The organism is Belliella alkalica (assembly GCF_022549785.1).
GTDB lineage: Bacteria > Bacteroidota > Bacteroidia > Cytophagales > Cyclobacteriaceae > Belliella > Belliella alkalica.
On the sequence record NZ_JAKZGO010000009.1, the window covers coordinates 1 to 230,686 of the forward strand.

Below are 230,686 nucleotides of genomic sequence, written 5' to 3' on the forward strand. Positions count from 1 at the left end.
CGTATCCGTCCGAGGAACCCCATCTTGTATGGGATGATTTTATTTAGGTTGGTATTCTTCCCAGTTTGATGGGAGAAGTTGATAAAGGTCTTTTTGCTTGTGGGATTGGATTCTTTCGAACACGTCCTTGAGCCAATCGAACTCGTTGATTTTATTCTTTTTGCAACTTGCCATGAAGGAGTACATAGCCGCTGCCATTTCGGCTGCCTGATGGGATCCGGCAAAAAGATAAGCTTTTCTACCTACCGCCAACGGTCTTACTGCATTTTCAACTAAGTTGTTGTCGATTTCCATCTGCCCGTGCAAGGCGTATGCACTTAATCCAGCCCATCTTTTGTGGGCATAAGCTATAGCTTGTCCCATCGGACTTTTAGGTCTGTAGCTATACTGCTTTTCTTCCAGCCAGTTTCCGAGGTTTTCTAGAATGGGTTCCGCATGTTCCTTTCTCAATGCTGTCCGTTGTTGCCACCCCATTGAATCATCCCGCATCTTCGCTTCCAGAAGATAGAGTTTCTGGATTTCGTCGAGTATATAATTAGCCTGTTTTTCATCGTCCTTTACAGCATCCACAAACTTCCGTCTGGCATGCGCCATACAGAAAGTCAGATGGATATCCGGATGATCTCCAAAAAGTGAATCATAGACTGCAAAACCATCAGTTTGGATGATACCCCTAAAGTCCGCAAGCATTTTCTTGGGACCTGACTGATCCCTGCCTTTTTGGTAATCGAATAATACAAGCCTGTCCACAGGGGAATGATAAAGCCACATGTACCCCTGATGGATATTGTTTTTGTGGTCCCTGTCCTGGACTTTTATCGGTGTTTCATCTACCTGGAGATATTTTTGGTTGACCACAATCAGCCGAAGCAGTTCCCAAAGTGGTTTGAGATGATTCCAGCCTTTCATGATCCAATCCGATGCACTCGAAGCGGGGATGCGTACACCCATTTTGGAGTATTTATCTATCTGTCTGTGGAGTGGCATCCCATAGACGTATTTGTCAACAGTCATCTGGGCGATTACCGACTCGGATGGAATCCCTTTTTCTATCACCCTATCAGGAAGCACCCCGATAATGATGCCTTCACCGTTGGATCGGGCATACTTAGGGCGGATATAACGCTTTACATAGAATGATGCAGGGACTACCTCAAGCACTTCAGTCACTTCTTCCCCTATTCTCACGCAGTCTTCTGTAGATTCGGATGGCTCGATCACCACATCTTCTCTTCTAAGTTCTTCGGGAAGGGACATACGCCCTGAACCTTTCGACCTTTTCTTCGGAGTGGGCTTTTCGGTCACAGGTATAGATTCAGAAAGTTCTTCCTGTACTGATCTGGTGGTACCAAGTTCAAAAAGTCCCAACTGGTCATCTCCCACATTGTTTGTGCGTTTCTCACTCTTAAATCCAAAAAGATGTCTGCGGAGTTTGTCGAGTTCGAACTGCTGGTCTGAGATAATCTCTTCTTTTTTCAGCAGGTTTTCTTCTTTTTCAGATATAGTCAACAGGGCTTCTTCGTACAGCTTTTTGTAGTCTTTTTCCCCGTTTTCCATGAGATAAAGATACTGAAAAAAGTGGTTTTAGATACATTTTGAGGCTGTTTTTATACTCAAAAAAGAACTTTTTTTAAGTTCTTTTTAACGCATCATAGCGCTTTCTGTAGCTCACCGATTCAAGCCTTACCCCCTGTAAGAGGAGGCTCAATTGACTGCTCGTAATTGAGTTTTCAGAGAGTATTGGGCGCTCAAAAGTCCCTTTCTCGAGCTTTTTGATGTACATGGCAAAACCGTCCCTATCCCACTGAAGGATCCGGATCTGGTTTGATCGTTTGCCAATAAAAACAAAAACATCCCCATTCATCGGGTCAAAGCCAAGTTTGTTGCGGACCAACCCAGCAAGAGAGTTGATCCCGAAACGCATGTCGGTTGGTTCTTTGTACATAAAGTATCTTGTAGAACTCGATAGTGCAAGCATTAAACAAGCTTTTTGATCGATTCGACATCAACCTTTCCGAAGAACTCAATACTAACTCCCGAAGGATAATTGATTTTGAGAATAGGTTCTTTCTGAAAAACCATCTCAGGGTTGACCAAAGAAAAACCTGAATCAAAAGGAGAGTTATCCTGTTGCCCTTCAAACTTCCTGCACCAATAATAAAAAGATACTCTTGAAATACCTGCTTCTGATGCAAATGCAGCTTTGCTTAGTCCTGATCCCTGCCACTTGGTGAACAGCTTGTAATATTCGTCGTTGCTAATCTTTTTCATGACGCAAGATTACAACCCAAACAGTAATTAGAAAAGATGGGGTTTATCGGACGGATACTGCAAAGCCGAATCCTCCTGTGCCAAAGCATTAAACATAACTTTTCTTGTAGCATAAACATAGCTTAGAATTCTTTTTTGAAGACCCGTGTCTTTAATAGTTTTGGCATATGATATAGCCTCTTTATTTCGCTGAAGTGATAAATTGATAAATCCTAATTGATAATAATATTGAGAATATTCTTGGTGAAATAATGATTTCAAATAGTTGTTATCTATCAAATCTATAGATTTCTCAATCTTTTGGAGATAAGAATAACTCTCATCAAATCTCCCAGATGCCCATAAAACATTTGCTAAATGTATCTGAGACCAAATCCTTAATTCTAAATCTGATTGAGCTTCCTTACTACCTAAGACATCAAGTAAATAAACAGTTGCCTTTTCAAAATCAACAGAATTCCTTATTAATAAATACTCCTCTTGTATGCTTTCATAGCCAGTTGTTTTTGAAAAACACTCCACTGTGTGGATAAAAAACAATACTCCAATCAAAAAAAATAAAACAAAATAATACTTAATCATATAAACATTGGGTAAATTAGCAGGACTTAAAATAAGTAGAAAAAACTATTTTTCAAAACATTTGATTACATGTTACTCATTATAATGTACAAAGATTAAAATGAAGGGTAGATTATCTCATCATTCCCTCTTTATCTTTTTATAAAAAATAATTCAGCTAGCTTTTTTAATAACAAGACAATACATATGATTAATATTTAAAGTATAGAAAATCAACCTTTGTATCATATAACAATTAAAATAATCGAATTAGATCCTAATTTAATTTATAAAAGAGTTTTAACTTTTTCTTATTTGCAAAAATAAGAAAAATCATGAAATTCAGAAATCTGTATGCAAACGTGATACCGAAAAAAAAATAAAACACAATCTTAAGGTTTCTGATTAACAAAATGAATTGATGACAAGCCCCATATTTCTGCATGGTTAAATGAAATAAAGAATACCTGTAGTGACAAGATGAATAAAAAGTATAAAATCATACAAAAGTGACATAAAATTCGCTTGTACAAATTAATGGGGGCTTCTATATCTAAAAGGAAAAAGTATTCCATCACCCTTGGAATATGCCTAAAAAATGTCGAAGCCCCCAAAATCTTGATACATGTTAACTACACAAACTGTATTTCTATTTATGATTCAAAATATTTTTATAGTTTATTGGTATGATTCAGACAACATAAACTTTCCCACCTCACTATTACAAATATTTCAAGCATTTATATTTACAAACACCAATAATATTACCTAATTACTTAAACTATTACAAGCAACAAAAGTATTTTTTTTAGCCACAGAATACAATTTTAGAACTACTCAAAACTACTTAAAAGAAAAGATCTAAATAAAAAATGTTGATAGAAATTCATTAATTCACATACTCCTGAAATAATACTGAGCACTTTTAATTTAAAAATAGATTCATTTTTTGTTGTAAAAACTTATAAATGTTAAACTTTGATTGTTTATTTATCGAAAATTCATTTTATGTATATCCGCACTCTTACCTGTAGCCAAACAAATTGATATAGCTTAAGTCAATTGATGCACTAATAGCTATTCAACCAATAACCCTCTTACACTACACCTAAGTTCACAGGCATGGCGTAAATAACGATTAACCATATGTTTTATCTTATCCGAAAATTCATCTGCTTAAGTCATTGAGGATAATCACTCAAAAGCATAAAACCATTTTAAACATCAATATCGTTCGTTCAATTTTTAAACCTATTTGACTTAATACGCTAATCTTAAAAATGTTTCATCGTATCTTTTTACCTTTGAAAAATCAAATCATAAACAATAAAAATGAATAAGCTCTCAAAGTATTTTAAAAGAACTTTTGACGATTATAAAGTTCTTGTACAAGTTAATCCGCAGGATTGGACAGGCATAGAGCTGATTGTACATCCTGATGGTAAAATTGAAAAAACGGAAATGCAATTTGATGAAGAGGTATTCGAAGATTTGGCAGTAGATGAATTTGAGGAGAATGGTGCTTTGGAATTTAATTTGTATCTCAAAGGAGTAAATTAAAAAAACTTTAAAATTCAGTATTTCACAAAAAAGCCTGACAACATTCAGATTTATCAGGCTTTCTTGTGAAGGGTGACTTTAGATTTTATTATTCATTATTATTTTCATTTCTAGGCTGCTGTGGCATCCATGCTGGAACCATTTCTCTTTCTTCTAATTTGATTAATTTGCTATCCTCAAATGTAGCAAGAACATAGAAAGTTTCTCCTCTATTGACTCTGTATGTTGTAAATTCCCCATCTAAACTACTCAAAACAGCACTTTTGTTTTGTCTTAAGAATTGCCTTTCCGACATTCCTTTAGAAAACTCTGCCCTTGGACCAAAAACAGTACATGATCCTAATAATAAAGCTAACGCTAAAACAATTGTATACTTCATAATCTTAGTTTGTTTATTTACTGAAATGCACAAATATACTGCCACATTTTTTTAGACTGAAAATAAGCATATTAACAAACAGTTGTAACTAATTAGTCCCAACTTTCTTGGAATGGAGTAATTTTAAACTACCTTTGTATCGGCGGTACGACCAGCTCCTGCTGAATCCCCCAGGTCCGGAAGGAAGCAAGGGTAGGCGGTCGTAGCGGTGCGATACCGCCTCTTTTTTTATCCTTTCCTTAAAATTCCCCTCAAATTTATTTCAGTATTAAATCTCTTCCTTTCTCTGTGGGAGGAAAAGTCAAAATGACTTCTAAGTCACATCGATCCCGAAAGGATTCTTAAGGGAGTTCTTGTTGCATATTTGAAACAGGAATGTGTATATTAAAATTGGAGTATGAAATTCGGTACTAGATTTCTCCCTATTGTCGAAATGACTACTAAGTCAAGAAAGGTCTCACAAGAGCATTGCTTGTATCACCCTTTCTTATCTCTTACATAGATCAATTTAAATCTTCCTTTTTGATTTTCCCTTTGTTCAACTTCAAATCTATCAATGGAAGATATCAATGGTGTCAATTTCTGAAAACCGTAATTTCTAGAATCAAAATTTGGTTGCTTTTTCTGAAGTAGGTTACCGATATCACCCATAAATGCCCAACCTTCATCATCAGCCAAATCACCAATCGTAGAAGCAATCAACCTGATCAATTTAGGGTTTATCTTATCAACTTGAGGAGCTGGTGTTTTCTGGTCTTTCTGTTCCTCCTGATTATCTGATTGAGTTCGGAGGATTTCGAGATAAATAAATTTGTCGCAGGCTACTATAAATGGTTCTGGCGTTTTCTTTTCCCCAATTCCAATTACAGTCATTCCTGCCTCTCTAAGTCTAGTAGCAAGTTTGGTAAAATCACTGTCACTGGAAACAAGACAAAAACCATTTACTTTCTCCGAATAAAGAATATCCATGGCATCAATAATCATTGCTGAATCAGTAGCATTTTTCCCAGTTGTATAGCCATACTGTTGAATTGGATTGATCGCATTTTCGAGCAAAACATTTTTCCACTTACCAAGATGCGGTTTGGTCCAATCACCATATATTCTTTTGATTGTAGGATTTCCATATTTGGCAATCTCTTCCATCATTTCCTTGACTTGACCAGATGGGATATTGTCTGCATCAATTAATACCGCAATCTTTATATCAGTATTCATATTTGTTTTTTTGGCTTTGCTCTTTGATAAAAATCAAATATACACAAAGCATAGCTTTGGATACCCCATAAACTTGAAAACCTATGATGATTATCCGCTTCCTTGCAAAGAATGAAGGAAGCAAACCATCTTGTTAGAGATAATCTGAAACTCTTAATTGATGAGAATCGAAGAGAATGGAAAATCTATCGTTGGAAAAACTTTGATGGCTTATAGAAAAGAAGTAAATAGGAAAGAACCTTAAACCTAAATAAAGAACCTTAAACCTAAATTTTGGTTTTCCCACTTTTATATTTAGAAATAAAATTGACTGTAAACACATTTTCAATTTTACTAATTTGTATTTTAGTTGCTTTATTAATCTTTAACTACTAATAAAATGATCGTATCAACGACTCCTTCTTTGGAAGGATATGAAATTACAGAATACTTAGGTATCGTATCTGGAGAAACTATAATTGGAGCAAATCTTTTCAAGGATTTTTTTGCAAGCATCACAGACATCGTCGGTGGACGATCTTCATCTTACGAAAGGGTTCTTCGCGAGGCAAAATCTATCGCATTGTCAGAAATGGAAATGCAGGCAAGAGCCTTTGGCGGGAATGCTGTCATCGGGATCGATTTGGACTATGAAACAATCAGGGACGGAATGCTAATGGTAACTGCCAGTGGTACTGCTGTAAAAGTCAATAAGAAAGCTGTCTAAATGATTTAAAACAGGAAGCAATACAGCCTAAAGCCCACAGTCAATTTTTAATTACAAAATTTGGCTGTGGGTATTTTTTTTGATGGTTTATACATTATGAATCCACTGTAGCAGATAGCCACAAAGCAAAGCTCCATAAGTACCTACAGCATATCCCAATACTGCCATTAAAACCCCTACAGGAGCAAGAGAGGGATTGAAAGCTGATGCTACAATCGGTGCAGAAGCTGCGCCTCCAACATTTGCCTGTGAACCCACAGCCACAAAGAAGAACGGTGCTTTGATCAGGTAGGCTACCAGCAGCATGATGACCACATGGAAAAGCATCCATAATATCCCTATCAAGAAAAGGATGGGGTTATCAAAGATAGCCATCAAGTCCATTTGCATCCCAATGGTCGCTACCAAAACGTAAAGCATGACTGAACCCAATCGAGAAGCACCAGCGCCCTCCATCTCACGAGCTTTGGTAAATGAAAGAATCAGCCCCCCAGTGGTCGCAATAACCACAATCCAGAAGAAGGTAGAGTTCAAAGAATACTGATTCAGCTGGGGATAATTTTCTCCAATAAAAGGTGCCAGATTATCTGCTACCAAATGTGCCAATCCTGTAACTCCAAATCCAACTCCAAGAATCTTCATCGTATCTGCCATGGTTGGGATTTTCAAGATGCTATCACGGTACTTTTCAACTTTTTCCTGCAGCTCATGGATTGCAGAGCTGTCTGCTTTGAACAATTTATCTATTACTCCAGGTTTAGCTGCCCAGTAAAGCAAAACAGCCATCCAAACATTGGCTACTATCACATCCACAGCGATCATTTGGGAAAACAAACTTGGACTTGCACCAAATATCTCCAACATGGCTGTTTGGTTTGCTCCTCCACCTATCCAACTCCCAGCAATAGTAGATAATCCCCTCCATACTTCATCAGGCCCTACTCCACCCAAAATCTCCGGATAAACCAAAGAAATCACAAACAATGCCATGGGTCCTCCCAAAATGATCCCTAAAGAACCTGCCAAAAACATAATCAGCGCTTTTGGTCCAAGTTTGATAATACCTTTGAAATCTATACTGAGCGTGAGCAACACAAGTGAAGTTGGAAGCAAATATCTTGAAGCCATAAAATACAACCCTGAATATTCTCCAGATATCACTCCAAATGAATTTAACAAGGCTGGAATAAAATAACATAGTAAAATTGAAGGAACTACGCGATAAAACTTTTTGAAAAATGTATTTTCACTATTAGATGTTGAAAAAACCAATGCCAAAATAATCATCAGGATACCAAAAACTACAGCATCATTGGTCAACAAAGGGATATTTTCTTCCATTATATTTGGGGTTGATTGAATTACATAAATACACTAAATGCCCGAAAAGCCAAAAAAAACCAATCAGTAATTTTCCCAAAGGAACATAAATTCCCCAAGCATCATTGCTGTAGCTCCCCAAACCATTTCCTTTTCTATGTCAAAGTATGGAGCATTTAGCTTCATTTTGTCACGAACAATAATTTCTCCCTCTTTCCTGATATTCAGATCTGTCAACAAATCGACTGGGCAGGAAATAATCCGATCTACTTCAAATGGATCGGCTTCAAACATTGGCATTTCTTCTACAAACCCAATAAATGGAGAGACAAGGAAATTACTTGGTGGGATATATAGGTCTGATAATTTCCCTAATAAATTGACAGAACTTTGACTGACACCAATCTCCTCCTCAGTTTCCCGCAGAGCAGTTTGCGATAAACCTTGGTCTTGCTCCTCCCATTTACCACCAGGAAAAGAGACCTGCCCTCCATGAACACCATCATAACTTGGTCTTTTTATAAAAGGAACCAAAGTGTCATTTTCACCAGGATAAAACAACATTAAAACAGCTCCTCTTCTGGGATTAATTGGCTGATATTCGGAAAACCTCTTTTCATCCACTGGCTTAGGAGCCATACTTATCTGCCCTAACCTACCCGGGAGTGGTTGAGAAAGCATTTTATCCAACTTCTTTATAACGTCTTTAAAATCCATTTACCAAACTTACACCTGTAAACCTCTTTAGCAAAAAACTCTCTCTTTTATATTCCTTTGAACTTATTGGACTATCATATTGAGTGACTATTCCATCTTTGGGATAGATCAGCCAAGCTTTTGGCGAAACACCATTTTCATCTTCAAAATGACCTACTACTAGCAAAATATCAGAAGTCAACCAAACCATATCTTCAAATGCACCGGAAGGTCCCATAAAGAGCAAACGCTCACGCATGCCATCAGTCCTAAAATATGTCACTTCTGAGTCTGGATTGAAATATGGATTCCCTTCTTCTGGAAATACAATTTTATAACTGTAAATATCAACAACCCCTTGCCCATCAGGTTGTTTTTTGAGGTAAGGATAAAAAGGGCTTCCTTGTGTGATGTAAAGCTCTTCAGGTCGCTCTATACTTTCAATAGTATCTTTACGTGAAAATTTAAAAGTACCAAGTTCAAAATCTGAATCAACACTTTTCCAATGGCGTGACCATTCAGAAAGTTTTTGAAATCCCATTCCCAAAAGTTGGGTCTCTTCATCCAAACCACTATAAGGTTTTCCCTCTTTAGAAACTTCATTTTCGTCATTTTTAGATGAACAAGAGAAAATTGAAATTAGAGCAATCAGAATTAGGGAATTAATGATTTTATTTGGAGAATCCATATAGAATTTTGATATCAAAACGAATGGTAAAGAAACATAAAATCTTATAAAATCAAAAAAGGTTCGAACATTGCTCGAACCTTTTCTATCTCTCAAACCTATTAAACCTATTGTAGATATTCATTGAATGAATAACATGCAGGAAAGGTAGAAAATGTTTTTTTATTGTCCAAACAATCGATTGCGAAAATTTTATTTGGTGATTGAAAATATATTATAGCATTCCATTTACCCCCTAATTTTAACCTTTCAAAAATACTTTTTACCATAAAAATTCAGAAAATTTCATTCAAATTAATTATGGATGTTCTTTCTTTTGAATTTTACGTTGAATAAAAAAATCATTTAAACACCATCCTTATTTCAAGATTTATTAATTTCGATTTTTCAAAATTCGTAAAGCCATAAACTTTTATCAACATAAATCATTATGACAATTCCCAAAGCTATAGAATTTTCCATCAAGAGCATCACATTAAGTTTCGAGAACTATATCGATAAGTTCAACGAATTGACAAGATTGGCCCCGAATTTTTTTGCTGAAAGAAATTGGTCAGCTATGCATGAAAATCAGAGAAGGAGACTCCGTATTTATAAAGATTTTGTGAAGGTTTGTGTCTTATCATTACAGGAAAATTTAGGAAACCACCTTTCGAATGAAAACTTTTGGAAGGAAGCTAAAATCCAATATTCAGCCAACATTTCTGCTCGGAAAGATAAAGAGCTCGCGGAAACATTTTTTAATTCTGTCATACGGAAAGCATATCCCAATTTGGAAATCAATGAAAATGTAATGTTTGTTCATGAAGGCTATGACACTTGTGACCTTCATCCAGTTGAAAGCCTTTATCATAGCTATCCATCTTCTTGGGGACTTCAGAAAATCATTCGCAAAATCATTGCAGACTTTGATTTCGGCGTTACTTATTTAAATAAAGAAGAGGATATACAGTATCTAGTCAAAGCAGTTAGGGAAGTAATTCTGACAAGATATGAACCTACCAAAGATACAGTCACTCAGGTTCTAAAAAGCGTTTTTTATCGAAATAAAGCTGCATACCTTATCGGTAGAACAAGGGTTGGTGGAAAATGGATGCCTTTTATCATCCCATTTCTAAATGGTCCAAGCGGGGTTTATGTTGACACAATGATTTTTGATCCAAGAATCATGGCGCACATGTTCAGTTTTAGCAGGTCTTATTTTATGGTAGAAGCCGAGATCCCGTCTTTGATGGTCTCATTTCTAAATGCAGTTATAAGCCACAAACAAGTCCATGAACTTTATAATGCCATAGGTTTCAATAAACATGGGAAAACAGAATTCTATCGTGATTTATTAATTCATCTAAATGAAAGCGATGATAAATTTACCATAGCAGAAGGGATTTTGGGGATGGTAATGACAGTATTCACATTACCAAGTTACAACATTGTATTCAAACTTATAAAGGATCATTTTGAGCCTCCAAAAAACATGACAAGGCAGGAGGTTCGTGAGAAATACAAGCTCGTATCATTACATGATCGTGTAGGAAGAATGGCTGATACTCATGAATTTGAGAACTTCCATTTCCCGTTAGACAGAGTAGACCCTCGACTTGTAGAAGAAGTAAGAAACACCACAAATTCACTTTTGGTAATTAAGAATAATAAAATGATTATCAAACATCTATACACTGAGAGACGGATGATCCCTTTAAACATCTACTTGGAGCAATGTAGCCATGAAGATGCGAAGCAGGCGGTAGAAGAATACGGAAACAGTATTCTTCAACTTGCACAAGCGAACATTTTCCCTGGGGATATGATGACAAAAAACTTTGGTGTGACGCGACAAAAAAGAGTGATTTTTTATGATTATGATGAAATAGAATTTATGACAGATATGAATTTCAGATGGAAACCAAAAGCAGAAACTTACGAACAGATTTATGCTTCAAGCCCTTGGTATGACATTGCAAAAAATGATGTTTTCCCAGAGGATTTCAAGAGATTCATGATTGGCAGAGCAGATGTAAAAGAACACTTTTGGGAATTCCACAAAGACTTATTCAATCCCGATCATTGGATAGAAATGCAAAACAAAATCAGATCAGGTGAAATTCTCCATGCATTTCCTTACCCAATTGCAATAAGGTTCAGACCAAATGAAGAAATTTAAAAAGGATAGCCAATGGCGAAGTTGAAGATTAAATTCTCTCTCCGCCAAGTTTTACTTCCAAAGTCAAAAGAATTCCCCCAACGTTCATTTTCTGGCAAATATGGAACCCTAAGTGGAGTGGCAAGGTCAAACCTTATCACAAAAAACTCTATATCTATTCTTGCTCCGAAACCAGCTCCTACAGCCATTTCATTCCACCAATTGGATGTGAATTTCCCTCCTGGCAAAGCTTCATTTTCATTGATTAACCAAACATTCCCTGCATCCATAAACAAGGCCCCCTTCAAAACGGAAACCAGTGGAAACCTATACTCTATATTCCCTTCCAGCCTAACATCACCTGCTTGGTCAAAAAATGATCCCAAATCTATCTGTTCTGGTCTATATGTACCTGGTCCCAAGCCACGAATTCTAAAAGCCCTAACACTATTTGGCCCACCTGAGAAGAACTGCTTGACAAACGGTAACGATTCTGAATTACCATAAGGTAAACCAGCTCCACCAAAAAGCCTTGTCGCTATTGTATGCTTTTCATTCAATCTGAGATAATATCTAACATCTACATCAGCTCTGGAATATTGAGCAAAATTGAGCCCTAGGAAAGTCCCAGGTTCTCCTCCTGTAATGGATTTGGCTAGATTCAATCCATTTCCTGCTAGATCCAATGTCGTACCTATAAAAATACCATGGGTTCGAAATCTATCTGACAGCTTATTGTAATTGAAAGTATAATTGATACCTGCTATAAACTGCTGCTCAAAACTCCTTCTAAGGAAAGGGTTATTATCCAAAATCTCTTCAAACTCAGGTGATGTTCTTGAAAGGTTCACCAAATTTAAACTTATTGGATTGATCTCGTGATAGACAAATCTATTGGCATTCCAATAATACCCATAGTTTGCGGAGAATGTATTCAACCTATAGAGGCCTCCCCTATTTTGATATTCCGTACCCAAGCTCATTTTGGTTTTTGGCACAGAATAGCTGAATTTCTCTTTGATAGGAAGAAAGAATACTACCCTAGGAAAAATCAAATCTGCTTTCAAACCCAATTCTATAGAGTTCAATCCAGACAATTGACCTCCTGCAATTTGATTTTCGTATGCAAACTTGGCAGTCAAGTTCATCGTTTCCCCTCCTTTGAATAAATTTCTATTTCTATAAATCAAATTTAAGGCAGGTCCAGCAAAATTGTTTGACTTGGAAACTCCCTGAAGTTCAACTCTTACCGATCTTTTATTCATGGGTGACAAATAGATAACAGCGTCTAAATTACCCTTGGTAACGCTGTCTTCGAGCTCCTCATACCTCAGATTTACAAATCGATAATTACCGATTGAGCTCAGACGATTACTTGTCAATCTTGATTTTTCGGGTGAATACCTTGCCCCTTTTTCTAAAATAATATATTGCTCCAATAAATCAGGCTTGAAAACCTCAACTCCTTGGATAAAATCCTTGCCATCAACAGTGACTGTATCAATCTTATCCTCCTCTTCCATCACAGAATAATTTGGGAAAACTCTAATATTGTTCACTGTATATGGAATGATTCCATTACTGGGAGTATTTGATCTAAACCTTAAAAATAGATCAAATTCTCTCTGGTCATTTATATTTGTATCTGCTTCAAATATCAAATAGTTTGGGTTGAAATTGTAGTATCCCAACTTCTTCAATTCATCATCGATTCTTTGTCTTTCACTTGTCAAAACAGACAGATTAAACCGCTCTCCTTTTTTCAATTCCGATTCCTCCATCAACTTTATGATTTCCTTATCTACTTCCAAGGAATCCCTATCAACACTAACTTCTCGGAGCAAATATGGCTTTGAGACTTCTACTTGATAATCTACGGAGGCAAACTTATCACTTCGCTTCACTTCAGAGGTCGCAGTAGAATAGAAGAAGCCATTGTTTTCCAATCTGTTGAGCATCAATTCTTCAGTTACACTTGGGTTTACTTTACTGAAATAAACTGGTTCTTCTCCAAACCTTTTTTTCAAGAATCTATTGATAAAACCTGGCTTTTCCTTGCTTCCTTTGTAGTGTGTCCATAACCCAAAGTACATACCCAAAATTTTACTGTTTGGCTCTGGTCTGACCAAGCCTTCCAGCTCAGACTTCAATGATTTGAAATCCTTGATTGACTCCTCAGATTGTAAATCCAAGTCAGATCCAGTGTATAAATATTCATCTTCAGGTATGAATTTTTTCACACTACAAGCCTCTGAAAAAACAAGCAGCAAACAAAAAATAACTATTTCTTTGGACTTAATTTTCATCTTCCTCCTTCTTTATATTTTCGGAATTCTCCTCCTTAGTTTCGCCCTCCTCTTTTTTCTTCTCTTTTTGACCATTTTCCTCATTGAGTTTATCAATGGGGTTTGTCTTGCCTTTGTCTGCTTCTACTCCTCTCCAAAGTTCAAAAAACTGATTAAACTCCCTATTGAAAATAACTCCAATGCCAGTAATAATCAGTTGCCCGTCTATTATACTTTCAAATTGATTCTTCCTAAAAGCTCTCAGCCTATATCTTTCATTCTTGGTTAGAATATATTCCAGACTCACATTTCCAAGTACAGCATTGGCTTGTTCAGGATTTTGGGAGCTTCCTTCCACATCTACTTGGCTACCAACTTGGACAATCAATCTATCATCAAACAACCGTTTTCTGGCGCTTACATTGAGTTGCGTTCTATCTTGTGCGCTTCCTCCTTGATAGTCTGTAAAGCTATCCAAATCAAAATCCAACTCTAAACCTGAGTTGCCAAATACACTGCTCGACAAAGCATTCAGTTGCCCCGAAAGAACCTGGCTCACACTATTCCTTGCAATGGCAGATGTACCTCCTCCTGAACCATCGCTTCCTGTAGAAGGAAAAAACCTATTAAGAACCAATAAGGAAAACACTTGCTTATTGAGTTCATCTTCTTGTTCGTTTACTTGCAAAACCCTACTGTAAACATTTCCTCCAAGTGCACCTCTTTGCTCTTCTGGCATATCAAGTCTAAATGAAATCTCTGGCCTGAGCAACTCGCCATCGACATTCAAGTACACTGAAAAAGGCAACTCTTGCATAAATTGAGTTCTAGACTCTGTATTAGATCCGGAAAGCTGGGATGCCATCAACTCCGTAGCGGCTGTTCGCACAGTGTAAATAGCTGAAATATTTAAATTCGCATCCATTGGATCACCATTCCAAGTAATCCTACTGCCAGAAGCTATTTCAAATCTACGACTGACTAGATTGTACAATGACATTTCATAATGACCCTTTGTGATTTCATAATTTCCACTTAAGGTCATCCTTCCATTTGGGTTGATTTGCAGATTCAAATCAGCCCTTCCGGAAACTTCCAGATTATCACCAGATCGCTCATCCACAATGATCTTAAATACTGCATCAGGATCAATTTTCAAAACAGACCTAATATCATAACCAGCAAATGAACCAGTAACTTCATCTCCTTGACGTGTAAGGATATCAAAAGGATCTTGTCTGTTGACAAATTGTACTATCCCATCCCTTTCTACAATATCCAATTGAGTCTCAGGTATGATTACCGTAAAATTCGTTCCTTCTTTGATACTGATGTTAGCATTGACTCTTGGTAAGTTCAAATCACCTAAGACCGTCACATCTGCATCTAAAATTGCACTCCCAAAAAACAAATCATTATCTTCTCTACTTGAGCTAACTGCTTTGAAGCTGTTGGCTTTCAGCTTGAGATCAAAACTTGGATTGATATAGCTTTCTGTTTTCACAGATCCATCTATAACGAATTTTTGACCTTCTGAATCTTGTAAAGTGAAATTATCCAAATAAACTCCTTCGTTATCAATCCTTATCTTTTCATCAGGCAAGAGATATTTTGAATTCAATTGAGAGACCAAGAATGCCGCTTGATTAAAGGCAAATTCACCTTCATACTTTGGAGCAGTGGTAGTTCCTGATGCATTAATTTTACCGGAAAGGAATCCTGACGCATCCCTTAACTCTGAGCCTGCAAGATCTGCAATGACTTGCATCTCTATTTTATTCAAATCCAAATCAAGATCAAATTCCCCTCCAGCCTCATCTGCGATAAAACTTCCTCCCAAATCCAAATCAAACCCACCATCCTTCAAGGCCAATTCAAGTTTGTAGTCACCTAGTTTTTCAGATACAGCATCCAATGAAAGGTTACCCAAAGGAACATCCAAAGCCTTGAGTTCAGCAACTTTTAAGTTTGCCAAAAGACCAATTGCTCCAAATGGATTCTCGACAACCAGTCTACCATTGAGGGTACCTCCTGCAATAAGTTCATCTGGATTGAGCAAACTTGTAAAGGTTTCTAACCTAAAATCCTTAAATTCTATTGCAAGGTGCTCTTCTGATACATCGTCCAAATCATCCTTGATCCGTAGTTCTTGATTGTTTCTAAAGAACCTAAATTCTTCAAAATGAATAAAATTTTCCGCCAAAAGAATCTCATTGTTTTCTGGTATCTGCCACTCCCTTTTGTTCAGCAACAAATCTTCAGGTGAAATATGAACACTCAATGTATCGCCTTTCATCCCTATATCAGTAGCTACATGGACTAGCCTCTCATCACCATCAAATGAGTTGAAGTCAAAATACAATCTTGAATCTTGCAACTCACCCGTGAAATAAGTCCTATCCATAGATAATGGTCCAGTCACAAGTTTCATAAACCCAAAAGCCAAATCCAAATCTTCTTGATCTGATCGTACCCTGACTCCCAAACTATCCAACTCAATTCCTGAATATTTCAGATATGGGAAATCCACGTTTGCATCAAGTTTACTTTCTCTCTGATTGAAATCTACAGTGATTTTTGCTGTATCGAGTTTTTCCAACCCTTGTAAAAACACCTGATTTAGTATTGGAGCTTGATTTATCGTCAAGTTCAAATTCATCATTACATCTCCCTCTGCAAGCAGGCTGGAGTCTTGTTCATCAAGATACCTTTTCAAGTGCTCACCTATGGCATCACTTAACAATTGTGGTGAAGTATTTGACCTCAATTTACCATTGACCAACAGACTTTTAATATCCAGACTCGTGGAGTCTTCTCTTATCATTGCTTTGAGATCTAGGTTTCCAATTGGATAACTTCGTTGCTCATAGACCATGATTGCATCTTTCAAGTTAGTCTGCAAATCAAAACTGCTTGGATTTCCTTCAAACTGTGCTGTAAACAAAAACTTACCCCTTAGGCTTTGTGGGAAAAATCCAAGTTCATAAAAATCAGCTCCTTTTAGATCCAAATTGACATCTATCTTGGAGTTTATTGAATCTAGCTCAAGTTTTGTCAACAATTCAAAATTCAAATACTCATCTTCAAGGGCTAGCTTAACATCACCAATACCATTTTCCATCTGGCCCTCCAATACCATTCCTGAATAATCATTGCCATTGATTTTTAACCTTTCAAAATTGGATGTAAGCTCTGCATTCAGGTCATTTATGGAGGTTCCGCTTCCAGAGCTTTGGATCTCAAATGTCAAAGTATCCAAGCCAGGATTATCCAACAAATTCCCCAATTGCAATTGATCAACTTTGATATTTGCCAAAAAAACTATTTGCTCTTGATTCTTGAAAGCACCATCAAAATTGATTTTGCCCATTTCAGTTTCAAGAAATGCTTGTGCTTTCAGATCATCAACCTGACCTTTCACTTCTGCATCCAATGCAAGGCTCTCAGGTAAGTTAATCCCACCTAGACTTTGCTGATCCACGAACTTTAGAATTGTTTTCTTATCTGTCTTTATAGAAATTTCAGGAAAATCAAATGCCAACAAATCCATATCCAAAAGATTGGATACGTTCCCGGAACTTGAAAGTCTAGTTTCATCCCAACTCACTTCCAAATTTGGAATATCCAATGAAGCTATGTCTCCTCTAGCACGAACTTTCATTCTTACTGGATAAGAAGCTAAACTTTTTATCATTTCGTCATTCCTAAGACTTGGCTCAAAAAAGTAAGCATCTCTTATATCACCCAAAAACTGGCTTACCTCAATATCCAATGAACTACGGTCCGGTGATTCAATCAAGGCTTGGATGGAGTTGTATCCTAGAGCCAAATCTGCCCGAAGCTTACTTCTATTTGTCTCAATCCTGAAATCATCAATCTCTATTGATTTATTGTCGAGCTTGAGCCCTGTGGTAAAAGTCCTTAATTCAAATCCTCCAGATTCTTTAAAATTGAATTCACTTATATTTAATCCTGCCTTTTCATTTTTTAAATATACATTATCCAAAGTCAAAGTTAAGTCATCAAAAATCATTGCTTCAGGATTAAAGAATCCTGGTCTCGGCTCAACATCCTTTGTCTTGAATTCAATCCTGTTTTCCTCCAAATTGATTAAACCTACATCGACTATCCAATTTGGCCACTCGAAAGGTGTAGCTTCATTTTGTTCTGATGAATTTGAAGCAACTGATGGGGTGGAAAAATCATGAAACAATATCTTAGATTTCAATAAGGACAACTCCTTTACCATCACTTTTTGGCTTGCCAAATCGAACTCGGGCACTTCCAAATGCAAATCTCCTATAAACACATCTGCAAGTTGATTCAAGACTTCATCATTGTACACCAATGATACATTTTGTATCAAAAAATTATCTAGTGAAACCAAAGCCATTGCTTCCGATTCAGACTCTTCTACTTCTGAAGGTGAAAATGGCTTAGTTTGTTTGTAACTAATCTGACTATCTTTTATTTCAACATTTCTAATATCAAATTCCAATTTTTCCAAATCTAAAAATGGGATATCAACATCCAGACTCCCCAATAACAACTTCGCATCCATACCCATATTTTCATCTAGATATATCAAATCAAAATTTCTCAAAGAAATAGGGTCTATTGATATTTTCATTGGTTCCGATTCAGTCTCGGATTGACTTACTTCGGTATCTTGGACGTTTGTAGTATCAGAAACAAATGCGTCAATCAAAAAATCATAATTAAACTTCTCTGAGTTTTCTTTTCTGATGACGCGAGCTTTCAATCCGTCCCATTCAAGTTTGGATATATGAAGGTCCCCTGAACTAATAAAACTCCACAGACCAACCCCTACCTCAAGGTCTTTAGAGTACAACAATGTATCACTTTGCATATCCTCAACATAGAGCCCCTCTAGTGAAAAGTTTCCACCAAAAGTTAAGAAAAGTCTATCAATTTCTATTTTGGAGTTGGTCTTTTGCGAAAGATAGGATGTTGCTTTGTTCACGACTATCCCTTGCCCCCAAGGGCTTCTGATAAAAAATATCAGAGCTATCAGGATCACCATGATGCTCAGAATCAAAATACCTGAGATTTTTAAAAATTTGCGAAGAAGCTTTTTGATGATATTAGTTGGGTTAGAAATGAATTAAGATTCAAATATAATATTATCGTGAATAAATAGGGCAAAAATAAAGCCACAATCATTTTGGTTAGGAATAGAATTAAAGATAATTTAAGAACCCCAAGGCTCCCTAAATTGTAAGACAAAGTTTTGGTATGTATTGTTTTTTAGCTAACAAACTTTTGAAAGAGTCGTGTTAACCATATTTTAAATAAATACAACAAAAAACCTGTCATTTTGTCGGTATTTACTTAATTTTGCAGATTGAAATTGACTATTACATGGAAAACATCATCAAAGACATTGATATTATAACATCTGAAGAAGCTCAAGTTTGTGATTACAAGACTACTGAAGATGAAAACACAGGTAAATCCAAAAAAATTTATATAGAGTCATATGGGTGTCAGATGAATTTTTCTGACTCTGAAATCGTCGCTTCCATCATGAAAGACAATGGATTTGACACAACATCTGATTTCAATCAAGCTGATGTCATATTCTTGAATACATGCTCTATTAGAGAAAAGGCTGAGTTGACAGTAAGAAAACGACTTTCACAATTCAACAACATAAAGAAAAACAAACCTGAATTGACCATTGGGGTGCTCGGTTGCATGGCGGAAAGGTTGAAGGAGAAATTGTTGGAAGAAGAAAAATTGGTAGATGTGGTGGTAGGCCCAGACGCATATCGCGACCTTCCTAATTTGGTCTCTGAGGCGGAAGATGGAAACAAAGGCGTAAATACTTTTCTTTCAAGGGAAGAAACTTACGCAGATATTTCTCCTGTAAGGCTAAACTCAAACGGTGTAAGTGCATTCATTTCCATTATGCGTGGTTGCGACAATATGTGCTCTTTCTGCGTGGTTCCATTCACAAGAGGAAGAGAAAGAAGCAGAGATCCACATTCAATAGTGAAAGAAGCACAGGAATTGTTTGATAGAGGATTCAAAGAAGTGACTTTGCTTGGTCAAAATGTGGATAGCTACAAATGGTCACCTGAAGAAAATAACAAAGCCCGACTCAATAAAAAAGAAGATGCTGTAAGTGCAGTTATCAACTTTGCTAATTTATTGGAAATGGTAGCGAAAATTAGCCCGCAGTTAAGGGTAAGGTTTTCAACCTCCCACCCTAAAGACATTACAGATGAAGTGCTTTATACCATGAAAAAGTACGACAACATCTGTAAGTATATTCATTTGCCTGTTCAGAGTGGGAACTCTAGGGTTTTGGATATGATGAACAGAACTTATGATCGAGAATGGTACTTGGAAAGAGTCTCAAAAATAAGAGAGATTCTTGGTGAGGAATGTGGGATTTCTTCTGATATGATTACTGGATTCTGTACCGAAACAGAGGAAGAGCATCAAGATACACTGACACTGATGGACATTGTGAAATATGATTTTTCCTATATGTTCTATTATTCAGAAAGACCAGGCACTCTCGCTGCGAAAAAATATGAAGATGACATTCCTTTGGAAACCAAAAAGAGAAGGTTGAATGATATTATTCAAAAGCAGAGCCTACTATCTGAAGAAAGAAATAAATTAGACGTAGGGAAAATCCAAGAAATCCTCATTGAAGGGGAATCAAAAAGGTCTGCAGAGCAGCTGAAAGGAAGAAACTCTGCAAATAAAGTAGTTATTATAGAAAAAGGGAATTTGAAGAAAGGTGATTATGCTATGGTGAAAATCACTGATTGTACTCCCGCAACACTTTTTGGTGAAGTCATTTCCTAAGATAAAAAATACACAATGATCACAGCGTCAGAAATTCAAAGTGTAAAACAAAGATTTGGAATCATAGGGAATAGCCCTTTGCTCAATCATGCCATTCAGGTAGCGATGCAAGCGTCTCCAACTGAAATGACAGTATTGATCACTGGAGAAAGTGGAAGTGGAAAAGAATCATTTTCCAAAATCATTCATTCACTTAGTGTTCGAAAGCATGGAAAGTTCATCGCTATCAATTGTGGAGCAATTCCAGAAGGCACAATAGACTCAGAGTTATTTGGACATGAAAAGGGCTCCTTTACTGGTGCTCATGAAGCTCGAAAAGGATACTTTGAAGTGACGGACGGCGGTTCAATATTTTTGGATGAGATTGGTGAAATGCCACTTGGAACCCAAGCTAGACTGCTGAGGGTCTTGGAAAATGGCGAATTCATCAAAGTTGGGTCGTCCAAAGTCCAAAAGACAAATGTTCGTGTCATTGCAGCCACCAATGTTAATTTGATCAAAGCTGTAGAAAAGGGTAAATTCAGGGAAGATCTTTATTACAGGTTAAATACAGTGCCGATTTTTGTACCACCACTTAGGGAAAGAGGGGAAGATATCGTCCTATTGTTCAGGAAATTCACCACAGATTTTTCTGAAAAATACAAAGTAAAACCTGTTTCTTTGGACGAAGATGCAAAGACACTGTTGATGAAATTCCCTTTTCCTGGAAACATCCGACAGTTGAAAAACCTAGCAGAGCAGATTTCACTGTTGGAGCAGGAAAGGGAAATAGACGCCAATACTTTGGGCAGGTATCTACCGACAGGTCAGACAAGGTTGCCAGCTGCATACACAGGAGGTGGCTCTGGCAAAGATAGTAGCACTGATTTTTCGGAAAGGGACATACTTTATAAAGTCCTCTTTGATATGAAAAAAGACATGCACGAGTTGAAAAAGCTGGTTTTGGAAAGTTATCAATCAGGCGGACTGAACTCATCGATCATCAACAAGCATCAGAATCTTTTCGAGGATTTGGATTCACCTGTTTCCTTTGAAGAGACAAACTCTAATGTTCCTTCTGTCAACATGCCATTGGTGATAGATTCCCAAAAGAACGAAAACAATATGGATGATTATGAAGATGAATCCATAGAAGACATCATTCACGAAGAAGATGACAATTCACTTTCTTTGGAAAGAAAAGAAAAAGAAATGATCATACGTGCGCTTAAAAAACATAATAATAAAAGAAAATACGCTGCAAGTGACCTCGGAATCTCAGAAAGGACGTTATATAGAAAAATCAAACAATATGACATTGAATAAAAAGAAAGCTTGCTCCTTGGTTTTTGTTGTGGGTTTGGTGCTTATTTTCAATGCTTGCTCTGTTAAATACAGCTTTACAGGTACTAATATCAACTACGACATCACCAAGACCTTTTCTATAGAGAATTTCTTCAATGATTCTGGTGGTGGCCCAGCGAATATGGGACAGCAATTTACAGAATCACTTAAAGATTTCTATCAAAGAAATACACAATTGGAATTGGTAAGGTCTAATGGTGATCTACAGCTATCAGGTGCCATTTCTAGATATAATATCGCTCCTCAAGCCACAGTCACAAGCACAGACCCGAATGCACCCGATAGAGCGGGCCAAGAAAGGCTCACAATTGTGGTAGAAGTCGAATTTATAAATACCAAAAATGAAGAAGAAAATATCAAAAGAAGCTTTTCATTCTTCAGTGATTACAATCCTAGAACCACCTCTCTACTCCAAGTAGAAAGCGTGTTGATTGAGGAAATATTTGAAAACATTATTCAGGATATTTTCACAGCTACTGTAGCCAATTGGTAAAAATGCTTATATTCGAGATCAATTATCCTAAACACAAGTGAACGCCAAACAGTTTTTAGATATTGTCAGACAAGGAGATCAACTTAGTAAGGATCAAGTAAACAAGCTATTTAAGCTTCACCAAAACTTTCCTTATTTCCAGATCCCTAATGTTTTGTTAGCCAAATACGAGTTTCAAAAGTCAAATGGCAAACCATCTGATTTTTTGGCCTGGGCTGCAATCAACAGTCCCGATAGAGCTTTGTTGAGATCATTGATTGAAGACTCATCTTCGATTGGAAAAATGTCATTCCAAAATCAAAACAAAGAAATTAACGAAGTACCTTCTTTAGAAGGTTCCAATGTAGTAAATGATGATGCAATTAAAAAGGAGTTGATCCCAAAACCAACTCAAGAGCAAGATTCCTCCCAAATAGCTGGGGTTTTGAAAAAGCTAGATGAAGATCTTAAAACAAATCCTTCGGCAAGTGCCACTCCTGACAATTCAGAGAAAAAACAAAGAAAAAAACGATCAGGATCTGATGATTTGATAGAGACGATTCGAAAAAAAGAGAAAAAAGAAATATTAGATATAAAGAAAAAAGAACAAATTGACATTATTAAGTCATTTAGTAAGAAGGAGATTAAACTTGCTACTCTAAAGGAAATTGAAAATTTCCAAAAGCAAAGCGACCTTTCTGAAAACAGCACAAAACTAAACCCAAATCTAATATCCGAATCATATGCAAGGCTACTTGCAAAACAAGGAAAAAATAAAAAAGCTAAAGAAATTTATCAAAAGTTAATAGTGAAATTTCCAAATAAAAGCACTTACTTTGCGGACTTGATTAAAGAATTAGAGAATAAAAATTAAAAATATGTTTACTATCATTATCAGCATTATAATCGTATTAGCAGTACTATTGGTTTTGGTTATACTTTCTCAAAACTCAAAAGGTGGAGTTGGTTCTGCTTTTGGAGGTGGTGCTTCTCAAATCATGGGTGTGACAAAAACTGGTAATATCCTTGAAAAATCTACTTGGGTGTTGGCAATGGCAATCCTTGTGCTTTCTTTGGTATCTTCTGCATTCTATACTTCTTCTAGTTTAGATTCATTTACCTCACCAAATATCGAAAGTGCAAAAAAACAAATTGTAACACCTTCGTTTGATAATTCTGAAGATTTATTGCCAGCCACTCCTACCGAGGAAACAATCCCTTCGGAAGAAGATGGCGACTCAGAATAAGACATAGATATATTCAAAATCAAAGCTCTACCTAAAAAGTAGAGCTTTTTTTATTCTACATTTTTCAGAAGAAGGCGCTTGGTAATTGGTATCAAACTCTCTTGAAGTGGGATCTGATATCTTGAATGAATTCTAAAAGTTGCAGGGTTGGGAAGCTCTTGATAATCTTTTACAAGGCCTAATTTAATATCTTCAAAAGTATTTACTAATGACAGCCTTACATTCTTGATGAATTGAAGCATAATACCTTTGAATTTATCGATGCTATTTTGAAACAAGCTGACTTTGTATTTATAAATCAAAATTTCTTTAGAATCTTCTTGAGACAACATCACATAACCTTCATTCTGATACAAGGGAGAAATCCCAATTGGCTCTATCAACATCTCATTTTCCAGAAAATCATAAATACTTCTCCCCTCTTCAATATAAGATTTAAACTGCGGCAATGAATAATGTACTATTTCCTCCAGGTGCTTCATTGTATCATCATCAATAAAAATAGGCTTATAATTTAGCTTCATATTTTTGAAATCAGGTCCTTCAAGAAGCTTTGGAAAGGAGGCCTTCAATTGATTCTTATCTTCCTCAAAAGATTTTAATTTCCCATAATGATGAATTAGATCAGCCAATGGAGGATACAATTTAACTTGCTTAAAATTTGCCCCCACACCTTTTAGGTAAGCTAGCAAAAGATACTTTTTATATTCAAAATCTATCCATCCTTCAGTGATCCAATTTTCTGACAAGTTTTTCATAGCTTATAGATTTTATTTCACAAATCACATTGTAACCAACACAACAAGTTAAAACCATAAATAAATTTATTGATGAAATGAAATATAGCATTTCTTCAAACCAAAATATCTAAAAGCCTTCCTAATTGAATTGGCATAAAGTGAATTTATACAAAGAAAATTTACTAAATATCTGACATGAAAAAAAAGATTTTTCCGAAAATTTGACAGTTTAAATGTAGGAAACAATTCTTATGACATGAAAGGAATATTTAAAACCGACTTTATGTCAGGAATGGGCTGCATACATCAATTGGCACAAAAAGTGAAATAGGGTAAATCAGAAATATAGAATTAACTAAAATAAAAAATCATAATTATGTCAAACGTGAACATCAAACCTCTTGCAGATAGAGTTCTGGTAGAACCAGCTGCAGCTGAAGAGAAAACCGCTTCTGGACTTTATATCCCAGATACTGCTAAAGAAAAGCCTCAAAAAGGAACAGTTGTAGCCGTAGGTAGTGGCAAAAAAGATGAACCCTTGACTGTCAAAGTGGGTGATACTGTATTGTATGGCAAGTATGCTGGCACTGAAATCCCAGTGGATGGCAAAGATTTTCTTATCATGAGAGAAGCTGACATCTTTGCAATTTTATAATCATCTGTTTTAACACATTCAAAAAACTCAAAATTTAAAAAAAATGTCAAAAGAATTATTTTTCAATACCGACGCAAGAGACAAACTGAAAAAAGGCGTAGATGCTCTTGCAAACGCTGTAAAAGTGACACTTGGTCCTAAAGGTAGAAATGTAATCATCGACAAAAAATTCGGTGCTCCTACCATTACTAAAGATGGTGTATCAGTGGCCAAAGAAATCGAATTGGCTGAGCCAATTGAAAACATGGGTGCACAATTAGTAAAAGAAGTAGCTTCAAAAACTGCTGACAATGCTGGAGATGGAACTACTACTGCAACAGTCTTAACACAAGCAATTTTCAACGTTGGTATCAAAAACGTAGCTGCAGGTGCAAACCCAATGGACCTGAAAAGAGGTATCGACAAAGCCGTTTTGGCTGTTGTTGGTTCATTGAGAGATAGCTCTAAGGCAATCTCTACAGGAAAAGAAATTCAGCAAGTAGCAACAGTTTCTGCAAACAATGACGAAGAGATCGGTAAAATGATTGCTGATGCTATGGAAAAAGTTGGTAAAGATGGTGTAATAACCGTTGAAGAAGCAAAAGGAACTGAAACTGAAGTAAGGACTGTAGAAGGTATGCAGTTTGACAGAGGTTATCTTTCTCCATATTTCACTACCAACACTGAGAAGATGGAAGCAGAATTAGAGAGACCATATATCTTGATCTATGACAAGAAAATCTCTTCCATGAAAGAATTGCTTCCTGTATTGGAGCCAGTAGCACAGACAGGAAAGCCCCTGTTGATCATCGCTGAAGATGTAGATGGTGAAGCTTTAGCTACTTTGGTAGTAAACAAAATAAGAGGTGCACTGAAAGTAGCCGCTGTAAAAGCACCAGGTTTCGGTGACAGAAGAAAAGCTATGTTGGAAGACATCGCTATCCTTACAGGTGGTACAGTAATCTCTGAAGAAAGAGGATACAAACTAGAAAACGCTACAATCGATTACCTTGGAACTGCAGAAAAAATCAACATCGATAAAGATAACACCACTATCGTAAATGGTGCTGGTGATCCTGCCGCTATCCAAGCAAGAATCGCAGAGATTAAATCTCAAATAGAAAAAACAACTTCAGACTACGACAAAGAAAAACTACAAGAAAGATTGGCTAAACTTTCTGGTGGTGTTGCTATCCTATACATAGGAGCTGCTACAGAAGTAGAGATGAAAGAGAAAAAAGACAGAGTTGATGATGCACTTCACGCAACTAGAGCTGCAGTACAAGAAGGTATTGTAGTAGGTGGCGGTGTTGCGCTTGTAAGAGCTGCGGCTGCTTTGGATTCTTTGAAAGGTGAAAATGAAGATCAAGATACAGGTATCAATATCATCAGACAGGCTATAGAATCACCTTTGAGAACAATCGTTGAGAATGCTGGTGGTGAGGGTTCTGTAGTGATCAACAGGATCAAAGAAAACTCAGGAAACTACGGTTACAATGCAAGAACAGATGTTTATGAAGATCTATTTGAAGCGGGTGTAATCGATCCTACAAAAGTTACACGTTTGGCATTAGAAAATGCGGCTTCTATTGCTGCACTACTACTTACTACAGAATGTGTAATAGCAGATGTTAAAGAAGAAGGTTCTTCTATGCCTCCAATGGGTGGCGGAGGAATGGGAGGAATGATGTAATTCATTGCTCTATTAAAACAAAAAAGGGGAGTCTTATAGATTCCCTTTTTTGTTTTAAAATTACCAGAATTAAACCTAAAAAATAAAAGTAAGAGTGAAAAAATACAGAGATTCTATTTTTATCATAAAATTATAATTGTAATTTAGACCAAAGAATATTGTTACCTACCACTTTTCCCATAAGTATATTTAATGCACTCATTTTACTCAATCATTTTAATTGACGATGATCCGATCAACAATCTGATCAATAAGCGATTGATATCGAAAATGAATCTTGCTGATCAGGTAGAAGAGTTTCTTGAAGCTGAAAAGGCACTTGAAAGAATTCAGCGGCTACATATTGAAGAGAATACTTTAATCTTGTTAGACATCAATATGCCTGTAATGAATGGATGGGATTTTCTGAATGAATACCTGAAGGTCTTTCAAGACAGAAAAGATAGAATCGTAATGCTTTCTAGTTCTATCAACTTTCAAGACAGACAAAAAGCTAAACAATACTCCTGTGTCGAAGGCTTTATAGAAAAACCACTGACACCAGATAAATTCAAAATCATTCTTTAAAATGAACTCTTTTTTGGAAACTGAGGAAAATAGAAGTTTGGAATTATATGTTTTTGGTGAGAATCATTTTGAAAAACACCATCTCACTTCACTTGAACAATTGGATCAGAAAATCCAAACTGATAAAAAATGTTGGTTAAATGTGCACAAAGGTCAAGACAAAACCATTTTTAAAGATATTTGCCAGCATTTTGAAATACATCCGGTTGCATTCGATGATATTGACAATGTAGAACAAAGACCTAAACTTGAGGATTTTGACAATTTTATTCTAATTGTGAGTAAAATGCTTTACACAAAAAGTGACATTCATCATTTAGAAAAAGAACAGGTAAGTATTGCTTTCAACAAACATTTGATCATTACATTTCAAGAGAATGAATATGATATTTTTGATCCAATCCGAATTCGTCTTGAAAATCCTAACGGAAAAATGAGGAAATTGGCAACAGATTACTTTGCCTATACCCTACTCGACACCATCATTGATCAATACTATAGTATACTAGAGATGATCAGTAACCAAATAGAGATTCTTGAAGACGACATTGTAAGTCAAAATAAAAAAATAGAGTTAGCTGACATCTACAAACATCGGAAAACTTTACAGGAAATTAAGAGGATAATTTGGCCTACCCGTGAGTTAATTTCATCTTGGAAGAAATCAGATAGTCTTTTTGTAACAAAAAAAACTGGCCCATTTATAAATGATATCTATGAAAACACAGTAGAAATAATAGAAAATCTAGAAATGCAAAGGGAATCCATTACCACTTTGGTGGAAATTTTTATGACAAATATCAGTGTCAAACAAAATGAAGTAATGAAAACACTTACAATCATTGCAACCATATTTATCCCTCTTACTTTTATAGCTGGTGTATATGGGATGAATTTTGAGTACATGCCTGAGTTGGGTTGGAAATACGGCTACATCAGTAGTTGGGCGTTTTTCATTACAGTTTCTATCTTAATGGTGATTTATTTCAAAAGAAAAAACTGGTTTTGATCAAACCAACAAAACAGCTTCACTTTTCTTAGTAATTTTTCAACAATAAGCTTATCATTGCGTGAATTTCACAAATTTGCTATGAATTCAATCAATTTCTGTGTCATCAAAGTTGGCTCGAATGTCTTGACCAACAAAGAAGGAAAGCCTGATTTGGAAAGGATGCATCATCTAGTCTCCGAAATCGCAAGTTTTCACAATAAAGGAATCAAAGTAATCTTGGTCAGTTCAGGTGCGGTTGCCTTTGGAAGAAAAGAAATTCAATTACCTGAAAAACTCAATCCAGTTTTGAAAAAACAAATCTGGGCTTCAACAGGTCAAATTGAATTGATTAAAACATACAAAAAACTATTTGAAGAGCGTAATCTTCAAGTAGCTCAAATTTTGGTGACCAAAGAAGATTTCAGAGATCGAAAGCATTTTTTGAACATGAAAAATTGTGTCCTCGGTCTACTATCTCAGGGAATCATACCTATTATCAATGAAAATGATACCGTAGCCATCACCGAGTTGATGTTTACTGATAACGACGAGCTAGCAAGCTTGTCAGCAGCTATGGTAGATGCTGACACATTGATACTTTTGACCAATGTAAATGGCATCTTCACAGGCCCTCCAGACCATCCTGATTCCGAATTGATCCGTGTAGTGGCTCAACACTCTGAAAATCTCACTACATATATTTCTGCTACTAAATCATCTTTTGGAAGAGGTGGCATGCTCACTAAGCTAAATATGTCTAAAAAATCAGCAGATTTGGGAATTCAGGTTTGTATCGCAAATGGAAAGCAAGACAATATTTTGACTAATATTCTTTCTAAGAATACGAGCTATACTTATTTCGAACCAAAAAAAGCAAAGCAAAGCACAAAAAAATGGCTTGCACATGGAGATCAATACTTCAAAGGAGAAGTAATCATTAATAAAGGAGCTAAATCAGCACTTTTTGATCAGAAAATAAGCAGTCTTTTGCCTGTGGGTGTAATTAGTATTGAAGGAGAATTTAAGAAAGGTGATATTTTAAGGATTTCTGATGAAGAAGGAAATAAAATTGGCCTTGGTAGAGCTGAATACCCTTCAAAAACTGCTTTAGAAAAAATCGGACAAAAAAATCAAAAACCAATCATTCATTACGACTATCTTTATCTTTTTCACCATGAGTAATCCTAACATTATATTTTCACAACTACAAAAATCAGCAAAAAAACTTACTCAAATCAGTCCTGAGCAGATTTCTGAAGTTCTTGAAACACTTGCCAAATTAACTTTAGCAAACATCAACCCTATAATAGACGCCAATCTACTTGACTTACAAAAAATGGATCCAAAAGATCCAAAATACGATAGGTTAATGTTGACCGCAGAGAGGATTGAAAACATTGTCTCAGAAATAAGGCAGATAAAAGGACTAAAAAGTCCAATCGGCGAAGTATTGGAAAAGAAAACACTCGCGAATGGATTGCATTTAAAAAAAGTAAGTGTTCCAATTGGGGTGATTGGAGTCATCTATGAAGCTAGGCCTAATGTGACTTTTGATGTCTTCTGTATCGCATTGAAATCAGGGAATGGATTGGTTCTGAAAGGTAGTTCTGATGCGGAATTTTCCAATAAAGAAATCATGAAAATCATTCATGAAGCTCTTAAAACCCACTGTGTTCCATTGGAAGCATTTATTTTGCTCCCACCCGACCGAAGTGCTACTAGTGAATTATTGGAAGCTGTAGGCTATGTAGATATTATAATCCCAAGAGGAAGCCAACAACTCATAGATTTTGTTCGAAAAAATTCAAAAGTTCCGGTCATTGAGACAGGTGCTGGAATAGTCCATACCTATTTCGACGAATCTGCAGATTTAGACAATGGTAAATCTATAATCTTAAATGCCAAAACAAGGAGACCAAGTGTCTGCAATAGCCTAGATTGTTTGATTATCCATGAAAATAGACTTTCAGATTTGAATGAAATCGTAGAAGGTTTATTGGCGAAAAATGTTGAAATCTTTGCTGACAACAGATCCATTGAGGTGTTGAGGAAACACAGATTGATTAGTCCTGCTAATGAAAATCACTTTGGAACTGAATTTCTATCACTTAAAATGTCAATCAAAACTGTCTCAAATTTAAATGAAGCAATAGATCACATTGATAAATATAGTTCTAAGCATAGTGAAGCAATAATATCAGAATCAGAAGAAAATATTGCTCATTTTTTGAATGTCGTGGATGCTGCGGCTGTTTATGTCAATGCTTCTACAGCATTTACAGATGGAAACCAGTTTGGTATGGGTGCAGAAATTGGAATTAGCACCCAAAAGCTGCACGCCCGTGGCCCGATGGCTTTGAAGGAATTGACATCATACAAATGGATTATTAAAGGAAATGGTCAAATCAGATCTTAATTCTATCTAACCACATTTCTTTTAATTTCAGTCTTTTGCTACCAATTTTCCCTCGAAATCTTCTTTTTCGCAAAAGAAGATTAAATCTGAATTTCATGTAATCATAAAGTATAATAAATACAAGAAAAAGGGAAACCATAAAAAACACTTTGAAGCCCATAGCAAAGTAAATAAGACCTGCTATGATACCTCCCGAAATGTAAGAAACTGCTATCGTGGATAGTAATTTAGCTTTGTCCCTTAGCTGTCTATTCTCCCTGTATTTCTTCTTTGTAAACATTGAAACCAATATGGCCAAATCAGTAGTGAGTCCCGTCATGTGGGTAGTTTTGACAGCAGAATTTGAAATGCTTGCTGTGAGACCATTTTGTAGCCCCATTGCCAATAGCATGATTCCTATCAAAATTTCTGTTTCAAATAATGTCTCTTGATAATAATACAAACCATAAAACCCTACTGAAGACAAGCAAATAATCTCAAGTACCAAAGGCAAAGCATGTGCTATATAATTGGATTTACTACTATTGATTACTAGATAGTTTGCTATGAAACTACCATAAAAAAACAAAAACAACCAAAAGAAAACCATTAATACCTGGCTCCAATTCCCTTTGGCTATTTCCTCAGCTAAGATTGCATAATGACCGGTAACATTTGATGTAAATGCAAAAAAGATTATCAAGGAAGTAACATTTACCATCCCGGCAGAAAAAGCTGTCAAAGAACCTAATTGAAGATTGTCTCTCAATGTTCTTGAACCACTATAATTTCTTAACATAAATTATACTTTTTCAAATGTCAGTTTCACTATACCTCTAGCATTCAGATCAATATGAAAATGCAAAACCATCCTATCTTTATTCAACTCTTTAATGGTATAATATTCATAAACGTTGTTTTCGTGGGTTAGCTTTAAAATATCTCCCTTGCTTTTTAGTTTCCAATCAACGATTTCTTCATTACCGTCTTCAAAATCTACCTTCAGTGTACTATTATCGATAAATTCCCAAACTTCAGCTTTGTGAATAACAAAGCTTTCGCCTAGCTGAACTTTTGTTTGTTCCATCACTTCATCGATTGTCAAAGAATCGGATTGATTCAAAAAATCAACTTTTTCATAGTCCCAAGACACTTCTTTCCAAACTCCTATAATATCATCCGTTGGCTGATTCCCAAACTGAGTAACCATTATAAACAAGGCTATAGCTGATAATCCCAAAGTAATATTCATTAAAATCCCTCTCATACTTCTCTAAATTTATTACTCTTTCGAACTAAAAAACCTATTCCCTATCATTTTAATGTACTTGCATACAAATAAGAAACTCGCTCGTTACAGCTCTTAAGCAACCATCTGTTTTTTAAAAAGGTTCTTTTAGAAATCTCTCTTCAAAACTAAACCTCTTTTAACTAGTTGATTTCTCTCTCCATTGAGGATCGTAAGACAACTTCCCGACTCCATAGAGATAAAGTACTTTAGAGTACCTTAACATGATTGGTATCAACACAATATTAGCTATCATTACTGTAGACACATAGACCCACACCTCTGGGTCATTGAAGAAATAGTTGAGGATAATCAAAACATTCACTACCAATGCAACTGAAAATGCATAACTAATATACATTGCTCCATAAAAAAAGTCTGGTTCTGGAGTCAGAACAGCATTGCAAGTAGGACATTTTTGATGGACATCAGAAAGTTTTCTATAACTTACTATTGAAGTTGGAAAAATACTACCTTCTCTACATCTAGGACAGTTACCATTAATCATGGCTGTAATTAGACTTTTTCTTTTCATTAATTTCGAATATTGCTGATGTAAATATACGAAATCCTTATTTGGCAATCAGTTTATCATCGAATAAACCCAAATTAACTTACAAGACAGGGAAGTTCAAAAACGTGGAAAATCCAATCTTTCGTTTGAAAATGTGCAAGTGAGCTTAAACTGAGCTTAAAGTCACCTTTATTCTTCTAATTTCAAGTCTTTGAACTAGTAAAATCATTCTTTAGATTGACTAATTAAATTTTCTTTTGAATTATTCCTAACTTGTGGCTGTTACAAAAAAAGAAGAAATAACTGATAAACAATGATTTAATTTAAATCCAAACGATAATTAATATACTATAAAAGTACTATACTCGTTGTTGATTGAGTTTCATGGAAATTATATTCTATAAAAAATAGAAATATGATTATACGCTTCTTTGCCAGTAGCTTTAATTCCAAGGTTGATTGCTTGCTTATGTTCAATATCTATGAGTATCTAATATCAATTAATATCGGATCTAAGCTAAATCAAGCTTTTTTTTAGTTAGTGGCAAAGTTCCGTATATCCGTAAATCGAAATTAGGCAAATACCAAAATCAAAGAATTTTATCAAAAACAGGAAATTTTCTGCTTATGCTTATACAAACCATCACCATTACTTTCATTTTATTTATTGGGATTTTTCCAAATCCTAAATATAATGAATCCAATAAACCTACAAGTTCAAACTTATCCATCGAAAACCAGATTTCTGAAATTTACCAGCAACTATATAGCTTTAATGAAAATGTACCTTCAGAAGAAGTTTTTTCTTTGGCTTTAAATGGATGGCTAAAATTGAATGGTGATCTTAATTCAAAATTGTTGACAGTAATTGATTTTAGTCTTCCTTCTACTGAAAAGAGATTATGGATTATAGACCCTGAAAACAGGAAGGTACTCCTGAACTCCGTAGTATCCCATGGTAGAAATTCAGGAGGACTAATTGCCAATGAATTTTCCAATCAACCAGAATCCTTTAAAAGTAGTTTAGGTTTTTATAAAACAGCTGAGACCTATGCTGGCAAGCACGGGTATTCACTGAGATTAGATGGCTTGGAAATTGGGTTTAACGACCAAGCAAGAAACCGTGCAATTGTAATTCACGGAGCGGAATATGCAAGAGAAGAGTTTGCAGCTACTGTTGGTCGTTTGGGTAGAAGTTTGGGATGTCCAGCGTTACCTACTGAATTATCTACGCAAGCAATCAACCTAATCAAGGATGGGTCACTTTTGTTTATTTTCGCAAATGACCTTCAATACTTGAATAAATCTAGGTTAATCCAAGCTTGATCTAAGTTTTCCCGTGGTATTTCTGAGCGCACTTAAAAGTGCTGAATCTCGATCATAAACATCTGATCTGAAATTGGCTTTCCCATTTTCATCTGCCCAAAATGTCATATAGATCAGGACTACTGGTATCTTTCTGTCTAGATCCACTACCATTTCTTCTTTCAAATTCATAGCTTCTTTGATTTTTTCATCATCCCAAGATTTTTCCTTCAAGAGAATTTTTGCGAATTGTTCTGGGTTTTGAATTCTGATACACCCGTGACTCAAAGCCCTTGACTCAAGTGAGAATAGGTTTCTGGCAGGGGTATCATGAATGTAAATATTGTATTCGTTAGGAAACATAAATTTCACTAATCCCAAAGAGTTATCACCGCCAGGTTTTTGCCTAATTCGGTATGGAAATTCTTCAATTTCTGCATTCCAATTTATAGTATTCATCTTTACTACTTCCCCAGAGCCAGCGATTATTTCCATCTTTTTCTCAGTCAAATAGCTTTTATTCTTCTTGATAGATGGTATTATTTCTTCTTTCGTGATTGACTCTGGAATATTCCAATAGGGGCTAAAAACAATATAGGTCATTGGAGCTGTGAAAGTAGGTGATTCATTATATTCCTTACCTACAATTACTTTAGCCGTAAACACAGTATCTGATTTTTTTAGATAGTCCAATTGGTAATTTGCGATATTGACCAATACCATTTCTTGATCCCACTCTATTTTAGGCATCCATCTCAATCGCTCCATATTTATAGACGCTATATCTATCAAATTTTGTGGAGAATTGTTTAGAGATTCAGCTACCCTCGCACCTATTACGCCATCAGGATTCATACCGTTGGAATTCTGATATTCCTGAAGACCTCTAAACATTGTCGAATCGAAGAGCGTAGGGTCTTTCAAGTCATACGGAGAAATGAAACCCCAAAAAATCAATCGCTGCCTTAAAACTGGAATTGCTTTATTTTTTTCTCCTACCTTAATTGCTTCTGCTACATTTTCAAACTCCCAATTGAGTGTGTCATTCATTTGTATTTCATACAGGGATTTCAATGCTTCCCTTCCATTTTTGTAGAGCTCAAAATCTTTATACAAATTTGAAAAAACCTTATTGACAGAGCTTCCATCTGTCACTTCTTCTAAAAGGGATAAATAATTTACATTTGTTTTTTTCAAATCAAATTTCCAGTTCGGATCTAATGTCGAGGGGTCAACTTTACCATTGACCAAATCGTGGGAAAGTTTGAAAAAACTATCAGTCAGTAAAAGTTCTATTTTAACTTTTTGATCCTTAGTTAATTTATTGAACTTGACATCCTCTTCTCCAGGATTGGATGAAAGTTCAAGTATCTTAATTAGATTATAATCATTTGGTTGTAACCCATCATACTTGGAATCTGAAATTTGAGAGATCATCTCTTCACCCAAGCTGGACAGCTTTCCATTAAAAAACCACAGTTCGAGATAATCTCGATTAAAATAAAAATCATTGATATCATTTTTGAAATTGGAGTTTTCTAAAATCTCATTATCAACTTCTTCAAGACTTAAGCGAAGTTCTTCGGTAAAATCTATTCTACGCTGATTGAAAAACCAAAAAAGCCCAATTCCAATGATCAATACTAAAGAAATTGCAATTAATGTTTTCTTATTCATAAAAATAATTTTGTTTGATCTCATTAACATCAAATTTCGTACTTAGAAAACCACAAAATCGAAAAGAGAAATATCTTATTAGTAATCAAAACCTTACCTAAGTATATACATAAAATCAAAGTACCGTGAGAACTCTATCAGTATTTAAAATTTCCCAAATTGGGGAGAATACCATTTGCTAAAAGCTAAAAATCCAAAAGCAAAAAGAAATGCTTCATTGATAACATAACTTACTCATCTGGATCAATTGATTCAGATTTTATAACATTGATCTACATCTATACAAATCAATATGTTTAAATAACTTATATTTGCTGTATGTTTAGAAAGTTGAATAAAAATCTACTGATCAAGTGGGTAAATTACCTTTTGATTATAAATTTTATCAATTTAACCGCGAACTTTTATTGCGGGACCAACTCCTTTTCTTCAGATCTTTACTATTCGGATCCAATTGACACTTTGGCTGAAATCATAGTAGAATACATTTTTGAAATGGATGACGAGATTATTCCAGATACCGATGTTCCAAATGAAAAAAGAAAAATTCCAGATATTAAATTAGCTTTTACGCAGTTTCTCTTCATAACCAATATTCATTCAACTATTGTAACAAATGATTGGGTGAATAATCAAAACTTTAAGACATTGGGAATGACGTACGAGATCTGTTCGCCTCCTCCAGAGTTTAACCAATATTTTTTATAATATTTCAGGCGTTAGCCTGAGAGTAGAAAAGTGCTTTTGAACAAAAGCTACAAATCTTATTTACAATAAATAATAAATTTCAACTAATGGAGAATATTTTCAAAGGCATATTGCTATGTCTTTTGCTATGCAATGCCACAAAGAGCTACTCTCAAGTATCAGAACAAGATAGTACAAAACAAGAAAGGGTCCAATTAGACAGTATCTTTCTTGCAGAATTTGAAGAAACAAAACCAACTCAAAAACCTAAAGTGCTTCATGCGGAGCCATTGTACATTGATTTGATCCGTGACTTAGGAGCAAGAAAAGGTGAAAAGGAATGGAACGTCGGAGCAGGAATGACGGATAAGAGAGGGTTTGACGAGTATGAGCTTTTGGTGGAATATGAATGGGCTCCTATAGATCGATTGGGGTTTGAAATAGAGGTACCAGTCACTTTATTTTCTACTAGAGGAGATTTGTCACAAAACTTAGAAAGGCCATCCAATCGAGTAGAATCCCTCAAATTAGCTACTCAATGGTCATTCTTAGTTTCTGAAAAAGCAAAAACATCATTAGCAGTAGGATACATTCACGAATTTGAATTTGTAGATCTCAACAAAATGACACGAGGTGAAATATTCAACGGCAATGTTTTCAACCCTTTCTTTATCGCAGCAAAAAGATGGGGGAGCAATTACCATACTTTGGTCTATACAGGACCACGAATCCTCAAAGAATTCAATCACAAATCTGAGTTATCATATGAAATCCACTCAAATTTCCACTACATGATTCCCGGCACCAGAAACTTTATTGGCTTAGAATTCAACAAGGAGTTTCATCATAACGAGTTTATTGGCATATTACGCCCCCAAATGCGGGTTGGTTTGGCAGAGAATTTAATGGTTGGTATTGTCACAGGAATACCTGTAAGTGGAAATGACAGAAGTATGAGTTCTTTCGTACGGATTATATATGAGCCTGGTTTTAAGACTTTTCATTAAATGAAGTAATAAAAATTAATATTATGACTATCCGCTTTCTTGCACATAGCTAAACATAGATTGTCAGATGAACGATTTGTGGTTTTGTTGACTTTGACCTGTTGTCTGCTGACGAATATCCGGAACCTACAAAGGTACTTCTTACCCAATGTGCAACATTGCGGATACTCATGATTATTTTACTTATCTTTTCAATTCTCCTAACTTAAGTAATAGAATAATATCAGAAAACACTTTTGATTTTTAATTTTATTACTTAAGTTAGATTCCTTTAGTTGATTTTTTAATATATTTAGCCAGTCAATCTCAAGTTTATGAACCTAATCAATCCAAAAAAAACCCTAGAATCTAAAGAAGGTGTCGTTGAAGTAAAAAATTACATCAACAAAATCAAACTTATCAAAAACCTCTATACTAAAGGAAGTAACACTGCGGGAGAGATTTGTAGCGAAGTAGGCATTAGCTTACCAACTGTAAATTCACTCTTGACAGATTTGATCAAGTCCGGAGAGATTGTCAAAGACGGAAGAGCACAATCTCAGGGAGGGCGAAAACCAGATCTTTATAGATTATCTGATGATTCATTTTATATTGTTTCTATAGACATCAACAAATACAATATCACTGCTGCAATTTATGGCAGTGATAACAAAGCCGTGACTGAGGCTAAAACACTTAAAATCAAGCTTAATAATGAAGAAGAAACCTTTGATAAAATATGCGATTTTTTGGAAGAAATCATAAGAGAATCGGGCTATGAAAATGATAAAATAATAGCAATAGGTATCTCAATGCCAGGAATGATAGATTCGATAAATGGTATAAACCATACTTATCTAAATTTTGGAAAACTTAACCTAGTCGCAAATTTTGAACAAAGACTTAATAAAAAAGTGTTTCTTGAAAATGATGCACGAGCAATGACTCTCGCTGAATTCAAATTTGGACATAATGAAGGGTATAAAAATGTACTTGGGATATTTATAGGCTGGGGAATAGGTCTAGGAATAATGATAGATGGGAAAATTTATCAAGGTGCGTCTGGATTTGCGGGTGAATTTAGCCACTCTCCTATTTTTGAATCATCTGATATTACTTGCGCATGTGGAAAAAAAGGATGTCTTGATTCAATAGCATCTGGAACAGCTATTGTAAAGAAAGCGAAAGAAGCTGTCATTACCGATATGGAATCTATTCTCGCAAGAATGGCTAATGAAAATGAAATGACACCAGAATTGGTTGTCAATGCCGCTCTTGCAGGAGATCAAAGAGCTATCACGATTCTTAGTCAAGTAGGGCTTGATTTAGGCAGAGGTATATCAATATTGATCCAACTACTCAATCCAAAACTAATTATATTGGGAGGAATTGTTGCTGAAGCAAAACACTACCTTACTACCCCTATTCAACAAGCTCTAAACATTTATAGCATGGCAAAATCAAGGGAAAATACTGAAATCACCCTTTACAAATTAGGAAGAGAAGTTGGTCTTCTTGGCGGGGTAGCAATTGTCAACGATAAAATATTTGAAGACATTATACAGTCCTAAATGTTGAACCCCTTTTCACCAACTTATTTGACAATTCAATCTTCATAACTTCTGTTGATTCCACACCATTGAGTTGATGGAGGATACCATTCATCAGACTTTCTGCAATCTGCTCAATAGGCTGAGCAATAGCTGATATACTTGGCTGATGAAGTCCAAAGAAAAAATGATCATCAAAAGACAATACCTGCAAATCTTCAGGTATCAAAACCTCCATTTTTCTAAACGCATGCAAACCTTCAAATGCCAGATAATTTGTAGCAAAAAAAACAGCATCTACCTTTTCATGTGATTTTAGAAAGTCTATAATCTGATCTCCCATGAAATCCGGGGACGAAGTGTGAAATGGCTCTTCAAAAACCAATGATTCTAAACCATGCTTTTTCATAGCGCTTTTGTACCCACTAAGCCTATCCTGCATCTGTGTCTGCTCTGATTCTAGTGTCACAAATACAATTCTCTTACATCCGTTTTGAATTAAGTATTCTGTTCCTTCGTAGCAACTCTTTTCATTTTCTACTATCACATGACTACATTCTACTGATGGAATCCACCTGTCAAAAAGAATCACGGCAAAATTTTCTGATAGCAGAGTTTTAATTTCACCTTCTAAGCCGAGTGTTGGCGTAATGATAAAGCCATCAACATTCCTGTTTTTGAATGTCTGAATCAATTCTATTGCTTTATCAGCATCATTCTCTGTACTGCAATAGATGATCTTATAGCCGCTTTTATATGCTCTTTCCTCTATTAACCTTGCAATATTTGAAAAGAACGAGTTTGAAATGTCTTCTACCATAAACACAATGACTTTTGATTTTCCAGATCTCAAACTTTGCGCGAGGTAATTAGGGCGATAGCCAACTTTTGCCACATAATCCTCCACAGTTTTAATCATGGTCTCACTTATACGTTTTTCTTTGGCTTTGCCATTGATTATAAATGAAATCGTTGTGATAGAAATACCCAACTCTTTTGCAATATCCTTAATAGAGATCTTCTTCTTCGTCATTACAATTCTATTTTTCTTAGACTAAGCAAATCTATAGTCAAAAATCGAATTTTAGCTAAAATTTTTAGCTAAATATCCAGAAATAAATGTGAACATGGAAAAATGTAGCTAAATAAAAAATATTTGAATTTTGTTCTGTTGAATTGCTGCATGGCATTTGGTCATTACACAATAAGTATATTCACTTTCTTACCCGTAGCCAAATAAATTGATAAAAATTTAAGTCAATAAATGCACTATCAAATAATTAATAACAATTATCCGCATGATTTTATTGGGAAATTCGCTTACTGATGTTTTTGCGGATAATCATTAGAATTAAATAGTCTATAAATTACTAATACATTGAATGACTTAATCACCACCTACTTGGCTGACTACTGTTAAGAAAACCAATGTTCGCAATAAATAATCCAATCAGTAGACTAAACTAGTACAGTTATAATGGTACAATAATGTATTAGTATGAAGAGAAATAAAATAAAAAAAGAAAGACCATTTTCACGGTCTTTCTTTTTGATATAAACTTAGTAGTAGTATTACTTATTATTTGATAAATAGCATTTCTCTATATTTTACTAGAGGCCAAGATTCATCATCTACCAAGAGCTCTAATTTATCTACAGCATATCTGATTTTATCAAAGAAAGCTTCTTTGACATCTGTGCTATAACCTTTTGCTCTTTTGACAATATCATCCTCCTTATTGAGTTTCTTTCTAGCCTCAATCATTTGGTTAACATTAGATTTTAACGACTCCAAATGACGACTCACATCTTTGATTGTCTCAATTGCAGCTGTGTTGTCTAAGCCAAGACCTTGAAGTCCATTAGCATTCTCAATCAACTTATTTTGATATAGAATAGCTGTAGGAATGATATGATTCAAAGCAAGGTCGCCCATTACTCTAGACTCAATCTGAACCTTCTTGATATAATTTTCAAGCATGATTTCGTGTCTTGCATGCAATTCGACATGTGAAAGAACATTATGTTTCGAAAACACCTCAATAGATTTTTTATCTAAATATGTATCCAAAGCAAAAGGTGTACTTTTTAGGTTAGACAAACCTCTTTTTTCAGCTTCTTTCTCCCATTCCTCAGAATAGCCATCACCTTCAAATCTAACTTTCTTACTATCCTTGATGTATTTTCTTAATACATTTACAATAGCAATTTTCTTCTCCTTACCTGCAGACATTTCCTTATCAATATCTTTTGCAAGTTGTTTCAAAGTCTCTGCTACGATGACATTCAACACAGTCATAGGACCAGCAGAATTTGCTTGAGAACCAACTGCTCTGAACTCAAATTTGTTTCCAGTAAACGCAAACGGAGAAGTTCTATTTCTATCTGTGTTGTCCAATATGATTTCTGGGATTTTAGAAATACCCAACTTCATATACATATTGTCACCTTTCTCGATCTTTATGTTACCGTTTTTCTCAAGCTCATCTAGGACACCGCTAAGTGTTGAACCCAAGAATACAGAAATAATTGCAGGAGGTGCTTCATTTGCTCCCAATCTGTAATCATTACCTGCAGAAGCTATACTAGCTCTTAACAAGTCTGCATAATCATATACAGCTTTTACAGTAGCTACCAAGAAAGTTAAGAATTGAAGATTCTCTCTTGCCGAATTACTTGGCTGGAATAAGTTAACTCCAGTATCTGTGATCAAAGACCAGTTATTGTGCTTTCCTGATCCATTTACACCAGCAAATGGCTTCTCGTGGAACAATACTTTCAAATCGTGTCTTTCAGCTACTTTGTCCATCACATCCATCAAAAGTTGGTTGTGATCCACAGCTTTATTAATTTCTTCAAAAAGAGGTGCTACTTCAAATTGTCCTGGAGCTACTTCATTGTGACGTGTTGAAACTGGAATACCTAATTTTAAGGCTTCAATTTCAAAATCCATCATAAATTCCTTTACCCTAGTAGGGATAGTTCCAAAATAATGATCCTCCAATTGCTGACCTCTAGCGGGATTGTGACCAAATACTGATCTACCAGCCATTACCAAGTCAGGTCTTGTAGCAAACAATGCTTTATCTATTACAAAATACTCTTGCTCTACACCTAAAGATGGTGTGATTTTCCTTACATTTCTATCAAATAGTTGACATATTGCAACTGAAGCTTCATTAATAGCTTCGATTGATTTCAAAAGGGGGGTTTTGTAATCTAAGGCTTCACCTGTGTAAGCAACGAAAATAGTTGGAATACAAAGTGTATTGCCAAAAATGAATATAGGTGAAGAAGGATCCCATGCAGTATAACCTCGTGCTTCAAAAGTAGAGCGGATACCGCCATTTGGGAATGAAGATGCATCAGGCTCTTGCTGAACCAATGCTGATCCCTTAAATTTCTCGATACCAGCATGTGCATCAAAAAAAGCGTCGTGCTTCTCAGCGGTAGAACCTGTCAATGGCTGAAACCAGTGTGTATAGTGGGTCACACCTTTACTCAAAGCCCAAGTTTTTATGGCTGAAGAAACCTCTTCGGCTGTAATTGGATCAATTTTAGAACCTTTTTCGATTGCTTCAACGACCTTTTTGTAAACCGTAGGTGCCAAAGACTCTTTCATCTGCTTGGTACCGAATACACTTTCTCCATAATAATCAGAAATCTTAAGCGAAGGTGGAGTAGCCGTAACGCTTGGTCTGCTTTGCGCCAATAAAAGCGCTCTTTGTCTTAAAGTTGCCATTTCTACAATAAGTGGTTTGATTTTATACTTACAAAAATAGAAAATTATATCTACTTTAAAGCAAATAGCTGATTTTTAAACCAATTTTTCAAAAAAAATACAGTTTTTTCAAAAAAACAGGACGGAAATTAGGAAAGTAAAGCTATTCCATATGTTTTTGAGGGAAATAATTAGAAAATTGAAAACCTGAGTTAAATAATTAACTTTGCATTCTAAAATACTAGGATACATTGTGAAAAAAGTAGCATTTTATACATTAGGCTGTAAATTGAATTACTCTGAGACATCTACTATTAGCAGAATGTTTGAGAAAAAAGGCTATCAAAAGGTGGAGTTTGATGAAAATCCAGATATTTTCATCATCAACACCTGTTCTGTAACAGACAATGCAGATAAAAAATGTAAAAAAATCGTCAAAGAGGCAAAAAAAATATCCCCAAACTCTTATGTGACGATTATTGGATGCTACGCACAACTGAAACCAAAGGAAATCGCTGAAATCAAAGGTGTGGATGCTGTCTTGGGAGCAGCAGAAAAGTTTAGATTGATAGAATTATTGGATGGCTTTGCCAAAGAGCAAGAAACAAAAGTCCTAGCTTCTGAAATCCAAGACGCTACCGTATTCAACAATGCATTCTCCATACATGATAGAACTAGAACATTCTTGAAAGTTCAAGATGGTTGTAATTATGGCTGTGCTTTTTGCACAATCCCACTGGCGCGAGGAAAAAGTAGAAGTGATAGTACCAAAAATATCCTAAAGTCAGCAAGAGAAATTGCCGCAACAGACGTAAAAGAAGTAGTGCTTACCGGAGTGAATATTGGTGACTTTGGAATTCAGGAAGGAAAAAGAGAAGAAAGATTCATCGATTTGGTCAAAGCTATTGACGAGATTGAAGGAATAGACCGGATCAGAATTTCTTCTATAGAACCAAATCTACTGACAAATGAAACAATCGATTTTGTATCTACATCACAAAGATTTGTCCCACATTTCCATATCCCACTCCAATCAGGAAGTAACCAAATCCTGAGAAAAATGGGGAGAAGATATCTTCGTGAACTGTATGAGGATAGAGTAAGCAAAATAAAAAGCCTTATGCCTCACTGCTGCATAGGTGTGGATGTCATAGTTGGATTCCCGGGAGAGACAGACGAATTATTTTTGGAGACTTACAATTTCCTCAACAACCTTGATATTTCTTATTTACACGTTTTCACTTACTCTGAGCGTGCCAACACCCGAGCTACTGAAATGGAAGGTGTAGTTCCAATGAAAGTACGAAATGAAAGATCCAAAATGCTGAGGATTCTTTCTGAGAAAAAAAGAAGGAATTTCTACGAGGAAAATCTAGGAAAAACTTTTACCGTACTATTTGAAGATGATGTGGAAGATGGTAAAATGCATGGATTCACGGAAAACTATATTCGTGTTTCTGCCAAGTATGACCCTATCCTGATCAATGAACTCAAGACAGTAACCCTAAAAGAAATAAATGATAAAGGCAATGTAGAAGTTATGGAGCCAGAGTTGGTTTATGAAAAACACTAAATACCAACATACTTACAATTGAAATATAAGAAAATCAAAACTGGCATTTGGGTATACCCTGAATAAGCGTGATTTTAAATATTGTAGTTGTAATTTCAATTCCTATCAGTAAGCTCAAATACTTCTCCATCCTGAATTACAATTTCTTTGGTCACTATCTTAGGAATCTCATTTTCGTAATGACTTACAAATATCATTGATATCAAAGGATGCTTACCTATGTGGTTTAGTGCATCCAAAAACACCAAACTTTGGTCTTCATCCATTCCCTGGGTTGCTTCATCCAATACCAATAAAGCAGGTGATTTGATCAATGCTCTAGCCAAAAGACAAAATCTCTGGGTTTCTAGAGGCACTTCATTGAACAACAATCCAGCTACATTGGTCATTCGGAACAAAGCCAACCACTCCATAGCTTGGATTTCTTGTTCAGGAGTAACTTTTTTGAACAAACCCATGGTATCAAAAAGACCAGACAACACTACTTTGATGCATGTTTGGTTTCGAGGAAAAAATCTAGACAATTCTGCAGAAACAAAACCTATATGCTTCTTGATACCCCAAATAGTCTCACCTGTTCCTCTTTTTCGATCAAACAAAACAATATCGTTGGCATAAGCTTGGGGGTTTTCTCCGATAATCAGACTTATCAATGTGGATTTTCCTGCACCATTGTGTCCTTTCAATGACCAACATTCCCCTTGCTTGATTTCCCAATCCAAACCTTTTAAGATTTTCTTTTGGCCATATACCACCGTCACCTGATTCATACGAACTAAAGAGTCGAATTTCTGAATAGCCTTGATGTGGATTAATTTATCCAACTTGTCTAAATCAAAGTGAAAGAACTTTTTTTCCTTTTGAATATCATATGAATTAAGAAAATCTTCTCGAATCATAGTCACCAACTCACCGTCCTGCAAGACCCCTACATGGGTGACGACATCTGGAATTTGATCAGGCTTTGTGGCCACTATTATTTGAATGCCGGAATCAACTATTTTTCTCAGAATCCCATCAAACTGATTTCTTGTTTTTTTATCCAAACCTGTCATTGGTTCATCCATCAGAAACAACATGGGATTTTTTAGCAAGGCTGATGCTATTGCCAGTCGGCGTGTTTCACCATTTGACAATTTCAAGATTGATTCAGTCAGCAAATGTCTGATATTTAACAAATGAATTACCTTGTCAAGATTCCAATACCCTTCAATTTTAGAATCTACATTTTCTAAATATTCCTTTACGGTATGTGCAGAATCTGATTCGGAAGAATTGAAGCGCTGCTGATAGTAGAAATTCTGAAGATTATCCTTGTTTGTAAAAGTGTATTTTTGGCTTACGAAGGCAACCAAGTCCCTGTAACTATTGACTTGGCTTTTTTGCAGACTTTGTTGTCTATAATTGTCAGCGAAATCAAAGCTCAAACTCCCTGAGAAAACCACAGATTTCCCCATAATGGTGTCTAAGAAACTGTTCTTTTCTATACTTGAAGCGCTGACAATCGCCCAGTTTTCATCTTTTTTCATCAAAAAATCAAGATTTTGGAAAAGCACATTATTCATGCTCTTTACACAAACTTGATTCATTGACAGAAATGAATTTTTACTCATCAAACAAAACTTTCCTTTCCAATGCTTATTATTCTATTCGTAACGTAACGACTCAATAGGATCCAACTTACTTGCTTTAAAAGCGGGAATATAACCTGAGGAAAGTCCTACAAAAACACAAATAACAAATGATACGAAAATCCATAGCCAAGGAACCAAAAAGCCTCCAGGCCCAATCAAGTTAGCTACAACATTTCCAATCCCAATGCCCAAAATCACCCCAAAAACGCCTCCGATAAGACAAATTACAATTGCTTCTATTAAGAATTGCTGTCTAATCCTTAAGGGAGTCGCTCCCAAAGCTTTCCTGATTCCAATCTCTCTAGTTCTTTCAGTTACTGACACCATCATGATATTCATCAATCCAATAGATGCACCGACTAAAGTAATAAATCCGATAGTAAACCCTCCAATCCTCAAATATCCAGCGACCTCCTCTAAACTCTCTCCAACAGTTTGGCTTTTAGTGATTTCAAAAGAATCATCTTCACCTATTCCATCTTGCCTAATTTTTCTCATAATTCCGGTAGCTTGACCCATTTCATACTGAAGATTTGCAGGATTGGATCCACTCGCCGTAATGGTGTATCTAAATGTCCCTCTTCTATCCAATCTACTTCCATTTTGGATTGGGATAAATATTGCCCTGTCAGCACCAGAACCGCCACCAACACTTCCTTGCTTTTCTATGACTCCTATGATCGTGTATCTATTTCCAAAAAATGAAATCTGTTGATTCAGCGCCTCTTCTTCTTTTTCAAACAATAAATCCACTAATTCTTTACCTACTATGCAAACGTTAGTTCCGTAATCAATCTCAGTTGTACTAAAATTCCTTCCTTTTTCAACCTTAATTCCTTTGATCAATAAATAAAGATCATCCACACCTGTTATTCTAATATTTGGATTCGTTTTTTTGGATCCCCTTTTAACCTCCGCTGCACCAGATAAGGTTGAATAGACAGTAGATAAGCCAATACTTGAAAATTCCTTTTTGAAAGATTGTGCATCCTTGTAGTTCACTAGCGGATAGGATTTCTCTGTCTTTCCATCCTGAACAGCCCTACCTCCCGAAAAACCCCTCGACCTAATATCAAAATTACTAGCTCCCAACCCTGAAAAACTATCTTCTATTTGAGCTTTGATCGCATCAATTGCAGTCAACATACCCACAAGTGAGGTTATACCAATTGCAATGATAGTACCAGTAAGTACCGTACGAAGTAAATTGATCTTAACAGACCTTAACGCTTCTTTTATATTTTCGATCAAATTCATAAAACGTTCAAATTGGAACAGTATTAATTAAAACTTTACTTTTATTACGATTAATATGATGGATTTTATTCAATTACCACAGAAATACCTCTTTTTTTTTCGAAATTTTATATTTGAAGTCAATGCATTCTATCTGACCTTATCTCGAGATTTTCAATTACCTGAGCTTCGTATGCAAGCCATTCCTTCCATCGCGCATTGACACTTTCTTTACCATTGATTTTTCGGGCAAGTTCTATAAAGTTAACATAATGACCCGCTTCTGAAATCATCAGTTCATAGTAGAATTTCTGCAATTCATCATCATTGATTTGGCTTGAAAGTAATTTAAAGCGCTCACAACTTCTTGCTTCGATCAAAGCATTCATGAGAAGATGCTCTGACAGTTGATGCTCTCTACTTCCACCTTTTTTGATAAATTCATTGAGTTTGATAACGTATTCATCCTTTCTTGGCTTTGCCAATACGTAACCTCTCTTTTTCAAATGATACAAAACCCTTTCAAAATGACCCCATTCTTCTGCAACTATTGGCGTGAGTAGATCTTCGACTTCCTGAAAATCATAAAAGTTCACTATCAAAGAAATACATGAAGAAGCTGCTTTTTGTTCACAATAAGCGTGGTCAATCAGAATTTCCCCAATATTCATCTTTGCAATATCGACCCATCTTGGGTCCGTGGGCAACTGCAAATGAAGCATTTTTTGTTTTGTACTTTCTTCCCAATTCATTATCAATCAAATAAAGGCCATGAAATACCAATATCAAGTGTACCCTTCAACCCTGTAAAATCCGGTGTAACGAAATAACCCGGAACAGACAAAAGATTACTATTGACATGATTATATCTTACTAAGACTCTTGTCCTGTTAATTCTTGCATTCAAGAAAAAGTCTATCACAGGATATCCTTCAACATTGGAGAATCTATCTTGGAGATAAAACTGCTGCATGGCTGGATTGTAAGCTTCTGCAAAATGCTCGCTCCTATACCTTCCTTCAAGACCTATCTGGACAAACAAATTTTCATCAAAAAGTGGACTATCAAAGTAAATTCTACTATTCGCAAATATTTCAGGTATTCGAAAATTATCAGCTCCTCCTCCAGTGATCAACGTATAATAAGCTTCCGTTTCCCAGAATAACTTCCCTGCAACATTGAAACTAGTCTTGACACCTGGAATCAACATAAATGCATCTCCAGAAGACTGCGAGGCTTGTTGATCTTGATCAAAAAACACATAATTACTAACTCTGTTGATTGTCAAGTTTGGTCTGATACTCCACCTCTTAAAATCAGCTTTAATCACACCTTGAATTTGATCTATCCCAATATTTGAAAAACGATTGCTCCAGCGGTGATGATTGCCTCTGTATAATTCTTGCATTGATGTAGGCTTGTAAAGTGCCTTGGTATAGGACGCCTCCAAAAATGGAGAAACAAACAAACCATGAATCCTAAAAGCTCCTGGAATTAGGTATTCGCCTTCTGCTTCAAAACTCCATTTTTCGTTTAAATCACCTCGCAAAGCACCACCTATAGAAAGCTCATCAAAACCGTTAGGGCTTACCATGTAAGTGCTTTTCATCCTCCCAGTTCGGAATTTCACAAAGGCATTATAATAAAACAAACCTAAATCACCCTTAAAACCCGCTTCATTCCTCCATTCTGAAAAATGATTATAATTAATTGTGCTATCGACCCTATTGAATATATCAGGATTGTATTCGTCAAAAAAGGCTCCATCTGGCGAATTTAATGCAGATTTAAATGTCACATCCTGTTTTCTTTTATCAAAAACATGGTAAACCTGCCATCCCTTCAACAATTCATACTCGTGATACAAATGGTAATCTTGCCTCAAATCTACTGCACTTGAATTTCTCAGCCACACTTTGGCATCTTCATAAGTAAAATACAAAGAAGTACTATCCACTTCTGGAGGGATAATCCCACCTTGCTCTGCAACTTGATGTCTTCCCCTAGAGAAATTCCCTAAGAGAAAATATTTCTCATTGTCAGATTTATAACTGGTCTGAAATGAATATGAATTATTTACTGTTCCATGGTCATCTCTTCTGGCGGGGTTAAGGGTTTTTGTTGCTCTGATGGTATGGATAGTAAACCCTACATTCCAATTAGGAGTCACATTCCTTGCAAACTCAAGATCCATCATATTCCTATTACCTCCCCCAAAGAACAAGGCCATTTTAGTGTAGGGAGATTTGGTATCAAAATACTTAATACTATCAGGAGAGTGATGATATAAATCATAAGCAGAAAAACCTGACGTGGTACCTATCATTTTTGGAGCTTGGTAAAAGATTGGCTTAGAAGCTGTTCCTATATTTCCCAAGTCTTGATATTTCCAGCCCGATTTGGCTACTGGCTCATAATAATGAAAGCCATTTAACAAGGTATCAAGCTCTTGCTTTTTTATTCTGTTTCTTTTGACATCTTTTTCAAAAAAATACAAAGTTGTTTTTGGACCAAACACCATCTTAGTAGAATCATCTATCAGCTTTTTTCTTCCTGATGAATCATCTTGTTCCTCTTCATCTTCGCCATTTCCTGATTGCTGCCTATTTTGTTGTTGACTTCCTGGAGGGGGAATTCGAGTAGGAATCTGGGAATAGACCTCTTGTGCCAGCAGCATGCACACAAAAAAAATAAATATACTGTATAATTTAATTTTCACGGATATATCCTTTTTCCTTTACGACCTCTGAAATCTTGTCTTTTATCCATTGGGAATCACCTTTACTTAGGTTGATTTCTATTGGAAGGGCAAAAATCGCAATTTCCGCCAAATATTCCCGAAATATAGGGTCTTTAAGTTTGACTGCATCTTTTTCAGTAGTTAAAATTGCTGAATTTGAATTTTGAAGCACACTTTTCACTATATTCTTCACATCACTTATTTTGTAATGATGATGATCAGAAAATGTAAAAACTTCTTTGACCACATAGTGCTTACTTACTTCTTTTCTCAAAAGTTCATCATTCGCGATTCCTGATACCAAAATCACCTCCTTTAGTTTTTGATTTGGTTGATTAACGATTGAAACTGGTTCACCATATTTCAACCCAGCAAAAATAATTTTAGCATGACTATTATAAACCCTTATTTTTTCCTGATAGAAATTCTTGGTGTTTTCATCAAAGTCATCTGGACATTTGGTAACAACAATTATATCAGCACGGACTGCTCCTACCCTCGCCTCTCTCAAAGTCCCAACTGGCACAACTTTATCATCAAAAAATGGCTTTTGGTATGTAGTCAGTAAAATATTCAAATCACCTTTTACATATCGGTGCTGAAATGCATCGTCCAAAAGTATCAGATCAGTAATCGGCAAATTTCCAATAATCATAGGAATCGCCATCACCCTATCTTCACCAACTGCTACAGCTACATTAGCCTTGTATTTTGAATAAATCTGAAAAGGCTCATCGCCGATTTGCGATGCATTGGAATTCTCATTTGCTAGAAAAAAACCAGAGGTTTTTCTACCGTATCCTCTACTAAGGGTACAAATAGAAAGAGAATCTGACAGCATCCTGATCAAAAACTCAACGAAGGGCGTCTTCCCGGTACCTCCCATACTCAAATTCCCCACTACTATCGTTGGAATGGTGAAGGACACACTTTTCTTATAGCCAGTATCAAATAGCCTGTTTCGAACCTTTGTGACACCGTCATAGATAAAAGAAATTGGATAAAGGAGAGGTTCAAACCAAGGCATTTGCAATTTTTAGTTAATTTTGATTGACAAATTAAATTAAAATATATGGTTTATACGATCAAAGAAGTAGTTTCTTACCTCGAAAAGCTCGCACCGCCTGCATATCAAGAGTCTTATGACAATGCGCAATTGATCACTGGAAATTCTAATGACAACGTAAAAGGCATTCTTTGTACACTAGATGCCACAGAGGAGGTGATTGACGAGGCTATTAATCTTGGTTGCAATCTTATCGTAGCCCACCACCCTATTGTATTCAAAGGATTAAAAAGTTTGACTGGGAGAAATTATGTAGAAAGAACCATCATCAAAGCAATCAAAAATGATATCGCAATCTATGCCATCCACACCAATTTGGATCATGTAGCAATTGGAGTAAATAAGCGCATAAGTGACAAGATAGGTTTAGTCAATACTAGCATATTATCACCAAAAAAGAATTTATTGAGTAAACTGACGACATTTGCTCCACAAAAAGACGCAGAAGAAGTAAGCAACGCGTTGTTTGCGGCAGGCGCAGGGAACATTGGAGAATATAGTGATTGCAGCTTTATGGTTGAGGGAAAAGGAACATTCACCCCTTCACCGAAGGCAAACCCTAAAATTGGCCAAAAAGGCATTGCACATATTGAGCATGAAACTAGAATTGAAGTGATTGTGCCAAGTCATCTTGAAAGGAAAATCATTGCTGCATTAAAAGAAGCACATCCTTATGAAGAAGTCGCATATTACTTTCAGAAAATAGAAAATGAAAATCAAGATGTAGGTGCAGGTATGGTTGGAGAATTGCCCAGGAAAATGGATGAAAGGGATTTTTTGGAAATGCTCAAATCAAATATGAACCTTCAAGTAATCAAACATACAAAGTTAAACAGCAAACAAGTGAAAAAAGTAGCTGTATGTGGTGGAGCAGGCATTTTTCTTTTACCAGATGCAAAAAGGTCAGGAGCTGAAATCTTTATTACATCAGACATAAAATATCATGAATTCTTTGATGCTGAAAATCAAATAGTTATTTGTGATATTGGACATTATGAAAGTGAAATCTATACAAAAGAGTTATTATTAGAGTTATTGTCACAAAAATTCACTAATATTGCACTCTATTTGACAAAAGTAGTTACGAATCCCATAACTTACCTATAGTACATGGAAAGTACCGTTGCACAGAGACTTGAAGCATTACATAATCTTCAAAAGATAGATTCCCGCTTAGATTCCATCATTAAAGTTAGAGGAGCCCTCCCTGAGGAAGTCCAAGACCTTGAAGATGAAATCGCAGGCTATGAAACTAGAGTAGAAAAATTCAATACAGACATCCTTAGCCTCGAAGACGAGATCAAGAAGCATAAGGAAAACATCAAAGAGTCTGAAAAGCTGATCAAAAAATATCAAGAGCAGCAGATGAATGTCAGAAATAACAGAGAGTATGACGCCATCACCAAAGAACTTGAACTACAAGACCTAGAGATCCAAGTTTCCAAAAAGAAAATTGGAGAAGCACAAACCAGAATCGAAACAAAAAATCGAGATTTGGATGAGTTGAAAGAAGTTGTAAAAGACAGAAGAAAAGATCTTGACAATAAACAAGGTGAGTTGCAAAATATCGTCAATGAAAGCGAAACCGAAGAGGCAAAACTTAAAATTGATAGAGAAAAAGCACTGAAAAAAATCGAAGAAAGACTAGCTAAGTCTTATTCCAAAATCAGAGTAAATGCCAAAAATGGCTTAGCTGTCGTTTTGGTTAAAAGAGGCGCCTGTGGTGGATGTTTTAACGTAGTTCCCCCACAAAGACAAGCTGACATCCGTGAAAAGAAAAAGCTCATCGTATGTGAACATTGCGGTAGAATACTAGCTGGTGTTGAAGATGAAGTAGAGGAAGAAGTAGCACCAAAGAAAAAGAGAAGTACAAAAACTTCATAATTATAGAGACCTGAAGAAATTCAGGTCTTTTTTTTGCACTATATTTTTTTGTGTTTTCTTAAAAACAAACACTTGACAAATCAGTTAAATTTGTATACATTTCAATTATGAAAAATTTATTTTTAACATTACTCCTCTTTTCCTTCTTTAGTTCGGGATTTTGCAAAAACCCGAATGAAAAAACTTTTTTGATATTATTTGATAAGTCTGAGCTGAAACAAATGAAATCGAGTCCTGAATACATTGAACTTAGCTTAATGAATCTTTTTGACACGAAGTCATATTCAGGAAATTCTGATGCAGCAATAATAGTAAAAACTACAGGATCTATTGACAAATGTCTTTTGGGTGATTTTATCATTAGACTCAACCAAAACACAATTACCACACTTGAGGAAGTCGCTTTTCAAATAGTCGACTTAGATCAATCAAGGGGAGTTTATCAAATTATGCTCGCAGATTTTGAACAAAAAATAGAAAAAAACAATAAAAAATCAAATAAGTTTTTCAAACCACCTTCAGTCCTTTGAGGTGTTCTCCCGAATTGAATTTTATTATTTTGAAAATCCCTGAATCATCAAGATTCAATTCATACAAACCAAGATTTTGGTGATGGAATTCATCCATATATTTCAAATCATATTTCATCAAGACACTCAATAAGATCCGCATAGCCCTTCCGTGCATACAAATCAAAATCAACTTTTCTGGCTTGCCTAAAATATAGTCTATCCCTTTTTTGAGCCTTTGCGCCACAACATTTGGACTTTCACCTCCCGCTATTGCATAATCCAATTCTCCCGAACTCCATTTCTCAAGCATGTGCTGATAATATTTGTTCTCTTCAGGAGTCATAGGAACACCTTCGTATTTTCCCCAGCTAATTTCATTGAGTTCAACTACTCCTTCATGTGGAATACCAAGATCCAAAAAACCCTCTACAGATTGCTTGGTCCTCTGTAATCCTGTATAATAAACTTTCTCAAAAGGAATATCCTTATAAGTATCAAAAAATGCTTTAGCTTGCTTATATCCATTGGAATTCAAAGGAGCATCAATCCCACTTCCCTGTACCACTCCTTTCAAATTGTAATCAGTCTGCCCGTGTCTTACGAGGTAAATTTTTTTACTTAACAAGATTCTCTATTTTTGTTTCAAAGAACAAAGAAAAAACTTTTATTCCATTATCCATGATATTTCCTTCAAACCTTACTATAGATTCTCTCAATCAATGGGGAAAAAATACGATGACCGATTTTTTGGGAATCAAATTTACCCAAATTGGGGAAGATTTTCTAGAAGCAACAATGCCTGTTGACCACAGAACCAAACAGCCCCTTGGATTGTTACATGGTGGTGCGAACGTTGTTCTTGCCGAAACTATGGGAAGCGTAGCAGCTACCTTGACTGTCGATCAGCAAAAACAATATTGTGTTGGCTTGGAGATCAATGCAAATCATGTGAAGTCTGTTAAAGATGGCTTTGTGAAGGGTATAACCAAACCAATACACATTGGTAAAAAAACGCAAATATGGGAAATAAAAATCTATACAGAAAACGAAGAGCTTAGCTGCATCAGTCGAATTACAATGGCTGTGATTGACAAAAAATAATCTGATTACCCGCTATTAAAAAATGATATGCAGACTGCATTAGAGATAAAATTCGATAGTTTAGAACATTATTTAAGTAATTTGCTTGCCCTCCATCTTGAGAAGGGGCATCAAATAGCAGTATGGAGAAAACCAAAATCCCAGTTTCTACAGATACTCATAGATAAATCAGGAAAAGCAAAAAAAGTCTCTCCTTTTCTTGAAGAACTACCTGCGGGTTTTATTGTGCACCCTTTTGAAGACCAAGAGGATAAAAAAGCTTATTATTTGGAAGCAAGCTCTTACTTCAAAATTGATCTAAACATTCCTCTAGAGGATCAAAAAGAAAGTATAGACGCTATAAGTATCATCAAAACAAACACCGAAAGCAAAACACCGATCAACAAATCACTTTTTTCATCAGGAGAAAATGGCTTGAGAGAATCATATTTTGAATGCAGCAAACAAGATTTTGTTGAACTTGTAGAAAAAGGTATCCAAGCAATCGAAAATGGTGAACTCAACAAAATTGTACCCGCAAAACTGAAAAAGATTGAGTTAACAAAAGAATTTGACCTTGTAAATTCTATCAAAAGCCTGATTCATGCATATCCTAATGCATTTATTAATTTTTTCCATATCCCTGAAGTAGGTTCTTGGCTTGGTGCTTCGCCTGAAGTATTGATACAGACAAAGGGAGATCTTTTTTCCACAATGGCATTGGCTGGAACGCAAAAAGCAGTAGGTGACAATCCTTTGAAGAATACAGCTTGGACACAAAAAGAAATCGAGGAACAAGCACTAGTAAGTAGATACATTGTAGATTGCTTCAAAAAAATCCGATTGAGAGAATATGATGAAATCGGACCAAAAACTGTTTTAGCTGGTAATTTGCTTCATCTGCGATCTGATTTCAAAGTAAATATGAAGGGAACAAATTTCCCTCAGCTTGGATCAGTAATGCTGGAGCTACTCCATCCCACCTCAGCAGTCTGTGGAATGCCTAGAAAAGAAGCTTTTGATTTCTTACGTACACATGAAAAATTCGACAGATCGTTGTTTGCTGGATACATCGGCCCTGTAAATATTGAAGAAGAGACTTCCATATACGTTAATTTGAGGACAGCCCGGCTGATGGATGGTTTTGCGATTCTTTATGCAGGAGCTGGAGTCACCGAAGATTCAGATCCGGAAAAAGAATGGGAGGAAACAGAAATGAAATGTGACATAATTGGACAACACCTAAATCTTCAGAAAAAGCTTTGATCTTAGAACCAATTCTTAATCTTGTCTCCATTTGTAGCCAAAAAGGAGTTAACAATGCTATCCTCTCACCTGGATCAAGATGTGCACCCATCACTTTGGCTTTTGTGAGACATCCAAAAATTCATTCAAGAACAATTTCCGATGAAAGAGCTGCAGCATTTATCGCATTGGGAATGGCGCAACAATTGGAAAAACCAGTGGCTTTGGTTTGCACTTCAGGTTCAGCTGCATACAACTATGCTCCAGCAATTGCTGAAGCATTTTTCCAACAGATTCCTTTGATTGTAATCACTGCTGATAGACCGCCAGAATGGATCGATCAATGGGATGGTCAAACCATTAGACAAGAAGACATCTACGGAAAGCATGTAAAAGGGTCCTTCTCTTTCCCTGATGATTTCCAGCACAAAGACAAAGTATGGCATGCAAACAGAATAGCCAATGAGGCGATTAACTTGGCTCAACAGTTCCCTGCTGGGCCAGTACATATCAATATACCTTTACGAGAGCCATTCTATCCAAATGCTGACGAGCAATTCAGTTTTGATTCAAAAGTCAAACAGATAGAAGCTATCATTACTGAACCGGTGATTTCTAGCGAAACCAAAGAGAAACTAAAATCAAAACTTTCCAGGTTCAATAAAATCCTAATCGTACCCGGGCAGCAAAAGCCGAATGAAAAGCTCCAAAAAATACTAAATCAAATTGCTTCTTTGAACAAGGCTGTGGTCGTAACTGACACCATATCAAACCTTCAATCCGAAGAAACCGTCAACTTTCACGACCATTTCATCGGTAGCACAGTTTTTCAAAAAGACTTGAACCCAGACTTGATTATCTCTTTTGGCAAATCTATCATTTCCAAAAATCTCAAATTGTTCCTCAGAAATTCAGAAGCTGAGCATTGGCATGTTTCGAATGGTGGATACTCGCCCGACACTTATCAAAACTTGACTCACACGATACATTGTCAACCTATTTCTTTCCTTACATTTTTCGAGGAAAATATGGCTTCAAATGAATTCTATTCATCTTCTTGGAACTTGCTTGAAGAAAAAACCAAAAACAACGTGCCAAAAGTATTTTCCCAAACAGAATTTGGAGAATATAAAGCGATAGCATCCTGTCTGAAATTCATTCCCCAACACGCCAAACTTCATGTAGCAAACAGTATGGCCATAAGATATGTGAATCTTTTGGGAATAAGAAAACAAGAAGTGATCTGCAATAGAGGAACAAGCGGAATCGATGGAAGCAATAGCACAGCAGTAGGTTGCACTTTCACTACCAAAGACCCTGTGACATTGATCACGGGAGATTTAGCTTTCTTTTATGATAGAAATGCGTTTTGGCATAATTACACCATGCCGAATCTTAGAATAATTTTGCTCAACAATCATGCAGGTGGAATATTTAGGTTAATCGATGGTCCATCCAAACAACCTGAATTGGAGGAGTTTTTCGAAACCAAACAGACATTATCAGCCCGAAACCTTTGCAAAGACTTTGGTTTTGAATACCATCATATAGTTGATGAAAAGAGTTTGAACGACGTAATGGAGAATTTTTACCATAAATCCTTGAATCCCAAAATCATTGAAATCAAAACTGAGAGTCACAAAAATGCAGAGATATTGAAATGGGTGAAGACAAAGATCAATGAAGGATTGATATAACTAAGTTTAAAATGAATCTACACTTCCATATCTATGGAATTTGCAATTCTAATTGCAAATATTAAAACCCATGCAGTCCAAATATTTTGGGTGTAGTTGCAAACTACACCCAGACGGTTAGTGATTCATTTTTAAGGATGTCTCAAAAATTGGAGCGAACCCTAAGTGTAGATTGAATCTACACTTTCATATCTATGCAATTTGCAATTCTACTTTCAAATATTAAAACCCTCGAAGTCGAAATATTTTGGGTGTAGTTGCAAACTAGACCCAGGCGGTTTGTTGAAAACCTTATAGCATGTTTTAGGTAAAAATATGGATCCAATTTCCCATACTCAGACCTCTTTTAATTTCACAGCAAAGATCAAAGCCAAAACAAGCAGGCCTACAAAAACAAATAGCATTGTTGGAATCCCAAAAATTGAAGATAAAGTCCCCAAACCTGCTCCAACTAAAGTAAACACACCAATCATGGTGTTGGAGAGAGATACATAAAGTGGTCTTTCGTCACTTGGAGCAAAATCTACCAAATACGTTTTTCTGCTTAATCGAGCACCGCCATGAGCCATCACTTGAATCAAAAACAAACCTGCGAAAGTATATATGTTCTTCCATGCTTCAGGCCAAATTGGAAAAATAGCCATCAAAGAAATGTTTACAATACCCATTAGTGAAACCCACACCATCAACTTCTTGCTTGACTGATCTGCAAATCTTCCCCAAAATGGACTACTTATAATATTGGCGATACCAGCCGCGATGACCATTAACCCCAAATTAGTAGCTTCATTCCCTAACTCTTCTTTTCCTAAGATCACAAAAAATGGCTGTGCAAGTGGAATGGCCATCAAAAGCCCTCTGGTAAGGACAAATATTCTTAAGTTAGCGTCCTTCTTCCAAATTACCCAACCATTTTTTAATTCATTGATTGGAGATCTTCCGCCATCTGTGGCTCCAGCTTGTTCTGAAATAAGTGCAAAAAACAATGCCGAAAGGATCCACAAAAATGCTCCTGACAGTACTACCCAAAACAATAGATTATTATCCTGCTCCTTTTCTAAATCCTGAAGGATAAATACCCCTGCACCTAAAGTTAAAATACCACCAATCGTAGATCTCAAAGCCAATAACTGTCCTCTTTTCCCTTTGGGAATCGTTTTGGCAATGACATCCTTGAAACTGATACTTGCTACACCACTAGCCAAAGAGTAAACTAACAGAAGCAAAAGGATCAAGTAACCTGCGAAACTCCCTTCCAATCTCAAAACAACAAAAGCCATCAGCAACAAAGCCAAAGCTTGTAAAACCGCAGGTACTACCCAAAACCATTTTCTGACAGGATACTTTCTGATTTTTGCAGAAACAAATAGCTGGGGCAATAGCGAGCCTGCATCCTTGATGGGAACGAGTGCTCCAGAAAAAGCATTTGGGACTCCAAGAGATGACAATATCCAAGGGAGTGTGGTACCTGGACTTACAAGCTGTTCCGCAAGTTTGGATAAAGCTCCACTGAGTACATTTTTGAAATAATTACCGGGCGTTTCTTCGCAGGCAGAATCAGGAATGGCATCACAGGCCCTCTCCTCTCCATCATCCGTAATCAAATCATAAGCTTTATCGGCTAAACTTTTATCAGGCATAGCCAAAATTAAGAAACCTTTCTCTAAACCATTTAAGGGATTGAAGAAAGGTTTCTATTTTTTATACAAAAACTTCTAAATATTTGATAGTTGCATTTCTCCCAAAGACCCTTAGTGAATCTATCCGATTGAGAACATTTCCTTCAACCAACTTTCCTTTGGAATTGTCCGTATTATGAATCAATATTTTTTTCTCAAAACTTTTGATGTATTTGATCGGAATCTGACAGTATGTAAAAACCAGCTCGTTTTCGTTTACGACAATCGACTCATTTTTACCATCTACAGAGATATACTCAAAAACCTGAGATTGAGTCAACCATTCATATTCACTTAAAAAAGTTGGTAAGAAATGAATCATTCCATTAGAAACCTTAACCCCAAACTCGGCCCACCTATTGAGAATATCCTCTTTGACTTGACCAGTCATTCCGGGTTGTTGAGCACCTCGATGGGCAGGAGTATGGCTATACGGGTCTGTAGGAATAGCGCCATAAACCTCTGGGGATTTATTGATCCCTATACCAGCTCTGATTTCATAATAATGGTCTATCAAAGCGCCTCTGGTAAGTTGGGCAATTTCATCTGTTCCACTCAAAACTTCATTTACTGCCAACAATAATTTGGAGACCATATGCCAATAAATACTTCCCAAGCCTTCAAACGCAAAAAATGTCCCTGATCGGCCGGTAAAGGCTTTGTGGTTGAAAATGTTTTCATACAAATCCAAAACTTGCTGAAAACAAACTTTCTCAAATCCCTGATATTCGGACTTGATTAAATTTAATTTAGCTTTTAAAATTTTTCCATTATTCAAATCGCTGTTGAAATAGACATTGTTCTTTGCATCTATTTCAATCACTCGGAAATCGTTTCTTTTGATCATTTCAGCAATCAAAAGATTAGAAGATATATCTCTGGCCGCAATTTGATTTTTAGCTAGAAAACCTTTCAGTTCTCTATTTGGATACAATAAATAACTGTATTGATCAGACCTATACAATTGGCTATTTTTCATTGAATCAAGTAAATCCAATGACTCTCTTGGGTTTAACATCCCCGAAGTCAATACGGCAACTTGACCTTCTAACATTTCATACAACTGATCAATCCTTAATTCGTCGTCTTGAAAAGAAATCAAATTGTAAGAATGAAAAAGACCATCTTTCCTTTTATTATTATTAATCGATATTTCAAGATATGCTATCGTGTTTCTAAAAATTTCCTGAATCTCTTCAACTTTCCTTGTAACTGTTAATCCTTTAAAGCCATTGTAAGCACAACTTCTATACTTCTCTCCTTCCATTCCCATTTCCATCACAAACTCCCTTCTAGCTTGGTTATCAAAGCTGTTGACTAAGTTTTGGCGATATTTTTCTAGAATAGTTGCACATGCATACAAAAGTTCACTTACTTCCTGATGAAGAACCACCTCCTTGATTTGTTCTTCTTCGATCCATTCTTTCATAAAATTGGTGAACTTATACATGTAATTCAAAGTCACCATAGAAGTTCCATTTCCCACAAGTGCATTATTTGCATCATTCCATTCTGGTCTTTGGGTATTCATCCAAATCCCTGCATCCGGTACAAAATTATAAAGCTTCGTTAGCCACGAAATCATGATTTTCTCTAAAAACCCACTTTTTAGAATTTCATTATTCGAATTCCAAACCAATTTGCCATCAGCGCCAAATTCTGAAAACCTTTTGTTGGCTTGGGCATTTATCTTAGCATCAAAATCTATGGTGTCTTGAGGATTATCGACCATTCCTCCAAAAGACTTGATTCTATATGGAACATTAGCAAATACAAACCAAGGCTCATTTGCTACTTTAGCCATAGTTAGGCATTTATGATTTCTACCAACTTCCAATAGTCTCAATAAGTATATCAACTGATGATCACCCCAATAACCAATATATGACCATGGATCTTCTTCTTCAATTACTTCCCAATCTACTCCTGTTCTAGAAACTCTATATGGATTGTATCCATCAATTGAAGATGCATTGAGGAATTTGAAAATCATACCTTGGATGAAATTTGGAAAGGATACTGCCAAGGCTTCCCAGTTTTGAAAAATATCTCTCCAATTACCCGCATATGCTCTTCGAGGGGAGCCATCTATATTTTGTAATTCAATTGAAAATTTATTCCAAGGTCTACTTGGATCTCCATGCCTTCTACTAAAAGACAGTGGAAGATATTCCGCGCAAATCCTGATCAGATCTGTATCTCCATTAGCATAAGCTGCTTCCTGAAGTTTATCATAATCAATACTCTCTGCGAGATTTTCGAAAAAATTTTGGTTACTACTTACTAAACCAATATTCACCTCATGTACATAATTTATAAAATCTTGCTTTTCGACAGTATAGTTTTCCTCAAAAACACCACCCCTCATTACATTAAACAGGACATTGGAATAATGTCTATTGACTGAAAGCTTATCTCCAGTGAGTTGAAAACCATCAGCTTTTGCTACAATTTGTTTGAGAGCAGAAGTTCCAGAAGCCAAGTCTTCAACTAACTCTGTAAGCACAGCATTCTTATCTTTCTCTAACTTTTCGATTAAATTTCTAATATTCGCTTGAGATTGATTGATATCTAGGAAATTGTACCACGACTTATGCTTATTTGCTACCAATACACTTTGGAAGCCATTAAAATAAGATCCAGAAATTCCCTTTACATCTACCTCATTTTGAATTATTTCACTTTTACAAAAATTCTCAACTTGCCGAGATGATAACAACACAAAATCTGCATTTACTCCCAAACTCACGGCAATCGTAGCCTTCAAAGCCTCACTTGGCTCGGCTCTATCAACAATCAATGAACTTAAAGCAAAAATCCCTAGACCGGTTTCCTTATGCAATTCATTTCTTTTGTAAGCATTTACTAGATTACTTCTCTGTAATTGTAATTGGCTCGACACACCATAAGGAAGAATGTTTTGAATCCCATCCAACACCTCCAATCTGACATCTTTTGTTCCAATATTTACCAAATTGGACTCTTTTACAAAGCCAAACTTAGCAGAGAAACTCCACGAGTAAGAGAAGGATAGCTGCAAATCCTGATTAATTTCTTCAAAAATTACTTTGTTACCCCAACGACTCTTGTAAAGGCTTCTGTCAATCCCAAAAATCCCTTTATATCTATCAGAAAAAGGCATCCAAAGTTGAAAACCTGTTTCATTTTGTATTCTAAAAACAGTCTTGCTACCTGTCTCCTCTTGTGATGTCAAGATCTTATCATCAGTATAGTATGGAAAAAGCACATTTTCTTCATCCTTTCGACCTGCAGAAAGTGCCCCATTGCTACCTATAAACATCCAATGGTCTGAATGGCTAACAATAGACATAAAAAATGGTGGCATTTGATCCACATTTTGAACCTTATAATATTCTTCTCCATTCAATATTACAAATTCACCTTTTACTTCCTTTTTTGGGAATTCGATCTTACAGTTATTTACATTGATCTGTGTATATTGTTTCATTTATCCTTATCTACAATTTTCTATTTCTTCCCAAATACGCGCACGTAGTCAATCACAAACATCTGTGAGGTCATATTGGGATCAATTCCTTGGGATCCTCCCCATCCTCCACCGATTGCCAAGTTGAGGATTATGTTTTGTGGAATATGAAATGGCCATTCTTTATCATTTGCATTTTTATCATACAAATAATAGGTTTCATCATCTACCAACATCTTTATCTCAGTAGGTGACCATTCTACAGAGTAGGTATGCCATTCTCCGGCTATGTTTTCAACTTCCTTTTTATTTGATATTTGATTTCCAATTTTAAAATAATATGCAGGAGTATGTACTGTAGCATGTGCGATCCCATCACCTGTTTCATTGTCAACTTCATACCCCACACTTTCCAAAATATCTATTTCACCACTATAAGGCCAATCTTTTTCATCTACATAGGTATTACCAAGTGTCCAACCAGCAGCCCAATTCCCCTTTTCTTTAGGAACTTTTGCACGAAACTCAATCTTTCCATACAGAAATGCCACTTTTCCTCTTGTAGTCAGTCTTGCTGACGTCCATTGTTTACCAAAATCACCTTTTCTTGCTTCGATTATTAAATTGCCATCTTCAATTCGCGCATTCTCTTCCCTTGCTTCGGTATAATATTGAAGCTCATTATTACCCCAACCCCAATCTCCAAAATCATATGTCCATTTGGTAGAATCGATAACATCTCCATCAAATTCATCTGACCAAACCAAACTCCATTCCTCACCGGAAGTATTTTGTTCCAAAATCTCTTTTGATTCCGAATGATCTTTCATCAAAGTGAAAATAACTTTATCTATAGCAACAATCCCCTTAGATGCATGAAGCTTCATTTTATGCAACCCTTTTCTAAATGGACTCCCCTCCACTCCTACTCTAGCTTGACCTAAAGAGGAAATAAGATTGACTTTGCCAGAAACATCATAAGTCCTCTCATCTTTATTGTCATAATAATCTTCCAACCAAACTTGTGCTGAATCTTTAGAGGTACTCGCAAGAAACTCTACCTTGTATCTTCCTGAGTGAGCAAAATCGACATCCAAACAAACCCATTGGCCTTCATTCATTACCACTGTTGTATCTCCCTCAATCACTTGCTTGCTCAACCCTTCTGAAGATAGATGAAAACCTTCGACCCCAACTTCCAATTTATAATACTCTTGTTCTGCTGATTCTGAAAGAACCTCCTTTTCATTAGGACTAGAGCAGGACATGTAAACCAAACCAAACAAAGCCGTTGATAAATACTTGAAATTCATAATTTTGGACATTTTATACATCATGATTTATTTTATTTATGTTCAATCGCTTTCATACCAGTAGCCACTTATAATCTTGCATAAATCACATTACTATCTCCCGTGGTGAGTTGACTCTGAAATCGACCGATTTTATTTCTTTATAAGTATAGTTTCAAGCTCTTCTAAGGATTTGTTTTTTGTTTCTGGGACAACAAACCAAACAAACACAACCCCAATAGCAGCAAATACACCATAAATCAAAAAAGTCGTACTACTTCCCATTGTATCCAATTGCCAAGGGAAAAATTGCTGTACTAGGTAACTAATAAGTGAATTGATAAATCCTACAAAAGATATTGCAACTCCTTTGATATGAATAGGGAACAATTCTGAAAATAATACCCACATAACTGGCCCAATGGATATCGCAAAGGAAGCTACAAAACCCAAAATGCCGATTAGGATTAGTGTTGGATTCATATTTATAGCGGCGGTAATTGCTTCAGATTCAAATTTAAGAGCATCACTTTCACCCAACGATAATCTCAGGGCATTCTTGAAACTTACATCATCATCAAAAACGACCCCAATCAATTCGCTCAACTTTGATTTGTCCAAATTTTCATTCAGACTTGAAATAGATGTTTCTTTCAATTCATATGTAGCTTGTCCAAAGCCATAAGCCAATAAACTCATGCACAGAGTAATTCCAACCAACCCACCTACAAGCAATGGCTTTCTACCAAGTTTATCAATAAAAAGTATTGCAAAAACAGTAAATACCAAATTAGTCAAGCCTACCAATATCGCTTGGATAAAAGAAGCATCAGTACCTATTCCAGATTGTTCAAATATCATAGGAGCATAGAAAAAAACAGAATTGATTCCTGTGATTTGCTGCAAAATCGCTATCACTACTCCAATCACTAACACTAACCTGTATGCTGGTTTAAAAAACTCTGTGATTTTTATTTTCTCTTTCTCTTTTTCATTGTCAATCTTATGAATAGCATCTTTGATTTGCTTTTGAGCATCCTGTATATCTGTAAATTGCCTCATGATATACAATGCCTGATCTGTCTGTCCTTTCATTACCAACCACCTTGGGCTTTTTGGGACAAAAAACAACCCGATATAATATAATACTGCAGGAAAAAACTCTAGGCCAAGCATCCATCTCCAATTCCACTTTTCAAAACCTAAGGATATAGCCCAAGAAGCATCAGAGTCAGCTAACTTTAAAATCAGGAAATTAGTAAAAAATGCAACAGAAATACCAATTACTATATTGAGTTGATTGAAAGAAACGAGTCTTCCCCTCATCGATGGAGATGCTATTTCTGCTATATACATAGGCGCCAAAATCAATGAAGCACCTACCCCAAAACCTCCAAGCATTCTGGCAATTACAAGCAAAAGGAAATTTGGAGCTACAGCAGAACCCAATGCACTGACTGCAAAAAGTATGGCAGCCCATTGAAGCACTTTCCTTCTCCCAAACCGATCACTCAAAGGGCCTGAAATCATCATAGCCAAAGTCGCAGTGAGGGTAAGTGATGCTACTGACCATCCTAGTTGTAATTTGGTCAGATTAAATTCTGGTTCTATGAACTTGACCACTCCTGAGATAACAGAGGCATCAAATCCCATCAAAAAGCCTCCTAGAGCTACAATCAAGGCTATACGGACAGTATAAAATTGTGTTTTTGTCATTGCTTTTGGGTTTGGTTAATTAAAAAAAATCTAACTATAGATTTTGATACCAAGGAAGCAAAATATATCCTAAGTGACTAAAAAAGGGCTACATCAATAATACATCAATGATCAAAATAATACTATACAAAACTTTCACAATCGACCCTAAATGCTATTTACTTAGATAAATTGTAAAAATTACGTTTTCACAATTATGGAAATTCAATTTCACATTGTATTAACCAACAATTCTAAGTGCATGCATGCAATCAATGAAAGGAAAATAAAATGAGCTAAATAATCTATTCAGATAAAAAAATAATCCATAAGTGTATAATCATAAAATCAAAAAACCTTTCTTCAATCATTTACTATGCTTGAAGAAAGGTTAAGATTAATTAACTTAAATTTCATATCAAAACAGCTCTTCCACTCTCATCTTTTTTAGTAGAAGTAAATATTCCCCCGGCGTATATTGAGAGGAGTAGATAAATCAAAAGAATATCGAAAGCAGTCAGAAAAATCAAACCTATCATACTAAAAATTACTGTCATCAAGGATATCCCGGCCAATAACCCAATGATCCCCGCAACCATAAATATAGACCCCATCTTATTCTGAATTCTAACAAATCCAATAGAAAGCGGAATAATGCCAATTCCCAAACTTAACAACTTGATAAATCCAAACAATTTATAATCAGTTTGAAATTGGCTGGAATAAAAAATATCTGCCCCAATAATCAGGAAATTAATACTTATATAGAAAATTGAGCCAATAAGAATTAAATCTGACCCAAGTTCTTTGCCTAATCTCACAAAACCGAAACAGAAGAAGAATAGAAAGATAAATACAAAGATTTTGAGGGTTGCGTAGTATGAAGGCTGACTTAGACTTGATCCTAGCAAAAGTGCTCCATCCCAATAAAACTCCAAAATAGAAATCAAAAAATAGATAATACCCGAAATCCCTGCTAAAAGAAAAAACTTTTTGGATGAGGGAGAAAAGCTTATTTCTTCTTGTTTGGGTAAATACTCCAAAGCATCTTTATTCTGATTAACTTCCAAGACCTCCAAAATTGCCTTGATGGTAAATGGTCTTGGTGTCACCTCTCCTGCTTCTATCCTCTGTATAGTACGTACATTGATGTTACATTTTTCTACAAGTTCTTCTTGTGTCAATCCTTTGGCCTTCCTCCACTCTTGGATTTTCTGACCGAGTTCTGGTTGTTTCATTGTGATGATCGTTTGTTTAACCATTGCAATTTGGATTGATTTCTACAAATATAACCTGAAAGTAGGGAGGATTTTACCCGACATTTGGACGGCATTGGGTTCTGAGAGCCAAAATACGAAAACTGATCGATAAACTCGAGGTTTGAATTTATGATAAATACTAAAGTACTGAGTTAAGTAGGACATTTTAAAAGCAGCTTATATCCTTCTGAAAAAGAAAGTCAGCAAAATCAAAGTCCTGAAAATATGAACATTATTTTAGTACTAAGCGAGGAGCTAAAACAACCAATGATCGGAATCTAAATTATTTAAATCTATTTGAGTATTAAAATTTTCACAAAATTTTTGGATAATTACCATTTGTATATATTTTCAACCATCAATAAATTTTTAACTAACTTTTAATATCATGAAAAACTTTACAAAACTTTACAAAACTTTACAAATAAAGTTTTTATTAGCAATTTTAATGTTTTCATGTCAGGAAGTTTCTGAAAATCCTGATTTGATCAAAGACTCGGAAGATTTGAGTACGAAAATTCTTCCACCGGACCTAGACCCTACGGGTAGGATATCATTCGCAAACCTGAACAGTTTTTCTGATTTTGTAGAAAAGAACATCGAAAAACCTGTAGAAGAACTTAATTTGTTTAAAGGTAGATTTGTTTCCCTACGACAAAAAAATGAAGAGTTAGCAAGGACGAATCCCGAATTACTCAAAGTTTTGGATGAAGATATCGAGGAAGACCCCATTATTACTGACGAATTCACTGCTTCTATTGTAAACGAAAAAAGAGAGGTCATGATTGATGGCAAAGTCGTAAGATATACAGAATATGGCACTTTGGTTTATCATGATTACTTTACAGAAAGAGTCGAACAGATTCTAGAAATATTGACTCACGAGGAAATAGAAAGCATTTATTCAACACATGATTTTGAAGAAGATTCTTTTTATGAAATCGAGCCTGGTATCTTTCTTTTTGGCACAGTTGAAGAAGATGAAGTTGATATGGAAATGAAGTATGTTGATTATTCAAATGCAGCAATGATTCCTTGGGGGCCATAACCTTTTAATTTTCCATTTTGTAATTGAACAAACAATAAGAGAGTTGATAATTATAACTTACCACATTGGACTGGTGGAATAAGAGAAACTGGTTATAGGTATTTTGAAAGCAATAGAAGAATGAAAGCCAAAGCTTGGTCAACAAATTACGCTACTCATTCAACAAGCGGCTTTTTCACTAAAAACCAAAGAAGAAGATTGGGTGTATGGTGGGCGTCTGATGCCGATATTGTTTCAATATCTGTAAGAGGAAGCTTTTACTACCCGCAACCTATTAACATCAAAATATATATGCCTTTCAAACTCGACCCGGCTGATCCATTTCAACCAAATGGATATTGGAATAGATCATTTACAAATGAAGCTAAAATTGGATTTGGATTAATTACTGCACAAATTGGTATAACAAATAACCTTCAGTCACTAATTTCTTCAGCTGGTTTTTGCGACCCCTCAAAAGACTTCAATGCCAATGTAAATTATTATACTGGAGGCAAAGGTTTCTACTGTAAACCAAAATGGAAACCATCAAGTGCAGTCAAAATAAAAGAAAGCGAATCCTGTCATTATGTAAAAAGAGGGAATTACCAAGGTGAAATTCAAATAAAAATCAAAGTCAATGATTAAAAAAACAATCCTATTAGCTTTCACCTCAATTTTAAGTTTAAGCTGTTGTTTTGCCCAAGGGAGGTTGTCTGTGGGTTTTGATTTAGCTTCAAGAAAAGAAATAAGAAGTTATCATGACCCACAAGGCTACCTTCACAGGCAATACACGCCTTTGTTTGCTATTGGTGGAAGTCTCAGTTATATGATAAATGACAAGTGGGAAGTAGAATCAGGAATTTATGAAACTAGCTTTCACCAGACGGTAAGTGCTTACTATAAAGAACCGGGCTATATCCCTTTAAGCGGTACAGGATGGCAAGTAAATGGATTAAAAACTTTGCAGATACCTCAGAGGGGAGTTTATGATCTTGGTTTGAACTGGAAAAGGTTTTCATTTTCAGCAATTGGGGGCTTAAACTTATACCATTTAAACGGTAGCTTAAAAACGAGAGGAGAAGCAGGCTTGAGTGCCATACTTGTTTATCCAACCCCTCCAACTAATTTGATGATCTACTACGAAAGTTATCCGATAAGAAAATCTAGTATTGCTTTTGAACTTGGAGGACAAGTAAAATATCAAATTTCAAATAGATTGAATTTTATTTATCGTTTTACTGCGCTTGCTGGCACTCGTGACATGATCAAAATGGAGGGTTATTATGAAATAGACAACCCTCCTACCCTATATCCATTTGAAGTGACGTCCAAAGGAACTGCCCTACATCACACATTCAGCCTTAGGTATAGAATGGGAAAAAAGAAAGAAAAACAAAACTGGTGGGAATATGAAGACTAAAACAATATTATTTTTGATTGCCTTGAGCTGTAGTTTTATTGCTTCAGCAAAAGATGGTGATACTGAAAAGACAATTTCAGTATCAAAATATAAGACTAATCCAATGCATGGAAATGGTCTGAACTATGTAAGTTTTGGATTGGAAATTGGCCCTACACTCAATCGATCCAATCAAACCTATCCATTACACTTTGCTTTACCGGTTAAGGTATATCTGGGCAGACAGAAAAATGGGCGTTTTCTTGTAAGAACAGGATTTCATTACTTCCCTAGTATCAAAGAAAGCATGTGGGTGGATGTAAAAAGATCCTATATCACAATTGTCCCATTGGCGATTGGCTATCGCAAAAATTTCAATGGCTGGTATGCTGAAGGTTCAGTAGGCGCAGCATTGAATACAGGAACAACCGTATTCAATGATTCATCCATAGAAAACTGGAGCGTTACTTATCGTGAAATCAATTATGGTATTGAGGTAGGAAAACAGATCGGAGATTTTGATATCGGGCTGGCAGTTTACAACACTGGCCCTATTCCATACCATATACTATATGCGGGAATCAAGGGTAGTTATAGAATCAAGTGGTAATTAATCTAATTTATATTAATCCCAATAATCAATCCCAGCCATGGTTTTCTTTGATAGATCCATAGATTAGAATTCTTATCTAGGAGCCTATCCCAACCTAGTGCGAATCCCAAATTCAAGTAATCTATCCCTATGCTAAAGGCAAGCCCATTTGACCAAACCAATCCATCATATTCTTCGGTAATTTGATCATTTGTAAACCAAGGGGTTATTGGGGACGAACCAAACCCAGAAAATGCTCCAAACGATAAGCCATAATGCCTTGTCTTTCTTTCCTGCTGTCCAAATTTGTTTCTCCTATATTTCAAACTATAGAAATCTGTCCTGTAGCCCGCATAAACTGATGCGTTCAAATTCGTACTCAACTGTTGTGGCTGATTCGCTACAGGAAACCTATATTTGAATGGAATGGTAATTAGATCTATGTCAAATCCGTTTGTAGTAAAATAACTATCAGGACAATCCACTTCGGCTAAATGCTGTGGATAAATCAACGCATCATTCTCCAATGTGTCAATTTGGTAAAACTCCCCTTTTTTTACAATTGGAAAGATATAAATAGAGTCATATTCATTATCTAAATAAATCTTTTCTTTTTGGCCAAAAACCTTTGAAGTATAAAGTCCATCTTCTATTTCGAACTTCACTGTTTCCTTAGAAGCAATACATGAATTAAGAATCACAGACAAAAAAATAAAACCATAAATTCTAGACATGTTATCTTTTTTTTACCCTAAGATAAAAAACCCTATCCGTTTTTGAACAATTTTCCCCTGTTTTCCCAAAAGCTTTTGACCAAAGCATTGTTTATTTCTATATTCAGGCTGATTAATAAAATATTTAGATGAAGAGAACTTATTTTACCATGTCATTGGCTTTGCTTTTGTCATCGACAAGCATTTTCGCCCAAAGCGACAAAAAAGCCATAGAAGCAAATTTTAACGAAAGAGAGGCTATTTCGCATTTCAGATACTTGGCATCTGATGAATTGATGGGGCGGGATCCCATTCGGCCAGAAATCGACGCTGCTGCTCGTTATATTGCTGAGCAATTTTGGAAATATGAAGCCAAGGAAATAGACGGAGCAAATGGCTATTATCAACACATTCCTTTCAGACTATCTGGCCCTCCTACAAAGGGAATTGCAATGATTGGAGATAGCACATTTACCCAAGGCGACAACCTTCTGGTACTTGATGGGCCTGCCATTGATGGTGAATATGAATTGATTGTAATGGGCTATGGTCTTGAGGCCGATTATGAAGGGAAAGATGTAAAAGGAAAGATTGTAGTAACCAATGTGGGGGCTCCGGATAGATTAACTCCGAGCGACCTTTTTGCAGTTGGGAGAGAAAAAGTAGCTCTTGCCCAATCAAAAGGAGCAATTGCAGTACTTGAAATGTATAATATTCCTTCGCCTTGGAATTTTGCAGCAAGAACTCTCAACCGAACTCAATTGACAATAGACAATACAGGCGGGAAGGCAAGTATTCCTTACATCTGGATTAGCGATACAAAAAACCAATCAATCAATGCAATAGGTAATGGTACCATAAAAACTGCAAAATTAGAAGTAGCAGGCAAAATCAATCGGGATATTATCGGAAAAAATGTCGTAGCAGTAATAGAAGGTACTGATCCTACGCTAAAGAATGAATATGTGATGCTTTCTGCCCATTATGATCACATCGGTGTAGGAAGACCAGATGCTAATGGTGATTCTATTTATAATGGCGCCAGAGACAATGCTGTAGGAACGGTGGCTGTCATTAATGCTGCAAAATACTTTGCTGAAAACCCTCCAAAGAGATCCATTCTTTTGTGTGCATGGACTGCAGAAGAAAAAGGACTTTTGGGAAGTAGATACTTCGCAGACAATCCGTTGATTCCTTTGAATAAAATCATCTACAATTTCAATATCGACAATGGTGGTTATAATGACACTTCTATCATTACAGTAATTGGTCTTGGAAGAACTTCTGCCGATCCTTTGATCTCCAAAGCAGTAAGTGAATTTGGTCTGGAAGCCATAGCTGATCCAGCTCCAGAACAAGGATTATATGATAGGTCTGACAATGTAAACTTTGCGAGAAAAGGAATCCCTTCCCCTACTTTTAGTTTGGGTTTTACTGCATTTGACGAAGAGATCGGGAAATATTACCACCAACCTGGTGATCAAGTTGATAATTTTGACTTGGATTATGCGGTTAAATATTGGAAATCTTATATTCTTTCTGCTATCTATATTGCAAACACTACTGAGAAACCTGTATGGACATCTGGAGATAAGTATGAGGAAGTGGGCAAGGAGCTTTATGGGAATTAGGGAGCAAAATTGGAAAATTGTAATATTAGAAAATTTAAGAAATCTATTTGCATATACACCAATACACAGTTTATTCAAGTGAAATTCTGTTAGAGATCGGTAGGGATTATACACCTACCGATTTCTTTTTGAAGTTTGCAAATAAGATAATGACGGCAGCAGTGACAAACATCAAAAGGCTATAAACTGCTATTGGGATTATCATAAAATCCTAATTTTCTACTACAAAACCAAGATTTAGAAAAATGAGTACAGAAGCATTTGACCAAAGAGTGATTGAATTCAAAATGTATATAGATCAGAAAGCTGCGGGATACAGAAAAAGGCAAATTCAACAATATGAAATTGAGATTTTGAAAAGGCTTCCAGAAAAAATTGGAAAAGCTATTCCAGCATCAAATGGAGAATATTGGATGAGTCAGTTTGAAGATATTGCTAAAAAACTACCTGGGCCAACAGAAAATGGCACTCCTTATGTCAAAGCCAAAAACAATCTTTTAAGAGAGTTGAATAAAAAATATAAGCTCCAAAGGAAAGGTCAATGGACAACCATCATGATGCCCGTTTTTATGAGTGCAATTGGAACTCCGATTGGAATGAGTACAGAAAACTTGGGATTATGGCTACCGATGGGAATGGCAATTGGGGCAGCTATAGGAATTTTTATTGATAAAAGAGCGGAAAAAAAGGGATTTGTACTGTAAAAGGAATAAGTTAATAGTTATTGAATAAAACTTCATTTTAAATAAATTTCACTTTTTTTTGAAATCTAGTCTGACGATTTTTAAAAAAGATTACCTAATTCCCTGATCAGGATATTTAGCAGTAACTGTTCTTCCAAATACTTTCAATTCTTCAATCTGATCATCCATGTTACCATCTGGTATAATGATGGGACCTATACCTGCTTCTTTCTTCTTGTAGTCCAAGTAACCTACAACTACAGGCACTTCAGCACCAAGTGCAATATGATAAAACCCAGATTTCCATCGAGGTGCATAGCTTCTTGTACCTTCTGGTGTCACCATGATCACTAACTCATCCTCAGTTTTCAGCATATTGATCATTGCTTCTGTATAGGTCTGCTTTCTTCCACTAGGGATTCGCTTTCTATCAATTGCAATTCCTCCTAGAGCTTTGATAAACCATCCTAAAGGACCAACCATTACTTCCTTTTTGATTGTAAACTTTACAGGTACGTCCATTAAATAAAAAGCCGCCCTTGCATAAAGCAAATCCCAATTACTAGTATGGGGTATTGCAATCAAAACCGCCTTCTTTAGATCTTTAGGCCAAACGGAAACAAATTTCCAACCTGTTATCCAAAAAACAATTTTTGATAAAAATTTCATCATCTCACTTACAGTTTTACAGTAGATTGTCCCAAATCTTTCAATTCTTGGTGCGAATTTATGAATTCTGTCGCATACTGGTACCCAGCATCAAAAATTTCTCTCGCTTTTTTGATATCAAAAACTCCATACTTAGCCAATCCTTTTGGTTCAATAAAATAATCACACTTCGCCTTTCTGCTATAAACATTGTAATTCATAGCCATAATTATTGTCCTTTCGATCAAGTTTTTGATGTTCTTGATATTATGCTCCACAGGTAAATGATTACAGTTTACCCCAATTACAACATCACAGACACCTTCATGTGGTTCCACAGGAAGATTATTCAATACTCCCCCATCCACATAAAAATTACCTTCAATTTCGATTGGATCAAACATTCCTGGAATGCATGATGATGCCATGATTGGCTCAATTAAATTACCCTCTGAAAAATACACCACTTTTCCTCGCTTAATATCAGTTGCAGCCACGATCAAGGGGATTTTTAGAGATGAAAAATTATTTACAGGCAAATACATTTCATAAAGTTGCAAAACACTTCCCATCTTAAGAATTCCAGTCCAGCTAATAGCTGGACGCATAAACTTAAAATAGTTGGTTTTTACGATTATGTCCATTATTTCTTCCGGATCATACCCGCTACAATACATAGAACCTACAATTGCTCCTGCGCTACTTCCACTGACTTGCGTTGGGTAGATTCCATTTTCATTGAGAGCTTTGAGAACACCTAAATGAGCAATTCCCCTTACACCGCCTCCGGAAAACGCAATACCTATTTTTTTTTCAGATTTCATTGAGTGAAAATGTTTGATCTAAGCGAACACCCTTGTCCGTCATTTTAACGGTACAACATTCATTTATTGGATCATGTTCCAAGAAGATAATGTATTCGTTAGCAGCGGCCTCTTCTAAGAACTTTTTCTTTTCATCTAAGGTCAATAATGGTCTTGTATCATATCCCATGACATAAGGAAGTGGAATATGGCCTACTGAAGGGAGAAGATCGGCTGCAAATACAATGGTCTTGCCTTTGTAACTGATTTTGGGAATCATTTGCTTATCTGTATGGCCATCAGCAGTAAAATACTCAAACCCTTCAAAAAGCTCTTTTTTTGACAAATCCATAAATTCCAATTGACCACTTTCCTGCATTGGATGAATATTTTCTTTCAGAAAAGAAGCCTTTTCCCTAGAATTTGGCTCAGTTGCCCACTTCCAATGATCAGCATTTGTCCAATATTTCGCATTGGGAAATACTGTTTGCAGCTTTTCTTTATTTCCATCAACATAGGCTACCCCTCCTCCACAATGATCAAAATGAAGATGAGTCAAAAAGTTATCCGTAACATCTTTGAAATCCACCCCAACCATATGCAAAGAAGATTGAAGTGAATCATTGCCATGGAGGTAATAGTGTGAGAAAAATTTGGCATCCTGCTTTTCACCAATACCATTGTCAATCAAAACCAACCTTCCCTGATCTTCTACCAATAAACATCTCATTGCCCATGTACAGAGATTATTTTCATCAGAAGGGTTTGTTCTTGACCAAAGCGACTTTGGTACTACTCCAAACATGGCACCACCATCCAATTTGAAAAAGCCTGTATTGATAACCTGAAGATTCATAAAGCAATGATTTAATTATATGATATTTATCAAAGAAAAATTCCCGCAAAATGAAAGCTCAAAGTCAATAATCTAACTTGATCCAAACATTTTACGGGAATAAATATTTTTTTATTCTACTACCACACCCATTGCACAGAATTTATCGATTCTTTGATCAATTCTCTTTTCGGGTTTGATTTTATCCAATTCTTTCAAAGCATCCAAAATAGTAGCTTTTATAGTTTGGGACATCTTCTTCATGTCTTTATGAGCACCTCCCAAAGGTTCTTCGATAATTCCATCTATCAAACCATTGGATTTCATATCATTAGCAGTAAGCTTTAATGCTTCTGCCGCTTGCTCTTTGTAATCCCAACTTCTCCATAGAATGGAAGAGCAAGATTCTGGAGAAATAACTGAATACCAAGTATTTTCCAACATCATAACTTTATCGCCAATGGCAATTCCCAAAGCACCTCCAGATGCACCTTCACCGATAATGATACATATCACAGGCACTTTCAGCATGAACATCTCTTTGAGATTTCTGGCGATAGCTTCACCTTGTCCTCTTTCTTCCGCTTCTATCCCTGGAAATGCACCAGGTGTATCAATCAAAGTGACGATTGGCTTTCCGAATTTTTCTGCCATTTTCATTAAGCGGAGTGCCTTTCTATATCCCTCGGGGTTAGCCATTCCAAAGTTTCTTTCTTGGCGCTGTTTGGTATTTCTACCTTTTTGCTGACCAATGAACATCACAGATCTTCCGTCCAAATCTCCTAGACCACCAATCATGGCTTTATCATCTTTTACAGAGCGATCACCATGCAATTCGATAAAATCGTTGGTCATCTCGTAAATATAATCCAAAGCATAAGGACGATCTGCATGTCTAGATAGCTGTACTCTTTGCCATCTAGTCAAATTTTGAAATGTTTCTTTTTTCAAAGCTTGTATCTTTTCTTCCAAAGACTGAATATCTGAGGATAAATCTATATTTCTACCCTTAGCCAAGTCTTTCATTTCTTGCAACTTAAGCTCCAAATCAACAATTGGCTTTTCGAATTCTAATACCATAGTAAGCGTTTTTAACAAAGACAAAGATAAAAATAATCTGACTAATAGAAACTTTTTTATATTATAGGTATTTTAAGATCCAAACTTTATCCTTTTATTTAGAAAATAGACCTACTTTGACAACAGATAAGTAATCTTTCTCAAATTAATGAAAACAGAAAATTGCAATGTTATTCGTTGAGTTGGAATTTATCTAGGAGATGAATAATTGAATTCCTTTACTTTCATTAATTTTGATGATTATAAAGTACTTTTATATTTTGATTATATTTTAAGACTAAATGACAATACTTTACATATCGATACACTAAAGTTGATTTTAATTGAGCTTTATGAAAAAAAACACACTAGTTATCGCATTAATAGCCATAGTTGGTCTGATTATTTACATTCAAACAATCAATTATGATTATTCTGCTGATGATGGGATTTATACCTATCATAATAACGTAACACAAAAAGGACTTACTGAGTGGACTGAGTTATTCAAGTATGGCTCTATGAATTTTTTAAGTATCGGTGCAGTAAATACAGGAACTTATCGACCAATTTCATTATTGACTTTCGCGTTGGAAAATGAGTTAGCTGGCGGTTTTAACCCTTTTACAGGTCATTTAATTAATATAATTCTTTATGGTTTAGTAATATTTATAGTAGGCATGATTCTCTTAGAGTTAAAGAAAATTCGGGATATCCCAATAATCATTATCATCATTTCACTTCTACTATATACTGTTCACCCATTACACATAGAAGTTGTGGCCTCTGTAAAAAGTAGAGACACTTTGTTATGTGCATTTTTTGGTTTTCTCTCTATTTTCTTATGGATAAAATGGTATGATTATCAAACGGTTTTAAAACACTTTATCGTAGCAGTGATATTTCTTCTTGCTTTGCTTTCGAAAGAAGAAGCATTGCCTCTTGTTGCAGTATCGGGACTTATAGCTTACTTCTTCAAAAAAGACAACATATACGTTTCATTTAAGGCTATAATTCCATTTATATTTCCCTCTATTATATATCTCTTAATCAGGAGTATCATTTTAGATTCGGGAAATATGTCAAATGGAATTGTCTATAACACCAAACTAAATTCAATCCTTTACGGGACTACTATTTCAGAACATATTGCGAGTAATTTTTATATCTATATTCAATATTTCAAAATATTGATCTTTCCTCATCCTTTAAGCTGGGATTATTCCTTCGCACATTTTGAAGTACAATCCTTCCAAGAGCCAATTGTATGGATTAGCATCTTGATAATTGGGTTCTTAATTTGGCTAGCTTGGAGAGGTCTGGAAAATAAAAGTATAGTAAGCTTTTGGATTATCTTTTATTTCCTAACCTTTTCAATATTTGCAAATCTCACCAAATCATTAATAATTGGGTCTAATTTTGGTGAAAGATTTTTATTTATCCCCTCCTTATCCTTTTGTTTTTTAGTAGTCTATGGAACTTACATGTTTTTTGAAAAAATACCTAGAAAAAGAACTAACCTTTATATTGTAGCATTATTTACACCTATTCTCTTTGCCTTTTCTTGGAAAACGATTGACCATTCTCGTGTGTGGAAGTCCAATCTCAGCTTAACAGAATCGGGTATAAAATCGTCTCCAAAAAGTTGGCGGACTAATGCATATTACGGCGATCATTTGCGCATAACCGCAAAGGAAATCTACAAGGTTTCAATAGATTCTTCAATGCCTTATTTCGAAAAATCAAAAGAAGCCTTAAACAAATCACTTGGGATTTTAGGTACTGAATTATTTACTTCAACCTATTTGATAGCACTATCCGAGACATTGCTATACTTAGGCGATACTCTAGAGGCTGAGTCAAGTCTAGACTTAGTTTTAGAAAAAAAACCAAATTCAGCATATGCACTTTTTAAATTAGGGGTGATTAATTATTCAAGAGGAAATTTTGATGCAGCTGAAAAACACTATCTAAAAGCTCTAACCTCTGACAGCCCTGATTCCTTAAATATTTTCAATAATTTGGGCTTAATTTATTTAAAACAAAACAAGTTAAATGATGCCATTCAAATGTTTGAGGAGTATAAAAATATGGATCAAACTGAAAAAGTAGATGAAATTTTAGTTAGTCTTTATGCAAAAACAGGAAATATTGATAAGATCAAAGACTTTAGTCAGCATTCAAAAACAGAAGAGTTGCTTTTCAATGAAAATTTACGAAAGGCAATAGATGTATTTACAAATAAAAATTTCAAAGAAGCGGCTGAATTATTTAGAGCACTTAATTCAGACTTTGAAAAATTTAATGGCTACGAAAAATTTTCTACTTTCTATTTAGCTTATGGTTCAGCATTATTGCAAAGTAATGACACTACTTCTGCAAAAAAAATATTATTAACTGGTTTGGAGAAAAACCCAAATAACCCCGATATCTTGACAAATCTTGGAACTATAGCATTCTTGCATGAGAAGAACTATCCGACAGCTGAACGGTATTTTTCAGGAGTAATCAATAATAATCCTTCAAATCCATTTCAATCTTGGGCAAATCTAGGTTCTGTATTGTTGATTCAAGGAAAAGAAAAAGAAGCTCTTGTTGCATTTGAGAACTCTTTAAAATACAATTCAAATAAGTCTATTTTGAATAATCTATATCTTATAAGCAAATCCCTTGGAGATAAAGACAAAATGGAGCACTATTATCAGCAAATTAGTAAATAGAAACATATATGCCTTGGCTGTATAATCTCTAAGCTAAAACGGCAGTAAAATGATGCATGTATCAAAATTGTACAATCGTAGCAATTGTTTGGAAAACCAATTCAAAGTATCAATAATTATAAACCTGTGTATAGTAAATACTATTAAGTTAAAAAAAATGAATCTGATGATTTTAACTGATCTTAAGAATTAAAAATTTAATGGCATAAACTCCTCCAAAAAAGTCCCAAGTTATGCTTGAGACTTTGCGGAATAGCCTGTCCCGTGGAACGGGAGACGGAACTCGAATCTACCTAGGGCATACAGGCCCGCGACCTTCCCGATGTATCGGGACAAGCATTCTAACCAGCTGAACTTCCACTGATTAAAATTTCAATATACTCTCTACTTTTCTGAGATTTGATAAAATTTTCCCTTCTTAGCGCATCTGTTTTTGTTGTGTAGATTTCAGTATAAACCAAAACCCATGGTTGTTTTCTACCTGTGTATCCTTTATGAGGGCGGTTGTGTTTCTCCAAGCGTTCACCTATGTTGTGAGTGACACCTACATAAAAACTTTTATCCTTCATGGATTGAAGGATGTATACAAAAAAGGCCATAAATAAAAAAAGTCCCAAGTTTTGCTTGGGACTTTGCGGAATGGACGGGACTCGAACCCGCGACCTCCTGCGTGACAGGCAGGCATTCTAACCAGCTGAACTACCACTCCTAATTATCTTTTTTTAATTTGATGATAAACAAATTTGCGGAATGGACGGGACTCGAACCCGCGACCTCCTGCGTGACAGGCAGGCATTCTAACCAGCTGAACTACCACTCCTAATTATCTTTTTTTAATTTGTTGATAAACAAATCTTCGAAATAGACAGGACTCGAACCGGAGACCTTCCCGAGTGATCGGGACAGGCATTCTAACCAGCTGAACTATCACTCCTAATTATCTTTTTTTAATTTGTTGATAAACAAATCTTCGAAATAGACAGGACTCGAACCGGAGACCTTCCCGAGTAATCGGGACAGGCATTCTAACCAGCTGAACTACCACTCCTAATTATCTTTTTTTAATTTGTTGATAAACAAATCTTCGAAATAGACAGGACTCGAACCGGAGACCTTTCCGAGTAATCGGGACAGGCATTCTAACCAGCTGAACTACCACTCCTAATTATCTTTTTTTAATTTGTTGATAAACAAATCTTCGAAATAGACAGGACTCGAACCGGAGACCTTCCCGAGTAGTCGGGACAGGCATTCTAACCAGCTGAACTACCACTCCTAATTATCTTTTTTTAATTTGTTGATAAACAAATCTTCGAAATAGACAGGACTCGAACCGGAGACCTTCCCGAGTAATCGGGACAGACATTCTAACCAGCTGAACTACCACTCCGTTTATTTTTTGTCACCTTCTCGTTTGAAGTGATGCAAAGGTAGTCTTTTAGTGAATTATTACAAAAAATGAAGTAGAAAAAATACATCCGAATAGTATATCATTCTTAAATTCAAGGATATAATTTTCAAATCTTCAATTTTCAAATCTTAAAAAACTCACTTTTTAGATTCCCGAAAGCTTTTTTTGCCAATTCCATGAATCCCTGAGACTATCTTCTAACGAATATTTTGCCTCCCAGCCAAGAAGTTTATTAACCTTATCAGTGTTGGCCCATACCTTCTCAATGTCTCCAGCCCTTCTTGGTCCAATTTCATAATTCAAACTCCTTCCTGATACTTTCTCAAAAGTTTTGATTACTTCCAGTACCGTATTGCCATTTCCTGTACCTACATTGAAAACATCAATAAAATCATCCTGCTTTGGATCTAAATATTCTAAGGATTTGACATGGGCGTCTGCCAAATCCAAAACATGAATATAGTCTCTAACACAACTTCCATCTTTGGTATCATAATCACTCCCAAATACGGTGATTTTCTCCCTGATTCCTGCTGCTGTTTGTGTGACAAACGGAATCAAATTAGCAGGGACACCGATTGGTAATTCTCCAATCTCTGAGCTTGGGTGAGCTCCTATGGGATTGAAATACCTCAAAGCGATCACTTTGACTCCTGACTTGCTTTTTACGTAATCATGCAAGATATCTTCACAGATTTTTTTTGTATTTCCATAAGGACTTTCAGCTTCTTTTCTTGGAGTAGATTCTAGCACTGGCAGCACATCTGGCTGCCCATATACAGTACAGGAAGAAGAAAAGACAATGTTTTTCACATCAAATTCCTTCATCACTTCCAATAGCACCAATAGAGAACCTATGTTGTTTGAATAATATCGCAGAGGAATTTTGGTGCTTTCCCCTACTGCTTTACTTGCTGCAAAGTGAATAACTCCGTCTATCTTATTTTCATCGAAAATATTTAGAACAAAATCCTTATCATTACAGTCACCTTGATAGACTTTCACTTCTTTACCAAGGATATTTCTTAAACCTAACAAGACACTTTTTTCAGAATTAGAAAAATCGTCGATAATAATAGGTGTATACCCAGATTGTTCCAGTGCCACTGCTGTATGTGACCCTATATATCCAGCTCCTCCTGTGATTAAAATATTCTTCATTTTTAGTGTTTGGTTTAATAGATTACAATATTAAAAATATAATCACAGAAGATTGTCATCAATTCATAAAACTATCTGATTAAAGTAAAGCTGCCGGGTATTTGTTTACTTTTTGGCTCATCATTCAAAATATAATTATAGGAAAACATATAGCTGTATGTTCCTAAAGGTGCGTCTTCTTCATTGATCTTACCATCCCATCCACTTGTACCTTTGTGGATCAATTCACCCCATCGTGTATATACTACCAATTCATAGTTCAAATCTTCGCAATTTGCCACTGCTTCAAAAACGCCATCTTTTGGATTAAAGCCCGTTGGCATCCTTACTATTGGATCTGCTTCAAGCATTTCTCCTGACCCAAAACTAATGCAACCTCTATTATCTACTACTGTAACATCATAATCCCCTCTGGGAATACCTTGTAAAATAAACTGATCTGAATTATCGAAGCCCCAAATGAATGAATATGGTGCATTTAGACTTTGAGGATCTGCTATAAGCTCACCATTAGATTCACCTGGACATGCGAATTTTTCGATTCTTACATCTACATCCAAGGGAAGAGGTGAGTCTATAGTAAAGGTAGTAGCCAGTATACACCCATTGGCATCTGTAATTTCAAGCTCATACGATCTTCCCTCCAGATCAAACAATGAAATTTGATTACCTTGAAAAGTACTTGTTTCCAAATTGATTGTGTATGGACTTACACCTCCCTGTATCTCCAAGATAGCTTCACCATCATTTCTTCCAAAACATGAAGTAGGCACCATACTTATGGCTGCTACCTCCAACAATGCAGGTTCTAAAATAATTATATTGTCTAGAACAATTTCGCATCCTAGATCATCTGTAATCGTTACAGAATAATCGCCCGCTGGAATGTTTTCTGCTTGAGGTGCATTCAGTGATTGATTGTGTGACCATGTGTATGTGTAAGGTGCTTGCCCTCCAAAAACATTTAAAGAAATTCTACCTGTTTGTTCTCCAAAACATAAAATATCTACAGACTCTTCTACTGCAGCAGTAAATTCATTTGTTACTACTACATCTAGTTCAGGAGAAATACCCTCACAATCATCATTAATCAAACTAAACTCTCTATACCAAATTTTCCCCGTGACTCCAGGTGAAGACCAATTTACTTGTACGACCGCTTTATCATTTGAACCTACAATTTCACCTTCTGTAACAAACCATTCGTATCCTCTTCCATTTACTACTTCTGCAACACTATATTCATATAGGGTGTTTCCATCAAAGCAAACTTGCTCAAATCCGCTTGGTTCACCAGGATCTAACCTATTATTGACAACAATAATCAATTCAACCATGTCAGCCGGACATCCTTCTTTGTTGAATGGTAAAGCAAACAGTTTTGCTGAATTATTCGCACCTAACCACCTTATGGTGACAAGATTATCTATTTCATCTACTATTACTCCGCCTTCAACAATCCATTCTATCTTAGAATACTCTTTATCAATATCAAACACATATTCAATCTCTTCTATATCAGGACATACACTGACAGGACCTTTAATTTCACCTAAAAATTCCTCCACTATCACTTCTAAGCGAATCTCTTCTTGTTGGTCACAACTCTCAGGACTAATCGATGCAGTTACCAGAATATTGTAAGTTCCTGGTATTTGATATTTATGAACTACTTCTTTACCCTCCAAAACTTCTGAACCATCACCAAAATCCCATGTGAAATATGTAAAAACATCATTTTCAGGATTAATTACCCAAACGGCATCTGAATCTAGACAAGCGACCAAATCACCTTCAATTTCAAAATCATATTCAGGCAAAACCTCAAAATTCAAATTCTCCAGACTGGCCCCTACAGCAAAGCCGTAAGATTCCAAATCACCGAAACCATAAACATAACCTATAAAACCATCTGAATTTTCTAGCCTATGTACCCCTTGATTTATCTGTATCCTTGCAAAGGAAAAAGCAGAATTACTTGGAAATGGGGTAAATTGATTTCCAACATTCCGCCCATCCAAAAATGTATTTTGAACAGAAGCAGTTTTTGTAACGATATTTACATAATGAAAATCAATGACTGGCAATTGTAGAGCAACAAATGTCACCTCCCTAAGCAACTGCTGATTAGGACTATAGCCTACCATAAACGGATCACCTATATCACTTCCAGTACCAGCTCTATTACAATCCATACTTTTCGCAAAACCAGTTACTGAAATAGGTTTATTACTCGTTATATAAGCACTTTGAGTATGTGAAAAGTCCAAAGTAATAAATTCGCCAGTACCAATATCATCTAATTTAACACTATTAACTATGATTTCTGTATTAGGCTCAGATGCCAAAATTTTAACCAATTCACCAGAGTTTCTTCCTGCAAGTGGCACGTGAAGAAATTCGTTCCCCCAAGTATTTACTGGATAAGCTTGCTGAAAAAGATGGTCATTTGCTTGCCCACAATTACCAACACCTGTCCATTTATTCCCACCAAAAACTGCTATATTTTTACAATTACTAGCATCTTCACCTACTACTCTTACACGTGACCCCGTCAGATCTCCCCTTGCTTTTAATTGATACGATTGACCTGCGTTGAGAGTAATATATATCGGATCAGAAGTTGGGTTTTGTATAGGGTTTACAGAAGGAGTGATCTCTATTTGTGTATTATCTTCGACAGCAACCACTAACAGCAAACTTTCATTGTTTGTATTAAAAACATTTGGATTAAAACCGTTTGTAACTGTTTCAAAATGGGATGTGATATAATGATCTTTTCCCAAGGCTGATATTGGTAAGACAACTGTCCCGTCGGCACTTCTTTCACGCTCATTAAAAGCATAAACAGATACGTTACCTGAAGATATTATGTAAACACTTTTATTTTCAATAAATCCTGAAGTTCTGTGAATAGCGTCAAAATTCTCTATTCTATGCACAAATTGCTGACCAACCTGTAAATTGAAATTTACAGTACTTCCTAGATAACTTATTGTACCAGTCGATGCCTCACTTGCTGTTATGACTACAATACCTAAATCAAGCGCACCATTCTGGTTTTGATTTGGTAGCACCCGGTTGTTCTCCATAAATCCAACCCAAAACTCCTTTCCGACGGTAGAAACCTGTGCATGGGAAACTTTAGTGAAAAAAGAAATTGAAAGAAATAGTATTAAGGTGGTGATTCTATGAAGTAAAATTCTATTCATTATTTGGGTAATTATCTATAAATCAGACATCAATATAGAAATCTATTTTTCAAAATTTTACATTATGTAAAAATTATTTGAATTGAAAATAGAAAATTGAGAATATGATCATTTTCTATTCTCACAATTGAAATAATTTGTTAATTTTGGTTGGTTAACTTTTATAAATCAGCTGTGCCGTATAAAGAACGTGAAATAGAAAAAAAATACTTTTCGATTGGTGAAGTTGCCACCATGTTCAAAGTTGCCCCATCTCTGATACGCTATTGGGAAGGTGAATTTGATATTATAAATCCAAAAAAAGACAAAAAAGGCAACCGAAGATTTACCAAAGAAGATATAGAGAAAATTCGATATATCTATCAGTTGGTAAAAGTGAAAGGTTTTACACTTCAAGGTGCTCAAGAAGTTATCAAAAAAGAAGAGAACCATGTTTTTGACAAAGTAGCTACGATCGCTAAGCTACACCAAATCAAGAAATTTTTAGCAGAAATAAGGGATACTATTCATGTCAAATCCGAATGAAACTTTAAAGTATGAATTAGCATTAAGTTTGGTACCCAAAATCGGCCCAGCCGTGTTTAGGGGAATCCTTTCGTACGCAGGAAGTGCTCAAAACTTTCTGAAAATCCCCAAAGGAAAAGCAGAAAAAATCCCTAGAATTGGAAAGCAAATCGTAGCAATTAGAGATGATTTTGAATCAAACTTGAAATCTGCTGAAAAAATCATAAATGACTGCCTGAAAAAAGAGATTCGTATAGCTACTTTTTCAAGTTCAGATTACCCAGAAAGACTCAAAAACATTGAAGATTTCCCTTTGGCTCTTTTTGTAAAAGGAAATGCCGACCTAAATCCATCCAGAACCATCGGGGTAGTCGGCACGCGGAATTGTACTGAATATGGCCGAAGTGTAACCAAAAAAGTGATTGAAGACCTAGTCCCATACCAACCAACGATAATCAGTGGCTTGGCTTATGGCATTGATATTGAAGCGCACCGAGCAGCACTTCAATTCGACCTTCCAACGATCGGCGTACTGGGCTCTGCAGTAGACAATATCTACCCTTCCCTCCACAAAAATACTGCTAAGGAAATGATGGAAAAAGGAGGCTTGATGAGTGAATACAAACCAAAATCACAAATGCATCCCAGCAATTTCCCGCAAAGAAACCGTATCATCGCTGGACTATCAGATGCATTGATCGTCGTAGAAGCTGCTATCAAGGGTGGTGCACTAATTACTGCAGAGATTGCTTATGGGTATAATAAAGAAATCTTTGCTATTCCCGGCAACCTTCAATCACCCCTTAGTGAAGGGTGCAATAATCTTATAAGCAAAATGAAAGCTTCAATTTTTACTGGTGTAAAAAACGTAGAAGAAGCATTGTCTTGGTCTAAAGAAAACCCGCAGGAAAGCAGGTTTAACAGAGAAAAAACTTGGCTTACACTTCCAGAAGAAGAACAAGAGATATTGAAAATCCTTAAAGAAAAAGGAGAAATAGAAATCGATCAACTTTCTATCCTAACCAACTTATCCAATTCTTTTCTTTCCTCCAAACTGCTAAATCTAGAATTCGAAGGTTTGATCAAGACTTTGCCTGGAAAAAGATATAAGCTTATTCTCTAATTTTCATCAAAGTATAATTTGATTATAGTTTGATCTCTTCTACTACTCACCTCTTCTCCAAGTTCAAAATACACTTCTCTTTTTACATGGATATAATCAGGAACCCCTGGATAAAAGTAATAACCAAAGACATTGAAATCATTGATTTCCATTATTGCTTCTTCCATAGCAATATCTAACTCTTCACTTTCTAACTTTAAAAGCTTAAAATAATCAGAGACCATCTTTTTTGAACCTTTTTCATCTAGTTCCATTTCTTGAATTAAAATGCAATAATCATCTTCAAAATCAACCTCATCAAGATATACTTTGGCTTTGGCTTTTATCTTTTCATTACCAAACATATTTGCTAAAAACTCCTCATATTCAAAAACTTCTCCAATAGCAAACTCACTACCCAAAGGAAAATGAAAATAATTCAATTCTGGTAGTAAATAATCCTCTATCCCTGCTTTGGTCTTATACATTTCTATCATTGGGGATAATGCTGAATAAATAGATTCTGTGTCTTTTCCTTCAGATAAGATTGGAATAAGAACATCAAACACACCGATTATCATATCTCGGATTTCTTCCCAATTTTCAATCCCTTGATAAGTCCCATATTCATCTGTAAGAAAAATGACCTCTGTTATGCTAGAATACCCAATTTTATTTAAGACTTCATCTGGAATCTCAGCTGATCTAAAGATTTCATTCTCATATTCCCACTTCACTTTATAGCTTGTTTCGGTAGAATCGATAACTTCAAATTTGGCCAAATACTTTGAAGAATCATTTTTGATCAAATCATCACCACTCCATTGTTTTTTGTACTTTGAAACCTCGTACTTATAAACATCCCCAACAGACCAATAGGCAATAAATGAAACTTTGGTGGTATCAACTTGAGCAAAAGTTGAAGAATACACAGAAAAACAAAAGAGAATGCAGGTGCTTAAGAATAAAGCTTTTTTCATATAGTTGAAGATGATCGCAATAAATCTAAGATTTTTTCTCAAAAAAAAAGCTCTTGATAACTAAATCAAGAGCTTTTTTTTTGAGATGTCAAGAATCATCTTTTGCCCATCTTCGGCATAATGTTTCCAAGGGCTTTTTGAGCTCCTCCCATCTTATTCATCTGCTTCATCAATTTTCTCATATCTGCAAACTGCTTCATCAGATTATTCACTTCTGTGATTGTCCTTCCACTACCAGTTGCTATTCTTTTTCTTCTGCTTCCATCAATTACATCAGGATTTTCACGCTCCAGTGGAGTCATACTTCTGATGATTGCCTCTATTGGTTTGAAAGAATCGTCATCTATATCCAAACCTTTCATAGCTTTTCCCATTCCTGGAATCATACCCATCAAGTCTTTGATATTTCCCATTTTCTTGATTTGCTCCAGCTGAGAAAGAAAATCGTCAAAATTAAATTGGTTCTTTCTGATCTTGGAGTTGATTCTCTTCGCTTCATCCTCATCAAATGTCTGTTGTGCCCTTTCTACCAAAGAGATCACATCACCCATTCCAAGAATTCTTTGCGCCATTCTATCAGGATGGAATACATCCAGATTTTCCATTTTTTCACCCGTGGAGATGAATTTGATTGGCTTATTGACTACGTGTCTTATGGAAATGGCTGCACCACCTCTTGTATCACCATCTAATTTGGTCAATACGACTCCGTCAAAATTCAATCGCTCGTCAAATGTCTTGGCTGTATTAACAGCATCTTGACCAGTCATGGAATCTACTACAAACAATGTCTCTGAAGGATTCAAAGCTTTCTTTAAAGCTTCAATTTCTTGCATCATTTGCTCATCCACAGCAAGACGACCCGCAGTATCGACAATTACCGTTTTCTTGCCTGTTTTCTTTGCATAAGCAATTGCGTTGTTAGCAATTTCCAGTGCATTTTTATTTTCAGGCTCAGCATATACTTCTACTCCTATCTGCTCTCCCAATACCTTTAGCTGATCAATCGCTGCTGGTCTGTAAATATCACAAGCCACCAAAAGCACTTGTCTGCCTTGTTTTTTGAGATAGCTCGCAAACTTACCAGAGAAAGTTGTTTTACCAGAACCTTGCAAACCTGAGATCAAAACTATCGCAGGATCACCTTTGATATTGACATCAACTTTGGTTTCACCCATCAATTTTGTCAATTCTTCTTGGGTGATTTTCACCAACAATTGGCCCGGTGACACCGCAATCAACACATCCCTACCTAGGGCTTGCTCTCTAATGGTGTCGGTTACTTCCTTGGCTACTTTATAGTTAACGTCAGCATCGATCAAGGCTCTTCTAATTTCCTTAACGGTCGTTGCTACGTTGATTTCAGTGATTTTACCAGTCCCTTTGAGGGTCTTAAAAGCTTTATCTAATTTTAAACTCAGATTATCAAACATGCCTTTTTATTCTATTTGATGCAAAAATAGAAATTTATTTGGGAAAAGGGATTGCTTATCACAAAGGTTTTGACATATCATTGATTTGGTATCCATTAAAGTTAATTGAGAATTAAGCTCCAGACATTCTTTTTATTTTTTAATTTGCGAACATTCTCAAAAATGAAAACCAAAACCAAATGCAAATCAATCTAAAAAAAGACGTTTTGCCGCATGTAATCAGTGTGGCAGTTTTTTATTTGATAGTACTATTTTATTTTTCTCCAGCAGTATTTGATGGCAAAATCATTTTCCAAAATGACATTCTCCAATGGGAAGGTGGTGCTAAAGAAATTCTAGACCACAGAACTGAGAAAGGTGAAGAAGCACTTTGGTCCAATAGCATGTTTGGCGGGATGCCTGCATATCTTGTCAGTTTTGAAATCGCTGGGGACATCACTAACTATGTCACGAAGGTTTTGACCTTGGGGCTACCACATCCTATCAATTCAATATTTTTTGGAATGGTCGCCATGTATATTCTATTATTGAGTTTCAAAGTCCGACCTGAGTTTTCTCTAATTGGTGCGATCGCCTTTGCGTTCAATACTTTTCATATAATCTCTATCGACGCAGGTCACAATGCCAAAATTTGGGCAATCTGTCTGATCCCATTAATTCTTGCAGGGATCCATATGGCATTCAACCAAAAAAAGCTTCTGGGGCTGGCTCTTTTTACTTTGGGATTGATGCTGCAACTCAAATTCAACCACCTTCAGATCACCTATTACACTGTCATTATTGTATTTATATATCTGATTGCTGTGATTTATGAACACTATAAAGCGAAGATGATTCCTGAGTTTGGTAAGGTAGCCTTGATTCTTGTTCTAGGTACCTTGATCGCAGTTGGAGGAAATATCAGCAGATTCTTGAGCGTTTATGAATATGGAAAATATTCTACCAGAGGTGCTCCAAACCTTGAAACAGGAACCAGTTCCCAAGCTGGCCTAGATAAGGATTATGCTTTCAATTGGTCTCAAGGAAAAGCGGAAACATTGACCCTTCTTGTTCCATTCTTCTATGGTGGTGGTAGTGCCGAATCACTCCCAAAAAACTCAAATACAGAAGCAGCATTGAGGTCTAATGGCGTTGATAATGCTCAAATTAGAGGTTTTATAAATGGTGCACCAACCTATTGGGGTGATCAACCTGGTACGGGTGGGCCGATTTATGGTGGAGCCATTATGATATTTTTGTTTGTCTTGGGAATTATTTATGCCCAAAAATCCTACAGAAATGCTTTTGTCGCGATAACAGTCCTCTCTTTACTCCTTGCTTGGGGCAAAAACCTAGAATGGTTTAATTATGCGGTTTTCGATTATTTGCCAGGATACAATAAATTCAGGGCAGTTTCTATGGCCTTGAGTATTGCGTTGTTTTCCATTCCTTTATTGGGATCTTTAGGTTTGGAAGGATTATTTTCAGAGAGATTTGACAAAAAAACCATAAAAAACCTAGCCATCGCTTTGGGCAGCACAGCAGGGTTTGCTTTGCTTTTGGCGATCTTGGCTGGCATTTTTGGGTTTAGGGGTGCTGTAGACACAAATCTCCCTGATTGGTTGGTTTCAGCTGTTCAGGATGACAGGAAAGCTTTTCTTCGCTCCAGTTCGTTCAAAAGTTTTTTCTTTATTTTAATTTCTGGCGCCTTGATTTTTGCAGCCTTGAAGAATAAAATATCAGTACAAATAGCTGGATTAGGCGTATCAATTCTATTAACTTTTGATTTGTGGATTATCAACAAGCGCTATTTGAATAGTGATTCCTTTGAATTTAATCCTTCAGAGCAATTCTTTACAGCCACTCCTGCCGATAAGATGATTATACAGGATCAAGGGTACTTCAGGGTTTTGAATTTGGGAAATCCATTCAATGATGCAAGAACCTCTTATTTCTTCAATAGTGTAGGTGGATATCATGGTGCGAAAATGAGAAGATATCAGGAGCTGATAGAAAATGTCATCAGTCCAGAAATGAGTTCATTTATTCAAAAGGCACAAGCTGGTGATTTTGATTTCGAAAGTCTTAATGCATTGAACATGCTCAACACCAAATACATCATGGCTGGACAAGCAGAAAATGCTGTTTTTGAGAATCCATTGGCAAATGGTCCAGCATGGTTTCCAGAAAGTATCATCGGAACCAATAGCAATGACGAAGAAATCAAATTGGTAGCTGAGATCAACACTTTGCAAGAATCCACTGTAAATACAATTGAGTTTGGAGAAGTGCAAGCTGGAGCGGGCAATGTTATCCTAGACCATCAAAGTCCCAATGAACTGAAATACGAAATAAATGCAGAAGTTGGTGGACTCGTGGTATTCTCTGAGATCTATTATCCAGTAGGCTGGAAGGCCACCATCAATGGTCAAGACGCTGAAATCATCAGAACAAATTATCTACTCAGAGGAATCGTTGTGCCAGCAGGAAAAAGTACTGTGGAGATGAAGTTTGAGCCCGCTAGTTATTACAAAACGAAGGGGATCAATGTCATTTCACAATATCTTTGGTTAGGTCTATTTTTGGTTAGCTTAGTAATCACTTTTAAAGAGAAAAAATCATGAGTACCGAGAAAAATAAAATCCAGGGCTTTTATGACGAGTTCTCAGACAAGCAATTAAAGACAGGCGTAAATTCCAGACACCTTAATATAATAAATAAATTAGTATCATCTGGATTGAAATCATCCCATAAGGTGCTAGAGGTAGGCTGTGGAATCGGTACAGTCAGTCAGCTTATCGCACAAGTGGCAAGCAAAGGGAATGTACTGGCAGTCGATATCAGTGAAAAAAGTATAGAAAAAGCTTCCCATATTTGGAAAAAGCATAAAAATTTATCCTTTGAAGTTTCTGATATGAGTGATTTCTCAAAACCAGGTCAGAGCTTTGACTACTTTGTATTTCCTGATGTTTTGGAACATATCCCAGTGGATCAGCATCCTAATTTATTTGCTAATATAGCGAAGCATTCGCACGAAAATTCAGTGGTATTTGTACACATTCCATCGCCTAGATTTTTGGAATGGATGATTCAAAATGAGCCAGAAAAACTACAGATCATTGATCAGCCACTGGACACTTCAAAGTTGGTCGGGGTCTTGCAGCAATTTGGATTTTATCTTGAAGAGATGAAAACCTATTCGATATTCTATGAAGAGAAAGATTATCAATATTTTGTATTCAGAAAAAACAAAGCGATAGAAAAGACCACTCCGAGAAGCAAATGGGAAATATTAGCAGAAAGGATTAGTATAAAATTGAATACTAAAATTCTTTCGCCTAAATGATAATATTTAGATTTACTCTAAAGAGTTCTGATTTTCTTAGTGAGATTAGTGAAATACCTTATGACCTTTGTGGTAAATAAGCTTAACCACAAAGGCCGCGAAGGTTGCACAAAGAGCACAAAAATACTTGAATAACCTCAATTTAAGATCTCAAATGATTATATACATTTTCCCAGTAAAGACCGCATTTACTGAACGTGATATTCACATGTTGAGAGCCGAATTCAAAGTAAAAGCATTGGCATTTACGCAATCGCCTTTGATGCTTCCTTTTTTTCTGATTTTACAATTCTTCCAATTATTGATTCTTCTACCTTTCACAAATCATTACCTCTGTTTTTTTGGAGGTTGGCATAGTGTGATTCCAACATTCTTTGGTAAGCTTTTCAACATCCCCACTTTCATTCAAGCTGGAGGAACTGATGCTGTCAATATGCCAAGTATAAATTATGGGAATTATAGAAAAAAATGGCTCAGAAAAGCCACTACTTACAGCTTTCTGAATTGCAGCAAAATCCTACCAGTGGCAGACAGTCTTGTTGGTTATGATTATCATTACTATCCCAATATTCCGAGAAAACAAGGTTTAAGAAACTTGATCCCAAATCTAAAAACGCCAGTCCAAGTCATTCACAATGGATTTGATTCTGTTTTCTGGGAAAATTTGGAAAAAGAAAGGTTTCCTTATTCATTTATAACTGTTGCCAAAGGAATTTCAAAATCAGCTCGAGCAAAAGTAAAAGGAATTGACTTAATAGAAATGCTTGCCCTTGAATTTCCACAATACAAATTCACACTTTTGGGAGATGAAGAATATGTTCCAAATTCAAAAAACATACATGTAATCGGCTCAATGCAACCAAAGGAAATGGTGGCTATTCTAAACCAACATCAATTCTACTTGCAACTATCGACTTCCGAAGGTTTTCCGAATGCTTTAGCTGAAGCAATGCTCTGTGGATGTGTCCCAATAGGTTCGGCCGTTGGAGACATTCCTGCGATAATTGGGAACACTGGTTTGATCTTGGAAAATCGAGATTTCGAAAAACTCAAAAATTTAGTACAAATGGTCGATCGTGATTTGTTTTCAGAGAAAAGTAAATTGGCAAGAGACAGAATTGTTTCTGAATTTTCTTTCGAAAAAAGAAAAAATGCGCTTTTATCTTTATTCAAAAGTTAAATTTGAATCTGAAAAGAAAATATGAAACCAATCGCACGTCAAAGTATTTTAACCACATTATCCTCCTATTTGGGAGTGGTGATTGGGTATTTCAATGTACTTTGGCTTTTGCCTTATGCCTTGGAACCGGAGCAAATCGGGATATTTAGGACCATCCAAGATATGGCTTTGCTATTTGTACCTTTTGCACAACTTGGGGTTGGCAATGGAATTACGAGGTTTTACCCAAAAGTAAAATCTTCTCAATTTTCATTTTTCACACTGAGTCTTTTGCTTTCTCTTTTTGGCTTTTTGGTTGTGGCAGTATTATTTTTTTTCTTCAAAGACACCTTAATTTCTGCCTTTGCAACCAATTCTCCAGAAGTCATTGATTTCTTTGGTGTGGTTTTATTTATCACACTATTCTCTGTTTTGAATACGATACTGGACGCATTTTGTAGATCATTTTTGAAAGTTGCAGTACCTGCTTTTTTCAGGGAGGTAATTTTGAGACTACTTGTAGCAATCCTTATCGCTTCCTACCTGCTTCGCTGGGTGAGTTTTGATATTTTTATGTGGGGCTTGGCTTTGACGTATTTTATAGCACTTTTGGGAATGATTATTTACATGATAAGAGTCGATCTTTTCAAGTTAAACTTCCAATTCAGTGATTTTCCTGTAGGTTTTTTAAAGGAGTTTATCAATTACAATTTGATAACACTTTTAGGAACAACTGGCGCCATCTTGATTATGAAGATTGATAGTTTGATGGTCAGTTCATTGATTGGCTTAGACGCAAATGCAATTTATACCATTGCATTTTCGATTGCTGTGGTGATAGAAATGCCAAGAAGAGCAATCTCCCAGGTGATCATGCCAGTGGTAGCTGAGCACTTTGAAAAAAACGAATTACCTGAGATCAATAAACTTTACAAACAAGTAGCTGTCCACCAATTGTTGATTTGTTTGCTTTTGTTTTTGGGTATTTGGTCTAGTATTGATAGTCTTTATCATTTTGTACCAAACAATCAGGTGTATGAAGTCGGCAAATGGGTGGTACTTTGGATTGGCTTGGGGAAATTGTCAGATGTACTTTTTTCAATCAACGGCGAAATTATCGTCTTTTCGAGGTATTATGTATTCAACATAACTGCTACCTTGATAATGTGTGTAGCAGTAATCATTCTTAATCTGGTACTGATCCCGCTGATGGGCATAGAAGGTGCTGCACTTGCATCATTTTTGGCTATGTTTCTATTCAACTTTGTGAAGTACATCTATGTCAAAAAGAGATTGAATTTTGACCCTTTTTCGATGGATATTTTAAAAATTATATTCCTGGGAATTATCACATTCACGATTCAATACTATTTGTTCCAAAACCTAGAGTTGGGGATTTCAAATATAATTTTAAGATCATTAGTAGTGATCTCAGTCTATTTGGGAGGAGTTTTTTTATTGGATATTGCTAAAGAAAGCAGAGAAAGCATTATCAAAAAAATAAAAAGAACCGGATCTTAGAGTGTTACAAACCCCTTTATAGACAAGATTTGAGCTGCCTTGAAATCGCAAACTTCCACTGTTATCCTGACTCCGAAGAGACGAGGTTCCGTCCCGATAGCTATCGGGAGGAATGAGGCCTGTTTTTGAAAAGGGCTTCACTCGGTAATTTATGTTAATTGTGAAGTTTGAACATGTCGGCGACCCGGTTCCTTGGACAAATATACGGATTATACTTGGAGAAGTTGACGATCTCCAAGTCATTATTCACCGTTAATGGTAAACCATACAGAACATTATTCTATAATTCCCCTCTCTAAAAAACAACTACAACACAATGATTGTACATTTCACAAAAAAGTAAACAAATTAGGCAAAAGCTCAGAATATAATTAAAATTGCAAAAAATACAGATTAGAATAATTTTTGTACTTACCTGCCTTAGTGCATTTCATTGATATTTGGAAAAACCAAAGATTATTTCGCAATCACAAAATATTATTCCAGTAAATTGAAAAACTCAATTTATTTATCAATAATTTTGCAGCGATAAAAGCGCATTAAAATGTATCAAATCAAAAAGCTCATAGTTTGTCTTGATCAAACAGAATTAGACGAAACTTTAATCAAATTTGCGTCATTTGTTGCACAGGTAAATCAGACAAAGAAAATCTATTTTACCAATGTGATCCGCAACCTTAATATTCCAAAAGAGGTAATAGAAGAGTTTCCTAATTTGATTGAGAATATTGTAGAGGAGAGGAAAACCAAAATGAAAGAGTTGGTGAGCCGAAATTTTACTTTATCAAAAGATATAGAGCTTTCATTTGTGGTGAAAGAAGGGCAATTATCCAAGAAAATACTGAAACTAGCCCATGAAAAATCCGCGGACATGATCATTTTGGGGAGAAAAGTTCAATTGTCCGGAACAGGGGTATTGTCACAAAGATTGGCAAGAAGGGCTAGCTGTTCTTTGTTGATTATCCCTGAAAATTCCATCCCAAAAATTGACAAATTATTGGTACCAAGTGACTTTTCGGATTATTCAAAAGACGCTATGGAAGAAGCCATTATGATCGTAGGCAAGTACGGAGGCAAGGCAGAGATCTTCTGTCAAAATGTATTTTCTATTCCTTCAGGTTATCATTTTTCAGGAAAAACTTACGAGGAGTTTGCGGCAATCATGCAAATGCATGCAGAGATCAATTTCAAAAAATTCATAAGAAAAATAGATACAAAGGGAATTACCATCAACCCGCTTTACACCAAAGATGAAGATGATGATCCTGTTGAGGACATCCTTGCCAAAGCAACTGAAATCAACGCAGATGGAATCATCATAGGAGCAAAAGGAAGAACTGCCGCCACAGCATTATTTATAGGCAGTATGGCAGAGCGCTTGATCCAAATGAACCACAAAATCCCCCTCCTAGTCACCCGTCCAAAAGGTAAAAACGCAGGAATCTTGGATTATATATTGGAGATCTAATCAACCTTTGGGGTTTCCTAAAACCCCTAAGGTTTTTATTCCAAGTACTACCCGAAGAATACAAGAAATATTTTTTTTGGGTTAGATAAGGTATGTCTTGCCCTGAAAATAATTGACACATTTTTTGATTTTTCTTTATTCTTTTCGGCTATTCAATTGCCTCCCGATATCCTCAGGACAGGCCTTTCAGGGCAAAAGTGAATCAGACATTTACCATTGCATTGGGTTTCAACCCAATGTTGGTGTCAAGTGCCTCACGAAATTATTGGGACAGGCTTTTCAGGGCAAGACATCTTTGTCTTAAATCTCTTGGCTCTGCCGCGTCCAGAAATTACTTGATACTTTTTTTATACTTAACCTCTCGTTTTATAGGCAAGTCATTTCGACTAAAAGGAGAAATCTCATACTGAATTTCACTCCCCAACTTCAATTTTAACTTTCCAGTTTCAAATAGGGACGAGACCTCTCCTGTCGTCGAGGTAACACTCAAATCTCATATCTTATTTTTCATCTCTGACTTCAAAGCTCTTAGATCTGGAAGCTTGTGTCACTTTTCTTTATAATTAGCCAATTCTCCGCATTCAAAAAATGTTTTTCTAACTACTTTTTAAACTTATTGGTATATTGATTGTCTAAGTAAGCAATGATGTCACTCAGCGATCTGGAGATTCTAACTTTGATTCAAAACCCACAAACCCGAGAGAAGGGTTACAGGCAATTGTTGAGTGTGTATCAAAAAAGAGTCTATAGCATCATCCGAAAAATGGTGATAATCCATGAAGATGCCGATGATATCACACAAAATACTTTCATTAAAGCTTTCAGGAATTTAGATAACTTCAATAGTAATTCATCATTATTTACTTGGCTTTATAGGATTGCTACTAATGAAAGTTTGAATTTTATTGAAAAGAAGAAAAGAAGATTTTTCTTTCCAATAGAAGATCATGAGGAAGTGATGAAAAACTACATCGACGAATCCTATTATATTGATGGTGACGAAATAGAAAAACAACTTCAAAAATCACTTCTCAAACTCCCTGACAAACAAAGGCTGGTATTCAATTTGAAGTATTTTGAAGATTTGAGCTATGATGAAATCAGCAGGATTACTGAAACTTCCGTAGGAGCGTTGAAAGCCAGTTATCATCATGCTGTAAAAAAAATCGAAAATGAATTGAAAGTAGAGTAAACCCTTTGGCTTCACTACTGTCTAATGTATATATTATGAAAAATTTATCTAAAAAAGATATTTTCAAGGTTCCTGACAATTACTTTGAAAGCCTTTCTGATCAAATCCTTGACAAGAAAGCTTCCCGAAAGAGTAAAGTATTCTATTTAAGAAGTATGGCCGCTGCAGCTGTTGTAATTCTTGGAGTAGCAATGTTTGTGTTCAAAAATGAAGTCAATACAGCAGATTATTTGCACCAAAATTTAGCTGAGGATATCAATTTATATATCAATGCAGGGCACTGGGGGGCAGAGGAAGTGTTATATCTATCAGACGATCCCAATTTGATATTAGACCAAATCATTAATGAAGAATGGGGAAGTTATAATGCAACTGATTTTGAATTGGAAAATGAGTTTTTATATTAATTAAAACGACAATGAAAAACACGATATTTATATTGCTCATTCTATTTACACTCTTTAGCAGTTCTGTATTTGCTCAAAGAACCCAACATCAATTCGATAGGGAAAAATATGAATCTGCAAGAGTAGCGTTCATCACCAACAGACTTGACCTAAAACCTGAACAAGCTGAAAAGTTTTGGCCTCTTTTCAACAAATTCAATGAAGAAAGAGAGCAAATGATGCGTGAAATGTCAAAAATAAATAAGGAAAGTGAAGGGGATGTAAATGAAAGTAAAGCTCAAGAGTTGATAAACAAGCGTTTTAAAATCCAACAAAGCATGCTTGATTTAGAAAAAAGCTTCACAAAAGATATTTCTAAAGTAATAAGCCCCAGTCAAGCTTTGAAATTAGGCGGAGTAAGTAGGGATTTTGTCCGGCAGATATATCGAATGAATCAAAGAAATGGCGAATGATCTAGTAAGAAAACAAAAATAGGAGTCGATTTGACTCCTATTTTTATTTGCATCAAAATTAAATTTTAAGTATTATTTTTTCAATAGATCACGTATTTCTTCTAACAAAACCTCTGATTTTGGTGGTGCGACAGGAGCCGCCGGTGCTGCTTCTTCTTTCTTTTTCATTGAATTCATACCTTTTATAGCAATAAAAATCACAAACGCAATAATTATGAAATCAATTACATTTTGGATAAAGTTACCATAACTCAAAGTCACAGCTGGAAAGTCAGTCCCTGCCTCAGTGTAGGCTTCTCTCAAAATGATCGCTAAATCTTTGAAATCAACCCCGCCAAGCATAACTCCCAAAGGCGGCATAATGATATCATTCACAAATGAAGTCACAATCTTGCCAAAAGCGCCGCCAATAATCACTGCGACAGCCAAATCAACGACGTTGCCTTTTACTGCAAATTCTTTAAATTCTTTTAACATTCCCATAATTACAAGTTTAAATTTTTTATTTCTTAGAATTGAAGATGAAAAGTACGGAAAAATTAAATAAATGCTAACTTTCTACTTCTAAAAAAGTCTTCATTTTTTGTCAAATTTAGAATAAAAAAGGTTTTGTTTTATTCTATCTTACTTAGTTAATATTTCAAAAAAAATTAAAAATTTAGAATCGACCATCATCAATTACTTACCTATTCTATTTTTGAAAATGTAAAAACAAATCACCTAAAAGAGTGCGAAACTAAAGATCTACTTCAATATAAATTAGATACTTCATGATTTGAATTTTATTATTTTCCCTAACTTTGAAGCGTAACCTATTAAACTTAAAAATGAAAATTGCATTAATTGCACATGACGGTAAAAAAGCCGATATGGTTCATTTCCTGTCTGGATTTAAGGATGAATTATTAAAAAAAGATATACAGCTAGTAGCTACAGGCACGACCGGCTCACATATAGAGAGAGCTGGATTTGAGGTTCAAAAATTACTATCTGGGCCTTTGGGTGGCGATGCTCAAATTGCCGCAATGGCAGCTCAAAAAGAATTGGATATTGTTATTTTTTTTAGAGACCCCCTCGATAAGCATCCACATGAGCCAGATGTTCAGATGCTAATGAGAATATGCGATGTTTATAATATCCCCTTAGCAACCAATCCTGCTGCTGCAGATATGTTTTTTAAATATTTAACCTTATTGAGACAGAAATAATGGAAATCAAAACGATAAAAAAAATTGGTGTTTTGACCTCTGGAGGAGATGCACCTGGTATGAATGCAGCTATAAGAGCAACAGTCAGAGCAGGTTTCTACTACAATCTCGAAATGTATGGAATATACAGAGGTTATGAAGGTATGATCAATGATGACATCAAAAAACTGGACAGCAAGAATATAGCACATGTGTTGGAAAGAGGAGGTACTTTCCTCAAATCTGCGAGAAGTGCTGAATTCAGGACTAAAGAAGGAAGGCAGAAAGCTTATGATAATTTAAAAAAGCATGGGATTGATGCATTGGTTGTCATAGGTGGCGATGGGTCGTTGACAGGCGCGCATTTGTTTTTCCAAGAATTCGGAATCCCAGCTATAGGTCTGCCAGGTACTATTGACAATGATTTATCAGGAACAGACAGTACCATTGGATTTGATACAGCTTGTAATACAGCGATTCAAGCAATAGATAAAATTAGAGATACAGCTACCTCGCATGACAGATTATTCTTTGTAGAAGTTATGGGAAGAGATGCTGGTTTTATTGCTATCAATGCAGGAATTGGCAGTGCGGCAGCCGCTACACTTATACCAGAGAAGAAAATGCCTATCGAAAGATTGGTAGAACGGTTGAAAGCTAGGACTAAAGCACTCAAGCAATCAAATATTGTAATAGTAGCCGAAGGTGGAAAAAGTGGTGGAGCAGCAGAAATTGCATCTAAAATCAAAAAACAACTTCCATACTATGATATTAAAGTCACGATTCTAGGCCACTTGCAGCGCGGCGGTTCGCCGACATCTTTTGATAGAGTACTAGCGAGCAAACTTGGGGTGGCAGCGGTAGAAGGTCTTATGCAAGGTAAATATGATGTAATGGCTGGCATTATCAACAATAAAATTGTATTTACACCTATCACAAAAGCAATAGTGGATGATAAGGAAGTAGATGAAGATGATTTTAGAATTGCAAAAATCCTTTCAACCTAAGTAGTCTAAAAAATTTGATACCAAAAAAAAGACCTGCTAAATCAATTTTAGCAGGTCTTTTTATTTACTTTTTAGTTAGCATCACAGAGGAATATGGGGGCAAAACTATCATCTTTTCATCCAAAGTACCCAATCCTAAATTGTATAAAACTTCATCAAAATCTTTAGGTGCTTCGATTGAAATAGTTTGATCGGATAAATTGTGAACTACAAATAATTTTTGGTCTTCATAAGACCGAAAAAATGCCATCAAAGGTTTCGGCAATTCCTGATCAAAAAGAGTCAAATCTCCCAAAGCCAAAGCTCTATTGGAATTTCTGAGTTTAATTACTTCTTTGTAATGATTGAAAAAACTAGTACTCATTGATTTTTGGATAGATAGTGGAGTAACCATTTCATCAATCGAATACACTGCTTCAATCCAAGTAGCTCTTCCTGTATCATTGGCTTTTATGTCCCAAAGAAATGGTTCTCGAATATTTTCATCAGGCTTTTTACCAAGCATACCTATCTCTTCCCCATAATAAAGGTAAGGGGCTCCAGGCATGGACATTAAAATGGTTATTGCCTGTTTCAACTTTTTTGGATTACTATCCAAAGAATTTAACAACCTTGGTTGATCATGATTTGATGAAAATGTTGCGTCAATAAACTCTTCAGATATTTCTTGATAATAATCAAGTATCTCTTTTTGATTCTTTGCTAAAAGCATTCCATTCTCCTCTTCGTAAGCTCTCAAAAGGGTGTAATGAAAATCAAAATTGAATAATGCAGGTAATCCTGGTAAATAAGGAGCAACCACTTCTTTCATATCATAAACCTCCCCTACCAAATACACATCAGGCTTAATTTTAGTCATTTCTGATCTAAACTCTTTCCAAAACGCATGATTATCTACAGCTCTATCATCAGGAAAAATATGCTTGGCCGCATCTAACCTAAAGCCATCTACCCCAATTTCCTCCAGCCAAAATCGTCCAATTTCGTAGATCTCTTCCCTTACTTTTGGATTATCAAAATTCAAATCAGGCATACCATCAATAAAAAAACCGTAGTAAAAATCTTCTCCTACACCAGGATCATGCCATTGTCTAATATTGTCACTATCTAAAGTAATCGCTTTTTTATTTAAAAAATCTGCAATTGTATCTTTTTGAGCCCACACATAGTAATCTCTATAAGGGTTATCTCTACCTTTTCTGGATTCTACAAACCAAGGATGCTTGCTACTAGTATGATTGATGATTAGGTCAATTACTATCTTAATGTCTTTTTCATGAGCTTTTTGCAACATCAATTTAAAGTCATCTATTGTCCCATAATCAGGATGGATGGCTTTATAATCGGTCACATCATACTTATGATAACTAGGAGATGGCATGATTGGCATAAACCAAATTGCATTTGCGCCTAGTTCTTTTACATGATCCAATTTTTTGGTCACTCCATTGAAATCTCCAATTCCATCCCCATCAGAATCATAAAAAGACTGAACAAAAATTTCGTAGGTAATGCCTGCATGTGGCCAATGGTTTTCAATATTTTTTTCTGGAGATGTCGAACATGAAGAAAGTAGAACCAAAACAAATAAGAAGGATAGATATAAATATTTTTTCATAAGTTAATTCGTATTAAAATAGAAAAAGTCACTATTCAGTGACCTTTTCTATGCTAGGTATATTTAATCTTAGTTTCTATTGACAGCATTAAGCATATCAAATGCTACTTCTAACCTTTCTACAAAGTTCTCTTCACCTTTTCTCATCCATGCTCTTGGATCATAGAATTTCTTATTTGGACTATCAGGACCATTAGGGTTTCCAAGTTGTGTTTGAAGGAACCCTTCATTTTTTTGGTAATATTTTAACACACCTTCCCAAAATGCCCACTGCATATCTGTATCAATGTTCATTTTTACCGATCCGTAACTATTCGCTTCTCTGATTTCTTCTACAGTAGAACCTGACCCACCATGGAATACGAAAAACAAAGGCTTACCAGAAGTGCCATATTTCTCATTAATAAAGTCTTGGGAATTCTTCAGAATAATTGGCTTCAAACTTACGTTTCCAGGCTTGTATACTCCATGCACATTTCCAAAAGCAGCGGCAATTGTAAACATATCTCCAACTTGTTTCAAGTTTTCGTAAGCATATGCTACTTCCTCCGGCTGTGTATATAGCTTAGAACTATCGATATCTGTATTATCTACACCATCCTCTTCACCACCAGTCACACCAAGCTCTATCTCAATGCCCATTTGCAGCTTGTTCAGTTCCTCAAAATACTTCACTGAAGTACCCACATTCTCTTCCAAAGTCTCCTCTGACAAATCAAGCATATGAGAACTGTAAAGTGGTCTTTTGAAAGCTTCATAGTAAGATTTCCCCTCTGCCAACATACCATCTACCCAAGGCAATAATTTTTTTGCTGCGTGGTCAGTATGTAAAATTACAGGTACTCCATATGCCTCAGCCATTTTGTGAACATGCAAAGCACCAGAAATAGCCCCTGCTACACTCGCTTGCTGCTTATCATTTGGAAGTGATTTACCCGCATAAAATTGTGCCCCACCATTTGAAAATTGAATGATTACTGGAGAATTTACTTTTTTTGCAGTCTCTAAAACTCCATTTATTGTACTGGTATTGATCACATTTACCGCTGGAAGTGCAAATTCACTTTCTTTCGCGTAAGACAATAAGTCCTTCAGCTCTTCACCGTACTTTACTCCTGGTTTGAATTTCATGATGTTGATTTAATGGTTTGATTATTATTTTCGTATCGCCTAATCTTATGCTGACGATTATCATTGAGGTCAAAGATATAAAGACCTGCCTTAAAATCCTTTATTTCCAACTCTAAAATATTACTTTTACTATCTGATAAACTTTAGGACACTATTCTATCAAAGTTATTTTATTATAAATAATCCATATTTTTTCATATATCTACAAAACAGGAATCTAACTTATCAAAAAACACCCCAATAGATATTTATTGATATTAAACAATGGAAAGTGCTTACGCAAGAAATTACTAAAAAAACATTGGAGAAACACATTTAAGACTCCAGAGCAATCGATTGAAATACAAATTTCATTTTATGAATTTCGAATGATTGCAATAATTTATAAAAAATAATTTTGTGGAAATAACTATTTAAAATTTAATTTTTGTAAAATTTAACATAAATTGAAATCTTAGAATAATATAATTTTTATGAAATTAGGTCAAGCTACTATCAAAGACATTGCAAAAGAGCTAAATGTATCACTCTCCACTGTATCCAGAGCTTTGAAGGACTACCCAGGGATCAGTAATGAAACAAAAAGAAAAGTAAAAGAACTTGCAGAAAAACTTAATTATAGACCAAATGCTATAGCGCTTAGCTTAAGAAAAAGTAAATCCTTTACCATTGGTGTCATCATTCCTGAAGTTGTACATTTCTTTTTTTCTACTGTGATCAGTGGAATTGAAGAAGTTGCTTTTGCAAATGGCTACAATGTCATCCTTTGTCAAACTAATGAAAAACTCCAAAGAGAGTTGAGCAGTATCGAAGCTATGCTTGATAACCAGGTAGATGGTCTTCTGGTCAGTTACTCAAAGGAGACGGAAGATTTCAACCATTTCACAAAACTATTGAAACAGAACTTCCCTATCGTATTTTTTGATAGAGTTCCTGAAATTGAGAATACTGTAAATGTAACGGTAAATGATTTCAAAGGCGCATATGACGCTACTTCTCACTTGATCAATCAAGGTTACAAAAATATCGCGCATTTGGCAGGACCAAAAAACCTTACGATAAGTAGAAAAAGACTAGATGGGTATTTAGCTGCACTTCAAGACCACTCCATCAAACATAATCCTGATTGGATCATCCCATGCCCGATAGGCACGCAGGAAGAAAGCTTTGAATTCACTAAAAGACTATTTGAAAATGAAAAAGCTAAACCTGATGGTATATTTGCAAGCAATGACATTGCTGCTGCCGGAGCCATGATGGCAGTAAAGTCTTTGGGATTAAAAGTCCCTAGTGATGTAGGTGTAGTAGGTTTTTCTGATTGGCAATTCTCTTCCATGATAGACCCTCCCCTTTCCACAGTTTCACAACCAGGTTTTCAAATGGGCGAAAAAGCAATTTCCCTTCTCCTTGAAATGATCAACAAAAAGAAAGATGAAACTTGGACTCCAAAAACTGTGGTATTGGAAACAGAATTGATTATCAGGAAATCATCTGAAAAAATCATTACAGAATAGCCTAAAATTTAAATACCTTACAGATTAGGATTCTCAAGCTTTATCATGACAAAGTAAGGGTAAGTGGTCGTCTAAATTGAAAAATCAAGTCTGATTTTCAAAATATTTAAAAAAAAGAGAAAAATTGTTGCTTTTTTATGCAATCGTTTGAATAGGGCTTGATTTTTAACATTGCCTAATTCAAAGCAAGTTTAAATGAATTCTAACTTCTTAACCTGCATAGAAACAATTTTTTACTTTAATTATACTTTCTAAATTTAGCTTAGACAAATTGCTTATAGCAACAAAACGAGCCTAAAAAACAATCAAATGACCTTTTCTACAAATAGCAAAAAACATAATCAAAACCTCCAAGCGGGTAAGGTTGAGAATTGGGATAAAAACGAACTTGGTGTTACCGGAAAAACAACAAATGCAAATTTTTCAATCGCTGTATATAATCATGACACGATCCGAGTACAGGTAAGCCAAGAGGAAACTTTTGATCAAAATCCATATAGTGTTATTAACCAGCCAAAAAAAGTTGATTTTGAGATAACAGATAATGAAAATTCAATCTCAATTTCCACTGACTTGATTGAAGCAAAAATCAATATCAACCCTTTTCATATAAAATTTTTGGATAAAAAGGGAAATGTGATCAATGAAGATGATGAATCATTTTCTGTTTCATGGCTTGGGACTGAAATTACCAATTACAAAAAAGTCCAAGCAAACGAGAAGTTTATTGGATTGGGAGAGAAAACTGGGAATCTCAACAGAGCCGGAAGAGCCTACACCAATTGGAATACAGATTACTTTGCTTATGGAATAGGTGATGATCCCCTGTATCTATCCATTCCTTTTTATATCGGAATCCACCAAGAGTTGGCTTATGGAATCTATTTTGACAATACCCACAAGTCAGTATTCAATTTTGGAGCTTCCAATAACCGCTTTATGTACTATGCTGCCGATGGTGGGGATATGGATTATTATTTCATTCACAACCAAACTGTCGGGGAAATTATCGGTGCTTATACACATCTGACAGGAAGAATGGAAATGCCTCCAATGTGGGCCTTGGGCTTTCAGCAATGCCGCTACTCATACTATCCCGATACAGAAGTGCTGAATTTGGCAAGAACCTTCCGAGAAAAGGACATGCCAGCTGATGTGATATACTTAGATATCCATCATATGGAAAAATACAAAGTATTCACTTTTGACAATGAAAAATTCAGTGATCCCAAGGCCATGATCAGCAGACTCAAAGAAAAAGGTTTCAAAGTAGTCGTCATCATGGATCCAGGGATCAAGACAGACAAAGGCTATTTGCCTTATGATGAAGGTTTGGAAAAGGATCTTTTTGTCAAATATCCAGATGGAGAAATCTATGAAGGGCAGGTTTGGCCGGGTTGGTGTGCTTTTCCGGATTTCACCAAAGAAGAAACAAGAACATGGTGGGGTGAAAAGATGAAATTCTACAAAGACGCAGGTGTTGATGGATATTGGACTGACATGAATGAACCAGCTTCTTGGGGTCAATTTACTCCAAACTTGATCAATTTCCACTATGAAGGTGAAGTCGTAAGCCATCGAAAAGCAAGGAATATCTATGGACTTCAGATGGCTAAAGCTGCCAAGGAAGGAAGCGAACTTCAATCTCCTGATAGCCGTCCGTTCGTATTGACCAGATCAGGTTTTGCTGGGGTACAACGCTACGCTGCAGCTTGGACTGGGGATAATGTCAGTAGTGAAGAACACATGCTTGCAGGTATTCGCTTGGTCAATAGCTTGGGGTTGAGTGGTGTTTCATTTGCCGGCTATGATGTTGGTGGATTTGCTGGAGAAGCTACTAAATCCCTATTTGCAAGATGGATGAGTATTGCCGCCTTTTCACCATTTTACAGGGCACATTCCATGATCAACAGCAATGACTCTGAGCCTTGGTCTTTTGGTGAAGAAGTAGAAGAAATTTCCAAAAACTACATGAAGTTGCGTTACCAATTGCTCCCAACTTTATACAGCAATTTTTACAAAAGCAGTCAAACAGGACTTCCGATAGCTAAAAGCTTAGCGATAGATTATCCTTTTGATCCATTGATATACACAGAATTGTTCCAAAACCAGTATTTGTTTTGCGACTCAATGCTGATTGCCCCAATAGAAAGCACGAGACAGATTGCAAAAGTCTATCTTCCAGAGGGTGATTGGTACTATTTCTATAATGACCAAAAGTTCTCTGGAAATCAAATCGTGTATGTTGACACACCTTTGAGTTATTTGCCTGTTTTTGCAAAAGCAGGTTCGATAATGGCCATGCAAAGCACTATTCCACACACCGAAAGTAAAAATGATGGAGTATTGAGACTTCATATCTACAAAGGAGAAGGTAATAATAGCTATACCCATTACGAAGATGATGGAATTAGCAAAGCATATAAAGGAAATGGTTATTTCAAAAGGGAGGTAAAGTGGGATTCGGAAAATCAGGAAATCCACTTTGGTGCAGTTGATGGGGAATACAAATCTAAGTTTGAAAAAATCCAATTATTCATCCACGGAATATCCGCTGATAAAATTTCCATCAATGACTTACAAATCAACGCTAATACAGAAAACTTGGCTTTCTTGGGAAGGTTGACTGATTTTGACCCATTACCTGATCATTCGCACCCATATTTCGAAATCGAAAACATCAATTCATTTATAATTGAACATCAATTTGAAGAATTTACAATCAAAATCTAATTAGGTAATAGATTAACCGCAATGACGCCAGTAAGTGAATATATCACTTAAAATTATGCGAATAATCGCCAACTACGCCACGGTGCACGAGAATCTACAGTCATCCGACAACAGCTGATTAAAATGAACTTCAAACAATATTATAAATGGCTACTAGTGTAAAAGCGTATATACAGATTAGGTAATATGATTATCCGCAAATACACATCTGAAATAACTTCAATTCGGATTTGAGAATAAATACCAATATCAAATTTTGACATGTGTTGGTCTGTAAGGACCAAGGCTAGGATCGAAGCAAATTGAAAACTATTGGTCTGTGGAGACACAAACCAAGATATATTGGTCTGTGAGGACACAGACCAAGGTAAGAGAAATAAGTATAAAATGATATTCCATAATAGCACATTTCAATAAACCCAAGAAAATGCAAGTAGAAGAAAATAAGCCGAAACTGAGTTTTTGGCAAATCTGGAATATGAGTTTTGGATTTTTGGGTATCCAATTTGGATTTGCACTCCAAGGGGGATTTATGTCAAGAATCTTCCAAACCCTAGGTGCCGAAAAAGACGCTATCCCGATGCTTTGGATCGCAGCACCTTTGACGGGTCTTTTGGTTCAGCCAATTGTAGGTTACCTGAGCGATAGGACTTGGCATCCCAAATTTGGCAGGAGAAGGCCATTTTTCTTCTTTGGAGCAGTTTTTAGTACCATTGCGTTGTTCTTTGCACCTTATTCCAGTGCGTTGTGGATGGCAGCTGGATCACTTTGGATCTTGGACGCATCTATCAATATCAGTATGGAACCGTTCAGGGCGTTGGTGGCAGACAAGTTACCTGATAGCCAAAGATCATATGGATTTGTGGTACAAACACTCATCATAGGAATCGGTACTTGGATAGCGAGTAACCTGCCTTGGTTTATGACTCAAATTGGTGTGCCCAATACAGCAGAACCAGAGGTGATCCCTGACTCTGTGAAATTTGCCTTTGGAATAGGTGCGGTGGTTCTATTTTCCTCAATCCTCTATACCATCCTGACTACCAAAGAATATCCACCTGAAAATCTGGAGGAATTTGAAAAAGAAAATGAAGAGAGCAGTGGTTTTTTGAAAGGTGTAACAGAAATATTCAAAAACATCTTCGGGATGCCTAATGTAATGCTCAAACTAGGTTTGGTCCAGTTTTTTTCTTGGTTTGCATTTTTCACCATGTGGAGTTTTGCAACTCCTGCGATTACAGAGCATATTTTCAAAGCGACCGATACTGCTTCCGTAGCCTACAATGATGCAGCAGATAGCGTTGGGAATTATTTGGGGACTTATGGATTAACTTCCATGTTTTTTGCACTGATCCTTGCCTTAATCACCAGCAAAGTAAAAATCAACCGAAAACTAGTCCATATGTTCAGCCTGTTTGCGGGTGGAGTGGGATTCATATTGATTTATTTTATTTCAGAACCTTGGATGCTTCATATTTGCTTTGCACTTGTGGGAATAGCTTGGGCAAGTATCCTTTCGATGCCTTACGCCATGCTCTCGAGTTCGGTCAATCCCAAACAAATGGGTGTTTACATGGGGATCTTCAACATGTTTATCGTAATACCTCAAATCATAGCAGCCATAGGAGGAATCAATTACATGTACAAATTGCTTTTTGGAGAAGAAGTCGTATTCACCATGGTGCTTGCAGGGACTTCCCTGATTGTGGCAGGGCTTTGTAATTTGTTTATTACAAATAAAAATGTCACACATGATGGGTAATCCAAATTAACTTAATCTACTTCTAATTCATCTATTCGATAAAGCCCAGTAGGACTGGTTTCAATCCATTTCCCTACAATCTCATGAATTTCAGAAGTACTTCTACTTTTGATTGTAAGCTTGTATGATAGTTTTCTTTTTCTCATTTCAATATTATTGGTGAATATAGATTTTCCTGCTGGAGCTTCTATAGTAACCATCAGATTAGGTAAATATGGAATAGACGATGGGTTTTTGCTGTATATACTCATCCTATCAGAAAAATAAATACTTCCATCAATGATTTCAGAAGGTGTCTCAACTTCTACTAAGTCACTCTCAAACCAAATAAAGGCATTCATTTCTTCACTTTTAAAATAGGAGTTAACAATCACATTAGTACCAACAAATGGGGAAACTTCCAGCTGCCTTGTTTCTAGAAAATCAAACTCATATCTATGTATGTTGTTTCTCATATAGAGAGAATCCCCATCATCTTCACCTTGATAAAACTCAATCCCTTCAAAATCATAACCCGCAGATTCCACTTGATCTACATAAATTCTTTTAGAATTATTATCGTTTTGAAGCATTAGAACTATTCCATATGGTTTACCAGAAGCATTCTCTTTCAGTTTAATCTCCAAAACACCATTGGTCTGGTGTCTGATTTCAAAGCCAACATAATTAGTCGAAGACACTATAGATCCAAGGCCGAACAACTCTAATTGACGGTTTTCTGAGACCAACTCTCCATTTAAATCAAATACATCACCAAATATCCTAAGTCTTCCTTCTTTGTTTTCAATAGTCACCACATCCCATCCATTCGAACCCAACTCAACAGTCTCTAAACCACCCTCACCATCAAAGTCAAGCTGAATGACAGTATATTCATCTTCGGGTTCATTCTGTGAAATGCATCCTACAACTAAAAATAGTAAGGTAAAAACAATCAACAGGTGGCCGCCCTTAACATCAAAAATTAGCATAAGATTATAAATTTTGTAAAACTATTGAAGTTAATTAATAAACAATAATATTTTTTATTATAATTAATATACTAAAAATATGTTTTCGTAATATAAAAAACAAATAAATTTATATTTAGTGAGTTTCCGCCTTGTTACAAGTTAAGCAAGATCAGGCTATCGACATTAGATATTAAACCGTTGACGATTTGATCTTGCTTGAATTTGGTTTACACATTAGTGCCTAGCCTCAGGTTTTGTTCTTTGTTTAATTTTATATCCACTTTCTAACCACTAGCCATTAATAATATAGAATGAAGTTCAATTCAATTGCTGTAGTCGGTTGACTGTGGACTATTGACAGAATGATTCATGTGAAAATCCACTTTCTGATGTCATTGCAGATAATCTTAATGTTTTTATTCTTAAAATAAATCGAATAAAACTTAGCTTTGTGCATGAAAAAAATCACCATCACTGGAGTACCAGAGCATTTTAATTATCCTTGGTTGAAAATCATAGAACAGCAACCATTTTTAGATGAAGGATATGAGCTTATATGGCAGGAAGAAACCAAAGGCTCAGGTGCCATGAACAAAGCCCTGAGAGAAGGCAGTACAGACATTGCATTGGTGCTGACAGAGAGCTTTATCAAAGACAGGATTGAAGGAAATCCAAGTAAGATCATTGGACTTCACATCGCTTCGCCCTTGAATTGGGGAATCCACCTTTCTGCAAAGTCCAAAGAAGAATCGCTAAATGAATTGAGTGAAGTACCTTTTTTGATCAGCCGATTTGGTTCTGGATCACATTTGATGGCTTTTTTGCTAGCCAAGCAGCAAGGATGGGATACCAGTAAATTGAATTTTGAAGTGATAGACAACCTGGAAGGGGCAAAAAAAGCTTTTGAAAACGAGGAAGCTAAAATGTTCCTTTGGGAAAAATACACCACCAAACCACTTGTGGATGCAGGTCAGTTTAAGCGTGTAGGTAAAATCCCTACTCCTTGGCCATGTTTTGTGATAGTGGCTACTGAAAATTCACTAAGTGAAAATGGCTTGATTATAGAAAAAATCAGGGACAAGGTTTATGAATTTGCTTCTCAAATGGTCAAAAATGATGGTTTTTCTGAAACTCTCAGCCTCCGTTACGGAATTTCCCATAAAGATATACAACAATGGCTAACCCAGACAAAATGGGCTACAGATAACGGTATTGCAAAAAAGGATCTTGAAGAAACGATGGATATTTTGCTTGGTTTGGGGTTGGTTAATGAAAAGGTTTTGGTAGAAGGTTTAATTGATCCGAATTTAGTTGAGCTTGTTTGAAATCAATCAGTTTAGTAATTCTAAAGAAAAACTGCACACTTATTCGAAAGAAGAAATTCATCAAAGAGGTATTGACTTCTGTGTTATAACAAATCAAGTAACCATCGATCTCAATTACAATGATGAAAACAATCAAATTTTGGTAGAATCTTGCATAGCAACCAAAGAAAGTAAAGTCAAGGTAGTATTTGAAATTAAACTTTAATATAGTTTCTTTATTTGGGTAAAAGCAAAAACGGGTCTCTCGACCCGTTTTTTTGCTTTAGGAAAGTTCTTCCCAATTCCAATCTTCATTCAATTGATTGATTGCGTGATGTGCAGTCAGGTCATACTGACAAGGGACTATGGATACATAATTGTTGGCGATTGCCCACTCGTCATTGTCTTCTCCTTTGTCAAAATTGACGAAATTACCAGCCATCCAAAAATATTTTCTGCCATTTGGATCAAACCTCTCAGAAAACTCTTCCTGCCATTTGGCATGTGCCTGACGGCAGATTTTGACGCCTTTGATGTCTTCGTTTCTTTTAGGGGGAAAATTGACATTCAATGCTACACCTTTCGGTATCCCATGATCCAAAACTTGCTTGGCAATTTTGTAAACATATTCTTCCACATGGCTAAAATCAGCTTTGGAAGAGTAATCACACAAACTAAAGCCAATCGATGGATAGCCTTCCAATGCACCTTCTATCGCTGCCGACATTGTTCCTGAATACAATACGGAAATGGAAGTATTGCTTCCATGATTGATCCCACTGACTATCAAATCCACTTTTCTGTCTTTGAGGACATAATGCTTAGCAAGCTTTACACAATCTGCTGGAGTCCCACTTGATTTGTAAGCTTGTACATCATCAAAAATATCTTCTTCATACAATCTCAATGTCTCACCGATCGTAATTGCATGCCCCATGCCCGATTGGGGACTATCAGGAGCTACCACGATTACCTCTCCCAACTTCTTCATTACATTTACTAATACTCTAATTCCCTTGGATGTGATTCCATCATCATTTGATACTAGGATCAAAGGTCTTTCTGACATAAAATTTATTTTATTTGATTATAATAGGCAGTAATTCTAAGGAGATCTCCCCTCTTGTCATGCGCCAATCTATTTTTTCTCATGTAAAGCTTCACTTCATCTTCCCTATCATCAAAGAAATCCATCAAGTCTTTTTTCTTTTGGGAGTATTTCTGGATTGCACCGTCCTTAAAAAAGTAAAAATTGAATGCCAATCTGTGCCCTGCTCCCATCATAGGCCCTCCCCACATAGGATTCATCATCATTGGGCCATACATCCCCATTGATCTATTGTCTGTGGTCACATATTCCCTGCATAATAATGCTACATCATCTCCTTGGGTTAATACTTCAAATAATACAGGAGTTTGGTAATCTGTAGCCAAGGCATATGGCAAAGAGTAAAATGTTCTGATTCCACCATACACTTCATCATAGATTTCAAATTGTAGCACGTTTGATGCGCCAAATGTTTCGATGCTTTCTCTTTGCAATTGAACAATATTGTTTTCTAAGTCATACTGAACAAATCCTGTATATTCTCTACCATCGGTTGCGACGATTTTCCCCTTATGCCAAATCTGGGAGGGGAATTTATTTTGTGCCCAAGTATTGATACTTATGAAAGTGATGAAAAAAAGAAATATTGGAATCCTTTTCATATTTTAGGTCATTTTGATGTTAACTTTATTATTAACGACAAAAAACGCAAATTGGTTGAATCAATGTGGTTAATTAAGGGAATAGGGAATAGAGGAATAGTTGATTTGGGATTAGTGTAATAGTTGTTTAGGGAATGGTTAAATAGTGGATTAGTTTATTAATTGATTTGAAATAGGTTGAGTAGTTGATTCGTGGAATAGTCGACTGGTTAATTTGTGGATTAGTTGATATGGGACTGGTTTAGAAGTTGAATAGAGGATTCATTTAGGAGAAACCTCAAAAAAACAACTATTTACTAAACCCCCTATTCAACCAATTAACTTAATAACTAATTAACCTATCAATCAGTCAACTCAATAACTAAATTCACTATTCCCTCTATCAACTTTTTCACTCAATTAACTAATAACTAAATTGACTATTCACTGAATTAACTAAATCACCTATTAACCATTTCACTCAATTAACTGATAACCTAATTAACTATTACCCCAATTGACTACATCATCCATTTACTTCTTAAGGATTGAATGACCCATTTGATCTCTTTTGGTTTCCAAGTACTTTTTGTTGTGTGGGTTAGAGTCTATCTCTATAGGTAACTGCTCGACTATTTCCAAACCGTAGCCTAGCAAACCTACCCTTTTGGTCGGATTATTTGTTATGAGTCTGATTTTGCTAATCCCTAAATCTCTTATAATTTGGGCACCTACACCATAATCTCTTTTATCCATTGGAAAACCCAAAGCAAGGTTTGCCTGAATTGTATCCATTCCTTGTTCTTGGAGCTTGTATGCTTTTAGCTTGTTGATCAATCCGATACCTCGTCCTTCTTGATTCATATACAAAACTACCCCTTTGCCTTCTTTTTCCACCATCTCCATGGCACGGTGCAATTGAGGTCCACAGTCACATCTACATGAACCAAAGATATCACCTGTAACACAAGATGAATGTACTCTAACCATCACAGGTTCATCCTCTGTCCATTCACCTTTGATCAAAGCCATGTGAATCTCATCCGTATTGGTCTGTCTATACGCTATCAAATCAAAATCTCCAAAGTCAGTTGGCATTTCTACACCAATCTCCCTTTTGATCAATGATTCATTTTTCAATCTATAAGCAATCAGATCCTTGATGGAAACCAATTTGAGGTTGAATCTCTTGGCTACTTCAAACAAATCCGGAAGTCTTGCCATGGTGCCGTCTTCATTCATGATTTCGACCAATACTCCTGCTGGCTGTAAGCCTGCCAATCTTGAGAAATCAATTGCTGCTTCTGTATGTCCAGCTCTTCTCAACACACCACCTCTTTTGGCTTTAAGTGGAAAAATATGACCTGGCTTTCCAAGTTCATCAGGATGGATCGAATCGTCAACTAGCGCTCTGATCGTTTTGGCACGATCGCTTGCCGAAATCCCTGTAGTACATCCATGTCCTACCAAATCCACAGAAACTGTAAATGGTGTCTCAAATGCTGCAGTATTGCTACCTACCATCAATTGAAGTCCTAATTGTTCGCATCTGTCTTCTATCAAAGGCGCACAGATCAAACCACGACCATGCGTGGCCATAAAATTTACAATCTCTGGAGTAACTTTCTCTGCCGCACATACAAAGTCGCCTTCATTTTCTCTATCCTCATCATCGACTACAATGATTACTTCTCCGTTTTTGATGGCTTCTATTGCTTCCTCAATGGAATCTAACTGACGTTCTTGGGTCATAACTATAATATTGAATGCTTTATATTAGGGTTTACAAAATTACGAGCTTTATCGGATTAAAACCGAAGAACTCCAATTTAAGTTTGGTCAATTGCTAATTACTATGCCTAATTGTTTATTAATATCAACCAAGAATCGATTCAATTCCATATATACTTTTATAAAATTATCCATAGACTCGTTTGATTCTTTGTTAGTTTCTGCCTCTTTAATTTTTAAAAGAGTTTCATTGAGCATTTTTTTCAAAACTTTTCTTTTAAGCCGCAAAATATTTTCATAAATGGACTTAGCTAAATCATCTGCTTCTGTAGCTGTAAAAATCTTATGTCTTTCTTCCCAAAGCTTTGAGATTTCATGTTTAGGAGAGATCAAGGTAATGATTTCATTTCTCACTTCGATGTCCTGAGAAGTCAAGAAATGCTGGGGATGCGGCAAAATCTTATTTGCCAAGGCTTCTTGATAGAGTTTTAGGATTTTGGTGAATACAGGTGTTTCAAAAACCAACTCTTGTGTCTCTTGCAATAGATATTCACAAACACTTAATTCCTCAGAAACCATTTCAAACCCATAGTTTACAAGCATACGAATCATTTCACGCTCTTGAGCTTCCAGTTGGGAAGAAAAAGATATCCCCTCCTCTTTGGTAGGAAGAAAATTTTCAAATGGTGTTTCTTGGGTTTCATCATCCCTTTGGTCTCTGAAGTATTGGTCTTTTTGAACCTTTAGGATGATTTTGTTCAACTCCACCTGAATGATCTCCTCTTCTATCTCCAGCAAGCTGGCAGATTGGCGAACATAAACAGACCTAATGATAGGATCTGCTATTTTGGAAAGACTTGAAACGACTTGCTTGATCAGATCAGCTCTTTTGATCGGGTCATTAGAGGCTTCATCTGCATGAAGACCTATTTTGAAAGCTATAAAGTCTTGGGCATTTTTTTCCAAATAATCGGTAAAAGCCTGCGAACCGACTTTTCTAGAATAACTATCAGGATCATCACCATCTGGAAAAACGACAGCTTTGACATTCAACCCACCTTCCAAAAGCATATCTATACCACGGAGAGAGGCTTTGATCCCTGCAGAATCTCCATCAAATAGTACAGTTACATTATCCGTAAACCTTTTGATTAGTTTGATCTGATTCTCTGTCAAGGAGGTTCCTGAAGATGCTACTACATTTTCGATGCCCGAAAGATGAAGAGAAACCACATCTGTGTAACCCTCTACCAAGTAGCAATTGTCTTTTTCCCGGATAGATTTTTTGGCCTGAAACATCCCGTAGAGCACATCACTTTTGTGATAGACATCTGTTTCAGGTGAATTGATATATTTTGGTTGCTTCTTGTCTTGAGTGAGGATTCTTGCGCCAAACCCTATTGGTTTTCCACCCAAATTATGGATAGTGAAAGTGACCCTTCCCCGAAATCTATCATAAACCCGAGTTTGATCGCCTTCTTTTTGCAAAATCAAGCCTGCCTTGAGCAAAATCTCCTCAGAATGCCCAGCCGCTTTTGCAGCTTTCAAAAGATGATCCCAACCATCAAGTGTGTAACCTAAGTCAAACTTTTCAATGATCGATTGGCTAAACCCCCTTTCCTTGAAATAGCTTAGCCCAATAGCACGTCCCTCTTCTGTTTGGAGGTTTTGGACGAAAAAATCTTTGGCGAAATTCAAAGCAATATATAAGCTTTCCTTTTCATTGTAGGCCTGAATATCCTCAGGAGTGCTAGCGTGGTCTTCTTCTACCTCAATACCATATTTGACAGCTAGATGCTTGATGGCTTCACCAAAACCAAGCCCCTCGATATCCATTACAAATTGTATTGGGTCTCCTGCTTTTCCACAGCCAAAGCATTTATAGATTTGCTTGGCTGGTGAAACAGAGAAAGAAGGGGATTTTTCATTGTGAAAAGGACAGCAAGCCCAAAGGTTTTGACCTTTCTTTTTTAGGGGCACGTAGTCGTTGACGACATCTTCAATATCTGCTCGTTCTCTTACTTTTTCGGTCGTTGCTCTACTAATTCCCATTAATCATTCACTTAAAAAGTCAAAGATAAAAGTATTCCTGCAAAACATAAGAATGTATTCAGATAAACTATTTGACCCTGTTAAAAGTTAGAATTTAGTATATGATTATCCGCAATTACACCAGAAGGTAAATAAAACAATTGGGTCAAGCGGATAATTGTCGACGGATGACAGTCGACAGTCGACAGCAGCTGAATTCAAAGTTTGTACCTAATTAAATAAGAGTACTGGTGTGAAAGCGGATACACATATTTTACTAAATCAAAAATTAAATAATAGCAAGATCAGTAGTTTTATTTAGAACAATTATAGACTAACTTGCGCCAAATTCAGAAAAAACAGTCCATGAGCTTTAATAAAGAACAAGTCCTTCAGGCATTATCAAAAGTAGAAGACCCAGATTTGAAAAAAGATCTGGTAACCCTGGGGATGATTCAAAATATTGAAATAGAAGGGAATAAATTGAGCTTCAAAGTGGTATTGACCACTCCTGCATGTCCTCTCAAAGAAGTTATAAAAAACAATTGCTTAGAGGCGATTGAAAATTCACTGGGTGCCGATGTGGAAGTTGACATTTTCATGACTTCCAATGTCACGACTACTAGAGACAACACCCCACTTTTGCCGCAAGTGAAAAACATCATCGCAATCGCATCAGGAAAAGGTGGTGTAGGCAAATCCACTACAGCGAGCAACTTGGCTGTAGCATTGGCAAACTCTGGAGCTAAAGTTGGTTTGATAGATGCAGATATTTCTGGTCCTTCTGTACCGACAATGTTCAATGTAGAAGCCGAACAACCATCAGTCAAACAAGTAGATGGAAAAAACATCATTATCCCAATAGAACAATATGGAGTGAAGTTGATGTCGATAGGCTTCTTGACACCTTCAGATTCAGCAGTAGTATGGAGAGGACCAATGGCTAGCTCAGCATTAAAGCAATTTATAGCAGATGTGGAATGGGGAGAGTTGGATTATTTACTTATTGATCTACCTCCAGGAACTTCTGATATTCATTTGACAATGGTGCAAACAATTCCTGTAACTGGAGCCGTGATTGTCACCACGCCGCAGAAAGTAGCGCTAGCAGATGCAACCAAAGGATTGACTATGTTCAGGCAGCCACAGATTAATGTTCCAATCTTAGGTGTTATCGAAAATATGGCTTATTTTACGCCTGAAGAGCTCCCTGACAACAAATATTATTTGTTTGGAAAAGAAGGAGGTAGAAGATTGGCTGAGAAATTTTCTGTGCCATTCTTGGGAGAGATTCCAATAGTACAAAGTATAAGAGAAAGTGGTGATACTGGTTATCCTGCTGTATTCAAAGAGGGAATCACAAAAGTAGCTTTTTCTGAATTGGCAGAAGCCGTCGCAAGGCAAGTCGCTATCAGAAATGCTGAAAAAAGTAAAACAGAAGTTGTCCATGTGAATGGATAAATTTCATTTGTAAATGATCAAAACTTACGTTGCACAACGTATATCAAAGAATAAACTGATTATCAGAATGGAAATGAACGAAAAAATTGAGCAGGCATTGGATAGCATAAGACCATATCTGGAGGCAGATGGAGGAAATGTTAGAGTGGTAGAATTGACAGAAGATATGGTTTTGAGATTGGAACTAACAGGTGCCTGTAGCTCATGTCCAATGTCCACGATGACCTTGAAGGCAGGTGTAGAAGAAGCTATCAAAAGGGCTATACCTGAAATTGTAAAAGTAGAGGCTATCAACATTGCCGTTGTGTAAAAAATAAGTATTGAAATTTATGAACAGGATATTTCTAAAGCTTTGGATAAGATTGGGCTTATCCTTTTCATTTATATTTTTGAGCGTTAATGTTTTTTCACAAAGTTTTTTTGGTCAGCCTTATAACCATATACATGATGAAAAATGTGCTTCTGTACATATAGAGAAAATTCAAGAAGAAGCGCTTGGTATTTACGGAAGTAGAGAATACTTTGAATCATGGATGTCAGGAAAAATTGAATATAATTCCAAAAGGCCTGCTATTCAACAGCGATTACAAAATGAAAGCAGAGTAATCCCTGTAGTGGTACATGTCATTCATAATGGAACTGGAATAGGACAAGGCACGAATATTCCCCAATCACAGATTGATGCACAAATAAGAACTTTAAACGAAGATTTCAGAAGGCAAAATGCTGATCAAAACCAAACTCCCGCGGAATTTCTAAGCGTTGCAGCGGATGCAAATATCGAATTCGTGTTGGCGAAAGTCGATCCAAATGGTTTCCCAACAACAGGAGTCGTTCGTGTACAAGGCACAAAATCTATCTATGGCATAGATGATGCAGCAGTAATTTCATCTATATCTTCTTGGCCTCCAGAAGACTATTTGAACATATGGGTGGTACCACTATCGCAACCATTTATAGGTTATGCAACTTTCCCTATATCAGATCTACCTGGATTAAACTTTGCACCCTCTCCTGTGGAATTTGACGGGATAACTGTAGACTACAGGTATTTTGGGGAAGGTGGCAGTGCTGTATCTAGTTCAAGAGGAAGAACTGCTACACATGAAGTAGGTCATTACTTAGGTTTGAGACATATTTGGGGAGATGCAAATACAGGTCAGGACGGCTGTTTGGTTGATGATTTTGTCGATGATACTCCTAATCAAGATGCTGATAACAATAACTGTAGGATAAATAATCCAAGGTTTTCTTGCGGTTCTCGTGACATGACAGAAAACTACATGGATTACTCTCCTGATGCATGCATGAATCTATTTACGCAAGGGCAAGTGGATAGAATAAATGTAGTGCTGGAGTTTAGCCCAAGAAGAGCTTCACTAATAAATAATTTTGCAACGAGAGAACCAATACTTGCAGATTTAGACCTTTCCATTGAAGAAATAATCAACCCAAGGGATTTAATTTGCTCGAATAACATAGTACCACAAATCACACTTCTAAATCGTGGTATCAACAACATTAATTCTGCAAGAATTCAGATTTTGCTAAATGATAACATTATCGAAACAAGAGATTTAACCATCACACTTTCTACAGCAGAATCTATTGACATTTCATTCAACACTTTAACCTTGGCTGGTGACGGTCAGACAGAGTTCAAGGCTCGCATTGTACAGGTAAATGGTGGGATTGATGATAATATTACAAATAATGAATTAACCACTGTACCTATTTTACAGCCAGAAATCAATTTACCATTCACACTTGACTTATCAGAATCAGGAAATGATTGGATCATTAGAAACCCAGACAATTCATTTACATGGGAGAGAACAACACTTCCAATTTCTGGTGTAAATCAAAATTTATTATTTATCAGGCACTATGAATATGAATCTCCAGGACAATTGGATTTCTTTATTTCTCCATCAATCAATTTGACCAATTTCCCAAATGCTCAACTGACATTCAATCTAGCGCATGCACCGTTTGAAAACCCTAGTTTGTCAGATATCCTTTATGTAGCTGTCTCTACAGATTGTGGGAATACTTTTGATATCATTAACCCTCCATATAGTAAAGACAGGACATTTCTTCAGACTTCTACTCCTACCCTGAATGAGTTCATCCCAACGAGCAATGCTCAGTTTAGAAGAGAAATATTAAACCTATCTGCTTTTTCTGACTTCGATAATGTGAGAATTGCTTTTATCACAAGAAACGGATATGGCAATAATATATATCTAAAAGATGTTGAAATACTCTCTGAAGAAACTTTTAATTACAAATTAGATTTGAATCAACTGATAAGTCCGGGCCCTATCAATAATGGTTCACAACAATCTGAAGTAATTCAATTAACCAATTCAGGAAACTTACCAGTTAATGGATTCTTAATCACCAGAAGTACGAATGGTGGTAACGAGCAAATATTTATCGCTAGAGGTCAGAATATAGCAGTAGGAACCAGCACTACCATAGAACTGCCAAACTCTATAGTAAATACTGGGGTTTCTAGACTAGAATACTTTATTGAAAATCCGAATTTTGACCAAAACTTTGGCAATTCATCCAACACTACTCAGTTTACTGTGAAAAATGAAGCTACCATTAGGTCTCCTTGGAGACAAAATTTCGATGGTACTGTTTCTTTTTTACCATGGTCAGCTATCAACGTAAAAACAAATACAAATACCTGGAAATTGACTTCACTTCAATCAGGATCACAAAACAATGCTATAGTTTTAGAAAGCCAAGACTCTAGAGAATCCAATTGGTTTGGATCGCCAATGTTTGACCTTAGTACTAGTAGGCAGGCCAGTATATTCTATGACCTAGGAGCAGCAAATCAGACTGAGAATACTGTTTTTAAAATTATGATCAGTCAAGATGGTGGCGTCACTTACAATGAAATTAGCAGAAAAACTGGTTCGCAAATCAACACAGTGGAATCTGTTGATTTCAACCCAAATACACGTGAAAATTTCAGGAGAGAATTTGTCAACCTCTCAGAATATTCAGGTTCAGGAAATACTAATGTAAGAGTTGCTTTTGTAGTTGAGAATGGAAGTCAAAACAACGGAGATGTATTTTTGGATAATATTGAATTATTCCTTTCTGCAAATGAAGATCCTGTAGACCCAGGTCTTGGAAACACTGTGATTTTCCCGAACCCTGCACGAGACATATTCAATATTGCTTTCAATTTCGCAACCTATGAAACTGTTAATATTCAGATTTTCTCTTTGACAGGCGCACTTGTGCAAGATATAGATTATCCAAATACATTGAACCAGACATACAGCTTCTCTAGTCAACTTTTCTCAAAAGGTGTATTCATTGTTAAAATCACAAGTAACTCTATAACTGAAACCAGAAAACTAATAATTCATTAAATAATCAAAATGTTATCTTTAAAGAGAAACTGACGAAAGGGATGTTAGAATTACGATTAAAAGTGATTTTATCAGATAAGGATAGTCAAATTATAAATACCCAATGTCAATTAAGCTAAAGCTAGCCTTAATCAAAAGCCAATTCAACAAGCTTATAAAATGACCAGTTAAAATAAAACAACGTATAAAAGTCTTACTATGAGAAGTAGTAAAATGGTGTTTTGGATTAGCAACTTGCTCAAAATCCTGTAAGGATACATATTTAAAGATTTTTAATAATGCCTACGGCACATTTATTGGTGAAAAATTAAATATAATTTTACCTTTATAAGTCGGATATAAAACCATTTACTGCATGAGCAATATCAAAGATTCACTCAAGAAAGTTGGAATTCATCTCAGCTTAATTTTGGGAGTAATTATTTTACTTACTTTTATTTTTTTAAAAGTATTCTTACCATCTTATACAAATCATGGACAGACAGTATCTGTACCGGATTTAGAAGGGTTTGAATATAGTGAAATAGAAGACTATCTTAAGAACAGAAACCTAAAATATGAAATCAACATTGACAGTGGATTCAATGCAGAATTAAAGCCATTGACAGTATTGAAACAATCCCCTAAAGCAGGGCATAAAGTAAAATCAGGTCGTAAAATTTACTTGACGCTGAATTCTAAAAATGCACCAATGATTAATATGCCAAATTTGGTAAATGGTCAATTGAAGAATGTTCAAGAAATTTTAGCAAATATTGGATTGGTAAGGGGCGAGATCAAATATGTTCCAGATATTGGCACCAATGTAGTGTTGGAACAGAAATATCGAGGAAGGAATATTCCTGAAGGGTTTGAAATACCCAAAGGGTCACAAATAGATCTTGTGGTGGGCGATGGCTTAGGAAATCAAATTTTAGATGTTCCAAACTTAATAGGTATGGATGAAACAGATGCGGAATTTTTAATTTTGGGTTCAGGATTAAGAATGGGTAGAATCAACTATGTCACAACAGACTCAGTACCTCAAGGTACGATAGTCCGGCACCTACCACCTGCAGGTGCTGAAGTGAAAACTGGAGAACCTATTGATTTGTGGATATCAGAACTAAATAAAGAGACTAATTTTTAATGAACTCAAATCAATTTAAGATTTTATTTGTCACATTAATTCTTATTTCGATAAGTGTAATAAATACTTTTGGCCAATTTCAACAAATACCTACACCTAAAAAAAATGTTGACATCAACATCAAGTCAGCACGTAAATCAGATGAAACTAAGTTAACACTTCCCTTTTGGGATGATTTTAGTAAATCAGAAATTCGAGATGACCTTTGGATAAACAGTGGAGTCACACATTCATTTAGTGCAGGTAACCTCCCTCCTAGTTTGGGTGTAGCAGTATTTGATGGCATTGGTAATGATGGTCGTCCTTATGAAACTAACCCTATCAATCAAGGATTTACTGATAGGTTAGAATCAAGGCCTTTTGACCTTACAGGTTTGAGTGATCAAGAAAAAGAGAGTGTCTACATTAGTTTTTTTTGGCAAGCGGGAGGTAAAGGGGAACTGCCAGATAGCAATGATCAGATTTCCCTTCAATTTCTTAATAACAACGGCGATTGGACAGAAATCTGGAGTCAAACTGGGAATTTGATTGCCGAGCAATTTTTCTTTACGCAAGAGACTATAAAAGTAACTGAAGAGTTTCAGCACGAAGCTTTTCAATTTAGATTCCTGACCAGAGGTCGGGCTTCTGGGCCATTTGACACTTGGTTAATCGACTATGTTTATCTTAATAAAAATAGAACTTCTACAAATTTAAATTTTCGAGACAGGACATTAACAGGACTAAATACACCTATTTTTGAAAAATACAGTTCTATACCACTCTTTGAATTACAGGCAAATTCTGAAAAGTACCTCAGCCCTATTTCAAATGAATTCAACAACCTTGAAAATCGTTTTCGAGCTATGGAATTCACCGTAGAGCTTAGGGAAAAAGAAAGCAATGAATTGGTTTTAAAAATCAATAATAATACACCTATAAACCCCGTGCCGTTGGCATTGGAAAGAAGACAGTTTACGAGTAACCAAATTTCAAATATTCCAGTACCTGAAGAAGAAGGAGATTTGGAATTGGTCACTTATTTGAGTTCGGGAGATGAGATTCTTTTTCAGATAGTAGGTGGCGATACATTGAGGTTTCCAGAGGTCGACTTTAGAATCAATGATACTGCAAGAACGACCATAGCAATTCGGGACTATTTCGCATATGATAATGGAAGTTTAGATTATTCTGCTGGTATCAACCAAAGATCTGGCATGTTGGCTCAGCGTTTTGAAAAAACGGAAGACGCATACCTAAAAGGTATAAGTATAAATTTTAGCAATTTCACACAATTTGGGAGAGGTGTTGATATTATGGTTTGGAACAATTTGAGTGAAGACCCTATTTATGTCAAAGAAAGTGTCATTCCTCAAAAAGATGTTTTGGAAGAATTTTCGTATTTTGAAATTGATGAAAACATCCTACTTGAAGACGTGTTTTATGTTGGTTTCATGCAATTCACAAATGATTTTATCTATGTGGGCTTAGACAAAAGTAAGGATAACGGAGAAGAGATATTTTTCAACGTAACGGGCACTTGGCAACAGAACGAATTGGTTTCTGGTTCATTGATGATAAGGTCACATTTGTCCTCGCTCCCCCCTTTCGAACAAATAGAATCAAATTTTCCAAAAAAGATTCTTATTTATCCAAATCCTGTTGTAGATTATCTAATGATAGAAGGTAATTTCGAACTAATTCAAGTATTGGATCCCTATGGTCGAGCAATTAAAGTTGAAATTAACGATGCTGAAAAAGGTAAAATTCTTAATTTTGCAGGAACAAAGTCTGGATTGTATTTAATCAATGTATTGGAACAAGGTGAACCTAAATCATATAGAATTTTAGTAAAATAAAAAGATGGAAGATATAACAGTTGAAGATTTGAAACAAAGAATCGATAATAAAGAAGAGTTTGTTTTTATCGATGTGCGAGAAGAATGGGAGTATGAAGAAGATAACTTAGGAGCGTTAAACATACCTTTAGGAACCCTTCCTCATCAACTAGACGAAATAGAGCAATATAAAAACCAAGAAATCGTCATTCATTGCAGATCAGGTGCTAGAAGTGGAAATGCAAAGAAGTTTCTTGAAACCAAAGGTTACAACAAAGTCAGAAATGTATTGGGAGGAATCAATGCATACAGGGAGTTGGAAGATTAATATTGAAAAATTAAGTGACTTTATGCTATTTTGTCATCAACGGAATTGATATAGATTGATATTGGATATTGGGATATTAACTTATACAAGCCTGAATTTAAAATTCAAAGCTTTTGCTGGCAAAGTAACAAATACTTTAAAAAAATAGGGAATGGCAATTGATATAAACGTCAATTTTCCATTCCCTATTTGTCTTATTGGAAGATAAATGGCTGTGGAGTAAAGCACAATATGAATATCACAATGGCGATTAAACCAATGATTTTTCTCTTCTGATCCAACTCTTTATTTCCTGAAACCTCAGGATGGGAAAGTCCCATTACCCTTCCCAACAAAAAGGCAAAAAACAACCAACCGGAATAACCCTGAATTTCAGGAAATATAAAAGCAATAAGATATTGAAAAGCTGCCATCATCAAGATGATCATCCATTTTGTTTGTTCGGGTAACTGAGCTTTGCGGAAACAGACATATAAGAATCCTAAGTACAGAAGCAATGTCCAAAATATCGTGCTCAATTCAACAAAGGGAGTCAAAATCCCAAGTCCAGCATAAAAAACAAACGCAATGTAAGCCCCTAAAGAGATCAACTTATGACTACGAGGAAAAAGGCCAAAAACAACATGTCCTCCATCTAATTGACCAATGGGAAGTAGATTTAGTGCTGTGAAAAACAGTGCCAAATAACCGGCAAACAAATACGGGAAATGAATAATCTCTGACATGTTTGGCATTTTATCAGGATCAGCCAAGGTTTTTTCCATTATGTAGAAAAGTAAATTGTAACCCATTTCGAGATTCAAGTAACCTTCCTCAGCTGAATGTCCTTCAAAATCTGGGTCTAAATATTCAGGATGTATTTCATATATATAATCTGCTTCAGGCAAATTGGTAAATCCATAAACAAGTACAAATAAAGCAATTACAAAACCTGCAATAGGTCCTGCAACACCAATATCAAAGAATTTTTTTCTAGAATTTATAAAACTTTTCATTCGGATAATTGCACCAAATGTACCCAATGATGGAGATCCCAAGAAACCAAACCAAGCAGGTATAAAATATGGTAAAGATGACTTTACTTTATAGTGAATGGAAGTCAATAAATGACCCAATTCATGTACTAACAAAATCCCTATAAATGGTATGGAGAAATGGAGCGATTTGATAAAGTATTCCCAATCTAGAAATCGTTCATCCTTTCCTAAAATACTTTTCCCAAATAGCCACTCCCCTCCTGCAAAGGTAGTCGCTATGATTGTCAATATAAATAGAATCGAATGGGTGAAATATTCCTTTTTAGAGTACATTTTCAAAAAAACTGATTAACCCTTTTGGGTGGTTGATAAGATATGTCTGATAACCAACTGTACGAGCTCCTAATAAGTTCTCCTCAAGGTCATCAAAAAACAAAATTTTTGAAGGGTCAGTATTGAGCTTGTTGGCTACAACCTCATAAATCTCCTCGCTTGGTTTGGCCAATTGGAGATCATGACTAAAATACACCTCATCAAACAATGGATGCAAAGAAGGTAAATCATGATGTTCAGCCAAAATTTCATTGACTTTTTCTATGTGTATTTCATTGGTATTGCTCAATACCGCCAAACCATAATCCGATCTTAGACTTTTGATCAAGTCTATCCTTTCTTTGGGGATATCCTTTAATAAACTATTCCAGATTTGATCTATTTTAGAATCTGACCAATCCTCCTGAAAATGTGATCTAACCTCATCTCGGAAATTTTCGGATGAAATCAAGCCTTTTTCATACTGCTTATGAAAATTACTTGGAAAAAATAATTGGACCAGATGATTTTTATTTTCAGGTAGTAATTTATTTAACTCATTGAATGTAAACTGATAATCAATGTTTATGATCACATTTCCCAAATCAAAGAGCAAAAAATCTATATTTTTAAAGTTTTTCATAAAGATTAGAGTTGTAAATTTAAGATCAAATATGTAACATTGCAGTCCCAATTGCAAGGTACTTATCTAGAAAAATAAACTGAATAAGTTTATTTGATTTGGGAATCTAAAGAATGCTCCCGATTGCTATCGGGACAAGAGATTACACATTAAAAAACAAATAGGGCCTATAGCTCAGTTGGTTAGAGCTTCTGACTCATAATCAGGAGGTCCCTGGTTCGAGCCCAGGTGGGCCCACCACACTGTCCAAAGTCGAAAATTTCGACTTTGGACTTATTTTTTTAGACTCTAACATATTGTTAATCAGGTAGAAACAGCGAAGTGCTTCATTGACAAAAGTGGTTCGATGTTGCTTCCCGTCAAAACACCAATTTTTGGGGTAGATCGAACCAACTATACGCCTTTTCAACTCCGAATCAGCTGTAACATACAGATTATCAAGGCTTGAAGCCAATTCCAGAATACTATCCAAAAACCTAATGGGTTGCTGGTCCAGCGGAGGTGCAATCTTGTCCAACTCAATTTCCAGACTGGTTATTTCAGCATCAAAATCCCGTTTCATTTCCTTGTAATCTTCCGGGGTTATGGCCTCGTTTAAAAGCAATTTTCTAGCCTTGGCCATTTTTTCGTTTTCCTGATCAATAAGATCGGCAATTTGTGTTCTGCCTTTATTTCTCAGTTTTCGTTCCTTTTCAAACAGCTGGGAGAATATAGTCTTGATCACACCAATAAATTCGGACTTGGGTTTAAAGCGCGCGAGTTGTTTCACAAAGGCATTGTTTACGTCATCTGCTTTGAACCGTACACCACATTTGGAAGTACAATGGTAGTAATGGTAATATTGCTTTCTTCCTTTAGATGCACTGGCGGTTAAAGCCCGTGTACATTTTKGACAGTCAAGAAAACCCCGGAGAGGGATTTGCTCACTGGTAACTACTTGCGTTCTTCTTTTGCGCTTTTTACCATCAAGTACCAGCTGCGCTTCTTTAAACAAAGCTTCAGAAATGATTGGTTGATGTTGACCTTTCACAAACATACCAGGTTCATCTTTATAGGGAGGCACAAAGATTTTCCCATAGTAGAATGGATTCCTGATAAGCCACCAGAAGTTGTTTTTCTTGAGCTTAGCGCCATTCTTTCTGGCTTGAAGTACAATTTGCTCGCTTGAATAATTGCCTTCGGCTATGGTGGTGTAAATCCATTTGAGATGTGCGGCTTCTTCTTTATGGACAACTATTGTGGGCCTACCTTCAGGAGTAGAACGGTTACGATATCCATATGGAGCTTTCCAAAGCCATCTCCCCTCCTTTCGAGCTCGGCGCATACCGTGAAAAACATTAAGGGCTCGGCGGTCATTCTCCACCTCCGGTGCAGCCAAATAAAAGGCCAGCATCATTTTATTTTCCGGGACGGATAAATCCAGTGGTTGCTCTATTCCTTGAGGTTCCACCCCAAGCTTTCTTAAAATGCTAATCATTTGATAAGCATCACCAGCGTTGCGGCTAAACCTATCCCACTTTGTAAAAAGTACTAAGTTGGTGCGAATCTTGCGTTTTCTTATTTCATCCAACATTTCTGTCCATGCTGGACGTCTAAAAGTTTTGGCAGAGTAATCTTCTTTGACAACTTTTCGTACTTCGATATCATTGTGTAAACAGTACTTCCTAAGTGACTCTTCCTGATGCTGGAGGGAGTATCCTTTGTCTGCCTGTTCGTCCGTGCTTACCCTGATGTACAGTACCGCTGTTTTCATATTTTTCCTGATTGAATGCTACTTCAGCTAAAATACTAATAAAATCCAAAATGAACTCTGCCTGATTTTGATTAACTTCTAGCCCATGCTGCTTGCAGATTTTTATTATCTCATCTGGATGAATATCATATTTGTTGCTTATCATGCCCACTTTGTTTTTTAAAAGAAAGAGGACTCAATTTGAGGTATATGACCAGATAAAAATCACACTATAATTTGGAAGTGGGTTATAATCTCAAGTTTTGAAGTACCAAATCCACAGGTATAAACAGAAATGACTATGCTTCCTCTTTTGCCGATTTAGTAGCGGGAAACGGCAACAAGTCGAACTTTTTTGATGATATAGAAGCTGTTGCTGAAGCGAAGTTTTTGATGGGATGAAAATGACTTACGCTTCATGATAAATACCCACTTGACCCTGTTCCAAATTTTCTGTTAAAATAATTTGCTTCTAATTATTAATACTCTTATACCAATAGAAAAATGCTTCCGGATTGGTCTTTTTTAACTTATTCAATTTATTGTATGTTTGGTCATCAATCAACCAATCTTTGATTTCCAACGGATTTTTAAACCGTTCGATTTCCTGATTTTCTTTATTCAGTAATGTTGTCAGATAGGCAACTTTAGATGATGCTGTTATGGCCTCTTCGATTGAAAAACGGTCAATAATAAAATTTGTAAAGTTCTTAATCCCCAATTGTAGGTGCTTGAATTCATCTGATCTTGTATCTCTTTCCGCCAATGTATAGCAAGCCTGCCAGGTGTCTCTCAATACCTCGTCAGCATCCATATTTAACTTTCGATAGCCGATTTCTTCCTGCACCACTCTCGAATAACTTTCTTTTACTACGTTGAGGTCAGTTATTTGGTCAAACAAAAATCCTATGTCATACAATTGTTTAATGATTTCGACAGGACGGTTTTTTGAATATAATATACCTGTGGTTTTGGGTGCAAAAGCCGTTAACTTATCTCCCAAAATAGCCTCAAACGTTGGCAATACAACTATCGTATTTTTCCCCGACGTGGCTAACCAATTATGATTTATTGGATATTCTTTTGTTTCAGGGTATGGATTGGACGTGTATAATAAATCCAATAGTATCGGCTCTTCGTGACTATCTACAACACTTTTATAAAACATCTTAAAATGTCCGATGGGTGCATCAGGCGTATGCTTTCGGTCGTTATCACCTTCCCAACGGATAAACATTTCTAATTGGCTTATCTTTTCTAAAACCTCCTTGATTTTATCCTCAGGTTCTTCTGTAATGATGTCAATATCTATCGAAAACCGCTTAGGTATTTCCGTTGCTAAAAGTAGAGCCGTTCCGCCTTTAAACACAAAATTCAGATTATTCAATTGCAGTTGCTCCAAAAGTGTTAAAGCATATATTACTTTTTCAATAAGCTTTGGGTCAATTCGCTTTCCCAACTTATTTCTTAAGTTGGTAATCCATTCTATTGTGTATGATTTTGTATCTATCATGTTTTATATTATTGGCACAAATGAAATTATTTTGCCAAACTTATATTTATCAGTATTTCAATTTCTTCTTCTCTGTTTCTTCGGACGGCATATCTACGCATCTTTAATTGGTTTAAAGTGTATTTCTGCATTACACTTCTCATAATAAACTCCCTTTCATTTTGCTGTGCCGAAAAAAGTGTTGTATCAATCAACATATCCACCAATAACTTTTCCAATGCAGGGATATTAATTTTATCTTTTTCCATCAAAGGAGACTCCGAAACCATATTTTTCACAATAAGAACTTCATCTTGATTATGAATGTAACGGTCAAATATTTCCTCACTCGGATTAAAGAAAACGTTTTTATTGCTTTCTGTTAGAAAGGTAAATACAGATTCAGACGCATCTTTTTCTACTTCAATAACGACATAATGTTTAAATGGCTGATGACGCATAAAATCATTTAACCACAACGTATCCCAGATACAAAAAGCGATATAAGGGAATTCACGTTTTACCTTATTAAATAATCTCTTTAAATTATTTGAAATATTGGGTTGAAAAGGAATGCTACGATCCATCTCATATATCCCTCTGGAAGGAGCATTTATTACCCCTTCTTTTTTTAGTTTGGACAGATACATATTGATCGTGTTATCAGACCAGGATGGAAAATCCTTTTTTATTGCCCCCACCAGCTTCTGCTTGGAAAGTCTTTCACTTTCCATAAAATAGCGACCGATATGTTTTCCTAACGTTTCTGCCAAAATTGTTTTTATTTGATAAACATAACACAAATTTATATAAGTTCGGCATAAAAGGCATATTTTGTCAAAGTTATATTTCAGCTGATTTTTGTTTTCCAATATTTTAAGCCTATTTTTTATTGTAAATTAACGTCTAAAATAAGATGTTATGAAAAAGGGCAAAACACCAGAACAGAACCTTGAATAAAATGGACGAAAGAAAAATGGCACATAACATTTAGCCCACTAGAGAAAAGCCCTCGAGAAAAAATCTATCAGGGCTATTTATAGATAATGTGTATGTTTTTTTAATGGTATCTATGAATACATAGCATTTGTCTAGTGGCTGCTGTGCGCGCCTTTGGCGTATTGACTGACAACCGGAGGGTGAAGTGTTTGCTAGGTGGAATAGTAGGTTGATTGGTGGATTTTAGGAAGTGGCTATTTTGTTTTTTGATTGAATTTTGGAAGTTTTGTTTTGTTTTAGGGATGTAATCTTCCAACTAAAATTTGGAGATTTGATATCCTAGTATATCTTGGATCCAACCCTTGATTTCTTAGATCCTGTAAGTGGATCAAAGAGGGGCAGGGGGACTGGGTTTGAGATGTTTTGGTTTCCAGCCTAACATTGGAAATTGACTCAACCTTAGGTAAATTAGAACCGAAGCTATTTATAAACTTGAAGAGTTCCATCAATTACGGGAAAAGTTGTTGGAAGGTAAGGATGAAATCCCCTTAATTGACCCGATTATTTTTCAGTGTTAAAAGGCGACGTAAAACTCCAAAGATTTATAAAAATGTCCTATAGATTTAAAACATGGTTACAGAAAAGTACACACAGAATTATCTTGATGAATTTGTCTATAGACTTAACAGAAGTTATTTTGGTGAAAAATTGTTTGACGGACTGATTTTTGTATCTTTTCAAATATAGGAGTAAGATTGTGGAAAGTCAAAAAAATTAATAATCAATAAACTTGCACCCACGCCTTTTATTTACTTAGTTTCAGGAGTAAATTTTAACCAAAACAATAATATCATGAAAAAATTAATGGCTTTTTCCTTGTTTGGACTAAGCAGCATAGTGGTCAACCTCAGGAAGTAACTTTCATAACCTCTTATGATGGGTTATGTTGCGCTAATCTAGATTATCCATGCGACCATCCAATTTGATTAACCTTTTCTGATTTAATATGGATAAGCGGATCAAGTTTGCACAATAGATGAAGAGGGTGAAGGTTAAATTTTATGGACACTCTCTGCTATTGAGAATGTCTTTTGTAACTATTTCTTTATGATAATGACAAAATATTCGCTTGGAATACTTATATTAATACTCCTTGTTTCTTGCCAAGAAAATTATATAACTTCTGAAAGTGCTCTCATTTTTACTTGGGAGGATATGCCAAGTGAGCAACATCTCCAAGGTAATAAATTGAACTTGGAAAGATTAGGGGATGCCAGAAGGATTTTTTTCAAAGAAGGCAAGCTTGTAGTTGCTGAGAAAAGTAATACCTATCAGCTACACATCTTCGCTGAACCTGATTTCAATAAGGTTAGTGCAAAGGGATATAATGGCTATGGCCCAGGAGAATTGACGAATGTATGGAAAATGGAAGATCGTGGAGAGCCCGGTAAATTTTGGGCTTACGACTTAGAGCAAAAATCCTACTATAGATTTGACTTGAATGATACTAATATCTTAGCAGATAAAGAATATAGCAGACTTGAGCCCTTCTTTTTCGTGTCAGAAATGGCTTGGGCTTCGGATAGCAGTATTTGGGCCAGGATGGTAGACAAGGATGACCAGTATTTCGAACTGGCTCTTAGTGGAGATACAATCGCTAAATGGGGAAAGTGGCAGGACTACGCAGATAGACCAGATACGCCTTCTAGTGTACTTGCAAGCCTTCATAGTGGAAAAATGCATGTAAACCTGGATAAACGAATAGGTGTAATTGCTGGAGTAAGTCGGGATTATATCGAGATCGTAAATTTAAATACCTTGGAAAAGATCCAGTTATTCGGCCCAGAAAATGCATATCCCGAATATGAGGTAAGCTATTCCACGGGATACCCTATGCCTATTCGTAGTTCTAATAACAAAACTTATTATTTTGATAATTTTCCAGGCGAGGAATATATTTATTTATCGTATTTCGGAGAACAGGGAAATAAGAGATCTGATATAAATCCAAAGCTTATTCTTTTAAATTATCATGGAGAAATAAAAAAAGTATTCCAATTGGATAAGCCTATAGTTAGTATGGCGATAGACGAGGAAAATAACCGAGTATTTGGATTGTCTTATGAAAAAGAACCTGGCGTCTATTTATATAATCTTCCACCTTCATTAGAAAAGTAGTTTTTTAGTCCAAAAGCTCCTTCGTAATTTGAAAAACAACTATCCTAGTTCATTGTTGTAGAGTTTTAGCACAAACAAATGTTTAGTATTATGTGACGCATTCTTGATTATAGGTTAACTGAAAAAAGACCCTATGACCTTTCCATAGGGCTTTACTTTTTTCACTATATGTTTTTTATTCTTTCGTTTAATTGCTTTGCCCATTTATCAGCCAACTGCAATTGTCCAATTAGCTGTGAATTTAATTCTTTATAGTAGAATTCAAATCTTATTTCGTTCATCCGATTATTTGTCGGTGTAAAGCAGAGTTCAATACGATCAATAATAACTAAGTTTCCGTCTTTTGTTTTTATTGTCCGTGCCTTCTTTGCAGTATAGCATGTTTGAATTTCTGACAGGTCAGCGTGTTGAGAAATAAAATTTTCTCTCCTTTTCTTCAAGAAAAACACGAAATTTTTACTTTCATCGAGGCCTATAATTATATCACTACAAAACTCGTATTGGCTTATTTTACAGTTATGTTCCTGTGCAATGCCATTCAATGATTGAAACAAAAGTTTTTCCTTTTTCTTTCTGTTTCGATAATCATAAACAAAAGGCAAAGCAAATAAGGCTAATCCAACAACACCTACTAAGGTGGTTCCTAAATCTATTTCCATCTTTTTCAATATTTTTTTTTAATTCAAAAATTATTAACTGGGCAATGTAAAGTAACAAAGCCATTCTAAAATCAAGACAGTCAAATTGTCTGGCAAGACAATGACAACTAAAAACAAATTACCAAAAATAATGAAATGGAAAAATGATATCAAATTCTCTATGGTTTATAAGAAAATTTCTCGAAAACCTGAAGTATTGGGCAAACCTAATTTCAATTAGCCTATTAATTGATTCGGTTATTACAAAAAAAACTGGATGTGAATTTTTGAAATTTAGTGGAGGAAAATTATTGACGTTTTTGGCATTATAGTCTGCCTGCGCAGTGTGACAAAAAATCTGCGAAGCAACTCTTGATATAAACTTGTCTTTTTCAATTTTTAGTCCATATTGAATTCCAGAATCTAAATAGAAGTTTGTAGAAATACCTATTGCGAAGCTGTAAATAGCTACTAAGTTAATTGCGATAAGAATTTTGGCAGTATTTTTCACGTTGCAAAGGTAGCTTGGTGTAACCTAAAATTTCATATTTGGTTAGACGGTTTTAGAAAAAAATGTTTTGAGATAAACCACAGAACTCATTGAAACAAGCAATAGGCCAATTATATTGGTAATGGTTGTAAAAACCCCGATAAATAAAATCAACATACCTGTGATTAACATTTTTTCGGAATACCTTATTAATTGCATTCCCGAAAGTTTTTCAAAATTTATAGAATATTTGAACAATTCTTTGTCAATATGGATTTGAGCAACAACAATCCAAATAATCGCTATTTTTACTATAAGTAGTCCGACTAAATTAATCAAGGGGTGGTGAAAAATATCAAGTGGGACAAACAAAAAATAGAACTCAGGTATAACAGAATAAATTATTATCATCACTCCAAAAACAGAGAATATCAACCAAAAATGACCGCTTCCTTTCTTTAATCGGTTATATTCAGCTATCTTTTTTGTGGTGGGCAAGGTCTCTGTTAACTTTGATGTTTTTCTAAACCTGTTCCAAAAAACGATGAGACATGTAACGACAAGCATGAAAGCTGGCAAATATATTTGTAATGTTGGGTCAGTCATAATTTTTTCTTTATTTATGGTAAAACAATCAATGGCGTCTGTCCTTCATATACTAACTCGTTAATCAAAAACTTCCTGAATAGTTGGTCTGTGAAAAGGCGGGAACCCTTCTGAATAACTAGCATTTCATCAATCTTAATATTAATTACTTTTTTTATGTCTTCTAATGGATTGCTGCCTTCATAAATAGCAAATGATGTGTTGTATCTATTTGAAAACATTTCTTTTAACTCTTTTAGGTGTTTTTCAATCCCTATAATTTTTTCGTTAGGTTTTGCCAAATAGAAAAAGATAATTGTGGTGTCTTTATTGTCAATGAAATTTAAGAACTTGTTCAATTCCGAAATATTAAAAGGGTATTTTTCTGTTACTGCCACATAAATTTTTTCGTGCGAGAAAGCATCAATTTCTTTGGGTATTGCAACAATATTATTTTTAATGTTATCAATAACCTGAAGTGCAACGCTTCCAAGAAATATCTTTTTGAGAAAGCCCGTCCCTTTAATTCCTGTAAAAATTAAATTGTCATAAGGTTCTTCTAAAAATTTTTGTAGGGTAAGCTGTAAATTGGTTTCTGAAACTTTGAATGAAACTTTAACAATTGGCGGAATGAGTTCCTTTGCCAATGCCTTTAATTTTTGTAATGCTTCATCATTCGTATGTTCCGCAATTTGTTCTAGGCTTTCATTGTCTGTTAGTGCAGGGGCTAAAACAATGGACTGATGAATCAAGAACAATTCGGCATTTACCTTTTTACTCCAATCACAAGCATACTTTATTAAGTTGCCCGAATACTCCGAAAAGTCAATCAGTATGATAAACCGTTTTTTCATTCTTTAAGATTTTATTGCGTTATTCTGTTTGTAAAGACAATCATTTACTTTATTGAAATCTTCCTGATGGTCTGCAAGAACCATTAAAACATCTTTTGCTTCTAACTCCGTTGAACCACCTGGACGAATATACTCTCCCTTTCTTTTTATCATCACTATGAATGCAGATTTTGGGAAATTCAAATCAACAATTCTTTTGTTAACTGAATAAAAGTCAGGCAAAATTTCAAACTCCTGCAATGACGATTTTGGAAGGTCCGATATGAGTTTGTCTATTTCGGTAACTGGTTTGACCTTATCGGGTAAAGCTACATGGAGCCATTTAGCTACTACTGATAATGTAGTTCCTTGTATTATGATGGATGTTACCGAAATGAAAAATACTACATTAAATATCATGTTTGCTTTTTCTATCCCAGCCAAAAGTGGATAGGTGGCAAAAACAATTGGAACCGCACCACGCAAACCAACCCAAGAAATATATAACCTTCTTCTCAGTTTCATTTTAAAAAACATCAAACTCAGAAAAACGCTTATAGGTCGGGCAACAATTATCAAAAATAATGATACCAGCATTCCGATTCCGATATATGGGATTATTTGAAAGGGAAAAACGAGTAATCCCAAAGTAAGAAACAGAACAATTTGCATAAGCCAAGCCAATCCATCAAACATTTTCAAAATGGTTTTCTTGTGAATTAGGTCTTGATTACCAAGATAAACCGAACATATGTAAATTGAAAGAAACCCGTTGCCACCTACAAAATCTGTGGCTGAAAAAGTAATAAACATAAGAGCAATTACCAAAACAGGGTAAAGTCCTTCAAAGTCGAGTTTGATTTTATTGATAATGAATTTGCTTAGTTTTCCAAAAGCAAAACCTGCAATTCCACCTAAAATCATTTGTTGAAAAAACAGAGGAATGATTGAAACAATGTCTTGGTCTTGATTGATTACCAACGTTAAAAATGCAATTGTCAAAACATACGCCATTGGGTCGTTACTGCCGCTTTCCAATTCTAAAGTCGGGCGTAGATTGGTCTTTAAAGCAAGACTTTTTGAGCGTAAAATTGAAAATACTGCTGCTGCATCCGTTGATGAAACAATGGATCCCAAAAGCATACTTTCATAAATTGTAAATTCTGTAACGAACCAAACAAATGTCCCAAGTGAAAGAGCAGTCAGTAAAACACCTAAAGTAGATAAAACCAGTCCCTCTCTTAGAATTGGCTTTACTGAAGTCCAATTGGTATCAAGGCCACCGGAAAACAAAATAAAGTTAAGCGCAACAATACCAATGAATTGAGCAATTTTTGGATTATCAAAATTGATGCCGCCAATGCCGTCAGAACCAGCCAACATTCCGATTACCAAAAAGAGCAATAACGTCGGAACGCCAAATTTATATGAAGTCTTTCCTGCAATAATACTTACAAGAAGTAATAGTGAACCAATTAATAATATATTTTCAATTGCTAAATTCATTCTTTTCTCCTAATATCTTTTGGCACAAATGTACGTTTTCTGGTTAGTTAAAGTGTCAAAAAACCTAGTTGTTTTTAAGTTTTGTCGAACAACAAACCGTCAAATTAAAAAACTCTCCTGAATTAACCTCCATAATCACCTAAAGAATTTCGTCTTTGTAACCTTCTGATTTAAAAATCACTGGAGCAACTCATCACCAAAAAACAACCCACTTCCAAATCACGATGGTATAAAATCATGTAAATGCACTTCAATTTTGACCCATAAACTAAAATTGAAATGCCATGAATGGAACAAATGTAAACATCGGATCAGGTGGAAAAGTACCACCGCTTTTTGACCATGTAAAGGACTACATTTCCTTTTTAGGGATTTCGTCAGATGAAGCTGAAATTTTCTATTACCACTATAAATCCATGGATTGGGAAAGTGAAAACGGAACCCCTTTCAGCAATTGGAAAACCCTTGATGATGATTGGATATAGAACCTATTGAACTGATCAATTACAAAACCGATTGCTACAATCTTTATAAGATCCTTTCAAGGTTATGGATTGCATTTTGGAGCAATCAGCAAGATATGGGATTGTCTATGAGATTCCGCTCTTGAATTAAGTTCCGTAGTCACCGTTTTGCCCTTTACTTGGAACTCGTAAGTCTTTTTTCCCTTTAGGATTTGAAGTGGAAATTCTTCTGTTTAAAACCGTTAAAAGTAGCCGCTTTAAGATGTTGTTTCAATTTCTCAGATACTAAAGATTGCTTGAAGCTGTCTGTTTTATTTTCTATTCAATTTCTCAGCAATTTAGGATATCATCCCCCACACATGGCAAGAGACTACGGCATAAAGCCGTGGCGCTTTGCTTACTATTTATTCCGTTTCCTCTTGCATTCAGTGGCTGCTGAATCCTAGTGATGCTTCATAATTAAATCTTTAACCTAAAAGAAGAAATCATGAAGACTATTGCGAAAAAACAAAAGAAGGATGTTTATCAGATGGTAACTGATCTAATCATTGAAAAGCTTGAAAATGGGATTGTCCCATGGAGACAGGTGTGGCAGGGAGGAGATATTCCTGCAAATTACTTGACCAAGAAATGCTATAGAGGAATCAATATGTGGATCCTGTTATCAGCCCAATATGAAAAGCCGTACTTTTTAACCTTTAAGCAGGCACAAAGCTTGGGAGGTTCGATACGGAAAGGATCTAATGGATTGCCTGTATGTTATTGGGGTTTCAGCTACTTTGACAAAAAGAGTGGCAGGAAATTGATGGAAGAAGAAGCCAAGAAGATGCATCCTTCGAAAGTTAGGAAAATAGGGTTTTTGAAATATTATACGGTTTTCAATATAAGAGATGTGGAAGGGGTTGAATTTGAGACTCCCAAAACTGTGACTTTGGAAAAGACTGAACCGGTTGAAAGGTGTGAGCAGATCATCAGGGAAATGGTCAACCCCCCAAAGATTATACATACAATCCCAGAAGCTTATTATTCGCCAGTTTCGGATTGCATCAATATGCCTGATAAAAAGCTTTTTGAATCTCAGGAGTTTTATTTTTCAGTGCTTTTCCATGAAATTTTACACTCGACTGGACATCAAGACAGGCTCAATAGGAAAGAAATTGTTGAATACAATGAGTTTGGATCAGAAGGATATAGTAGGGAAGAATTGACGGCGGAAATGGGAGCAAGTTACCTCTGCAACCATTCAGGGATCATGGATGAAAAATTGTTGGACAATTCAGCATCCTATATCAAAGTTTGGCTGGATAGGCTAAGATCTGACAAAAAGCTATTGCTGGAAGCAGCATCAAAAGCCCAAAAGGCTGTGGAGTATATTTTGACAACTTGTCCGTTTTAAAGATTTTAAGGGGATACTCCTCCCCTTTTTTGGTCATTGTATTAAGTGGTGGTATTGATATTCCTATCGCAAATTTCAACAAAAATTTGGAATACTTATAAAAGTACCTTAGGAATCAATTGGGGTTAAATATAGATAGTAATAATGTTTGATACAGCCAGTTTATAAATAGTCTACGCAATGCATAGACAATTAAGCCAAATCTGATTCTCGTCATAAAAAGGAGTGATTTTTTTTAAGACTTACACCTTTCTAAAATCTCTATTTCTCCATCAAAAATCACCTAAGGAATTTTTTCTCAATAACCCCCAGATTTAACAATCATTGGAGGAGCCCTCCCCAAAAAAACAACCCACTTCCAAATTGCGGTGGGGAAAATTCCTGTGAAAGCATTTCAATTTTGACCCATAAACCAAAATTGAAATGCCATGAATGGAACAAATGTAAACACCGGATCGGGTGGAAAAGTACCACCTCTTTTTGACCATGTAAAAGCCTACTTCTCCCTCAAAGGAATGTCATCAGACGAAGCAGAAATATTCTACTACCACTATGAATCGATGGATTGGGAAAGTGAAAACGGAACCCCTTTTAGTAACTGGAAAACACTTGCCGATGATTGGATATGGAACCTCTTGAACTGATCAATCACAAACCCGATTGCTGCAATCTTTATCAGATCCTTTCAAGGTCATGGATTGCATTTTGGAGCAATCAGCAAGATGTAGGATTGTCGGACGCCAATCCAATCTTGCCCTCAGCTCCGAAGTCGCACCGGGGGATAAATCCTCCGAAGTCGGATTTATCTCAAACTTAAGAATGTATGAAAAAAAGAGCCGTAGAGTACCCAATAAAAAGAACCATCAGGTTCACTGAAAAAGAAGATGCAAAACTTGGAAAGCTACTCCAAAAAAGCACCTATTGTCAGACTTTAAGTGAGCTGATACGTGATATGCTTTTCAAGAAAGAGATCACCGTCAATACGTATGACGCAAGCCTGCAAGAAGTTAAGTTAAAGCTTGCAAGAATCAGAAACGAGCTTCAAGCTATAGGTGTCAACATCAACCAGATCACACGGTATTTCAACTCCTCTCAGGATGTGGAAGCCAAGCAGGCTTATGCGGAAAAGGTTGTGCCTCATTACAGGAATGTTGAAGGTAAGATAGAGGAACTGCTTGCCATTCTCTCCCAATTGTCAAAACGATGGTTGCCAAAATAACCACTGGGAAAAATATACGTGGTGCACTGCATTACAACGAAAACAAACTTGCCAAAGGTAATGCAGATTTATTGTTGGCCAATGGATTTATAGATGATAGTGATTCAGTAAACCTCCATGACAAACTTGTTCAATTCCGGGAGTTCACAGACAAAAACAAACGCACCAAAACCAATACAGTACATATATCCCTGAACTTCTCTCCGAAAGATGAATTGGACGACGAGAAGCTGAAAAAAATAGCCATGACCTACATGGAAGGAATCGGTTTTGGTGACCAGCCCTACCTAGTCTACCAGCATTTTGATGCAGCACACCCACACATTCACATCCTCACTACGAATATCAGGGAGGATGGTAAACGCATTGAAACCCACAACCTCGGCAAGAACCAATCTGAACTTACAAGGAAGTCCATCGAGGAAAGGTTCAGGCTGATAAAGGCAGAAGACCAAAAGAGTGAACAAGCGTATATTCTCAAGCCTGTATCGATGGGTAAAGCTCAATACGGTCAATCAGAAACCAAAGCTGCCATAGCCAATATAGTGACAGAAGTAATGAGGACGTACAAGTTTACTTCATTGGCTGAATTCAATGCAGCCTTGCGCCAGTTCAACGTAACAGCTTACCGAGGTGAACCAGAGTCCCGCATGTACCAAAAAAAGGGATTGGTATATTCTGTTTCTGATGGAGATGGAAACAGGTTGGGAGTTCCCATTAAGGCAAGCTCGATTCATTCCAATCCCACATTCCAAAATCTTGAAAAGCGGTTCGGGCAAAACAAGGAACCTAAAAAACAACACAAATCCAGAGCAGTCAAAGCCATAGAGAATATACTGACCAAACCTGAAGCAAAAGACTTGGATGGGCTTAAAGAGGCTCTTTCCAAAAAGGGAATCCATGCGGTTTTCAGAACCAATGACCAAGGACGGCTATACGGAGTGACTTTCGTGGACAATGTTACCCGGAGTGTATTTAACGGCAGTGACTTGGGCAAACATCTGAGTGCAAATGCCCTTCATCAAAAGTTCAATATTAGGGAAGAGGTCTCGGTGGTTGCTTATTCGAAAAATCAAAGCCAAGACGAAACCGCAACCGAAGAGCTAGCACAGGGTCGCTCATTGGTTGAAGAGATGATTCAGGGGTTGTTTGATGAGGTGCCAGGTGAATTCCTCCCAGAAAACAGACCCCGTCGAAAGAAGAAAAAACGTCGCAAATAATCCAAATCAACGATCATGGGAACAGGTGAAAACGAAGAAGCTTTACGTAAGATCATTGACCTTACCCGAAAGGTGAGTTTCGGAATACTTGCACTACACTTTTATGTGTACTGTTACAGTTCATTTGAGAAATGGGGATTTACTCATCCTATCTCAGACAGGGTATTGCTTAATCTCCAAAGCACTGGGATTTTCAATCATATTCTGGTCACGAAAATCATGGCTTTGGTCTTGTTGCTGATTTCCCTGCTTGGAGCTGCCGGGAAGAAGGATGAAAAGATACGATTTGCACATGCGGCTTTTCCATTTTTTTCTGGACTAGTGGTTTTTCCCTTGAGCCATATTTTACTACGACTAGATTTCGATCAAGAGATTGTTTGTATCATTTACATGATTGTCACTATCATTGGATACATCCTTGTTCTTACAGGTGGAGGGTTGATGTCCAGGTTGGTCAAATTGCGCCTCAAGGACGATATCTTCAACGCGCTCAACGAGACATTTCCTCAGGAAGAGCGGTTACTCGAAAACGAGTACTCCGTCAACCTTCCTGCCCAATATAACCTAAAAGGAAAAATCAGAAACTCATGGATCAATATCATCAATCCGTTCAGGTCACTGTTGGTTATTGGTACTCCCGGATCAGGTAAATCATATTTCGTGATTCGCCATGTCATTACACAGCACATAGCCAAAGGTTTTTCCATGTTCATTTACGACTTCAAATACGATGACCTTTCCATCATAGCCTACAACACCCTTCAAAAGTATAAAGATAGGTACACCAAAGATCCTGACTTTTATGTTATCAACTTTGATAAGCTTTCCCATACCCATCGTTGTAATCCACTTGATCCAGAAACCATGATGGATATCACCGATGCAGCCGAATCATCCAGGACAATTATGCTTGGCCTCAATCGAACATGGATTAGAAAGCAAGGAGACTTTTTCGTGGAATCCCCTATTAATTTCCTGACAGCAATAATTTGGTTTTTGAAGAAATTCAAAGGTGGGCAGTATTGTACCCTGCCCCATGTTATTGAATTGATGCAGATTGAATATGATTTACTTTTCCCTGTATTACGTACAGAGCCTGAAATAGAGGTACTGATCAACCCGTTTGTTATCGCCTATCTGAACGGGGCAACCGATCAACTGGAAGGACAGATTGCTAGTGCAAAAATCGCTATGGCAAGACTGGCATCTCCCCAGATATACTATGTGCTTTCAGGTAATGATTTCACGCTAGACCTCAACAACCCTGACGAACCCAAGATCATTTGTGTGGGAAATAATCCTCAAAAGCAGCAGACTTACGGCGCAGTGCTTTCCCTGTATATTTCCAGGATGATCAAACTGGTAAACCAAAAAGGGAAGCTGAAATCAAGCCTTATATTCGATGAATATCCAACGATCTATTTCAATGGCATTGACAACCTGATTGCGACTGCCCGAAGCAATAAGGTTGCGACCTGCTTGGGGATACAGGACTTTAGTCAATTACGGAAAGACTACGGACGTGAACAGGCAGATGTAGTGACCAACATTGTAGGGAATATTGTTAGTGGTCAGGTGACAGGAGACACTGCAAAACAACTCTCTGAACGCTTTGGGAAGATCATGCAACAGCGTGAAAGCATGTCTATCAATGCAAACGACACCTCCATCAGCCGTTCTTCACAACTGGATTCCGCTATACCTCCCTCGAAGATTGCCGGATTGAGTTCAGGCGAATTTGTCGGGATGGTGGCTGACAACCCCGACCAAAAAATCCCACATAAGACCTTCCACAATGAAATCATCAATGACCATGAAGCCCTGAAAATGGAGGAACAGGCCTATCAACCTATTCCTCCCGTTGTAGATGTAACAGCTTCTGAAATAGAGTCCAATTACAGGATGGTCAAAAATCAAGTGAAGCACCTAGTTGAAATTGAGATTGAACGGATTTATAATACACCGGAACTGGCTCACCTGATTATCGAAAAAGAAAGCTGACCCTGTCACATTCCGTCAGCTGCATCCATGTATTCTGTGAGAGCAGTTTTAAGGTGGTCTAGGAATACCGTGCGGTTCTTTTTCCTTAGCCGTATTTCCTGAAAGGCACGGTAGTATTCTCCCAAATCCTTTTGAAACATTGGCCCAGTAATATTGGCGATATCCTTGATATCCACTTTTCCTTTGTTGAACACCCCAGCAGCTTTCAATGCATATATGAGTTCAATAAGCCATACTTTTGGCCCCGTCCATACAGGGCCAGTTTTGTTGGATTTCTTTCCCTCTAGGGTATCAAGAGAAATTTGAAGGTATTCCAAAACCTTCTTGAAGGCAATAAATTGACCAACCCTATAACTACCAGCACAACTGAATTCTGGATCTGCATCGAGAAAGTAAATATCAGGAAAGGAGAAATCAATCTCTCCATTCCTAAGAAAAAGCTTGTCATCAAGATCGGTTTTTCCGGAAAAATGATACCAATAAAGCTCTTGATGTCGCTCGTAGAAAGCCGATATCTTTTCCATTTCCTTTCTATAACACCCTTTCTTTTGTTTGGGAGGTTTCAGTGGGCAGGATGACTCTATTCTGAATACCTCAGCGAAATAAATCAATTCCCCAAGGAATTTTGGTTGTATAGATTTGAAGAATACTATCTCCGAGGACTTGTTCTCAAAACCATGCTCGTTAACATATTCTTTTAGCTTGTACAATGATTCTTGGACTGCTGTAAACGATTTCCTGCATAAGTCAATTTTTCCCTCTGCCGACATGCTGATGTCCAAAAGCTTTTCATTAGTCCTGTTATATAAATTTTCGCAATATAATTCCATGGCATTTACTTTTTAGGTTAATAATCTACTGATCAATAGCACCTATCTTAAGCCCGGAAAGAAAAGTGCGTAATTTCGATACCTATAAAATTAATGATAGAATTTTTAACTATTGACATCAGATGGAAGCTCTCCATTGAATCGAATGTCCTATAGATTACTTTGTAAAGCTTAATCTTTCTTTTTTCTGAAATTTGCAATAGTGGATTTACTTACTCCCAAGATATCCATGATTTCCTTGACTTTTAGCGTATTCCCAAGTTCTTGTTCAGGTCCTGAAAGAATGTCATATACCTCTTTGACAGGCTGGGAAAGGAATTCAGCAAACCAGATTACAAGTTTCTCCTGTAAGGCATGATTGACTTTAATGGAGAGATCAAAAAAGGCTGGAGCTTCTTTTATAATCCTAGACTCAAATTGACGGTCAATCTCACAAACCTCTACATCCGAGATTGCTTTCAATATAAAATTTGAAGAAGTGCCAGAGTTAAAAGAAACTGGATCAAGGGCTACTTCTCCAGGAAAAAATACTAATTTGGTAATTGTTCGACCTTCGGGAAGCTGGATTGAAAATGAAATGTTCCCTTTGAGAATGAAGCGGGCACAGGTTTCAGCTTGGCCTGCATCTTTAAGAACCGTACCTTTCGGATACTTTTTTAAGTTTAAATAACTTTTTATCTTTTGATATTCATCAATCGATACTTCTGCGAACATGTCCATATTGGACTTAAGTTCTTTTAACCAAGAATCTTCCATTTTTTCATCATCCATGGGTGAAAGTACTCACCCTTTTACTATACCCTAACACTTCCAAATACAATCCAAACCGTCTATATATTTCAAGAGGTTTGTTCCAATCTCAAAAACCAATTTGATAAAATAAATAATCAAAAGTACAAAATCAAGAAATTACTTATTTTAAATAACTTTTGAAGTTAAAAAGTGCAAATTTGTACTTTTTTCACTTGAAATGAAAAAGGTACAAAATGGACTTTGAAAGAAGTGAAGATCCTTCCGAACTTTACTTTATGAAAAGTGAAGAAAAAATTGGAATAAGCTTAGATGGAATTATTACCAGTACATTAGTTCTGCTTTCTAGAGCTATACTTTCATTGATTTTCTTGTATTCGGCATTCTCCAAAGTTATTGATTGGAACGGTACGAGGTCAGCCTTGCATAATCAGGTTTTCCCTGGTTGGATGGCAGAGACACTGCTCTTTGCTTTACCTGTGATTGAATTGGTAACAGCAATCCTTTTGCTTGGAAGAAGGACTTTCAAACTTGGCTTAGTTGCTTCTACATTATTGATGGTTTCCTTTACAATTTATGTGGGCTGGGTGATGTCAGGAGCATTCGGAAGGATTCCGTGCAGCTGTGGAGGTCTTATTTCTACGCTTGGATGGCCGGAACACCTTTTACTGAATTTGGTACTGGTTTTTATCTCTCTCCTTGGACTTGTGCTAAGCAAGAGGACATCAGTATAAATCAAAAATAAATATTGCAGAAGGCGAAGCTAAAAAAAGCTGCCCGGCGCCTGAAGCCTAACTATAAAATAGAGAACGGAAATAAAAAAGAAGACTCTGTCAGTGTAGTCACTAGGTGGCGACCTGACACCAGTAGGGGGTAAAACCAGCCGTCCCTCTCAAAAGGTCAAAGACTTTGACTGAAACGACCGGAATTACTTTAACAAAACAATCAAAATTATGAAGAATTACATTAAAAATCTATTAAAAGCAAGCTTAGTATTGCTTGCAGTGGTGGCGGCGTTTGCGTTTACGACGCCACAAAGTTCAATTCAAGGCCAATTATTCGCCAATAATGGAGGAGATTGGGTGCCTATTCCAGATGTGCCACCAGGCACACTTTACGAGTGTGATGGTGAAGAGGCAATTTGTACTGCCAAATTCTTGGATGACGACCCATCAGATATGGAAAATATCATTCCAGATTCTGTAAGGCCAGGTCAGTATGTTGATCTATAATTGATCAAGAGGTTGCTGTGTATTTCCATACAAGCAACCTCTTTTTATTTAATCGAAATATAATTACCGTTAACAACAATCCTTTATCGAGGGTTCTGCGGGATTTCATTTCTTGAGACTTCTCCAAAAGGTATCAAATATGTCCATTTTTTTTCACCTGATACAAGGGTAAACTCCTCCTCTCCTACAACTTTTGTCAAGTTGTTTTGAATTCTTCCTTCCATCATCATCCTCCGAAGATCATTCCATCTTGTCCCCCGAAATACCAGTTGCTTCTGCTTTTCTTCAAAGAGTTTGTCAACGGGATCATTTTCAGCTTGAAAGTTAACTGGTACAATCTCCCCACTTCTATATCGAAACGCCAGAAAATCGTTCACCAATTCAGAAGCCTCATCGAGCTTAGAATTCCTGATTTTTGCTTCTGCTAATACAAATATCGTTTCATCAACTGCCAATCCTCCAAAAGAGCTAATATTGCCAGTGTAGGAACCTCTAAAATTAGTCAACCCTGTTGAAGTATTTAAAGCAAAATAAATATTTCTCCTAAGATCGTTTTCATGGTATAATTGAAGAAAACTTTGGTCAAAGTGTATTTGATTTGAAAACTGACTGATTGAAATCTGATTGGCAAAATAGATTTGCTCTTGATTAAAAGAAGGTATTGGTCGTGTCAAACTAGGATCCAAATCATTAAAGTCCATCAAATCATCTTTTATACCTAAGGACAAAGAAGCATATTCTTCTGCCAGCACGTAATTTGAGAAATTTAGGTACGTTTTTGCAAGAACTAGGTAAGCTGCCGCCTTACTGGGTCTTGTCAGGTACTGAATTTCTGAGGGGAGTAATTCGGCAGCTTCAGTCAGATCAATTATCATTTTTTGATAAGTATCTTCCAGATTCCCTCTGCCATACCGAAGATTGACATTTGATGAAATTGGATATGGAAGTCCTAGAGAATTCACTGCATTTTCCTGACTATAAGGATCTGCAAAAAGTTGCAACAAATTGTACATCGCATATCCCCTAACAAATAATGCCTGTCCCTTTAAGAAGTTCCACTGCATATTTCTTTGATCGTTGGGTATTTCTTCCAAACCCTCCAAGACAATGTTGGATACAAATATTTGCTGATACATTCTATTCCAATCACCAACATTTTCTATGGCAACAAAGGCATTTGGATCCCAAGAGTAATATTCTCTGGCCACTATATTGATGGCATTAAACCCCTGCTGTGTGATTTTAAGTTCATCAGAAGCATAGACAAATCCTCCAGGAGTTTGGTTAAAAACCTGTGCATCATTGTCTAAAAGAGCCTGAAAATCCGAAAGTGATTTGGGGATTACGTAAGACTGCCTTGGTTTCTGATCGAGATATTGATCACAGGCTGTAAGTAGTAGTAAAATGCAAACTTTGAAGATTATTTTATTTACTGTATTCATGTTTTCATCATTTTTGAGGTTCTTCACTTAGATCTATATAATATCATTGAGCTTGGATCTGCTTTTTTTAATTCTTTTCATAATCCTTTAGAAATCAATCCTTAGACCAAAGGAAATGCTTCTTTGGGGTCTAAAAAGTTGAAAATCAGGATCGAGATTATCATCACTTGCTTTCCATAGTATCCCTAAGTTGTTTGCATAGGAGTATAGCTCAATCTGTTCGAATGGCAGTTGTGAGAATTTGCTTTTTGACATAGTGTAACCCAACCTTATATCTTGTAGCCTTATATGATCACCTTTTCTAACCATGTTTTCGGAGAATAAATAGAGATTGTCCCTGTTTGAATTTGAAATGGCAGGAATGGAGGGGACAATTGTGACTAGTTCGTCTCCTGGGTTTTGCCATCTATTCCCAAAATCACTATGGCTTCCGACTCCTTGAAGCACTTGGCTATAGTTCACCGAGTTTATTCTATAAAAGTATCCCAACCGATAACTTACATTTACGGAAAGGTTAAACCCTTTCCAGATGAATGTGTTTCTAATTGCCCCAAAGCTTGTTGGTCTTGCCGAACCATGATAAATCAAATCCTCCGGTTTTGTATTGGAAATCACTGTTGCAAAATTTGAACTTGGCTCTCCATCCAAGAACCCTCTAGGATCGCCGGTATCTGGATCCAAACCAGCAGATGCAAAACTGTATAATGAAAAAAGAGGTCTTCCTTCATAAGGTACTGGACTGAATGCACCCATTCCTGCACCGTTTTGAACATAGGCAAGGGAAGTCTCACTTCTTTCATAAGCAGTAACCTTCTCCTCTATTTTTGAAAAGAAGAAATCTGTACGCCATTTTACAGCCTTGTCAATATTCAATGTACTGATATTAAAATCTATACCCCAACCTTCTGTCTGTGCAAAATTCCCCCTAAACTGTGTAATTCCCGAAGAAGGTGGAAAGCCTGTTGTCCCAATTAGATCGGTTGCCTTTTTACTATAGACTTCCAATGTTCCTGAAACAATATCATTCTTGGTGGCAAAATCATAGGCTACGTTAAACATCCCAACTTTCTCCCATCGCAAATCAGGATTTGGGTTGGTTACAATCATTCCTGATGGAAGCCCCAAAAGATTTGTTGATGAAAATCCTGCTATTGCCAATGAAGAAAGACTATTGTCAACATTGCCGTTGTAGCCATAAGTGACCCTTAGCCTACTGTAGGGAAGCCAATTGATTCCATAAAAGCTTTCATTGCTTAGGTTCCAAGAAGTCCCCAATGAAAACAAAGGCACCCCCTTCATGTTGGTGTCAACACCAAAAATATTAGACAGGTCTCGCCTCAAGCTTCCAGAAACGGTATATTTCTTTTTCCAAGTATAGGACGCGTTTCCAAAAAAGGAAATAAATCTATCATAAAAACTATTTACTGACGTTCCATAAGGTATCCTCAACTGCTGGGCAGGAACAGCATAGTTTCTGAACAATGTGGTATAGTCAACCGGTAGATTTATCGCATTCTCTCTTTGATAACCATACATCCGATAGGAAGAAACATCTGCGTCCAAAAACCTAAACTCCGATCCGCCCAACACGACAAGTTCATGGTCATTCCATTGCTTATTATAATCACCCTGAAGCCGCATAGAATGTGAGAAGGAAGAGTTGTTCGCAAAGTCTCCAATCCCACCATCTGGTATAGGCTTAAAAAATCCCCCATCACTTTGCACTTGTGTGTATTGGTTGACCAAGTGTCTGCTGAAATATGAATCAGCTGGACGATAATTTATCCCCCTTGTATTGGCTTGCCAATATTGATAAGACAAGGCTAATTTTAGGTCCTTGGAAATTGCGTATTTGAGTGCAGTATTTATTCTAATGTCTGTGGTTTTGGAATTATCCTCATATATGTTCAATTCCTGAAGAGGTCTAAACTGCCAATCCAACAAACCGTTTTCAATGGCACTAGAGGTAAAGTTTTGATTGTAATCTTTGGGAGTGATGGCAGGAAGTCCATTTTCATCCCTAAGGCTGTAGTAAATTGGCAGAGCCCTTGTGGCGGTCATCCCCAGATGGGAAGGTCCTAAGTTTGGGCTTTCCCTTGAAGCATGAACAAAATACACCCCTGCATCTACCTCCCAATTTTCACCTAAAGTAAAAATCTGTCTGGTATTCAAGGTTATTCGCTGATTGCCATTGAATTTCAGGTTTTCACTGTTTTTATCAAGCCCCAGCCCATAAAAAAACTGATGATTCTTGGTTCCTCCCTTTGCCTGAATGGCATATTGCTGATTGAAAGCACTTTGATATAATTCTTTATCAATATCATTTCTCAAATCATTTGATCGCAATTGAGCCAATAGAGTATTTCCTGCTGCCTCAGTGATTAATCCGTCCCTTATTCCCAAAAGTGTTTCAGCTCCAATTGGAATCGGAGGCCTGGAAATACTGTTTCTTTGACTATCCCAATATCCCCTATCAAATAAGATCTTTTCAGCTTCCAAAACTTGGGAAGCATCCATTAAGGGGAGATAAAACTGATCTGGAGCTTCAATGGAAGTGAAATTGGTATTGAATGTAAACTTTGTAGGTTGGTTTACCCCACCTTTTTTTGTTGTGATCACAATAACGCCATTAGCTGCCCTTACGCCCCAAATTGATGCAGCTGCGGCATCCCTTAGGACGGTTATACTTTCGACATCATTTGGGTTGATAGCTGAAATATCCCCATCATAGGGAAAGTTGTCTATAATGACTAGTGGTCTACTATTACCGAAAATTGTACTTCTACCCCTGATATCAATATCCAGATCCCTGCTGACATTCGTTCTGTTGAAAATTAGCCCAGGGGTAATATCCTCTAGTCTATCAATCAAGTTTGTACTGACACGTCTATTGATCAACTCTTCATCAACTTGTACAAAAGATCCTGTTGCCCTTTCTTTGGGAAGCTGCTGATAACCTGTAGAGACAATTTCAAAGTCCTTTAGCTCAAGTCCATCCTCAGTCAGGTTAATTTCAAGGAAGGCATCACCTGTGATTTCCACTTCCTGCCTTAAAAATCCCACGTATGAAATCACCAAGGTTTTTATAGATTGGTCAATGTCAATCTCAAATTCACCATTTTCATCGGTTACAACACCTTTGCTTGTGTCCTTGATCATCACTGTAGCCCCTACCAAAGGCTCCGCATTTGAAAGTGAGAGGACTTTGCCCTTTTGGGTAGTTCTTGATTCCTGACCAATTGAATTGAATGAAACCAAAAAACAAAAGACTATCAATGTGTATAATTTTTCCATATTTATTCAAAATTTAGATTATCCCTTATTATCATTTTTTCCATTGGGTGAAGCTCTTCCTTCAATATTAGTCCATAGGCTGACAAGGCTTGATTTAACGCCTCTACATCACTAAGCTTGGACTCTAAATGCAAGTCAATTGGAAAGTCTATCCCTGACTTATTTACCACAGGCCTTGGATCATTACTGAGGTACAAAAGGTTAAGGTGGCCTACCAACATATCGATCCTAGTATTATTTAATGCTGCTGAATGGCTGTTAAACTCATGTTTGGATGTGCCTCCTTTGGATTTTAGAACAGCGGGGTCAGCGGTTGTTTTCAATGCCAGTACCGGCATATCTCTTTCTTCAAAACTGACTACATACTGAGGAAAAAGCTTTGTAATTTCCTGTTTCAGCAGGGCCCATTTCTCAGGTTCAGAAACATCTGGAACTATCAATTCATAACAGTAGCTGTTGCCACCCAATTTCCACTGCAGGTAGGCACTCCCTGTTTCGCTAGAACTGATCTTACTGGGATCCTCGACATCTATATCAATCATTTTTGAAGGAAAAAGCCCCTTACCATCGCTTAAGCCCATGGCAAACAGATATTTGATGCTGGTATTTGTAAAAAGAAACTTGACAATCCTTCTATTTTCGTCACGTACGATCTCTAATGCATTTGGAAGCCCTTCAACATGCCTAGTCAATGCAGACTGATAGAGTATTTGGGTATTTCCAAAATCAGTGTTCCCAGCCAAGAGGGGTTTGTTACGATCGAAAGCCACCACCTTATCCTTCTTTTCTCCCAAAGCTTTTTGATCACCCCGAATCATTGCTGAGATATTGGCTTCTGAAATCTCCTCTCTATAGGTAATGGCCACAACTTCACCATCTTTTCCCACCCATACATAGTGTGGAAGTGTTTGGTGTGGGAAAAGTTCTCTCAGCGTATTATCCCCATAAACCATAGGCTTCTTGATCTCCTTCAGTTTAGCCATTCTGGAAAAGAGCTTTTCTACATCTTCCTTGTCCTGGTAAGTCACAGGAAGGATCGCTAGTTCATCGCCAAAGGCTTTGTCCAAACTATCGAGCTTCGGAAAACTGGCCACACAGGGAGCACACCATGTCGCCCAAAAGTCAAGGATTAAAAGCTTGCCTTTATAGTCAGAGATTAAGATTTCTCCATCTGGATGGTTCAGTACATCCTCAAATTTGAGGTTGGGAAGCTTATCCCCAATATCGAGAGGTTCAAGTTTCTGCTGTCCGAAAGCATAAACAGACAGCAGCATGGCAATCAGTAATGTTATTTGTTTCTTCATTATTTCAGTTGATTAGTCATTAGTTAATTCATAATTAGGTCATGTCCTCTTATGATCAGAATATGGATAAAGGGTTTTGGGTCAGAATCTTTCTCTGATGCTATATCTGTCTTCATAGTTAATTTGGGTTATTGGTTGATTTAGTTATTAGGTGTTAGAAGGTTTGAAGGTTTGAAAGTTGGGGTCTGGTTAGGAGAATAGTTATTGGTCATTAGGGAATGGGAAATTGGAAGATTGAGAGTTAATGATTTCATGTTTTTTTGTGGTTAGTTCCCTGAGGGATCGGGAGAGATTTGGGAATTATGCATTTTGTCTAGAATCTAATGTCTTGTATCTATTGTCTCTTAAATAAAGGAGGTCGGTGGATTGGTTTGTAAGTGAGTGGAATCGCCACCGACCTGGGAGCTATGGAGGAACTCCCCACTCCGCCGTCCTGTAGGATAGTCACCATATGTGAATCCCATCCTACATGGGTTTATATTCATCGATTAACCTTATGAGGAAAGTTTGACGGGGAGGCCTTTTTGAGAGTAGATATTTGATTTAAGATCTTAGATTGGGGGTCGGGGAAAGTTCATAGTGATTGGTTGATTAGGGATTAGAAGATTTTAAAATTGGAAGATTATGTTTGTAGTGAATATTTTATTCAGGGTCTGTCACATCGACCAAAGGGAGATGTCTCGTACTAGTGTTCTTTACTAAAGCACTTTATTATTGTCTTTATGCTCGCCTCTCCCCTCTTATATAAAACCCCAGCGCAGTGCGCAGCAATGTGGACCGCTGCCAACCAGTTTAGCATCACCTGTTTTTAGGGTTAGAAATTGAAGACACTGGCTAGGGTTGTGACTAGATTTCTCCGTACCGTCGAAATGAATGGATAAAAGAAAGCATAGAATTATCCTTTGATCATCTTGGGGATGATTGAGGCTGTACTTTTCGCTTTGTTCCTTGGGTTATGGATCCTTTCTTAGAAAAGGCATAGCTGTATCAGGCTAGAAAAACTTGCGTTTTTTTCCAGCTGGTACGGGAACAGGGAAAAGTTCCTGATGGCTAAGAAATGGGGATCTTTCCGATGGTGCTTCTGCAGTAGCTATAGGATCGGAAAGGTGGAGGGCATATCCATGGTGTATTGACCTTGGAAAAATGTACCCAAAAGATTTTGAAATAATAGGTTTAGATAGGGTTCTTGGGCTTGCGCTCAAAGAGGATATCGAAGGCTGAGAGGCCTGGATCTCCTGTCGGTTTGAGGGATTCTGTCTGATCAGACTGGTAGATTTTTCCTGACTCGGATAGCAAAGCAAAAAGGCACAGTCCTGCCATTCCGAATAAATCGGAGTAGGGTTCAATGATCAGGTGGCTGTATATTTTGCTCGCTTTCATGAGTAAATAGTATTAAAAAAGAGCGAATGGTGAAAAAAATCCAACAGGACTAAAAGCTGGACCCTATCACCGCAACCCATGTACCGCCAGGAACTTGAACGCAGCTTATACGATAGGGCCCATATCTTTTAGTCCTGCTAATATAACTTGAAAAAGTTAAATAACATTAACTATTGATATGAGCACTTACCTATCGTCTCGCGTTCTTCAAAACTGGCGGTTTCGGGTTACGAGCTCTTTAGTAAGTATTTTAACACATTAATTTTTAATCAGTTGACTCTATAACTTCATAAATAATATGATATTTTTTACTTCTAACTAACTTTAACAAATATAAGGGTTAATTTATTATATTCCAAAAAGATACATAAAATAAATTAAGAAGGTCTCTTAATTTATTAGATGAATACAAACGGGTTAGATAAAGACATTTTAGCAGGTTCAAGGATAAAATTAATGCGAGAACGGTTGCTCATGAGTAGCAAAGCATTTTCGAAAGCAACTGGAATACCTGTTACTACTATTAACAGAATTGAAAATGGAATTGAATCCTATGATGTACATAAATTAACACCAATATGTAATTTTTTCGGAATCAATAGGGAAGATTTATATAAATCCGATTTTGAGATTCCAGAATGGAGAGCTTTAATCTCTAAAATGAAAAAATTACATAAACCTGGAAGTAACCCTTACACATATATTTTTACTAAAACCCCAAAACTTCCTATGGTTATTGAGCAAATTCTTTTAAAAGAAGATGTTCTTGATGATTATGTTCAAGTTAAAGATGTGATGAAATTTCTATCAGAAAAGTGCAATTGGGAGTATTTAAGCTCTTCAATCACTAATGCTTTAAACAAATTTGTAGAAAATGGTGAAATTGAATCAAAACAAGTATCAAGTAGCTTATTTAAATATAGGAGAAAGCGTTAGGTTAGCGTTTTAAAGAAAATCCTTCGAGATATTAGATATTAAATTCACTATTTAATTGAGTGAAAATACCCTGAACATGGTGTTTTTTGTTTGGAGGGAATTTGTGGTTAGTATTTTTTTACTTTTTGTCTTAACACAAAAAGTAAAAAAAAAGTCAAGACGGAGATATCCTATCAGCGCTCTAGTCCAGCGCTGGCCCGGATCTCCGTCATCCCGCCCGCATCAGGCGGTTTGTATTGAAAACTAAAAGTTTTCACTGTAAAAACACCATGTAGTTGGTATTTTTTGTTAAGATCGGAATGGTTATGTTTGGTAATCGGGAAATATCAGCAACTTATGCGTCATGCTAAGGCAACAGTCTTCAGTTCAAAAGGCTCTTAAAAAAACTTACTCAAACTAACTTGATACTTCACTATGAAATGGATTGATACAACAGATTTAAGGCAGTGGGCAAATAGAAGAAACTGTCAAGAAACACTTCCAGAATTAGCGAGAAAATTAATAAGAGCTACATCTGATTCAATTAAAAGTATAAAATTCCCTTCTGGCGAAAATGTATCAATTGGGGGCTGGGATGGAATTTTAGAGGTAAGTGATGAAACAGAATACTTACCCCAAGGAATATCTCTATGGGAATTCGGCTCAAATGCAGATACAAAGGGCAAAGCCGATGAAGACTATGAAAAAAGAAGCAAAAATCCGATTGGCTTTAATCCTGCAGAATGTACATATGTATTTGTTACACCCAGGCTGTGGACCAAGGGAGACGAGTGGATAGAGGAAAAAAAGAAAGATGGCGTATGGAAAGATATTAAAGTAATCAATGCTGAAATACTCGAAGAGTGGCTTGAAATCGCACCAACAGTAGCCGCCTGGTTAGCTATAAAACATTTAGGAAAATATCCAAGTGAAGGAATTCAGTCAACAGAAGACTTTTGGGAAGAATGGTCGAGTGGCCCAAAAATTAAACTTAATCCCGAAATTTTGTTGGGCGGACGTAAATCTCAGATTGATAGCCTATTTGATCTCAGTTTAAGCCCCGGCATTATTTCAGTACAAGGTACCTCACGAGATGAAGCACTTGCCTTTATTATATCAAGTTTCAAAAATGTACCGGATAAAGAAGAGGACTTCTTCGCTAGAAGTATCATAGTAGATAGTGAAGATACTTTTAGAAAATTATCCGTCTTAAAAACTCCTTTAATATTAATTCCAAGGTTTGAAGATTCTGGAATTATAAATCGAGCAATTTCAAATGGTCATTGCGTTATAGTGCCATTAGGAGCGGATGCTTCAGATATTTGGAGAAATAAGATAGTGCTTCCGCAGATCGATCGAGATTCATTTGTGAAGTCGCTAAGTAAAACCGGGATCGGCGAAGAACGAGCCGAAAAATATTCAAAAGAAAGTACAAGAAATGTAACAATACTCAGAAGACAACTTGAATTCGTTAGAAGTGTTCCTGAATGGGCAAAACCGGAGAATGTTAGAGAGATATTACCGGCTCTAATTGTTGGACGTTGGGATGAAAATTATGAGCACGATAAAAATATTCTCGCTAACCTAGCTGGAGAGAATTACGAAGAATATTCTAAAAAGTTAAGTCGTTGGTTAAACTCATCAGATTCACCCTTTGTAAAAATTGGCAATACGTGGAGAATTGCATCTCCATTGGATGCATGGACAAATGCATCGAAATATTTAACTCAAAATGATTTTGAAATATTGCGTCAATCTTTTCTGAATATTTTAATCGAGATCAATCCGGCATTTGAACTAGAACCTATGAAAAGGTATATGGCCTCTATGTATGGGAAAGAAAGAGAATTTTCTGGGTGGATAAGAGAAGGCATCACGCAATCACTGATATTAGTTTCGATTTTCGGAAATCAACTAAAATTTAATCTGCCAATTAGCGGGCCTTTGTGGGTTGATAGAATTATAGCCGAACTTTTTAATAACGATAATCCCCAACTTTGGAAATCGATAGAAAATAAGTTACCTCTATTAGCTGAAGCTTCCCCGAACGAATTTTTAAACGCTATTGAAAAATATATTGATGCGGACAACTCACCGGTAAGAAGTTTATTTAACGAGGACCCCGGTTTTATGTCGTCTCAAAGTTATCATACAGGCTTGCTTTGGGCTTTGGAAAATTTAGCATGGCTACCAGAATATTTCCCAAGAGCAACTCTTATTCTTGCTAAACTTTCCGCAATCGATCCTGGTGGCAGCCTTGCTAACAGGCCAATTAATAGTTTAGCTGAAATTTTTAAACCCTGGCACTATCAAACAAATGCAACATTTGAAGATAGAATTGGAGTATTAAAACTGATCTTACAAAGAGAAAAGGAAGTCGCATGGACTCTTTTGTTGAGAATGCTTCCCGATTCACATGCAATCGGACATTTTACTCACAAGATGCGATGGAGGACCTTTGACCAGACTTTTGAAAAAATATATACCGATATAGAAATTTGGGGAACTCATTCGGTAGTAGTCGATCTTCTGCTTTCAATATGTGATTTTTCTGAATCAGAGATTTCAGATTTAATTAAAAAATCTGTAAACCTAAGAACTGATGATAGAGATAAAATATTATCATTTGTGAAAAATAATATCGATAAAATCAAGCCAGCCGATCTTTCGTTATGGCAAGCGATACGTGGAATCCTAAATCACCATAGATCGCACCCTGGCATGCATTGGGCTCTCCAAGAAGGCGAATTGATTCGCTATGAAGAAATATATAAAGCCTTGGAGCCTGCTGACGAAGTCCAGCAAATATTGTGGTTATTTGAGGAACACTGGCCGAGCTTTATTGAAGGATACCAGCGAAAGGTTACATCTACAGAAAGTCAGCAAAAGCTTATCAATGATAGAAGAATTGAAGCATTAAAAATTATTTATCAGAAATATGGCATAAATAGGATTAAGGAGATTAGTACAGCAATTAAGGACTCTTGGATTTTAGGAGATACATTAGCCTACATAACAAATGACACAGATGAAATTATATCCATTTGCGAATTCTTAGATATCTCGAAAAATAATTTGAGGTTCATTTATGCCTTCATTATAAGAAAAGAGATACTTAATGATACCCTATGGATAAGAGAGCATTTTGCAATATTGAAACAGAAAGGGTTTAATGATGCTGCGTTGTCTCAGTTTTTAATTCCAGTGAACCAAAATAAAGCACATTGGGAGTTCATTGACTCAACAAGTGATGAAATTAAAATAGAGTATTGGCTTAACATGTCTCCCCATTTCTGGAATATCCCAAAAGAAGAAAAAATTATTGGGATTAGATACTTGCTTGAGTTCAAACGATACTTTAGCGCAATTGATATTTGCTCACATTTTCACGAAGAAATTCCTAGTGACTTGATAGCTGAGGTTTTAGATAAAGCTGCGACTGACAAAGCAAGTGAGAATACCAGGCTAAATGGATATGAAGTTGAACAGTTATTCGAGACCCTTGACAAAAGAAATGATACTTCACCACAAACCTTGATTAAATTGGAATGGTATTTTCTACCAATGCTCGCGTCATATGGAAATAGACGAAGTCCCAAATTATTACATAATGAATTAGCAAATAATCCAGATTTTTTTATTGAGGTATTTAAATGGATATACAAGGCGGAAAATGAAGAGGAAATTGAAGAAACTGAGCTGTCCCACGAACAGATACAAAATAGAAGTAGGCAAGCCTATGAGCTTTTGCATTCATGGAAACAGATTCCAGGAGTTGATGAGAAATTCAACATAAATGAAGAGTTTTTATGGTCTTGGATTAACAAGGTTCGTGAATTTGCTAATAACTATAGTAAGCTAAACATTGCTGATGCATACATTGCACAGGTTTTAGCATACTATCCTGAAACAGAGGAAATTTGGCCTCCTGTGGAAATTTGTAATGTTTTAGAAATTATAAATACCGATAGTATTAAACGAAACTTTTCAGCAGCAATATTCAACAAGAGAGGAACAACCTCAAGAGGTGTTTTTGACGGAGGCGAGCAAGAACGAGTTTTAGCAAGACACTTCCGCAAACTGACTGAATTGCACAAAAATAGATTTCCTAACGTGGCTTCTGTGTTTGACAGCTTGTCGAAAGGCTATGAAGAAGATGCAAAAAGAGAAGATGAACAGGCAGAAAGAGATAGACTTGAATATTAAATTTAAAGTATAATCTGTATATAAATTACACAAACACAATTACAGCAAACAAACACGAACGCACAGTCGAGGTAAAGGGGAATCCCACCCCTAAACCTCTCACAGAACTCCCAAAAATCGGAATGAACCTCTCGATTGTTCATGTTGGGTTTGTTTTTAATTGTATTCACGAATGTTTGGGCATTTCATACAGTCAGTTCCGCTTATTGCGGAAGCTCTTATTATGCAGTCGGATACATTTTGTCAGACTAATTTGTATCCCAGTTCCCAGTGACGTGGTTTTTACTTTTTGCCTTGATGCAAAAAGTAACAAAAAGATCAAGACGGAGATATCCTATCCACGCTACAGGCCACCGCTGGCCCGGATCTCCGTCATCCCGCCCGCATCAGGCGGTTTGTAGTAGAAGAGGAAGGTAAAAAGTTGTTATTATTACCTTATTTTTTTTTAAGCCTCTTAAATGGGACTTTTTTTGTTTTTACCTTGAAAAATACCAAGTAGTTGGTATTTTATGTTAGATGGGGATTTGGTAGGTTTGATGGTCGGGGAGATATATCATCATTATAGTTGATAGTATGCCAAAAAAGGATAATATCTACAATATTGAAAATAGAAAGACTTACTTACAAGGTTGTAAAAAATGAAAACTTGGATAAAAAAAAATAAGTTTAGTATTATAATTTCACTAGTTTTTTTTGTTATTTTCTATTTTTTCGAAAAAGAAAATAGAAGTTACTACTCTTATATAATTCTTTATTTCGGCCTATATACTTTTTCTAGTATACTACCTGATTGGATTGTATTAAAACAAGTTAAAAAATTGATAGCTATACCAGCTGTATTACTGTTGTTAATTGGCCCTTTAATTCAAGTATTTATCTTTATAATGTATGCACTAGTTATACCTTTTGTGACTATAGCATTGATCTTTGAATTTTTCCCAGAGTACTTGTTTGGAATTGATTTAAACTACTCTACTAATCTTTATTTAGTTTTAATCACAGGAACAATTTTCACAACTCTATTCGTTGAAAAAATAATGCTAAAAATCAATCGAAGTCTAAACTATGACAAACCTGAGAAAAGGAAGAAATCACAAATGGAATTAGCTCTAACTTTAGTAAATACAGAACGAATTAGATTTTTAATATACACTTTGTTTTTTTGTTATTTAATAGTATTTTCAATTTCTAGACTTGGTAATTTTGAAATTTTCGATACACCTATGGTTAATTATTCCATATTTTATTCATTTGTAACGTTTATTGCATTTGAAAGAGTAATAACTAATTTGAAATTAATGAGATTTAGTCCAAAAAAGTTTTTTGACAAACTATTAAATACTTGGGAAAAACATGATTATTTTAAAAATGTTGACGAAAAAAGCCAGTAGGTATGGACAGGCTCTCCCCAACTATATCCCCCAGCCTGCCTGTCAAAAAGGGAGGCGAGCTCAGTTGAAATTCGTTCCCATCTGCATCAGATTGTCAGACTTAAAAACATTTTTTTCTTTGAAAAACACCCAGTAGTTGGTATTTTTTGTTAAGATCGGAATGGTTATGTTTGGAGATAATTATGATATATCAGCAACACTTATGCGTATAGAACAAACTGTTAGCGGTCAGCTTAAAAGACCACGCAAATAGAAACAATATGCCAATACAAAGAACAAGACAACGAGTTAGAGAATTTCAGGAGTCAATCACCAGAGAGTTGACTTTAACGAAGGACAGAGTTGAATTTTTAATTGGTAACGCTAATTGGGGTGTCGTAGGAAGTTATAAGGAAGCTATTTTAAGAAAAACAATTTCTCAATTTTTACCTACCAATCTTAACATTGGGACGGGATTTATCATTGGAAATCCAGACCATTTCAATGGACAAAACGAACAAATATCAAGTCAGCTTGACATAATTATTTACGAAGATAAATCACCCGTAATCTTTAAAGAAGGGGATTTCGTAATCATCACTGAAAGTGCAGTTAGGGCGGTTATAGAGGTAAAAACAAAAGTTATAAATTATAGTAACACAACAACGAACGGTCAAGACAACGCACTAAATAAAATTATTGAAAAGATAAATCGATTAAGAGAATTTGAAACTTTTAACCCAATCGGAGTTCATAGGAAAAAGTTTGTCGGGATTTTTTCATATGACCACGAACAAGATTTTTCAAATGAAAGAGTTGACGAAGCATTAAGAATTTCAAATGGTTTAGTAAATCATATTTCACTTGGACCAAACAAATTTATACGGTATTGGGAAAATACTGACCGTCTAGATCCAAGACCAGTCTTTCAGGGTCGTTGCTACATTAGATACAATTTGACAGACCTTTCTTTCTCCTATTTTATTTCAAACCTACTTCATATTGTTGCTGACGAAGACCCAGTTGAAAGATATTGGTTTTCGTTTCCAATAGAAGGAACAAAAGAAAGATATAGAGCTGAACCAAGACCAATAATTGAATTACAATGAAAGACGACATTAGATTTAAACTTGACAAAATAGCTGATATATGGAATTACTTCATATGGGACTATTGCTTCTGTTCAAGTAAAATTAAATTTAATGATGATGTTAAAACAAACTACTTCGGTGATATCTTAGGTTATTTTCAAGATACACTTGATATTGTTTTTGAAACTAAAAGGTTATCAAATGAATACAGCGAGAAATTTTCGCATACAATAAGTTTTTTACAAGCGATTTATATACAACAAGATTTTGTAGAAGAGTTATTGGGCATTTTCAGAACATCAATAGACAAAGGACATCTTAAAAATGACCACCTGTATTCAATCAACAGAGATTTAAGAAATGAACTTATTGGACATCCAATCAGAAAATTTGAAGGAAAACTAATTTCATCAACATTGTTTAGTTACCAAGCGAATGAAGGGGAGATTCAGTATTTAAGGTATCATACAGATAATAAATTTCAATCCGAGAAAAAAACATACTCAATTGAAGATATTCAACAAAGACACAAGGAATTTTTAGAAAAATACTTTGAAATTATCCTTCAAAAGTTAAGGACTATCCTTGATGAATTTGTTTCCGAATTAGAAAAATTAGAAAAAGTAATTATCAACCGGGATTTTTCAACGGTATTAAAACTTGTGGAGTTATACTTTGAAGCCATCTTCGAGAATGATTATTTATATGACAAAGAATCATTGCTGAAAATTTACGCCAGAAAAGATGAGCACCAGAGATATCATAACTTAATAGACAGATTTTATAAAGACCTAAAATCCGCAATTGCTGACAAAAAGAAATTTGTAACTGAAATATACGAGCGTGAAAAGATTGATTATTCTCAAATCAGTAATGTAGAATTACCACAAATAGATTTTTTATTCACGGACTCAACAATAACCAAGACTTCTAAAGAAGAACAAAAAACTACTTATCACTATGAAATTGGCAAAATTGCAACAAAACGAAATGCAATGGACTTTGACTTTTTTGCTGGACTTTTAAGAAGTAAATGCGAAAACAACGAATTGGTATTAAACGAATTAAACCATATGGAAAATAATATTTACAATGAAATTGAATATTATACATCACTTAGGCTAATATGTGCAGAACTGAGCGAAGAATAAAAAGCCGAACCGCTAATATTTAGCCCACTAGCCAAAATCCCTGATTGATGCATTCATCTATCAGAGATTTTGGTTAGTGGCTGTTGACAGACATCCGCAAGGTGAAGAGCTTACTAGGTGGAATAGTATGCTGGCTGGTGGATTTTAGGAAGTGGTTGTTTTAGTTGTTGGTTGCATTTTTTTTTGGGGGGGGGGCGGGTGCTTTGGTTTGGATATGGTCTAACCTAATACTGGGGTGTTGCATTTTCGGTATGTCCTGGATCCAACCCTTGATTTCTTAGATCTTGTAAGTGGATCAAGCAGGTGCGGGATTTGGGTTGATAGGTTTTAGGAAAGAAAGTTGGAGCTTTAGATTATTCCATAGTATAATTCAATGACCCTGTTTAGTCCAACTATGATTTAGATGCAGTCTTGATATTTCTATTTATAATGGTGGTTTTTTTGAGTAGATTGCGGCCAAAACACTTCACGTTTTCCATCAATATAAAAACAAATACACTGAAGCACAATTAGTTTTAGTCACAGCCTAATACTAGAACAAAAAGCAAGGGGTCTTTAATTTTGCTTTTGCAAAACAAATACGAAGAAAAGCTGTAGAGCAATTAATACAAAAGGAATAAAACAATAAATGAAAACCGACAAGATTAAGTTATCCCAATTGGAAAGTTTCTTAATGAAGGCTGCCGATATTTTGAGGGGTAAAATGGATGCATCCGAATACAAAGAATTTATTTTTGGGATGCTGTTTCTGAAAAGAATGTCTGATGTATTTGATCAAAAGAAAGAGCATTATAGAAAAGAATACAAACATTTAGATTCTGAAACTCTCAGCGAAATACTCGAAGACAAACTGACTTATGGCGACACCTTCTATGTGCCGCCAAGAGCACGTTGGAATGAAGGCTTTTCGGATGAAAATGGAGTCCCGCAGCCACCTATAAAGCACCTGCAACACAATATTGCTCAAATGCTTAACAAGGCCTTAGACGCAATTGAAGAAGCCAACACCGACACACTTTCTGGTATTTTCAAAGGCAGGATCAATTTCAATAAAGAGGTGGACGGTAAGCAAATTGTAAAAAATACCGACCTCAAAAGAATGATTGACCACTTCAATCAGTTCCCCAATCTGGTCAATGAAAATTTTGAATTCCCTGACCTTTTGGGTGCAGCTTATGAATACCTACTCAAACACTTCGCAGATGAAAGCGGCAAAAAAGGCGGTCAATTCTATACACCTAACCAAGTGGTGCGTTTACTGGTTCAGTTGATGAAACCAGAAGCGGGAATGTCTATTTATGACCCGACGGTTGGGTCTGGAGGTATGTTGATTCAAGCACATCAATATATCGAAGAACATGGACAAAATTCCAACGACTTAGAACTGTTTGGGCAAGAGAACGACCCTACTGTAGTTGCTATTTGTAAGATGAATATAATCTTGCACAACATCACCAAATACAACATTGAGTATGGCGACACGTTGGAAGAACCGCTGAATGAAAGAGACGGACAAATTATCCAGTTCGACCGGGTAATTGCAAATCCTCCATTTTCGCAGAATTATAATCGGGCGACCATGCAATACCCAGCTCGATTTAGCTATGGTTTTGCTCCCGAAACGGGCAAGAAGGGCGATTTGATGTTTGTACAACACATGCTGGCAAGCTGCAAACGCACAGGCAAAGTTGTGGTAGTAATGCCGCACGGTGTGCTGTTCCGTGGTGGCAAGGAAAAAGAAATCCGTGAGAACATGCTCAAGGCAGATGTACTGGAAGGCATCATCAGTTTGCCCCCACAATTGTTTTACGGCACGGGTATTCCTGCCTGTGTGATGGTGTTCAACAAGAGTAAACCCGACAGTCTGAAAAACAAGGTATTTATCATAAATGCCGACAAGGACTATGCGGAAGGGAAAAAGCAAAATACCCTTCGCCCGGAAGATGTAGAGAAGATTGATTATGTCTTCACCAACAAAATTGAAGAAGGCAATTACTCCAAATTGGTGGATTTGGAAACTATTGCCCAAAACGACTACACACTGAATATCCGAAGGTATGTGGATAATACGCCTCTGCCTGAACCCGAGGATGTAAAAGCCCATTTGATAGGTGGTGTGCCTATTAGTGAAATTGAAGAAGTGCAAAACACCTTAGCACCCAAGTTCGATTTTGACGGCTACCAACTCTTCAAGAAAAAAAACGATCAGTACAAAGATTTTGCGATCACCGAGAAATCTGAAATCAAAAAAACTATTGAAGATGATCAAAACGTCATTGATACCTTGATCGAATTGGGGCTTCATTTAGCTGATTGGTGGCAATTGGCCAAAGAAGATTTTTCTACCCTTGCTCCAAAAAAGAAAGAACCTGAAGAAGACGTGGTTGCTGAACCAATGGGCATATATCTCCGATTGGGTGGCGACAGATTCCCGAAAGTGCGGAAAGAACTGCTCGATTCCATCAAAGAAAAATTTGTGCCTGTAGGTGTGTTGGACAAGTTCCAAGTGGCAGGTGTGTTTGTAAACTGGTGGGACAACATTAAGTACGACCTCAAGACCATTATGCAAAACGGCTGGGATGCCGGACTGATACCTGACGAATACCTGATCGGTGAATTTTTCAAAAGCGAAAAAGCCGAAACCGAGCAGGTAGAAATGGAACAAGCCGACTTTGAAAGCCAACTGGAAGAAGCCGTAGAAGAAGCCCTGAATCTAGTGGAGTATGAAGCAGACGAAGAAGAAGGTGAAGTAAAACAAACACCTGCTCTTGCCAAAAGTGAACTGGGCAAAATGATTGATTTCTACAGCGAAGAAAAGAAACAACCTGAAAAAGCGAAGCCCTTCCATGACCAGGAAACCAAAATAAAAGACTTCGAAAAATCCATTAAGGATTGCAAAGCCAAGCTCAAGGAAAAGCAAGCAGAACTAGACCTGAAAATAGAACTGAAACGCTACGGCAGTGATGATGTAAAAGAGGAAAGCAATGCCCTGCTTACCGCTACCAAAAGAGAGATAGCCAAACTGGACACAGACATTGAGCATCTTATACAGCACTTCAAACCCGACTTAAAAGATACCATCGATTACGCCAACATCAAGAAATCCGTAACCGCTTTGGAAAAATCTCTCAAAGGAAATTATGATGAAAATGCCATGCTGAAATTGTCCCAAGTGCTGGAAGCCCAAAAACAGTTTAAGGAAATTACCAAGGCTTACAATGCAAGGGTAAAAGACAGTGGCATACTGCAAAGTAAGCTCAAAAGCATTGATGCCCTATTGGAAGAAATTGGAGGTATGATTACTACCGAAGAAAGCCAAAAACTGATTCTGAAAAAGCATTTCGACATCATCAACGACCAACTGCAACGCTACCTCAATGCCGAAAAGCGGGCACTGATAGCCGCCTACGAAAACCTCTTTGATAAATACTACACCTCTGGCCAAGCCATAGAGCAAAAGCGGGAAAGGACTATGGCAGAGCTGAATGATTTTCTCACCCAACTAAACTATTTGAGCTAATGGAAGAAAATCAACTGCATGTTCCGAATGGGTGGGATGAATATTGTTTGGGAAATATTTTAAATTATGAACAGCCATATAAATATACCGTTGATTCAACAGACTATAATGATAAGTCAGGTATTCCTGTTTTGACTGCTGGTAAATCCTTTATTCTTGGATATACCACCGAACTACATGATGTTTACCAAAACACACCTGTTATCATTTTTGATGATTTCACAACAGACAGCAAGTTTGTTGATTTTCCTTTTAAGGTAAAGTCTTCAGCAATGAAGTTCTTAAAGCCTAAAAATCCTGACGAGTTTGATATCAAAATAATTTTTGGGTATTTACAGAACTTAAAAATTCGAGAGACTGGGGGCGACCATAAAAGACGCTGGATTTCTGAGTTCAGTAAGTTGAAGGTTATCTTGCCACCATTTTCCGAACAAACCACAATAGCCCGCATCCTTTCCAAAGTAGATGAAGCCATCGCCCAAACCGAGCAACTTATCGCCAAATACACTCGCATCAAAACGGGCCTGATGCAGGACTTGCTCACCAAAGGCATAGACGAATACGGCAAAATCCGCAGCGAACAAACCCACGAGTTTAAAGATAGTCCGCTAGGGAGAATTCCGAAGGAGTGGGAGTGTAATACTCTTATTTCATTCTGCGAAAAAATTCAAGATGGCACTCATTTTTCACCAAAAACTGATTCAAATGGTGCGTACAAGTATATAACATCAAAGAATATCAGAATGGGGCATTTGGATTTGACAAATCTCGAACATATCAATAATGATGCTCATAAAAAGATTTACAGAAGATGCTCGGTTAAATATAACGACGTGTTGCTTACCAAAGATGGGGCAAGTACTGGGAATATTTGTTTGAATCCATTAGATGAAGAGTTCAGTCTATTATCGAGTGTTGCATTAATAAGAGGTAAAAAAGGAAAGTTGTTGAACGAGTATATTGTTCAATTCTTTATGGAAGAAAGCGGTCAGAAATCTTTGGTTGACCAAATGTCTGGCAATGCAATAACTCGAATTACTTTGACAAAAATAAACAACACACAAATTAAGGTTCCTCTATTTGATGAACAGCAAAGGATTGTTCAGAACCTTAAATCTAAGGAAAACTTAATAATTAATGAAAGGATAAAACTCTCCAAACTCCAATCCCTCAAAGCGGGCTTAATGCAAGATTTATTAAGTGGTAAGGTGCGGGTAAACCACCTCATTAAAGAAACAGCAACAACATGAAAACAGAAAGACAAATAGCGGAGCAAATTTTTGATTCATTCCGAAAGGCTCAATGTAAGGCAGGACATATTGTGATGATGCGCAATATCCAGTTCGGAATTATTGACAAGCTGAATCCAAAAGAAAAAGAGATTTTTCATACGGTTTTTAATGGTCTAATCTCTACCGGGTATTTCACCTATGAAAAAGAAAGTCCCGAATCAATAAGACTTACTGAAAAAGGATACGATTACATCTATGATGAAGAAAAAGTTAAGTCAATGCTAAAACTGCCATGGGTTTTTCCTGACATTATAAAACCTGATTGGGATAAAGCTTTCAATAAGCTATGGAAAGTAATAGGTCCAAAGGAAACAGCCCAATTTTACCTCACTGGTGGCCAATTTTATAAACTCATCTTTGAACTTGTTGATGATCTGCCTCCAAACAATCAGAAATTCATTGAAGCTAGAAAAAATAAAAATCTATCAACGCACCGAGCCGACTATTATCAAGATCTTGTGGAGCATTTGGACGAAGAACAACGAAAAACGCTTTACGCCAACATTCAAATATCTTTAGAAAGCCATATTTTCACAAGTAATAGTCAATTAGAATCCTTTGATTTTAAAGATCCTTGGGAAGAAGGTATTCTTCCGAAAGAGAGTGTTGCCCAAAAGGTCGAAGTAGAAGAATCACAGATTGTTGCTACATCTGACGAGTCGCCAATAGTATTTATCTCTTATTCATGGGATACACCAGAGCATGAAGATTGGGTTTTAGAGATGGCTACCAAACTGCGGAAAAACGGAGTTGATGTTATTCTCGATAAGTGGGACTTGGGCCCTTTAGGAAAACCTCTTCCCCATTTTATGGAAAATGCAGTGCGTAAAGCAAAAAGAGTTATTTGCGTCATGACACCCAACTACAAATTGAAAACAGACAGTCTAACTGGTGGTGTTGGATATGAATATTCAATTATTTCAGCAGAAATTTTTTCTGATATTCAAACATCTAAGTTTATCCCACTTATAAGAACTGGTCCCAATGATAAGGCTATCCCATCGTCACTTGCAGGGAGAAAATATATAGATATGAAAGATGGAGTAATTTCCAATGAAAAGATGGAAGAACTCTTGAGAGATATTTACGAAGAGCCCAAATTCAAAAAGCCACCTCTTGGCCAGAAACCAAAATTTAAATAGCATAGAATGAAAAACTGGATAAACAAGGCTATTGCTTACTTGGAAAAGTCTTTGGGAAAGGTACCTACTGAGCTGAACGAAATCGATTGGAAGGAAGACCTTTCGCCCAAAAACGATAAGCTCTGCCAACACATTTCTGCTTTTGCCAATATGCCAGGTGGCGGTTTTTTGGTGTTTGGGATTAACAATAGGTCTGCAAGTGTGATAGGAATAGACAAAGCCAAAGCAGATAATATCATTGAGAGGCTGGCGTCACTTTGCAGGGATGGTGTAAATCCCCTAGTGAAAATTGACCACAGTATTGAGACATTCATGGAAAAGGAACTGCTATTTATTTATATTCAGGAAAGTGCCATCAAGCCTGTACATCTGATACACAAAACCATTGAAGATAGCTTTATCCGTAGCGGAGGCACTACCCGTAGAGCATCAAGACAAGAAGTTGGGGCATTGATGCTCAATAGCAAATCTCCGACTTGGGAAGAGCTGCATGCTTCAAAACTCCTGACCGAGCTGGAAGTGATTACCCTCTTGGAGTACGATAAGATTTTGGAGCTCTTAGGCAAACCTGTCCCATCCAAAATTGAAGAAATTATGCAATGGATGGTTGATGAAAAAATGCTGGTAGATGTGGATGGTAAAGGTTATTACATCACCAATTTTGGAGCAATTGCAGCAGCTAAAGACCTCAATAAATTTGATGGCTTGGTACGAAAAGTTGTGCGTTTGATCAAATATGAGGGTAAAAATAAGGCTGGTGCGAGCAAGGAATATCCTGGCAGAAAGGGTTATGCCGTCGGTTTTGAGTCACTTATCAACTTTGTTCAAGGCTTGCTACAAGACAGTGAAATAATTAAAAATGCACTAAGGGTAAATACCGCTATCTATCCAGAGCAAGCCCTTCGTGAATTGATAGCCAATATTTTGATTCATCAGGATTTCAATATTAGGGGTACGGGCCCCATGATAGAGATCTTTGAAGATAGGATAGTATTCAGTAATCCGGGGAAATTGTTGCCTTCCAAAAAAATCGACAGGCTGATCCGGACAACTCCTGAGTCTAGAAATGAAATTTTAGCATCGGCTTTTAGAAGATACAATATATGTGAAGAAAGGGGTTCTGGGTTTGAGAAAGCAGTGATTGCAATTGAACTGTTTGGATTGCCACCTCTGAAGTTTGAAGAGCTTGAAAATTCCTTTAAAGTCACCATGTACGCACCAAAAAAATATGCAGATATGACTAGTGTTGAGCGGATAGAAGCCTGTTACCAACACAGTATTATCGAGTATTACGGAAATGGAGGCTTTAGCAATACAAGCCTGAGAAAAAGGTTTGGTATGCATGAAAAGCAGGCCTCTCAGATTTCATTGTTGATCAAAGAAGCAATGGAAGCAGGAAAAATAAAGCCAAAGGATCCTGAAAATGTATCCAAGAAATTCAGTTTGTACATACCCTATTGGGCATAGGGTTTTATTTTATTAGCATATGGAAAAAATTCATAATGAATTGATTTACAGAGAGTTTTTATTTAATTGGAAAACGGAAATTCCTTTTTCTTTATTTAACCATGACAATTCATTTTACATTAACTTACTGATTTTCAATTACTTTTTATTTAATTAGAAAATGGAAAAGTCAATTTCTAACTACAAGAATTATGATCCTAAGCAATGACAGTAAATACAGAGGTAACCTTGGCAATGCCCTTAAGCTTGACGAATACAGCCACGTTGAAAAACCATTTTTAGAGCAACTGGCTGGTTTAGGTTGGGAAGTGTTGGAACTAAAAATGCAGCAAGAGCCAAGACAAAGTTTTCGCTCTTCGTTTTCTGAAGTTGTGCTCAAACCCAAGCTGAGGGAAGCCTTGGTGAAAATCAATCCTTTTCTCAATGGTGCTCAGGTGGATGAACTGGAGCGCAAAATCACCACTTTTCAAAAAAACAGCTTACTAGAGAACAACCAACAGGTATTACACTACTTGCTTGAAAACACAACCGTATCGAAAAACGAGCAAACAGGTGAACTCAGCCCAACAGTACGGTTTATAGATTTTGAAAATTTAGAGAACAACAGCTTTATAGCCATTTCGCAGTTCAAAGTAAGTGTTACGGGTACAGACCACCACATCATTCCCGATATGGTGTTGTTTATAAATGGTTTGCCCGTAGTGGTGGTAGAAGCAAAATCATCAAAAGTAAAAGAACCCATCCCAGAAGCCATTGACCAACTGATGCGCTACTCCGAGCAGCGAGGCGACACAGGAGAAGGCAACAAAGAGCTCTTTTACTACAATCAGATTTTGGTAACTACTTGTCGCACCGAAGCAAAGTTCGGCACCATCACCACCCGCATAGAAAAACACTTTTACCGCTGGACAGATCCATATCCCAAAACAGTCAATGATTTATCACACGGTCAATCCTCACCCAATGACCAACAGCGATTAGTGGCGGGCATGCTCGACCGCAGAAAMCTGCTCGACATCATCCGGGKGTTTACTGTTTTTGCCACCAATGACAAAGGGCAAAAAATAAAAATCGTGGGCAGATACCAACAGTTTCGTGCCGTCAAGATTGCCACGCAACGCTTGATTGAAGGAAAAAACCCTTTGGAACGAGGAGGCATCATTTGGCACACACAAGGTTCTGGCAAATCGCTTACAATGATGTTTATGGTGAGAGAAATGAAACTGCGCCCCGAACTGATGTCTTGGAAAATTGTTTTCGTAACCGACCGTACACAATTAGAAGAACAACTTTCTGAAACAGGGCAAAGCATTGGCTTTAATATCAAGACAGCCAATTTTATCAACCCCAAAAACCCGCCCAACGGACGAAGTTTAAAGGAGCTGTTGAGTAATGACAACTCCGATTTGGTGATGGCCATGATTCACAAGTTTCAGGAAAACGGAGATTTGACAGGTTTAGAAATCTTCCCTGAGCTGAATAAAAGCCACAATATTTTGGTGATGACAGATGAAGCCCATCGATCGCAGTATTCGCTATTGGCAGCCAATCTTGATCGTGCAATGCCAAACGCAACTTCTATCGGCTTTACAGGAACACCTACTGCTAAAACTGAAAAGAAATACAAAGACTATATTGACAAGTATACCATGCGTCAGGCCATAGATGATGGCGTTACGCTGGAAATTGTCTATGAAGGCTTTACACACAACGCCGAAGTAGAAGACAAGAAAGGGATGGACGATAAGTTTGCGGATGTATTCAGCGACTATCAACTCACTGAACGCTTGCAGATTTTGGGCTTTGGCTCCCGTGATGCCTATCTAGACAGTATGAGTACCATAATGGACAAAGCCAAAAGCATGGTGAACCATTATGTAGAACATATTTTTTCGGGTGGCTTCAAAGCACAGATTGTAGCCAATTCCAGGATTGCAGCCGTGCGCTACAAAGCTGCGATAGATGCGGCACTCAAAGCCAAAATTGCTGAGCTGGAAGTGGACAATCCAATGCTGGTGGATATCAGTACGCTTAAACTGCTGGAAACCGCAGTAGTGATTTCGGGTAGCCACAATGACGAACTCGAAATAAAAGCCTATACCAATGGCGAATACCATAAAAAGAGCATCAAACGCTTTAAATTGCCTTTTGGTAAGACAGACGAAGAAGACAAAAATCTAAACGGAAATGTGGGTATTGTCATCGTCAACAATATGCTGCTCACAGGCTTTGATGCCCCCATTGAGCAGGTAATGTATCTGGACAGGGTGATTGTAGCCCATAACCTTTTACAGACCATAGCAAGGGTTAACCGTGTTGGCCCAGAAGGCAAAGACAAGGGATTTGTGGTGGACTATGTAGGTGTAGGTCATCACCTCAAAAGGGCATTGGATGTATATGCTGAAAAAGAATTGCAGGAAATTGTGGATTGCATTTCAGACGATGATGCTGAGCTAAACGATTTGATAAAAGCCCATCAAGACATTTGGAACTTCTTGAAAGTATATGGCTTGGAAGATCTCACAGATTCAGATGCCTTCTTTGATGTGTTTTATGATGAAGATATCCGCTTTGAATATATCAAGTTATACAATACCCTGACAAGTTGTTTTAATACAGTTTTGCCACGCAAGGAAGCTCTTGAGTTTTTTAAAGACTGGAAATCCTTCACAGAAATTAACGCCTTGGCAAACAAACATTTTCGTGATGGCAGGTTTAGTATGAAAGGCATTCCGCCTAAGTTGCGGACCATTGCAGATAAGTATTTAATCTCCAAAGGCATTGAGCAAAAAGTCGCTCCCATCTCAATCATTGCAGATGACTTTTTCAATAAAGTTGTGGCTACAAAAAAACGTGAGAAGACAAAGGCTGCTGGAGTAGAACATGCCATTCGTCACTTTATTGATTTGAATATTGATGAAGACCCTGAGTTGTTCGCATCTTTTGCCCAATCTTTAGAAGAAATACTGCAAAATTTCAAAGGAAACTGGAAGCAGATTTATGAAGAGTTAGAAAAGCTTCGAGAGAAAATCAAGAATAGAGAGAAGGAAGAAACCTACGGCTTAGACCGTAAAAAGCAGATGCCCTTCTTCCGCATTTTCAAAGCCGAATTGTTTGACAATCGGGATTTTACAGAAGATGAAATTGCTAGGAATGTAAATCTGACGCAACATATTTTCAATTTGGTTGCTACCGAAATAAAACTGACAGGCTTTTGGGACTCCACCCCTGCACAATTGAAGTTAAAAGCGGAATTGCAAAAGATGTTACTATCGCCCGAATTCAAAGATCTGCCCAATATCATCATCAAGCGAAATGAAATCATTTCGAGAATAATGGAACTTGCTAAAACCAATCATTTCAAAATAGTGAACGAGTAATGGTTATTGAGTATCAGATAAAATATTCCAATCGTAAAACTCTCAATATTTCTGTTGAAAGAGATCGAAGTATTGTCGTTCGCGCTCCTCACTACCTCACTCCTGAGAAGATTGACAAAATGGTTCAATCCAAACGACAATGGATTAAAGAGAAACTAAACCATGCACAAAAATATCCATTGATAACGGAGACCAAAGAATTTGTAAGTGGTGAAACACTGATGTATTTGGGCAAAAACTATCAGTTACTAGTGGTAGATGAAGAGTTTGAAGGAATAGAGTTTGATCAGCGATTCAAAATCTCAAGAGCCAATCAGCCCAAAGCGAATGAATTATTCAAAAAATGGTATTTGAAACAAGCCTTGATAAAAATTGAACCTTTAGCCACCAAATACGCCAAGAATTTAGGTGTAAAATACAATCAATTCAAGACATCCGAAATGAAATACAGATGGGGTTCCTGTACACCTGCAAATAATATCATTTTCAATTGGCGCATCATCAAAGCCCCAATGTATGTGTTGGAATATTTGGTAGCTCACGAATTAGTTCATCTAATTGAGAACAACCACACACCAAGATTTTGGAACATTCTTTCCATTCAAGTACCAAACTACGAAAAGGCAAAGAACTGGTTAAAGAAAAATGGACAGCTTTTAGAAGTAGATTTTTAAAGAAAATATAATAGAAACGCCATTACTTCAGAGTCACACACAACTTGTTCCGTCCCTTGCGATTTTCTTGTCTCACCAGCCCACGCTAAAATCTAAGCTTGTCGGCAACGTGTGTCAGTCCAACCGCACGACTAAAACAGTCGATAAAGTACACAGAAGCTGTAATGAGTAGACAGCAGTGATAAATAACTCACAGTTTGCCTACTCCAAGGCATACATAAGCACACCCAACTACCGATAGCATCAGCATACTGGATTGCCCCATCTGAACAATAGTTCTGTTTTTTATGGAATGGTTTCAAAAACTGCTAACAATAATCAGATGGCAGGAAAACCAATACCAATGAGTCAGATAAAGGTATCCACCTGATCCATTTCAGGTCTTATTAAAAGTTTACTATTCGTAAAGTTGTATTATGAAAAGTTTAGTGACGAAGAATATTATAAGCTGATTTGTAATTGGCAGGAATCAAGAGAAAGCAAAGCCTCTTTTGCAGCCCAGATGGGTATTGCAAAAGCTTCATTTTTTATTGGTGTTCTTTCCATCTAATGGTTTAGATTAAGAGATACCATTTTACTCAAAAATGCCATTAAATATTTTTATTGGCATTTTTGAGTATTTCTGTAAAATGCCATTATACTTGTATAATTGGCAATAATAAGTGATTTTATGATTTGCTAAAAAAAATTAAATACTGGCAAAATTGATTTATGTCTAAAATCATTGACCATCAAATATCAAAGCGTTTTAAAGGAAAAGGACATTTCGGTCGAGAGGCCCTTAGTTCCTTTTTGACTGGTTTAGACCCTGAAATAACCGAAAGTGCCTTAACCTGGAGAATCCATGATTTGGTCAAACGGAAAGTGGTTGACCAAGTTAAGTTGGGTGTTTTTATTATTTCCAACAAAGAATCCTACAAACCATATATATCTGAGAAACTGGGTCGCTTATCCAAAATTGTAGCCAAGGATTTCGATGAATTGGAATATTGCCTTTGGAGTACCGAGTGGCTCAATGATTTTACCCAACACCAATTGGGAAGCTTCTTTTATATTCTGGAGGTGGAAAAGGACTTTGTAGAGGAAGTATTCAATGCATATTCAGAATCTAGGCAATACAGAGTGTACTTGGATCCCAAAGAAGAGATCATGCAGCGCTACGTGGAAAGCGAAATTTCTATTGTCATCAAACCGCTAATCAGCCGTTCGCCAAAACAAAAAGTTGATGTAAAGGAGAGATCCAAGGATAAAATCTATGTGCCCACCTTGGAGAAAATATTGATTGATGTGTATAGCGATGCGGTAACCTTTTACACCGTACAGGGAAGTGAAATGCATGCACTGTTTGAAAATGCCTTAAAACATTATCAAATCAATTTCACCAAACTCATCAGCTACGCTAGAAGAAGAAATAAAGAAGAACAAATTAAAGGTTACTTAGAAAACAACTTTGATGAACTTGTTAAAGATATTTTAGGATGATAAAAGCACATTGTTTTACCAAAGAATGGATCAGGTTTTAAACAAGTTTGAAGGTTTTTTGATAGCCGAGAACTTCAAAATTGAGGATGCCATACTTGCAGCTGGTAAAGCTGCCTACCTAGCCAGACGATTAAAGAACCAAGACGTTTCAGCATTAGAAAAATTTAACGGCCAGGACATCAGTAAGCTGGAAATATCGGGTGAGCTAAACTTTCTAAACAAGCTTAAAAAGTCGAGAGACAAAGCAGCTTTTTTCTATTGGTACAAGGAGTTGAATTAAAACAGTAGATTAGGGAACAATAATTTCAACCACAAAGCAAATTGAATAAAAACTGTATTCACCTATCTATCATACACTTGTCCATTATTAAAAAGCCCAAATCAATGCTGAATAAGTATTTTTCTTTCTTCTTTTTCACCATCATTTAATATATGAAGTACGTAAATCCCTGACCGGAGATGGTCAGTTTTGAATAGGATTTGCCCATCAGCACTATATCCCTCTAACTTCGGATTGCCATCTTGGTCAAATAGCGTTGCCGAAAAATTTGGAATTACTGTCTCCATATCATTCTGAGTACTCTGAAACTCCATCTTTCCAACTATCATAAACTCATCATCAACTGGGTTGGGATAAACAGAAAATGCAAATGGAGAAGCACAGCCTATGGACTGATCCCAGACTTCAAAAAACCAAGCTCCCTGATATCCACATTCAGTTTGTACAAATAGCTCTATTGTCTGTGGAAAAGATTCATATGGGGGTATATAAATCATAGCTTGATTAGGGTGAGGATTTGATACAGGGGTCACGCTCCAACCGGAGGGTACATTCCAATCATAATTAAGTATAGATATATCACCATTGTATTGTACGGTGTATAAATAATTACCATAACACACCAAGTCATCACCTATTATCTGTAGGTCATTTTCTGAAATCCCTCCTACTGATACATCTTTAGAAATCTCGATTGATCCACATGTGGAAACAATTGTGGCTGTTAAGGTGATACTCCCAAAGTTGCCACCTAGCCATGTTACGGTTGGAGAATCACTATTATTAGAAAAGCTTACTGCTCCAGAAGGCGTAGAACTCCAAGATATTGAAGACCCTAAAGGAACGTTATTGACTATAAAATCTTCTGAAGAAGAACAAAGAAAGTCGGGACCGGAGATGGTGGGTAAAAGAGTTGTATTGGTGGCCATGGCATTGGTATTGTTAGGATCCAACCATGGAGCCAAACTATTTGCCGCATTTCTTCCAGGAAGAAAATCCCCATTATTATCCCTTCCCCACGAAATGTCAAAACGACCAAATTGACCACGCCTATTATCACAAAAGTCATTGTTTGTATTTAAATAATCTCCATGCAATTGACCAACAACTTGATGATTTTGATTAAAAATTGGTGAACCGGATGAACCTGGCTGTACAGTACTAGGATCGATTCCAATCCCTGGACTATCGAAAATGGCCTGCCAATGTGTGTTAGGTGGGCATTCAACTACTGGGTTACCAAAAATGTCCCTAACCCACGTAGTCCAGATTGGTACATTAGTAAGGTTATCATTTTCTAAAGATATTTTTTTCACATCTCCATTAGGATGATGTATAGCTACTCCAGAAGTTGCCTCAACATTTGCCCTAGACCAACCAGCATAAGTGACTTCTCTGCTAGGGCTTGAATTCAATTCAAGTAAAGCAAAGTATGATGGTTGAAAAGCTGAACTAAAAATAGATCCGTTAATCTATTGAAATGAAATACCATCAATTCCATTGCAACTAGGGCTTTCATACATAAACCTAAACACCCAGTTATTTACTTGATTTCTTTCAATCTCCGTTAGTTCACCATTTTGATTTGTATCAAGGCAATGGAAAGCCGTCAAGAAATTATTTGTGAAATCGTTACATGTATTATTCAATAAAACTCCTGAGCAGAAACGTTGGCCACTATCCAATAATAACATTGCGACTGAATTTCCATCTTGCCTCCATTGAGACCCTTCTGGACATGCAATATCTCTGTTGCAAGGGGCAGATTGATCAAATCCTGAAAAAGTGTTTATATATCCATGAACTACCTTTTCTATATTGATTGCCGATTCTCCTGAATCTTTGCCTATTATCTTGACCTCAATAATTATCCCGTCTCCTTTAATCAAGTCAGTCCAAAAAACACTGTTTTCGGGATTGTGGTCGTGTTTCACTGGGCCATAGATCATTGAACCATCCATACTGTAAATCTTTAAACTTGCATTTTCTGACAAATAAAAATTATCGAATATTAAATTAAGGCTATGAGCATCACTGGAAGTTATGCTGTAGTAATGTATTACGGTGTCCTGTCTCACTTCTTTCACAGACAGTTTGAAAAAATCAATATTAACGTCAATAGCTTTTCCAAATCTAAATGGTCTACCAGATACCTTTTCCTCTAAATCCTCAATAAGTAATTCATCAGTGTTTATTCTGGGGACTTTATAATTTGGGATATTTCGAATGTCAATTGCTTGGTTTTCCAACGGGGAAACACTTCCAGACGGAAATATTTGACTGTTAATCTGAGCCTTAGCGGGAGCCACAAAAAGGTAAAACAAAATTATAGGTATTACAAGTATTGATTTACCCACTGTTTTAAATATTATAAACATGGTATTGTTGAAATATTGAAAATAGTAATAAAGGATGATGGTTCACAAATATCGAATTCTTTCCGGGGGTATCCTCCGAGTTTATATTGGAAATAAAATACGTTACCGTCTAATATGAATTTTTCAATTTCCTCCCTATTGTCTATTGTTGATAGGAATATAGTGTCAATACTTGCCACTACAGAATTGGTGTATTCTTTTGAATCGAACATACCTTCCCAATTTTTGCCGATATCACTTTCATTCATTATTTCCACTACTACCCCTTCACAGTATGAGCCGATATACCTTCCTTTTATACAGGAATTGTCAATATTTTCTATATCCTTTTCCATACAACCTGCTATACAAAACAAGATTGATAATAAAGTGTGGATTAGTGCTCTTAGGTCCATGGTTATTTCAGCATTTAATTAATATGTCAGTTTTCAATAAAATCAATCCCTCTTGCCATCCGCCATTCAGCGGCTAGAACAAGACCATTCCCATCATAAACATCCACTTGGTATTGTAAATCTTTAAAGTTTCCATTTTCATTTTGTTGAAACTTGTTATTCATTATTATAAAGTTAACCCCATTGTTTACTTCCAATTAAATCGCTTTGCTTTATATAAAACTGATAATTACCAGGCTATTTGGTTTACCGGACAGAGTTGTTTAACTAATTTTTATAATAAACTAACATTTGACCAATTTCCACTAATCATTCTAAACTTTCTTTGTAATACCAACTTTTATTCCCCTACTACATTATCTTCTAGATCCAAAACTGTTTCCACCGGACTACTCTTCCTATCATTGGGGACAGCTATTATTTGACAAAAAGCTATCATATGTTTTTATAAAAACACCAAACCGATGTCCCAACTTATTTCTGGCTGAATCCTTTTACTTTTCAATTTGACAAAATGAATTTTAAACCCTGCTCTTGAAAACTAAGCCCTATGTCAAAGACGACATCAATAATAAATATGTCTCAATTTAATAAATAGTTTTCAAAAAATAAAAGATATCAAATAATAAAAAAAGCATTATTTTAAATATTCATATTTAATTATTTATTTTTTTTATTTAAATAATTAAATATAATTTTAAAATACAACTACTTTAATATGACCCCCTCAAATTTGGCAACATGCCAAATTTTATTTAACAGCTAATGTCAATTAGTTTTCGGTGTAGCATCAATTGATGTAATTAGTTAAAAAAATAGCCATTAAAATCATCAATTTCATATCGCATTTTCTTGCCGAAAAGAGTTGTGAACTTTATGTGAAAGCTCTTAGAGAGAAACAGGAGGTTCATTTTAAGAACTGCAAAAAGTGTACAAAACATTACTGGCTCAATACTAAAAAGGTTCTATCCTACAATGAGCTACAGCGCCAAATTGGATTCGGAAAGTATGACACAGCTTTCCTGTTAATTCATAAAATATGAACGAAAACAATTGAATAGAAAATGCTACAATTATATTATTCTCTATCCAAAAAAAAACAAGCTCAAAATATAAAAACACTGAAAGCTTATACTTGAAAGATACAGGTGCATTTCTAAGCGTTTATTCTAAAACCTTACAAAAGTATTCAGCATCATCTCTTTGGCATTTCCTTATCACCAGATTTTAAACGTTACAAGCATCCTTTTTCCAATATGTGCTTTACTTATCTCATCATAACCTATTAGTATTCATCTAAAAACACAGCCTTTTTAGACAATTTTTAATCAAAACCCAAATGATTTTTTTGGCTGGCCCGCTTTTTCTCCCCTATCAATTTGACCCACTTCCAAATCACAGTGTGAATAAAAGTAATGCCGGCAGATGAATTTTGTCCTTCTCGATTGTATCCGAAAAGTTCAACTTCAAACCAATCACTATGCTCAATGAAATTACATGGGAACAGTTTTTCCTCGCTCTGGGAATCCTATTCACGGCTTACTATCTCTATGTGGCGGTACGCTACTTTGGTAAAGATATCACCTCAAAAATGGAATTGAAAATCCCTTCCAAGAAAAAAGGACAGAAGCCTGAGACAAGTATCCTTCTTTCAGAATCGCAGTTTGCCAAGGCTTTTGGTGAGCTTGAAATGATCAACGCCGATTTGCGGGAGAATGTGATTCCTGCCTTTGCACGGTCTAAGGATAAAAAAGTGCTTTTGTTCCAGATCGCCCAAAAGCTGGAAACCTTCGAAGGCTTGAATGTACCTGCTTTCAGGCACGCCATCAACAACTGTATCCATGCCGAAGCAAAGAAGATCGGTCTGGAAATTACTCATGAGGAACTGGAAAACCGCTGGAAAGCCCTCATTGAAAATATGCCTACCCATAAAAATTAAAAACCATGAATGTAAACATTGCTACCTGCCCCAACAGAAACAGGAAATTCCTAATCCTGCTGCTTATCGCGTTTGTCCTTTGCTACTACAATGCCTACTCCCAAAGCGGAACGGCAGGGATAGTGGATGCAACAAACCACATCATAACCTATTACCAGACCGCCATCAACCTGATGTATGCCATCGGGGCATTGGTAGGGCTGATCGGTGCCATCAAAGTATACAACAAATGGAACAGCGGTGACCATGACACTGGCAAAGTAGCCACGGCATGGTTCGGCTCCTGCATCTTTCTGGTCTTGGTGGCTACTGTCCTTTCCAGCTTCTTTGGTCTGTAGCATGCTCAATGAATCAAATTCCCAATTTGTAAAGTGAAAAATTATGAGCTATACAATCAATAAGGGCATCAACAAACCCATCGAACTGAAGGGATTCAAAGCCCAGTACATCGCCTATTTGGGTGTCGGACTGGTGGTGTTGCTGATTGCATTCGCAGTGCTTTACCTAATTGGATTTCCACTTTTGCTGCTGTTTCCGCTTATCATTGGTGGAGGAGTCCTGCTTTTCACAAAAATCTTTGCCATGAGCAAGAAGTATGGCAGGCATGGGCTGCTCAAAGAAATGGCTTTCAGGAGTGTTCCGGGTGCCGTGCTATCATCCAGCAGAAAATCTTTTTATCGCCTTACAAAAACAAAATGATAAGTACAAACCACAGTAAATCAATCGATCTGGAGAAGGCTTTACCTATCTGGAAAATTGAGAATGACCTTCTCGTTTCCAGACAGGGAGACATTACAGCTGCATTTTGTGTGCAGCTACCGGAAATATTCACGCTTTCCGAAAAAGACTATGCCACACTACATCAGGCATGGGTAAAGGCCATCAAAGTCCTGCCCAAACATACCATTTTGCACAAGCAGGACTGGTTCGTACAGAGTCGGTTCCAAGCGGACTTCTCGAATACAGAGAAAGCCTTTCTTTCATCTTCCAGCGACAGGTTCTTCCATGAACGTCCCTTTCTGGAACATGAGTGTTACCTCTTTGTCACCCAGCGCCATCCCAGTCATAAACTTTCCACTTCGGCAGTATCCAACCTTTTTGGAAGGGGCATCGTGCCTGAGGAGACTCTCGATGAACAGGTATTGCAGGAGCTTGAAAACTCCATCGGTCAATTTAAGCGGATTCTCTCCGATAGTGGTATGGTACGTTTGAAACCGCTTTCATCCGTAAGTTTGGCTGGAACAGAGACAAATACTGGACTATTGGAAAGGTATTGTTATCTGTTGGAGAAAGGACAAGCCCCACAAATTAGAGACATTGTATTCAAACCTGAATGGCAGATCGGCTCCAACCATTGTTTGATGTATTCTTTGGCAGATGTGGAAGATCTGCCTTCCACTTGCAACCCTTCCATAGGTTATGAAAGCTACTCCACCGACCGTAGCCGATTTTCCATATCTTTTGCTTCACCCTTGGGCTATCTCTTGCCCTGCAGTCACATTTACAACCAGTACATTGTTGTGGATGATGCTGCAATTACGCTCAAAAAGCTTGAAAGTAAACAGCTTCGTTTGCAATCCCTGTCTGCCTACAGCAGGGAAAATGCAATATCCAGAGAGGCTGTATCGGATTTTCTCAATGAAGCCATCAGCGAGCAACGGATGCCCGTCAAAGCCCATTTCAATGTGTTGGTTTGGACGGATGAAAGGGAGGGTCTGAAAGACCTCAGAAACATGGTATCTTCATCCCTTGCCAAAATGGATGCAACCCCAAAACTGGAATCCCGAGGTGCACCACAACTGTTTTGGGCGGGAATACCGGGAAATGCGGGTGACATTCCCGTAAATGACACCTTCGACACTTTTATTGACCAGGCTGCCTGTTTTTTCAATGTGGAAACTGCCTACCGTTCTTCCATAAGTCCAGTTGGGATAAGGCTGGGTGAAAGGTTGAATGGCAAGCCCGTCCATGTAGATATTTCCGATGAGCCCATGAAAAGGGGCTATATCACCAACAGGAACAAATTCATTCTTGGACCATCTGGTAGTGGGAAATCATTCTTCACCAACCATATGGTACGCAGCTATTATGAGCAGGGAACCCATGTGGTTCTGGTGGACGTGGGACACTCCTACCGTGGCTTATGCGATTTGGTCAAGGGATATTACTTCACCTATGAAGAAAGCAATCCCATCCGCTTCAACCCATTTTTTATTGAAGGTGGAGCTGTACTTGATACCGAAAAAAAAGAGAGCCTGAAAACGCTGTTGTTGGCACTGTGGAAGAAGGATGATGAGGTATTCAAAAGATCAGAATATGTTGCCCTTTCCAATGCATTGACAGGCTATTATCAAAAGCTCGATAAACACCCAGATATTTTTCCCTGCTTTGACAGTTTCTTTGAATACCTGCAAAACGACTTTACCGAAACCCTCAAAAAAGACCGGGTAAAGGACAAAGATTTCGACGTGGAGAATTTCCTGTATGTCCTGCGGCCTTACTACAAGGGCGGTGAGTTCGATTACCTGCTCAATGCTCGCAAAAATCTTGATTTGTTGGGACAGCGATTTATCGTCTTTGAACTCGATAACATCAAGGATCACCCGATACTCTTTCCCGTTGTCACCATCATCATCATGGAGATTTTCATTTCCAAAATGAGGAAGCTCAAAGGCATCCGCAAGATGATTCTGATAGAGGAAGCTTGGAAGGCAATTGCCAAAGAAGGGATGGCTGAATACATCAAATATCTGTTCAAGACGGTCAGGAAGTTCTTCGGAGAGGCCATTGTAGTCACGCAGGAAGTGGAAGACATTATTTCCTCCCCCGTGGTCAAGCAGGCCATCATCAACAACTCGGACTGCAAAATCCTCCTTGACCAGAGCAAATACCAAAACAAGTTCGACCAGATACAGGAATTGCTTGGACTGACCGAAAAGGAAAAGTCCCTGATTCTTTCCATCAACAAAGCCAATGACCCCGACAGGGTGTACAAGGAAGTGTTTATCGGTCTGGGAGGGCAGATGTCCAAAGTGTACCGCACAGAGGTGTCTCTTGAAGAATATCTTGCCTATACCACCGAGGAAAGTGAAAAGGTGAAACTTCAGGAATATACCCAGAAACTTGGAGGAGATATGAAAGCTGCCATCAGGGCATTGGCAACAGATTTACGCAAAACCAAACCATAAACAGATGAAAAGAACAATTAGAGCAATCGTGCTTGCTGTGGTGATGGCATTCACCATAGTTCCCCAACCGGCAAAAGCCGACCCGATCATTGGTGAGATCATCCGCAGGGGTGTTGTACGCGCCATAAAAGCCGTTGATCTGCAAATCCAAAGATTGCAGCTTGAAACCGTATGGCTTCAAAATGCCCAGAAAACCCTGGAAAATGTCCTGTCTCAACTCAAGCTGGATGAAATCTCCGATTGGGCACAAAGGCAGGGGGATTTGTTTGGAGATTACTACAATGAACTCTGGCGGGTGAAAAATACGATCACCCAATACCAACGCATCCGTGACATTGCCCAGAATCAGGCATTGTTGGTACGGGAGTATCAGGCTGTCTGGAGCCTTTTGCGAAACAGCGGCAATTTTTCCGTGGCTGAAATCAACTATATGGAACGGGTCTATTCCAAAATCCTTGAAACGAGCATCAACAACATGCAACAGATCCATGTGGTGGTCAATGCTTTCAGAACGCAGATGAGCGATGCAGAAAGGCTTGAACTCGTCCACCGGGTTGACCGGGATGTTAGGAGTAACCTTGCAGACTTGAGGAGGTTCAACCGTCAGAACGTAGGACTTGATGTTCAAAGAGGAGGCAATCTGCTAGATCTTGAACTGTTACAACAGATTCATGGGCTATAAAAGAACCATATATATAACTCTAATTCTGCTTTGCATTTCCGTGGCTTCCCATGCCCAGAATTTCAATGAATGGTTCAGGCAAAACAGAACGCAGATCAGATACCTGACCGAGCAGATCATTGCCTACCGGATGTTGAATTCCCAAACAAACGGTGGTTACAACATCATGCAACATGGCTTGGGCATGATCCAAGGCTTTACCTCGGGAGAGTTTGGCGAGCACCGAACCTACATGCTCAGTCTGGAAGCGGTAAGCCCTGAGGTAAGCAACCACAAGCGGGTCTCCGGCTTCATGGAACTGCAAGCCCGCTATGTAGAAGAATGGCAGGCATTGAGTCTTTTCATGTCCAGTCAATCGGGACTTACTCCTCCCGAAAACAACTACGCCTCGGAGATGCGGAGTAAAATCTATGATCAGGCAAGCAAACTTTCCTCGGAATTTCAGGATGTGGTGACCAACAGCAATCTCCAAATGACCGATGCGGAAAGGATTGAGCGCATAGACTTTCTCTACCGGGATTTCCTGAAAAATTACCTTGTCCTCAAACGTCTGGGAAGGGATGTCCGCTCACTTTCCCAAGCCAGACAACGGGAAAGAAACGATATGTTGATGCTGGAAGAAATCTACTAACCTTAAATAATAATTGATGAAAAAAACACTTGTGATATGCCTTATGGCAATAGCCTTTCATGTTCCCGTTAAGGCACAGGATCAGGAGATTGCCCAGCTTCTGCTGAACGTGGAAAAACTATCCCAGCTACGCAGTATCCTTGACAATATGTACACCGGATACACCATCCTCACCAGCGGATACAATGCAGTCAGGGACATCAGTCAGGGTAATTTCAGTCTGCACCAAACATTTTTGGATGGTTTGATGGCAGTGAACCCGACCGTTCGCCAGTACCGGAGAGTGGCTGAGATCATCGGCCAGCAACAGACCATCCTCTCCGAATACAGCAGGTCATATAATCTATTTGTATCGAGTGGAAAGTTTACCACCGCAGAGATTGACTATATCTCCAGAATATACAGTCAGCTGTTCACCCGAAGCCTGCAAAACCTACAGGAATTGACCATGATCATTACCGCGGGACAGGTAAGGATGAATGATGCCGAACGGCTCAAATCCATCGACCGAATCCATGCAGACATGGGCGAAAAACTCAGTTTCCTTCGGGGATTCAACAAGAAAACGACAAGCCTCCAGAACCTCCGCATCCATGAGAAGGAAAATCAAGAGATCCTCAAAACCATATATGGCCTTTAACCTAAAACTCACCCAATGAAAAATAAAACAATACTGCTTGTAATTGCCCTTGCCCTGCTGCTGATGCTTCCTGAACAGACCTTTGCCCAAGGTTTGACTGGCAACGTCAGACAATTTCATGGGATACTCCAAAGGCTGTATGACGACATGATCCCTTTGGCAAGCCAGCTTATTGGAGTGGGTAGGGCGATAGCGGGTTTTGCTTCCCTGCTTTTTATTTCCCAAAGGGTATGGCGCCACCTTGCCAACGCAGAGCCGATAGACATGTACCCGCTATTGAGGCCGTTCGCCATCGGTATGGCCATCCTGCTCTTTCCGTCCCTGATGGGATTGATGAATGGGGTGCTCTCTCCGCTGGTCAGGGGCACGGAAAACATGGTAGACAGCAGTAACGATGCCATCATTTGGCATATTGATAAACAGAAAGAGGATACCCGCTGGGCGATTGAGAACCAACCCCCTGCCAACCAATCAAACCTTGATCAATACGAAGAACAAGAAGCCAACGAAAATCTGTCCGGTGGTACTTGGGGAGGACGAATTCTGTATGCAGGAATGAAAAACATGGCGCTTTCAGCCATGCGGTGGCTATTGGAACTGCTCTATGTTTCCGCCGCACTCTGTATCAACACCATTCGCACATTCCACCTGATCGTGCTGACCATCTTGGGGCCTGTTGTACTCGGCCTTTCTGTGTTCGAAGGTTTTCAGCACATACTTTCCAACTGGATTGCAAAGTATGTCAATGTCTATCTGTGGCTGCCCATCGCCAATATATTCGGAGCCATCACTGCCAAGATCTTGGAAAACATGGCGCTTACATCCCCAGAATTCTTCGGTGGACTGGCCTATTCGGTATTCATGCTTCTTGCCATTATCGGATACTTCACCATACCCAACATTGCCAACTACATCATTTCAGGAGGGAGCAGAGACGGTATTCTGCACAAAGCAACCAAAATGGCAGGAGGTGCAGTTGGAGCAGGTGCCACAGCAACAGTGGGAATGATGAAATAAGATAACCATCCCAGAAAAATGTTCAGACAACTCAAAAATATAGACACTGCATTCCAGCACATCAAAACCTTTACCATCATGGTGGTTGTCGGTTCCTCATTGCTTTGCTGCTTTACCGTGTATCAGGCTTTCAAAATGGTGCTTTCCGCACAGGAAAGGATTTACCTGCTTGCCAACGACAAGGCATTGGAGGCTTTTTCAGCTGAACGGAAAGACAACATTCCAGTGGAGGCACGGGATCATGTAAAGATGTTCCACCATTACTTTTTTACCCTTGACCCAGATGAAAAGGTAATCGAAAGCAACATCAACAAAGCACTTGGATTGGCAGACAACTCTGCAGCAAATCAATTCAGTGATCTCAAAGAGGCTGGATACTATACAGGTATCATTTCAGGCAGCGTCAGCCAGACCATCTACATGGACAGCGCTGTGATTGACACATCAAATTATCCCTTTTCCTTCCGCTATCACGGCACACAGAAGGTCATCCGCTCAACCAGCGTAGTGACAAGGAAGCTGATAACCGAAGGACGGCTTAGAAATGTCAACCGATCTGACCTCAATCCGCATGGCTTTCTAATCGAAAGATGGAAAGTTATCGAAAACCGGGATATCGACATCAATAAACGGTAATGTGATATGAACAACAAAAAGATTACTCCCTGGCATCAATTAAGGCAAAGTCTCAGCTTATACCTCAAGAAAAAGGAAGCTAGACTAAGTAAACAACAAAAGCAACTACTGCTGCTTTTGTACATCATGCTGTTTGCCGGATGTCTGCTCTACATCCTGTTACGAACATTCTCAGGCAGTCCCATCAGGGTTTTGTTACCCATCCTCCCCACAGAAATCTTATAGGAAATCCCTTCAACAAATAATCAATCAAATCTCAAATATCATGAAAACACAACCCCATAGCGAGAAATTCAAACGGCACCGCAAGTTCCTGCTGGTACTCCCATTGTTTGCCCTCCCTTTCCTTGTCACCACTTTCTGGGCATTGGGAGGAGGTAATCCCACCATGAAAATTGCAGACGATAATGCCAAGCTGATCGGAACACTTCCCTCCCCTGAAATTGAAGAAAAGCCCATGGACAAGCTTTCCCTTTTTGAAAAGGCGAAAAAAGATTCTTCCAACAGGCAAAAGCAATATACGCAAGACCCCTATGCCGATTTTTTCCAGATAAAGGAATCCGAACTGGAAAGCCAGGATATGGGAAAATCCGATCACGGAGTGTCTCCGATCATTGAATCAACACCGATGAAAGAACAGGAAGAAAAAATACGACAGCAATTGGATCAACTTCAGTCCGTCCTTGATCAGCCAGATGTTCAACCTGCTTCGCAAAAACCAATGAACAGGCAAAAGGAAACACCTATAGAATTGGCTGGGGATATCGACAGATTGGAAGCCATGATGCACAGGATGTCACAAAGAGACGATGAGGACCCCGAAATGAAACAGGTGGAGGATATGTTGGAAAAGATTCTTGACATCCAGCATCCCCAAAGGGTACAGGACAGGCTGAGTGAAAAATCACGGGAGGAAAAAGGTAAAGTATTTCCCATCCATACCGATACCAAACCATTGTCAAAAAAGAACAAACCCAAGCCCAGCTCTTTGGATGTGGCTGATGATGAGATCGATTATTCTCCTGTGTTTACCCAAACCAAGCAAACCAATGGCTTCTATGGATTGGAGGAAGAGTCGGTTTCTAGCGATGATAATATTTTTGCCGTTCCTGCTGTCGTCCACGGTGAACAGACACTAACTGCCGGGGCAACGGTAAAGATGCGTTTGACCAGGGATATTTATGTCAATGGCATGCGGATTCCCTCTGGGAGTTTTGTGTTTGGCACCTGTGGCATTCAGGGCGAAAGACTGGAGATCGCCGTTGATGGCATCCGTCACGGTGAGATCATATTCCCAATAAGCCTTACAGTCTATGATATGGATGCCATTTCAGGCATACGCATACCGGGAGCAATCACCCGTGAATCAGTCAAGGAAGGAACAGCAAGTGCCATTCAGGGGACGCAGTTTATGGGCTTTAACCCTTCAATAGAAGCGCAGGCAGCCAATGCAGGCATTGAAGCCGCCAAAGGACTGTTTAGCAAAAAGGCAAAACTTATAAGGGTGACGGTCAAGGACACTCATCCCCTACTGCTCGTTGACCAAAACCAACGCCATCAATAATTTCCAAAAACTTAATCCATATACCATGAATAATAGAACCATTCTCACCGTAATGCTGATAGCGATGATTTCCACATATGCTGTATCGGCACATAGCCAATCCTTTTTCCATCAGGCACTGATAACACCGCACCAGCTCAATATTGGTTGGGAAAAGACAACGGTATTGATATTCCCTTCCCCGGTGGAAAGTGCGGACAGGGGAAGCCGTCATATACTTACCCAAAAAGACGACAAAGCCCAAAATGTACTGAAGGTAAAAGCAGCGGCAAAGGGTTTTCCTGAAAGCAACCTCAATGTGATAACTGCCGATGGAAAATTATACCATTTCACCGTCAACTACAGCGATCATATTCAAAACCCGGTTATCGACATGGGCTTGCAGAACCACTTTGAGACTACAGCGATCCTGTTTGAAAACATATCGCTCAATGAAGAACAGGTTCAGCAAATGGCGAAAAAGGTGGTGGACAAAATGCCGTTTTTAAGAAAACGCGACAAAAACAGCCGTATGAAACTCACCCTTCAGGGGGTCTATATCCACGAGGATGTTATGTTTTTCCAGCTTTCCATTGCCAACAGGTCAGGGATAGACTTTAACACCGAACAATGGCGCTTCTTTGTCCAGGATGCAAAACAAGCCAAACGGACGGCGGTGAGGGAATTGGAGATGGTACCGGTTCTCGGTTACCCCGGCCTTTCAAAAGGTGTTTCGGGTAAAGACAACAATACCATTGTTCTTGCTTTTCAAAAGTTCACCATCGCCGACACCAAAAGATTCATCATGCAGGTATTTGAAAGGAATGGGGACAGGAACCTGATCCTTTCCGTCAAAGGCAGGCACCTGTTGAAAGCCCTGCCTGTGAGTGAGTATCAACCCTTAAACCAGTAATCATGGAACAGCAAAATCTCGAATTTCTCAAAGAAAAACTCAAATATTCCGGTTTTGATCCCGAATTAATCCAACAAATGGAAAAGCAGATGGAAAAAGGATTGAAGGAGTTCCAGCTGCAGCGAACGATGGAAATCGAAGGCAATAAAGTGGATTTTAACCTCCATTTCAACAAATCCGATACCTCTGAAAAGTACTTCTTCAACAAAACCGATGTGACGCTTCATCCTTCAATGGAAAATGGGGCTGCCGTAAGCCATACGTTCTACCAAAACCAGAATATATCCGCCAAGGAAGCATTCAACCTACTGCAAGGCAGGGCTGTTGACAAGACCCTTTTCAACAAAGAGGGGCAGTCCTATAAAGCATGGTTGCAGCTTGATTTGAAGGATAAGGATGTGGGGAACAATTACAAGGTCAACCAGTACCATGAGAATTATGGTTACAATCTCAAAGACCTCATTGGACAGCTCCCAATCAAACTCGATGATAGACAGGCCGAATGGCTCGAAAAATCCCTTCAGAAAGGCAATAAGCATGGTGTAGCAATAGAGTTGGAGGGCAAGACGGAAAAGATTTATGTCGAGGCCAATCCGCAGTTTAAAACCTTTAATTTCTATGACGAGTCGGGCAAAAGGATTTCCAAAGACGACCTCAACATCAAAATGGAGCATCAAGGAACGAAGAAGACCGAAAGTCAGAAGCAGAATCCCACAGGACAGAGCAGTAAAAACGAGGACGGTTCAAAAAAAAAGTCCGCTCCCAAGGTTAACCAACAGCCTTCCGTCAAGAAAAGGCCTACGAGAAAAAAAGGAGTCGGAATATAAAATTGATCCCGATGCAAATCCACTGCTTTCACCAACAAACAGGAAGGAAGAATTTGTGGATGCCTTGTTTGAGGGGATCAGTAACAAAAGACCTGCTCAGAGAAAGGAAACAGACAAAAAAAGAGGCTTTAAAATGTAAATATCATTTGGATACAAGCTAGGTAAAAAGTCCCTTCGGGGGCTTTTTTTTATTTGGCCGTTACACACTTTGGTGGGTCAGGCTTTGCGTTTCAATCTTCCCTTTGGAAAGGATTTCCACTGCAATCCTTAACGGTTTCGCTTTTAGATATATAAATCGAAAGAGCTGCAAAACAACTTCTTTACAGCCAACTCCCAACCGTTGCAGCAAAGGTATGCCCCCAACCCATGCGGCAAGGCCAAGCCCTGTGGGTGTCAGAGAAAATCTCCATCCCAACTTTAGCTATGGATTGTATTTTCCCTGACAGCCTTGACCGCTTTATCCATCACACCGCATTTTGGCTGCCCAACGGTTAAAAGTAGCCGAAGCTGTGTTGCAGTATTTATTATCCCTAAATAAAATTACTATGTAACCTGTCTGTTTTTTGTTGGTCAAAGCCGGGAGAAATTTTTGATATTAAAAAGGATAACCTCAAATTCTCTCACAGTTGTTATAGAAAATCTTATCTTTGAAATCTATAACACTTGTGATAGAATTTGAATGCGCTGTAAATGAAAGAGATAGTAGCCTACAAAGATTTTTACAAAGAAATAATTGATACGATTAATGCCAGAAGATATAAGGCATATAAATCGTTAAATAGGCATCACATAGAACACAACTTTGAGCTTGGTGAAATAATTGTAAAACATCAGGAAAAACAAAAGTGGGGACAATCAATAGTAGAGAAACTTTCTACAGATATTACCAAGCAAATTGATGGACTGTCAGGTTATTCACCTCAGAATCTATGGAAAATGCGTCAATTTTATCTTGAATATAGAGAGAAAACTGTATTGTATGAATTAGCCAAACAAATTCCGTGGGGACAAAATATGCTAGTTCTCCATCAGGTAAAAGATGACAATGAACGAAGATACTATTTAGAAGCAACAGCAAAATTGGGGTGGAGTCGAGCTGTTTTGTTAAATCAAATCAAGGCAGATGCTTATAAGCATCATGTGTTAGATAAGAAGTTGAGTAATTTTGAAACTGCATTACCGTCACATTTATCAGAACAAGCAAATGAAGCTTTAAAAAGTGAATATAACCTTGACTTTCTCGGAATCACCAAACCTGTCCATGAACGAGAGCTTGAAAATAGATTAATTGAAAATATACGTGATTTATTACTTGAATTGGGATATGGATTTAGTTTTATAGGAAATCAGTATCGGTTAACATTGAACAATAAAGAATATTTTATTGACTTGCTATTTTATCATCGGTTTTTGAAATGCTTGATTGCAATCGAGCTAAAAACCGTAGAATTTGAACCTGAATTTGCAGGAAAAATGAATTTTTATCTTGAACTTCTCGATAGTAAAGAAAAGCAAGCAGATGATAACCCTTCAATTGGAATTATTCTATGCCCGACAAAAGATGATATTGAGGTTGAATTTGCTTTGAGGTCTAGTAATAAACCAATTGGAGTATCTGAATATAAATTAACTCATGAACTTCCTGAAAATCTAAAAGGAAAAGTTCCGACTTCAAAAGAATTAAAACAAATGCTAACAATAGCTATAAGTAATGCAGGCGATTCAGCTATTGGAAAGTAATGTGGAATTAATTGACAATTTACAAATTTTAAAGATTATACAACTAACCCCGTACTCCTCATAGCCGAACCGTTGGTGGTCATTTTGACCAACGCCACCAAGACAAGTAACAGAATTCAAATTTTGACAGATAAATGGCAACTGAGAAAATAAAAAAGACCTGTAAGTTTGGACACACTTTCTACAAGAGCAGTGACTGTCCAACTTGCCCGACTTGTGAAAAACTCAAAGAACCAGCTTCAGGATTTTTAGCGCTTTTGAGCAATCCTGCAAGAAACGCATTGCTTTATCACGGAATAGACACTATTCAGAAACTATCCGAGTTTACTGAAAAAGAAATTTTGAAAATACACGGTATCGGAAAGGCTTCACTACCTGCATTTAGACAAGCTCTTGAAGAAAACGGATTATCATTCAAAGAGGATGAACACAAAAAATAGCATAAGATATCTAATCCTAAATGCTAATTTAAAATCCAGGTAAAAACTCCTTCTTTTTTTTTGCCATTTCCCACTTTGGTGGGTCTGCTTTCCGTTACAATCTTTCCTTTGGAAAGAATTTCCACTACAATCCTTAACGGTTTCGCTTTTAGATATACAAATCGAAAGAGCTGCAAAACAACTTCTATACAGCAAACTCCCAACCGTTGCAGCAAAGGTATGCCCCCTACGCATGCGGCAAGGCTAAGCCCTGTGGGTGTCATAGAAAATCTCCATCCCAACTTTAGCTAGGGATAGTATTTTCCCCGACAGCCTTGACCGCTTTATCCATCACACCGCATTTTGGCTGCCCAACGGTTAAAAGTAGCCGAAGCTGTGTTGCAGTATTTATTAACCCTAAATAAATTTACTATGTAACCTGTCGGTTTTTTTTTGTTCAAAGCCGGGAAATCTGGCAGGCTTGGAGTTATTCCTTTTTTACTTTCTGTTCTTGGCAGCATTAGGTAGGTATGGTAAGTCAGTCGACAGTCTTTCCCATGCATCGGTTTAAAGGGTACAGATTTCTTTAGTTGACAGTACTGGAAAGTATGGAGAAAAGAATAGGAAAAATATAGGTACAGATAAGCCGCAGAACAGCTTTTCAATATCGAACGAAACTCCCTAGGTCAATTTTAAATAGGGCTTGCTGAAAAAGTCTCAGGTATGCCAGCCCTACCTATCAGTAGACAAGTTCAAAGCGGGCGAATGAAGATGTATGCTTATACTTCGAATGAGCCCAATGAAGAAGATGGTATGCCTGAGGCTAGCCTAAAAATTTCGAGTTTTGAAATTTTTAGGAGCACTCAAATCAAGCTGGATCATTGAATAAGCGTGCACCTGCTTAAAAAGAAAATACTTATTAAATGGGTATTCATCAAAATTTTAAGAATTTACTCTCCAGTTGGCGTTTTTCAGCACGCCCTAAATAGGCTATTCCAGACTATGGAATTTGCCGATACTTGCAAAATGACTTTTTTATTTTCTTCTCATTAATTTCAGTACAAATATCGGCTTAGGGGTGCTGAAGCGCTCCATAAGACTACGGCATAATGTCATGTTTCGTTTATCAGCATGACACCCTTCGGGACTTATTCCGTTTCCTTTTGGGCTTGATTCCCCTAAGCCAGAGGAAGTACCATAATTAATTTCTAATCCTTAAAACGAATTTGTTATGGAAACTTCAAAAAACATCATTGCTCCAAAAGTTGCTGAAATCGAGTTGGTTTACAAGACCAAAGTAAAGGCTTCTGACAGACCAAAAATCACTCGCTCGGATGATGCCAAAACCATCCTTATGGATAATTGGGACACCGATAAAATTGAATTTATAGAACAGTTCAAAGTGATGTATCTCAACCGCAATAGTAAAGTGACTGGAATTGTCGAAATCTCCACCGGAGGGACTTCTGCAACGATTGTGGATGTCAAACTGATTTATGCAGGAGCTTTGAAAGCCAATGTTTCATCGATTATTTTAGCCCACAACCATCCTTCAGGAAATCTTAAACCAAGCCACCAAGATATCAGGCTAACCGAAAAGCTAAAAAAAGCAGGTGAAATCCTCGATATTTCAATTATAGATCATCTTATCATTACAAAGGATAACGGATACTTTTCATTTGCAGATGAAGGGCTTTTATAGCCCTTTTTTTGGTCGAAGAAAGGTTGCAATTTTTATATTAGGCAAAAATCGAATACTAAAAACAAATTTCTATTAACTGCTTCGTTAATTCAAAATTTAAGAAAGAAATAAGAAATTGGGTTTATAAGTAAATACGGCTGAAGAGAAATATTATAAAAATAGTTTAAGTTATTTTAATAAATTCTCCGTCAAAAGTCTATACTCAGTCCCCAAAACAATAATCTTTTCCTTAATTCATTTCTCAAGTCGATACTAACTTAAGCCCAATAATTGAAAAGATTAATGTTATAATAAAAAGAATTCGCAAGAATGTCACTGGCTCATTAAAAACAAAGACCCCAACTAAAACCGTACCTACTGCACCTATTCCTGTCCATACTGAATAAGCTGTACCGATAGGCAAGGTTTGGGTTGCTTTAATTAATAGCACCATACTAGTAGTTAGTGTCACAATGAACCCTACGTACCATAAATACATCTCATTTCCTATACTGACTTTTGCCTTTCCTAAACAAAAAGCAAAAGCAACTTCAAATAGGCCTGCAAAAATTAAAATTACCCAATTCATAACTTCTAATGTTTTATTATTAAACAAAATTCAGGATTTAAATTGAAATAAAATTTTACAAATGATAAAAAAGGTTACTCTATAGAAGATCTTATTCGGCTCAAACTTACTTGGGTAATTCCTAAAAAAGATGCTATATGTCTTAATTGTATTCTTTGTACAAATTCGGGATTATCTTTTAATAGATTCAAATACCGTTCTTTAGCTGTTTTGAATTGTCGAGAAATAAGCCACTCTTCTAACTTCAAAAGTTGCTGCTCTGCAAATTTCCTACCCCAATTAGCAACATGGACGTCTTGTTCAAATAGTTTTTCAAGATTTACTTTATTTATAAAATACAACTCACTGTCCTCCAAAAGTTCTATAAACTCATATCCTTTTTGATTGGCTACATAACTTTTTAATGAAATGGCAGGATCTCCCTCTTTGCCAAACCAAAATGTTAACTCACTATCTTCCGATCTTGAAAATGCTCTAGCAATTCCTTTTTTAATAAAAAAAATATTATCTTCTACTCTATCAGCTCTTATGATGACGTGATACTTTGGATAATGAACTTTTTCAAAACTGTTCTTAAGTGTCAATTTTGAAAGGTAAGGAACAGGAAAAACATTATCTATTATTTGGTCAATGCTCATGACACCTGTGTTATTTTGAGATGAATATTTTAATTTTTTGTGCGCATATATCAAATAAATCAGAAGTATTAATTTTTTGGTTATTGATAAATATATCGCAAAGAAGATTGTTGTGTGATTTAAACTACCATACTAAATTTTATCCGTATCAGATTTACCACACTAATTCAAACAAATGAAATTAGTTGTTAAACGATCTCAGTACCGGTTTTAAGTAATCGAATGCTGAAGAGTATCCGCAATTTTTATTGTCACCTATTTCCCAATATTCAACACTGCGGATACTCATTTTTTGCTTGACTTTTAAATTTATAAATTATTTCTTTTGACTAGATATTTCTTTAAAGTCTTCCATGGAGATTGATTCATTTGGTTCAAAACCAGAGGTATTCATATAATTTATTAGACTGAATTTAAACTGCTTAGCTACAATTCTATTTTCCATATCAGTACTCAGGTCAATTGTAGTCATCAACAACTTGCCTTTACCCACTGATACTTCAAAAGTATTTGAAAGACTTCTATTTGTAACAAAGTTATCAATTACTCTTACAATAGGATCAAAAGAATAAGCTGAAATATCAACTGCTTTTGAATTTACACACAAGTCCCACCATTGCCAGTCAGAGTGAATGTCAGTTGGAAAATAGTTTAAGGCCGGATGACCAGGGTCGTTCAAGATACCCATGGTGGAAGGCTGTTCAGGAAAGTGTACAGGACTCCAAAAAACAGGTAAAAACTTACCCTTAACACCATTAATCTGATTAAAATCAGGGTTGTACAGCACTTTTCGACCTTCCTCCAAAGCTTTTTTTGCCTCAGGGTAAGATCGAGTGAAAATAACATCCCCATACGCTAACTGTTGATCAGGGTATACCCAGATTTTCCATTCATTTTTATAATCAGTACCTTTCAATGACAGCCTTACTCTAAATTCTGATGCTTTTTCGGATTCAAGTTTTGTGGAAAATTTCCCAAAATCGAACTGATTCCCAATAGGAATATTGATTTTTGTGATACTGTCGGTAGCTAAAACCTCATCCTTAGACAAGATTTCCCAAATCAACGTTTGCTCTTTTAAGGGTTGATAAAAGTTGGCAATCTGTACTTGGCAAGTTAAAGTTTCACCACTTTTGTAAACTGCCTTTTCAAAATTTAACAGGGGTACTATTTCGTTAGAAAACATTTTAAATTCTTCGGCAGAGATTACTCCTTTGGACTCCCAAAAAACATTAAGCAAACCTACCAATGCTGTTCCTTGTCCAGGAAAATCTTGCAATTGAAGCAACTGAAACCCATCAAAGCCTGGAGTTTTTAAAGCTCTTTCTATTTCCTCTTTATACAGTAATGCTGCAAGTTTGCCTGATGCTAAGATAAATTCAGGAGCCAACTCAATAAGTCCTTTTCGTTCAAGATCTTCCTTGACAGCAATGAAGTTTAGAGGCTTAAGTACTCCTTGGTATTTATCGATCTCTGAAAGATCTGGATAAACTGAATATTGTCCGATTTCATGGGAAATAATTGGAACTTTTATATGATCAACCATTTGACTGTAATTTTTGTCAAAAGCGGGAGCATCAGATTCAAAAATAGTCTGTCCCCTAATCCATCCCTTATCTGTCCATTGAGTAATAAAGAATTCATCTTCCTGAAGCGGTAATTGGCCAACACCTTTTTGAAATGAAAATGAAGTTGTCGTAAACAGCCTGCTATTGTCTTTTTCTTTTAGCCTAGCCGCTGTGGCATTCATCCAATCTATGTCACCTTCAAGCTCATTCCCAAGTGCCATCATAATGAAAGAGGGATGATTACCGTAGGATTTTAAAATCAAATCAGCTTCATTCAACAGAAACTCGTTTGTAGTTTGATCTTTACCTACTTGTAGATTCCAGTGAGGAAGTTCTATTTGGAAATAAAAGCCAAGTTCATCAGCTGCCTCAAAAGCAGCTTTTGGAGGACACCATGAATGAAACCTAAAATGGTTTAACCCATAAGACTTTGCACTATTAATTATAGTTTGCCAAGCATCCTTGTCCATAGCTGGATGCCCTGTTTCAGGAAAGACACCACATTCCAAAGTACCTCTCAGAAATATTCTCTGATCATTTAAGGTTAGTATGCCATTTGAATTATCAAGTTTTCTTAGGCCAAATTTCTTTTTTATTATCAAATCTCCATCACTAAGTACCAGATCATATAAATTAGGATTAAATTCATCCCATGGAAGGATTTCCTCAGAAAGTTTGATTTCTACTTCTCCCAAATTATTGAGCTTTATCTTACCTTTCTCAACAGATTTATGGTTGAGTGAAATTTCATATGAAATGCTTTTTTCTTCAATTTTTTCTGGAAAACTCAAAAGCAATTTCCGATCAGCATCAATTGTCCGAACTTTTACCTCATGTAATAAAGAATAGGGCTTTAACGACAACTCCCCTAAAATTCCATTCCATTTGATTTGGGTGTGATTTGTATATCCATGAGCCATTTCTTTTGATGTAGTGACTGGGTATTTTTCTCCAATAACATTTATGGATGGATATAGATTTGAATTATCGATTCGTATTACAATAGTGTTTTTACCTGGTTTTAAAATTTTTCCAGAATCTATAATATATTCATGAGAAGCCACCAAACTCTCGGCTTTTCCAACTAACTCTCCATTGATCCAAACTTTAGATTCCCACATTACACGCTCTAAATGAAGAATCATTTTTTCTGACTCCCAACCTTCGGGGAGATCTATTGTTTTTCTATACCATGCAGGCCCAATATATTCATGCTTTCTGGCTAAATGGGATAGAACCTTGTTGTTCAAGCCGGGTTCCAAATTGTTTGGTGTTCCCACACCAGCAAGATCTAATGTACCTGGTAAATCTATTTGAGTTTCCGTTGGAAAATTTATAAACCACTCTTTATCTTCTCCCTCACTAAGAGAATCCAATGCTACCTGCCAAGAACCGGCAAGGTTTAAAGTCAATTCTCCCTGAGGTTTACAGCTAACTGAAAGTATACATATAAAGAATACGATAATTTTAAGGACAACACTTAAAGCATTTTTACTTTTTTTCATACGATATTATTTCATTTTTGAAGACCTCCAGTTAGATTATTCCAAAGAAAGGCCTTAAACAGAATCTATTTCATCTATATTATTTTAACAGAAAAAGCAAAATGTAGTCTTCCCGTAACGAAAATTACAAACATTTGCTCTTTTCAAAATCTGCCTTATTAGACAGGTAGGCTAGGCAAAAGAATCATTAAAGATGATTTATGAACATATGCACCTAAATGAGATTCATCTCTTTCTAGAATTTTATTTAAATATTGATTGGCTTTCTTTCCATTTCCAAAGCCTATATTTCCCAAGGCTAACATGTAATCACAATGTATTTGATTCCTTGTATTTAGATCTTCTTCCCAAATCTGTAAATCCGGTAAGGAAACGGCAAAATAATCTAACTTCACTTGATCATTAAAATGCTTCTCACCATAAGAGATCAACTTCATAAATCTCAATTCAGCATTGATATGATCCCCAAGCTTTAAAAATGCAAGACCCTGATATAAGATCTTATCAGGTGATTGATCATTATAATACATTGCAAGTTGAGGTTCTGAAGCTCCAAGAGTTGCTTTTTTAAAATTATTTACGGCTTCACTTCCTCGGTTAAGAGCCTGATAAACGCATCCCAACCAATAATAAATATCATTATCTATGGAACTTTCCAGTTTTCCTTCACCAAGATTTTCTGGGTACTGTAAAGCAGCTTTCAGCAATTCTAAAGCTTTTTGATGATTACCATTTTGAAAATTTTGCTTTGCAAGTTCTGTCAAAGCTAAACTATACTGCGAAGGAACTTTTCCTTCCCCACCTTCCCAGGGATGAAAAATTCGATTGGAAATACATAATAAAGCCTTTTCATACTGCCCATGCAAGTTGAGTAATGTGATATATTCTAGATAAAGATCATCACGATCTTGCACTACCGTTAAATGCAATTCTAAGAACTGTAGTCTAAAGGAATTAGATTTGTTTATTTTTTTGTATAATTGATCCAGTTCCATTAACAATCTGGAATTGCTTGGATCAATTTCAAATGCTTGTTCAAGACACTCGAGAGCCTTTTCCTTATTTTCAAATTTATTGAAGTATAGCAAAGAAAGGTTTCTCAAAACTAAAGGAAATGAATCCATCAGCTTGAGAGACTTTTCCCAGCATATTTTTGCTTGGTCATAATTTCGATTAGACATCCAGAAATTACCCAGATAATACAATGCTTTGGAGTCTTCTGGATTAATTAAAATCACGTTATTAAGAATTATTACCTCTTCTAAGCGGTTGGGAAAACAATAATCAGAAGATGCATTTGATCCCAGGAAATAGAATTCCTTAGTACGAGTAAGATCCCCTATTTTGTAATAAAAATAACCTAGAGTATAATATGCAATTGGATAAATATTTTCGCTTTTTTGAAGGTAAATTGATAAAAAATCTATAGCTTCAGAATAAAGCCCCGCATCTGCATAGTCAAAGGCAATTTCCAAATAATTATGCACATAATTTCGAAGTAAGAATTGTAAATCTATTTTGACTTGTGGGTCGGATGTAACCAAATACTTTTCGAACAATAACCCAAAATTAAAACTATCTAATTCCAATGATTCTTCTAAATAATTTGCACAGGCCGGATCTTTTAGATTTCTGAGAAGAATTACCTTTAAATGCCTTCCTTTATGATTATGATAATTATGAATCAAAGACTCTTCCAGTAGTTCAAGTGCCCTAGTGAAGTTGCCTCTTCTTGTTTCAATCAAAGCAAGATTAAAGAATCCCGATGATTTAAACTCAGCATTCCAACAGCTTTTATAAAAGGCATCATAAGCTTCATCGTATCTTTCAAGATACTTTAAAGTTAAGCCTTTGTTAAACAAAGCTTCTCCGTTTACCGGATTGGGATTAAATTGTGTCAAGGTATTGATTGCCTTCTGGAAATGCCCCAATGCCTTGTTAAAGTCTCCACTTTTAAGATAATAAAGTCCTATGGCATTGTTGCACCTGACATCACTTGGTTCCCTCTTCAAGGCCTCAGAATAGTAATCAATAGGCCTGTAAGTAGCATGACGATACTGCTCGATATGCAAGCCTGTCAAATAAAGTTCTTCTATGGACCGAATTTCCTCAGGAAGTTTTGCAGGTTTTGCAGGTTCTGGCAGTTGCTTTTCTACTCTTTTTGATGTATTCCAACTAACCAATACATTGCCTTCATTAGATTTCACTACCGCCTTGATGGTATCAGGGATTCCTTCATAAGGAAGTGTTAAGTCAAATATGGATTCAGGAGACAAATCACATACCTTTTTTATGATTCTTTCTTCATTAATATCAAGCTCTACAGAACTATCTGAAAAAATACCTGTTGCATAAACTACCAAACGTACTTGTCCATTATTGAATTCAACATTTAAAATCGCATCCTTTGTTGCATTTTTGACCAAACCGACTTTTTGATAAGGCATAAAGTATTGTGTAAAAGACTTCTCCTCATAAGGTTGAATCCAAGCAAAATCAGGTTGATTATCAGTAAATACACCACACATCAATTCGATGTAAGGACCGTTCTTGTCGGTCAGATTTCTGTCCCAAGCCTGACCAAAGTCTCCATTTCCCCATGTCCATTGCTTTTTTCCAGGTGATATATGGTGATTGGCTACATGGAGCAATCCTGCTTCTGTATCGTTTTCATACCCTCCTACAAAATCATATTCAGAGTTTACTGCCATGTATGAGGTAGGTACAGGAATATTTTTATACCTGGAAATATCGACCCCTTCAGAATAATCCACCTTATAATAAACACCCTTGGCGATAGGGAATTCCGAAACATCACGCTTTCCGTGATCAAATACAGCATTTACATCTTCAGGAAAAACAGATTGATATTGATCATTTACTGCTACGGCAGGATTTGCCCACCACAAAAAAGTCTGTGGATGTGGAGTCCTGTTGTAAAGCCTCCCTTTGATTTCAATGTATGCTTTATCAGGGTGTAGTGTGAATCCAGCCATACCCTTAGTTCTAAACATCCTTTCGATTTCACTCACCCACACAGTCACACTTCCATCTTCATTGTAATCTATATGAAAATCGACCGGATCATATGTGCTGGGTCTGTGATGCTGAGGCCAGTTGAACTCTATGCCTCCCGAAATCCATGGACCTGTCAAACCTACCAAAGCTGGTTTTATCACTTCATTATAATATACAAAATGACGTTTTTTGACTTTATCATAGGCCATTTGAATTCTACCTCCCAACTCTGGGAGAATCATGATTTTTAGGAACTGATTCTCCATAAAAACTACGTTCCATTTTTTGTCTATTTTTTCATCACTGATTTTTTCAATAACAGGATGTGGGTATACCGAACCACTGCTTCCTTGATATACTCTTTTTTCAAAAAACATGGGGTATTGCTCTGGTTTACTTACCTCATACGTAGGGATGACTACAATATCATTCCAAACCTTAACTTCCATTGTAGATTTCATAATTTTTGCTTTAATAATTTCATTTCAATTTCTTCTAAACTTTTGCCCTTTGTTTCGGGTAATTTAATTTTGATAAATAAAAATCCGAGTATTGATATAAAACAGTATGACCAAAAGGTACCATAGGAGCCTAAGTTCTGATTCATAATAGGAAATGTATAAGTCAAAACGAAGGAAGCTATCCATAAGAATAAAGATGCAATTGACATCGCTCTACCCCTTATTTTGTTGGGAAATATCTCAGATAGTACCACCCATGTCACTGGTGCAATAGACATGGCATAGACACCAATTGCTACTAGGACTAAAATCAAGATAGGCAAACCTGATATTTGAATGTAGTAGGCCCATCCTAAGATAAAGTGAATGACACCTAGTACGGAAGAACCCAAAAGAAGCAGTTTTTTCCTTCCCCAAGAATCCACGTATTTCATGGCTATGATGGTGAAAATTAGATTTATACTGCCAGTCAGTACAATATTAAAGAGCATATCACTGATCGTATAACCTGCACTGGTAAAGACTTCTTCTGCATAATTGAAGATTATATTGATACCACACCATTGCTGGAAGACTGCCAGAACTATCCCCAGGATCATTATTGGTCTGACTTTTGGGGCAGTAATATCTGCAAAAGACAGTTTTTGCTTCTGAGAACTCCTTACGTTTTTCAGAATATTTTCACTTTCTATTGCTGCATATTTATCACCACCTATCTTACTCAAGATCGATATAGCCTCTGATTCTCTTCCTTTCAAAACAAGAAATCTAGGACTTTTGGGAACTAGAAACATCAATAAGACAAACAAAATAGACGGAATCAATTCAGCTAGAAACATCCATCGCCATCCCATCTGACCATTCCAAGAGTTCAAAATCTCAGAATCTGTAATGGTACCTTCCATTGGTTCTGCGATAATATAATTAATAATTTGAGCAGCAAGAATACCTAGTACGATCGTCAACTGGTTTATTGACACAAATCGACCTCTGTGTTCACTCGGAGTGATTTCTGCGATATACAATGGAGATAATGTTGAGGCAATTCCAATTCCTAATCCTCCTATAACCCTAAAAACTATAAACCATGTGAAATCATAAGTCATTCCTGTACCAAATGCTGATACCACAAATAAAATCCCAGCTCCGATAAGAGGGACCTTTCTACCATATTTATCAGAAACCATTCCCGATATTACAGCACCGAAAATACATCCTATCAATGCACTGCTCATTGCCCAACCTTGCAATGTTGGGGAAGATTTGATTTCAAAAAATAATTCATAAAATGGCTTTGCTCCTCCAATAACAACCCAATCATAGCCAAAAAGAAACCCTCCAAGTGCTGAAGTCACCGCAATTGGAAGGATATAATTTAAATTATATTTAATATTGTTCATTAATTCTGTAAAATCTGTTTTAAATTTTTATCGTAGTGTTAATTTTCAAACTAGGAAATTGTTCTTTAGTGAGAAATCGACTAATGCATGGACTTTTGCCAGTCAGAAATCAATTACAATCTCCAGTGAACTTTTCATGTAGTAAAACCAAATAATTAATTAATCAACCGATTACTAAAATCGGAGAGTTGGTTTTTCACAGTAACTAATTTGCTGATATCGTTCCTGTCAAAGTAATTATGGACCTAGGAGGTATATTTAATTGATTGTCAAACAATGAACTGCTTGTTAAATTATTGTTCTGGTCGGTTACATACAACTTTTGCACTGTTAAAGAGCTTTCAATTTGAAGCCTTTCTTCTATTTCTGTATGATTGATTAAAACCACAACAAATTCTCCCTCAGCATCCTGATAAGCTGTGCCTTCAAGCGCTGAATTTTCAAGATTACATTGAATTCTTTGCATTCCAGGGCGTATGAACCTAGAATAGTTGCCAAGTGCCCACATTAATTTAGAATCGTGAAAATCTCCATCTTCTATTAAGCGATCTTCATTGAATAAATCTTTATCATCTCCCGTGTCCAAATAGATCAACCCATCTTTAAAATCAGCTGTAGTCAAGGCTGTCCACCATTGCCAGCTGGAAGCATTTGCTATAGATAAATCAGCGTGAATTACTCGGGCGACATATAATGCAGTTGCCATCCCCAAGTCTCTTTTTTGTCCTCCTCCTATTTCTGGAGATTCTTCAAGAATACAGAATTCAGATTGCCAATAGCGTAATTCATCCACCTCATTTAGTTTATCCCTAAGTGATTTTCTGGTATCAATCAATTTAGAAATAGGCCATGTGGTAAAATAACTATGACCTGTGATCAATTTTTCGACTTGTCCAAAATCGACTAATGATAAAGGACTTGTTTGCTTGAAAAACACATCAACTTGATCTCCAGCTGCAGGCTTATCTTTCTTTTCATACAAATACTCAAGAGATCCCGCCTCACCAACCACAATTTTGGTGTTCAACTTTCTTTTAGAAATTGCATCAGATAGGTATTTAACAAAAAGATAAACCTCCTCATTGGTAGCTGGTGTACCTTCCTGAGATCCTTTAGACCAATCCCACTGTGGTTCATTTACTGGACTGATATAATCAAAACTGTGTCCTAAAGAATCAAAATGAGCCAAAACATGAGTTAGAAATTCGGCATAATCTTGCAGTTTTCCTGGGATGATGTTCATCCTACCATCCTCTGGTATAGAGTATCCAAGTCCATTGAGGGCAAAATGTACAGGAGGGGCAATGGTAAATGCAAGAAACTTTGGAACACCCCTTTTCTTAGCGGCATCAAGAAACCATGCTTGTCCTTCAGCTTTACTCCAATCGTATGTACCATCAGAATTGAGGTATGATTCGGCTCTCCTCCACGGAGAAGGAATTCCTGACTTATCCTTTTGCTCAGTGCTCCCTGCGCCGATATAATACCTCCATAAAGACAAACCTATACCTTTTGGATTCCCTTTTTTATCAAGGTCCATACTGAAAAGCCAATCGGCCATTTGCTCTCTCTTTTCAAGTGGCCAATTCTTACCGACAAATTGCACTCTCCAAGCATCAGACGCCCCAAACCCATCGATGATTTGGTACGTAATGTGTGGATTTAGATCTAATTTTCCTTGTCCTGCCAAAGGTTTGACCCATATTAAACATAAAAGAACAATTGAGATTGTTGTGAATACTTTTCTTACCATTAGTTCAAATTTGAAACAACTGTTAGAATTGACTTTCCAGGCATGATGATCTCCGACTGATCAAATATTACTGGATTCATATTTTGTGAATTTGTAGAAAGGTAAGCTGTCATTTTACCATCTTTGACCAGCATTTCATTTTCTGGACCCTCCAATGCAAATTTTTCTGACTTAGCACCATAATTGACCAAAACCAAGACCAGTTCAGACTGGTTGGGAGACAAATAGGCAGAGACCATTAAATTGGAAGAGGATTCGAGATGTGATGGATAGAGATTGTTTTTTACATCTACACGTTGAAATCCAGGCCTTATAAACCTGCTGAAATGTCCAAGTGTCCAAAGTAACCTTGTGGCTTCAACAGTTCCAGAGTTAGAATTCCTACTTTGGTCGGCGGATCGCCAAGAAAACAATCCAAATCTGTTCTTATGATCCCCAAAATCCGACACACTCAATGCTGTCCAAAAGTTCCACCCAGATGCATTTGAAATCGATACATCCCAATGAATCAATCTGGCTAACCAAAGCATGTAGTCAATTTCCGTCAACTGGCTGATATCCCTTCCCTCTTGGTATTCTTCTCCCAGAAGACTGTATTCAGTTTGCCAAAATTCAGTACCAGTCTGATTTGATTTTTCAAGTATTTTCTCTCTGTTTTCTAAGGCTGATTGCAAAGTTGAATTTGACCAATAGCTATGGCCTGCAGTGATCCTATTTACAGTCGATAAGTTTCCCAAATATGTCTGACTAGAGGTACTCCAAAAAGAGTCAATTTGATTGGAATTGAGCGGGTACTGTCCAACAAAGCTGTGCATTACCTGAAGATCACTTGATTCTGGAATGATCACTTTTGATAAAATATTTTTCTCTTTAAAGCTCAAATCTATTTCCTTTACTAAATCAAAAGCTTCTTGATCGCTACAAAATGTTCCTTCCTGAAAAGCTGTACCTACTTGGTATGACCAATTATACTGCGGTTCGTTTATCGGGCTTATGAAATCTATGGGAATCCCAATAGATTCATGATAAGACACAAATTCTGCAAGGTAATCCGCAAATTCTGAATATTTATCTTCCATGAGATTATATCTAGTCATGCCGGGAGTTGCAAAAGTATATCCATTTTTAGTCATGAAATACGGAGGTGAAGTCACCCAGCCAGTGATATATTCAACGCCATAGTCTTTTGCTTTTGTCATAAACCACCTTGAACCCTGCTGATTATTTTCCCAATCGTAATTGCCATCTGGCAGAAGTGCACAAGAGGTCATTCTAAACCAAGCTTCTTGGTCAAATCCACTAATATCTTGATTTGCGCTTCCACTACCAATGTTTGTTCTCCACATGGATAAACCAATGCCTTTTGGTTTTCCATTTTGGTCAAACTCTCTACTGAACAATGACTCTGAAATCTCTTCACGAATCGCTAAAGGCCAATTTTTACCAATCACTTCAACTGACCAACCATCCGATGCACCAAAGTGGTGCATCGTCTGATATTTCTTAGAAACATCTATGGTAATAGAGTTTTTTACATTTGGATTTTGAAATTGAGGATCATCGGGACTTGTAGGATCATCGTTACATGAACACATACCGATTAATACAATTTTCAAGAAATATTTTAATTTTTTCATCCTACGAATCAATAATTGGGATTTTGAACGATTCTACCATTAGACAACTGAATTTCACTGGTAGGAATTGGCCATAGTAGATGTTTGGATGGGTCAAAAGTTCTTCCTTTGGCCTGATCTTCATTGATATTAGCCAATTCAAAAGAATCATCACTGACTTGGGTATTGTAAACCACGAACGATCCGTTAGGTCCGAAAATAGTGTTGATCACTGGGGTTCCATTGATTTTTTGTCGTCTGATATCATATAGTCGCTGCTGCTCCAAAGCAAGCTCTAGTCTCCTTTCTTTCCAGATAGCATCTCTTAGTGCATCACCAGATAAACTCATGTCGGTTGTCAGATTGACTCTTTGTCTAATAGTGGCTAGTGAATTAAGGGCTTCTGACCGATTACCTATATTAAATGAAGCTTCTGAATGCATCAATATCACATCAGCATAACGCATTAAAATATGATTTAACGGCAGGTTTGTTTGCACATAAGGAATAGCACGGTGTTCCTGTGGTATGTAGAATTTACGGTTTATCCTTCCGGATTTATTGCGATCAGGAGCAGCATTGAAAGACGTCACTTCAGGATCCCCAAATACAGGTTCTCCATGCTTAATGATGGTGCTTCTTAATCTTATGATATCTCCTTCATCCAAAAACGCCTTTTCCAAATGACTTGAAGGAACACCCCAGTTCCAACCACCATCATTTCTAGAACCAGTTGTAACTCCAAAGACACCACCAACTCTAAAAGTAGGATCCGATTTGTATTGTACTTCAAATATAGATTCTATGCCATTGGGATTGGTGACGTTCCAAACCCTAGCAAAATCTGATTCCAATTGATACTGACCTGAATCAATTATCTGCTTAGTTAAAGTAACTACTTCATCCCATCTTTCCTGATAAAGATATACTTTAGCGAGAAAAGCTTGAGCAGCTCCTTTTGTTGCCCTACCCAAATCATTAGATGAGTATTGACTCTTCAATGGCAATCTTTCTATCGCATCAAGAAAATCCTCCTCAATCAGACTATAAACTTCTTGTTCTGAACTTCTTGAATATTTGGTCACATCTGCTTGAAGGAGTTCATCAAATGTTTTTACGATTGGAACTCCTCCGAAATTTTTTACTAGTTCAAAATAAAAGAAGCCCCTAAGAAACTTTGCTTCTCCAATAAGACGATTTTTTAAATCTTCATCAAAATCAACATTTTCGATCTCTTGTATTATCACATTACACTTGGCAATACCCCTAAATTGATAATTCCAGAAAGTTTGGAAATAAGAAGACCCAATGTCTATATTATTGTAATGTGCAATAGAAGTAATATCTGGCCTTGGTTGTTCCGTATTCCCTGCCCAACCGTCATCTGTGGCCATATCAGTAATTTGTCTAAAAAAATTAATTTGCCACCAGTCATTTTCAAGCATATTTGCATACGCACCATTCACAAATGAAACTGCAGCACTTTCACTGTTGAAAATTTCATTCAAGGTTGGAGTAGATCTTGCAGGCTCCTCCAAAAAACTATCGCAGGACATTGCTCCAAAGAGCAAGATTAAACTTAGAAACTTTTTCATGATTTTTTTGGGTTAGAAGTTAAGGTTGAGGCCAATTAGAAAGGTTCGATTCAATGGATACCTTCCAAAGTCAATACCGAGACCATTGATAATCCCGCCACCTGCACTGATTTCTGGGTCAAGCCCAGTATACTTTGTGAAAGTCAACAAATTCTGTCCAGAAACATAAACTCTTAAGGCTCCTGGTAAGAGATCTTTGAAAGTATAACCAAGCTGGATATTTTTCAACCTGAAATATGTTCCATCTTCGACGAAATAATCTGATGACCTCCTGAAATTACCGTTAGGGTCAATATTTGTCAATAGAGGTATAGTAGAATTTGGATTGGTTTCACTCCAAACCTGATCTAGCAGACCTGCTTGGAAATTTGAACTCCCTACTCCAGAAGTAAGAAAATATTTCTGATAATTATATATATCATTGCCAAAAGTACCATACCACTGCATATTGAAATCCCAATTCTTATAACTTGCGTTGGCATTAATTCCAAGGGTGAAATCAGGAAATGGATTCCCAATAAATGTCATATCCTCTTCATTTAGTGCTCCATCATTGTTTTGATCTATAAAAATCAAATCTCCTGGCCTTGCGTTGGGCTGTATCAGGTTTCCATTTGGACCTGTATAACTATTGATTTGCTCTTGGCTGGTAAATAGCCCATTTGTTTGAAAGCCATAAAACATCCCAACCGGCTGACCTATTTCAGATATCTTCAAAAAGTTATTTCCAAACTCTTCACGTCGCTGTGCTAGTAGGCGTTCATTTCCAGGAGCCAATTGGATTGCCTTACTCTCATTGGTGTTTAAAGTAGTCAAAACGTTAAAGTTAAAATCTCCTATGTTTTCTGTGTATTGGATCGAGATATCCAAACCTCTTGATTTAAAACTTCCTACATTTTGAATAATATTTGACGGCACTCCAGTGTATAAAGGTAAAGTGGTAGGAAAAAGTAAATTATTGGAATTCTTATCATACCAGTCCACCGATAGAGTAAGTTTATTGTTAAAAGCAGTAGCTTCTATACCGATATTAATATCTTCTACAGTTTCCCACTGTAGCAGTGGATTGCCAAATTGACCCAATTGATTAGTAATTACTCTATCTCGATTTTGTCCAAACACATAACTGCCAGAATTCACCAGAAACATAAAAGCAGAAGAAGGAATGTTTTGATTTCCTACCTGACCAAAACCGCCTTTAATTTTCAGATTATTTATTGTTTCACTTGTGAAAAAGCTTTCATTCGAGATGTTCCACGCACCAGAAATACTGTAAAAATTCGCCCATCTGTTGTTTGGGGGAAATCGAGATGAACCATCTCTTCGAAAAGATGCGGAAACATAGTATTTATCGTCATAGCCATACATTCCCCTTGCCAAATAAGAAAATAAAGAATTGACAAACTCATTACCATTTGCAGTGATCCTTTCTCCAGTTGTCCCATCCAAAAATTGATTGTTTGGATTATCCAAAATAATATCGCTTCTACTACCCGAGATATAATTGTTTTGGTAATATTCAGCTGTGACACCAGTAGTTACCTTTATGGAATGATTTCCAAAAGACTTATCGAAGTTCAGAAGGTTATTCCACACATAACTAAAATTATTGCTGAAATTTGACCCTACAATACTTTGAGGATTTTCCTCCAAGTTAGGTTCTATGACAAATTGTGGTGAGTAAGAATCATTTCTAGTTTGATCAAAGCTCAACCCCAATCGTGATGAAATTGTCAAATAATCAAATAAATCATATTCCACATTGGTATTGGAAAACATACCAAAAAAATAACTTTTGTTAAATTGTCTAGCTACTGCAGCGACAGGGTTAAAAACAAAATTATTTGATCTATCATAAATACTGTATTGATTTCTGCCAACCCTTTGATCAAAGGGTAAGAAAACAGAGGTTAATGGATCTATCCTAAGGACATTTCCGAGTTGGTTTGGGGTGTTTTCCCAATGTTCATATCGTGGACTTAGATCCTGCTGGATAAAGAGTCTATCGTTTAGGGAAAGGTCAAAATTAAAACGCCCTGTGATTCTTTCATAATAGCCTTTCTGAAGATGGGAATTTGAGCGATGATAGGCTATGCTACTACTATTATTAAGTTTATCAGAACTGGTCTGCATCTGAATATTGTAATCCTGAATAGATGCGAAATCTTGATACACTTCACTCCACCAATCCGTATCCACAGTAATATCTTCGGGGTTGAATATTGCAGGTGAACCATCGTTTGTCAAACGTTGATTCATAACTTGGGCATATTCATTTGCCCCAGCCAAATCAACTCGTTGAAGATTCTTAACTCCAAAAGCACCTGTGGCTGTCACCTTGGTCCCTTTCCCACCTCTTTTTGTTGTGATCAATATAACACCATTAGATGCTCTTGTCCCATAGATGGAGGTCGCAGAACCATCCTTCAAAATCTGTAAATCTTCAATATCAGATGGATTTAAAAAATTAAGGCTAGTTCCCTGAGGTAAAGCTATCCCATCTACCACCAATAGCGGATCAGTTCCTTGGTTCGTTACTATTCCTCTTATCAAAATTGAGGCTGCAGCACCTGGGCCACCTCCATTTGTAATGACCTGTACACCTGATGCTAACCCTTGGAGAGATTCCGAAACATTAGAAACCACCATATTGGTAAGATCCTCTCCTTTCACACTGGCGATTGAAGATGTAATTTCTTTTTTTGTTGCCGATCCGTACCCAATCACAACCAATTCATCCAGGTTATTTATATCTTCTTCGAGCTCAATATTTATTGTTTGCCTGTTTCCTACAGTTATTTCCTGCTTTTTAAATCCGATCATCGAAAATACAAGCACGGGATCATTTCCATTAGCTACTAAATTGAATGCTCCGTTAGTATCACTAACTGTACCATTAGACGAGCCTTTCTCTAAAATGGAAACCCCTATCATAGGCATACCATCGAAGACCACCGTCCCTTTAATTTCTTTCTGTGCAAATACACTGAAGGCACACAGGAAAATCATTAACGTTAATAAATTTTTTTTCATTATTTGGTTATTTGGGGTTAGAATTATGTCATTATAATTTATTCTGTATTTATATTTTCATACACATTTCATCATTTATTTTAAGTTTGTATCAATTTCCTATCCTATCATATTAATAGAAAATTAAATCATAATTCAAGATAAAATGATGTTTTTGCTGAATAAAGACAGATAAATCATTTGTATACATACAAAACTCAAAAAAATATTATTTATCAAAATGGATTAATAATTTAAAAACATGGACATTTATTTTGAATAAAGGTTTTGTTTTAATAGGTTACCATTAATTTAAATACAATTATCAATGGAAACCAACTTCAAATTCCCTGTCAAGTCACAGGAAAGTGAAACACCTGTTTTAAAAAATGGATTTAAAGGTGAAAAAATAAACATTATTCCCAGGAAAACACTCCATAATTATTTTAAAGGATCTCGAAACAGAAACCTCTATTTGACAGATATCGGTTATTTCCCATTGGCTTCTAACCATCAAAGACAAAGGGATAAAGGATGTGGGGAGTATATACTAATATATTGCGTTGAGGGAAAAGGTATAATCAGTTTAAATAACATCAGCAATGAAATTATCCCCAATAGTTTTTTTGTTATCCCGAAAAACGTTCCTCATTCCTATTATTCCAACCCAAAAGATCCTTGGTCAATTTATTGGGTGCATTTTAATGGGAACTATGGTTCTGAGATTTTCAGAAAATTCAATAAACTTAATAATTTTAGACCAGTAAAAATACCTTTTGAACAGAGTAGAATTAATGAATTCAACGAAATCATTGACCTATTATCATATGGTTACAATGATGAGATTTTTGAATATTCATCATTATTACTTCACAAATTTTTAGGCTCTTTTATCTTTTATACCATCACATCAGAAAAGAAAATGAACACAAAAAATGATGATCTGGTAAAGGAAATCATAAATTTTCTAAAAGAAAACATTAACAACACGCTGACCATTGACATGATAACCAATAGATTCAACAAAAGTACTACTTCAATTTTTAATATATTTAAGGCGAAGACTGGATATTCAATTATTCATTACACTAATCTATTAAAAATCCAGCATGCTTGCGAGCTACTCAACTTGACAGAAATGTCAATCAAAGAAATCAGCTACTCGCTCAATTTTCAAGATCCATTGTATTTCTCGAGATTATTTAAAAAATATATGTCAATTTCCCCAAAGGAATATAAAAAAAATAGATAAAGAAACTGAGAATTTGTAACACAAGCTAAGACTGAAATATTTATAAATTAAAAATTTCTTTAACCATCTAAAATCACTCAAATTGATGAAAACACTTCTCTTATTTAACTTAACTATTTTCATGATCTTTTTCATGAGCAAACAATCTTTTTCACAAATCCAGAAAATTAATAAAAAGAACGATTTTTCTGAAATTCCCATGCATATAGATTTAGACTCAATTCTAAATATTCCAGACACTGGTATAATTTTAACAATTGGCCAATCCAATGCTGCAAATTATGGGCAAGGATCCTATGATACCAAATTCATTTCTTATGAGCTAATTGGAGAAAATATTGTAGTAGCCAAGGATCCTTTATCTGGAGCGGATGGAGTTGGAGTAAGTGTATGGACTCGTTTAACTGATAGATTGATTGAAAAGCAAATTTTTAAGAATGTTATTATTATTCCAATTGCCATTGGCTCTACAGAGATCAGCTGCTGGTCTAAAGGAGAGTGTAATAAAAAATTGACAGGAGTTTTGTCCAAGATTGATAAATTAAAATTAAAGGTAAATTATATCATTTGGCACCAAGGCGAATCAGACAATCTGGCGAACACTTCATTAAAAGAATATAAAAACAACCTTACTTTAATCAAAAGACAAATAGATGAAAGTATCGGAAACACTCCAATAATTGTCTCTATTGCAAGTTATCATCCGGCTATGATTGGATTAAAGGAATTCGGAACAGATGAAGTAATCCGAAAGGCTCAGACTTCCTTTATAATGGAAAATAATAACACCATAAAAGGACCCGATACAGACCTTTACGACAAAATATACTATCGGCATGATGGTGTTCACTTTTCCAAGCTTGGATTAGATGTTTTTGCAGATGATCTTTTTGAAATAATTATGAAATCAGAAAAGAGAATACGGCAAAACAGTTCTTTCAAGTAAAAGAACACTCGTAAATGAAAATAAAAAGCTGAACAATACTTCGAACTTGGGAAAGTTGAATTTTCAATTGAATGTTTTTTTTGAATGTATCAATTAAAAATGATTCTCCATAAATCTATCAATTTTGTCCATATCTATTTATTTACTTTTTGCAAATTTTGCATATACCCAAAATAAATAAGTACGATATAATGAAAAAGAAAATATTAAATCAATTTTGGTTACAAAAACCAAATAGTAATTTGTTTTTTTTAATTTTTTACATCTTCTTTTTTCAATCCTGTAAATCTAAAATCAAAGGGCTGGATATTTCAGGCGAGTGGAGGTTAGCCTATGGAGTTAGCGTTGATTCGGTGGAAAAAATAAGTTTTGATAAATCCATATTGTTGCCTGGCTCCCTACAGGAACAAAAATTCGGTTACAAAATTGATCTTAATACCAAATGGACGGGGCAAGTAGTTGACAGTTCTTGGTATTCCTCTCCCAATTACGAACGGTATAGAAAGGATGACGTCAAAGTTCCTTTTTGGCTAAATCCAGATAATGTATTCGTAGGGGAAGCTTGGTATCAAAAAGAAATTAATATTCCGAAGGACTGGAAGGAAAAGGAGTTGGTTCTTTTCTTGGAAAGGGCACATTGGGAGACAACAGTTTATCTCAATAATAAAAAGCTAGGGACTGAAAATTCATTATCAACCCCACACACTTACTTATTGACTGACTTTCAACCTGGGAAAAACTTACTTACCATCAAAGTCGACAATTCAATGATTATCCCTGTTGGGGTCAATGCTCACAGTGTCTCTGATCATACACAAACCAACTGGAATGGCATTATTGGTGAGATGAAGATCTTTCCCAAAAAAAACATTCAAATTGAACACCTCTATATCAAACCAAGCTTCGAAAACAATGAAGTGTACATAAAATCAACTATACTCAACCAATCAGATGCACCAGTAAATGGAGACTTGAAAATTAATGTGATAGACAAAAATAGTCAAAAAATCATCAAAGAATTAGACTATCCTCTTGCTTTAACCCAAGGTAAAAACATTTTTGAGTACAATATTTTGTTTGATGACAACCTTAATGTCTGGAATGAATTTACACCTAATTTATATGAGCTCAAATGCACTTTAAATTATGCTCAAGAAAAATCTGAGAAATCTGAGACTTTTGGAATGAGAGATATAAAGACCTCTGGCCGGGCAATTCTTAATAACAACACACCCATCTTTTTGAGGGGAACTCTTGAAAGTGGGATTTTTCCATTAACGGGATATCCATCTATGGATGAAGCTTACTGGAAAAAAATTTACAGACAATTGAAGGCTCATGGTTTAAATCACATAAGATTCCATTCCTGGTGTCCTCCAAAAATAGCTTTTCAGGTTGCAGATCAAGAGGGGGTTTATTTGCAAGTTGAAAGCGGCGTCTGGGGTACTGTAGGAACAGGAAGCCCACTTGATGAATGGTTGTATGATGAAACTGAAAAAATCCTCAATACTTATGGCAATCATCCCTCTTTTATTGCATTAATGCATGGAAACGAGCCTCAGGGAAAATCTGTCGATTATTTAACCGAACTAGTGGATCACCATAAGCAATTAGATGGAAGACATTTATATTCTAGTGGAGCAGGATGGCCTTACATACCAAATGCAGACTTTTTTAGTACTCACGCCCCGAGGCTTCACCAATGGGGAGATAACCTAAATAGCATCTTAAACAATACACCTCCATCGACTAATTTTGATTTTGAAGAGCTAATTAAGAATGTATCAATGCCATCCATTAGTCATGAGATCGGTCAGTGGTGTGTCTATCCCAACTATGATGAAATAAAAAAATACACTGGCTTGTTAAAAGCAAAAAACTTTGAAATTTTCCAAGAAACCTTAAGACTTAAGGGAATGTCGCATCTTAGTCAGGATTTCATGATGGCTTCTGGTAAATTACAGGCCTTATCTTACAAAGCAGAGATAGAAGCTGCTTTACGTACAGAAGAATTTTCAGGTTTTCAGCTATTAGATCTTCATGACTTTCCTGGTCAGGGCACTGCACTAGTAGGTGTTTTAGATGCTTTTTGGGATTCTAAAGGATACATTACAGCAGATGAGTATAGTCAGTTTTCAAATTCAACTGTCCCCTTGGCTAGATTCAACAAATTTATCTGGGAGTCTGGTGAGACATTTACTTCTGCTATCGAAGTTTCGCACTTTGGACAAACAAAGCATAATAACATTCAGCTTAACTGGAAGGTAATGTCTTTAGAAGGAGAGCTGATAAATGAAGGTAGCTTAAAAGGAGATTTGGAATTCAAAAACAAAAACCAGTTTGGTGAAATCGAATGGACTACACCTGAAGTCGTAAAAGGTCAGCAATACAAATTCATTTTGGAAATTCCTGAACTCAAAAAAATAAACAGCTGGGATTTATGGATATTTCCTAAACCATCGATGATAATTCCAAAGAAAACTCATCATACTCACCATTTTGATGAAAAGGCAAAAGCCATCTTGAAAAGTGGTGGAAAAGTGCTTTTAACAGTTGCAGAAGAATCTTTAAAACCTGAATATGGAGGAGATATAAAAGTAGGATTTTCTCCAATTTTTTGGAACACCGCCTGGACTTTGAAGCAAGCACCCCATACTCTTGGAATATTTCTAGATCCGAAACATCCAGTTTTTAAGAATTTTCCTACCTCCTATCATAGTAATTACCAATGGTGGGATATCATTAATGGATCAAGTGCATTAAATCTAGATACCTTTGACCATCAATACATGCCTATCATTCATTTTATTGATGATTGGTTTACCAACAGAAAGCTATCCCTGTTAACAGAAGTGAAGGTGGGAGATGGTTCCTTACTGATTTGCGGCAAAAGCATTGATGAAAATACTGACAATTTAGTACAGAACTATTTTCTGAAATCCTTGCTAGACTATATGGATTCTGAGGACTTTGATCCAAGTTATAATTTAGAGGAAAATCAAATAGAGATGTTATTCAAACGGTAAATACAGACCGAAGACTTCTCAATCCTTAAATGAAAAAAAAAAATCTATCATTTTGGTTTATAAAAATAACAAGCCATTTAATTTATCTGAAAAATGAAAAACCATTATTGTATACCTAAGAATTTTTATGCTTTAAGGTTCAAATCAATCTTTTACTTTATGTTGACATTTTTTTTTATGCATGAAAATGTCATGTCCCAAAATCTTAAATTGATTTATGAAAGTCCCGCAGATCCTTTGGCTAAAGATTACCCTTGGGAATGGAGAGATGATAAAGAATGGCTTAAAGCGCTTCCAATAGGAAATGGATTTCTAGGGGGGATGATATTCGGGGGAGTTCATGAAGAAAGAATACAACTGAGTGAGCATAGCATGTGGTCTGGTTCACCTCAGGTTAGTGACAACCCCAATGCTATATTATATCTTGATAGTATCAGAACTTTACTATTCGATGGAAAGTATGCCGAGGCAACGCAAATGGCTAACAAGACACAGATTGCAGAAGGAAAAGGCTCAGATTTCGGAAATGGTGCCAAGTCCCAATTTGGAAGTTTTCAAAAACTTGGTGATTTATGGTTGTCTGTAGATCATTCAGTCGAGGGAGAAATAGAAAACTACAATCGTGAGTTGGATTTGAGTACCGGAATAGTAAGTGTAACCTATAGCATCAAAGATGTTAATTATTTCAGGGAGTACTTCTGCAGCTATCCTGATCAGGTGATGGTAATGAGATTAACTTCAGACAAACCAAATGCATTTTCCTTAAAGGCCAAGTTAGACAGACCAGAAAGATTCCATTCTACATTTGACGGGAATGATTTGATTATTGAGGGAGCTTTGGATAATGGACTCGGAGAAGATGGTCTTTCTTATCAAGGTAGGCTTCGAATAATGAATACTAGTGGTAATATTTACAATAACGACACTTCTATTTCTACCAAGAAAACAGATGACGTAGTACTAATTTTTGGAGCTGACACAGATCATCTCCTCGAATACCCATCGTACAATTCTAATCTTGATTTTCAAACCATAATCAAAGACAGAATAGATAAAGCAAGTCAGAAAAAATATTGTGAGTTAATGAATATTCATATGATGGATCATTCAAACCTATTCGATAGGGTAAAATTCAATCTGAATACAGGAAGAGATGGCATAGAAACAGAATCGATGCTGGAAAATTTTAAAAATGGAAATCGTAATCCCCATCTATATGAGCTATTATTCCAATACGGAAGGTATCTATTAATTGCATCGTCTCGGCCTGGTTCATTGCCTGCTAACCTCCAAGGAGTTTGGACTAATAAACTTCAAAGCCCTTGGAATGGAGATTACCACACGGATGTCAATCTAGAAATGAACTACTGGCCAACCGAAGTCACTAATTTACCAGAGCTACACACCCCATTGTTTGACTTAATCAAATCTTTAGTAGAACCTGGTCGAAAAACAGCGCAAGTGCACTATCAAGCAAATGGCTGGATTGTGCATCCAATCACCAATATCTGGGGGTATACTTCTCCGGGAGAAGAAGCCGCTTGGGGTATGCATACAGGAGCAACTGCATGGATTAGCCAGCATATTATGGAACATTATAGATTTACTCAGGACATTGATTTCCTAAAAAATATGTATTCTGTTCTTGAAGAGGCAACTGAGTTTTATCTAGACTGGTTAGTTAAAGATCCTGTGACTGGTTTTTATGTATCAGGCCCCGCTGTATCTCCAGAGAATTCCTTTATAGCTAAAGATGGGACCATAGCTCAAATTAGCATGGGACCCACCCATGACCATCAAGTAATCAGAAGACTTTTCAAAGATTACTTGGAGAGTTCGACTATTTTAAATATTCAAAATCAGGTAACTTTAAATGTGGGAGCAGTGCTTGCCATAATTGCTGAAAATAAAATAGGAAAAGATGGGCGATTGATGGAATGGTCTGAAGATTTTGAAGAAGCAGAGCCTGGCCATAGACATATTTCTCATTTATTCGACTTACATCCTGGAAATGAAATTTCCCCATTATTTACTCCTCAACTTGCCGATGCTGCCGAAAAATCAATTGAGACTCGACTAAAAAACGGAGGTGGAAACACGGGATGGAGCGCCACTTGGCTAGTAAGTCAATTTGCAAGACTTTATAAAGGTGAGCAAGCAATTGAAAATCTAAATACCGTTATTGCGAACAGTACTGCCCCAAATCTTTTTGGATATTACCCACCTTTTCAGATGGATGCAAATTTCGGTATAACAGCAGGAATAGCAGAAATGCTACTTCAAAGCCATACAACCGATGATCAAGGATATCATATTATTCACTTGCTACCTGCTTTACCAGACAGCTGGCCAAATGGGGAAATATGTGGGCTAAAAGCAAGAAGTGGTGTCGAGGTAAATCTAAAATGGAAAGATGGTAAGTTAGAAATTGCTGAATTAACAAGTAAATCTGGACTTCCTTTCAAATTATTTTACAAAGGAAAAATAAAAATTATTAATCCCAATGTAAATGAAAAGTACAAAATTAAAAGTACCCTATTAGAAGCGTCCAAAAATAATATAGAATAGTTAGTCTATGTTTAAAAAAAGAATGTAATCATGAATATCAATTTAAATTCTGTTTAGGGTGAAATTTGATGTTTCATAAATAAGAATATTTGCCCCTTCCCTGTTTTACAACTATTTATTTTATACAAAACGTCATTTTGATTATTAAAAATGGATATTAAACTATGTTAAAAAAAATTAGGGCTTGCTGAAAAAGTCTCAGGTATGGCAGATTCAAAGCGGGCGAATGAAGATGTATACGTATACTCCGATTGAACCCAATGAAGAAAATGGTATGCCTGATTATTGCCAAAAAATTTCGAGTTTAGAAATTTTTAAGAGCACGAATATCAAACTGGATCATTGAATATGCTTGCACCTGCTTAAAAAGACAATACTTATTCAATAGCGTACTCATAAAATTTTAAGAATTTATTCTCCAGTTGGCGTTTTTCAGCACATCCTAACATTATCGATTTAGAATCAATCTTGTAGAATGTACTTTGCGAGTAACTTCAAAGACAATCAGCCTATTCCGAAACCTTTGAGGTGCTGATTTTCTCTCTCAAGATGCAAATTGTGCATGAAGCCAGCGTAAAATATTAAATAATTACAAACCTATTAGATCTATGAAGTTTTCATTTGAAGAGCACAGCCACCGAAGGTTCAATCCATTTACAGGCTCCTTTGTTCAAGTTTCCCCACATCGCTCCAAAAGACCATGGCAAGGACAGCAAGAGAGGGTAATAAAATCTGAGCAGGTAACTTATGACCCTGAATGCTTCTTATGCCCAAGCAACACTAGAGTAGGCGGAGAGGTAAACCCAGATTATAAAAACACCTTTGTTTTTACCAATGACTTTGGGGCATTGACACAAGATATTCCAAGTGGTGAGTATGAAGATGGTGATTTTTTCATAGCAAAAAGTGAAAGAGGGATTTGCAAAGTGATTTGTTTTTCTCCAGATCATTCCAAAACCATACCGCAACTATCCCAAGAAGAAGTGTTTGAAGTGGTAAAAACATGGCAGAGGGAATATTTGGAACTTTCCAAGCTTGATTTTATCAATTATGTCCAAATTTTCGAAAACAAAGGAGAAGTGATGGGATGTTCAAATCCACACCCTCATGGTCAGATTTGGGCACAAGAAAGTATTCCCGATGAACCCTTGAAAAAGCAACAAAGCTTCTCTTCTTATTTTCTCAAAAATGGTGAAAACATGGTGTCGGCTTACTTGAACGCAGAACTCAAAAAGTCAGAGAGAATCATATATCAAAATGAGCATTTTGTGGTCTTAGTCCCATTTTGGGCTGCTTGGCCATTTGAGGCCATGATAGCACCAAAGAAGGCTATATCAAGTATTGCCAAGATGTCGGATGAAGAGATGGCCTCTTTGGCTGATGCTTATAGGGTTTTGACCATAAAATACGACAACTTGTTTGAAGTGTCTTTTCCTTATTCTGCAGGGATACATCAAGCGCCTACAGATGAACAAGATCATCCTGAATGGGGTCTACACATGGTGTTTTATCCTCCATTGTTGAGGTCAGCTACTGTCAAAAAGTTTATGGTAGGATATGAGATGCTAGCCAATCCACAAAGAGACCTTACCGCTGAAAAGTCTGCTGGAATATTAAGAGATTTATAATTCTGATGATTATAGGGGATGGTGTTTTTGACGGTGAGGTTTTTGAAAAGACTTACAAAACAAGATTCAAATGAAATACCTAAAGCGTTGTAAAGTTGACATTTGCAGGAGGGTGATATATGAACAGCTTGGAAATATGAGGGTTATAACTAAATAGGGTCTGTTGAAAAATTGAAGCAACCAATTTAGTGAAAATTAGCCTAAACATGACTCTGAGCTACTTTCAGATAGGTTTCCTTTGTATTCTCACGGTAAGGCCTAGGGTTTTTGCAATGGTGTTAATCTAAGATATCCTCCAATATTTTCCTGGCCTTGTTGAGCAGACCTATATCGGTGGGATAGGCAATATCCTACGGGCTGATAGAAGCACAAAAGATGAGCTCATCCTTGTGTTTTACACCTTCTCCTCCCGTTGGGCAGTTATCCTTTTTATCTATATCCGGATTTGCAGATGATCTTTCCATCGAAAAGCCATGTATCTTTTCATTCATCTCTGCGATAAGCTCCAAACTCAGCCACTCTCTGATATCCAAAAACAGGGATGGGGCATAAGTGGCTTCTTTGATATAGGAACTGTAGCCAGGAGGATGCTGTAAAAACATATTCTCTTTATCCGGGAAACTATCTCTTTGTCATCAAGAAGGCTTTAAGATTAAATTATATTACCGAAAATTAACCTATTTATATTCAATAATTCTTAAATGTTTATTAGAAAAACATAATTTAAAATCGGTGCTTCTAACAGAAATAATTTAAAATCATTATGAAAAAAACTGTTACTCAAATATTACTATTCTTTGTCTTACTTCAAGGAGCATATTCCCAACAAAATTGGCAAGCATATTGGATAACACACAAAGACTCAATCAGCCAAACAAATTCATGGTATTGCTTTAGAAAAGATTTCAAATTAGATAATCCTCCATCAAGTGTCCTGGCAAAGATTGCCATAGACACAAAGTATTGGCTGTGGATTAATGGGGAGCTAGTGGTATTTGAAGGTGGTTTGAAAAGAGGACCAAGTCCAACAGGCACCTATTTTGATGAAGTTCAGATTGGGAAATATCTTGTTGAAGGCTCAAATACGATAGCTATTTTAGGTTGGTACATGGGTAAGGATGGGTTTTCTCATGTTGATAGTGGGAGATTCGGATTATACTTTGAGGCTGACCTTTCAGAAAATTTGTTGATCAGTGATGGTTCATGGAAATACATAGCTCACCCAGCTTATGAAACCTGCCCTCCACCATTAGCTAATTATAGACTATCAGAATCAAGTATCAGGTTTGATGCTCGAAATGATTTGGGTGAGTGGTATCAACCAGCTTATGCCATCAGTTCATGGTCAAATGCTATTGAACTCGGCGAAGCACCTTTGGAACCATGGAATGATCTGCACAGAAGACCAATACCTCAATGGAAAAACTCAGGCATAATAGCATATAAGAATCAACATGAATTTCCTCTTCTCGTTAAAAACGACACGACAATTATATGTGAACTCCCTTCAAACATTCAAATTACACCCTATTTAAAGGTTGAAGCAGATACAGAAGGAGAAATAATTGAAATGAAAACAGAAACTTTTTATGGTGGTGGTCCTCCGAATATATATGCACAATATGTGATAAAAAAAGGAGTACAAGAGTATGAAAGCTTTGGATGGATGAATGGACATAACGTGATTTATAAAATTCCAGCAGGAGTAAAAATTATTGATCTTAAATATCGTGAGACAGGATATGATACGGAGTTTTCTGGAAGCTTTACCAGCTCCAATGAATTTCTAAATAAGATATGGCAAAAATCATTACGTACATTATACTTGACCATGCGTGATACTTATATGGATTGTCCAGATAGAGAACGAGCTCAATGGTGGGGAGATGTTGTGAATGAATCAGGTGAAGCATTTTTTGCACTTGATACTGCTAGTCACTTGTTACAGAAAAAGGGGATGTATGAACTTATCTCATGGCAAAAGCAAGATAGTACACTATTCTCTCCTATTCCAGCAGGCAATTGGGATAAAGAATTGCCCATACAGATGCTTACCAGTGTTGGCTACTATGGCTTCTATAACTATTACTTGAACACAGGAGACTTAGCAACCATTTCAGACCTTTACCCAGGAGTAAAGAAATACTTAGGGGTGTGGAAACAGGATGCTGATGGAGCTGTTTTATTAAGAGAAGGAGGTTGGCTATGGGGTGATTGGGGTGAAAACAAAGATCTTCAACTTTTGACAAATGGATTTTATTACTTAGCCCTGAAAGGGGCACTCAAAATGGCTGAAGCCTTGGGAATATGTGATGATGTCACTTTGTATGAAACCAAAATGAAATTGTTAAAAGATAATTTTAATTCTAGATATTGGACAGGTTCTGGATATCGTCATCCAGACTATAAAGGCGAAACTGATGATCGGTCTCAGGCTGTGGCAGTAGTTTCTGGAATAGCTGAAGCGGATAAATATCCTGTGTTATTCGAAGTCTTTAAGCGGGAGGAACATGCTAGTCCCTACATGGAAAAATATGTCTTAGAAGCCTTGTTCCAAATGGGGATGGTTGATTATGCACTAGAGAGAATGGAAAAGCGATTTGGTCCTATGGTAGAAAACCCTGATTATGACACCTTGTTTGAAGGCTGGAACATTGGTGATCCAGCATATGGGGGAGGTACTACAAATCATGCTTGGAGTGGTGGAGCTTTGACAATTTTGTCTCAATATTTATGTGGAATATCACCTTTGGAACCTGGTTATAAAAACTTTCAAATTGTTCCAAATCCAGGGTCAGTTCAATTAGCATCAGCTGAAGCCACTACCGTTAAAGGATTGGTGAAAAGTAATTTTGAAAATAAGGAGCATGAGTTTTTACTTGAAGTTAGCATTCCTAAAGGTACTGATGCAGTCGTGGGAATTCCCTTTGAGAGGGATTACACTGAAATTAAACTCGGTAACAAAACCATTTGGAAATCAGGAAAACCTAGAAAAAGTAACAAAGCAAGGTTTGTCGAAAAAAATGGAAGTCACCTCTTGTTTGAAGTAAAACCTGGAAACTATAGGTTTACAGCTATCAAAATTTAAAAGCTTGTTTGTAATGTCTAAAAATTAACTTTTCAACTTTCAGTAAAAAAAATACAGATAGAGGTCACCCAAGCACTGAATTTCACAAAACAGGAAATACATATCAATATTACATATGGAAATCATCAATTAAACACTGATAAAATGAAGATTAAATTGTTTTATATAATATTATCCTTGTTGCTTCTCAGCTGCGATTATTTTTACCAAAAACAAATAGGAGAATTCTATTTCCTTCGGGCAGTCAATTCTCCGGTTACAATGAGTATTGGTTTTGGAACTTCGGAAATAAATGAGGGTTTAATAAATCAAACTGTGTTCGAAGTACATTGGAACGAAGAGTATATCTTGGCAAAAAGACATCCATCCCAAGGAGTCAACGTGGGGGATATTGATAGAGATCAGGTAGATTATTATATAATCAAAAAAGTTGATTTTGGAGATAAAAGAGCCACTGAATATGTAGAAGGCCCCTTAAGTAAAGGTGATTATTCAAAAAGAATATTTGAACTAGAACTTGACGAAGTGGATATGTATTCGCTAATATTTGATGATCTAAAATAGAACTGGAGAAAGTAGGCTAAGTTATTATGTCTATGAGGTTAGGATGCATGATCTTAGCATAGAGAGAGGGGGAGTTGTTGACCCATTAGCAGATCAAATGCGAAGACATTCCCCTTACAACTATGCTTTTGATAACCCAATAAGATTTATTGATCCAGATGGGATGGCTCCTGAGGATTGGGTCCGAAGAAAAGACGGATCAATTTATAATGATGAAAACGCAAAATCTCAAGAAACCACTAAAAAAGACGAGGAATATTTGGGGAAATCTGGTATAGGCATAGATGAAAAGACAGGAAATACCTTGCTATACAATCCGGATGGCTCTATAGATCAAGGAATAATGTCCTTGGAAGAATTTACAGTTGAGGGGAATCAAACTGACCATGAAAAAACGATGAGTAACCCAGTTGTTAAAAACATGATAGCAAATAGCGAACGAATAAAAAGCGAAATATTACCTTTTGTTAGACACATGCCAAGAAGTACAATTGACGGTGTTGGATACACTGGTGCTGGTATAACAGTGGTTGGAGTAATAATAACACCATTTGTACCTCCTATTGGCTTAAGTTTAGTTGGTGTTGGTGGATCCGTTTCGACAGTTGCTGGCTCAGCTAGTACATTAATGTATTTTGCAGAAGGGAAACCTGTAAGAGCATCAATTGAAGGATCCTTAGTACTCACAGGAGCTGCTAGCGGGATATACCTTAAAAGCTTAGCCGCCCCAGCAAGAGGTTTAATTAATTCAACTACTGATCTACCAATTTTACAAGGTTTTAAAAATACTTCATTGGACATTATAAACATCACAATTCTTCCCAATATTAAATAAAAATTCAAATGGTTATAATTTTTGCTTTGATTTTAATTATCACAGGGGTTTTCCTTCTTCTAAGAAATAAAAAAAAACACCTACAACAAGAAGATATTCTTTTGATAGAATTTCAATATAAAATTATGATTTACATGTTGATTGGAGGAGGAATTGTAGTTTTGGTTAGAGAATTGATTTTATTGATTTTTTAATTTGTTAGACAGTAATAAGAAAGAATTAAAACCTAAACTATAAGTAATTCTTGGGAATTATTAGGGAATTAGTTATAATTTAATTCAACGATAAGTCGTTTCTTATATAACTTGGAGTTTTGGTTCTGCAGCAATTGATGTCGGGATGGTTGCTTTAGGTAGTGCAGGGTCATCAGGACTTAAGGTTCTCAAAAATAGACAGTTTATAAACACTACAGATGAGACGGTATTAAGGTCTATATATAATACTTCAATAGATATTCTTGGGATTGGCATAGTTCCTACAGTTAAAAAATAATGATGATTTTTATAGGCTTATTAATTTTCATTTTGGGTTTATATCTCTACTTTCGGATCATCAGAAGAGATAAGGTAGGTATTCATAAGTTTAATTCTGAATATAAGATTGGAAGAAACCTGTTTATCTATTCGTTAATCACAGTAGGATTTATAACGTTCATAAGGGAGCTGATTATATGGTTAACATCCTAAAAATTACAGCTAGTTATTAAAAAGAAAAGCCCGGTTTTGCCGGGTTTTTGCTTTATAATACTACCACATTTTTCTCAAAGAAGTCTTTAAACTTCTTTTTGGTCAGGAAGGTGTCTATCATTTTGAAGACCATATTTTTTTCTTTGGGTTCGGGTTCAGCAATCAGTTTTAACTGTTCCATCAGGCTTTTATCTTCAATGGTCACTTTATTAAGAATGTTGCAGTCAAAGTTGAGCAGCTCATCAATGGTCATCCCTAAATTTCTGGCGATTTTGTTCAAGGCATCCAAAGACAGATCCCTGTCGCCAGCCTCTACTCTTGAATAATTAGAGCGGTGCATATTGACCAGTTCGGCAATCTATTGCTGGGTCAGTCCTTTTTCTACCCGGATGCTCTTTATAGTCTTACCAATGTGCTTCATTGCTCCTGGCATCTGAAGTAAAATACTTGATGTTTTTTAACTATCTATAAGGCACCATTTTGGTAACTCTGTTTTCTATTTATAAGTGTCATTGAGGTTGATTTTGTTAAATTAGTCCATTTTTGTCAGGAAAAAGTCAAATAAAAGTGGAGCTGTCAGTGTACAGACTATTAGATATTAATGCTACTTCACAGTTTTTCTATGTTCTTGTATGTTCTTGCAGATGCCGATGTTTAAAATGGGAGAATGAGTGCAATGTATTTATCAAATTAAGGAATTATCTTTAATGATAGATTCAAGAGGCTTACATAGTTGAATGCAAATCTTTATCTCTTCCCCCTCCCCCTTTTTTCTGATACTTCATCTCATGTATTTGAAGACTTTTTTGACTACCTCTTTGTTATCGGAAAATGTATTATGCTTCATTAAAGCCTCTCCTAATTCTAGGTTTTGAAAACTGCCAAATTTTGACTCAATCTCTTGATATATAGCATTTAATCTGTCCACTTCATCAGAAAATCGATTCGAAATCTTGATAGATGAGCCCAGAATAAATTGCGCTATATTAACCAAGTGGTTTTTGTCAATAGAAATATTGTTAAGATTTTTTGAATTGTAAGTCGGAGGAGGACTGGTTTTGCTGTTAATCAATCTAGATATTCTCTCATTTGCAATACTCTTTTGAAATAGGTGAATCAAAAAGAATTCACGCCTACTTTGGTCTATATCTTTTGAATCCCTTATTAAATGATCGACATAGCTATTGCTGACATATTCACAAAGATTCTCTTTGTCGATGCTCCTTAATTCGCCTAAAAGATTGCATGTTCCAGATGATCTTTATCATCCAAAACAATAAAAACTTCATCAGATGGATCCTGAAGGCTTTGTGAGAAATAATCAAAAGTGAGTAAATGGGTAGACATCGTATGTGAGTTTGGATTATATCAAATTGAAATCAAGTGCTCTCGCAACAAAAATACGAACTCATTATAACTTGTTTCCTTTTGTATGAGATTTCTTCTTTACCACCGAACCAACAATCTTTTCAGGCAATTCAGCAGTTTTAAGGTCTTGGCTATTTCCATTTTGAATTGAATTCCCCTTCAATTTATCTAACTTATTCTCCTTCTTAAATACTGTTTGGATATGCTCGTGTAGAGCATATAATTTGGTAAAATCTTCGGTAAAGTGGTTCGAAATTTGTAAAGTTTTGCCCACAAGGTCGGGATTAAATTCCCGACCTTTTTTTAATTTAACCTTTTAAACCATGACATCATTTTTCAATATGCTTCTTAGCGACAAACTCTTGGGAATCTAATATCCTCTTTTAATGGTATAAATTGCCAAAGCAGGATTATCAGTCTCAGAAGGCAACAGACCCGGGGTGCTTTCACCCTTAAAGTCATAGGCAACTGTGCTGACAAATTTATTCTTGTAAACGGACTTTGGCGGGTTGATTTTGAACATGTGTTCATAATTATAAATTTTAGTAAAATTATAAACCTTCTTACTTTCTTTGGAATAAAGTAAGAAAGGATCAAAATCCTTTAATAAAGAAAAATTAGTATATCTGCATGATATATAATCCTCATTTTCTGAAATATCCATCAAAAAACCTGTATAATTAGAGTCAGTGTCAAATATCCTATCCCGAACTTCTTGACTCTGTGTTTCTGCTATCTCGTATGGTATTTTGTTTTTGCCAAAATCCAGGACTAATTGGTGTTTGAGTTCTTTTCTGTCAAAAGAATATATGGTATCATTAAATCCATAGGTAAATAATACACGAGTCCCCCACTTTGAATATGCTTTGTTAGAAGAAAAAATACTTTCTCCCATCGTAACTGTTGGAATATGTCTTTCAAGGATTTTTCCAATATTCCTGTCTGTAACCAAAAGATTATAATCATCTTCACTTCCCAAGTAACTTTCATCAGGAGTTACTAAGGCAATTCCATCGTCTAGTTGCAGTATATTTCTGATTGAAACCACCATTTTTGTTTCACTGATAAAATTCCCATTTAGGTCATAATTTATTTTCATTTTTCGGAAATTGTCATAAATAGAGATCTCCTGATCTATAACTGAAAAGTCTTCAGGCAAAGTAAATTCCCCAGGCCCATCTCCCAAATTATTGATCTTAAATTCGAATTCTCCAGACAGCTTAAAACAAAATAAACTTCTTGATTTGAATTTATCCAAAATATAAATCCTGTTATCTAATATTTCTATCTTATTAATATTTCCAATCAAGCACTCTTTACTGGTTTCCAGCCTTATAATACTCAAACTATCAAGATTGTTTCTGTCAGAGAGTTCGTCTTGATGATTCAGATCCACTTTTAAAACTTGCTCTGCCGTAAGCTGACTGCTGTTTCCCCCCGAATTAGGTTTGCCACATTGAGAAAAAGACAACGCCATCATTATAATACCGAAATTTAATTTCCAACAATTGAATGATTTTTTCATAAAGTGTGAATTATTTAAATTCTATCACCACCGATCAAATTCCCGATGGTGAAAGATAAAACTAAATTAAAAAGCATTTGAATTCATAGGATAATATTTAATGGTTATATCAACCACACATGGATATAGACGCCTTAAATGTGTTATAAACTTATCATTTCGGTTATCATTCCGACAAGAGATATCTCCTGTCTCTCCATCAGTTCCATTTGCAATTGGAATATTTACCATTATCTGTGCATTAGACAAAACATTAACTTTATCTCAGAAGACCTCCTAAAGATTGAAAATAGACAATATTGCGACAAACTCTATAGCAAATAATAAATTTTTGATTTTCATAATCTAATATTAGTTAAAATTCAATTACCATCGAACAATGATTCTGACCTAATTTAACTTAAAGCTTTCATAGGCCTAATTCAAATAAAACAGAAATGACAATCATATATATCTCAATATCATATTCTGTTGTTTGATAAATAATCAATACTAATCAACTTGAGAATGAATTTTTATAGAATAATATATCCAAATTTTAATTAAAAAAAACATAAAAGCATCCTGCTATATCCTGTTTTATTAGTCGATACAACTAGCGGATTAAAACAATATGAATCAAGGGCATTTTCTTAGCTTGATTCAGATTAATTGATGTTCCAATTTCCTAAATATTTGAAAGAGAAAAAACCACATGATACACGCTACTTTGCCTTATAGGACTGAAGTAGTATCAAGTCTATCAAAAAAAAATATCCAAAACACCTTCTTTTTAGGCTAAATTCATGTGTTTCCTAATACTTCTTTATCTTCAAAGAAGCCATTTTCAATTTCCAAATTATCTGATAGTTGGTTCAAAACATTTAAAGTATTATCCATAAGGTCAGGATTTATTTCCCGACCTTTTTTTAATTTAACGTTCTATACAATGGCATCATTTTTCTACATCATTCATAGCAAAAAACTCAATCGATTCTATTCTGGTGTAACAAGTGTTTCCGTGCAGGAAAGGTTAGATAATCACATCAACAAAGTGTACTCAAAAAAACATGATAGAAAAATCACATCTGTAATTGACAGAAATTACCAGGAAAGATATACAGTATTGAAACATCATTTTTTACTTCAATAAATTCAAATCATATCAAGATATCTGCTAATCATCACTTAATGAAGAATAATGATTACTAATCCAATTGTTTTTACCTGAACGTATATGTTATTTGTCAAATAAAAACAGAGGTAAATAATACCATAAAAATAGTTCTTTATACCAAATAGGTTAATCTAACTGAAATAAAATAAAAGCTATTATAGGTTAGAAGTGAATATTTTCAACAGCGCAGCAAGAAAATAAAATTATTCTAGTCCAAATTCATTGATCTAGAATAATTAAGTTAGAAATGAGTGTTTTGACCGTAATTGTTATGGCATATTTCATCACAAAAGTAAAAATATAAAAATTAATATATTTACAATTATTCATATATAATTTATAATTTTTTTAATTCATAAGATTTTAAAATCTAATTGATAAATTAAACAACAAAAAAGAATACTGCATCTTTTGAAAAGAAATTTAATCTATGAGAACAAATTATGGAAAGGTCTTATTAATTCATAGAATTGATGGGTTTTTTGGGTTTTAATAAACAAAAATAAAACACTAGCAATGAAACTAAAGTTATGAAAAAATGAATTAATTACGATGGAAATTGGTATTATTAAGGAAAATCTGTTAAAAAAGAACTAAACGATAAAAAAGTTAAGATTATATTATTCATATTTATTATTCTAATATTAACAAATTATAAAAAAAATATTTCTTAAAAAAATTA

179 protein-coding genes, 3 tRNA genes, 1 other RNA gene and 2 pseudogenes are annotated in these 230,686 nt (G+C 36.5%); 103 read left to right on the plus strand and 82 right to left on the minus strand.

Translation table 11 applies throughout. From position 1 onward, the window contains the following. Window positions 1-39 precede the first annotated feature (39 nt). From tnpC to MM213_RS11935, 4 genes are all read right to left on the minus strand, one after another. Window positions 40-1,557 carry an IS66 family transposase gene (gene tnpC / locus MM213_RS11920; protein WP_241412567.1) on the minus strand — a complete coding sequence of 506 codons (1,518 nt, stop codon included), beginning with the start codon at window positions 1,555-1,557 and terminating at the stop codon, window positions 40-42. A 73-nt stretch (window positions 1,558-1,630) separates the two neighbouring features. After that, a complete protein-coding gene (gene tnpB, locus MM213_RS11925; protein WP_241412569.1) occupies window positions 1,631-1,978 on the minus strand; it encodes an IS66 family insertion sequence element accessory protein TnpB in 348 nt (115 codons plus the stop codon). Further along, complete coding sequence (gene tnpA / locus MM213_RS11930) at window positions 1,978-2,271, minus strand: IS66 family insertion sequence element accessory protein TnpA (protein WP_241346003.1); 294 nt, start codon at window positions 2,269-2,271, stop codon at window positions 1,978-1,980. Before tnpA ends, tnpB begins: the two co-directional genes overlap by 1 nt. 27 nt (window positions 2,272-2,298) lie before the next feature. Next, complete coding sequence (locus MM213_RS11935; RefSeq protein ID WP_241412571.1) at window positions 2,299-2,853, minus strand: tetratricopeptide repeat protein; 555 nt, start codon at window positions 2,851-2,853, stop codon at window positions 2,299-2,301. Window positions 2,854-4,164: 1,311 nt separating this feature from the next. On the opposite strand from MM213_RS11935, the gene MM213_RS11940 reads away from it, so the two are divergent. Further along, a complete protein-coding gene (locus tag MM213_RS11940; protein ID WP_241412573.1) occupies window positions 4,165-4,392 on the plus strand; it encodes a hypothetical protein in 228 nt (75 codons plus the stop codon). Between the two features lie 88 nt (window positions 4,393-4,480). Here the strand turns inward: MM213_RS11940 and MM213_RS11945 are convergent, their stop codons facing one another. Continuing rightward, window positions 4,481-4,771 carry a hypothetical protein gene (locus MM213_RS11945; protein ID WP_241412575.1) on the minus strand — a complete coding sequence of 97 codons (291 nt, stop codon included), beginning with the start codon at window positions 4,769-4,771 and terminating at the stop codon, window positions 4,481-4,483. A gap of 138 nt (window positions 4,772-4,909) precedes the next feature. Between MM213_RS11945 and ffs the strand changes: the two genes are divergently transcribed. After that, an RNA gene (gene ffs, locus MM213_RS11950) (signal recognition particle sRNA small type) lies at window positions 4,910-4,998 on the plus strand. A 250-nt stretch (window positions 4,999-5,248) separates the two neighbouring features. Here the strand turns inward: ffs and MM213_RS11955 are convergent. Further along, the gene (locus MM213_RS11955) at window positions 5,249-5,989 is read right to left on the minus strand and encodes an NYN domain-containing protein (protein ID WP_241412577.1); all 741 of its coding nucleotides are present in this window, start codon (window positions 5,987-5,989) and stop codon (window positions 5,249-5,251) included. Between the two features lie 379 nt (window positions 5,990-6,368). Between MM213_RS11955 and MM213_RS11960 the strand changes: the two genes are divergently transcribed. After that, window positions 6,369-6,695 (plus strand): YbjQ family protein, encoded by a 327-nt coding sequence (locus MM213_RS11960; RefSeq protein WP_241272873.1) that lies wholly within the window; start codon window positions 6,369-6,371, stop codon window positions 6,693-6,695. 87 nt (window positions 6,696-6,782) lie between these two features. Here MM213_RS11960 and MM213_RS11965 read toward each other — a convergent pair whose 3' ends face one another. The 3 genes from MM213_RS11965 to MM213_RS11975 form a co-directional block, all read right to left on the minus strand. Continuing rightward, window positions 6,783-8,036, minus strand: coding sequence for a DUF819 family protein (locus MM213_RS11965; RefSeq protein WP_241412579.1), 1,254 nt, complete (start codon window positions 8,034-8,036; stop codon window positions 6,783-6,785). Between the two features lie 63 nt (window positions 8,037-8,099). Further along, window positions 8,100-8,732 (minus strand): NUDIX hydrolase, encoded by a 633-nt coding sequence (locus tag MM213_RS11970; RefSeq protein WP_241412581.1) that lies wholly within the window; start codon window positions 8,730-8,732, stop codon window positions 8,100-8,102. Next, window positions 8,722-9,399 carry a bifunctional isocitrate dehydrogenase kinase/phosphatase gene (locus MM213_RS11975; protein WP_241412583.1) on the minus strand — a complete coding sequence of 226 codons (678 nt, stop codon included), beginning with the start codon at window positions 9,397-9,399 and terminating at the stop codon, window positions 8,722-8,724. The genes MM213_RS11970 and MM213_RS11975 overlap by 11 nt, the downstream gene beginning before the upstream one ends. Window positions 9,400-9,829: 430 nt before the next feature. On the opposite strand from MM213_RS11975, the gene aceK reads away from it, so the two are divergent. Next, entirely contained in the window at window positions 9,830-11,560 is a 1,731-nt protein-coding gene (gene aceK / locus MM213_RS11980; protein WP_241412585.1) for a bifunctional isocitrate dehydrogenase kinase/phosphatase, read from the plus strand. Here the strand turns inward: aceK and tamL are convergent. Next, window positions 11,557-13,845, minus strand: a complete 2,289-nt coding sequence (tamL, locus tag MM213_RS11985; protein ID WP_241412587.1) for a translocation and assembly module lipoprotein TamL — start codon at window positions 13,843-13,845, stop codon at window positions 11,557-11,559. The two genes, aceK and tamL, sit on opposite strands and share 4 nt — an antisense overlap. Beyond that, window positions 13,835-18,868 (minus strand): translocation/assembly module TamB domain-containing protein, encoded by a 5,034-nt coding sequence (locus MM213_RS11990; RefSeq protein ID WP_241412589.1) that lies wholly within the window; start codon window positions 18,866-18,868, stop codon window positions 13,835-13,837. Before MM213_RS11990 ends, tamL begins: the two co-directional genes overlap by 11 nt. 338 nt (window positions 18,869-19,206) lie before the next feature. On the opposite strand from MM213_RS11990, the gene miaB reads away from it, so the two are divergent. The 5 genes from miaB to secG are packed head-to-tail and all read left to right on the plus strand — an operon-like array spanning window position 19,207 to window position 23,730. Beyond that, complete coding sequence (miaB, locus tag MM213_RS11995; RefSeq protein ID WP_241412591.1) at window positions 19,207-20,667, plus strand: tRNA (N6-isopentenyl adenosine(37)-C2)-methylthiotransferase MiaB; 1,461 nt, start codon at window positions 19,207-19,209, stop codon at window positions 20,665-20,667. 15 nt (window positions 20,668-20,682) lie between these two features. Beyond that, entirely contained in the window at window positions 20,683-21,972 is a 1,290-nt protein-coding gene (locus tag MM213_RS12000) for a sigma-54 interaction domain-containing protein (RefSeq protein WP_241412593.1), read from the plus strand. Then, a complete protein-coding gene (locus MM213_RS12005; protein WP_241412595.1) occupies window positions 21,959-22,504 on the plus strand; it encodes an LptE family protein in 546 nt (181 codons plus the stop codon). The genes MM213_RS12000 and MM213_RS12005 overlap by 14 nt, the downstream gene beginning before the upstream one ends. A gap of 37 nt (window positions 22,505-22,541) precedes the next feature. Continuing rightward, window positions 22,542-23,357: a DUF8458 domain-containing protein gene (locus MM213_RS12010; protein WP_500790161.1), complete on the plus strand. Its 816-nt coding sequence runs from the start codon at window positions 22,542-22,544 to the stop codon at window positions 23,355-23,357. A gap of 4 nt (window positions 23,358-23,361) precedes the next feature. Continuing rightward, window positions 23,362-23,730 (plus strand): preprotein translocase subunit SecG, encoded by a 369-nt coding sequence (gene secG, locus MM213_RS12015; RefSeq protein WP_241412599.1) that lies wholly within the window; start codon window positions 23,362-23,364, stop codon window positions 23,728-23,730. A gap of 50 nt (window positions 23,731-23,780) precedes the next feature. Here secG and MM213_RS12020 read toward each other — a convergent pair whose 3' ends face one another. Then, complete coding sequence (locus MM213_RS12020) at window positions 23,781-24,488, minus strand: hypothetical protein (protein ID WP_241412601.1); 708 nt, start codon at window positions 24,486-24,488, stop codon at window positions 23,781-23,783. Between the two features lie 358 nt (window positions 24,489-24,846). Here MM213_RS12020 and MM213_RS12025 point away from each other — a divergent pair, with 358 nt between their 5' ends. From MM213_RS12025 to MM213_RS12050, 6 genes are all read left to right on the plus strand, one after another. Beyond that, window positions 24,847-25,125, plus strand: a complete 279-nt coding sequence (locus tag MM213_RS12025) for a co-chaperone GroES (protein ID WP_241272886.1) — start codon at window positions 24,847-24,849, stop codon at window positions 25,123-25,125. A 43-nt stretch (window positions 25,126-25,168) separates the two neighbouring features. Further along, complete coding sequence (gene groL / locus MM213_RS12030; protein ID WP_241412603.1) at window positions 25,169-26,797, plus strand: chaperonin GroEL; 1,629 nt, start codon at window positions 25,169-25,171, stop codon at window positions 26,795-26,797. A gap of 192 nt (window positions 26,798-26,989) precedes the next feature. After that, the gene (locus MM213_RS12035; protein ID WP_241412605.1) at window positions 26,990-27,364 is read left to right on the plus strand and encodes a response regulator; all 375 of its coding nucleotides are present in this window, start codon (window positions 26,990-26,992) and stop codon (window positions 27,362-27,364) included. A gap of 1 nt (window position 27,365) precedes the next feature. Next, a complete protein-coding gene (corA, locus tag MM213_RS12040) occupies window positions 27,366-28,373 on the plus strand; it encodes a magnesium/cobalt transporter CorA (RefSeq protein WP_241412607.1) in 1,008 nt (335 codons plus the stop codon). Window positions 28,374-28,454: 81 nt separating this feature from the next. After that, entirely contained in the window at window positions 28,455-29,537 is a 1,083-nt protein-coding gene (gene proB, locus MM213_RS12045) for a glutamate 5-kinase (RefSeq protein ID WP_241412609.1), read from the plus strand. Continuing rightward, entirely contained in the window at window positions 29,530-30,771 is a 1,242-nt protein-coding gene (locus MM213_RS12050) for a glutamate-5-semialdehyde dehydrogenase (protein ID WP_241412611.1), read from the plus strand. Before proB ends, MM213_RS12050 begins: the two co-directional genes overlap by 8 nt. On the opposite strand, the gene MM213_RS12055 is transcribed toward MM213_RS12050, so the two are convergent. The 3 genes from MM213_RS12055 to MM213_RS12065 form a co-directional block, all read right to left on the minus strand. After that, window positions 30,761-31,549: a YoaK family protein gene (locus MM213_RS12055; protein WP_241412612.1), complete on the minus strand. Its 789-nt coding sequence runs from the start codon at window positions 31,547-31,549 to the stop codon at window positions 30,761-30,763. The genes MM213_RS12050 and MM213_RS12055 overlap by 11 nt on opposite strands. Window positions 31,550-31,552: 3 nt before the next feature. Further along, entirely contained in the window at window positions 31,553-32,017 is a 465-nt protein-coding gene (locus MM213_RS12060; RefSeq protein ID WP_241412613.1) for a hypothetical protein, read from the minus strand. Between the two features lie 160 nt (window positions 32,018-32,177). Then, window positions 32,178-32,573 (minus strand): DUF983 domain-containing protein, encoded by a 396-nt coding sequence (locus tag MM213_RS12065; protein WP_241412614.1) that lies wholly within the window; start codon window positions 32,571-32,573, stop codon window positions 32,178-32,180. 606 nt (window positions 32,574-33,179) lie between these two features. Between MM213_RS12065 and MM213_RS12070 the strand changes: the two genes are divergently transcribed. Next, entirely contained in the window at window positions 33,180-33,878 is a 699-nt protein-coding gene (locus MM213_RS12070; protein WP_241412615.1) for a murein L,D-transpeptidase catalytic domain family protein, read from the plus strand. On the opposite strand, the gene MM213_RS12075 is transcribed toward MM213_RS12070, so the two are convergent. Then, window positions 33,864-35,534, minus strand: a complete 1,671-nt coding sequence (locus MM213_RS12075) for a L,D-transpeptidase family protein (protein WP_241412616.1) — start codon at window positions 35,532-35,534, stop codon at window positions 33,864-33,866. The two genes, MM213_RS12070 and MM213_RS12075, sit on opposite strands and share 15 nt — an antisense overlap. A gap of 462 nt (window positions 35,535-35,996) precedes the next feature. Here MM213_RS12075 and MM213_RS12080 point away from each other — a divergent pair, with 462 nt between their 5' ends. The 3 genes from MM213_RS12080 to MM213_RS12090 all read left to right on the plus strand — a co-directional run bounded on the left by MM213_RS12080 (window position 35,997) and on the right by MM213_RS12090 (window position 38,778). Beyond that, entirely contained in the window at window positions 35,997-36,242 is a 246-nt protein-coding gene (locus tag MM213_RS12080) for a hypothetical protein (RefSeq protein ID WP_241412617.1), read from the plus strand. Between the two features lie 86 nt (window positions 36,243-36,328). Beyond that, on the plus strand, window positions 36,329-37,228 hold the full coding sequence (locus tag MM213_RS12085; protein WP_241412618.1) for an HAEPLYID family protein: 900 nt from the start codon (window positions 36,329-36,331) through the stop codon (window positions 37,226-37,228). Window positions 37,229-37,542: 314 nt separating this feature from the next. Further along, a complete protein-coding gene (locus MM213_RS12090; protein ID WP_241412619.1) occupies window positions 37,543-38,778 on the plus strand; it encodes an ROK family protein in 1,236 nt (411 codons plus the stop codon). On the opposite strand, the gene MM213_RS12095 is transcribed toward MM213_RS12090, so the two are convergent. Together MM213_RS12095 and MM213_RS12100 are read right to left on the minus strand one after the other, a co-directional pair. Then, window positions 38,765-39,790, minus strand: coding sequence for a LacI family DNA-binding transcriptional regulator (locus MM213_RS12095; RefSeq protein ID WP_241412620.1), 1,026 nt, complete (start codon window positions 39,788-39,790; stop codon window positions 38,765-38,767). The two genes, MM213_RS12090 and MM213_RS12095, sit on opposite strands and share 14 nt — an antisense overlap. Window positions 39,791-40,336: 546 nt before the next feature. Further along, on the minus strand, window positions 40,337-42,499 hold the full coding sequence (locus tag MM213_RS12100; RefSeq protein ID WP_241412621.1) for a glutamine synthetase III family protein: 2,163 nt from the start codon (window positions 42,497-42,499) through the stop codon (window positions 40,337-40,339). Window positions 42,500-42,731: 232 nt separating this feature from the next. Here MM213_RS12100 and mtaB point away from each other — a divergent pair, with 232 nt between their 5' ends. Then, window positions 42,732-44,051: a tRNA (N(6)-L-threonylcarbamoyladenosine(37)-C(2))-methylthiotransferase MtaB gene (gene mtaB / locus MM213_RS12105; protein WP_241412802.1), complete on the plus strand. Its 1,320-nt coding sequence runs from the start codon at window positions 42,732-42,734 to the stop codon at window positions 44,049-44,051. Window positions 44,052-44,146: 95 nt separating this feature from the next. Here mtaB and MM213_RS12110 read toward each other — a convergent pair whose 3' ends face one another. The 5 genes from MM213_RS12110 to lpxK all read right to left on the minus strand — a co-directional run bounded on the left by MM213_RS12110 (window position 44,147) and on the right by lpxK (window position 50,688). Next, window positions 44,147-45,640 (minus strand): ATP-binding cassette domain-containing protein, encoded by a 1,494-nt coding sequence (locus MM213_RS12110; protein WP_241412622.1) that lies wholly within the window; start codon window positions 45,638-45,640, stop codon window positions 44,147-44,149. Window positions 45,641-45,697: 57 nt separating this feature from the next. Continuing rightward, window positions 45,698-46,942 (minus strand): ABC transporter permease, encoded by a 1,245-nt coding sequence (locus tag MM213_RS12115; protein ID WP_241412623.1) that lies wholly within the window; start codon window positions 46,940-46,942, stop codon window positions 45,698-45,700. Between the two features lie 119 nt (window positions 46,943-47,061). After that, complete coding sequence (locus tag MM213_RS12120) at window positions 47,062-47,673, minus strand: MiaE family protein (protein ID WP_241412624.1); 612 nt, start codon at window positions 47,671-47,673, stop codon at window positions 47,062-47,064. A 2-nt stretch (window positions 47,674-47,675) separates the two neighbouring features. Beyond that, window positions 47,676-49,598, minus strand: a complete 1,923-nt coding sequence (locus MM213_RS12125; protein WP_255806959.1) for a putative porin — start codon at window positions 49,596-49,598, stop codon at window positions 47,676-47,678. Window positions 49,599-49,629: 31 nt separating this feature from the next. Continuing rightward, window positions 49,630-50,688, minus strand: coding sequence for a tetraacyldisaccharide 4'-kinase (gene lpxK, locus MM213_RS12130; protein WP_241412626.1), 1,059 nt, complete (start codon window positions 50,686-50,688; stop codon window positions 49,630-49,632). A gap of 45 nt (window positions 50,689-50,733) precedes the next feature. On the opposite strand from lpxK, the gene MM213_RS12135 reads away from it, so the two are divergent. The 3 genes from MM213_RS12135 to MM213_RS12145 all read left to right on the plus strand — a co-directional run bounded on the left by MM213_RS12135 (window position 50,734) and on the right by MM213_RS12145 (window position 53,141). After that, window positions 50,734-51,834 (plus strand): Nif3-like dinuclear metal center hexameric protein, encoded by a 1,101-nt coding sequence (locus tag MM213_RS12135; protein ID WP_241412627.1) that lies wholly within the window; start codon window positions 50,734-50,736, stop codon window positions 51,832-51,834. A 3-nt stretch (window positions 51,835-51,837) separates the two neighbouring features. Next, on the plus strand, window positions 51,838-52,611 hold the full coding sequence (locus tag MM213_RS12140) for a zinc ribbon domain-containing protein (protein ID WP_241412628.1): 774 nt from the start codon (window positions 51,838-51,840) through the stop codon (window positions 52,609-52,611). A 107-nt stretch (window positions 52,612-52,718) separates the two neighbouring features. Continuing rightward, a complete protein-coding gene (locus tag MM213_RS12145) occupies window positions 52,719-53,141 on the plus strand; it encodes a hypothetical protein (RefSeq protein ID WP_241412629.1) in 423 nt (140 codons plus the stop codon). On the opposite strand, the gene MM213_RS12150 is transcribed toward MM213_RS12145, so the two are convergent. After that, on the minus strand, window positions 53,119-53,748 hold the full coding sequence (locus MM213_RS12150) for a histidine phosphatase family protein (RefSeq protein ID WP_241412631.1): 630 nt from the start codon (window positions 53,746-53,748) through the stop codon (window positions 53,119-53,121). The genes MM213_RS12145 and MM213_RS12150 overlap by 23 nt on opposite strands. A 53-nt stretch (window positions 53,749-53,801) precedes the next feature. Between MM213_RS12150 and MM213_RS12155 the strand changes: the two genes are divergently transcribed. Genes MM213_RS12155 through menD form a run of 3 tightly spaced genes read left to right on the plus strand, consistent with a single transcriptional unit; the run spans window position 53,802 to window position 57,145 of the window. Continuing rightward, window positions 53,802-54,224, plus strand: coding sequence for a hotdog fold thioesterase (locus tag MM213_RS12155; RefSeq protein WP_241412633.1), 423 nt, complete (start codon window positions 53,802-53,804; stop codon window positions 54,222-54,224). Window positions 54,225-54,251: 27 nt separating this feature from the next. After that, complete coding sequence (locus MM213_RS12160; RefSeq protein WP_241412635.1) at window positions 54,252-55,469, plus strand: chorismate-binding protein; 1,218 nt, start codon at window positions 54,252-54,254, stop codon at window positions 55,467-55,469. Further along, window positions 55,466-57,145 carry a 2-succinyl-5-enolpyruvyl-6-hydroxy-3-cyclohexene-1-carboxylic-acid synthase gene (gene menD / locus MM213_RS12165; RefSeq protein WP_241412636.1) on the plus strand — a complete coding sequence of 560 codons (1,680 nt, stop codon included), beginning with the start codon at window positions 55,466-55,468 and terminating at the stop codon, window positions 57,143-57,145. The genes MM213_RS12160 and menD overlap by 4 nt, the downstream gene beginning before the upstream one ends. Before the next feature lie 335 nt (window positions 57,146-57,480). On the opposite strand, the gene MM213_RS12170 is transcribed toward menD, so the two are convergent. The 5 genes from MM213_RS12170 to MM213_RS12190 form a co-directional block, all read right to left on the minus strand. Then, window positions 57,481-58,785, minus strand: coding sequence for an MFS transporter (locus MM213_RS12170; protein ID WP_241412637.1), 1,305 nt, complete (start codon window positions 58,783-58,785; stop codon window positions 57,481-57,483). 61 nt (window positions 58,786-58,846) lie between these two features. Beyond that, a complete protein-coding gene (locus MM213_RS12175) occupies window positions 58,847-62,293 on the minus strand; it encodes a 1,3-beta-D-glucan phosphorylase, GH149 family (protein ID WP_241412638.1) in 3,447 nt (1,148 codons plus the stop codon). Window positions 62,294-62,313: 20 nt separating this feature from the next. Beyond that, window positions 62,314-63,585, minus strand: a complete 1,272-nt coding sequence (locus tag MM213_RS12180; protein ID WP_241412640.1) for a glycoside hydrolase family 16 protein — start codon at window positions 63,583-63,585, stop codon at window positions 62,314-62,316. 132 nt (window positions 63,586-63,717) lie between these two features. Continuing rightward, window positions 63,718-65,280 carry a sugar porter family MFS transporter gene (locus MM213_RS12185; protein ID WP_241412642.1) on the minus strand — a complete coding sequence of 521 codons (1,563 nt, stop codon included), beginning with the start codon at window positions 65,278-65,280 and terminating at the stop codon, window positions 63,718-63,720. 392 nt (window positions 65,281-65,672) lie between these two features. Continuing rightward, complete coding sequence (locus MM213_RS12190; protein WP_241412644.1) at window positions 65,673-66,497, minus strand: helix-turn-helix domain-containing protein; 825 nt, start codon at window positions 66,495-66,497, stop codon at window positions 65,673-65,675. A gap of 409 nt (window positions 66,498-66,906) precedes the next feature. Here MM213_RS12190 and MM213_RS12195 point away from each other — a divergent pair, with 409 nt between their 5' ends. From MM213_RS12195 to MM213_RS12210, 4 genes are all read left to right on the plus strand, one after another. Next, window positions 66,907-67,566 (plus strand): hypothetical protein, encoded by a 660-nt coding sequence (locus MM213_RS12195; RefSeq protein WP_241412646.1) that lies wholly within the window; start codon window positions 66,907-66,909, stop codon window positions 67,564-67,566. Between the two features lie 120 nt (window positions 67,567-67,686). Further along, window positions 67,687-68,193 carry a hypothetical protein gene (locus MM213_RS12200; RefSeq protein WP_241412648.1) on the plus strand — a complete coding sequence of 169 codons (507 nt, stop codon included), beginning with the start codon at window positions 67,687-67,689 and terminating at the stop codon, window positions 68,191-68,193. Then, complete coding sequence (locus MM213_RS12205) at window positions 68,186-68,968, plus strand: hypothetical protein (protein ID WP_241412649.1); 783 nt, start codon at window positions 68,186-68,188, stop codon at window positions 68,966-68,968. The genes MM213_RS12200 and MM213_RS12205 overlap by 8 nt, the downstream gene beginning before the upstream one ends. Continuing rightward, window positions 68,958-69,557: a hypothetical protein gene (locus MM213_RS12210; protein ID WP_241412650.1), complete on the plus strand. Its 600-nt coding sequence runs from the start codon at window positions 68,958-68,960 to the stop codon at window positions 69,555-69,557. Before MM213_RS12205 ends, MM213_RS12210 begins: the two co-directional genes overlap by 11 nt. Window positions 69,558-69,562: 5 nt before the next feature. Here MM213_RS12210 and MM213_RS12215 read toward each other — a convergent pair whose 3' ends face one another. Continuing rightward, complete coding sequence (locus MM213_RS12215; RefSeq protein ID WP_241412651.1) at window positions 69,563-70,273, minus strand: hypothetical protein; 711 nt, start codon at window positions 70,271-70,273, stop codon at window positions 69,563-69,565. A gap of 128 nt (window positions 70,274-70,401) precedes the next feature. On the opposite strand from MM213_RS12215, the gene MM213_RS12220 reads away from it, so the two are divergent. Next, window positions 70,402-71,883, plus strand: coding sequence for a M28 family peptidase (locus MM213_RS12220; protein WP_241412652.1), 1,482 nt, complete (start codon window positions 70,402-70,404; stop codon window positions 71,881-71,883). Window positions 71,884-72,128: 245 nt separating this feature from the next. Beyond that, window positions 72,129-72,587 (plus strand): hypothetical protein, encoded by a 459-nt coding sequence (locus MM213_RS12225; RefSeq protein WP_241412653.1) that lies wholly within the window; start codon window positions 72,129-72,131, stop codon window positions 72,585-72,587. 90 nt (window positions 72,588-72,677) lie between these two features. Here MM213_RS12225 and MM213_RS12230 read toward each other — a convergent pair whose 3' ends face one another. The 4 genes from MM213_RS12230 to MM213_RS12245 form a co-directional block, all read right to left on the minus strand. Further along, entirely contained in the window at window positions 72,678-73,238 is a 561-nt protein-coding gene (locus tag MM213_RS12230; protein WP_241412654.1) for a 1-acyl-sn-glycerol-3-phosphate acyltransferase, read from the minus strand. A gap of 5 nt (window positions 73,239-73,243) precedes the next feature. Then, a complete protein-coding gene (locus MM213_RS12235; RefSeq protein ID WP_241412656.1) occupies window positions 73,244-74,038 on the minus strand; it encodes a patatin-like phospholipase family protein in 795 nt (264 codons plus the stop codon). After that, on the minus strand, window positions 74,028-74,873 hold the full coding sequence (locus MM213_RS12240) for an MBL fold metallo-hydrolase (RefSeq protein WP_241412658.1): 846 nt from the start codon (window positions 74,871-74,873) through the stop codon (window positions 74,028-74,030). Before MM213_RS12240 ends, MM213_RS12235 begins: the two co-directional genes overlap by 11 nt. A 111-nt stretch (window positions 74,874-74,984) precedes the next feature. Next, entirely contained in the window at window positions 74,985-75,932 is a 948-nt protein-coding gene (locus tag MM213_RS12245; protein ID WP_241272930.1) for an acetyl-CoA carboxylase carboxyltransferase subunit alpha, read from the minus strand. Between the two features lie 332 nt (window positions 75,933-76,264). Here MM213_RS12245 and MM213_RS12250 point away from each other — a divergent pair, with 332 nt between their 5' ends. After that, the gene (locus MM213_RS12250) at window positions 76,265-78,631 is read left to right on the plus strand and encodes a tetratricopeptide repeat protein (RefSeq protein WP_241412660.1); all 2,367 of its coding nucleotides are present in this window, start codon (window positions 76,265-76,267) and stop codon (window positions 78,629-78,631) included. A 341-nt stretch (window positions 78,632-78,972) separates the two neighbouring features. Here the strand turns inward: MM213_RS12250 and MM213_RS12255 are convergent, their stop codons facing one another. The 5 genes from MM213_RS12255 to MM213_RS12275 all read right to left on the minus strand — a co-directional run bounded on the left by MM213_RS12255 (window position 78,973) and on the right by MM213_RS12275 (window position 84,415). Next, the gene (locus MM213_RS12255) at window positions 78,973-79,230 is read right to left on the minus strand and encodes a GIY-YIG nuclease family protein (protein ID WP_255806954.1); all 258 of its coding nucleotides are present in this window, start codon (window positions 79,228-79,230) and stop codon (window positions 78,973-78,975) included. Window positions 79,231-79,266: 36 nt separating this feature from the next. Then, window positions 79,267-79,340 (minus strand) — tRNA-Asp (locus MM213_RS12260). A gap of 37 nt (window positions 79,341-79,377) precedes the next feature. Next, a tRNA-Asp gene (locus MM213_RS12265) sits at window positions 79,378-79,451 on the minus strand. Between the two features lie 735 nt (window positions 79,452-80,186). After that, window positions 80,187-81,203 carry a UDP-glucose 4-epimerase GalE gene (galE, locus tag MM213_RS12270; RefSeq protein WP_241412664.1) on the minus strand — a complete coding sequence of 339 codons (1,017 nt, stop codon included), beginning with the start codon at window positions 81,201-81,203 and terminating at the stop codon, window positions 80,187-80,189. A 71-nt stretch (window positions 81,204-81,274) separates the two neighbouring features. After that, complete coding sequence (locus MM213_RS12275) at window positions 81,275-84,415, minus strand: PKD domain-containing protein (RefSeq protein WP_241412666.1); 3,141 nt, start codon at window positions 84,413-84,415, stop codon at window positions 81,275-81,277. A 174-nt stretch (window positions 84,416-84,589) separates the two neighbouring features. Here MM213_RS12275 and MM213_RS12280 point away from each other — a divergent pair, with 174 nt between their 5' ends. Both MM213_RS12280 and dprA read left to right on the plus strand, forming a co-directional pair. Beyond that, window positions 84,590-84,940, plus strand: a complete 351-nt coding sequence (locus tag MM213_RS12280) for a MerR family transcriptional regulator (protein ID WP_241412667.1) — start codon at window positions 84,590-84,592, stop codon at window positions 84,938-84,940. Beyond that, window positions 84,924-86,042, plus strand: a complete 1,119-nt coding sequence (dprA, locus tag MM213_RS12285) for a DNA-processing protein DprA (protein ID WP_241412668.1) — start codon at window positions 84,924-84,926, stop codon at window positions 86,040-86,042. Before MM213_RS12280 ends, dprA begins: the two co-directional genes overlap by 17 nt. Here dprA and MM213_RS12290 read toward each other — a convergent pair. Further along, the gene (locus MM213_RS12290; protein ID WP_241412669.1) at window positions 86,039-87,001 is read right to left on the minus strand and encodes a hypothetical protein; all 963 of its coding nucleotides are present in this window, start codon (window positions 86,999-87,001) and stop codon (window positions 86,039-86,041) included. The two genes, dprA and MM213_RS12290, sit on opposite strands and share 4 nt — an antisense overlap. Window positions 87,002-87,096: 95 nt before the next feature. Then, a complete protein-coding gene (gene ffh, locus MM213_RS12295; RefSeq protein WP_241412670.1) occupies window positions 87,097-88,434 on the minus strand; it encodes a signal recognition particle protein in 1,338 nt (445 codons plus the stop codon). 179 nt (window positions 88,435-88,613) lie between these two features. Here ffh and MM213_RS12300 point away from each other — a divergent pair, with 179 nt between their 5' ends. From MM213_RS12300 to MM213_RS12335, 8 genes are all read left to right on the plus strand, one after another. Then, a complete protein-coding gene (locus MM213_RS12300) occupies window positions 88,614-91,037 on the plus strand; it encodes a YfhO family protein (protein WP_241412671.1) in 2,424 nt (807 codons plus the stop codon). Next, window positions 91,034-91,759 (plus strand): class I SAM-dependent methyltransferase, encoded by a 726-nt coding sequence (locus tag MM213_RS12305; RefSeq protein WP_241412672.1) that lies wholly within the window; start codon window positions 91,034-91,036, stop codon window positions 91,757-91,759. The genes MM213_RS12300 and MM213_RS12305 overlap by 4 nt, the downstream gene beginning before the upstream one ends. A gap of 154 nt (window positions 91,760-91,913) precedes the next feature. Next, window positions 91,914-92,939: a glycosyltransferase family 4 protein gene (locus MM213_RS12310; protein WP_241412674.1), complete on the plus strand. Its 1,026-nt coding sequence runs from the start codon at window positions 91,914-91,916 to the stop codon at window positions 92,937-92,939. 21 nt (window positions 92,940-92,960) lie between these two features. Further along, window positions 92,961-94,439 (plus strand): oligosaccharide flippase family protein, encoded by a 1,479-nt coding sequence (locus tag MM213_RS12315; protein WP_241412676.1) that lies wholly within the window; start codon window positions 92,961-92,963, stop codon window positions 94,437-94,439. Between the two features lie 544 nt (window positions 94,440-94,983). Beyond that, complete coding sequence (locus tag MM213_RS12320; protein WP_241412677.1) at window positions 94,984-95,907, plus strand: universal stress protein; 924 nt, start codon at window positions 94,984-94,986, stop codon at window positions 95,905-95,907. A gap of 643 nt (window positions 95,908-96,550) precedes the next feature. Next, a complete protein-coding gene (locus MM213_RS12325) occupies window positions 96,551-97,099 on the plus strand; it encodes an RNA polymerase sigma factor (RefSeq protein WP_241412678.1) in 549 nt (182 codons plus the stop codon). Between the two features lie 35 nt (window positions 97,100-97,134). Then, the gene (locus tag MM213_RS12330) at window positions 97,135-97,506 is read left to right on the plus strand and encodes a hypothetical protein (RefSeq protein ID WP_241412679.1); all 372 of its coding nucleotides are present in this window, start codon (window positions 97,135-97,137) and stop codon (window positions 97,504-97,506) included. An 11-nt stretch (window positions 97,507-97,517) separates the two neighbouring features. Continuing rightward, window positions 97,518-97,958 carry a Spy/CpxP family protein refolding chaperone gene (locus MM213_RS12335; RefSeq protein WP_241412680.1) on the plus strand — a complete coding sequence of 147 codons (441 nt, stop codon included), beginning with the start codon at window positions 97,518-97,520 and terminating at the stop codon, window positions 97,956-97,958. Window positions 97,959-98,030: 72 nt separating this feature from the next. On the opposite strand, the gene mscL is transcribed toward MM213_RS12335, so the two are convergent. Next, the gene (gene mscL, locus MM213_RS12340) at window positions 98,031-98,441 is read right to left on the minus strand and encodes a large-conductance mechanosensitive channel protein MscL (protein ID WP_241412681.1); all 411 of its coding nucleotides are present in this window, start codon (window positions 98,439-98,441) and stop codon (window positions 98,031-98,033) included. 344 nt (window positions 98,442-98,785) lie between these two features. Between mscL and MM213_RS12345 the strand changes: the two genes are divergently transcribed. Together MM213_RS12345 and pfkA are read left to right on the plus strand one after the other, a co-directional pair. Further along, the gene (locus tag MM213_RS12345; RefSeq protein ID WP_241412682.1) at window positions 98,786-99,166 is read left to right on the plus strand and encodes a methylglyoxal synthase; all 381 of its coding nucleotides are present in this window, start codon (window positions 98,786-98,788) and stop codon (window positions 99,164-99,166) included. Next, window positions 99,166-100,152 carry a 6-phosphofructokinase gene (gene pfkA, locus MM213_RS12350; protein ID WP_241412683.1) on the plus strand — a complete coding sequence of 329 codons (987 nt, stop codon included), beginning with the start codon at window positions 99,166-99,168 and terminating at the stop codon, window positions 100,150-100,152. The genes MM213_RS12345 and pfkA overlap by 1 nt, the downstream gene beginning before the upstream one ends. A gap of 64 nt (window positions 100,153-100,216) precedes the next feature. Here the strand turns inward: pfkA and MM213_RS12355 are convergent, their stop codons facing one another. Then, complete coding sequence (locus tag MM213_RS12355) at window positions 100,217-101,770, minus strand: alpha-amylase family glycosyl hydrolase (protein WP_241412685.1); 1,554 nt, start codon at window positions 101,768-101,770, stop codon at window positions 100,217-100,219. Window positions 101,771-101,839: 69 nt separating this feature from the next. After that, the gene (fbaA, locus tag MM213_RS12360) at window positions 101,840-102,901 is read right to left on the minus strand and encodes a class II fructose-bisphosphate aldolase (protein WP_241412687.1); all 1,062 of its coding nucleotides are present in this window, start codon (window positions 102,899-102,901) and stop codon (window positions 101,840-101,842) included. 473 nt (window positions 102,902-103,374) lie between these two features. Here fbaA and MM213_RS12365 point away from each other — a divergent pair, with 473 nt between their 5' ends. From MM213_RS12365 to MM213_RS12375, 3 genes are all read left to right on the plus strand, one after another. Continuing rightward, on the plus strand, window positions 103,375-104,415 hold the full coding sequence (locus MM213_RS12365; protein ID WP_241412688.1) for a LacI family DNA-binding transcriptional regulator: 1,041 nt from the start codon (window positions 103,375-103,377) through the stop codon (window positions 104,413-104,415). Window positions 104,416-104,724: 309 nt separating this feature from the next. Further along, window positions 104,725-107,148 carry a glycoside hydrolase family 31 protein gene (locus MM213_RS12370; RefSeq protein WP_241412689.1) on the plus strand — a complete coding sequence of 808 codons (2,424 nt, stop codon included), beginning with the start codon at window positions 104,725-104,727 and terminating at the stop codon, window positions 107,146-107,148. Between the two features lie 427 nt (window positions 107,149-107,575). Beyond that, complete coding sequence (locus MM213_RS12375) at window positions 107,576-108,910, plus strand: MFS transporter (RefSeq protein WP_241412690.1); 1,335 nt, start codon at window positions 107,576-107,578, stop codon at window positions 108,908-108,910. An 11-nt stretch (window positions 108,911-108,921) separates the two neighbouring features. On the opposite strand, the gene MM213_RS12380 is transcribed toward MM213_RS12375, so the two are convergent. Next, window positions 108,922-109,881: a hypothetical protein gene (locus tag MM213_RS12380; protein WP_241412691.1), complete on the minus strand. Its 960-nt coding sequence runs from the start codon at window positions 109,879-109,881 to the stop codon at window positions 108,922-108,924. Window positions 109,882-110,318: 437 nt separating this feature from the next. Here MM213_RS12380 and MM213_RS12385 point away from each other — a divergent pair, with 437 nt between their 5' ends. After that, window positions 110,319-111,188: a type 2 periplasmic-binding domain-containing protein gene (locus MM213_RS12385; protein ID WP_241412692.1), complete on the plus strand. Its 870-nt coding sequence runs from the start codon at window positions 110,319-110,321 to the stop codon at window positions 111,186-111,188. Window positions 111,189-111,450: 262 nt separating this feature from the next. Here MM213_RS12385 and surE read toward each other — a convergent pair whose 3' ends face one another. The 4 genes from surE to dnaG form a co-directional block, all read right to left on the minus strand. Then, window positions 111,451-112,236 carry a 5'/3'-nucleotidase SurE gene (surE, locus tag MM213_RS12390; protein WP_241412693.1) on the minus strand — a complete coding sequence of 262 codons (786 nt, stop codon included), beginning with the start codon at window positions 112,234-112,236 and terminating at the stop codon, window positions 111,451-111,453. Window positions 112,237-112,241: 5 nt separating this feature from the next. Beyond that, a complete protein-coding gene (locus MM213_RS12395; protein ID WP_241412694.1) occupies window positions 112,242-112,877 on the minus strand; it encodes a hypothetical protein in 636 nt (211 codons plus the stop codon). A 513-nt stretch (window positions 112,878-113,390) separates the two neighbouring features. Beyond that, complete coding sequence (locus MM213_RS12400) at window positions 113,391-114,608, minus strand: bifunctional 3,4-dihydroxy-2-butanone-4-phosphate synthase/GTP cyclohydrolase II (protein WP_241412695.1); 1,218 nt, start codon at window positions 114,606-114,608, stop codon at window positions 113,391-113,393. Window positions 114,609-114,695: 87 nt separating this feature from the next. Further along, complete coding sequence (gene dnaG / locus MM213_RS12405) at window positions 114,696-116,639, minus strand: DNA primase (RefSeq protein WP_241412696.1); 1,944 nt, start codon at window positions 116,637-116,639, stop codon at window positions 114,696-114,698. Between the two features lie 345 nt (window positions 116,640-116,984). On the opposite strand from dnaG, the gene MM213_RS12410 reads away from it, so the two are divergent. The 6 genes from MM213_RS12410 (at window position 116,985) to MM213_RS12435 (ending at window position 124,751) form a co-directional block, all read left to right on the plus strand. Beyond that, on the plus strand, window positions 116,985-118,079 hold the full coding sequence (locus MM213_RS12410; RefSeq protein WP_241412698.1) for an Mrp/NBP35 family ATP-binding protein: 1,095 nt from the start codon (window positions 116,985-116,987) through the stop codon (window positions 118,077-118,079). A 67-nt stretch (window positions 118,080-118,146) separates the two neighbouring features. Further along, window positions 118,147-118,389 (plus strand): NifU family protein, encoded by a 243-nt coding sequence (locus MM213_RS12415; RefSeq protein ID WP_241412803.1) that lies wholly within the window; start codon window positions 118,147-118,149, stop codon window positions 118,387-118,389. 19 nt (window positions 118,390-118,408) lie between these two features. Continuing rightward, window positions 118,409-121,477 (plus strand): M43 family zinc metalloprotease, encoded by a 3,069-nt coding sequence (locus tag MM213_RS12420; protein WP_241412699.1) that lies wholly within the window; start codon window positions 118,409-118,411, stop codon window positions 121,475-121,477. A gap of 355 nt (window positions 121,478-121,832) precedes the next feature. Then, a complete protein-coding gene (locus tag MM213_RS12425; protein ID WP_241412700.1) occupies window positions 121,833-122,606 on the plus strand; it encodes a PASTA domain-containing protein in 774 nt (257 codons plus the stop codon). Further along, window positions 122,606-124,444, plus strand: coding sequence for a T9SS type A sorting domain-containing protein (locus MM213_RS12430; protein WP_241412701.1), 1,839 nt, complete (start codon window positions 122,606-122,608; stop codon window positions 124,442-124,444). The genes MM213_RS12425 and MM213_RS12430 overlap by 1 nt, the downstream gene beginning before the upstream one ends. A 4-nt stretch (window positions 124,445-124,448) precedes the next feature. Next, window positions 124,449-124,751 carry a rhodanese-like domain-containing protein gene (locus MM213_RS12435; protein WP_241412702.1) on the plus strand — a complete coding sequence of 101 codons (303 nt, stop codon included), beginning with the start codon at window positions 124,449-124,451 and terminating at the stop codon, window positions 124,749-124,751. Window positions 124,752-124,945: 194 nt separating this feature from the next. On the opposite strand, the gene MM213_RS12440 is transcribed toward MM213_RS12435, so the two are convergent. Together MM213_RS12440 and MM213_RS12445 are read right to left on the minus strand one after the other, a co-directional pair. Further along, the gene (locus tag MM213_RS12440; protein WP_241412703.1) at window positions 124,946-126,061 is read right to left on the minus strand and encodes a site-2 protease family protein; all 1,116 of its coding nucleotides are present in this window, start codon (window positions 126,059-126,061) and stop codon (window positions 124,946-124,948) included. Further along, window positions 126,051-126,683 carry an HAD family hydrolase gene (locus tag MM213_RS12445; RefSeq protein ID WP_241412704.1) on the minus strand — a complete coding sequence of 211 codons (633 nt, stop codon included), beginning with the start codon at window positions 126,681-126,683 and terminating at the stop codon, window positions 126,051-126,053. Before MM213_RS12445 ends, MM213_RS12440 begins: the two co-directional genes overlap by 11 nt. A gap of 163 nt (window positions 126,684-126,846) precedes the next feature. Between MM213_RS12445 and MM213_RS12450 the strand changes: the two genes are divergently transcribed. Then, window positions 126,847-126,923, plus strand: a tRNA-Ile gene (locus MM213_RS12450). Here MM213_RS12450 and MM213_RS12455 read toward each other — a convergent pair. The 4 genes from MM213_RS12455 to MM213_RS12470 all read right to left on the minus strand — a co-directional run bounded on the left by MM213_RS12455 (window position 126,886) and on the right by MM213_RS12470 (window position 130,680). Further along, on the minus strand, window positions 126,886-128,436 hold the full coding sequence (locus MM213_RS12455) for a recombinase family protein (protein WP_241412705.1): 1,551 nt from the start codon (window positions 128,434-128,436) through the stop codon (window positions 126,886-126,888). The two genes, MM213_RS12450 and MM213_RS12455, sit on opposite strands and share 38 nt — an antisense overlap. After that, window positions 128,348-128,581 (minus strand): hypothetical protein, encoded by a 234-nt coding sequence (locus MM213_RS12460; RefSeq protein ID WP_241412707.1) that lies wholly within the window; start codon window positions 128,579-128,581, stop codon window positions 128,348-128,350. The genes MM213_RS12455 and MM213_RS12460 overlap by 89 nt, the downstream gene beginning before the upstream one ends. Window positions 128,582-128,887: 306 nt before the next feature. Next, window positions 128,888-129,928, minus strand: coding sequence for a nucleotidyl transferase AbiEii/AbiGii toxin family protein (locus MM213_RS12465; RefSeq protein WP_241412708.1), 1,041 nt, complete (start codon window positions 129,926-129,928; stop codon window positions 128,888-128,890). A 26-nt stretch (window positions 129,929-129,954) separates the two neighbouring features. Beyond that, window positions 129,955-130,680 (minus strand): DUF6577 family protein, encoded by a 726-nt coding sequence (locus MM213_RS12470; RefSeq protein ID WP_241412709.1) that lies wholly within the window; start codon window positions 130,678-130,680, stop codon window positions 129,955-129,957. A 799-nt stretch (window positions 130,681-131,479) separates the two neighbouring features. Here MM213_RS12470 and MM213_RS12475 point away from each other — a divergent pair. Together MM213_RS12475 and MM213_RS12480 are read left to right on the plus strand one after the other, a co-directional pair. Then, window positions 131,480-131,593: pseudogene (locus tag MM213_RS12475) on the plus strand (IS1595 family transposase); the annotation flags it as partial. Window positions 131,594-132,061: 468 nt separating this feature from the next. Beyond that, on the plus strand, window positions 132,062-133,024 hold the full coding sequence (locus MM213_RS12480; RefSeq protein ID WP_241412710.1) for a BF3164 family lipoprotein: 963 nt from the start codon (window positions 132,062-132,064) through the stop codon (window positions 133,022-133,024). A gap of 164 nt (window positions 133,025-133,188) precedes the next feature. Here the strand turns inward: MM213_RS12480 and MM213_RS12485 are convergent, their stop codons facing one another. The 4 genes from MM213_RS12485 to MM213_RS12500 form a co-directional block, all read right to left on the minus strand. Beyond that, on the minus strand, window positions 133,189-133,683 hold the full coding sequence (locus MM213_RS12485; protein WP_241412711.1) for a hypothetical protein: 495 nt from the start codon (window positions 133,681-133,683) through the stop codon (window positions 133,189-133,191). Between the two features lie 532 nt (window positions 133,684-134,215). Continuing rightward, window positions 134,216-134,758, minus strand: coding sequence for a hypothetical protein (locus MM213_RS12490; RefSeq protein ID WP_241412712.1), 543 nt, complete (start codon window positions 134,756-134,758; stop codon window positions 134,216-134,218). Between the two features lie 14 nt (window positions 134,759-134,772). Then, window positions 134,773-135,591 carry a universal stress protein gene (locus MM213_RS12495; protein WP_241412713.1) on the minus strand — a complete coding sequence of 273 codons (819 nt, stop codon included), beginning with the start codon at window positions 135,589-135,591 and terminating at the stop codon, window positions 134,773-134,775. A gap of 3 nt (window positions 135,592-135,594) precedes the next feature. Next, on the minus strand, window positions 135,595-137,076 hold the full coding sequence (locus MM213_RS12500) for a potassium/proton antiporter (protein WP_241412714.1): 1,482 nt from the start codon (window positions 137,074-137,076) through the stop codon (window positions 135,595-135,597). Window positions 137,077-137,360: 284 nt separating this feature from the next. Between MM213_RS12500 and MM213_RS12505 the strand changes: the two genes are divergently transcribed. From MM213_RS12505 to mobC, 6 genes are all read left to right on the plus strand, one after another. Then, window positions 137,361-137,561: a hypothetical protein gene (locus MM213_RS12505; protein WP_241412716.1), complete on the plus strand. Its 201-nt coding sequence runs from the start codon at window positions 137,361-137,363 to the stop codon at window positions 137,559-137,561. 466 nt (window positions 137,562-138,027) lie between these two features. Then, entirely contained in the window at window positions 138,028-138,936 is a 909-nt protein-coding gene (locus MM213_RS12510) for an ArdC family protein (protein ID WP_241412717.1), read from the plus strand. Window positions 138,937-139,364: 428 nt separating this feature from the next. Then, entirely contained in the window at window positions 139,365-139,580 is a 216-nt protein-coding gene (locus MM213_RS12515) for a hypothetical protein (protein ID WP_241412718.1), read from the plus strand. A gap of 179 nt (window positions 139,581-139,759) precedes the next feature. Continuing rightward, complete coding sequence (locus tag MM213_RS12520; RefSeq protein WP_241412720.1) at window positions 139,760-140,155, plus strand: plasmid mobilization protein; 396 nt, start codon at window positions 139,760-139,762, stop codon at window positions 140,153-140,155. Then, a complete protein-coding gene (locus MM213_RS12525) occupies window positions 140,140-141,375 on the plus strand; it encodes a relaxase/mobilization nuclease domain-containing protein (RefSeq protein WP_241412722.1) in 1,236 nt (411 codons plus the stop codon). The genes MM213_RS12520 and MM213_RS12525 overlap by 16 nt, the downstream gene beginning before the upstream one ends. Window positions 141,376-141,390: 15 nt before the next feature. Continuing rightward, window positions 141,391-143,376 (plus strand): conjugal transfer protein MobC, encoded by a 1,986-nt coding sequence (gene mobC / locus MM213_RS12530; RefSeq protein WP_241412724.1) that lies wholly within the window; start codon window positions 141,391-141,393, stop codon window positions 143,374-143,376. Window positions 143,377-143,381: 5 nt separating this feature from the next. On the opposite strand, the gene MM213_RS12535 is transcribed toward mobC, so the two are convergent. Beyond that, complete coding sequence (locus MM213_RS12535; RefSeq protein ID WP_241412725.1) at window positions 143,382-144,206, minus strand: RteC domain-containing protein; 825 nt, start codon at window positions 144,204-144,206, stop codon at window positions 143,382-143,384. Between the two features lie 171 nt (window positions 144,207-144,377). Next, window positions 144,378-144,977 carry a Crp/Fnr family transcriptional regulator gene (locus MM213_RS12540; protein ID WP_241348349.1) on the minus strand — a complete coding sequence of 200 codons (600 nt, stop codon included), beginning with the start codon at window positions 144,975-144,977 and terminating at the stop codon, window positions 144,378-144,380. A gap of 215 nt (window positions 144,978-145,192) precedes the next feature. Between MM213_RS12540 and MM213_RS12545 the strand changes: the two genes are divergently transcribed. Beyond that, on the plus strand, window positions 145,193-145,690 hold the full coding sequence (locus MM213_RS12545) for a MauE/DoxX family redox-associated membrane protein (protein WP_241412726.1): 498 nt from the start codon (window positions 145,193-145,195) through the stop codon (window positions 145,688-145,690). Between the two features lie 219 nt (window positions 145,691-145,909). Beyond that, window positions 145,910-146,188 (plus strand): DUF6520 family protein, encoded by a 279-nt coding sequence (locus MM213_RS12550; RefSeq protein WP_241412727.1) that lies wholly within the window; start codon window positions 145,910-145,912, stop codon window positions 146,186-146,188. Window positions 146,189-146,271: 83 nt separating this feature from the next. Here the strand turns inward: MM213_RS12550 and MM213_RS12555 are convergent, their stop codons facing one another. The 4 genes from MM213_RS12555 to MM213_RS12570 all read right to left on the minus strand — a co-directional run bounded on the left by MM213_RS12555 (window position 146,272) and on the right by MM213_RS12570 (window position 153,548). Continuing rightward, window positions 146,272-147,630, minus strand: coding sequence for a RagB/SusD family nutrient uptake outer membrane protein (locus MM213_RS12555; RefSeq protein WP_241412728.1), 1,359 nt, complete (start codon window positions 147,628-147,630; stop codon window positions 146,272-146,274). Between the two features lie 87 nt (window positions 147,631-147,717). Beyond that, the gene (locus MM213_RS12560) at window positions 147,718-150,924 is read right to left on the minus strand and encodes a SusC/RagA family TonB-linked outer membrane protein (RefSeq protein WP_241412729.1); all 3,207 of its coding nucleotides are present in this window, start codon (window positions 150,922-150,924) and stop codon (window positions 147,718-147,720) included. 2 nt (window positions 150,925-150,926) lie between these two features. Continuing rightward, complete coding sequence (locus MM213_RS12565; protein ID WP_241412730.1) at window positions 150,927-152,228, minus strand: TlpA family protein disulfide reductase; 1,302 nt, start codon at window positions 152,226-152,228, stop codon at window positions 150,927-150,929. Between the two features lie 1,173 nt (window positions 152,229-153,401). Next, a complete protein-coding gene (locus MM213_RS12570) occupies window positions 153,402-153,548 on the minus strand; it encodes a hypothetical protein (RefSeq protein ID WP_241412731.1) in 147 nt (48 codons plus the stop codon). A gap of 462 nt (window positions 153,549-154,010) precedes the next feature. Between MM213_RS12570 and MM213_RS12575 the strand changes: the two genes are divergently transcribed. From MM213_RS12575 to MM213_RS12635, 13 genes are all read left to right on the plus strand, one after another. Further along, the gene (locus tag MM213_RS12575; protein ID WP_241412733.1) at window positions 154,011-154,544 is read left to right on the plus strand and encodes a helix-turn-helix domain-containing protein; all 534 of its coding nucleotides are present in this window, start codon (window positions 154,011-154,013) and stop codon (window positions 154,542-154,544) included. A 414-nt stretch (window positions 154,545-154,958) separates the two neighbouring features. After that, window positions 154,959-158,729 carry a hypothetical protein gene (locus tag MM213_RS12580; RefSeq protein WP_241412735.1) on the plus strand — a complete coding sequence of 1,257 codons (3,771 nt, stop codon included), beginning with the start codon at window positions 154,959-154,961 and terminating at the stop codon, window positions 158,727-158,729. A gap of 638 nt (window positions 158,730-159,367) precedes the next feature. Continuing rightward, window positions 159,368-160,120, plus strand: coding sequence for a hypothetical protein (locus MM213_RS12585; RefSeq protein ID WP_241412736.1), 753 nt, complete (start codon window positions 159,368-159,370; stop codon window positions 160,118-160,120). A 260-nt stretch (window positions 160,121-160,380) separates the two neighbouring features. Beyond that, entirely contained in the window at window positions 160,381-161,208 is an 828-nt protein-coding gene (locus MM213_RS12590; protein ID WP_241412737.1) for a DUF6602 domain-containing protein, read from the plus strand. Further along, a complete protein-coding gene (locus tag MM213_RS12595; protein ID WP_241412738.1) occupies window positions 161,205-162,341 on the plus strand; it encodes a hypothetical protein in 1,137 nt (378 codons plus the stop codon). The genes MM213_RS12590 and MM213_RS12595 overlap by 4 nt, the downstream gene beginning before the upstream one ends. Before the next feature lie 628 nt (window positions 162,342-162,969). Then, entirely contained in the window at window positions 162,970-165,861 is a 2,892-nt protein-coding gene (locus MM213_RS12600) for an N-6 DNA methylase (RefSeq protein WP_255806958.1), read from the plus strand. Continuing rightward, window positions 165,861-167,111 carry a restriction endonuclease subunit S gene (locus tag MM213_RS12605; protein ID WP_241412740.1) on the plus strand — a complete coding sequence of 417 codons (1,251 nt, stop codon included), beginning with the start codon at window positions 165,861-165,863 and terminating at the stop codon, window positions 167,109-167,111. The genes MM213_RS12600 and MM213_RS12605 overlap by 1 nt, the downstream gene beginning before the upstream one ends. Then, the gene (locus MM213_RS12610) at window positions 167,108-168,295 is read left to right on the plus strand and encodes a toll/interleukin-1 receptor domain-containing protein (RefSeq protein WP_241412741.1); all 1,188 of its coding nucleotides are present in this window, start codon (window positions 167,108-167,110) and stop codon (window positions 168,293-168,295) included. Before MM213_RS12605 ends, MM213_RS12610 begins: the two co-directional genes overlap by 4 nt. Window positions 168,296-168,301: 6 nt before the next feature. Further along, on the plus strand, window positions 168,302-169,762 hold the full coding sequence (locus MM213_RS12615; protein WP_241412742.1) for an ATP-binding protein: 1,461 nt from the start codon (window positions 168,302-168,304) through the stop codon (window positions 169,760-169,762). A 191-nt stretch (window positions 169,763-169,953) separates the two neighbouring features. Continuing rightward, window positions 169,954-173,142 carry a type I restriction endonuclease subunit R gene (locus tag MM213_RS12620; RefSeq protein ID WP_241412743.1) on the plus strand — a complete coding sequence of 1,063 codons (3,189 nt, stop codon included), beginning with the start codon at window positions 169,954-169,956 and terminating at the stop codon, window positions 173,140-173,142. Beyond that, complete coding sequence (locus tag MM213_RS12625) at window positions 173,142-173,816, plus strand: M48 family metallopeptidase (protein ID WP_241412744.1); 675 nt, start codon at window positions 173,142-173,144, stop codon at window positions 173,814-173,816. Before MM213_RS12620 ends, MM213_RS12625 begins: the two co-directional genes overlap by 1 nt. A gap of 711 nt (window positions 173,817-174,527) precedes the next feature. Beyond that, on the plus strand, window positions 174,528-175,298 hold the full coding sequence (locus MM213_RS12630) for a DUF6577 family protein (RefSeq protein ID WP_241412745.1): 771 nt from the start codon (window positions 174,528-174,530) through the stop codon (window positions 175,296-175,298). Between the two features lie 25 nt (window positions 175,299-175,323). Beyond that, window positions 175,324-175,578: a hypothetical protein gene (locus tag MM213_RS12635; RefSeq protein ID WP_241412746.1), complete on the plus strand. Its 255-nt coding sequence runs from the start codon at window positions 175,324-175,326 to the stop codon at window positions 175,576-175,578. Between the two features lie 101 nt (window positions 175,579-175,679). On the opposite strand, the gene MM213_RS21120 is transcribed toward MM213_RS12635, so the two are convergent. The 4 genes and pseudogenes from MM213_RS21120 to MM213_RS12655 all read right to left on the minus strand — a co-directional run bounded on the left by MM213_RS21120 (window position 175,680) and on the right by MM213_RS12655 (window position 178,515). Beyond that, window positions 175,680-176,507 (minus strand): T9SS type A sorting domain-containing protein, encoded by an 828-nt coding sequence (locus MM213_RS21120; RefSeq protein ID WP_500790162.1) that lies wholly within the window; start codon window positions 176,505-176,507, stop codon window positions 175,680-175,682. 171 nt (window positions 176,508-176,678) lie between these two features. After that, window positions 176,679-177,956 (minus strand): annotated as a pseudogene (locus tag MM213_RS12645) (trypsin-like serine peptidase); the annotation flags it as partial. Next, window positions 177,947-178,351, minus strand: a complete 405-nt coding sequence (locus MM213_RS12650; protein ID WP_241412749.1) for a hypothetical protein — start codon at window positions 178,349-178,351, stop codon at window positions 177,947-177,949. The pseudogene MM213_RS12645 and the gene MM213_RS12650, both read right to left, overlap by 10 nt. A gap of 26 nt (window positions 178,352-178,377) precedes the next feature. Further along, window positions 178,378-178,515: a hypothetical protein gene (locus tag MM213_RS12655; RefSeq protein ID WP_241412750.1), complete on the minus strand. Its 138-nt coding sequence runs from the start codon at window positions 178,513-178,515 to the stop codon at window positions 178,378-178,380. A gap of 1,316 nt (window positions 178,516-179,831) precedes the next feature. Between MM213_RS12655 and MM213_RS12660 the strand changes: the two genes are divergently transcribed. The 15 genes from MM213_RS12660 to MM213_RS12730 all read left to right on the plus strand — a co-directional run bounded on the left by MM213_RS12660 (window position 179,832) and on the right by MM213_RS12730 (window position 194,228). Beyond that, complete coding sequence (locus MM213_RS12660) at window positions 179,832-180,290, plus strand: hypothetical protein (protein WP_241412752.1); 459 nt, start codon at window positions 179,832-179,834, stop codon at window positions 180,288-180,290. Between the two features lie 5 nt (window positions 180,291-180,295). After that, window positions 180,296-180,628 (plus strand): DUF4134 domain-containing protein, encoded by a 333-nt coding sequence (locus tag MM213_RS12665; RefSeq protein ID WP_241348367.1) that lies wholly within the window; start codon window positions 180,296-180,298, stop codon window positions 180,626-180,628. A gap of 43 nt (window positions 180,629-180,671) precedes the next feature. Next, window positions 180,672-180,989, plus strand: coding sequence for a DUF4133 domain-containing protein (locus tag MM213_RS12670; protein ID WP_241412753.1), 318 nt, complete (start codon window positions 180,672-180,674; stop codon window positions 180,987-180,989). Next, the gene (locus MM213_RS12675; RefSeq protein WP_241412754.1) at window positions 180,986-183,478 is read left to right on the plus strand and encodes a TraG family conjugative transposon ATPase; all 2,493 of its coding nucleotides are present in this window, start codon (window positions 180,986-180,988) and stop codon (window positions 183,476-183,478) included. The genes MM213_RS12670 and MM213_RS12675 overlap by 4 nt, the downstream gene beginning before the upstream one ends. A 4-nt stretch (window positions 183,479-183,482) precedes the next feature. Next, window positions 183,483-184,160, plus strand: coding sequence for a conjugal transfer protein TraI (locus MM213_RS12680; protein ID WP_241412755.1), 678 nt, complete (start codon window positions 183,483-183,485; stop codon window positions 184,158-184,160). Further along, window positions 184,150-184,791, plus strand: coding sequence for a hypothetical protein (locus MM213_RS12685; RefSeq protein WP_241412756.1), 642 nt, complete (start codon window positions 184,150-184,152; stop codon window positions 184,789-184,791). Before MM213_RS12680 ends, MM213_RS12685 begins: the two co-directional genes overlap by 11 nt. Window positions 184,792-184,807: 16 nt before the next feature. Then, on the plus strand, window positions 184,808-185,431 hold the full coding sequence (locus MM213_RS12690) for a TerB family tellurite resistance protein (RefSeq protein ID WP_241412758.1): 624 nt from the start codon (window positions 184,808-184,810) through the stop codon (window positions 185,429-185,431). Window positions 185,432-185,446: 15 nt separating this feature from the next. Next, the gene (locus MM213_RS12695) at window positions 185,447-186,448 is read left to right on the plus strand and encodes a TraJ family protein (RefSeq protein ID WP_241412759.1); all 1,002 of its coding nucleotides are present in this window, start codon (window positions 185,447-185,449) and stop codon (window positions 186,446-186,448) included. Between the two features lie 18 nt (window positions 186,449-186,466). After that, on the plus strand, window positions 186,467-187,084 hold the full coding sequence (gene traK, locus MM213_RS12700; protein WP_241412760.1) for a conjugative transposon protein TraK: 618 nt from the start codon (window positions 186,467-186,469) through the stop codon (window positions 187,082-187,084). Window positions 187,085-187,349: 265 nt separating this feature from the next. Beyond that, complete coding sequence (gene traM, locus MM213_RS12705) at window positions 187,350-188,648, plus strand: conjugative transposon protein TraM (RefSeq protein ID WP_241412761.1); 1,299 nt, start codon at window positions 187,350-187,352, stop codon at window positions 188,646-188,648. A gap of 25 nt (window positions 188,649-188,673) precedes the next feature. Continuing rightward, complete coding sequence (gene traN / locus MM213_RS12710) at window positions 188,674-189,540, plus strand: conjugative transposon protein TraN (protein ID WP_241412762.1); 867 nt, start codon at window positions 188,674-188,676, stop codon at window positions 189,538-189,540. Between the two features lie 2 nt (window positions 189,541-189,542). After that, on the plus strand, window positions 189,543-190,367 hold the full coding sequence (locus tag MM213_RS12715; RefSeq protein ID WP_241412763.1) for a hypothetical protein: 825 nt from the start codon (window positions 189,543-189,545) through the stop codon (window positions 190,365-190,367). Between the two features lie 690 nt (window positions 190,368-191,057). Next, window positions 191,058-192,107: a PDDEXK nuclease domain-containing protein gene (locus tag MM213_RS12720; protein ID WP_241412764.1), complete on the plus strand. Its 1,050-nt coding sequence runs from the start codon at window positions 191,058-191,060 to the stop codon at window positions 192,105-192,107. 134 nt (window positions 192,108-192,241) lie between these two features. Then, window positions 192,242-192,547: an RNA polymerase alpha subunit C-terminal domain-containing protein gene (locus tag MM213_RS12725; RefSeq protein WP_241412765.1), complete on the plus strand. Its 306-nt coding sequence runs from the start codon at window positions 192,242-192,244 to the stop codon at window positions 192,545-192,547. 1,210 nt (window positions 192,548-193,757) lie between these two features. After that, on the plus strand, window positions 193,758-194,228 hold the full coding sequence (locus MM213_RS12730; RefSeq protein ID WP_241412767.1) for a JAB domain-containing protein: 471 nt from the start codon (window positions 193,758-193,760) through the stop codon (window positions 194,226-194,228). Between the two features lie 241 nt (window positions 194,229-194,469). Here the strand turns inward: MM213_RS12730 and MM213_RS12735 are convergent, their stop codons facing one another. The 9 genes from MM213_RS12735 to MM213_RS12775 all read right to left on the minus strand — a co-directional run bounded on the left by MM213_RS12735 (window position 194,470) and on the right by MM213_RS12775 (window position 211,383). Continuing rightward, on the minus strand, window positions 194,470-194,796 hold the full coding sequence (locus tag MM213_RS12735) for a DMT family transporter (RefSeq protein ID WP_241412769.1): 327 nt from the start codon (window positions 194,794-194,796) through the stop codon (window positions 194,470-194,472). Between the two features lie 74 nt (window positions 194,797-194,870). Further along, entirely contained in the window at window positions 194,871-195,434 is a 564-nt protein-coding gene (locus MM213_RS12740) for a Crp/Fnr family transcriptional regulator (protein ID WP_241412770.1), read from the minus strand. 316 nt (window positions 195,435-195,750) lie between these two features. Further along, on the minus strand, window positions 195,751-198,507 hold the full coding sequence (locus tag MM213_RS12745; protein WP_241412771.1) for a DUF8487 domain-containing protein: 2,757 nt from the start codon (window positions 198,505-198,507) through the stop codon (window positions 195,751-195,753). Window positions 198,508-198,665: 158 nt separating this feature from the next. After that, window positions 198,666-201,986 (minus strand): DUF5107 domain-containing protein, encoded by a 3,321-nt coding sequence (locus MM213_RS12750; protein WP_241412772.1) that lies wholly within the window; start codon window positions 201,984-201,986, stop codon window positions 198,666-198,668. Then, window positions 201,983-203,386, minus strand: coding sequence for a sugar porter family MFS transporter (locus MM213_RS12755; protein WP_241412773.1), 1,404 nt, complete (start codon window positions 203,384-203,386; stop codon window positions 201,983-201,985). Before MM213_RS12755 ends, MM213_RS12750 begins: the two co-directional genes overlap by 4 nt. A gap of 205 nt (window positions 203,387-203,591) precedes the next feature. After that, window positions 203,592-205,139, minus strand: a complete 1,548-nt coding sequence (locus tag MM213_RS12760) for a glycoside hydrolase (RefSeq protein ID WP_241412774.1) — start codon at window positions 205,137-205,139, stop codon at window positions 203,592-203,594. Then, window positions 205,139-206,776 carry a glycoside hydrolase gene (locus tag MM213_RS12765; RefSeq protein WP_241412775.1) on the minus strand — a complete coding sequence of 546 codons (1,638 nt, stop codon included), beginning with the start codon at window positions 206,774-206,776 and terminating at the stop codon, window positions 205,139-205,141. The genes MM213_RS12760 and MM213_RS12765 overlap by 1 nt, the downstream gene beginning before the upstream one ends. Before the next feature lie 8 nt (window positions 206,777-206,784). Continuing rightward, complete coding sequence (locus MM213_RS12770) at window positions 206,785-208,350, minus strand: RagB/SusD family nutrient uptake outer membrane protein (RefSeq protein WP_241412777.1); 1,566 nt, start codon at window positions 208,348-208,350, stop codon at window positions 206,785-206,787. A 12-nt stretch (window positions 208,351-208,362) separates the two neighbouring features. Continuing rightward, window positions 208,363-211,383, minus strand: a complete 3,021-nt coding sequence (locus MM213_RS12775; protein WP_241412778.1) for a SusC/RagA family TonB-linked outer membrane protein — start codon at window positions 211,381-211,383, stop codon at window positions 208,363-208,365. A gap of 307 nt (window positions 211,384-211,690) precedes the next feature. On the opposite strand from MM213_RS12775, the gene MM213_RS12780 reads away from it, so the two are divergent. The 5 genes from MM213_RS12780 (at window position 211,691) to MM213_RS12800 (ending at window position 220,782) form a co-directional block, all read left to right on the plus strand. Further along, the gene (locus MM213_RS12780; protein ID WP_241412780.1) at window positions 211,691-212,614 is read left to right on the plus strand and encodes an AraC family transcriptional regulator; all 924 of its coding nucleotides are present in this window, start codon (window positions 211,691-211,693) and stop codon (window positions 212,612-212,614) included. 85 nt (window positions 212,615-212,699) lie between these two features. Beyond that, the gene (locus MM213_RS12785) at window positions 212,700-213,560 is read left to right on the plus strand and encodes a sialate O-acetylesterase (protein ID WP_241412781.1); all 861 of its coding nucleotides are present in this window, start codon (window positions 212,700-212,702) and stop codon (window positions 213,558-213,560) included. Between the two features lie 191 nt (window positions 213,561-213,751). Further along, entirely contained in the window at window positions 213,752-216,586 is a 2,835-nt protein-coding gene (locus MM213_RS12790) for a DUF8487 domain-containing protein (protein ID WP_241412782.1), read from the plus strand. 159 nt (window positions 216,587-216,745) lie between these two features. Beyond that, window positions 216,746-219,154: a glycoside hydrolase family 95 protein gene (locus MM213_RS21065; protein WP_241412783.1), complete on the plus strand. Its 2,409-nt coding sequence runs from the start codon at window positions 216,746-216,748 to the stop codon at window positions 219,152-219,154. A gap of 608 nt (window positions 219,155-219,762) precedes the next feature. Further along, a complete protein-coding gene (locus tag MM213_RS12800) occupies window positions 219,763-220,782 on the plus strand; it encodes a UDP-glucose--hexose-1-phosphate uridylyltransferase (RefSeq protein ID WP_241412784.1) in 1,020 nt (339 codons plus the stop codon). 350 nt (window positions 220,783-221,132) lie between these two features. On the opposite strand, the gene MM213_RS12805 is transcribed toward MM213_RS12800, so the two are convergent. Beyond that, on the minus strand, window positions 221,133-221,384 hold the full coding sequence (locus tag MM213_RS12805; RefSeq protein WP_241412785.1) for a hypothetical protein: 252 nt from the start codon (window positions 221,382-221,384) through the stop codon (window positions 221,133-221,135). A gap of 161 nt (window positions 221,385-221,545) precedes the next feature. On the opposite strand from MM213_RS12805, the gene MM213_RS12810 reads away from it, so the two are divergent. From MM213_RS12810 to MM213_RS12820, 3 genes are all read left to right on the plus strand, one after another. Then, window positions 221,546-223,870: an alpha-L-rhamnosidase-related protein gene (locus tag MM213_RS12810; RefSeq protein ID WP_241412786.1), complete on the plus strand. Its 2,325-nt coding sequence runs from the start codon at window positions 221,546-221,548 to the stop codon at window positions 223,868-223,870. A 144-nt stretch (window positions 223,871-224,014) separates the two neighbouring features. After that, window positions 224,015-224,434: a DUF3997 domain-containing protein gene (locus tag MM213_RS12815; RefSeq protein WP_241412788.1), complete on the plus strand. Its 420-nt coding sequence runs from the start codon at window positions 224,015-224,017 to the stop codon at window positions 224,432-224,434. Window positions 224,435-224,477: 43 nt separating this feature from the next. Further along, a complete protein-coding gene (locus tag MM213_RS12820) occupies window positions 224,478-225,269 on the plus strand; it encodes a hypothetical protein (RefSeq protein WP_241412790.1) in 792 nt (263 codons plus the stop codon). Window positions 225,270-226,007: 738 nt separating this feature from the next. Here the strand turns inward: MM213_RS12820 and MM213_RS12825 are convergent. From MM213_RS12825 to MM213_RS12835, 3 genes are all read right to left on the minus strand, one after another. Continuing rightward, on the minus strand, window positions 226,008-226,313 hold the full coding sequence (locus MM213_RS12825; protein ID WP_369413918.1) for a helix-turn-helix domain-containing protein: 306 nt from the start codon (window positions 226,311-226,313) through the stop codon (window positions 226,008-226,010). A gap of 1,053 nt (window positions 226,314-227,366) precedes the next feature. Then, window positions 227,367-227,597, minus strand: a complete 231-nt coding sequence (locus MM213_RS12830; RefSeq protein WP_241412792.1) for a hypothetical protein — start codon at window positions 227,595-227,597, stop codon at window positions 227,367-227,369. 96 nt (window positions 227,598-227,693) lie between these two features. Beyond that, window positions 227,694-228,848, minus strand: a complete 1,155-nt coding sequence (locus MM213_RS12835; RefSeq protein WP_241412793.1) for a DUF4934 domain-containing protein — start codon at window positions 228,846-228,848, stop codon at window positions 227,694-227,696. Between the two features lie 928 nt (window positions 228,849-229,776). On the opposite strand from MM213_RS12835, the gene MM213_RS12840 reads away from it, so the two are divergent. After that, entirely contained in the window at window positions 229,777-229,980 is a 204-nt protein-coding gene (locus MM213_RS12840; RefSeq protein ID WP_241412794.1) for a GIY-YIG nuclease family protein, read from the plus strand. The last annotated feature ends 706 nt before the right edge of the window (window positions 229,981-230,686 follow it).

Bases quoted from the DNA above. Each gene is read 5' to 3' on its own strand.
- tnpC (WP_241412567.1), bottom strand. From the start codon at position 1,557: ATGGAAAACGGGGAAAAAGACTACAAAAAGCTGTACGAAGAAGCCCTG.
- tnpB (WP_241412569.1), bottom strand. From the start codon at position 1,978: ATGCTTGCACTATCGAGTTCTACAAGATACTTTATGTACAAAGAACCA.
- tnpA (WP_241346003.1), bottom strand. From the start codon at position 2,271: ATGAAAAAGATTAGCAACGACGAATATTACAAGCTGTTCACCAAGTGG.
- MM213_RS11935 (WP_241412571.1), bottom strand. From the start codon at position 2,853: ATGATTAAGTATTATTTTGTTTTATTTTTTTTGATTGGAGTATTGTTT.
- MM213_RS11940 (WP_241412573.1), top strand. From the start codon at position 4,165: ATGAATAAGCTCTCAAAGTATTTTAAAAGAACTTTTGACGATTATAAA.
- MM213_RS11945 (WP_241412575.1), bottom strand. From the start codon at position 4,771: ATGAAGTATACAATTGTTTTAGCGTTAGCTTTATTATTAGGATCATGT.
- MM213_RS11955 (WP_241412577.1), bottom strand. From the start codon at position 5,989: ATGAATACTGATATAAAGATTGCGGTATTAATTGATGCAGACAATATC.
- MM213_RS11960 (WP_241272873.1), top strand. From the start codon at position 6,369: ATGATCGTATCAACGACTCCTTCTTTGGAAGGATATGAAATTACAGAA.
- MM213_RS11965 (WP_241412579.1), bottom strand. From the start codon at position 8,036: ATGGAAGAAAATATCCCTTTGTTGACCAATGATGCTGTAGTTTTTGGT.
- MM213_RS11970 (WP_241412581.1), bottom strand. From the start codon at position 8,732: ATGGATTTTAAAGACGTTATAAAGAAGTTGGATAAAATGCTTTCTCAA.
- MM213_RS11975 (WP_241412583.1), bottom strand. From the start codon at position 9,399: ATGGATTCTCCAAATAAAATCATTAATTCCCTAATTCTGATTGCTCTA.
- aceK (WP_241412585.1), top strand. From the start codon at position 9,830: ATGACAATTCCCAAAGCTATAGAATTTTCCATCAAGAGCATCACATTA.
- tamL (WP_241412587.1), bottom strand. From the start codon at position 13,845: ATGAAAATTAAGTCCAAAGAAATAGTTATTTTTTGTTTGCTGCTTGTT.
- MM213_RS11990 (WP_241412589.1), bottom strand. From the start codon at position 18,868: ATGGTGATCCTGATAGCTCTGATATTTTTTATCAGAAGCCCTTGGGGG.
- miaB (WP_241412591.1), top strand. From the start codon at position 19,207: ATGGAAAACATCATCAAAGACATTGATATTATAACATCTGAAGAAGCT.
- MM213_RS12000 (WP_241412593.1), top strand. From the start codon at position 20,683: ATGATCACAGCGTCAGAAATTCAAAGTGTAAAACAAAGATTTGGAATC.
- MM213_RS12005 (WP_241412595.1), top strand. From the start codon at position 21,959: ATGACATTGAATAAAAAGAAAGCTTGCTCCTTGGTTTTTGTTGTGGGT.
- secG (WP_241412599.1), top strand. From the start codon at position 23,362: ATGTTTACTATCATTATCAGCATTATAATCGTATTAGCAGTACTATTG.
- MM213_RS12020 (WP_241412601.1), bottom strand. From the start codon at position 24,488: ATGAAAAACTTGTCAGAAAATTGGATCACTGAAGGATGGATAGATTTT.
- MM213_RS12025 (WP_241272886.1), top strand. From the start codon at position 24,847: ATGTCAAACGTGAACATCAAACCTCTTGCAGATAGAGTTCTGGTAGAA.
- groL (WP_241412603.1), top strand. From the start codon at position 25,169: ATGTCAAAAGAATTATTTTTCAATACCGACGCAAGAGACAAACTGAAA.
- MM213_RS12035 (WP_241412605.1), top strand. From the start codon at position 26,990: ATGCACTCATTTTACTCAATCATTTTAATTGACGATGATCCGATCAAC.
- corA (WP_241412607.1), top strand. From the start codon at position 27,366: ATGAACTCTTTTTTGGAAACTGAGGAAAATAGAAGTTTGGAATTATAT.
- proB (WP_241412609.1), top strand. From the start codon at position 28,455: ATGAATTCAATCAATTTCTGTGTCATCAAAGTTGGCTCGAATGTCTTG.
- MM213_RS12050 (WP_241412611.1), top strand. From the start codon at position 29,530: ATGAGTAATCCTAACATTATATTTTCACAACTACAAAAATCAGCAAAA.
- MM213_RS12055 (WP_241412612.1), bottom strand. From the start codon at position 31,549: ATGTTAAGAAATTATAGTGGTTCAAGAACATTGAGAGACAATCTTCAA.
- MM213_RS12060 (WP_241412613.1), bottom strand. From the start codon at position 32,017: ATGAGAGGGATTTTAATGAATATTACTTTGGGATTATCAGCTATAGCC.
- MM213_RS12065 (WP_241412614.1), bottom strand. From the start codon at position 32,573: ATGAAAAGAAAAAGTCTAATTACAGCCATGATTAATGGTAACTGTCCT.
- MM213_RS12070 (WP_241412615.1), top strand. From the start codon at position 33,180: ATGCTTATACAAACCATCACCATTACTTTCATTTTATTTATTGGGATT.
- MM213_RS12075 (WP_241412616.1), bottom strand. From the start codon at position 35,534: ATGAATAAGAAAACATTAATTGCAATTTCTTTAGTATTGATCATTGGA.
- MM213_RS12085 (WP_241412618.1), top strand. From the start codon at position 36,329: ATGGAGAATATTTTCAAAGGCATATTGCTATGTCTTTTGCTATGCAAT.
- MM213_RS12090 (WP_241412619.1), top strand. From the start codon at position 37,543: ATGAACCTAATCAATCCAAAAAAAACCCTAGAATCTAAAGAAGGTGTC.
- MM213_RS12095 (WP_241412620.1), bottom strand. From the start codon at position 39,790: ATGACGAAGAAGAAGATCTCTATTAAGGATATTGCAAAAGAGTTGGGT.
- MM213_RS12100 (WP_241412621.1), bottom strand. From the start codon at position 42,499: ATGGCAACTTTAAGACAAAGAGCGCTTTTATTGGCGCAAAGCAGACCA.
- MM213_RS12110 (WP_241412622.1), bottom strand. From the start codon at position 45,640: ATGAATCAAGTTTGTGTAAAGAGCATGAATAATGTGCTTTTCCAAAAT.
- MM213_RS12115 (WP_241412623.1), bottom strand. From the start codon at position 46,942: ATGAATTTGATCGAAAATATAAAAGAAGCGTTAAGGTCTGTTAAGATC.
- MM213_RS12120 (WP_241412624.1), bottom strand. From the start codon at position 47,673: ATGAATTGGGAAGAAAGTACAAAACAAAAAATGCTTCATTTGCAGTTG.
- MM213_RS12125 (WP_255806959.1), bottom strand. From the start codon at position 49,598: ATGCTGCTGGCACAAGAGGTCTATTCCCAGATTCCTACTCGAATTCCC.
- lpxK (WP_241412626.1), bottom strand. From the start codon at position 50,688: ATGCCTTGGTTTGAACCTCTCCTTTATCCAATTTCTTTTATCTATGAC.
- MM213_RS12135 (WP_241412627.1), top strand. From the start codon at position 50,734: ATGGTTTATACGATCAAAGAAGTAGTTTCTTACCTCGAAAAGCTCGCA.
- MM213_RS12140 (WP_241412628.1), top strand. From the start codon at position 51,838: ATGGAAAGTACCGTTGCACAGAGACTTGAAGCATTACATAATCTTCAA.
- MM213_RS12145 (WP_241412629.1), top strand. From the start codon at position 52,719: ATGAAAAATTTATTTTTAACATTACTCCTCTTTTCCTTCTTTAGTTCG.
- MM213_RS12155 (WP_241412633.1), top strand. From the start codon at position 53,802: ATGATATTTCCTTCAAACCTTACTATAGATTCTCTCAATCAATGGGGA.
- MM213_RS12160 (WP_241412635.1), top strand. From the start codon at position 54,252: ATGCAGACTGCATTAGAGATAAAATTCGATAGTTTAGAACATTATTTA.
- MM213_RS12170 (WP_241412637.1), bottom strand. From the start codon at position 58,785: ATGCCTGATAAAAGTTTAGCCGATAAAGCTTATGATTTGATTACGGAT.
- MM213_RS12175 (WP_241412638.1), bottom strand. From the start codon at position 62,293: ATGAAACAATATACACAGATCAATGTAAATAACTGTAAGATCGAATTC.
- MM213_RS12180 (WP_241412640.1), bottom strand. From the start codon at position 63,585: ATGAATTTCAAGTATTTATCAACGGCTTTGTTTGGTTTGGTTTACATG.
- MM213_RS12185 (WP_241412642.1), bottom strand. From the start codon at position 65,280: ATGACAAAAACACAATTTTATACTGTCCGTATAGCCTTGATTGTAGCT.
- MM213_RS12190 (WP_241412644.1), bottom strand. From the start codon at position 66,497: ATGAAACAACCAGAACTCGGTCAGAAAATCCAAGAGTGGAGGAAGGCC.
- MM213_RS12195 (WP_241412646.1), top strand. From the start codon at position 66,907: ATGAAAAACTTTACAAAACTTTACAAAACTTTACAAATAAAGTTTTTA.
- MM213_RS12200 (WP_241412648.1), top strand. From the start codon at position 67,687: ATGAAAGCCAAAGCTTGGTCAACAAATTACGCTACTCATTCAACAAGC.
- MM213_RS12205 (WP_241412649.1), top strand. From the start codon at position 68,186: ATGATTAAAAAAACAATCCTATTAGCTTTCACCTCAATTTTAAGTTTA.
- MM213_RS12210 (WP_241412650.1), top strand. From the start codon at position 68,958: ATGAAGACTAAAACAATATTATTTTTGATTGCCTTGAGCTGTAGTTTT.
- MM213_RS12215 (WP_241412651.1), bottom strand. From the start codon at position 70,273: ATGTCTAGAATTTATGGTTTTATTTTTTTGTCTGTGATTCTTAATTCA.
- MM213_RS12220 (WP_241412652.1), top strand. From the start codon at position 70,402: ATGAAGAGAACTTATTTTACCATGTCATTGGCTTTGCTTTTGTCATCG.
- MM213_RS12225 (WP_241412653.1), top strand. From the start codon at position 72,129: ATGAGTACAGAAGCATTTGACCAAAGAGTGATTGAATTCAAAATGTAT.
- MM213_RS12230 (WP_241412654.1), bottom strand. From the start codon at position 73,238: ATGATGAAATTTTTATCAAAAATTGTTTTTTGGATAACAGGTTGGAAA.
- MM213_RS12235 (WP_241412656.1), bottom strand. From the start codon at position 74,038: ATGAAATCTGAAAAAAAAATAGGTATTGCGTTTTCCGGAGGCGGTGTA.
- MM213_RS12240 (WP_241412658.1), bottom strand. From the start codon at position 74,873: ATGAATCTTCAGGTTATCAATACAGGCTTTTTCAAATTGGATGGTGGT.
- MM213_RS12245 (WP_241272930.1), bottom strand. From the start codon at position 75,932: ATGGTATTAGAATTCGAAAAGCCAATTGTTGATTTGGAGCTTAAGTTG.
- MM213_RS12250 (WP_241412660.1), top strand. From the start codon at position 76,265: ATGAAAAAAAACACACTAGTTATCGCATTAATAGCCATAGTTGGTCTG.
- MM213_RS12255 (WP_255806954.1), bottom strand. From the start codon at position 79,230: ATGGCCTTTTTTGTATACATCCTTCAATCCATGAAGGATAAAAGTTTT.
- galE (WP_241412664.1), bottom strand. From the start codon at position 81,203: ATGAAGAATATTTTAATCACAGGAGGAGCTGGATATATAGGGTCACAT.
- MM213_RS12275 (WP_241412666.1), bottom strand. From the start codon at position 84,415: ATGAATAGAATTTTACTTCATAGAATCACCACCTTAATACTATTTCTT.
- dprA (WP_241412668.1), top strand. From the start codon at position 84,924: ATGTCAAATCCGAATGAAACTTTAAAGTATGAATTAGCATTAAGTTTG.
- MM213_RS12290 (WP_241412669.1), bottom strand. From the start codon at position 87,001: ATGAAAAAAGCTTTATTCTTAAGCACCTGCATTCTCTTTTGTTTTTCT.
- ffh (WP_241412670.1), bottom strand. From the start codon at position 88,434: ATGTTTGATAATCTGAGTTTAAAATTAGATAAAGCTTTTAAGACCCTC.
- MM213_RS12300 (WP_241412671.1), top strand. From the start codon at position 88,614: ATGCAAATCAATCTAAAAAAAGACGTTTTGCCGCATGTAATCAGTGTG.
- MM213_RS12305 (WP_241412672.1), top strand. From the start codon at position 91,034: ATGAGTACCGAGAAAAATAAAATCCAGGGCTTTTATGACGAGTTCTCA.
- MM213_RS12310 (WP_241412674.1), top strand. From the start codon at position 91,914: ATGATTATATACATTTTCCCAGTAAAGACCGCATTTACTGAACGTGAT.
- MM213_RS12315 (WP_241412676.1), top strand. From the start codon at position 92,961: ATGAAACCAATCGCACGTCAAAGTATTTTAACCACATTATCCTCCTAT.
- MM213_RS12320 (WP_241412677.1), top strand. From the start codon at position 94,984: ATGTATCAAATCAAAAAGCTCATAGTTTGTCTTGATCAAACAGAATTA.
- MM213_RS12325 (WP_241412678.1), top strand. From the start codon at position 96,551: ATGATGTCACTCAGCGATCTGGAGATTCTAACTTTGATTCAAAACCCA.
- MM213_RS12330 (WP_241412679.1), top strand. From the start codon at position 97,135: ATGAAAAATTTATCTAAAAAAGATATTTTCAAGGTTCCTGACAATTAC.
- MM213_RS12335 (WP_241412680.1), top strand. From the start codon at position 97,518: ATGAAAAACACGATATTTATATTGCTCATTCTATTTACACTCTTTAGC.
- mscL (WP_241412681.1), bottom strand. From the start codon at position 98,441: ATGGGAATGTTAAAAGAATTTAAAGAATTTGCAGTAAAAGGCAACGTC.
- MM213_RS12345 (WP_241412682.1), top strand. From the start codon at position 98,786: ATGAAAATTGCATTAATTGCACATGACGGTAAAAAAGCCGATATGGTT.
- pfkA (WP_241412683.1), top strand. From the start codon at position 99,166: ATGGAAATCAAAACGATAAAAAAAATTGGTGTTTTGACCTCTGGAGGA.
- MM213_RS12355 (WP_241412685.1), bottom strand. From the start codon at position 101,770: ATGAAAAAATATTTATATCTATCCTTCTTATTTGTTTTGGTTCTACTT.
- fbaA (WP_241412687.1), bottom strand. From the start codon at position 102,901: ATGAAATTCAAACCAGGAGTAAAGTACGGTGAAGAGCTGAAGGACTTA.
- MM213_RS12365 (WP_241412688.1), top strand. From the start codon at position 103,375: ATGAAATTAGGTCAAGCTACTATCAAAGACATTGCAAAAGAGCTAAAT.
- MM213_RS12370 (WP_241412689.1), top strand. From the start codon at position 104,725: ATGACCTTTTCTACAAATAGCAAAAAACATAATCAAAACCTCCAAGCG.
- MM213_RS12375 (WP_241412690.1), top strand. From the start codon at position 107,576: ATGCAAGTAGAAGAAAATAAGCCGAAACTGAGTTTTTGGCAAATCTGG.
- MM213_RS12380 (WP_241412691.1), bottom strand. From the start codon at position 109,881: ATGCTAATTTTTGATGTTAAGGGCGGCCACCTGTTGATTGTTTTTACC.
- MM213_RS12385 (WP_241412692.1), top strand. From the start codon at position 110,319: ATGAAAAAAATCACCATCACTGGAGTACCAGAGCATTTTAATTATCCT.
- surE (WP_241412693.1), bottom strand. From the start codon at position 112,236: ATGTCAGAAAGACCTTTGATCCTAGTATCAAATGATGATGGAATCACA.
- MM213_RS12395 (WP_241412694.1), bottom strand. From the start codon at position 112,877: ATGAAAAGGATTCCAATATTTCTTTTTTTCATCACTTTCATAAGTATC.
- MM213_RS12400 (WP_241412695.1), bottom strand. From the start codon at position 114,608: ATGACCCAAGAACGTCAGTTAGATTCCATTGAGGAAGCAATAGAAGCC.
- dnaG (WP_241412696.1), bottom strand. From the start codon at position 116,639: ATGGGAATTAGTAGAGCAACGACCGAAAAAGTAAGAGAACGAGCAGAT.
- MM213_RS12410 (WP_241412698.1), top strand. From the start codon at position 116,985: ATGAGCTTTAATAAAGAACAAGTCCTTCAGGCATTATCAAAAGTAGAA.
- MM213_RS12415 (WP_241412803.1), top strand. From the start codon at position 118,147: ATGGAAATGAACGAAAAAATTGAGCAGGCATTGGATAGCATAAGACCA.
- MM213_RS12420 (WP_241412699.1), top strand. From the start codon at position 118,409: ATGAACAGGATATTTCTAAAGCTTTGGATAAGATTGGGCTTATCCTTT.
- MM213_RS12425 (WP_241412700.1), top strand. From the start codon at position 121,833: ATGAGCAATATCAAAGATTCACTCAAGAAAGTTGGAATTCATCTCAGC.
- MM213_RS12430 (WP_241412701.1), top strand. From the start codon at position 122,606: ATGAACTCAAATCAATTTAAGATTTTATTTGTCACATTAATTCTTATT.
- MM213_RS12435 (WP_241412702.1), top strand. From the start codon at position 124,449: ATGGAAGATATAACAGTTGAAGATTTGAAACAAAGAATCGATAATAAA.
- MM213_RS12440 (WP_241412703.1), bottom strand. From the start codon at position 126,061: ATGTACTCTAAAAAGGAATATTTCACCCATTCGATTCTATTTATATTG.
- MM213_RS12445 (WP_241412704.1), bottom strand. From the start codon at position 126,683: ATGAAAAACTTTAAAAATATAGATTTTTTGCTCTTTGATTTGGGAAAT.
- MM213_RS12460 (WP_241412707.1), bottom strand. From the start codon at position 128,581: ATGATAAGCAACAAATATGATATTCATCCAGATGAGATAATAAAAATC.
- MM213_RS12465 (WP_241412708.1), bottom strand. From the start codon at position 129,928: ATGATAGATACAAAATCATACACAATAGAATGGATTACCAACTTAAGA.
- MM213_RS12480 (WP_241412710.1), top strand. From the start codon at position 132,062: ATGCCAAGTGAGCAACATCTCCAAGGTAATAAATTGAACTTGGAAAGA.
- MM213_RS12485 (WP_241412711.1), bottom strand. From the start codon at position 133,683: ATGGAAATAGATTTAGGAACCACCTTAGTAGGTGTTGTTGGATTAGCC.
- MM213_RS12490 (WP_241412712.1), bottom strand. From the start codon at position 134,758: ATGACTGACCCAACATTACAAATATATTTGCCAGCTTTCATGCTTGTC.
- MM213_RS12495 (WP_241412713.1), bottom strand. From the start codon at position 135,591: ATGAAAAAACGGTTTATCATACTGATTGACTTTTCGGAGTATTCGGGC.
- MM213_RS12500 (WP_241412714.1), bottom strand. From the start codon at position 137,076: ATGAATTTAGCAATTGAAAATATATTATTAATTGGTTCACTATTACTT.
- MM213_RS12505 (WP_241412716.1), top strand. From the start codon at position 137,361: ATGAATGGAACAAATGTAAACATCGGATCAGGTGGAAAAGTACCACCG.
- MM213_RS12510 (WP_241412717.1), top strand. From the start codon at position 138,028: ATGAAGACTATTGCGAAAAAACAAAAGAAGGATGTTTATCAGATGGTA.
- MM213_RS12515 (WP_241412718.1), top strand. From the start codon at position 139,365: ATGAATGGAACAAATGTAAACACCGGATCGGGTGGAAAAGTACCACCT.
- MM213_RS12520 (WP_241412720.1), top strand. From the start codon at position 139,760: ATGAAAAAAAGAGCCGTAGAGTACCCAATAAAAAGAACCATCAGGTTC.
- MM213_RS12525 (WP_241412722.1), top strand. From the start codon at position 140,140: ATGGTTGCCAAAATAACCACTGGGAAAAATATACGTGGTGCACTGCAT.
- mobC (WP_241412724.1), top strand. From the start codon at position 141,391: ATGGGAACAGGTGAAAACGAAGAAGCTTTACGTAAGATCATTGACCTT.
- MM213_RS12535 (WP_241412725.1), bottom strand. From the start codon at position 144,206: ATGGAATTATATTGCGAAAATTTATATAACAGGACTAATGAAAAGCTT.
- MM213_RS12540 (WP_241348349.1), bottom strand. From the start codon at position 144,977: ATGGATGATGAAAAAATGGAAGATTCTTGGTTAAAAGAACTTAAGTCC.
- MM213_RS12545 (WP_241412726.1), top strand. From the start codon at position 145,193: ATGGACTTTGAAAGAAGTGAAGATCCTTCCGAACTTTACTTTATGAAA.
- MM213_RS12550 (WP_241412727.1), top strand. From the start codon at position 145,910: ATGAAGAATTACATTAAAAATCTATTAAAAGCAAGCTTAGTATTGCTT.
- MM213_RS12555 (WP_241412728.1), bottom strand. From the start codon at position 147,630: ATGAATACAGTAAATAAAATAATCTTCAAAGTTTGCATTTTACTACTA.
- MM213_RS12560 (WP_241412729.1), bottom strand. From the start codon at position 150,924: ATGGAAAAATTATACACATTGATAGTCTTTTGTTTTTTGGTTTCATTC.
- MM213_RS12565 (WP_241412730.1), bottom strand. From the start codon at position 152,228: ATGAAGAAACAAATAACATTACTGATTGCCATGCTGCTGTCTGTTTAT.
- MM213_RS12570 (WP_241412731.1), bottom strand. From the start codon at position 153,548: ATGGCAGGACTGTGCCTTTTTGCTTTGCTATCCGAGTCAGGAAAAATC.
- MM213_RS12575 (WP_241412733.1), top strand. From the start codon at position 154,011: ATGAATACAAACGGGTTAGATAAAGACATTTTAGCAGGTTCAAGGATA.
- MM213_RS12580 (WP_241412735.1), top strand. From the start codon at position 154,959: ATGAAATGGATTGATACAACAGATTTAAGGCAGTGGGCAAATAGAAGA.
- MM213_RS12585 (WP_241412736.1), top strand. From the start codon at position 159,368: ATGAAAACTTGGATAAAAAAAAATAAGTTTAGTATTATAATTTCACTA.
- MM213_RS12590 (WP_241412737.1), top strand. From the start codon at position 160,381: ATGCCAATACAAAGAACAAGACAACGAGTTAGAGAATTTCAGGAGTCA.
- MM213_RS12595 (WP_241412738.1), top strand. From the start codon at position 161,205: ATGAAAGACGACATTAGATTTAAACTTGACAAAATAGCTGATATATGG.
- MM213_RS12600 (WP_255806958.1), top strand. From the start codon at position 162,970: ATGAAAACCGACAAGATTAAGTTATCCCAATTGGAAAGTTTCTTAATG.
- MM213_RS12605 (WP_241412740.1), top strand. From the start codon at position 165,861: ATGGAAGAAAATCAACTGCATGTTCCGAATGGGTGGGATGAATATTGT.
- MM213_RS12610 (WP_241412741.1), top strand. From the start codon at position 167,108: ATGAAAACAGAAAGACAAATAGCGGAGCAAATTTTTGATTCATTCCGA.
- MM213_RS12615 (WP_241412742.1), top strand. From the start codon at position 168,302: ATGAAAAACTGGATAAACAAGGCTATTGCTTACTTGGAAAAGTCTTTG.
- MM213_RS12625 (WP_241412744.1), top strand. From the start codon at position 173,142: ATGGTTATTGAGTATCAGATAAAATATTCCAATCGTAAAACTCTCAAT.
- MM213_RS12630 (WP_241412745.1), top strand. From the start codon at position 174,528: ATGTCTAAAATCATTGACCATCAAATATCAAAGCGTTTTAAAGGAAAA.
- MM213_RS12635 (WP_241412746.1), top strand. From the start codon at position 175,324: ATGGATCAGGTTTTAAACAAGTTTGAAGGTTTTTTGATAGCCGAGAAC.
- MM213_RS21120 (WP_500790162.1), bottom strand. From the start codon at position 176,507: ATGGCCACCAATACAACTCTTTTACCCACCATCTCCGGTCCCGACTTT.
- MM213_RS12650 (WP_241412749.1), bottom strand. From the start codon at position 178,351: ATGGACCTAAGAGCACTAATCCACACTTTATTATCAATCTTGTTTTGT.
- MM213_RS12655 (WP_241412750.1), bottom strand. From the start codon at position 178,515: ATGAATAACAAGTTTCAACAAAATGAAAATGGAAACTTTAAAGATTTA.
- MM213_RS12660 (WP_241412752.1), top strand. From the start codon at position 179,832: ATGCTCAATGAAATTACATGGGAACAGTTTTTCCTCGCTCTGGGAATC.
- MM213_RS12665 (WP_241348367.1), top strand. From the start codon at position 180,296: ATGAATGTAAACATTGCTACCTGCCCCAACAGAAACAGGAAATTCCTA.
- MM213_RS12670 (WP_241412753.1), top strand. From the start codon at position 180,672: ATGAGCTATACAATCAATAAGGGCATCAACAAACCCATCGAACTGAAG.
- MM213_RS12675 (WP_241412754.1), top strand. From the start codon at position 180,986: ATGATAAGTACAAACCACAGTAAATCAATCGATCTGGAGAAGGCTTTA.
- MM213_RS12680 (WP_241412755.1), top strand. From the start codon at position 183,483: ATGAAAAGAACAATTAGAGCAATCGTGCTTGCTGTGGTGATGGCATTC.
- MM213_RS12685 (WP_241412756.1), top strand. From the start codon at position 184,150: ATGGGCTATAAAAGAACCATATATATAACTCTAATTCTGCTTTGCATT.
- MM213_RS12690 (WP_241412758.1), top strand. From the start codon at position 184,808: ATGAAAAAAACACTTGTGATATGCCTTATGGCAATAGCCTTTCATGTT.
- MM213_RS12695 (WP_241412759.1), top strand. From the start codon at position 185,447: ATGAAAAATAAAACAATACTGCTTGTAATTGCCCTTGCCCTGCTGCTG.
- traK (WP_241412760.1), top strand. From the start codon at position 186,467: ATGTTCAGACAACTCAAAAATATAGACACTGCATTCCAGCACATCAAA.
- traM (WP_241412761.1), top strand. From the start codon at position 187,350: ATGAAAACACAACCCCATAGCGAGAAATTCAAACGGCACCGCAAGTTC.
- traN (WP_241412762.1), top strand. From the start codon at position 188,674: ATGAATAATAGAACCATTCTCACCGTAATGCTGATAGCGATGATTTCC.
- MM213_RS12715 (WP_241412763.1), top strand. From the start codon at position 189,543: ATGGAACAGCAAAATCTCGAATTTCTCAAAGAAAAACTCAAATATTCC.
- MM213_RS12720 (WP_241412764.1), top strand. From the start codon at position 191,058: ATGAAAGAGATAGTAGCCTACAAAGATTTTTACAAAGAAATAATTGAT.
- MM213_RS12725 (WP_241412765.1), top strand. From the start codon at position 192,242: ATGGCAACTGAGAAAATAAAAAAGACCTGTAAGTTTGGACACACTTTC.
- MM213_RS12730 (WP_241412767.1), top strand. From the start codon at position 193,758: ATGGAAACTTCAAAAAACATCATTGCTCCAAAAGTTGCTGAAATCGAG.
- MM213_RS12735 (WP_241412769.1), bottom strand. From the start codon at position 194,796: ATGAATTGGGTAATTTTAATTTTTGCAGGCCTATTTGAAGTTGCTTTT.
- MM213_RS12740 (WP_241412770.1), bottom strand. From the start codon at position 195,434: ATGAGCATTGACCAAATAATAGATAATGTTTTTCCTGTTCCTTACCTT.
- MM213_RS12745 (WP_241412771.1), bottom strand. From the start codon at position 198,507: ATGAAAAAAAGTAAAAATGCTTTAAGTGTTGTCCTTAAAATTATCGTA.
- MM213_RS12750 (WP_241412772.1), bottom strand. From the start codon at position 201,986: ATGAAATCTACAATGGAAGTTAAGGTTTGGAATGATATTGTAGTCATC.
- MM213_RS12755 (WP_241412773.1), bottom strand. From the start codon at position 203,386: ATGAACAATATTAAATATAATTTAAATTATATCCTTCCAATTGCGGTG.
- MM213_RS12760 (WP_241412774.1), bottom strand. From the start codon at position 205,139: ATGGTAAGAAAAGTATTCACAACAATCTCAATTGTTCTTTTATGTTTA.
- MM213_RS12765 (WP_241412775.1), bottom strand. From the start codon at position 206,776: ATGAAAAAATTAAAATATTTCTTGAAAATTGTATTAATCGGTATGTGT.
- MM213_RS12770 (WP_241412777.1), bottom strand. From the start codon at position 208,350: ATGAAAAAGTTTCTAAGTTTAATCTTGCTCTTTGGAGCAATGTCCTGC.
- MM213_RS12775 (WP_241412778.1), bottom strand. From the start codon at position 211,383: ATGAAAAAAAATTTATTAACGTTAATGATTTTCCTGTGTGCCTTCAGT.
- MM213_RS12780 (WP_241412780.1), top strand. From the start codon at position 211,691: ATGGAAACCAACTTCAAATTCCCTGTCAAGTCACAGGAAAGTGAAACA.
- MM213_RS12785 (WP_241412781.1), top strand. From the start codon at position 212,700: ATGAAAACACTTCTCTTATTTAACTTAACTATTTTCATGATCTTTTTC.
- MM213_RS12790 (WP_241412782.1), top strand. From the start codon at position 213,752: ATGAAAAAGAAAATATTAAATCAATTTTGGTTACAAAAACCAAATAGT.
- MM213_RS21065 (WP_241412783.1), top strand. From the start codon at position 216,746: ATGTTGACATTTTTTTTTATGCATGAAAATGTCATGTCCCAAAATCTT.
- MM213_RS12800 (WP_241412784.1), top strand. From the start codon at position 219,763: ATGAAGTTTTCATTTGAAGAGCACAGCCACCGAAGGTTCAATCCATTT.
- MM213_RS12805 (WP_241412785.1), bottom strand. From the start codon at position 221,384: ATGTTTTTACAGCATCCTCCTGGCTACAGTTCCTATATCAAAGAAGCC.
- MM213_RS12810 (WP_241412786.1), top strand. From the start codon at position 221,546: ATGAAAAAAACTGTTACTCAAATATTACTATTCTTTGTCTTACTTCAA.
- MM213_RS12815 (WP_241412788.1), top strand. From the start codon at position 224,015: ATGAAGATTAAATTGTTTTATATAATATTATCCTTGTTGCTTCTCAGC.
- MM213_RS12820 (WP_241412790.1), top strand. From the start codon at position 224,478: ATGCATGATCTTAGCATAGAGAGAGGGGGAGTTGTTGACCCATTAGCA.
- MM213_RS12835 (WP_241412793.1), bottom strand. From the start codon at position 228,848: ATGAAAAAATCATTCAATTGTTGGAAATTAAATTTCGGTATTATAATG.
- MM213_RS12840 (WP_241412794.1), top strand. From the start codon at position 229,777: ATGGCATCATTTTTCTACATCATTCATAGCAAAAAACTCAATCGATTC.